Origin of the sequence: Chromobacterium fluminis (assembly GCF_011602385.1) — a bacterium.
GTDB classification, from domain to species: domain Bacteria; phylum Pseudomonadota; class Gammaproteobacteria; order Burkholderiales; family Chromobacteriaceae; genus Chromobacterium; species Chromobacterium fluminis.
The window spans coordinates 1-227675 of sequence record NZ_JAAOMA010000003.1; the positions used below are offsets into that span (position 1 = coordinate 1).

Below are 227675 nucleotides of genomic sequence, written 5' to 3' on the forward strand. Positions count from 1 at the left end.
GGTTGATCGCCTTGTTGCGGGTGGGTTTGTCCTTCAAGGGCAAGCTGGTCGCCACCATGATGTTGGGCGTGATCAATTCCGGTTTGCCTTTTCTGCTGTTCGCGCTGGCGGCTCGGGTCTTGCCGGCCGGTTATAGCGCGATCTTGAACGCCAGCACGCCGCTGATGGGGGTGTTGATCGGCGCGGCTTTGTTTGGCGAGCGCATTAGCGCCAATAAGCTGGCCGGCGTGTTGATTGGCTTGGCTGGCGTGGCGGTGTTGACGCGGACGGGGCCTGCTGCGGGGCCGGAGGCGTTGTGGGGCGTGGCGGCTTGCTTGACGGCCACCGCTTGCTATGGGCTGGCGGGGTTTCTGACCAAGCGCTGGATAGCGGACCGCGGCGGCCTGGACAGCCGCGTGGTGGCTTTGGGCAGCCAGCTGGGCGCGGTGGCGTTGCTGTTGCCGTTCATGGCGTGGCAGGCGAGCGCGCAGCCCTTGGCGTGGCCGGCGGCGGGAGCGGAGGTGTGGCTGGCGATGCTGGCCTTGGGCCTGCTGTGCACTTCGCTAGCCTATGTCTTGTACTTCCGCTTGATAGCCGACGTCGGCCCGCTGAAGGCGTTGACGGTGACGTTTCTGATTCCGCCCTTCGGCATTTTCTGGAGTTGGCTGGCGCTGGGCGAGACGGCGACGCTGCCCCAGGCGCTGGGCGGCGCTTTGATCGCGCTGGCGCTGTGGCTGGTGCTGCGGCCGGAAGCGCCGGCGGCGCGCGCCGCCGCGCCGGACGAGGATTGGTCGATCTAGCGGCGGCGCGGACGGGGATTAACTGAGCAGCAGATAGTTGATCGGGCTTTCTCCGCAGGCCGCCAGCCCGCATTCCAGGAATACGGACAGGGCGTTGCCCAGCAGCAGGGCCATGGTCAGGGCGACGCCGGCCTTGGCCAGCCGGCTCAGTTGCGCCGGGGGCTGGCGGTCGAAGCTGTTTTCTCGCTGGCACAGCATCAGCAGCAGCCCGCTGCCGATGAAGACGGCGAAGAAGGCGAGGGCGGCCCAGGTGTAGAAGTGCAGGCCCAGGATGGGTGGGCCGAAGCCGGCGTCGCCCGGGGCGATGTGCAGCAGCACTTGGCGGCCGGCCACGGCGAAGCCGGCGGCGGCGGCCAGCAGCATCATGCCGTAATGACCGGGTTTGTCGCCCAGCAGCACGTTGGCGGCCAGCGCCACCGCGATGGCGCACAAGGCTACGCGTTGCAGCAGGCAGAGCGGGCAGGGCAGTTCATGCTGGGCGAACTGGAAGTAGAAGGCGACGAGCAGCATCAGGTTGATCAGCAACAGGCCCAGTTGATTTAGTTTGCCGGTGAGGTTTTGCGTCATGTCGGGTTCCTCACAGGGAAATGGGCAAGCTGCTGGTGGCGTGGAACTTGAACCAGTACAGGGTGAGCGCGAAGGCCAGGCCCCAGCAGGCGTAGGCCCATTGGCGCTTGCGCAGGATCAGGGCCAGCAGGGAGGCGGCTAGCAGCAGAAACAACAGAGTGTCCATCGGGAAGTCCTTAATGTGGCGAGCCGGCGGAGCCGGCCTGGGTGGTGGTTGCCAATCAATATTAGCGCTTGCTTAATGTTGTGTGAATAGCTTGTTTGCAGGCGGTGGAGCGAAATTCGCCGCTCAATCAGTACATTTGCAATTCGTATCGTATAAAAGGGCGCGGCCGGACGCGATGTCGGGCCGGCCGCTTTTTGCGGCGGGCGGCGGCCCTTGGCAAGCTTTTTGCATTGAAGCTGTTGTTAGCATACGCTCAAGGCCGCCGCCATGTCCGCCTCCGATCCCGCGCCGCTTTACGCGGTGAAAGTCCGCCGCGATTACAACAGCTGGGTAGCGCGCGAGTCGCTGGAGGATTTTGCGCTGCGTTATACCCCGCACGGCTTCCGGCGCTGGTCGCCGTGGCGGGTGGCGCACACCGCGCTGGGCGGCGCCGCCGCCTTTCTGGTGTTGGAGGCGGTGGGCGCGGCGATGCTGACGGCGGGAGGCTTCATCAACGCGGCCTGGGCCATTCTGGCGGTGGGGCTGGTGATTTTGCTCGTCGGCCTGCCTATCAGCGTCTACGCCGCCCGCTATGGCGTGGACATGGATTTGCTGACCCGCGGCGCGGGTTTCGGTTATCTGGGCTCCACCGTCACCTCCTTGCTGTACGCCGCCTTCACCTTTATTTTCTTCGCGCTGGAAGCCGCCATCATGGCGTATGCGCTGGAGTTGGGCTTTGGTCTGCCGCCGGCCTGGGGTTATTTGCTGTGCACCGTGGCGGTGCTGCCGCTGGTGGCTCACGGCGTCACCGCCATCAGCCGGCTGCAAGCCTGGACCCAGCCCTTGTGGCTGGGCTTGCTGTTGCTGCCTTACGGCTTCGTGCTGGCGCGCCAGCCGGAGACGCTGAGCGGGTTCTGGCACTATGCCGGGGCCGAAGGCGGGGCGGGCGGCTTCGATCTGCGCCGTTTTGGTGCGGCCTTCGGCATCGGCATCGCCTTGATCGCGCAGATGGGGGAGCAGGCGGACTATCTGCGCTTCATGCCGCCGCCCGTCGCCGGCCAGCGCCGCCGCTGGTGGCTGGCCTGCCTGGCCGGCGGCCCGGGCTGGGTGTTGCCGGGCATGCTGAAGATGTTGGGCGGCGCGCTGCTGGCCTGGCTGGCCTTGGATCACGGCCTGGCGGACGGGCCGGCGCCGGATCCGGCGCGCCTGTATTGGTTCGGCTATGTCCAGGGATGGGGCGACGGCCGGCTGGCGCTGGCGGCGACGGTGCTGTTTGTGCTGCTGTCGCAGCTGAAGATCAATGTCACGAATGCCTACGCCGGTTCGCTGGCCTGGTCCAATTTCTTCGCGCGGCTGACCCACAGCCATCCGGGACGGGTGGTGTGGGTGGTCTTTAATCTCTTGATCGCGCTCTTGCTGATGGAGCTGGAGGTTTTCCAGGCGCTGGCGCATGTGCTGGCGCTGTTCGCCAATCTGGCCATCGCCTGGATGGTGACCGTGGCGGCGGATTTGGCGATCAACAAGCCGTTGGGGCTGAGCCCGCCGGGCATAGAGTTCCGCCGGGGCTATCTCTACGACGTCAATCCGGTGGGGCTGGGTTCGCTGGTCTTGGCCTCGGCGGTTTCGGTGTCGGCGCATTTGGGGGTTTTGGGCGAGCAGATGCAGCCGCTGGCGCCCTTCCTGTCCTTGCTGACCGCCTTGCTGGCCACGCCGGCGCTGGCCTGGCTCAGCGGCGGCCGTTATTACCTGGCGCGCCGGCCGGCCTTGCCGCCGGCCGCGCCGCAGCGCTGCGCATTGTGCCGCCGCCTGTACGAGCCGCCGGACATGGTGAGTTGCCCGGCGTATCGCGGTTGGATCTGTTCCTTGTGCTGCACGCTGGACGCGCGTTGCGACGACCGCTGCAAGCCCAGGGCGCGGCTGGACGAGCAGTGGCGCGCATGGCTGAGCCGGCTGTTGCCGAGGGCCTGCCGGCCCTATCTGCAGCGGGGCCTGGCCGATTATCTGCTGCTGATGACGCTGTTGCTTGTGGGCTTGGGCTTGTTGCTGGGCGGCTTGTTCTGCCTGGCGCGGGGCCGCCCGGGTTTGGACGCGCTGACCGCGCGGCTGCCGCAGTTGGGCGCGGGCCTGCTGTTGGGCGGCAGCGTGCTGGCGTGGTGGCTGGTCTTGCTGCGCCAGAGCCGGCAGGTGGCGAGGCAGGAGTCCAAGCGGCAGACCCAGCGCTTGCTGCGGGAGATCGCGTCTCACCGCCGCACCGACGCGCTATTGCAAAAGGCGCGCCGCGCCGCGGAGCAGGCCAACCAGGCCAAGAGCCGCTATGTGAGCACGCTCAGCCATGAGCTGCGCACGCCGCTGAACAGCATGTTGGGCTATGCGCAGATCCTGGACGGGGACCCGGAGATTCCGCCGTCGAAGCGGCCGGCGCTGGCGGTGATCCGCCGCAGCGGGGATCACCTGCTCTCGGTGATCGAGGGCACGCTGGATCTGGCGCGGATCGAGAGCGGACGGCTCAATCTGGAGCCGCGGCCGCTGGATTTCGCTGAGTTGATCCGCCAATTGACGGCGATGTTTCAGCTGCAGGCGCGGGAGAAGGGGCTGGGCTTTCGTTTCTTGCCGCAAGGGGAATGGCCGGCCAGGGTGCGCGCCGACGAACGCCGGCTGAGGCAGGTTCTGATCAACTTGCTGGGCAATGCAGTCAAGTTCACCGCGCACGGCGAGGTCAGCCTGGGCCTGCGCTATCAGGGCGAGGTGGCGTGTTTCGAAATTGCCGACACCGGTCCCGGCATCGCGCCGGAGGAGGCCGAGCGCGTGTTCGAGCCGTTTGAACGCGGCAGCGGGGCCGCCGGCCAGAGCGGCAGCGGGCTGGGCCTGACCATTGCGGGGATGCTGACCTCGCTGATGGGGGGCGAGCTGAGGCTGGATAGCCGGCCGGGCGGGGGCTGCGTATTTACGCTGCGCTTGTTCCTGCCGCGGCTGGGCGCCGCGCCGGCGCCGCCCTTGTCGGCGCGCGTCGGCTACCAGGGCCGGCGGCGGCGGGTGCTGCTGGTGGACAATCATGCGCAGGACAGGGAGATGCTGGCCAGCGCCTTGCTGCCTTTGGGCTTCGAGGTGGAGCAGGCCGCCAGCGGCCAGGCTTGTCTGGATCGGCTGGAGCAGGCCGGGACGCTGCCGGATCTGGTGTGCATGGATCTGGCGATGCCGGGCCTGGACGGCTGGGAAACCCTGCGGCGCATCCGTCGTCGGCACGGCGACGCGCCGGCGCTGGCGGTGATTTCCGCCAACGCCTTTGAGCGGGGACAGGATAACGACGCGGGCATCCGCGCCGAGGATTTCTTCGTCAAGCCCATCCGCGTAGAGCGCCTGTTGGACTGGATTGGCCAGCGCTTGGGGCTGGCGTGGCTGAGCGGCGCGGAGCCGGCGCTGCGCTGGCCGCCGGAGGAGGCGCTGGACGAGCTGCGGCAGGCTTTGCGGCGCGGCTACTTGCGCGGCGCGCGCGCCGCCCTGTTGCGCTTGGAGGTGGGCGCGCTGGGCGCGGACCCGGCTTACGCGCCGTTCCTCGCGCGGGCGCGCAGCCTGCTGGACGGCTGCCGGCTGGACGAGCTGCTGCAATGGCTGCCGGGCGCGCCGGCATGAGCGCGCCGCGGCCGGAGCGGGCAACGGCGCTGATCGTCGACGATCAGCCGGAAAACCTGGCCTTGCTGCACGACGCGCTGGATTCGGCCGGTTACCGGGTATTGCTGGCCACGGACGGCGCGGCGGCCTTGCGGCGCGCCGCCGAATGCCGGCCGGACATCATTCTGCTGGACGCGGTAATGCCGGGCATGGACGGCTTCGAGACGGCGCGGCGCTTGAAGGCGGAGGCGGAAACGCAGGCGATTCCCATCGTGTTCATGACCGGGCTCAGCGACAGCGAGCACGTGCTGGCGGCGTTTGCCGCCGGCGGCGCGGATTACGTGGTCAAGCCGCTGCGGCCGGCGGAGGTATTGGCGCGCCTGGCCGCCCATATCGGCAGCGCGCGCCAGCTGTGCCGGGCGCGGCAGGCGCTGGAGGCGTCGGGCCAGGCCTTGCTGGCGGCGGACCCGGCCAGCGGCCGGCCGCTGTGGCTGACCGAGCGAGCGCGCGGTCTGCTGCAGGCCCACGGCTGGTCCGACGCGGCGCTGGCGGCGCGCTGGCGGCCCTGGCTGGGCCAGGCCGAGGCGGGCGAGAGCCTGGCGTTGGAGGGGGGCGACGGCTCGGGCTTGCTGGCGCGGCGGCTGGCCGGGGACGAGTGTTTGCTGGCCTTGAGCGAGAGAGGCGAAGCCGCGGCGCCGCAGCGCCTGATGCGGGCGCTGGGGCTGACTCCGCGACAGGCCGAGGTGCTGCATTGGCTGAGCCTGGGCAAGACCAACCGCGACATCGGCGACATCCTCGGCATGAGCCCGCGCACCGTCAACAAGCATCTGGAGCATGTGTTCGCCCGCCTGGGGGTGGAAACCCGCACCTCGGCCGCGGCGCTGGCCTTGCGCAGCGCCGACGGCGGGTGAGGGGGCATACGTCATGTAACGTATTTCGGCCGGGCGGGCCGGGGCTTAGGCTGATTCTGCAGTGCAACAATCGCTCGCCGGATCGGGCCAGAAGGCCTCCCGGCGTTTCAGGATCGCCCCAGGAGCTTCCCATGTTCATTCGCCCTCATGTCTTGTCTTCCCTTGCGCTGAGCCTGGCGCTGAGCGGCCTCGGCGTCGCGCCGGCCCTTGCCGCCAGCACCATCAAGGTGGGGGTGCTGCACTCCCTGTCCGGCACCATGGCCATTTCCGAAACCTCGCTCAAGAATATGGCGCTGTTCGCCATCGATCAGATCAACGCCGACGGCGGCGTGCTGGGCAAAAAGCTGGAGCCGGTGGTGGTGGATCCGGCGTCCAACTGGCCGCTGTTCGCGGAGAAGGCGCGCCAATTGCTGAGCCGGGACAAGGTGGCGGTGACCTTCGGTTGTTGGACTTCGGTATCGCGCAAATCGGTGCTGCCGGTATTCGAGGAGTTGAACGGCTTGCTGTTCTACCCGGTGCAGTACGAGGGGGAGGAGATGTCGCCCAATGTGTTCTACACCGGCGCGGCGCCCAATCAGCAGGCGATCCCGGCGGTGGAGTACCTGATGAGCAAGGAGGGCGGCGGCGCGCGGCGCTTCTTCCTGCTGGGCACCGATTACGTCTATCCGCGCACCACCAACAAGATTCTGCGCGCCTTCCTCAAAACCAAGGGAGTCAAGGACGCGGACATCCAGGAGGCCTACACCCCGTTTGGCCATAACGACTACCAGACCATCGTCGCCAATATCAAGAAGTTCGCCGCCGGCGGCAAGACTGCGGTGGTGTCCACCATCAATGGCGATTCCAATGTGCCGTTCTACAAAGAGCTGGGCAATCAGGGCCTGAAGGCGGCCGAGGTGCCGGTGATGGCGTTCTCGGTGGGCGAGGAGGAACTCAAGGGCATGGACGCCAAGCCCTTGGCCGGCCATCTGGCGGCCTGGAATTACTTCATGAGCGTGAAGAATCCGGTCAACGCCAAATGGATGGCGGACTACCGCGCCTGGGCGCGCAAGAAGGGCATCGCCGGGGCGGACAAGCTGGTGACCAACGATCCGATGGAGGCGACCTACGTCGGCATCCGGCTATGGGCGCAAGCGGCGCGCAAGGCCGGCAGCACCGATGTGGCCGCGGTGAGCAAGGCCCTGGCCGGGATGCGCCTGGACGCGCCGTCGGGCTATCCGCTGGAGATGGACGCCCGCAACCACCATTTGCGCAAGCCGGTGATGATTGGCGAGATTCAGCCCAACGGACAGTTCTCGGTGGTGTGGAAAAGCCGGAGCGTGGTGCGCGCCCAACCGTGGAGTCCCTACCTCCCAGGCAACGACAAACGGCCGGATGCCCCGGTGAAAAGCAAGTGAGCCGCGAAGGAGTCCGCGATGTCCTGGTGTAAAGCCTTGTCTTGGGCGCTGGCGCTGTGGTGCGCCGCGGCCGGCGCCGGCCCCTTGGCCGACCTGGCCGGCGCGGATCCGGCCGAGCGCGCCGGCTTGATTGAAAGCTGGGCGCCGCGTCCGGACGCGGAGCGCCGCTCGGCGGCGGCAGCGTTGGAGGAGGGCCGGCTATTGCAGTCCGCCGATGGCCTGCGCGTGTTGTGGCTGCGGCCGGACGGCGCGCTCGCCGACGCGGTGTCCGGCCAACCGGCGGCGGGCGACGCCGCCAGCCTGGAGCCGCTGCCGCTGAACAACCGGCTGCGCGGCGCTTTGGCGGTGTTTCACGCGGTTGCTCGCCTGGACGCGGCGGATCCTGTACGGCGGCTGGCCGCGGTCCGCGCGCTGGCGGATAGCGCCAACCCGGCCTTGCTGCCCTTGCTGCGAAACCGGCTGGCGCGGGAGGGCGACGCCGAGCTGCGGCGCGCGTTGGAGCAAGCGTGCGCCCGCTTGTCGCTAGCCAGCCCTGACCCGGCGCAGCGGAGAGCCGCCGCCGCGATGCTGGCGGACAGCGGCGATCCGGCCGCCTTGGCCTTGCTGACGCCTTTGACCGACGCCGCCAGCGAAAGCGACGCCGGGGTGCGCGCCGCCGCGACGAGTGCGCAAGCGGCCATCCGCGCCAGCGTGCAGGTGGACAATTTGCTGGGCGCGGCCTTCGCCGGCCTCAGCCTGGGTTCGGTGCTGCTGCTGGCGGCGCTGGGCCTGGCCATCACTTACGGCCTGCTGGGCGTGATCAATATGGCGCACGGCGAGATGCTGATGCTGGGGGCCTATGTCGCTTATGCGGCGCAAAGCCTGTTCCACAGCCGCTGGCCGGCCGCCGCCGACGCCTATCTGGCGCTGGCCTTGCCGGCGGCCTTCCTGTTCACCGCCGGCGTGGGCATGGCGCTGGAGAGGCTGGTGATCCGCCACCTCTACGGCCGGCCGCTGGAAACGCTGCTGGCCACCTGGGGCATCAGCCTGGCGCTGATGCAGTTGGTGCGAACGCTGTTCGGCGCGCAGAACGTGGCGGTGGCCAATCCCGGCTGGTTGAGCGGCGGCTGGGTCTTGAGCCCGGCGCTGACGTTGCCCTACAACCGCATCGCCGTCATTTTGTTCTCCGCGCTGACGTTGGGCCTGGTCTGGCTGGCGCTGAACCGCAGCCGGCTGGGTCTGTTTGTGCGCGCGGTGACCCAGAACCGGGGCATGGCGGACAGCCTGGGCGTGGCCACCGGGCGGGTGGACATGCTGGCCTTCGGCCTGGGCAGCGGCATCGCCGGCCTGGGCGGGGTGGCGCTGAGCCAGATAGGCAATGTCGGCCCGGATTTGGGCCAAGGCTATATCGTCGACAGTTTCATGGTGGTGGTGCTGGGCGGCGTGGGCCAGTTGGCCGGCGCGGCATGGGGGGCGCTGGGCCTGGGCGTGGCCAACAAGCTGCTGGAACCGGCGCTGGGCGCGGTGCTGGGCAAGATTCTGATCCTGGCCGGCATCATCCTGTTCATCCAAAAACGTCCGCAAGGCCTGTTCGCCCTCAAGGGCCGGGCCGTGGATTAGGAGCCGCCATGCATCTTCCTTACTCTTTGAGGCTCTTGTCCGGCCTGGGCCGCCGGCGCTGGGGCGCGGCGGCGCTGGCCCTGGTCTGGCTTGGCTTGCTGGCGCTGCCCTTGCTGCACGTGTTCGCGCCGGCGGACAGCGGCTGGCGGGTGTCGGCCTATGTTCTGACGCTGGCGGGCAAGATTCTGTGCTACGCGGTGCTGGCGCTGGCTTTGGACCTGGTCTGGGGCTATGCCGGCTTGCTCAGCCTGGGCCACGGCTTGTTCTTCGCGCTGGGCGGCTACGGCATGGGCATGTATCTGATGCGTCAGATCGGCGGCGACGGCGTTTACCAGAGCGCGCTGCCGGATTTCATGGTGTCGCTGGACTGGCGGGCGCTGCCGTGGTTCTGGCAGGGCAGCGAACACCTGGCCTGGGCCTTGTGCCTGGCGGTGGGCGCGCCGGGGCTGTTGGCGCTGGGCTTTGGCTGGCTGGCTTTCCGTTCCCGCATTCGCGGCGTGTATTTTTCCATCATCACCCAGGCGCTGACCTACGCGGCGATGCTGCTGTTCTTCCGCAACGAGACCGGTTTTGGCGGCAATAACGGCTTCACCGGTTTCAAGCGCATCCTGGGCTTCGGCATTGCCGAGCCGGCCACCCGCGCCTGGCTGTTTGTTCTCAGCGCGCTCTTGCTGTCGCTGTCTTTGCTGGGGGCGTTCTGGCTGATGCGCGGCAAGTTCGGCCGCATTCTCACCGCGGTGCGCGACGCCGAATCGCGGCTGATGTTCTGCGGCTATCGGCCGCAGGATTACAAGCTGGCGATATGGGTGTTGTCCGCCATGCTCTGCGGCCTGGCCGGGGCCTTGTACGTGCCGCAGGCCGGCATCATCAATCCGGGCGAGATGTCGCCGGGCAATTCGATAGAGGCCGCCGTCTGGGTGGCGGTGGGCGGCCGCGGCACTTTGATTGGGCCGGTGCTGGGCGCAGTGCTGGTCAATACGGCCAAGAGCTGGTTCACCGTGGCCTTGCCGGAGTATTGGCTGTTCTTTCTGGGCGGCCTGTTCATCGCCGGCACCTTGTTGCTGCCGCGCGGCTTGATGGGTTTGCTGGCGCGAGGCCGCGGCGCGTGAAGCGGCCGCGCTTCTATTTATTTCCCGGATATGCGACATGAATGCAACAGGCGAACATCCCGCTCCGCGTGGACAGTGGGAGGGCGAGGCGGTGGGCTTGTCCCGGCCGTTGACGCCGGGACTGGACATCCGGCACGGACAGATATTGTATCTTGACGATGTCATGGTTGATTTCGACGGTTACCGCGCTTTGAACCGCTTGACGCTGTCGATCGCCGTCGGCGAATTGCGCGTGGTGATCGGCCCTAACGGTGCCGGCAAGACCACGATGATGGATGTGATCACCGGCAAGACCCGGCCGGATGCCGGCAGCGTGTTCTTCGGCCAGACCATAGACCTGCGCCGGCACGACGAGGCCGAAATCGCCCAACTGGGCATAGGGCGCAAATTCCAGAAGCCCACGGTGTTCGAGGCGATGACGGTGGCGGACAACCTGGAGCTGGCGCTGGCCGGGGACCGCACGGTGCGCGCCAGCCTGCGCGCGCGCCTGGGCGCGGTTCAGCGCCGCCGCGTCGACGCGCTGCTGGAACGGGTGCGGCTGCAGGAGCAGCGCGGCCGGCTGGCCGGCCTGCTGTCGCACGGCCAAAAGCAATGGCTGGAGATTGGCATGCTGCTTGCTCAGCAACCCAAGCTGCTCTTGCTGGACGAGCCGGTGGCCGGCATGAGCGACGCCGAAACCGAGCAGACCGCGGAGCTGTTGCTGAGCCTGAAGGGCGAGCACTCCCTGATGGTGGTGGAGCACGATATGGATTTCGTCGCCAGCCTGGGCGGCAAGGTGACGGTGCTGGCCGAAGGCGCGGTGCTGGCGGAGGGAACGCTGAGACAGGTGCAGGCGGACGAGCGGGTGATCGAAGTGTATCTGGGGCGCTGACATGCTGGAAATCGACGGGCTGGAACAGTATTACGGCGGCAGCCGCATCCTGCGCGGGATCAGCCTGCGCGCCGAACCGGGGCAGATCACCTGCCTGCTGGGGCGCAACGGCGCGGGCAAGAGCACGCTGCTCAAATGCCTGAGCGGGCAATTGCCGATACGCGGCGGGCGCATGCTCTGGCGCGGCGAGGACATTGCCGCGCTGGCGCCGCATCAGCGCGCGGCGCGCGGCATCGCCTATGTGCCGCAGGGGCGCGAAATCTTTCCGCGGCTAACAGTGGAGGAAAACCTGCGCCTGGGGCTGGCGCGCTTCTCCGGCGCGGCGGGCCGCCGTTTGCCGGACAGCGTGTTCGAGATGTTTCCGGTGCTTTACGAGATGCGCGGCCGCCGCGGCGGCGACCTGTCCGGCGGCCAGCAGCAACAATTGGCGATTGGCCGCGCGCTGGCCGGGCGGCCGTCGCTGCTGATGCTGGACGAGCCGACCGAGGGCATTCAGCCCTCCATCATCAAGCAGATCGGCGCGGCGATCCGCCAACTGGCGGCCGGACGCGAGATGGCCATCCTGCTGGTGGAGCAGTATTACGACTTTGCCGAAGCGCTGGCGGATCGTTATCTGGTGATGGCGCGCGGCGAAGTGGTGCGCAGCGGCCTGGGCGGGGACATGCAGGCGGACGGCGTGCGCGGACTGTTGGCGATCTGAGCGATGCGCCGAGACGCCGCCGCCATCGGCCTGCCGCCGCCCTGGGCCGCCGAACTGGAACTGGCTTACCAGTGCCGCGACGGACGCACCATTCCGGTGCGGCGCAGGCATTGCGGCCCTTTGCGGGTGCAGCGCCACTTCATCGACGCCGCCGGTCAGTGCCAGCACATCATCGTGCATCCGCCGGGGGGCGTGGCGGGCGGAGACAGTCTGAGCCTGGCGGTGAGTTTGGAGGAGGGCGCGGACGCGCTGCTGACCAGTCCCGGCGCGGCCAAGTGGTACGACGGCTTCGGCCGCCCGGCCAGCCAGCGGCTGGAGCTGAGCTTGGCCCCCGGCGCGCGGCTGGAATGGCTGCCGCTGGAAACCATTCTGTTCGCCGGGGCGGAGGTGAGCATGCAAGGCCGCGTCCGGCTGCAGGGCGACGCCGCGCTGCTGTACGGCGATGTGCTCTGTCTGGGGCGTCCGGCCTGCGGCGAGCGCTTCGACCGCGGCCATTGGCGACAAAGCCTGGACATCGAACGCGACGGCCGGCTGATCTGGTGCGAGCGCGCCGCCTTGGCCGGCGGGGACCGCATGCTGGACGCGGCGGCGGGGATGGGCGGCCAGACCGTGGCCGGCCAGTTGCTGTGGGCCGGGCCGGCGCTGCCGGCGGACTTGCATCAGGCGGTATTGGCGCTGCCGCTGGCGGGCCGCGCCGCCGCCAGCCAGCTGCCGGATGTCTGGCTGGCGCGCTTCATCGGCGACAGCGCCGAAGCCGCCCACCATTGGCTGCGGCGGGCGCGGCGTTTGCTTTACCCGTTCACCCACGGCCGCGCGGCGCAGGAACCGCGCATCTGGGCAACTTGACCTTTCAATGAGAAATGGGACTTCACGATGGAATTGACGCCCAGAGAAAAAGACAAGCTGTTGATCTTCACCGCCGGCCTGCTGGCGGAGCGCCGCCGCGCGCGCGGCCTGAAGCTGAACTATCCGGAGGCGGTGGCTTACATCAGCGCCGCCGTCATGGAGGGCGCGCGCGACGGGCGTAGCGTGGCGGAGCTGATGCATTACGGCGCCACCTTGCTGGGCCGCGAGGAGGTGATGGACGGCGTGGCCGAGATGATCGCCGATATTCAGGTGGAAGCCACTTTTCCGGACGGCACCAAGCTGGTCACCGTCCACCAGCCCATTGTATGAGGACGCCGCGATGATTCCCGGACAGATCCAGGCCGCCGAGGGCGAGATCGAGCTCAACGCCGGCCGCCGCACCCTGACGCTGACGGTGGCCAATACCGGCGACCGGCCTATCCAGGTGGGCTCGCACTATCACTTTGCCGAAACCAACGACGCCTTGCAGTTCGACCGCGAGGCCGCCCGCGGCTGCCGGCTGAACATCGCGGCCGGCACCGCGGTGCGCTTCGAACCGGGTCAGACCCGCAGCGTGGAACTGGTGGAACTGGCCGGCCTGAGGCGGGTGCTCGGCTTTCAGGGCCGAGTAATGGGGGCCTTATGAAAATCAGCAGACAGGCCTATGCCGAGATGTTCGGCCCCACCGTCGGGGACCGGGTGCGCTTGGCCGACACCGAATTGTGGGTGGAGGTGGAGCGCGACTACACCGTGTACGGCGAGGAGGTGAAGTTCGGCGGCGGCAAGGTGATCCGCGACGGCATGGGCCAGGGCCAGGGACTGGCGGCGGAAGTGGCCGACACCGTGCTGACCAATGCGCTCATCCTGGATCACTGGGGCATTGTCAAGGCCGACATCGGCCTCAAGGACGGCCGCATCGCCGCCATCGGCAAGGCCGGCAACCCCGATATTCAGCCCGGCGTCGACATCGTCATCGGCGCCGCCACCGAAATCATCGCCGCCGAAGGCATGATCGTCACCGCCGGCGGCATCGACAGCCACATTCATTTCATCTGCCCGCAGCAGATAGAAGACGCCCTGATGTCCGGCATCACCACCATGATAGGCGGCGGCACCGGGCCGGCCACCGGCAGCAAGGCCACCACCTGCACGCCGGGGCCGTGGCATCTGGCGCGGATGCTGGAAGCGGCGGAAGCCTTTCCGATGAATCTGGGTTTCACCGGCAAGGGCAACGCCAGCCTGCCGGAGCCGCTGCGGGAGCAAGTGCGCGCCGGCGCCATCGGCCTCAAGCTGCACGAAGACTGGGGGAGCACACCGGCGGCGATAGACAACTGCCTGACGGTGGCGGACGAGATGGACCTGCAAGTGGCCATCCACACCGACACCCTGAACGAATCCGGCTTCGTCGAAGCCACGCTGGCCGCGTTCAAGGGCCGCGCCATCCACACCTATCACACCGAGGGCGCCGGCGGCGGCCACGCGCCGGACATCATCAAGGCCTGCGGCTATGCCAATGTGCTGCCCAGCTCCACCAACCCCACCCGGCCGTTCACCGTCAACACCATAGACGAACATCTGGACATGTTGATGGTGTGCCATCACCTGGACCCGGGCATCGCCGAGGACGTGGCCTTCGCCGAAAGCCGCATCCGGCGCGAAACCATCGCCGCCGAGGACATCCTGCACGATCTGGGCGCCTTCGCGATGATGTCCTCGGACAGCCAGGCGATGGGGCGGGTGGGGGAAACCATACTGCGCTGCTGGCAGACCGCGGACAAGATGCTGCGCCAGCGCGGCCCCTTGCCGGGCGACGGCCCCGGCCACAGCAATTTCCGGGTCAAGCGCTACCTGGCCAAGTACACCATCAACCCGGCGTTGACCCACGGCATCGCCCATGAAGTGGGCAGCGTCGAAGCCGGCAAGCTGGCCGATCTGGTGCTGTGGCGGCCTGCCTTCTTCGCGGTCAAGCCCAGCCTGATCCTCAAGGGCGGCATGATCGCCGCCGCCGCGATGGGCGACCCCAACGCCAGCATTCCGACGCCGCAGCCGGTGCACTACCGGCCGATGTTCGGCAGCTGCGGCGCGGCGGTGGCGCGCCGCAGCGTCACCTTTGTCTCGCAGGCGGCGCTGCAGGCCGGCATCGGCGCGGAACTGGGGCTGCGCAAGCGCTTGGTGGCGGTGCGAGGCTGCCGCCATCTGCGCAAGACGGACCTGATCCACAACGATTATCTGCCGCATATCGAGGTGGACCCGCAAAACTATCAGGTGCGCGCCGACGGCCAGCTGCTGTGGTGCGAACCGGCCGAGCGCCTGCCGCTGGCGCAGCGCTATTTCTTGTTTTGAGAGGATGCCATGTTGCTGCTGACACGCCGCGCCGACGATGCGAGCGCCTGGGACGATGAGCTGCTGATGAGTTGCGAACTGCGAGGCAAGCGCCGGCTTCGCACCCGCAGCGCCGCGGGGGAAGACTGCGGGCTGTTCCTGGAACCGGGGCCGCCGCTGGCCGACGGCGAAGTGCTGCAGGCCGAGGATGGCCGCCGGGTGCGGGTAGTGGCCGCACCGGAGGCCTTGCTGCATGTCAGTTGCGCCGACGCCATGGCCTTGACCCGCGCCGCCTACCACCTGGGCAACCGCCATGTGCATCTGCAAGTGGGCGAGGGCTGGCTGAGGCTGTTGGACGACGAGGTGCTGGCGCGGATGCTGGAGCAGATGGGCGCGCAGGTGCGAAAAATCGACGCGCCGTTCCAGCCGGAGTCCGGCGCTTACGGCGGCGGCCACCATCACTCCCACGGCAAGGAGGCGGCCTTCCAATATCCGCCGCGGCTGCATCAGTACGGCGCGGCATGAGCGCGCTGTCGCGGCTGCAACTGCTGCGGCTGGCCAGCCCGGGCCTGCCTATCGGCGCTTATAGCTACTCGCAAGGGCTGGAGAGCGCGCTGGAATTGGGCCTGGTGCGTGACGCCGCCAGCGCCGCCGCCTGGCTGGGCGATGTGCTGCAAGGGCCGCTGGCCCGTTTCGAGGCCGCGCTGCTGGCTCAGGCTTGGCGCGCGCTGGCCGCCGACGATCAGCCGGCGCTGGCGCGGATCAACCTGCAATTGCTGGCCAGCCGCGACAGCCGCGAATGGCGGCAGGAAACCGTGCAGATGGGGTATTCGCTGCGCCGTTTGCTGCAAGCGTTGCCGGAATGCGCCGGTTTGCCGTGGCCGGCTGGCCTGGAGCAGCCGGAGCTGGCGCTGCCCGCGGTTTGGGCGCAGGCGGCGCGCGCCTTGGGCGTGGACGAGGCCGGCGCGGTGGACGCTTACCTATGGGGCTGGCTTGAGAACCAGGTCACGGTTCTGCTCAAGGCGATGCCGATGGGGCAGACGGCCGGCCAGCAGTTGTTGTCGGCGCTGCTGCCGGCCGTGGCCGAGGCCGGCGCCGAGGCGCGGCGACTGCCGGCGGACCAACTGAGTAATTTCGCCCCCGGCCTCGCCTGGGCGGCGATGAAGCATGAAACCCAGTACAGCAGGCTGTTCCGGTCTTGAGCCGGCGGCCGCGATCTCAAGGAGAAAGCAATGAACACGACAGGACTCGCCCAGGGCCGCGGGCCGTTGCGGGTGGGCATAGGCGGGCCGGTGGGCTCCGGCAAGACTCACCTGACCTGGGCGCTGTGCGCGGCGCTGCGCGATAAATACAATGTCGCCGCCGTGACCAACGACATCTACACCCAAGAAGACGCGCAATTCCTGGTCCAGCACCAGGCGCTGGCGGCGGATCGCATCATCGGCGTCGAGACCGGAGGCTGCCCGCACACCGCCATCCGCGAAGACGCGTCCATCAATCTGGAGGCGGTGGCGCGGCTGAACGCCCGCCATCCGGGCCTGGATATCGTCTTCATCGAAAGCGGCGGCGACAATCTGGCCGCCACCTTCAGCCCGGAGCTGTCCGATCTGACGCTGTACGTGATCGACGTGTCAGCCGGCGACAAGATTCCGCGCAAGGGCGGGCCGGGCATCTGCAAGTCGGACCTGCTGGTGATCAACAAGATAGATCTGGCGCCACTGGTGGGGGCCTCGCTGGAGGTGATGGCGCGCGACGCCGGCCGCATGCGCGGCGAACGGCCCTTCGTGTTCTCCAATCTCAAGCTTGGCCAGGGGCTGAACGACATCATCGCCTTCATCGAAACCCAGGGCATGCTGCAACTTGACGTCTCGGGAGCTGAAAATGACCTTTCTGCGTAAATTCACGCCGGCCGCGCTGGCGCTATTGCTGGCCAGCGGATTGGCCCAGGCCCACCCCGGCCACGCCGTCGCCGGCTTTTCCAGCGGCCTGGCGCATCCGCTTGGCGGGTTGGACCACCTCTTGGCCATGTTGGCGGTGGGCTTGTGGTCGTGGCGGCTGGGCGGCGCGGCCCGCTGGCAAGGCCCGTTGACCTTCATGGCCATGTTGGCCGTTGGCGGCGTCCTGGGCTGGCTGGGCGTGAGCGCTGCGGCGCTGGAAAGCGGCATCGCCGCCAGCGTGATTGCGCTGGGCCTGCTGCTGGCCTTCGCCTTGCAGCCGCGGCGCGGCCTGGCCTTGGCGGCCATTGCCGGCTTTGCTTTGCTGCACGGCATCGCTCATGGTCAGGAGATGCCGCACGATGCCTCCGGCCTGGCTTACGCCGCCGGTTTCGTGCTGGCTTCCGGCCTGTTGCACGCGGCCGGCTTGTTGTTGGGGCGAACGGAAGCGCGTTTTGCGCTGGGCGAACGGCTGGGCCGCCTTGTCGGTGGCGGCATCGCCCTGTGCGGCGCGCTGATACTGGGGGGCTGGGTCTAGATACGCGGCAAGGCGGGCGGCGGCGGGTAAGCGGTCATATGTCTTGTTTGCAAACGAAAAAACGCCGGCTTGCCGGCGTTTTTCGCTGAGACGGCCAGGGGTCGGTTCAGACCTCCGCGTTGCTGTGGGCGACTACGTTGAAGCCTTCCTGCGGGCTGGGCGGCACGAAGTAGCGGGTGATGTGATCGAACTCCGCCTCGCTGACGCTAAACGGGTGGGCGCCCTTGGCGTTGCGCTGACGCAGTCGCGCCTTGCAGGCATCGTCGCTGATGTCCAGAAGATGCAACTCATGGGCGGCGCCGCTGGCGTCGATCAGCTCGCGCATCCAGCGGCGGCTTTCCAAGGTGTTGGCCGGCATGTCCAGCACCACGGACAGGCCTTGGCGCAGCAGGGCGGCGACGTGGGCGGTCAGCGCCTGTTTCAGCGATTGCGAGCGGCGCACGTAGTCGGTCATGGTGCGGATCTCGCCCGGGTAGAGCTGGGCCAGCCATTCGTCCTCGCTGATCAGTACGGTGCGAGCTTGTTTGGCCAGGTTGCGGGTCAAGGTGGACTTGCCTGCGGCGATTTTGCCGCAAACCAGATGCAGCGTCGCCGCGGCCGTGTCTTTGGATTGTTCATTGCTAGGCATGGCAGTCTCCTGGTGGTGGCTCATATGAAAAAACCCGCCGTGCGGGCGGGTTGCCGGGCTTCGTCTGGCCGCGCGCTAACCCGCCCCGAAACGGGCGTCAATCCAATCTTGGCTGGCATAGGGGACGAAACGGCGCATAGTGGCCTTATGGTCGCCGCTTGAGGCGGGCTTGTCAAACCGAGGGGGCGGGCCGGCCGCCGCAATATCCGGTAGACTGCGCCGATGTGCGTCAATTATCTATGCCCCCATCCCGATCAACTGCCGCTGTTCGGCGTGGAGGCCGGCGAGCTGGTTTGGCAGGAAGAAGCCTGGCAGGACTACGCCGCTCCCTTCGTCGTGGCCGGCCGCCAGGGCCTGGAACTGCGGCTGGGCAATTACGGGCTGGTGCCCAAGCGCCATCAACCGGACGGCATGCGGCTGTCCACCACCAACGCGCGCTCGGAAACCGTGGCCGAGCTGAAAAACTTCCGCTACCCGTGGCGGGCCGGCCAGCGTTGCCTGGTGCCGATGCGGGCCTTCTTCGAACCCTCGTATGAAACCGGCCGCGCGGTGCGCTGGCGAATCGGCCTGGCCGACGATGCGCCGTTCGCGGTGGCCGGGTTGTGGCGGGCGTGGTCTGAGCCGGACGGCTCGATCAGTCACGCCTTCACTCAGTTGACGGTAAACGCCGAGGCGCACGCGCTGATGTGCCGCACCCACAAGCCGGAGGACGAAAAGCGTTCGCTGGTGATTGTGCGGCCGGAGGATTACCAGGCCTGGCTGACGGCGCGTCGCCCGGACGACGCGCATCGCTTGCTGCGTTTGTTTCCGGCGGAAGAGATGCGCGCGGAGGATGCGCCGCTGGCGCCGCGCGAGGGCGCGATCAAGCCGACGCCGCAGCTGCTGCCGCGGACGCTGGGTTTGTTTGATTAAGATTCCGTTCACGATCTGTCGCGTTGAGCTCGGTTTTGCAATGCCGATGCCCCGGCAGAGCGAAACTTTGGACCGGTCATCAGAGTCCTAAAGCTTCGCTCTGCGGCCTGAATGCATCCTGTTCGGGTTTATTGAACCCAAGTGCCTGCTGAGTCATCGGTGTTTAAGCCGAAACGGTTGGCAGTCAGGTTTCAGGCCGGCAGGACTCATCTCCAAAACCTAAGTGAGTAAGCATCTTGTTTTCATTTGAGCCGGTTTCCGAAAAAGATTTGACCATGGTCATGGCTTGGATCGACAGCCCGCATGTCAAGGCGTTTTGGGACAACAGTCCGGAACATAGGGAAGACATCAAACAGTTCGCGACAGGCCGGCGTGTTAAGTCCAGTTATTTTGACGGCGTGTTTAGCTACTGGATAGGCAAATGCGACGGCAGTCCTTTTTGTCTTGTAATGACGTCGCCTATCTCGCAAGAGGATGACATTCCCTCCCTTTGGCGGGATTTTCTATCCGCCACGGGCAAAACCTTCAGCATCGATTTCTGCATTGGCAATGAGTCTTTTGTCGGCAAGGGTTTGGCCGCCGGCGCCTTGGAAGGCTTTCTGGCTTTCTTTACATCCAATGTCGAGCCTGAGGCGCATGTTTTTCTGATTGATCCGGATGAGGAAAACGCCAAGGCCCAGCATGTTTACGCCAAGGCGGGGTTCAAGCTGGCGGGGAGTTTTGACATGCCTTCCGGGTATTTTTCGGGAAAGCCGACCCATTTAATGATCAAAATAGCGAGTGATTAAGCGGTGGCGCCGTTTTCAAGTTCACTCGATAGGCCTGCGCGAGACCGGGGTGGTCTTGTTGAATCAGGACTGCCCTGGCCGTCAACTCGCCGCCGCAAAGCGGCTCCTAAGAACCTCCTGTTCATAGTCTGCTGCACTTCAGCGATACGGCGTTGAAAGCGGCTTCAAAATGCTCTTGTACCGTGTGTACACTCCGCTTTTTCAGCCGTTTTCGCCTTGTCTTGCCCTAGCTCGCGAGACTTTGAACAGGCTCTAAAAACCGAAGGATCGGGAATGTCCCCTGTGGCGGTGCGGCGAGCGCCGCATCAGGGGCTTGGCATCTCTAGATCATCGCTTTCGGATCCACCCACTGGTCAAACTGCTCCGCCGTCACATAGCCCAGCTCCAGCGCCGCCTGCTTGAGGGTGCCGCCGTTGGCGTGGGCCAGCTTGGCGATGGCGGCGGCCTTGTCGTAGCCGATGTGCGGATTCAGCGCGGTGACCAGCATGAGCGATTGCTCCAGCAATTGCTCGATGCGAGGGCGGTTTGCCTGCATGCCGCGCACGCAATGATGGTTGAGGCTGTCCATGCCGTCGGAGAGCAGGCGCACGCTTTGCTGGAAGTTGTGTGCGATCAGCGGCTTGAACACGTTCAGCTCGAAGTTGCCCGACGCCGCGCCGATGGACAAGGCCACATCGTTGCCCAGCACCTGGCAGCACAGCATGGTCATCGCCTCGCACTGGGTGGGGTTGACCTTGCCCGGCATGATGGAGCTGCCCGGCTCGTTTTCCGGAATCAGCAGTTCGCCCAGGCCGCTGCGCGGACCGGACGCCAGCCAGCGGATGTCGTTGGCGATCTTGATCAAGGCGGTGGCCAGTTGCTTGAGCGCGCCGTGCGAGTGCACCAGCGCGTCGTGTCCGGCCAGCGCGGCGAATTTATTGCCGGCGCTGACGAAGGGCAGGCCGCAGGCGCGGTTGAGTTCGGCCGCCACGCGCGGGCCGAATTCCGGGTGGGTGTTGAGGCCGGTGCCCACGGCGGTGCCCCCCACGGCCAGTTGGTAAAGGCCGGGCAACGCGGCGCGGACGGCGTGTTCCGCCTGTTCCAGCTGATCCACCCAACCGGACAACTCCTGCCCCAAGGTCAGCGGGGTGGCGTCCTGCAAGTGAGTGCGGCCGATCTTGACGATGTCGGCGAAGGCGGCCGTTTTGTCCAGCAGCGCGGCGCGCAGCCGGCTCAGCGCCGGCAGCAGCCGGTCGTGCACCGCGCGCGCGGCGGCCACATGCATCGCGGTGGGATAGATGTCGTTGGAGGATTGGCCGCGGTTGACGTCGTCGTTGGGGTGGACGAGCCGGCCGGGGCCGCGCTCGCCGCCCAGCAGTTCCGAGGCGCGGTTGGCCAGCACCTCGTTCATGTTCATATTGGTTTGCGTGCCGGAGCCGGTTTGCCATACCGACAAGGGGAAGGCGTCCGGGTGTTTGCCGGCCAGCACTTCGTCGGCGGCGGCGACGACGGCATCGGCCTTGTTCGCCGGCAGCTTGCCCAGCTCGCGGTTGGCCAGCGCGGCGGCGCGCTTGACCTGGGCCAGCGCCAGGATCAGTTCCGGCGGCATGGTTTCGTTGGAGATGGCGAAGTGGCCGAGCGAGCGCTGGGTTTGCGCGCCCCACAGCGCGTTGGCGGGGACTTCGATGTCGCCGAAGGAATCGTGTTCTATTCTGTGTGTCATGGCATGCCTTTCGCACGGGAATGAGGTTTCGATTGTATGCTAAATGCAAGTTAAGGACTGAACCATTGACCTGTTTTAGGGTCTGAATACGAGGCGGAGCACCTCGGACAGGCCGCTTTTCGAGGTGCTCCCATCGTTTTCGTCTTTGAGAGCGTGTTTGCGGTCTTGCGAGCTAGAGCGAGACAAGGCGAAAACAGCTGAGAAAGCGGAATGTGCATGGGGTACATGAGCATTTCGAAGCTGTACTCGCCGCGTCAGGTCTGATGAGTCGCATCAGATCGTCAACAGGTTCTTGGCTTGCATCTTGGCTTTCAACAGGAGTCCACCATGTCGCTTCGTTCCGAATCCACTTTGCGTTCCTTTCCCCTGGCCTCGGGCCAGTCCTGTCAATTCCATTCGCTGCCGGCGCTGGCGGAGCTGGGCGTCGGCGATGTCGGCCGGCTGCCGGTGTCGCTGCGCATCGTGCTGGAGTCCTTGCTGCGCCATCTGGACGGCCAGCGCGTCAGCGAGGAGCATGTGCGCCAATTGGCCGGCTGGCGGCCGCAGGCGCCGCGCAGCGAGGAGATCCCTTTCGTGGTGGCGCGCATCGTGCTGCAGGATTTCACCGGGGTGCCGCTGCTGTGCGATCTGGCGGCGATGCGCTCGGTGGCCGAGCGCTTCGGCAAGCCGCCCAAGCGCATCGAGCCGCTGGTGCCGGTGGACCTGGTGGTGGACCACTCGGTGCAGGTCGACCACTTCCGCGAGAACAACGCTTTGGACCTTAACATGAAACTGGAATTCCGCCGCAACGCGGAGCGCTACCGTTTCATCAAATGGGGGATGCAGGCCTTTGACACCTTCAAGGTGGTGCCGCCGGGCATAGGCATTGTGCACCAAGTGAACCTGGAATATCTGGCGCGCGGGGTGTTGAGCAAGGATGGGGTGTATTACCCGGACAGCCTGGTGGGTACGGATTCGCACACCACCATGATCAACGGCCTGGGCGTGGTGGGCTGGGGCGTGGGCGGCATCGAGGCGGAGGCCGGCATGCTGGGCCAGCCGGTGTATTTCCTGACGCCGGACGTGGTGGGCGTGCATTTGAAAGGCAGGCTGCGCGAGGGCGTGACCGCCACCGACTTGGTGCTGACCGTGACCGAGCTGCTGCGCAAGGCGCAGGTGGTGGGCAAGTTCGTGGAATTCTACGGCGCCGGCGCGGCCTCGCTGACCTTGCAGGACCGGGCCACGCTGGCGAATATGGCGCCGGAGTACGGGGCCACCATGGGCTTCTTCCCGCCGGACGAGCAGACCGCAACCTATCTGACCGCCACCGGGCGCAGCGAAGCGGAGGTGGACGCGTTCCGTCGCTATTTCCAGGCGCAGCAGATGTTCGGCATGCCGCAAGAGGGCGACATCGATTACAGCAGCGTACTGGAACTGGATCTGGCCACGGTGGCGCCCAGCGTGGCCGGGCCGCGTCGTCCGCAGGACCGCATCGCCTTGCCGGAGCTGAAGCAGCGTTTCACTGAGCTCTTGCATCAGCCGGCCAAGGCCGGCGGCTACGGCAAGAACGAGGCAGGCGGGTTCAGCGGCAAGCTGCGCCACGGCTCGGTGCTGATCGCGGCGATCACCTCCTGCACCAACACCTCCAACCCGGGGGTGATGCTGGCCGCCGGCCTGCTGGCGCAGAAGGCGGCGGCGCGAGGGCTGAGCGTGGCCGGCCATATCAAGACTTCGCTGGCGCCCGGCTCGCGGGTGGTGACGGACTACCTGGGCAAGGCGCATTTGCTGGCGCCGCTGGAGCAACTGGGTTTCCGCGTGGCCGCCTACGGCTGCACCACTTGCATCGGCAACGCCGGCCCGCTGGAGCCGGAGTTGGAGAACGAGGTCAGCGGCCAGGATTTGATCTGCGCGTCGGTCTTGTCCGGCAACCGCAACTTCGAGGCGCGCATCCATCCGGCGATCAAGGCCAACTTTCTGATGAGCCCGCCGCTGGTGGTGGCCTTCGCCATCGCCGGCCGGGTGGACATCGATCTGGAGCATGAACCGCTGGGCGTTGGCGTGGATGGCAAGCCGGTGTATCTGCGCGATGTCTGGCCCAGCCAGCAGGAAGTGGGCGAGGCTTTGCTGCAAGCTACGGACGCGGCCACTTACCGCCGGCTGTACCAGGATTTCGCCAGCGGCAACCCCTTGTGGAACGATATCGCCGCCAGCGTGGGCGAGGTCTACGGTTGGGAGCCGTCCAGCTATATCGCGGAGCCGCCGTTCTTCCAGGATTTCGCGATGCAGCCCACGGCGCAGCCGCCCATCCGCGGCGCGCGCGCCTTGGCGATCTTCGGTGATTCGGTGACCACCGACCACATCAGCCCGGCCGGCTCGATCAAGCCCAGCTCGCCGGCCGGCCTGTATCTGCAGGCGCAGGGCATCACGCCCGGCGATTTCAATAGTTACGGCTCGCGGCGCGGCCATCACGAGGTGATGATGCGCGGCACTTTCGCCAATGTGCGCATCCGCAACCTGATGCTGGCGCCGGATGCGGACGGCAAGCCGGTGGAGGGCGGGCTGACCCTGCTGCAGCCGGACGGCGATCAGATGTCGATTTACGACGCGGCGATGGCCTATGTGCGCGCCGGCACGCCGACGCTGATTTTCGCCGGCGAGGAGTACGGCACCGGTTCCAGCCGCGACTGGGCGGCCAAGGGCACGCGCTTGCTGGGCGTGCGCGCGGTGGTGGCCAAGAGCTTCGAACGCATTCACCGTTCCAATCTGGTGGGCATGGGGGTGTTGCCGCTGCAGTTTCTGGACGGCGACAGCGCCGCCGGCCTCAAGGGCGACGAAACCTTTGAGCTGCGCGGGCTGGAGGAGGGCATCGCGCCGCAGCAGCGGGTGCGCCTGCTGATCCGCGACGCCGCCGGAGGCGAACGCGAACTGCCCTTGCTGTTGCGCATCGACACGCCGGTGGAGGTGGATTACTACCAACACGGCGGCATCCTGCCTTACGTGCTGAGGCAGTTGCTGGCCTGAGCGCCGTATTTTGAACGGCGCTTAATGAACAACAGCCGCTTTGAGCGGCTGTTGTTCATTGGCGGAGCAGCGGGATTCAGCTGCGGCCCAGCTTGAAGTTCTGCCACAGCCGGCCGTAGATGCGCAGGGTGTCCTGGCCGACGCTGCGCTGGATGAAGCTGTTTTTCAGGTCTTCGGCATTAGGGAAGATCGAGCGCTCATTCAGGTATTGTTTGCCGACGAATTGCCGCGCCGGCAGGCTGCCGGGGGCGAAGGTCACGGTATTGGCGTTGTCCGCGGCGATCTTGGGGTCCAGGCTGTAGTTGATGAAGGCCAGCGCGTTGGCCACATTCTTGGCGTCCTTGGGAATGGTCATGCTGTCCACCCAGATGGCCACGCCCTGTTTGGGCATCAGCGGCAGCACCTTGACGCCGTTCTTGGAATCCGCCGCGCGGCGTTTGGCGATGTTGAGGTCGCCGCCGTAGCCCATGGCCAGACAGACTTCGCCGCTGGCCATGTCGTTGATGTAGCCGGAGGAGGAGAAGCGGGTGACGCTGGAGCGGATGGCGTTGAGCTGCGGCATGATGGCGCGGTAATCGGCTTCCTTGGTGCTGCCCGGGTCCTTGCCGAAGTAGTGCAGCGCCATCGGGAAGAATTCGGACGGGGAGTCCAGAATGCTGACGCCGCAGGATTTGAGCTTGGACACGTATTCCGGTTTGAACAGCAGGTCCCATTCATTGGCCGGCAATTTGCCGCCCAGCGCCTTTTTCACTTTTTCCTCATTGATGCCCAGGGTGATCACGCCCCAGAAATACGGCACCGCGTATTTGTTGCCCGGGTCCGACACTTCCATCATTTTCAGCAGCGCCGGATCTATGTTCTTGTAATTGGGAAGCTTGCTCTTGTCCAGCGGCTGAAACAGGCCGGCCTTGATGCCCAGGCCCAGCACATTGTTGGACGGCACCACCAGGTCGAAACCGGAGCGACCGGTCATCAGCTTGGCGTTGAGGGTTTCCATGCTGTCGTAGACGTTGTAATTGACCTTGATGCCGGTTTGCTTGCTGAAGGCCGGCACGGTGGTGGGGGCGATGTAGTCGGACCAGTTGTAGACGTTGACGGTATTGGCCTGAGCGAGGCCGGCGCCGGTCAGGCCAAGCGCGAGCAGGCCGTGCTTCCAAGTGTTCATGTTCTCTTCCTTCTCTCTCTTTGCGTGGTTCTTGCGATGCGTGTGGCCGGTGGGCCCGGCTCTGGCGCAAGGCGCCGGCGCGGGCCGGATCTTGCCGAGCCAGCATATCGCCCCAAGTGGGTGGCGTCTATTATTTTTGCCATTTGATGTTTTTGTGTTAATTATCTGCGTACTCCATGCAACCCCGCCTGACGCGCGCGGTCCTGCCATAAGCGGGGCCGGCCGGCGGACACGGCGGGACGCGCGCATTCGCGTTGGTGCTTGAGCGCCGACGCGGACAAAGATAACAAGGCGAGGGCCGACGTTGCGACGCGGTCCCGACAAAGGAGATGCACCATGCGTAATGTTGACAACGCGCTGCCGGCCCCGGACGGGGGTGGCTTGAGCGCCAAGGGTTTGCCCGCCGGCTCCATCGGCATTCTCGGGCTGGTGGTGATTGGGATTTCCGTATGCGCGCCGGCGTACACGCTGACCGCGTCCCTGGGGCCGGCAGCCACCCAGGTGGGCAAGCAGATGCCGGCGGTGTTTTTCGTCAGCTTCATTCCCATGCTGTTGGTGGCCATAGGCTACCGCGAGCTGAACCGCGAAATGCCGGACGCCGGGACGTCCTTCACCTGGGCCACGCGGGCCTTTGGGCCATGGATAGGCTGGATCGCCGGCTGGGGGCTGGTGGTGTCCACGGTGCTGGTGCTGTCCAACACCGCCGCGGTGGCGGTGGACTTCATGTATCTGGCGCTGGGCCAGGCCTTGGCGCGGCCGGACATTGCGGCGCTGCCTGACGACGCGGTCGTGAACATCGCCTCCTGCCTCAGCTTCATGGCGGTGGCCACCTGGATTTCCTGTCGCGGTCTGCAATCCACCAAGCGGGTGCAATATGTGTTGGTGTCGTTTCAGGTGTTGGTGCTGGCCTGGTTCGCTTGGGCGGCGTTCAGCGCCGCCGCCGACGGCGGCCATCCGTATTCCATACCGGTGGAGTGGAGCTGGTTCAATCCCTTCGCGGTGGAGAGCTTTTCCCAATTCGCCGCCGGGGTGGCGGTGTCCATCTTCGCCTATTGGGGCTGGGATACGGTGGTGACCATCAGCGAGGAAACTACGGGCGATAGACGCGCCAATCTGTCCGGCAAGGCCGCCACGCTGGTGATGGTGCTGCTGGTGGGCTCTTATGTGCTGATCAGCGCGGCGGTGGTGTCCTTCGCCGGCGTGGGCACCGACGCCACGGGCCTCGCCAATCCGGCCATCGCGGCCAATGTGTTCACCGCGCTGGCCGGGCCGGTGATGGGGCCGGCGGCCATCTTGCTGTCGCTGGCGGTGATGTCCAGCTCCGCCGCGTCCTTGCAATCCACCTTTATGTCGCCGGCGCGCACCATGCTGGCGATGGGCCATTATCAAGCGCTGCCTGCCAAGTACGCGGTGGTGGAGTCCCGCTTCAAGGCGCCGGCTTACGCCACCGTGGTGTCCGCGCTGGTAGCCTCTGTGTTTTACGCGGTGATGCGGGTGGTCAGCGAGAACGTACTGTCCGACACCATTACCGCTCTGGGCATGATGGTGTGCTTCTATTACGGCCTGACGGCCTTTGCCTGCGTCTGGTATTTCCGCAAGCAGGCGCTGACCTCAGCGCGCCATTTCCTGCTGCGCGGCCTGTGCCCGGGCTTGGGCGGCATCCTGCTGTTCGTCGCGCTGATCCGCACCACGCTGGACAGCATGGACCCGGCCTTCGGCAGCGGCTCTCATATTGGCGGCCTGGGCCTGGTGTTCATCCTGGGCGTGACGGTGGCGCTGGCGGGCTTGCTGGTCATGTTGTACATGTATCGTCAATATCCGGCCTTCTTCCGCGGCGAGGTGCTGAAGAAGGGCACGCCTGTGTTCAGCTTCGACGAAAAGGTTTGAGCGGCGGTTTAGGGCGCGAGCAAATGAAAAAGCCGCCCGGAAGGGCGGCTTCGACATGGTCGGTGAGATGGTTCAGATGCGGAAGAAACGCACCGCCTGATGCAGGTTCTGGGCGATGTCGGACATCGAGCGCGAGCTGTCCGCCACATTGCTGACGATGGCGGTGTTTTCCTCGGCCATCTGCGCCACTTTTTCCATATTCTGCGCGATCTCGGTGCTGGCCAGCTTCTGCTCCTGCACGGCGCTGACGATGGTGCCGGTGCTGTCGGTGGACTTGGCCACCGCTTGTTCGCCTTCCTGCAAGGCGTTTTCCACGGTGGAGACAAAGGACTGGCTGCTGCTGAGAGAAGCAAGGCTGCTGGTGATGGCGTCTTCCAGTTCCACCGACTGGGTGCCCAGCACATGGGTGACCTGATCGATTTCCTTGGCGGATTCAGCCGAGCGCTCGGCCAGTACGCGCACTTCGTCGGCCACCACGGCGAAGCCGCGGCCCAGTTCGCCGGCGCGGGCGGCTTCGATGGCGGCGTTGAGCGCTAGCAAGTTGGTTTGGTCGGCGATGTCGCGCACCTGGCTGGTCATGCTGGTGATCTTGCGGGTGTTGGCGACGAAGTTCTTCACCGCTTCGGCAATGCCGTTGACGGCTTTCTCGACATTGTTGACTTCCTTGATCAGCAAGCTGAGTTGGGCGGTGCCGTTCTTGGCGGTGACCAGGCTGGTTTGCGCGTGTTCGCGCACTTCCTGGGCGGCCTCGGCCACGTGGCTGATGCTGACGGTCAGTTCCTCCACCGCGGCGGCGGAACTGGCGGCGGCCTGGCTTTGCTGGTGGGAGGCGGTCAACACTTGCTCGGCGGATTCGGACAACTGGCTGGCCACGCTATTGGCTTCTTCCGCGCCTTGCTGGACGTTGCCGATGGCTTTCACCAGTTGTTCGCGCATATCGGCCAGCGCGGCGATAACCTGGGCGGGCTCGTCCTTGCCGTCCGGCTGCAGCTCGATGCGCAGATTGCCGGCGGCCACTTCGCGAGCGGCCTCCACCGCGATGTTCAGCGGGCGGGTGATGGAGCGGGTCAGCAGCCAGCCTATCAGCACGGCCGCGGCCAGGCAGATGGCGGTGATGGTTAGCGCGGTGGCGCGCACGGCGGTGGCGCTGGCCTCTGCTTCCTTGCGGCTGTCTTGGGCGCGGTCGGCCAGCGCCTTGCTGAGGGCTTCCACCTTTTGTTCCAGCTGGTGGATCAGCGGGCGGTGCTCCCCAACCATGAAGGCTTCTGCCTCTTTGTTCTGGTTGGCCATCGCCAGCGCCATCAACTTTTTAGTGGGCGCGTCCAGCGCTTCCTGGGCCTGGCCCACGTCTTTGAGCAGGGCGGCGGTGGCCGGTATTGGCGGAAACTTGGTGAAGTGGTCTTCCAGCGCCTTTTCCGCGTTGTTGAAGGCCTTGATGGTTTGGTCGGTCTGCGCCTTGATCTCGGCCAACTTGGCCGGGTCGGTTTCAATGATCAGATCGCGCGCGCCGATGCGTTGCTGCTGCAGGTGGTGGTCCAGTTGAGCGACTATCAGCAAGGATTCCAGCCGGTTGTCGGTAATGTCCTCCATGTCGTCGCTGATGGAGGAGAGTCCGTTGAGCATGACCACACTCATGATCAGCACCAGGGCGATCAGCGCGCCGAAGGCGAGGGCGAGTCTTTGTCCAATGCGCAGGTTTTTCATCAGTTTGTCCCGTGGTGACTTTATTGTGGTGCTTCCAATTTAATATATTTATGAAGTGATCAAAAAGTGAATAATTACTTATAGGACAGCGGATAAAACTTTTGGAGACGTTTTTGCGACCTTGCGGAAAAACCATGGGCATGAGGCGGTGCGACGGCAAGGCGGGCAGGGGCGCGGCCCGGCGGCGTCGCTTATGCGAGGGGTATGAAAAAAGCGGACCGGGGTCCGCTTTATCTGCTTTGCCGCGGCGCGCGGCTTACTTCTGGATTTGCGCCTTGGCTTTGAGCTCGGCGATCAGCTTTTCCACGCGGCCGCCCATGATGCGCTGGGTCAGTTGCGGGCGGATGTCGTCCAGCGCCGGCACATTGCGTTGCACGCGGGCGTCGTCCAGCTTGATCACGTGCCAGCCAAACTCGGTTTTCACCGGTTTGGCGGTCACTTCGCCCTTGGACAGCTTGGTCATGGCTTCGGAGAACGGCGCAACGAAGGTGCCGGCTTCCTGCCAGTCCAGATCGCCGCCCTTGTCCTTGCTGCCCGGATCCTGGGACTTCTCCTTGGCCAGCTTGTCGAAGGACTTGCCTTTCTTCAGCGCGTCGATCACCGCCTTGGCTTCGGCTTCGGTTTTCACCAGGATATGGCGAGCGTGGTATTGCTTGGTTTCCGGCACGCTGGCCACCAGCTTGTCGTATTCGGCTTTCAGGTCGGCGTCGCTGACCGGGTTGGACTTTTCATAGTCCTTGATCAGGCGGTTGGCCAGCGCCATTGCTTGCATATTGGCCAGTTCGGCGGCGAATTCCGGCGACTTGTCCAGACCCTTCTTCACGGCTTCCTGGCGCAGCACTTCGGCGGTGACCAGTTGATCCTTGACCATGTCGCGCGCTTGCGGGTTGGCCGGCTGGCCCTGGGCTTCCATCATCTTGACCACGGCGTCGATGCGGGCGTCGGAGATGGCCTGGCCGTTGACGACCGGGCCGGCAACCACGATGGCGCTGCCGGCGAAGGCGGCGACGAGGGCGCTGGTCAGCAGGAGTTTACGCATATTCTTAGGTGTCCTGAAGGTTTGGTTTATTGGATCTTGGCCTTGGCGCGCAGGTCTTCCACTGCCTTGGCGATGGCTTCTTCTTGCAGTTGGCGGCCGATTTGCGGCTTGGCCTCATCCAGCGACGGAAGCTTGGCGTCACGAATGTCTTCCACCTTGAACACGTGCCAGCCCAGCGGGGACTGGTACGGCTTGCTGCTGGTCTGGCCTTTGCGGATGTCTTTCAGCGCGGCGGCCAGCGGCGGGTCCATGCGGTTAAGGTTGCCCCAGCCCATTTCGCCGTTGCTTTGCTTGGCGTTGGGGTCGATGGAGCGGGTTTTCACCAGTTCGTCGAACTTGGCGCCTTTTTTCAGATCGGCGATCGCTTTTTGCGCGTCGGCCTCGCTCTTCAGCGTGATCTGGCGCGCGTGGATCTCCTTGCTGCCGGCCTGTTGGGCGGCGAGTTTGTCGTAGACGCTCTTGATCTGGGTCTCGCTCACCGGCGCTTGTTTGGCGATGTCGGCGAACAGCGCTTCGCGCAGCATTTCATTGCGGATGTCGTCCAGGCGCTGGGTGAACAGCGGCTGCTTGTCCAGCTGGCGCTTGCGGGCTTCCTGCAGGATGACTTCGCGGGTGATCAGCGAGGTTTTCAACTGCTCGCGCAATTCCGGGTTGTCCTGGGCCTTGCCGCCGCTGCTTTGCACGATGTTGGCGACTGCGGCGTCCAGTTCTTTCTTGTCGATGGCTGCGCCGTTGACCACGGCGATGGATTCCGCGGCGGCGGGCAGGGCGATGGTGGCGGCCAGCACGACGGCGGCGATGCGGGAAAGCTTCATGGGGTACCCCTTGGATGGAATCAAGTCAGATTTCTTCAGGCGTGAACGCTCTGATGGCCAGAGCGTGCACCTTGGTTTGCATCAAGTCGCCCAGCGTTTCGTAGATCAGCCGGTGGCGATGCACGCGGCTCAGCCCCTGAAAGCGGGCGCTGACGATGGTTAGCGTGTAATGCCCGCCGCCGTCGCGCGCGCCGGCGTGGCCGGCGTGCAGCGCGCTGTCGTCCTGGATGTCTAGGTGTTCCGGCGTCAAGGCTTGCAAGGCGGCGCTGAGGAGTTCAACCGTGGCGCTCATTGCGGAAACACCTTGAGGAAGGGTTTGACGCTGACGCCGGCGTAGACGCCGGCCGCCACGTAGGGATCCGCGTCGGCCCAGGCCTGGGCGGCGTCCAGCGATTCGAACTCGGCGACGATCAGGCTGCCGCTGAAACCGGCGGGGCCGGGGCTGGCGCTGTCGATGGCGGGACAGGGGCCGGCCAGCACCAGGCGGCCGGCGTCCTGCAGCGCCTGCAAGCGGGCCAGATGGGCCGGGCGGGCCTCCAGCCGGCGCGGCAGCGAATCTTCATGATCTTGGCCGATGATGGCGTAAAGCATTATTTCTTTTCCTCAATGTATTTGGAGAGGAACAGGCTTTGGGCGATGACGAAGCCGAGCATCAGGCCCAGGCCGCCAAACAGTTTGAAATTGACCCATACGTCTTCGCTGAAGCGATAGGCGACGAATAGATTGAGCGCGCCCATGAAGGCGAAGAAGCCCACCCAGGCCCAGGTCAGCTTGCGCCATACCGGCGCCGGGAGCTGCAACTGTTGGCCCATCATCAGCTTCAGGCCGTTTTTGCCCAGGAAGTCGCTGATCAGCAGGCCGGCGCCCATCACCCAGTACAGCACGGTGGGCTTCCACATGATGAAGTGCTTGTCGTGCAGCAGCAGGGTGGCGCCGCCCAGCACTACGATCAGGCCCAGGCTGACCCACTGCATGGTGTCCACCTTGCGGTGGCGCAGCCAGGTCCAGCCCACCAGCAAGGTGGTGGCGACGATGGCGACGCCGGTGGCGATGAACATGTCGCGGCTCAGCCAGTAAGTGGCGAAGAACAGGACGACGGGAAATAGATCAGTGAAGAATTTCATGCGCACGATTATGGGGGCGGCCCGGCGGATATTCAAGCCGGGCAAGGGTTGAAGAGTTCAATGCGAAACGGAGGCTCGCCCGGCGTTCGCGCGCGGGGCGAGCCTGTTGCAAGGCAGCGCCTTCAGCGCTGGGTTTGCTTGACCACGCTCATCGCGCTGGCCACCAGCGAGCTTACGTCGGCCACGTTGGCCGGCAGGATGATGGTGTTGTTTTCCTTGGCCAGCTTGCCGAAGGCGGCCACGTATTGCTCGGCCACTTTCAGGTTGACCGCTTCCAGGCCGCCCTCGGTGTGGATGGAGCTGGCCACGCGCTTGATCGCGTCGGCGGTGGCATCCGCCACCAGGCGCAGCGCCTCGGCCTCGCCCAGCGCCTTGTTGATGGCGGCCTGTTTGTCGCCCTCGGAGTTGTTGATGGTGGCTTGCATCTCGCCCTGGGATTTTTGGATCGCCGCCTCTCGCGCGCCGTTGGCCAGGTTGATCTGCTCCATCTTCAAGCCCTCGGACTGGGCGATGCGCGCGCGCTTTTCCCGTTCCGCGGTGATTTGCGCCTGCATCGCGTGCAGGATGTCCTGCGGTGGCACCAAGTCCTTGATCTCATAGCGCAGCACTTTGACGCCCCAGTTGATCGCGGCCTCGTCCAGCGCCGCCACCACGGTCTGGTTGATTTCGTCGCGTTCCTCGAAGGTCTTGTCCAGTTCCATCTTGCCGATCACCGAGCGCAGCGTGGTTTGCGACAGCTGGGTGATGGCGATGATGAAGTTGCTGGTGCCGTAGGAGGCGCGCTGGGCGTCGGTCACCTGAAAGTAGAGAATGCCGTCCACTTTCAGCTGAGTGTTGTCGCGGGTGATGCAGACCTGGCTGGGCACGTCCAGCGGCACTTCCTTCAGGCTGTGCTTGTAGGCGATGCGGTCGATGAAGGGAATGATGATGTTGAGGCCGGGCGCCAGGGTGCCGTGATAGCGGCCGAGGCGCTCGACGATGAAGGCGTTCTGTTGCGGTACCACCGCCAGCGATTTGAACACGAAGACGATGACGGCGGCGAGCAGGATCAGGGGCAGGAGTTCCATGGGTCTTATTGTTCCGGTTGGGTTGAACTGATTTTGAGCAGATTGCCGTCGCGGCCGACGATGTAGGCGGTGGCGCCGGCTTCCAGCGCGGCGCCGTCGACGGGAGACGCGTCCCAGGCCGCGCCGCGGTATTGCACGCGGACATGGCCGGCGGGGGAGGCGTGGAGGATTTGCACCGGCTGGCCCAGGTCCGGGTCGTCTGCCCGCGGCTGGGCTGCGGTGGACGGATGCTGGCGCTTGTAAGCGTAAACCAGCGCCACGCCGATCACGCCGGCGATGCTGGCGATCACGTATTGGCTAGCTTCGGACGCACCTAGCCAGGCAGAGACGCCGCCGCACAACATGGCGACGGCGACGACCAGCAGGTAAAAGGTGCCGGAGTAAAACTCGGCGATCAGCGCGATCAGCGCGCTGGCAATCCAGATGGCGGTTAGCGGCAAAACAATGCCCTTGTCAAATTGAAGCGCTCATTTTCATGCCATCGCCGCGGAATGACAAGCGAGCGGGCGTCGACCGTCAAAAAAACAGGCGAACGCCTAGAACCGGTTTACGGCCTCGCTCTTGCTCGCGAGACCCTGAACCGGTTCTCAGACATGATCCTTGTCCGGCAGATAATGGGACAGGCGAGCCTCTTCCTCGTCATCCAGCCAGAATTTGTCCAGCATGACCCAGATTACGGCAAGCAGCGATGCAAGCACGACGAGTAGGATGATCATGGCTTTGGCTCCTTTAAGGTGAACAAGGCGCATTCCCGTTTTCATTGTAGTGCTTGCCCCGGTGCTTTGCCGGCGATAGGGGTACAATCCACCCCTTCAGACAGCCAGAGGGATGGAATGTTCCATTTGCAAGCGTTGGCGCAGGCCGAGGTTGAAATCAAGAAGAGCCGTTTCATCGGCATCGTGCAAGCGGTGAGCAGCCGGGAGGAGGCGCTGGCCCGGCTGGCGGAGATCCGTGCCCAATGGCCGGACGCGCGTCATTACTGCGCGGTGCTGCTGTGCGGCGCGGACTCCATGCTGGACGACGACGGCGAACCTTCCGGCACCGCGGCGCGGCCAATGTACAACGTGCTTAGGCACAAGGACGTCTGCGATGTGCTGGCGGTGGTGGTGCGTTATTTCGGCGGAATTAAATTGGGTGCGGGCGGCTTGGTCAGAGCCTACACTCAAGCTGTTAACGCCGCGATGGACGCGGCCTGCCTGGTGGCGGTGGTGCCGCGCGGAGATTACGAGGCGACGGTGGATTTCGCCGGCGAGGCGCGGCTGCGCCATTTATGCCAGGAACTGGGGGTGCCGGTGTCGGCCCCCAGTTACGGCGAGCGGGTGAGCTTGAGGCTGAGCTTGCCCCTCGCCGAGGCGGAGGCCCTGTTGGCGGCGTTGACGGACGGGATGGCCGGCGCGCTGGAGGTGTCGCCGGCCGACTGAGGCGCCGTACGGCGCGGGCGGGGCCGCGCCGGCCCTTCACGCTGGAGAGAGGGAACTCATGTCGCAACAGCAATATCGCCTGGTGACGCGCAGCGATTTCGACGGACTGGTGTGCGCGGTGCTGCTCAACGAGCTGAATCTGATCAACGAGATCAAGTTCGCCCACCCCAAGGACATGCAGGACGGCAAGGTGGAGATCACCGAGAACGACATCACCACCAACCTGCCGTACGTGGCGGCGGCGCATCTGGTCGTCGATCACCATCTTTCCGAAACCCTGCGCAACTCCAGCGCGGACAATTACGTGATAGACCCCAAGGCGCCGTCGGCGGCGCGGGTGGTGTACAACCATTTCGGCGGCAAGCAGGCGTTTCCCAAGATCAGCGACGAGATGATGGAGGCGGTGGACAAGGCCGATTCCGCGCAGTACACCTTGCAGGAAGTGCTGCACCCCTCCGGCTGGGTGCTGCTCAATTACCTGATGGACGCGCGCACGGGTCTGGGGCGCTTCAAGGAGTTCCGCATCAGCAATTATCAGTTGATGCTGGACTTGATTCGTTATTGCCGCGATCACGGCATCGATCAGATCCTGGCCCTGCCGGACGTGCAGGAGCGCGTGGAGTTGTACGCCAAGCACGAGGCGCTGGCCAAGGAGCAGATCCGGCGCTGTTCCCGCGTCTATGGCAACCTGGTGGTGTTGAATCTGCTGCATGAAGATGTGATTCACCCGACCAACCGCTTCATGATTTACGCGCTGTTCCCGGACTGCAACATCTCCATTCATCAGCTATGGGGCGTCAATCGCCAGAACACGGTGTTCGCGGTGGGCAAGTCCATCATTAACCGCAGCTCGCGCACCAATGTCGGCGCGCTGATGCTGCAGTACGGCGGAGGCGGTCACGAAGCGGCCGGCACTTGCCAGGTGGGCAATGACCAGGCTGATGACGTGCGCGACGAGCTGGTCGCGCGCATCCGCGGTCACGGCTGAGAAAACAGGCTCTAGAACCCATTAACGATCTCGCGGGCCAGCGCGAGGCCGCGCAAGATCGTGAACAGGCGCTAAACGTCGGCCAACTGTCGCAGCACGTCCAGGGCCTGATGCAGGTCCTGGCATACCGCCAGCGCGTGATGGGTCTGGTCCGCCGGCGGGGTCACCAAGTCCGGCACCAGAATCACGCGCATGCCGGCGGCAACGCCGGCGTGCAGGCCGTAGATCGAGTCCTCAAGCACTACGCAGCGCTGGGGGTCGACGCCTAGCTTGCGCGCGGCGGCCAGGTAGACGTCCGGCGCCGGCTTGGTGTGGGCCACTTCGTCGCCGGCCACCACGGTGTCGAAGTAACGCGAGAGCCCGGTGCGGCCCAGCTTGATGTCCGCCAGTTGGCGCTGGGTGGACGTGGCCACCGCGCGCGGCAGGCCCTGCGCGAGCGCCCAGTTCAACAGCGCCTCGATGCCGTGCTTCAGCGGGATCTCTTCATGCTCCAGCATCTGCCAGTAATGCCTGCGGCCCACGTTCTGCAGCGCGACGGCGTCGTCTTGGCTGCCCAGTCTTTCGCTGAGGAATTCGGTGCAGCGGCGCATGGACAGGCCCACCATGTCCAGCAGCAGCTGATCGCTGAGCGTCATGTCCAGTTCATCGGCGGCGCGGCGCCAGGACTCCATGGAAATTCTTTCGGTGTCTATCATCAAGCCATCCATGTCGAACAGAATGGCGTCATAGTTTTGCGGCATGCGGGCTCCTTTTCCGGGCTTCGACCTTACCCCGATAGCCCGGCTGCGGCAAGCGCTCCCCCTCTGGTATAGTGTGCCATCGCAAACGGCAGAGGAGGCGGATGTGCAATCGGTATTGGTAGCCAATCCCAAGGGCGGCAGCGGCAAATCGACCTTGGCGACCAATCTGGCCGGCTATTACGCCGCGCGCGGCAAACGCGTGATGCTGGGCGATGTGGACCGGCAGCAATCCTCGCTGGGCTGGCTGGCGCAACGCGACGCTGCGCTGCCCTCCATCGCCGGCTGGGAGGTCAAGGCCGGCGAGGCGGCGCGGCCGCCCAAGGGCACCGAGGTGGTGGTGCTGGACAGCGCGGCGGGCCTGCGCGGCAAGAAGCTGGCGGCCCTGGTGTCCCGGGTGAGCCGCATCCTGGTGCCTATTCAACCGTCGCCGTTCGATATGTGGGCGAGCGAGGCTTTTTTCGAGCAACTGCTGGAAGAGAAGGCCATCCGGAAGAACAAGGCCTTCATGGCGGTGGTGGGCATGCGGGTGGACCCGCGGACCCGCTCCGCGCGCGAGCTGGAGAAATTTCTGGCGGACCACGAAGTGCCGGTATTGACCTGGCTGCGCGACACCCAACTTTACGTTCAGGCGGCTTCCAGCGGGCTGTCTCTGTTCGACCTGCCGGCGTCGCGCACCCAGCGCGACCGCGAAGCCTGGCAGCCGCTGCTCAACTGGCTGGGCGAGGAAGACGAAAGCTGGTGCGACAAGTGAAATGTTTTGTCTTGATCTGAAATAAAATGGCTTGACGTGAAGAAACCGGCGGCGTAAGGTGTGTCGGTAAGTGCGTGCGAGCCAAGCGAGGCGTCGCAGGGGACACTGTAAACGGGAGCCGTCGGGGCTCCCGTTTATATTTGGGGCCCCTCGTTTTTTGACTCTATTTCCGCTTTGGGAGCACACGCATGATCAAGACAGAACTCAATTACGGCGACGTTTACCTGGTGCCGAAAAAGACCGTAGTGGACAGCCGCAAGGAGTGCGACACCTCGGTGCAATTCGGCCCGCGCCGTTTCGACATGCCGATCTACGCGTCGAATATGAAGTCGGTGGTCTGCGCCGAGACCAGCGAGCTCTTCGCCGCTCAGAACTGGTTCTACACCATGCACCGCTTCAATGTGGACGCGGTGGCTTTCACCCGCGCCATGCAGGAAAAAGGTCTGTTCGCCTCTATCAGCGTAGGCGTCAACGAAGATACCCTCGAACAGCTGGACGCGCTCAAGCAAGCGGGACTCACCCCTGAATACATGACGCTCGACATCGCCAACGCCTGGTGCGTGAAGGCGGAGCGCATGATCAAGCACATCAAGCAGCTCTTCCCCGGTACTTTCCTGATCGGCGGCAACATCGCCACCGCCGAGGCCGCGCGCGACCTGGAAAGCTGGGGCTGCGACGCGATCAAGGCCGGCATCGCCGGCGGCCGCGTCTGCATCACCAAGAACAAGACCGGCTTCCATCGCCCGATGATTTCCACGGTGCAGGACTGCGTGGCCGCGGTCAAAGTGCCGGTGATCGCCGACGGCGGCATCGTCGAGCACGGCGATATCGCCAAGGCATTGGCCTGCGGCGCCAGCATGGTCATGGCGGGCTCGCTGTTCGCCGGTTACGACGAATCCGCCGGCGAGATCGTCGAGATCAACGGCAAACACTACAAGGAATACTTCGGCAGCGCCTCTCAGTTCAATAAGGGCGCCTACGTCAACGTCGAAGGCAAGAAAATCCTGGTGGAGTACAAGGGCAGCATCGGCAAGCTATTGCGCGAACTGAAGGAAGACCTGCAGTCCTCGATCAGCTACGCCGGCGGCAACACCTTGCAGGCCTTGCGCGACGCCGAGCTGATCCAGGTTCGCCGCTGATCCGGGCCGCTCGGCTCAGGCGTGCTGCGTCGCCGGACGGGGCGCGTCCTCTTGCGGCTGGGCGCGGCATTGCGCCCAGATCGAGCACTCCAGTTGCATGGCCACCTCGTCGCGTTGATTGAGGGTGGTCCAGCGCACTTTCACCACGCCGAAGCCAGGCTGGCTGTTGGAGCGGCGCTTGTCCAGCACCTCCACGGCGACGCGCAAGGCGTCGCCGGCGCGGGTGGGCTGCGGCCAGCGCATCTTGTCGATCTGCATGCCGATCAAGCCGTTGGCCATCTTGCCAAGCTCGGTCTGGGTCACTAGCCGCATGCTCAGGCTGCTGGTCTGCCAGCCGCTGGCGGCTAGGCCGCCGAACAGGCTGTCCGCGGCGCTTTGCGGGTTGGTATGGAAATGCTGCGGATCATACTGCCGGGCAAAGCCGATCAGCTCTTCCTCGCTTAGCACGTGGGTGGGGCTGTGGAACAATTGTCCCGCTTTCAAATCTTCAAAATAGAGCATATCGACTTACGTTGGCGTCATCTCGAGCGCGCAGCTTAACGCGGCCGGCGAAACGGGTCAAAATCCGCAAGGCATTCAGCCGAGCAAGGGGGATATTTTGTCGCAAGATAGACAGTTGGAAGTGTGCGCCGGCTCGCTGGCGTCCTGCCTGGCCGCCGCGCGGGGCGGCGCGGCCAGGGTGGAATTGTGCGCCAGCCTGGAAACCGGCGGAGTCACGCCGTCGCCGGGCATGATTGCGCTGGCGCGGCAGAGGCTGGACATCGGCCTGCATGTGATCGTGCGTCCGCGCGGCGGCGATTTTCTGTATTCCGACGACGAATTCGAAGTCATGCGCCGCGACGTGTTGGCCTGCCGCGAACAGGGAGCGGACGGGGTGGTGCTGGGCCTGTTGACCGCGGACGGCGACGTGGATGCGGAGCGCACCCGCGAGCTGGTGCTGCTGGCCGGACCGATGACGACCACCTTCCACCGCGCCTTCGACATGGCGCGAGATCCCGAGCGGGCGTTGGAGCAGATCATCGCCAGCGGCTGCCGGCGCGTGTTGACCTCCGGCCAGGCGCCGGACGCGCTGCGGGGCGCGGCTTTGATCGACCGCTTGCGTCGTCAGGCGGGAGAGCGGTTGATTCTGATGCCGGGGGGCGGCGTGCGGCCGGACACGCTGGCCGAGCTGGCGCGGGCCACCGGCTGCCGTGAATTCCACGCCTCTGCCCGGGTTCGGGCGGCCAGCGCGATGCGCCATCGCCAAGCCGGGGTGAGCATGGGGGCGGCGGGCATGGACGAGTACGACAGGATGGAAACCTGTGTCGAAACGGTGAGAGCCATGGCGGATTTGCTGCGCGGCTTGGATTGACGCTTGTCGGGCGGAACGGATTTCAGGATGATGCTGACATTTCCCGGCAGCGGGTCATTATGAGGCGGAGAACCTGAACCAAGGCGCGCCGACGCAGGCCGTGCTTGAGTACGACAAGAAGGCGCAACGCAGGGTCAGGGTTTTTGTTAGCGGTTTTAAGGAGCGCAAGATGAGCAAGCCGTCGCATGTGGTCAATATTGATCAGGTGGAAGCCGTGGACTACCGGGACGGGGAAGGATGGGGCGGCAGCTATCAGCCGCTGACGCCGGCGTTGGACGCCTTGCCCGGCCGGCTGGGCGCCAATCTGACCCGTCTGCCGCCGGGGCGCGCGGGTTGTCCCTTTCACTCCCATGCCCGAGAGGACGAGATCTTCTATGTGCTGTCTGGACGCGGGGTGCTGCGCCTGGGCGACAGCCTGCAGGAAATCGGTCCGGGAGACTGTATTTCCTGTCCTGCGGGCACCGGCGTCGCGCATCAGATCGCCAACCCTTTCGATCAGGACCTGGTCTATCTCGGCATCGGCGTCAACGATCCGCACGAGGTCTGCGTCTATCCGGACAGCGGCAAGGTGCTGGTGCGCCATCTGAAACAAGTGGGGCGATTGGAAAGCGCGCCGTATTACGACGGCGAGCCGGCGCGCCCCGGCATTTTCGACTTGCTGGAGCGGGAGCAGGCCTTGGCCCGGAAATAGGCGGCTTGGCATGCGGCGGCGGCATGAGCGATAACGGAACCATCGTTCATCAATGGACAAGGCAATGAAGAGGCTGGCATTAAGTCTTGCGACGGCATTGACGATGGCCTGGCCGCTGAGCGCGGCGGCGGCCGAGCCTTTGCTGCTCTGCTACGAGGACCAGGCCTCCTATCCCTGGCTGGACGGCCGCGGCGGCGGGCTGGACATTCAACTGATCAAACACCTGCAGGGCGCGTTGAAACGGGAGCTGTCCCTGCATCCAATGCCGTGGCGGCGCTGCATCAATATGCTGCGCCAAGGCAAGATGGACGGCGCCTTCGCCGCCAGTTTCGTGCCGGAGCGCTTGCAATGGGGGGTGTACCCCCTGTTGTCGGACGGCGCGCCGGACGCCAGTCAGCGGCTGCATAGCGCCAGTTATTCCTTGTATCGGCTCAAGGGCACCACGGTGGACTGGGATGGCGCGCGCCTGTCCAGCGGCATGGCGCCGATAGGCATGCAGACCGATTTTTCCATCGGTGTTTTCCTGCGCAAGCAGCAGGTGGCGATAGACGACAGCAACCGCGATCCGCTGGCTATTCTGCAGATGTTGCGTTTGCGGCGCTTGAGCGGCGCAGCGTTGCAAACGCCGCGCGCGGAGCAGATTCTGCGCGACCATCCCGAGCTGGCGGAGGCGATAGAGCGCTGCCGGCTGCCCTTGGAAGAGAAATCTTATTTCCTGATACTGTCTCGCCAATTGGCGTACCGCGAACCGAGCCTGCCGGGCAGGATCTGGGCGGAACTGGAACGGCAACGGGAAGCGCCTGCTTTTCTCGCCCAGTTGCGGGCGGCGGGAGCGCACCGGGAAGGCGGCGGGACTGCGCGCAAATGAAGACAGAATATTCAGAGACTACTTGCTATCAAACTTAAAGTTTTTGCTTTATTATTTTCGGCTCCATGATTGACTTGGGAATCCCAATGCATAAAAAAACACTTCTGGCCGCAGGCTGTCTGTGGCTGGCCGCCGGACCGGCCTTGGCGGAGGCCTGGTCTTATCCCGGCTGGCAGGACGGCCGCGACACCCGCGTCAAGGCGCTGGCCTTGTTGCAAACGCTGAACGCCACCTTGCTGAGCAATAGCAGCGCCACCCGCACTTTGCAGCAATGGTGCGCCGATCACCGGATGGCGTCGCCGGCGCAGATCCGCGCCTTGCGCAACCCGGCGGATCACAAGGAAGCCAGCGCGGAAGTGCGCGCCCAATTGCAGGCGCGGCCGGGAGAACGCATCGCCTACCGCCGCGTGCAACTGGCCTGCGGCGAGCACGTGTTGTCCGAGGCCGACAACTGGTATCTGCCGTCCAAGCTGAGCGAGGAAATGAACCGCCTGCTGGACAGCAGCGATGTGCCGTTTGGCCGCGCGGTGGCCGCGCTGAATTTCCGCAGGCAGACCGAGGAGGTCAAACTGCTGTGGTCGCCGTTGCCGACGGGCTGGGAAATGAAGGCCGCTGCTCCGGAGACCGCCGCTGCCGGGCTGGATATTGCCCAGCAAGTGCTGCAACACCGTGCCGTGCTGTATCGCGGCAGCGATAACGCGCCGTTCAGCGTGGTGGTGGAAACCTATCAACGCGAAGTCTTCGCTTTCCCGCTGGCCTATTGAAGAATCGGTTCACGATCTGCTGCGCGTCAGCGGATAGCTCGAGCCGGGCGCTGGCAGCGTCCGACGAGTAAACATCACAAGAAAAAAGCAACCATGATGAAGCAAAAACCAATACTGGGCTGCCTGTTGTTGGCCGGCCTGATCGCCGGCCAGCCGGCGCTGGCGGACCGCCTGGACGACATCCTGCAACGCGGCAGCGTGCGCGTGGGCACCACCGGCGATTACCGCCCGTTCAGCGAACGCGACTCCAGCGGCGAATACCGCGGCCTGGATATCGAAATGGCCCAGAGCCTGGCGCGGGCGCTGGGCGTCAAGCTGGAGCTGGTGGCCACCAGCTGGCCGACGCTGATGCGCGATCACGCTGCCGGCAAGTTCGATATCGCGATGAGCGGGGTGTCGATCAATCTGGAGCGGCAGAAGCGGGCGCTGTATTCGCAACCCTATCTGAACGACGGCAAGACGCCGATCACCCGCTGCGAAAACGTCCAGCGTTTTCAAACCATCGCCCAGATCAACCAGCCTCAGGTCAAGCTGATCGTCAATCCGGGCGGCACCAATGAAAAGTTCGCCCGCGCTCGCCTGCCGGCGGCCGCGCTGACCGTGCATCCGGACAACGTCACCATTTTCCGGCAGATCATAGACGGCAAGGCCGATCTGATGGTGACGGACGCGGTGGAAACCCGTTATCAGCAGAAGCTGCATCCGGAGCTGTGCGCGGTGCACCCGGAGAAGCCGTTCGACTTTTCGCAAAAGGCCTATCTGCTGCCCAACGACTGGCGCTGGAAAGCCTGGGTGGATCAATGGCTGAGCCAGAGCCTGCAAAACGGCGAATTCGCCGGCCTGTCGGCCAAGTGGCTGGGAAACTAAGCGGGATCTAAGAATGTGTTTACGATCTCGCGAGCCAGGGCGAGACAAGGCGAAAACCGCTGAGAAAGCGGAATGGTCAAGAGCTACATCAGCATTTCGAAGGGGTACTCACCGTGTCACGTCTCATAACGCGCGGCAGATCGTGAACAGGTCCTAAGTTTCACTGCCGCGTAGTTGCTCGATATAGCAATTGAACAACTCGGCGTGGCTGGCCACGCCGAGCTTCAGATACAGATTGCGGCGGTGAACCTTGACCGTTTCCGGCGAAATGGCCAGCTGTTGGGCGATGGCCTTGCTGGACAGGCCGCACAGCGTCAGCCGCGCCACTTCGGCTTCGCGCTCGGACAGCCTGCCGTGGCCAAAATGACTCAGCGTCTGCGTCAGTTGGTCTGACAGGCTGGCTGAAGGAGGTGTGGGCGCGGAGCACAACTGCCAGTGGCGCCGCATCGCGGACAGCAGCCAGGGCTGCATCACGCGCAGCTTGCCGATGTCGGCGGGCTCGAACTCGCTGGCCTTGCCCAGCGACAATGACAAGACCTGTCCCGCATCGACGCGCAGCAGCACCTGAACCTCGTCCACGCCGACTTCGCCGCTCATGTAACGTTGAAAATATTCGCTTTGACGGAAGTGGTCCGGCGCGATGTCGGGCAAGTGGTGGATGCCGTCGACAAAAGGGCGCTGCGTGTACTGATAGAAGGGGTCCAGTAGGTACAGCCCATGGCAGTAAAGCGCCATCGGCGACGCCACGGCCTGATGCTGAAAATCACACTCCTCAAGAATCCGCGGTGGCGCGTCCGCGTGGTAGCAGGCGGCCAGCGCATTGTCCAGCGGCACGCCGCCGCGCAACAGCAGGACCATCTGGCGCCAAAACCCGGGCAGGCCGATTTGCGCCATCAACTGAGCCAGATGATGGTGCAGCGGCAGTTCCTTCAACAAAGCTTCCATCCGGCAATCCCCGCTTGGGGTAACCCATCACGGTGATTGGGCACCTTCCCGCGTCAAAATACACTGTCTTCCGCAAGTCTGACTACAAGACCATAGCGACAAGAGGAGAACAGAATGAGCCAGCCAGCAAGCCGCCCCGGATTGCGCCGCTCGTTGAGCGTGACGGATGTCGTGTTGATTACCGTGTCCGGCGTGACGCCGGCCAGTTCCATTTTCGTGATCGCGCCGTTTGCGCTGCAAGGCGCCGGCAGCGGGGCCTTTCTGGCCTTTGTACTGGCGGCGGCGTTGGCCGTCGTGTTTGCGCTCTGCTACGCCGAGCTGGGCGCGGCCCATCCCAACGCCGGCGGAGAATACGTGATCATCGAGCGGGTGTTCGGCCGCGCGCTCAGCCTGCAAATGTATCTGCTGATTTTATGTCTGTTGTTGTTCATCCCCGCGGTGCTGGCCACCGGCGCCGCGCCCTATCTGAACTCCGCGCTGGGCACCCGCCTGGACGGCGCCGAAGTGGCGCTGGCCATGATTGTGCTGTGTTTCGGCATTGCGGTGCTGGACATCAAGGTGAACGCCTGGCTGACCGGTTCCTTCCTGCTGCTGGAGCTGGCCGCCTTGGCCTTGATCGCCTGGCTGGGCTTCAGCGAAGCGCAGCAGCCGGCTGCCGTGCTGTGGCAGCCGGTAAAGGCGGCGGCCGACGGCGGCCTCGCCGCGGTGTCCGCCGCGACAGTCTCCGCCATGGTGGGGACGGCCGTGTTCGCTTACAACGGTTTTGGCGGGGCGGTGTACTTTGCCGAGGACATGCGCGAAAGCGGCCGGCCGGTGGCGAAGGCGGTGCTGGCGGCGCTGTCCATCGTGGTATTGGTGGAGTTGATACCGGTGACCGCCCTGATCCTGGGCGCGCCCTCGCTGGCGGAAATGAGCCGGCAGGCCGATCCGATCAACTACGTGCTCAGCCATTTGAGCAGCCCGGGGCTGGCGCGGGTGATCAGCGGCGGCATCTTTCTCTCGGTGTTCAACGCCATCATCGCCATCGTGGTGCAAAGCGGCCGCTTCTTGTACTCCAGCGGCCGGGATGGTTTGTGGCCGGCGCCGGCGAGCCGGGCGCTGCAGCGCATCCACCCGCGCTTCGGCACGCCCTGGGTGGCCACGCTGGCATTGGCCATCCCGTCCGCCTTGTTGACCTTTCATTCCAGCCTGGGCGATCTGGCTTCCTTCACCGTAATCATCCTGATGCTGAACTACTTATTGTTGGCGCTGGCGGCCTTGCGCAGCCGCCTGGGCCGGCACCATCACCCTTATCGCATGCCGGGCTGGCCGTGGCCGCCCTTGTTGGCGGGGGTTGGCAGCCTGGCGCTGTTGTGGGCGGTGCTGCGGGATGCGCCCGCGCGGGATTGGTGGATTATCGGCGGCATCGCGCTGACCGGGCTCTTGCTGGCGGGCCGTAAACCACCCGCCGTCGTATTGATCGTTGAAGAACAGAAAGAGAGGTGAGTATGTTGAAACGAGCCAGAGCATTGGGCATTTGCATCGGCCAGGGCGAGCCCGGCCCCTTGAACGCGATTACGGACGTGCCCGGGGTGAGGGTGGGGCACGCCGCCGCCTGGGCGGATTTCGACGACGGCCGCCGCGCGCGCACCGGGGTCACGGTGATCGAGCCGCGGCCGGGCCTGGCGCGGCGCACGCCGTGCTTTGCCGGCGTGCATGTCTTGAACGGCAACGGCGACGCCGCCGGCCTGGAGTGGCTGCGCGAGGCCGGCGTGCTGAGCACGCCGATCGCGCTGACCAATACCCATAGCGTGGGCGTGGTGCGGGACGCCTTGATCGCCGGCGAGCGCGAGGCGGTGGCCGGCGAGCCGCAGCTGTATTGGACCATGCCGGTGGTGCTGGAAACCTTCGACGGCCTGCTCAACGACATCAACGGCTTCCACGTAAGGGCAGAACACGCGCGCGCCGCGCAAAGGGTAGCCAGCGGCGGCTTGCCGGCCGAGGGCAGCGTGGGCGGCGGCAGCGGCATGATCTGCCACGAATTCAAAGGCGGCATCGGCACCGCCTCGCGGCGGCTGCCGGCGGAGGCGGGCGGCTGGACCGTGGGAGCGTTGGTGCAGGCCAATCATGGCAAGCGCCGCTCGCTATTGGTGGAGGGCTACCCGGTGGGCCGTCATCTGAGCTGCGCGGAGATTCCCTCTCCGTTTGAGACCGGGCGGCTGCCGCAGCCCGGCATGGGCTCTATTGTGGCGGTGCTGGCCACTGACGCGCCCTTGCTGCCGGATCAATGCCGGCGGCTGGCGCAGCGCGCCGGCATCGGCATCGCCCGCACCGGCGGCGGCACCGAGGACTCCAGCGGCGACATCTTCGTGGCCTTCGCCACCGGCAATCAGGGCTTGCCGATGACCGATTACGCCAGCAAGGGCGCGCTGACCTGCGCGGTGGAAATGGTGAACGCGGACCATCTCTCGCCCTTGTTCGAGGCGGCGGCGGAAGCGGTGGAAGAGGCCATCGTCAATGCTTTGCTGGCGGCGGGCGATTTGACGGGCAACCACGGGCACGCGGCGCATGGACTTAAGGCCGAGCGCTTGCTAAGCGCCCTGCGGGAAAGCGGCTGGCGTCCGCGTTAAGCCGCAGACCCGCCCGGCTCCGGCGTTGGGTTCGCGCCATGCGATGCTATTATCATTATATGGCCGCGCTGGCGGCGAACCGACGTGCTGGAGGCGGGCATGAAAACACCGGATATTTCGGCGGACGAACCGCGGCGTTTGGCGAGCCTGCGGGCCTTAGGCGTGCTGGATACCGCAGCGGAGGAGCGTTTCGACCGGTTGACCCGGATGGCCAAGCGCTTGTTTCGGGTGCCCATCGCCCTGGTCAGCCTGGTGGACGAAAACCGCCAGTGGTTCAAATCCTGCGTTGGGCTGCCGGAGGCGGAAACCGGGCGCGACATTTCCTTTTGCGGCCACGCCATTTTGGGCGACGACATCTTCTATATCCCGGACGCCTTGGCGGACGAGCGCTTCGCCGACAACCCGCTGGTGATGGGCGCGCCGCATATCCGTTTCTATGCCGGTTGTCCGCTGCATGCCGCCAACGGCGCCAAGGTGGGCACCCTGTGCGTGATCGACGTCCAGCCGCGGGAGTTCGATCACGACGACGCGCAGGCCCTGCATGATCTGGCGCGCATGGTGGAGGCGGAACTGATTGCCTTCCAGGCCGCCACCACGGATGAGTTGACCGGCCTTTCCAACCGGCGAGGCTTTCGCTTGCTGGCGCAATACAGCCTCAATTTCTGCGCGCGGCAAAACCTGCCGGTCAGCCTGGCTTTTATGGACCTGGACAAGTTCAAGGCGATCAACGATGGTTTCGGCCATGCAGCCGGCGATCAAGCGCTGGCGGCCTTCGCCGAGCAAATGCGGGCCTCGTTCCGCGCCGCGGACCTGCTGGCGCGGCTGGGCGGAGATGAGTTCGTGGTCTTGTTGTCCGATGTCGAACATGAGCGGGCGCGGGCGGCGATGGCCAAATTCGCGCGCCATCTGGCCGCCTACAATGCCGGCGCCGGCCTGCCTTATCGGCTGGCGTTTTCCGACGGCATCGTGGAGCTGGACGCGGAGCGCCACTTCTCCATAGAAGCCTTGCTGGCGGAGGGCGACGAACTGATGTATTCGATCAAGGCCGCTAAAAGGTAGCCGCAACCAAGTTTTTCGTGGCTGTCCGTGTGGTTTTTGCGCCGGAACTTTCACTTTTCATGCCCCTTTGGTCTGAAAACAGACTGCGCATTGCATGCGTTCCGAATAATATTCAAGAGTCCGTTCAAAGCCTCGCTCTTGCTTGCAAGAGCGTAAATACGTTTTCAGAGTGGGCGCGCCGCCTGGAGCGCCGTCCCGATCTCTATGAGTACCGAGCGCACATATCTGGCGGGCAGCATAGGCCGGCACGTGCTGCACTGCTTCACTGCCGAAGCGGCGCGGGCGGCGCATTGAACGCGGCCGCTCAGTTCCGTTCCAGCCAGGCTTTGGCCGCGGCCAGATCGCGCGTCACCCAGTCGGCGTCGGCCTCGAATTGCGCGTCGTCGACGCCGGGCTGGCGGAACAGCGTCAACAGCAGCTCGCAACCCTCATCGCGCGCCAGCAGGCGCAAGGGGACGTAGACCTCCGCCTGCCCGGGCGGCGATACCCAGTGATCCAGCACGCCGTAGTCATTGGTCGGCGAAAAGCGCAAGGGCATCACGCCTTGCGGCGTGTCCGCCAGCCAGCCGTCGCCGTCGCGGCGCAAGGCCCCGGCTAGGCCGGACGCCCAGTGCGGGAAGTTTTCCGGCGGCGCCAGCAAGGCGTAGGCGCGGGCGAAAGGGCAGGCAATACTGATGCTGAGATGGCGCGGCGGCGTGGACATGGGATTCTCCAATACGGCGATGCTACTTGAGTGTAGACGACAGCGGACCATGTGCCGTTGACATAGTCCGCGCCAACGGGCTATGGTCATTCCCGGTGCTCAAAACACCATACAAACAGCGGCTACCGCACCCGTAAGATTCGCGGTTTTTTTGCGTCCATGGTTTTGGCAAACTCCCACTTGTGGGACAATGCGCGTCCATGGCCGGGTGTGCGGCTAATACAATACCCGCAAGGGGAATACGCCCGCCGTCTGTTTGCGGTTTTGAGCACCCGGCCGCCCTCTCAAAAGGGGCGAAACCCTCAAAAGGTCCAAACAGGAGGCCGCCATGGCCAAGATCGACACCCTCCGCGAGGCGCGTCGCGCCCTCAGGCATATTCGTGCCGCCCAATCCCATTTCAAACAATTGCCCGAGGCGCTGCGCCGGGAGATGTCCCGTCAACCGCCGCGCCAAACGCCATTCATCGTAGAACTGTCCCCAGAGGTTTTGTGGAGCCTGCTGGAGGCGAGGTATGGCGTGGAATGCGCGTATGAGCGACTGCGCCTGCTGCTTGTGGCGGCGCGGACAGAGGTCGTTAAATAGATTGCCGCCGGTGAGAGGGCGGGAATGAGAAAAGCCCGGACGATGAGTCCGGGCTTTTGATATGGGTGGAGGCGGTGGGGCATTGGCAGTTAAATGTCTAGCGGTTGGTTTGAGCTCATCAGCCTATTTGCATTTTGCCGGCATGGTTCCGCAAATGGACTATCACCGGTAGAGTTTGAGAAGCAATATTTCCATAGGGCAGGATTGCCTGCAGGAGCCGGGGCAGTCCAGTCTCCAGTTTCGGGTTCGCGTAGAAAGCCAATGATCTGTTGGACGTCGGCGGTTCAGATTGTGGATTTGAGTATTGTGGTAGACTATGCTGATCCGTGATCATTCTCTTTTATTTGAGCTAATTACCATGCCTATGACCGGGAAAAAACTCCGAGAACACCGACTACTACTTAAGCTTTCACAGGCAAAATTAGCTGAGCTTTCCGGCGTATCTCAACATGTTCTATCAGCTTACGAGCTCGGGAAAATTGATTTGTCATCCGATGCGAGCAAGGCAATTGATATCGCACTGCAGAACAAAGAAGCTGTTGCAACGCTAGTAAAGCGAGAAAAGCGCTACAAGGCGCATGAGTACATTATCCCCCCAAGGCTTCCTGAGCGAGTATCAAAAGCAAAAATAACTGAAGGAAATAGTAGATACAGGGAAGTTATTGATGGACTGCTTATTAAGCATAATGATAAATCTGAAGGACGGTTTTCCGCGATTAGCCTTTTCTCAGGATGTGGCGGTTTTAGCTTAGGCTTTTCGGCGGCTGGCTTTGATGTGAAAGGCTACGTCGAGTTAGATGAAGATCTTCGGAAGATATATAAGGAAAATTTTCCAAAATCCAGAGAAATCGGTGGCGATATTACCTCTGTTGATGATAGTAAATTGTGTCGATACGTTGAAGAAATTGGAAGTGTTGATGTAATTATTGGAGGACCTCCGTGTCAGGGATTTAGTCTTTCCGGCAAAAGAGAAGTTACAGACCCAAGAAATCAATTATTTAGGCATTACTTGAGATTTGTAGATGCATTTCGTCCGAAATTTGCCGTATTGGAAAATGTTCGACTCTTGACTTCCATGAAAAACACTGAAGGTGGTTTTGTTATGGATGATATTGCTAATGCCTTCAAAGATCATGGGTATAAAATTAAGCTTTTTGAGGTAAATGCAAAAAATTACGGAGTACCCCAGCACCGCGATAGAATATTGTATATTGCCGTTAGAAACGATATTGAAACTGCGCCCTCATTGCCAGAGCCCACTCATACTGAAGGCAATGATTTTCTATTGCAGGCAGAGCCTTGTCGGACGTTTGCTGATGCCTGTTCAGATCTCGCATATTTGGAGTCTGGGGAGGGGGCGGATGATCCTCTGCACGAAGCGGTTAAACATCCGGCGCATGTTATTGATTGGCTATGGGATGTGCAAGAGGGTTTTAGCGCACATGATAATGAAGATGAGGGGAAGAGACCTCCATCAGGCTATAATACAACGTATAAGCGGCAGGTTTGGCTTGAGCCGGCATCAACAGTACAAACTACTTTTGGAATGATTTCAGGGTGCCGAAATGTTCACCCTATAGCTACTAGATCACTAACGATTAGGGAGGCTGCGCGTATCCAATCATTTCCAGATGGGTATGTCTTTAGGGGTAGCTTGGGAACTATTCGAACGGGAATTGGCAACGCGGTACCACCGTTGTTAGCATACTACGTTGCCATGCATATTCTAGATAAGCTTAAATTTTGTAAAAATAGCCAGCCTCCAAATTAAACTGAAGCTGTTCCGGATGCTGTTTTTGCCCCCCTCGTTGCATCTGTACGATGCCAAAACGAGGGGCGTCGTGCGTAATCCCTATAGGGTCTTTATAACTGCCCTTTCGTACCGAGTAGGGTCGCTTTGAAAAACCCTGATACGCTCGACTTAGCGCAATTATTTCTTCTATTTCAAAAATTGCAACTTCGGTTTCGTTCCAAGCCTGTGAAAACTTTGTTTTATGAAGTAAAAATTCAGGAATAAATGGGTCGTCGAGATATGCCTTTTGAAAAAGCAGTCGCGTTATTTCATCTTGCCATGAGGCAAATAAAGCTTCCCATTCAAGCCGTCCAGCGCTGTCAATCTCTTCCCAAAAGAAACGACGGTGATCAGATAATCGATCCCCCATATTCGGCATATCACATGGGCGAAATCCTTGGTCACCACAGAATTGCCGAAGAGATAACACTGCTGTTTCACTAACAGGTATCCCGTTTGATTGGAGTAGGTTTGAGAAACCTCGCGCCGTAGTAAAGTAAAGTTGCGCGTTTGTGGGCGTTTGATTATTACACTGTTTCGTTGAGATGCCGACGGTTACATCAGAGTGATCACATGATTTCAACTTGATGACAAGATCGCTTTTGCATCTAGAAATACTAACGCCATTGATAGACAGCCAAGCTTTCCCTTCTTCTGAAGTGGCCAATGCGCCAGTTGAAATGGCAACTGCCGATGTAATGGTTTTTATGCCCCTTGATTTTCCAATGTAGTTCAATAGCAAAATTGCAGGATCGCCACAGAAAATATGGTTCCTATCCGTGTTGTTTACACAGAACGGATAGCGGAGTGTATTTATCTTATCCGTAATGGTGTCTTCGAATAAGTGTCCAGCTTTGCGGCCAAGGGTACCTGCTTGAATTTGAAGTGCGTGAATGTCATCTATCGGATTCAGTGCCATTAAAAACCTCGGTAAGTTGTGATACCGAAGTCTCAAGCCCGTCAGCAAGCCGCAATAGGTTTAACAGAGACGGGTTACGCTTTCCTCTTTCTAGCATGCTTATGTAAGTCCGATCAAAACCGCATCGGTCTGCTAGTTTTTCTTGCGACAAACCCAACAATTCGCGTTGCTTTTTTATGCTTTGGCCAAGCGGGATGAGTGATTTCGGCATGGCCATATTTGATAGTTTGTGATGACATCGCGTCTACGGACAATGTGTCACACTTGTTGAAGTCATGGTGAGCTCGAAGCAACATCAATGTCCAGGCTACCGCTCCAGCGGACCCCTCCGCAGGCTCAGCACAGCTCTGCTGTTTTCACTTCCACGAGAGGAACGCCGAAACACTGCTGCGCTTCAGTCTTTCAAACAAGAAGCGGTTATCAAAAGGTTGTTGGAAATTCGCTTGGACAACTTGGCCAGCCTGGACATCCACGCTGACTGGGTAAATATTCGCGGTGTAGTCCAGATCCTTGATTGCCTCTTCTGCCTCAGCAAGATTTTTCTGATCCAGGGCTTCAAGTTTAGGGTCTTTCGTGTGCAAAGACGCTCGCTTGCTGCTTTGTTTTCCTGCGATCCGACTCGTCTACCTGAAATAGTAGACTCCGTGCCGTGAGACCCAGGGATGGGCTGGAATATGCATGGTTTCTGCTCGTGGAGTGAACCACCAGAGTGAACCACCTAGGGAAGAGGTCGTCAAAAAAACACCTTGATAAATCAAGGGACTACAGTGTATTGGCGGAAGCGGTGAGATTCGAACTCACGGTGGGCTCGCACCCACGACGGTTTTCAAGACCGTTGCATTAAACCACTCTGCCACGCTTCCCGATTTGGTAAGAGGGCGCAATTCTAGCGGGTCTTAGCCGCTTTGACTAGAGGGCCGGCGCATTTGACGCCAGCATTTCCGCCGCGTGCTCGCGCGTGGTCTGGGTCAGCTCCACACCGCCCAGCATGCGGGCGATTTCCAGCACCCGCTGCTCGCTGTTCAGCGGCTCAATGCGGCTCTTGACCCGGCCCTTGTGTTCGCTCTTGCTGACCTGCCAGTGATGGCTGCCGCAGGAGGCCACTTGGGGCAGGTGGGTGATGCATAGTACCTGGTAGCGCTGGCCCAGCTGGCGCAGCATGTGGCCGATGACTTCGGCGACGCGGCCGCCGATGCCCACGTCCACTTCGTCGAAGATCAGCGTGGGCACGCTGGCCACCTGGCTGATTACCACCTGCATAGCCAGGCTGATGCGGGACAGTTCGCCGCCGGAGGCCACTTTGGCCAGCGGGCGCAGGCTGGTGCCGGCGTTGGCCGCCACCAGGTATTCGATGGACTCCAGGCCGTGGGCGCCGGGTTCGGGCTGGGGCGCCAGTTCGATGGCGAAGCGCGCGCCGCTCATCGCCAGGTGCTGCATTTCCGCGCCGATGCGGGCGGACAGCTCGCTGGCGGCCTGGCGGCGTTTGCCGGACAGCGCTTCGGCCTGCGTGCGGTAGCGCGCCAACGCGGAGGTTTCCGCCAGGGACAGCGCTTCGATGTCGGCGGAGGCTTCCAGCGCTTGCAGCTGTTGCTGCCAGTCGTCCAGTTTTTCCTGCAGGTCTTGCGGCTGCACCCGGTATTTGCGCGCGGTGCTCATCAGCGCTTCCAGCCGGCCTTCCACTTCGGCCAACTGGCCGGGGTTTTCGTCGATGTCGCTGGCGTAGTCGCGCAGGCTGTAGACCACTTCGCGCAGTTCGGCGTCCACGGAGTCGAGCAACGACAGGGTGTCCGCCAGCCGCGGGTCCAGGTTGGCCAGCTTGCTGAGCCGGGTTTGCACCTGGGACAGCATGGTCAGGCAGCTATTGTCCATCTCGGACAGGGTGTCCACCGCCAGTTGGGCGCTTTGCGCCAGTTCGGCGGCGTTGGCCAGCCGGGAGTGGCTTTGGTTCAACGCGCTCCATTCGTCCGGCAGCAGCTTGAGTTCGCTCAGTTCGTTGATTTGCCAGTTCAGCCGTTCGCGTTCGACTTCGGATTCGCGCGACAGCCGCTCGGCGTCGACGCGGGCGCGACGGGCGGCTTGCCAGTCCTGCCAGGCTTTGTGCACGTCGCGGGCCAGCGCGACGGAGCCGGCGTAGGCGTCCAGCAGCTGGCGCTGGGCATCGGCTTTCATCAGCGATTGGTGGGCGTGCTGGCCGTGGATGTCGACCAGGAATTCGCCCAGCTGCTTGAGTTGGCTGAGGGTGGCGGCCTGGCCGTTGACGAAGCTGCGCGAGCGGCCGGATTTGTCCAGCAGCCGGCGCAGCAGGAGCACGTCGTCGTCGCCGTTGAGGCCGTTTTCTTCCAGCCAGGCGTCGATTTCAGGGCGGCCGCGGGTGTCGAATTCGGCGGTGATCTCGGCGCGTTCGGCGCCTTCGCGCACTTGGGCGCCTTCGGCGCGGTCGCCCAGCAGCAGGCTCAAGGCGTCCAGCAGTATGGACTTGCCGGCGCCGGTTTCGCCGGTGAGCACGGTGAAGCCGGCTTGGAAGTCCAGCGAGATGCTGTCGACGATGACGAAGTCTTTAACGGTCAGCGATAGGAGCATGGGTGTTCGCGTCAGGTGTCAGAGCAGGCGCTCGCCCCAGTGGAGCTTGTGGCGCAGCATGTCGTAGTAGTTGTAACCCACCGGGTGCAGGATGCGCAGCGGGTTGCGGTAGCGGCGGATCAGCACGCGGTCCATTTCCATCAGGTCGCAATGGGATTGGCCGTCGAAGTGCACGCGCGCGTCCAGGCCGCGGGTGAGCATGAATTCCACTTCGCAGGAGTCGTTGACCGCGATCGGGCGGTTGCTCAGCGATTGCGGGCAGATGGGCACCAGGGCGATGGCCTGCAGCGTGGGGTGCAGGATGGGACCGCCCGAGGCCAGCGAGTAGGCGGTGGAGCCGGTGGGGGTGGAGACGATGAGGCCGTCCGAACGCTGGCTGTAGACGAACTGGTTATCGATGAAGACTTCGAACTCTATCATCGAGCCCATCGCGCCGCGGCTGAACACCACGTCGTTGAAGGCCAGCGCGTTGGCCACTTCGGCGTCTTCGCGTATCACCGCGGCTTGCAGCAGGATACGGTCTTCCGGCACGAAATCGCCGCGCAGGATGGCGTCCACGGAATCCAGCATCTCGTGCAGGGGGATGTCGGTCATGAAGCCCAGCCGGCCCTGGTTGATGCCGATCAGCGGCACGCGGTAGGGGGCCAGCAGCCGGGCGATGGACAGCATGGTGCCGTCGCCGCCCAGCACGATGACGATGTCGGCCAGCTTGCCCATGTCGTTGCGGTCTATCAGCGCGTGCGGGCCGGCTTCCTGCTGGGTGGCGCTGTCTTTGTCGATCAGCACGGTGGCGCCGGAGGCGGACAGGTGGTCGGCCAGCCGGCGCAGAGATTCGACGATGGCGGGCTTGCTGTGCCGCGCCACCAGGCAGACGTGTTTGAACAGTCGTTCCATGGCGTTGTTTCAGTAAGGGGTGGGCGTATCGTTCAAAAAACTGTCGTCGTTGGGTTTCTTGCCGGTGGCTTCCAGCGCTTTCAGGTAGAAGCGCACCAGGTCCGCCAGAGAGTCTACACCGAGTTTGTTGAACAGGTTGGCCCTATGTACTTCTATGGTGCGCGGGGACAGGTCCAGCACCCGGGCGATTTCCTTGCTGGACATGCCGTCCGCCACCAGTTCCAGCACTTCGCGCTCGCGGCCGCTGATGCGGGCGAGCAGGCCCATCACTTCCTGGGTTTCTTCTTCCTTGCGGTGTTGCAGGATGCTCAGGCGTATGCCTTTGCGCAGGCTTTCGATCAGCCGCGCTTGGTCTATCGGCTTGGTCAGAAAATCGATGGCGCCGGTTTGGAAGGCGCGGCGGCATTGTTCGATGTCGCCGTGGCCGGTGATGAAGACGATGGGCAAGGTCACGTTTTTGTCGATCAGCTGCTCCTGCAGCGCCAGGCCGGTGATTTGCGGCATGCGGATGTCCAGCACCAGGCAGGCGATGTCGTTGCCGCCGTAGTGGGCGAGAAACTCCATCGCGTTGGGAAAGGTGACGGTGCGCATGCCTTGCGCGGCGATCAGCATGGCCAGCGAATCCAGTACGGCCGGATCGTCGTCGACGATGTAGACGGTTGGCGTGGTGTTTTGCATTGTGTTTTTGACTCCTGCCGGTTACCCCGTTGACGGCGGCGCGTCCCGTTGCGGCAGTTCAATGATGAATTCCGCGCCGCCGGTTGATTTGTTGCGCGCGCTCAGCTTGCCGCCGAACGCTTCTATGGCGGTCTGGCAGATGGCCAGGCCCAATCCCATGCCGCTGGCCTTGGTGCTGAAGAAGGGCGCGAAGATGCGATCCAGCAATTCCGGCGCGATGCCGGCGCCGTTGTCGCCTATGCTTAGCCGGATCCAGCGGCCGTTCAGGCTAGTGGCGATGCTGAGCCGCCCCCAGGGGGCGACGGTTTCCATGGCGTCCAGCGCGTTGCGCATCAGGTTCAGCACCACTTGTTCCAGTTGTATGTTGTCAGCGTAGACCAAGGGCAGGTCGTGGCAAATATTCTGCTCAATATGAATATCGTGGGTTTTTAGTTCGTATTCCAGCAGGTTGAGCGCATTACCCACCACCTGATTCAGGTCTATGGGGTTGAATTGCTGGGTTTTTTTGATCACGAATTCGCGCAGGCGCTGGATGATTTGGCCGGCGCGGCTGGCCTGGGTGACGGAGGAGTCCAGCGCGCGGCGCAGCATGGCCATGTCCGGCTCTTCGTCTTCCAGCAGGCTGAGGCCGGCCTGGCAGTAGCTCATGATGGCGGACAGCGGTTGGTTGATCTCGTGGGCGATGCCGGAGGCCATCTCGCCCATGGTGTTGATGCGGGCGACGCGGGCCAGCTCCATTTCGTGCTGACGCAGCCGGGTTTCGCTGGCCTCCAGCGCGGCCAGCATGCGGCGGCGGATCGGCGCGGTGTCGCGGAAGGTCAGCACCGCGCCCATCAGCCGGCCGTCGCGGCCGGGCAGCGGGGACACCGAGCCTTCGATCAGCAGTTTTTCGCCGTCGCTGCGCATCAGATAGCAGTTTTGCGCCAACAGCACGGTTTCGCGGCGCTGGATGGCCTTGTGCACCGGGTCTTCCTCCACCTGGCGCGCAAATTCGTAGTTGAGCCTCACCACTTGATGCAGCTTGCGTTGCGCGGCGTCTCGAGCTTTGAGGCCGAGCAGGGTTTCCGCCGCCGGGTTGAGATAGCGGATGCTCAGGTCGATGTCGATGCTGATGACCGCGTCGCTGATGCCGCTGAGCGCCACCATTGCGTATTCGCGCTCGCGGTGTAGCTTGTCTTGTGCCTGTTCCTGCGCCTGGCGGTTTTGCGCCAGCAGCGCCAGGATGATCAGCAACAGGTAGGCCGGCACCATGGAGAAGACGGCGCTGAGCAAGAGCTCCAGCGGCGCGGTGCGGTCGAAACTGAGCTGGCGGCGCACCGTCAGTTCATAGGGCAGGTAGGGGGTGTCCAGGCTTTTGCGGATTTCCAGCGTCGGCAGCAGCCATTGCGCCAGCCAGCCGGGCTGGTCCTGTTGCTGATGGCGGTAGATCAGCGGGTCGTAGCCGCTGGGCGCGCTGTCCTTGCGCTGCAAGGCCACGCCGTAGCGCGTAGCCATATTGGGGGTCAGGCTGACCAGCTTGTCCAGCGCCAGCACCTGCACCACCATGCCTGCGGTCTGCTCGCTGCGCACTAGCGGCACCGGGGACGGCGCCTCGGTGTTGTAGATGGCGGAGAAGAAGGCCAGGCCCTGCTTGCCGTTGTTGAGGCGCAGTACCGGGGATACCGCCTCGCCCTGGCCCATCGCGCGGTGGACGGTGGGCGCCAGCACGCTGTCGGCCAGCAGGTCCAGGCCCATTTCGCGCCAGTCGTCGGAGGCCAGGCCGGGTTCGGCCATGCTCAGCGGCAGGTAGCGCGGCCGTTTGGCCGCCAGCCGCCAGGCTTGTTGCTGGTCCCAGGCGTTGTCCTGCTGGTGCTGGTAGTCGCGGATGCGGTAGGGCTGGCCTTGCAACTGGCTGCGCATGCGTTCGAATTCGCGGCGGTAAGCGTGGCTGACCAGCGGCTGGTAGCCGATGAAGTAGAGCTGCGGCTGTTCGCGCGCCAGCGATTCCACCAAGAGGCGGATGCGCGCTTCGCGCAGGCTGTTTTCCTGATCGACGATGTCGACCACGCTTTGTTGCAGCATCTCGCTTTCCTGCAGGCGGGTCTGCAGGCCGGAGAGAATCAGGCTGTGCACCTGTTGGTGTTCCTGATGCTGCTGATTGAGGTCCAGCGCCACCGATTGGCCCAGCAACAGGGCGAAGGTGAGCAGCCACAACACGGCGCAGGCCAGGCGTCCGCGGGGGGAGGCGGTGCGCAACAGGTCCAGGTGACGGGTGAGGGCGGTGCGGAATGCAGTGATGATGCTGTGCTTGTCTGCCATGGGGAGGTTGGGTTCGTCCGGCGCGCAGCCAATCTGGGCATCGCCGCTACTGTGCCGGATTATAGCGGCGATGCCCGGGGCGCGCGAACCAAGCCGGGAGCTGGGCTCGCCCCTGGCAGGGTATGGCTTATTTCTTCAGGTAAACAGAAAAATATTGCTGAAACTTGGCCAGTTTTGGCGCTACCACCATTTGACAATAGGGTTCGTGGCCATGTTGGTCAAAGTATTGCTGGTGATAGTCTTCCGCCGGATAAAAAGGCGCCGCTGCCTCCAGCCGAGTGACGATGGGCGCCGGGTAGTCGCCGGCCAGGTCCGCCAGCTTTCGTTCCGCCGCCTGACGCTGTTCTTCGTCGTGGTAAAACAGCACCGACGCGTATTGCGGGCCGACGTCGTTGCCTTGACGGTTGAGGGTGGTGGGGTCGTGCAACGCGAAGAAGGCGCGCAGCAGGGTGTCGTAATCGATCTGGGCCGGGTCGTAGCGGATCTGCACCGCTTCCACGTGGCCGCTGCGGCCGCCGCAGACTTCCTTGTAACTGGGGTTGGCGTCGGGGCCGCCGGTATAGCCGGAAACGGCGCTGTGGACGCCAGCCAGGCGGTTGTAGGCGCTTTCGATGCACCAGAAGCAGCCGCCTGCGAAGGTTGCGGTTTTCATGTTTGGCTCCATTGACGGGTGGGATGTGTATGAGTCGCGTCGGGGCGGGCAATCTGTCCCTCGACGCCGAAGATTTGCCAAGCCAGGCGCACGGTTTCGGTCTGGATCGCCACGGTGTTTTCGATGGGCACCGCGTAGCCGCCGCCCATGACGACGGCGACAGCGGCTTTGGCCTGGCGACAGGCTTCCAGCACCATGCGGTCGCGCGCGGCCAGGCCGTCGAAGCTCAGCGCCAGCTTGCCCAGGCGGTCGCCGGCGTAGGGGTCGGCGCCGGCCAGGTAGAAGACCAGGTCCGGGTCCGCGGCGAACAGGCGCGGCAGTTGCTCGGCCAGAACGGCGAGGTAGGTTTCGTCGTTGGCGCCGTCCGGCAGTTCGATGTCCAGGTCGCCGGGCTCGCGGCGGAAGGGAAAGTTGCCGGCGCCGTGCATGGAGAAGGTGAAGATGCGGTCGTCGCCGCGAGTAATGGCGGCGGTGCCGTCGCCCTGGTGCACGTCCAGGTCCAGCACCAGCGCGCGGCGGGCCAGGCCTTCGTCCAGCATCAGCCGCGCGGCCACGGCGATGTCGTTGAACACGCAAAATCCGCTGCCCATCGCGCGGCCGGCGTGGTGGGTGCCGCCGGCCAGATTGACGCCGCAGCCGCGCGCCAGCGCCCAGCGGGCGGCGGCAATGGTGGCGCCCACCGAGCGACGGCTGCGTTCCAGCAGTTGCGGGCTCCAGGGCAGGCCGATCTCGCGCTGCTCGGCGGCGCTGAGCGCGCCGTTGAACACCTTGTCCAGATAGGCGTCGTCGTGGGCTAGCGCCAGTTCGTAGCGGCTGGCCGCCGGCGCGGTGTCCATCGCCTCGGCGGCGAAACCCGCCACCGCCTGCGCCAGCAGCGCGTATTTACGCGCCGGAAAGCGATGGCCGGGCGGTAGCGGCAGCGGAAATTGATCGGTGCGAAAAATACGCATTAAGAGGCTCAGAACGCCTTGACCAGAGAGAAGCGCGGCAGGGTCTGGCCTTCGTGCGCGACGCTTTCCTCGAACATGCCGGCCGGCCGCGCCGACAGGATGAACTCGCCGTAGAGCGCGCGGTACATCACCAGCAACTCGCCGGTTTCGGAGTGGGTGGCGGTGCCCAGCACTTCATAGAGCGGGCCTTTGTAATGGCGATAAATGCCGGGTGCGATTTTCATGGGGCCTCCTTGGCTTACGGCAGATGGGCGAGGGCGTCGGCCATCAGTTGGAACAGGCCGTCGGCGTCCACCTCGGTCAGGTAGAGCGCGTTGGGCTCGCGGCCGGATTCTCCGTGCCAGTCCACCACGGTGGCGCCGGTGGTGTAGTGGCCGGCCAGTTCCACTACCACGTTGACTTCGCGGCCGCTGAACAGATCGGGGCGCAGCAGGTAGGCGATCACGCAGGGGTCGTGCACCGGCGCGCCGTCCTGGCCCAGCTTTTGCACGTCGTAGCGCTCCAGAGACGTCAGCAGCGAGGCCGCTAGCGGCCCGCAGCGGTTGGGGAGGTCGCGCAGCAGCGCCACCCGCGCCGGCGTGGTGGTCGCCTGGTGGGTGACATCTAGCGGCAACATGACGATGGGCGCGCCGCTGCGCAACACAATGTCCGCCGCGTGCGGATCGGTGTGGATGTTGAACTCCGCCGCTGGGGTCATATTGCCGCCGGCGAAATAGCCGCCGCCCATGAGTACGATGCGGCCAATGCGCGCGGCAATGTCCGGCGCCCGGCGCAGGGCCAGCGCGATATTGCTCAATGGCCCCACCGGGCAAAGGGTGACGCTGCCCGGAGGTTCGCGGCGCAGCGTGTCGATAATGAAGTCCACCGCGTGTTCGGCACACACCGGCATGGCGGGTTCGTGCAGCGGCGCGCCGTCCAGACCGCTGGCGCCGTGCACGTGTTCGGCGCCCTGGTAGGGCTGGACCAGCGGCCGGTCTGCGCCGGCGTAGACCGGCACATCGTTGCGACCGGCCCATTCGCAGACGATGCGGGCATTGCGGGTGGTCAGTTCCACGCCGACGTTGCCGGCCACCGTGGTCAGGCCCAAGAGCTCGATGTCGGCGCGCGCGCCCAGCAGGAACAGGATGGCGGCCGCATCGTCAAGGCCTGGGTCCGTGTCGAAGATGACGCGGTGCTGTTTCATGTCGGCTCCATTGGGCAATGTCATCAAGGGGGCGAAGGATGCCGCAGCGCTTGGCGGCGCGTCAAGGCGCGGCCGGCTGCGGAGAGGACGCGCTCCATTCATAGACTCTGAATTCGGTATCCAGTTTAAACCCTGATCGTTCATACAGTCGCTGCGCGCTCAGGTTGTCGTGTGCGGTTTGCAGCGTGAGGCCGCCGCCCAGCGCGGCGACATGGGCCTGGCAATGTTCCAGCAATAGTTGGCCGACGCCGCCGCCGCGACAGGCCGGCGATACGAACAAGTCGTGCAGCAGCCAGTGCGGGCGCAGGGCGAGCGAGGAGAAGCCGGGATAGAGCAGGGCGAAGCCTTGGACGCCGGCCGCGTCTTCAGCTAGAAAAACCACCGCTTCGCCCATGCGCAGCCGCTGTTCCAGGAAGGCGGCGCAGGCTTCTGCCGGCTGCGCTGTCCGATAAAAATCGAGATAGGTCAGAAATAAGGGCAGCCATGAGCGGACGGACTCCGCGTCGGCCTGGCGAACAGCGATTTGCATTGAATGCCTTTCCCCGCTTTGCGGTACAATATTTGCCTTTTTTCCGGCGATGTTTGCAATGAAATTGGTTCTTGCCCCGATGGAGGGCTTGGTGGACGAGGCGATGCGCGATGTGCTGACCCGGGTGGGCGGCATTGATCTGTGCGTCACCGAGTTTGTCCGCGTCACTTCGGCGCTCTTGCCCACCCGTACTTTCATGCGGCTGGCGCCGGAGCTGGCGCGCGGCGGCAAGACCCGCGCCGGCGTCACGGTGCGGGTGCAGTTGCTGGGTTCGGACCCGGCCTGTCTGGCCGAGAACGCGGCCAAGGCCGCCAGCCTGGGCGCGCCGGGCATAGATCTGAATTTCGGCTGCCCGGCGCCCACTGTCAACCGCCATCGCGGCGGCGCCATTCTGCTCAACGATCCCGAGCAGTTGTTCCAGATCGTGCAGGCGGTGCGCGCGGCGGTGCCGGCCGAAATACCGGTCACCGCCAAAATGCGGCTGGGCTATGAAGACAAGAGCCGGGCCTTGGAATGCGCGCGAGCTCTGGAGGCCGGCGGCGCGCAGGAGCTGGCGGTGCATGGCCGCACCAAGGTGGAGGGTTACCGGCCGCCGGCGCACTGGGACTGGATCGCCCGCATTCGCGAGAGCGTGGCGGTGCCGGTGGTGGCCAACGGCGAAGTGTGGACGCTGGACGATTACCGCGCCATCCGCGAGCAAAGCGGCTGCGACACGGTGATGATAGGCCGCGGCCTGGTAGCCTGTCCGGACCTGGCTTTGCGCATCAAGCGCCAGGACGGCGCCGAACCCATGCCCTGGAACGAGATGCAGCCCTGGGTGCTGGACTTGTTCCTGCAGTGCCGCGTTCAGTCCGAGGATGGACGCTACCCTGTGGCGCGCACCAAGCAATGGCTGGGGCAGCTCAAGCGAAGCTGGCCGGAGGCCGGCGCCTTGTTCGAGCGCATTCGCAGGCTGACCACGCCGGACGAAGTGGAGCCTGTACTGCGAGACATGCTTTCTAAGTAAATGTACTCATATCTAAATGCTATGGGGATGTGTACCATTCAATTGCGCGCTGCACTGGTATAGCAGGGCGCTGTGATTCCGGCGGCTCCCCAGCTCCGGCGATTACACTTCCCCGATACCTTGCAGCCCTCCCTATACGGGAGGGATTTTTTTTATCCGCCGCGATGGACTATCAATGAAAAGCGGCCGGCCTGTTGTTTCCTCTTTGTTCCCTGCCGCAACGGCGCCGCCATCGGCGGTTTCCCATCAAGACTTCATCGCGGAGGCGGCATGGATACGGCCCCGACGGTTAGCTGGCTGGAAAAGCTGATCCCTCAGGCGTGGCACGACAGTTTGACGCTGTTTGTGGCGTTGACCGCCGCCTGCGCCGCCTTGCTTTATCTGTTGCGGCCGGAAACCCGCAAATCGACGCTGCGCTCCTTGTTGGCCGCCGCCCTTGCCTTGGTGGCGATCAATCTGGGGCCTCAGGACGGCCAGGCGGTGGCGGAGTGGGTCAAGCAGGTGGCCGTCATCGTGCTGGGGCTGGCCTTGATCCGGTTATGGGCGATGATGTTGATGCGTTTGTTCCTTCCCTTGCTGCGTCTGCATCCGCCGCGCATCCTGGAGGACATTCTGCTGGTACTGGGCTGCGTAGGCTGGGGTCTGGTGCTCTTGCGCCTGGCCGGCCTGGATCTGAGCCATATCGTCACCACTTCGGCGGTGATTACCGGCGTGCTGGCGTTCTCCATGCAGGATACGCTGGGCAATATTCTGGCCGGCCTGTCGTTGCAACTGGACAATTCGGTGGAGGTGGGCGACTGGATCAAGTCCGGCGAGTTGTCCGGCAGGGTGGTGGAAATCAATTGGCGGGCCACGCTGGTGGAAACCCGCAACTGGGAAACCGTGGTGATTCCCAACAGCCAGTTGATGAAGGGACAGTTCGCCATCCTGGGCAAGCACCAGGGCGCGCCGCTGCAATGGCGGCGCTGGGTGTGGTTCAACATTAATTGGGATACCTTGCCCAATCAGATCATCACCGTGGTGGAGCGCTCCTTGCGCGAAGCCCAGCTGCCCGGCGTGGCCTTGTCGCCGGAACCCAACTGCATTCTGATGGGCTTTGAGAACGGCTATAGCAAGTACGCGGTTCGCTATTGGCTGACCGATCTCGCCGCCGACGATCTGACCGATTCCGTGGTGCGTACCCATATCGACGCCGCCTTGCGCCGCCATAATCTGAAAATGTCCTCGCCGCACTACAATGTGCTGACCATCAAGGACAATGAAAAGTATATGGAAGCGCGGATGAAGAAGCACCTGGAAGAGCGGGTGCAGGCGCTGCGCAAGGTGGAGCTGCTGACCAGCCTCAACGACGAGGAAATGGTGGTGTTGGCCGATCAACTCAAGTTCACGCCCTTCGTCACCGGCGACATCATCATGCATCAGGGCGCGGTGGCGCACTGGCTCTACATCATGCTTAGCGGCGAGGTGGAGGTGTGGGTGAACCTGCCGGACGGCAGCCGCAAGCTGGTGGATGTGCTGGAGGGCGGCAACTTCTTCGGCGAAATGGGCTTGATGACGGGCGAGGCGCGCAGCGGCACCGTGATCGCGCGTTCCAATGTGGAGTGCCTGCGGCTGGACAAGGAGTCTTTCCAGTCCATTCTGAGTTCGCGAAAAGAATTGGCGGAGGCGATCTCGTCGATTCTGGCGGAACGCTTGGCGGAGCGCACCCGCAAGCTGCCGCAGGATTGGCAGGAGGGCCATGGCGCGCCGCAGCGTGCGGAATTGGTGGACAAGATCCGGCGCTTCTTTGGCCTGGGCAAGCACTGACCGCGCTGAAGCGCAAGCCATACGCGGTCTTGTGTCGACTCGCCGCGCTAAATGAGGCGCGCACGGCGGCCCCAAGCAAGGGGCCGCGCGGCCTAACTTAATCCAGCGGGTGGAAGTGCTTGAGGATGCTGGAGAAATCCAGCTTGCCAAAGCCGGCCTGAGCGTGTTCCTCGTAGAGATTGCGCGCCAACGATCCCAGCGGATTGGCCGCGTGGCTGTGCAGCGCGGTTTCCTCGGCCAGCCCCAGGTCTTTCAGCATCAGCTCGGTCATGAAGCCGCCGCTGTAGCCGCGGCTGGCCGGCGTGTTCTCCATTACCCCGGGCCAGGGGTTGTACAGCTCGGTGGCCCAGTTGCGGCCGGAGCTCTGGCTGATGATGTCGGACAGCACCTTGGGATCCAGCCCGTTTTTCACGCCCAGCGCCAGCGCCTCCGCGGTGCCGGCCATCAGGATGCCCAGCAGCATATTGTTGCAGATCTTGGCGGTCTGGCCGGCGCCGGCGGCGCCGGCGTGGAAGATGTTCTTGCCCATAGCCTGCAGCAAGGGCCGCGCCCGTTCCAGCTCGGCGGCCGCGCCGCCGACGATGAAGGTGAGCGTGCCGGCGGCGGCGCCGGCGGTGCCGCCGGACACCGGCGCGTCCAGCATCTTGAGGCCGGCGGCGTCGGCCGCGGCGGCCACTTTCCGTGCGGTGGCGGCGTCTATGGTGCTGCAGTCCACCACCAGGGTGCCGGCCGGCAGTTGCGCGAACAGGCCGGACTCGCCCAGGTACAAGCCTTCCACGTGGCGGCCGGCCGGCAGCATGGAAATTACCGCGTCGGCGCCGCGGACGGCGTCGGCGGCGGTGGAGGCCGCGCGCGCGCCGGCGGCGGCCAGCTTGGCCAGCGCGTCGGCGGACAGGTCGAACACGTTCAGTTGATAACCCTGTTTCAGCAGATTGGCGGCCATCGGCCCGCCCATATTGCCTAGGCCGATGAAGGCGATGGTTTGCATCTTCTGTCTCCTTGATTGTTATTGGAGCGCGGCCAGCGGGTGGTCGGCCTCAGTCCACGGCGAATCGAAATGGCTGTCAACCCAGCCCGGCGGAATGTCGCCCAGCTCGCGGCAATGCCATTGCGGCGCGCGGTCCTTGTCCACCAGCAGCGCGCGCACGCCTTCGCGGAAGTCCGGCTTGGCGCAGAAGTTGACCGACAGCGCCAGCTCCATGCGCAGGACCTCGGCCAAGGACAGGTGTTTGGCGCGCTGGAAGATTTCCCAGCAGACGGCGGCCGATGTCGGGCAGCCGTGGGCGAAGCTCTTGGCGGCGGCGGCCAGCCACGGGTCTTCAAAGGCGGTGTCGCGCAGCGCGGCGGCCACCGCGTCCAGGCTGCCGCGGTTCATCAATTGGTGCACCGCCAGCAGATTGCGGCCGGCGTTGGCTTCCGGCAGCGCCACGCCGCGCTCCATCTCGTTGAGCAGGGCGCTGACCAGGCCGTGGTGGCGTTCCTCCGGCTGTTCCCAGGCCAGGTCGCGCAGCGCGGTCAGCAGGGGGGGCTGGCCGTCGGCCGGCAGCACATGGTCGGCCAGATTGCACAGCAGCGCGTCGCCGGCGTTCAGCGGCGCGCCGGTCAGGCCGAGGAACAGGCCGAGCTTGGCCGGCATCCGTTGCAGGAACCAGCTGCCGGCCACGTCCGGGTACAGGCCTATGGTGATTTCCGGCATGGCGATGCGGGTGGCCGGGGTGGCCACGCGGTGGCTGGCGCCGGCCATCAGGCCCAGGCCGCCGCCCATGACGATGCCGCCGCCCCAGACGATCAGCGGCTTGCGGTAGCGGTGGATGTGGTAGTCGAGCCGATATTCCTCGCTGAAGAAGGCGACGGCGTGCGGGTTGGGATAGACGTCGCCGTCTTCCAGCAGCGCTGCGCGCAGCGAGCGCACGTCGCCGCCGGCGCAGAAGGCCTTGTCGCCGGCGCCGCGCAACAGCACGGCTACCACGGCATCGTCGTTCTCCCAGGCGTTCAAGCGCGCGTCCAGCAGCCGTATCATCTCCAGCGTCAGCGCGTTCAGCGATTTTTCCGCGTTCAGCGTGGCGATGGCGATGCGCTGGCCGCCGCGGACCGGCAGTTCTTCAAACAGTAGCGGGTGGGACATGGCGGATTCGTCCTTGGGTGAAGGTCAGGCGTTCTTCCACTGCGGCGCGCGTTTTTCCAGGAAGGCGCGGGTGCCTTCTCCCTGATCCTGGGTGTCGAACAGCTTGATGAAGCCTTCGCGTTCGTGGATCAGATTGTGCGCCGGCGGCTGCAGCCGCGCGCGTTGCACCAGCTGCTTGCACACCGCTACCGACGACGGCGATTGGCGGTCGACTTTTGCCGCCAGCGAGAGCGCGGCGTCCAGCGCCTGGCCTTTGGCCACCACTTCTTCCACTAGGCCGATGCGCTCGGCGGTGCGCGCGTCGATGCGCTCGCCGCACAGAATCATGCGTTTGGCCCAGCCTTCGCCCACCAGCCAAGGCAGGTTCTGGGTGCCGCCGGCGCAGGGTAGCAGGCCGACGCCGGCTTCCGGCAGCGCCATTTGCGCCTGCTCCTCGGCGATGCGGATGTCGCAGGCCAACGCGCACTCTAGGCCGCCGCCCATCGCATAGCCGTTGACGGCGGCGATGCTGACGCCGCGGAAGGCGGACAAGGCCTCGAAGGCCTCGCCGAACAGCATGGTCATTTCCGTGGCCACCTTTTTGTCGCCGTCGGCGAACAGCTTGAGGTCGGCGCCGGCGGAGAAGAATTTTTCGCCCTGACCGGTGATCACCAGCGCGTAGATGTCGCGGTCCGCGTTCAGGTCCGCCGCCAGTCGTTTCAGCGCGCTTAGGCTGTCGCGGTTCCAGGTGTTGGCCGGCGGGTTGTCTATGGTGACCACGGCGGTGTGGCCGCGTTTTTCCACGTTCAGGTGGGCGTAGTTGTTCATAGCGTTTGCCTTTATGGATTCGGTTTTGATTGAGCTAGGCCGAAAAAGTCCAGCGAAGCGGCTGGGGCAAGACTGCGCAAGGCCGCATATGAGGTACTTTCGGCTTCGCTCAGCGCAGGGTTTCCAGCGCGCCGTCTTGCAGCAGTTTGCGCGCCACGATCATCCGCATGACTTCATTGGTGCCTTCCAGAATCTGGTGCACGCGCAGGTCGCGCACATGGCGTTCCAGGGGAAAGTCCTTCAGATAGCCGTAGCCGCCGAACAGTTGCAGCGCGTTGTTGGCCACATTGAAACTCAAATCCGTGGCCAGCCGCTTTGCCATGGCGCAATAAGCGCTGGCGTCCGGGCTGGCCTGGTCCAGTTTCCATGCCGCCAGGCGCACCATCTGCCGCGCGGCCACCAGCTCGGTCAGCATGTCCGCCAGCCGGAATTGCACGCTTTGCAGCTCGGCCAGCGGCTGGCCGAATTGCTGGCGCTCTTGTACATAGCGCTGGGCGGCGGCCAACGCGGCTTGAGCAGTGCCCACGGCGCAGGTGGCGATGTTGATGCGGCCGCCGTCCAGGCCCTTCATCGCGAAGGCGAAGCCCTGGCCTTCCTCGCCCAGGCGGTTGGCGGCGGGGATTTCCACATTGTCGAAAGTGATGGCGCGGGTGGGCTGGTTGTTCCAGCCCATTTTTTTCTCTTTCTTGCCGTATTGCACGCCGGCCGCGTCCGCCGGCACCACGAAGGCGGACACGCCTTTGGGACCAGGGCCGCCGGTGCGCGCCATCACCACCAGCACCTGGGTGCTGCCGGCGCCGGAGATGAACATCTTGGAGCCGTTGAGCACATAGCTGTTGCCCTTGCGCTCGGCGCGGGTCTTCAGCGCGGCGGCGTCGGAGCCGGCGCCGGGCTCGGTCAGACAGTAGCTGCCCAGCAGCTCGCCGCTGACCATGCGCGGCACCCAGCGCTCGGCCAGCTCCGGGCTGCCGAAGCTGGCTATCATCCAGGCCACCATATTGTGTATGGTCAGATAGGCGGTGGTGGAGGTGCAACCGGCGGCCAGCTCTTCGAAGATGATGGCGGAGTCCAGCCGCGGCAGGCCCAGGCCGCTGTAGGCTTCCGGCGTGTACAGGCCGAGAAAGCCCATTTCGCCGCTGCGGCGGATCACGTCCAGCGGAAAGGTTTCCTCTTCGTCCCATTCGGCGGCGCGCGGCGCGAGCTCGCTGGCGGCGAAGTCGCGGGCGCTGTCCTGAAAGGCGATTTGTTCTTCAGTTAGTGCGAAATCCATGGCGGGCTCCCGGTCAGCGCAGCGAAATGGTGGTGTTGACCTTGCCGCCGCTGGCGGCGTCGTCGAACCAGCGGCTGGTGACGGTTTTGGTCTGGGTGTAGAACAGCACGACTTGCTTGCCGTAAGGGCCGAGGTCGCCCAGCTTGGAGCCGCGCGAACCGGTGAAGCTGAACAGCGGCACCGGAACGGGGATGGGCACGTTGACGCCCACCTGGCCGACGTCGATCTCCTCCTGGAATTTGCGCGCCGCCGCGCCGCTCTGAGTGAATACCGCGGTGCCGTTGCCGTTGGGGTTGGCGTTGACGATGGCGATGGCGTCGTCCAGCGAATCCGCCGCCATCAGGCACAGCACCGGGCCGAAGATTTCCTGGTGGTAGATGCTCATTTCCGGTTTGACGCCGGAGAAGATGGTGGGGCCGACGAAGTTGCCGCGCTCGTAGCCGGCCACCTGGATGTCGCGGCCGTCCAGCTCCAGGCGCGCGCCTTCTTCCACGCCGCGGGCGATCAGGCCGGCCACGCGCTCGCGCGCGGCGCAGGAGATCAGCGGGCCCAGGTCCGGGTTGTCCTTGCCGGCGCCCACGCTCAGGCCGCGCGCCTTGGCCACCAGTTCCGGAATCCACTGTTGGGCCTCGCCCACCAACACAGCCACCGACAGCGCCATGCAACGCTGGCCGGCAGCGCCGAAAGCGGCTCCGGCCAACTGGTTCAGCGCCTGTTCCTTATTGGCGTCCGGCAACACGATGGCGTGGTTCTTGGCGCCCATCATGCATTGGGTGCGCTTGCCGTTGAGGCTGGCGCGATGGTGCACGTGGGTGCCCACCTTGGTGGAGCCGACGAAGGACACCGCCTTGATGTCGCGGTGGTCGCACAGGGCGTTGACCACCTGTTCGCCGCCGTGCACCACATTGAGCACGCCGGGCGGGATGCCGGCTTCCAGCGCCAGCTCCACCAGGCGCATGGTCACCATCGGGTCTTGTTCCGAGGGCTTGAGCACAAAGGTGTTGCCGGTGGCGATGGCCATCGGAAACATCCACAGCGGAATCATCGCCGGGAAGTTGAACGGGGTGATGCCGGCGCAGACGCCCAGCGGCTGCAGCACGGTATAGGTGTCGACGCCGCCGGCGACGTTCTCCGCGTATTCGCCCAGTTGCAGATTGCCGATGGCGGACGCGTGCTCCACCACTTCCAGGCCGCGGAAGATGTCGCCCTCGGCGTCGGCCAGGGTCTTGCCTTGCTCGGCGGTCAGCAGCGCCGCCAGTTCCTTCATGTGCTCGCGGATCAGCTGCTGGTATTTCAGGAAGATGCGCGCGCGCGCGCCGATGGCGGTTTTCTTCCAGCCGGCGAAGGCGGTCTTGGCGGCGCTGACGGCGGCGTCGACTTCGTCCTGGGTGGCCATCGGCACCCGCGCCAGCACTTCCTGAGTGGCCGGGTTGACGATGTCACGCCATTCGGCGCTGCGGGATTCGACGAATTCACCGCCGATCAGCAATTTGATGGTGGGGACTGCCTGGGTCATGGTGCTGCCTCCGTCTGATCTTGAATAAAGCCCGTTGCCGGCGGCGCCGGCTCAGGCGTAGCTGTAAAAGCCCTTGCCGCTCTTGCGGCCCAGGTGGCCGGCCTGCACCAGTTGGGCCAGCAGCGGGCAGGCGCGGTATTTGCTGTCGCGGAATTCGGTGTAGAGGATGTCCATGATGGACAGGCAGGTGTCCAGGCCGATCAGGTCCGCCAAGGCCAGCGGGCCGATGGGGTGGTTCATGCCCAGCTTCATCACGGTGTCGATGTCCTCGGCGCTGGCCAGGTTTTCGTGCAGCGTGAAGGCGGCCTCGTTGATCATCGGCATCAGCACGCGGTTGGAAACGAAGCCGGCGGCGTCCTTGACCGTGACCGGGGTCTTGCCCAGCGCCTGGCTCAATTCGTAGACCAGCCGGTAGGCGGCGTCGCCGGTTTGCAGTGCGCGGATGATCTCCACCAACTGCATCACTGGCACCGGGTTCATGAAGTGCATGCCTACCACGCGTTCCGGCTGGCTGACCCAGCTGGCGATGCGGGTCAGTGAAATCGACGAGGTATTGGACGCCAGCACCGCGTCCGGGCGCACCACGGCGGCCAGTTCGCGGAAGATGCTTTCCTTGACGGCGGCGTTCTCGGTGGCGGCTTCTACTACCAGATCGCGGTCGGCCAGATCGGCCAGGCGGGTGGTGGTTTGGATGCGGGCGAGAATGGCGGGGACGTCGGCCTCGGCCAGCTGATCCTTCTTCACCAGGCGCGCCAGGCTGGAGGCGACGGCGGCCAGGCCCTTGTCCAGCGCGGCTTGGCTGACGTCGGCCAGGCGCACTTCGTAACCGTGGCTGGCGAAGACCTGGGCGATGCCGTTGCCCATGGTGCCGGCGCCCACCACTGCGATTTTGGCTTGCATGTTGTTTCCTCGACTATTTGCTCTATGCTGTATTCAAGATAGCTTGACGTTTACGTTAACGTCAATCAACAATGACAAGCGCAACGGCGAATGTTGCGCGAATGGTCCGGCGGCGCCGGGGAGGCGGGAGAGGAAGATGGCGGAGCAGACCTACAGCATTACCGAATTGGCGCAGGAGTTCGACGTGACCACGCGCACCATCCGCTTTTACGAAGACCAGCAATTGCTGGAGCCGCTGCGGGCGGGGCAGCGCCGCATCTACAGCCGGCGCGACCGGGTGCGGCTGATGCTGATTCTGCGCGGCAAGCGCATCGGCCTGTCCCTGCAGGAAATCCGCGAGCTGTTCGCGCTCTACGACGCGGCCAGCGACGACGCGCCGCAGCTGCATGAATTCATCCGCATCCTGCAACGCAAGGAACAGCAGCTGCTGGAGCAGATGGAAGACATCAAGGTGGTATTGAGCGAAATTTCCCAATTGCGGCATCAGTGCGAGAAAACGCTGGACAAGCGCGGCGCGGATGCCCGGCAATCGACTTGAGGAGTGAGCAATGCAACAGCAAGACATCGTGATCGTGGGCATGGCGCGCACCGCCATGGGCGGCTTCCAGGGCGCTTTGGCGGCCAAGACGGCGGCGGAGCTGGGCGCGGCGGCGATCCAGGCCGCGGTGGAGCGCGCCGGCGTGCCGGCGGCGGACATCGACGAAGCCATCGTCGGTTGCGTGCTGCCGGCCGGCCAGGGCCAGGCGCCGGCGCGTCAGGCGGCGCTGGGCGCGGGCCTGCCGCTGGCGGTGAACTGCACCACGGTCAACAAGATGTGCGGCTCAGGCATGAAGGCGGCGATGCTGGCCCATGATCTCTTGCGCGCCGGCAGCGCGCGGGTGATGGTGGCCGGCGGCATGGAGAGCATGAGCAACGCGCCCTATCTGATGACCAAGGCGCGGGCCGGCCTGCGCCTGGGCCATGGCGAAATCAAGGACCATATGTTCCTGGACGGCCTGGAGGACGCTTACGACAAGGGCAAGCTGATGGGGGTGTTCGCCGAATGGTGCGCGGAGAAGTACGGCTTCAGCCGCGAGGCCCAGGACGCCTTCGCCATCGCCTCGCTGAACCGCGCCCAGACGGCGATCCGCGACGGCCTGTTCCGCGAGGAGATCGCTCCGGTGACGGTGAGCGGCCGCGGCGGCGAGCAGGTGGTGGATACCGACGAGCAGCCCTTGAAGGCCAACGTCGACAAGATTCCGACGCTGAAACCGGCGTTCAAGAAGGACGGCACGGTGACGCCGGCCAACGCCAGCTCCATTTCCGACGGCGCCGCCGCGCTGGTGTTGATGACGGCGGAGGAGGCGGCGCGCCGCGGCCTGCGCCCGCTGGCCCGCATCGTCGGCCACGCCACCCACGCCCAGGAGCCGGGCTGGTTCACCACCGCGCCGGTGGAGGCGATCCGCAAGCTGCTGGCCCGGGCGGGCTGGAGCGCCGGCGACGTCGATCTCTACGAGATCAACGAAGCCTTCGCCGTGGTGACCATGGCGGCGATGCAGGACTTGGGCCTGCCGCACGACAAGGTCAACGTGCATGGCGGCGCCTGCGCGCTGGGCCACCCCATCGGCGCCTCCGGCGCGCGCATCATCATCACCCTGCTATCGGCGCTGCGTCAGCGCGGTGGCAAGCGCGGCGTGGCCAGCTTGTGCATAGGCGGCGGCGAGGCCACGGCGATGGCGCTGGAACTGCTCTGAAACGTAGGCGAGCCGGCATTCGGCTTTGATGAAACGGCCCTGTCGGCTGCCGCGCCGTCAGGGCCGTTTGCCGTGAGGGCAGGTGAGATCGGCAATGGATTTTTTCTTGCTAAACACAGAAGCTATCGCACTTTATTACGTTAGGATAATTGCGTTAGCATGGTTCGATAACCCAACCATAAGAGAATTCTGCGATGAAGCTTACCTTGATCTCGCTGGCTTTTGTCGCCGCCAGCCTGGCGCTGCCGGCAGAAGCGGCCTCCGCCCCGGTGGACGGCCACGCGCTGCCGCCCGGCATTGCCTGGCTGCAGGGCGACGTGCCGGCCGCTTTTGCCAAGGCCAAATCGGAAAACAAGCCGCTGTTCCTGTACTGGGGCGCGGTATGGTGCCCGCCGTGCAACCAGGTCAAGGCCACCATTTTCAACCGACAGGACTTCATCGCCCGCACCCGCCAGTTCGTGCCGGTCTATCTGGACGGTGACAGCCCGGACGCGCAAAAGCTGGGCAGCGAGTTCAAAGTACGCGGCTACCCAACCATGATTCTGTTTCGGCCGGACGGCGCGGAGATCACCCGCCTGCCGGGCGAGGTGGACCCGGAGCGCTATCTGCGCACGCTGGAACTGGGCTTGGCGGCGGCGCGGCCGGTGAAAATCTTGCTGCAGTCGGCCCTGGCCGGCGACGCGTTGGCGGACGGGGACTGGCAATTGCTGGCGGACTATTCCTGGGATACGGACCAGGCGCAGATCGTGCCTGAGAAACAAGTGGCGGCAACTTTGGCGCGGCTGGCGGACAAGGCGCCGGCGCGACCGGCGGGCACCGCCTTGAGGCTGAAGTTGAAAGCGCTAGCCGCCGCGGCCGGCGAGGAGACGCCGGTGACGGACCGCGCGCAAGGGCTGGCCGTCGCGCGCGCCGCCTTGGCTCAGCCGCGCGTCAACGCAGACATCCTGATCAACAGCGCCGCCGACATCGTCAAGGTGCTGAGCGCGGACGAGGCGGAGCGTCAGGCGTTGACGGCGCAATGGGACGCCGCCCTGGACAAACTAGCCGTGGACGCCAGCTTGTCCACCGCGGATCGCCTGGGCGCCTTGTCGTCGCGGCTGGCGCTGGCGCGTTTGAGCCAGCCCAAGGGCGAGCTGCCGCGGTCCTTGCGCGAGGAGGTCAAACAGCGAGTGGCGGCGGCGGACAAGGCCACCGGAAATCCCTACGAACGCCAAGCGGTGATCACCGCCGGCGCGGACCTGCTGACGCAAGCGGGCTGGCTGGACGAGTCCGACGCGCTGCTGAAGGCAGAGTTGGGCCGCTCCCACGCGCCGTATTACCACATGTTGATCCTGGCTTCCAACGCCAAGCAGCGAGGGGACAAGGCCGCGGCGTTGGATTGGTATCGTCAGGCCTATGAAGCCGCCAACGGTCCGGCCACGCGCCTGCAATGGGGCGTCAGCTATCTGAGCGGGGCGATTGAGTTGGCTCCGGGGGACGAGAAACGGATAGAGAGCACCGCCAGCGCCATTTTCAAGGAAGCGGGCGGTACGCCCAGCGCCTTCTACGAGCGCAATCGGCGCTCGCTGGAAAAAGCGGTGAATCGGCTCAAGGCCTGGAGCCGGCAGCAACAGCAGGCGGCGGCGCTGGCGCGGCTGGCCGGACAGCTGGACGAGGTGTGCGGCAAGCTGCCGGCAGGCGATCCGCAAAAGCCTGTTTGCGAGGGCCTGGCGCAGTCCGCTCGCTCTTGAGTCAGCCGGCGACCGGCAGCGCCGACAGCATCACCTTGTCGCGGCCATGATGCTTGGCTTGGTAGAGCATGGCGTCGGCCTCGCAGAACAGGCTTTCCAGTGAGGCGTGGCTGCTGTTCAGGCAGGCCACGCCCAGGCTGGCGGTGAAGCGCAGCCGCGCGCCGGCGTCCGGCAGCGGCAATTCGATGCGGGCGATGGCGGCGCGCAGCCGCTCCGCCACCTGGCCCGCCTGTTCTCGGCCGGTATCCGGCAGCAGAATGCAGAACTCTTCGCCGCCGTGGCGGCCGATCAGGTCCGTCTGCCGCGCTTGTCGGCGCAGACAGTCCGCCAGCGCGGTCAGCGCCTGGTCGCCGGCCAGGTGGCCGTGGCGGTCGTTGATGCTTTTGAAATGGTCCAGATCCAGCACGATCAGCGACAAGGCGCGCCGCTCGCGCTGGGCTAGACGGAACGCGGCTACCGCCTCTTCGTCGAAGCTGCGCCGGTTCAACAAACGGGTCAGGCTGTCGCTACGCGATTGTTGCAACAACTGATCCATCGCCCGTTCGTACACCAGATAGAGCTGGCACACCACCACGCCGTAGCCGGACCACTGCGTCATCAGCAGCAGCAGGTTCTGACGCTGGCCAACCACTTCGATGTCCGGCTGCATGGCGGACAGCGCCAGCGCCAGCCGCGTCAGTTCCAGCAGCAGGGTCAGCACCGCCAGCGCCGAAGCCAGCGACTTGCCGGCGCGCGGCGAATCCTGTTCCGCCTGCCACAATCGCCAGGCGATCAAGCCCCATAGCAGACAAGCGCCCAGCGAGAAGATGGCGTGACGGGCCAGCGCCGAATGCGCGAGGCCGTCGTGGATGAACAGCAGCAGAGGAATGAAGACCAGGGCCAGGCCCAAGGGCAGGCTGTAGTGGCTGGAGTGCTTGTAAAAACGCTCGATGCTGATCAGCACGTGCAGCGCCGCCAACTGGATCAGCAGCTTGGCGCTGATGGAGATCAAGGCGGGGTCCAGCTCCAGCGGCGCCAGGTAGAGCATGCCGGCCGCCGCGTCCAGCAAACCGCCGATGGCGAGCGCCAGCACCGCGGGTTGGCGTTGGCTGCGCTGCCAGAACAGGAAGGTGACCAGGGAGATGACCAGGCTGTAGCCGGCGGTGCAAGCCAGTGTTGTCCGAGGGTCGAGAAAAAATGACATCGTGTTCTATGGGCAAAGAGCGTCCGGCAGGGTATCGGCCAGGCAAGCGCACGACAATAGCAGTCTATTGATATCCATACAATTTCACTCTGAAATAAAACGCCGCCCCATGCCAAGGTATGCGGCGCGTGCGCTACAATTATCTCTTTTGACTGTTGGTCTGCATCATGGACAAGCCGCGGTATCCGATCAGCGAGCGCGAAGTGGAATTCAGCGCGATGCGCGCGCAAGGCGCGGGCGGGCAAAACGTCAACAAAGTGTCGTCGGCGGTGCATCTGCGCTTCGACGTGCGGGCTTCCTCGCTGCCGGAATGGCTGCGGGAGCGGCTGCTGGCCCAGCCGGACCAACGCTTGAACAAGGATGGGGTTCTGGTGATCAAGGCGCAGCAGCACCGCACCCAGGAATTGAACCGCGCAGACGCGCTGCAGCGCCTGCAGGCCTGGGTCGATGCCGCCAGTCACATCCCCAAGGCGCGCCGCGCCACCAAACCCACTTACGGCTCCAAGCAGCGGCGGCTGGCCGGCAAGACGCGGCGTGGCGAGGTCAAGTCCCTACGCGGTAAAGTCGATCTATAGCCGGCCCAATTGCTTCGGCGGAATCCCTGGAATGTATTAGTGTTAATGCTGTGGGCATTAACGCTGAGGCAAGGGGGCCGCGATGCAAGGCTTGACGATTAGGGCGCAGCTGCAGCTGCTGGCTTTCGGCGTAGTGGTGTCCTGTCTGCTGATCGGCGCGGTTGGCTACCAAAGCACGGCGCATCTGGTGCGCAGCATCAACGAGTTGCTGGACAGCCAGGGCGCGGTGCGGCGGCAGATGGATGCCGACATGATGCACGACGCGGTGCACGGCGACGTTCTGGCGCTGATGTTGGCGCAGAAAAACGGCGATCGGGCCGCGCTGAACGAAATCCGCAAGGACGTGGACGAGCACAGCAAGCGCTTTCTCGGCGCGATGAAGGAAAACCAGGACAAGATCAGCGATCCCGAAGCCCGTTCCTTGCTGCAGCAGATACTGCCGGTGGTGGAACGCTATACCGGAGCGGCCGCCGCCATCGTAGCCGCCGGCTTTGACCAGCCGGCGCAGGCCACGGCCAAGTTGAAGGACTTCCAGCAGGACTTTGCGCTGCTGGAGGACAAGATGGAAAAACTGGCCGACGCCATCGACAGCGGTTCGCGGCGGCAGAACGACAGCACGGTGGCGCAGGTTGGCGTGGCTGCCGTGATCATCATTGTGGCGGCGCTGGTTGCGGCTTTGCTGATGGCCCTGCTGTGCTGGTGGGTGGCGCGATCGGTGCTGCCGCCCATCGAGCGTTTCAAGGACACGGCGCAACGCATCGAACGCAGCGGCGACTTGTCCATCCGCGCTCAAGTGGGACGGCGCAATGAGCTGGGCGCGGCCATCGGCGAATTCAACACCCTGATGGACACTCTGCAGGGCATTGTGGGCAAAGTGGGCCAGACTTCGGGCGCGCTTGGGGGTTCGGTCGACGAGATCGCCCAACTCACCCAAAACGTGGAACAGGCTAGCCGGCTGCAAACCGATTCGGCGCAGTCCATGGCCGGCGCCATTCAACAACTGGCCGACCATCTGGCCAGCGTGGCCGAGCACGCCGACAGCACTTTGCGCATCGCCGGCGAAGTGGGGCAATGCTCGAGCGAAGGCAGCAAGGCGGTGCAGCAGACCGTGGGCAATATCGGCAACCTGGCCCAAACCATTCATCACAGCGCCAACAGCGTGCAACTGCTGGAAGGCGACATCCGCAAGATAGGCGGCATGGTGGATTCAATCCGCAGCATCGCCGATCAGACCAATCTTTTGGCCTTGAACGCGGCCATCGAAGCCGCGCGCGCAGGCGAATCCGGCCGCGGTTTCGCCGTGGTGGCGGACGAGGTGCGCGCGCTGGCGGAACGCACCGCGCAGGCGACGGCGGACATCGTCAACGTCATTTCCCAGTTGCAGGCCACCTCGGAGCAAGTGGTCAGCGGCATGGAAAACGGCGTGGGCCAGGTGGAGCAGGGCGTGGAACTGGTGAAGCAGCTGGGCGGCATGGTGGACCAGATCGGCCGCCAGGCCGGCGTGGCGGAGGAGCGCATCCGCAATATCTCTCGGCTGCTGGACAATCAGAAGGCGGCCGGCGCGCAAATTCTGGCCAACGTCGACGAAGTGACCCAGCACGCCGGCACCACCAGCCGTTCGGTTGAGCTGGTGCAAGACGAGTTGGTGCAACTGCGCGGTCATTTCGGCGAGCTGAGCGAATCCATCCGCCATATGCGGGTGTGAGCGGTTTGGCCGCCGCCGCCTGCGCGGGTAGAATGCGCAGTTTTCGACACGCGGAAGCGATGTGAGGATACGGCCATGGCCAAGAAGCAAAAACAAGACGAGTTGGACGAGGAAACCCGCGCGCTGCTGGAGTGGTGCGCCGAGGTGGAAACTCACCTGGTGGCGGCCGGCGCCACCGTGGCGGAGGCGCAGGAGCATATCGAGGAACAGGCGGAGTGGTACACCGATCAGTACTACGACGGCCTGAGCCCGGAAGAGGCGGCGCGGGCGGCGCTGAAATGAGTAGACGCATCGCCGTCATCGACTTTGAAACCAACGGCGCGTCTCCGGGGCGCGATTGCCGCGCCACCGAAATCGGCGTGGCGCTGCTGGAGGACGGCCGCATCGTCGGCCGCTATCAAAGCCTGATCAACGCCGGCGTGTGGATTCCGCCGATGATCGAGCGCCTGACAGGCATCAGCAACGCGATGTTGCGCGACGCGCCGCCGTCGGCGGTGGCGATGGCCGAAGCGGCTCGCTTCGTCGGCGACACGCCGCTGGCCGCTCACAACGCCAGCTTCGACCGCAAGTTTTGGGATTACGAGCTGGCCCAATTGGGCCTGGGGCGCAAGCAGGACTTCGCCTGCACCCTGTTGTTGTCGCGCCGGGTGCTGCCGCAGGCGCCGGACCACAAGCTGGGCACTTTGGCGCGCTGGCTGAGCTTGCCGGACACCGGCCGCGCCCACCGGGCGCTGGCCGACGCGGAAATGGCCGCGCAACTGTTGTGCCATTTGCAGGGCGAGCTCAGCCGCCGTTACGGCGCGCGGCTGGCCGATCACGGCCAGTTGTGCGGCATGCAGAAGATCAGCGCGGCCAAGATAAGTCAGTATCTGCAAGCCCAGGCCGGCTGAGCCGCTGTCGCGCGTCGCGAGACGCGGTGGAAGTCTCATCCGCCTTCGCCGGGCGCGCCGACGCCAAACGCGGGCCTGGCCGAGAACCAGTCCAGCGCCCGTTCGCGCAGTGCGGCGACGGCCGGCGTCTCCGCCCGCTCGCGCAGGCAGGCCAGCACGATGCGTTGCTCCGGCAGCGGCTCGGCGATGGGCCGCAGCGTCAGCGGCCGGCCGTCGTAGCTGTGGTCGCCGCTGGGCCGGGTGTAAGCGATGGCCACGCCCAGACCGTGGGCCACCATGCCGCGCTGTAGTTCAAAACTGCGGACCGATTCCAGCCGCGCCGGTCGCAACCCGTGCATGCGCAGCAAGTCCAGAAAATGCGGGCCGCTGTGCGCTTGTTCGGTCAGCAGCAGCGGCCATTCGCACAACTCCTTCAACCTTACCCGCTCTGTCCGCGCCAGCGGATGATCGACCGCCAGCAGCGCGTGAGGCGCCAGCGTGCGTAGTTCGGTCAAGGTCAGCGTGGGCGGCAGCGCCAGATCATAGCTGATGGCGGCGTCCAGCCCGCCCTGAAGCAGCTGCGGGCCGATCAGGTCGAACCCGCATTCGCGCACCTCCACGCGTAGAGACGGATGACGTTCGCGCAGCGCGCGCAACACAGGCGGCAAGCAGTAGGGCGCCAAGTCCTCAAAGCAGCCCAGCGCCAACTCCCCGGCTAGCGCGTCCGCGCCGTCGGCCAGCCCCTCCAGCGCCATTGCGGCTTCCACGGTCCGCCGCGCTTGCGTTAAGGCCTGCCTGCCAAACGGCGTCGTCGCCATTCCGGCGCCGCGGGTGCGGACAAACAGCGCCTGGCCCAAGATGTTTTCCAGCTCGCCTACGGCGGCGGACACAGCCGGCTGAGACACGTTCAGCCGTTCGGCCGCCGTGCTGATGCCGCCGTGACGGGCCACGGCCAGCGCGTAGCGCAATTGGCGCAGGGTCAACTTCATCGTTTTTTCCGAGGAGGATAATCGAAACATATTATTTTATTTTGGCATGGATTTGCGGCGATAGTGAGGACAGCCGCCCGCAGTGGCGGCGTCCACCCGCATCAATCAAGAGGAGAACGTCATGCTTGCCTGCCCCGAGATTTCCGCCGCCGACGTCGCCGCCTTCCAGCGCGATGGCGCAGTCTGCCTGCGCGGCCTGTTCCGCGACTGGGTGGACGTCATCGCCGCCGGCATCGAGCGCAATCTGCGCGCGCCCGGCCCCTACGCCGGCAATGTGGTGGCGGCGGGCGAGCCGGGCTCCTTCTTCGAGGATTATTGCAATTGGCGGCAGATTCCCGAATTCGAAGCGGTGGTGAGGGAGTCGCCGTCCGCGGCCTGCGCCGCTGCCTTGATGCGTTCGGCCAGCGCGCAATTCTTCCACGAGCATGTGCTGGTCAAGGAGCCCGGTACTCACAAGCCCACGCCCTGGCATCAGGATATCCCGTATTACTTCGTCGACGGCGAACAGACCGTCAGTTTCTGGATTCCGGTGGACCCGGTGGATGAGGCGACGCTGCGCCTGATCGCCGGTTCGCACCGCTGGGAGGAATGGGTGCGGCCGCTGCGCTGGAAAGATGAATCCAGTTTTTATCAAGGCGACGCGCGCCGATATCGAGACGCGCCGGACCCGGATCGCGAGCCGGGCATGGAGGTGTTGGAATGGGCTTTGGAGCCGGGCGACGCAGTAGTTTTCGACTTCCGGACTGTGCACGGCGCGCGGAGCAATCCCGGCGGAGGTAGGCGGCGCGCCTTGTCCTTGCGTTGGCTGGGCGACGACGCGCGCTATGCCGAGCGTCCGGGGCGCACCTCGCCGCCGTATCCGGAGCACGGTATGAGGCCGGGCCAGCGCCTGCGCGAGGATTGGTTTCCGGTGCTGTGGCCGGCGGCCTGAGCAAGAAGCTGTTGAATGCCAAACGGCCCGCCATGGCGGGCCGTTTGGCTCAGGCGTCCAGCCCCTGCTGGGCCAGCGCCGCGGCGCGTAGCACTGCGCGCGCCTTGTTCTGGGTTTCCTGCCATTCCATTTCCGGCGAGGAATCGGCGACGATGCCGGCGCCGGCCTGCACGTAGAGCATGCGATTTTTCAACACCGCGGTGCGGATGGCGATGCACAGGTCCATGTCGCCGTTGAAGCCGAGATAGCCGACCGCGCCGCCGTAGATGCCGCGCTTGCTGGGTTCGAACTGGTCGATGATCTCCATCGCCCTCACCTTGGGCGCGCCGGACAGGGTGCCGGCCGGAAAAGTGGCCTTGAGCACGTCGATGTTCGACACCTCGGGGCCGACCTTGCCCTCCACGCTGGACACGATGTGCATCACATGGGAATAGCGTTCGATGGCCATATTGTCGGTGACGCGCACGCTGCCGGTGGCGGCGACGCGGCCCACGTCGTTGCGGCCCAGGTCCATCAGCATCACGTGTTCGGCGATTTCCTTGGGGTCGGCCAGCAACTCGGCGGCCAGCGCCTCGTCCTGCTCGCGGGTTTGGCCGCGCGGGCGGGTGCCGGCGATAGGACGCACGGTGACGGTGTCTTGCTCGCGGCGCACCAGAATTTCCGGCGAGGCGCCCACCACGTGGAAGTCGTCGAAGTGATAGAGGAACATATAGGGCGAGGGGTTCAGGCTGCGCAGGGCGCGGTAGAGGCTGAGCGGGGTCTCTGCGAACGGCATTTGCATGCGTTGCGACAGCACCACCTGCATGATGTCGCCGTCGTGGATATAGCGCTTGCAGGCGGATACCGCGTCTTTGAAGGCCTGTTCGCCGTACTCGGACGCCGATTGCGTGCTTTGGGCAGGCAAGGACAAGGGCGCTTCCAGCGGCTCGCGCAGGCGGGCGCGCAGTTGCGCCAGCCGCGCTTCGGCTTTGAGCAGGGCGTTGGGCACTTCCGGATCGGCGTAGACGATCAGATAAAGCTTGCCGGACAGGTTGTCCACCACGGCCAATTCCTCGGACACCATCAGCAGCATGTCCGGCGTGCCTATGGTGTCGGGCTTGCTGGTTTCGGACAGCCGCTTTTCGATGTGGCGGATGGTGTCGTAGCCGAAATAGCCCACCAGGCCGCCGGTGAAGCGGGGCAAGCCGGGTTGAGACGGAGTGTGGAAGCGTTGTTGAAAGGCTTCGATGAAGGCAAGCGGGTCGCCGCTGTGGCGCTCGATGACTTTGTCGCCGTATTCCACCTGTACCTGCTGGCCGTTGACTCGCAGCCGGGTGGTGGACGGCAGGCCGATGAAGGAGTAGCGGCCAAAGCGTTCGCCGCCGACAACGGACTCCAGCAGATAGGAATAGGGCTGGTTGGCCAGTTTCAGGTAGACCGACATCGGGGTGTCGAGGTCGGCGAACAACTCCAGACTGACCGGGATGCGGTTGTAGCCGGCGGTGGCGAGGCGGTTGAATTCTTCATGAGTCATGGCGGGTCCTGCGCTTTTGTGGTCGTGGTGAGGTCGAATGCGGCTTGTTAAACAGGCATTGAGCGACGCCATCGGCATCCAAGCCGGTATCCTTGCTGGTTCATGAATTTGTCATCCGTAAAAGAAGTTATCAGCTGATCAGCTATTCTTCATCAAATCGTATAGTTCGGCAATATTAGCCACGACCAAGTCGGCGCCCAGGCTCGCCGCGTCGGCGTAGCCATAGCTGACGGCGATGGCGGCGCAGCCGGCATTGCGAGCGGCCAGCACATCGTTGGCGGAGTCGCCCACCATCGCCATCTGTTCCGGGGCGATGCCCAGCACCTGGCAGACATGTTGCAGCGGCAGCGCCGACGGTTTCTTTTCCGCCAGGGTGTCGCCGCCGATGAGCAGGCTGAAGTGGTCGCGCAGGCCCAGTTGCTCCAATAACGGCAGCGCCAGCCGTTCGGACTTGTTGGTGATGACCGCCAGCGGCAGTTGCAGCGCGCGCAACAGGCCCAAGCCCTCGCTAACGCCGGGGTAGATAGTGGTGTGGTCGCTCAGGTGTTCGCGGTAGTACTGGATGAAGAAGACGTAGCCGCGCTCCCACAGCGCCGGATCGGCCTGACCGTCGCGTTCATTGGTCAGCGCGCGGTGTACCAGGCTGGCGATGCCGTCGCCGACATGCTCCTGAATGCGCAGGGCCGGCAGCGGCGGCAGGTCCAGGTGTTCGCGCATGGCGTTGGCGGCGGCGGCCAGATCGGGGATGGAATCAACCAGGGTGCCGTCCAGATCGAAGGCGACGGCTTTGATGTGTTTCAGGTTCATAGGCGTTTCAGTGCGGCGGCCTTGGCCGCCGCCGGTTTGGTTTAGTTTAAGGCGGGCTTGCCGTGTCGCGCCTTGCTACGCGCGGCAGGTTTTGAACCGCTTCTCAGAACGTGTTTACGATCTTGCGAGCTAAGGCGAGACAAGGCGAAAACGGTTGAAGAAGCGGAATGTACAGGTGGTACATGAGCATTCTGAAAGCGTTTTCAACGCCGTATCGCCGACGCGCAGCAGATCGTAAACAGGTTCTCAGCCCAGGTTGCGGATGTCCACCACGGCTTGTAGGCCAAAGGCCGGCGACAGCAGGTGATCGACGATGCGGCGCGCGGCGGCGGCCGGGGTGCTCAGTTCGCCGTCCATTTTCAGCGCGTCGAAACGCGCTTTTTGCGGAAACTGTTCGGCGTCGCTGCCGCGTATGCTGGCCTGCATGTCGGTGTCGACCACGCCGGGATAGAGCGAGACGATTTGCGCGGCCTTGTCCTGGCCGGCCTGTTCCGCGGCCACGCTGCGGCTGAAGTGGTCCAGCCCGGCCTTGGTGGTGCAGTACACGCTCCAGCCCGGATAGGGCTTGGCGGCGGCGCCGGAGGAAATGTTGAGGATGCGGCGACGGGCTTTGAAGCCGGCGCTGGCGCGCAGCAGCGCGTCGGTGGCCAGCATCGGCGCCGCCAGATTGATCGCCAAGGCGCGGACCACGTCCTCGGCCGGGTAATGGCCGGCCTGGGCAATGGGAGTGACCACGCCGGCGTTGTTGATCAGGTTGAGGCTGGCGCAATCGGCCGGCTTCAATTGTTCCACCGCGGCGACGATGGCCGGGGCCACCGCGGCGGCGTCGGAGAGGTCGACGTCTAGGGCGATCAGGCGTTCCGGATAGCGGCGCGCCAGCGGGGCCAGCGTGTCCACGGCGCCGCGCGCCAGGCCGGCGACGCGGTAGCCGTCGGCAAGCAGGGCTTCGGTCAGCGCCAGGCCGAGGCCGCGGGAGGCGCCGGTCACGATGAAGGCATGCATATTCTGTGCTCCTGGGAAGAGGGCCGGCTTCAGCGGAGCTGGGCCAGCTCGGCGCGCATCGCGTCGATCACGGTTTTATAGTTGGCCTGGCCGTAGATGGCGGAGCCGGCGACGAAGGTGTCGGCGCCAGCCTCGGCCACCGCGCGGATATTGTCGGCCTTGATGCCGCCGTCCACTTCCAGCCAGATTTCGCCGCCATGCTTGGCGGTGTATTCATCGATGCGGCGGCGCGCCTCGCGCACCTTGTCCAGCGCGTGCGGGATGAACTTTTGGCCGCCGAAGCCCGGGTTCACCGACATGATCAGCACCATGTCTATTTTGTCCATCACGTGATCCAGGTAGGACAGCGAGGTGGCGGGGTTGAACACCAGGCCGGCCTTGCAGCCAGCATCCTTGATCAGGCCCAACGTGCGGTCCACGTGCTCGGAGGCTTCCGGGTGGAAAGTGATGATGTCAGCGCCGGCTTTGGCGAAGGCGGCGGCCAGGCTGTCCACCGGCTTCACCATCAGATGGACGTCGATGGGCGCGGCGCTGTGCGGGCGGATGGCTTCGCACACCATGGGCCCTATGGTCAGGTTGGGCACATAGTGATTGTCCATCACATCAAAATGGATGATGTCTGCGCCGGCGGCGATGACATCGCGAACCTCTTGACCAAGACAGGAAAAATCGGCGGAAAGAATGCTGGGAGCGATACGGAAAGTGCGCATAGGGCGTTGCTTTGGGCAAGGATGAACACGGGATGGCCACATTCTACCGCGCCAAAAGCGTCCCGGCGGGATAAAATGAAGCACAAACAACAAAAGGAGCGCTGAACATGGCGGAAAAAACCTACCGTGTCGAAGTGGAAGCCGAACCGCATTACATCGAAGAACAGTCCAATATGGCCAACGACATCTATGTGTTCGGCTATCGCATCCGCATCACCAACACCGGCAGCGAGCCGGCGCAACTGGTCAGCCGCCACTGGATCATCGCCGACGCCAACGAGCAGGTGCAGGAAGTACGGGGCATGGGCGTGGTGGGCGAGCAGCCGCGCATCGAGCCGGGGCAGTCTTTCGACTATTCCAGCGCCACCCATCTGAAAACGCCCTATGGCTCAATGAAGGGCAGCTATCAGTTCCTGGCCGACGACGGCAAGCGTTTCGAGGCGGAAATCCCCGAGATGAATCTGGTGGCGCCGCGCGTGCTGCATTGATGGCCCCTTCAATGTCCGTTGCGCGTTGGCGAGGCGGCGTTGAAACCGGCTCCGGCATGCTCATGCGTTGCTTGACCATGCCGTTTCCGTCAGCCGTGTTCCATGCCGCTAGCCTTTGAACAGACTCCGGGACTTCACAAAGCCGGCGGCGTTATTTTTCCCTTGGCCAGGTCCACCATACGATGAAGGTGGCCAATCCGCCGGCAATCGCCGCTTCCAGCAATAATATCCACATGTCCGCGCCCCCTGGCGAGCGTTGATGATGTTTGCAAAACAGCTCAACTCTCACTTTGGAACAGCTTGACGCAACAGGCAATCCCGAATATGCGTTTTACCCATTCCGGCCCGGCTCCGGCCCGTCGCAACGATGTCGCCACCCTCAAGACGCTTGTGCCCTATTTATGGGTGTTCAAGTGGCGGGTGCTGCTGGCGCTGTCCTGTATGGTGCTGGCCAAGGTGGCTGCGGTCAGCGTGCCCTTGTACCTGAAGGACATCGTCGATCAACTCTCGGTGCCGGCCACCCTCTTGGCCTTGCCGGTGCTGGCGCTGGCCGGCTACGGCTGCGCCCGCTTACTGTCAAGCGTGCTGGGCGAACTGCGCGACGCGGTGTTCGCGCGGGTGATCCAGGGCGCGGTGCGCAGCGTGGCCGGCGGCGTGTTCCAGCACCTGCTGCGGCTGTCGCTGCGCTTTCACCTGGAGCGCCAGACGGGGGGCATGAGCCGCGACATCGAACGCGGCACCAAGGGCATAGGCTTTTTGCTCAACTTCACCGTGTTCAACATCCTGCCCACGCTGCTGGAAATCGGCATGGTCACCGCCATCCTGCTGCACCGTTACGCCTGGCCGTTTGCGTTGGTGACCTTCGGCACCATCGCCGTCTACATCGCGTTCACCCTGGTGGTGACAGAGTGGCGCACCGTTTACCGCCGCAGCATGAACGATCTGGATTCCAAGGCCAACGCCAAGGCAATCGACGCGCTGCTGAATTACGAGACGGTGAAATACTTCAACAACGAAGGCTATGAGGCGGAGCGCTACGACAAGAACCTGGCGGCCTGGGAGGCTTCGGCGATCAAGAACCAGGTGTCGCTGTCCATGCTCAACGCCGGTCAGGGGCTGATCATCGCCAGCGGCGTCACTTTGATCATGGTGTTGTCCGCGCGGGAGGTAGTGGCCGGGCGGATGACGGTGGGCGACGTGGTGCTGGTGGCCACTTTCATTACCCAGTTGTACGCGCCCTTGAACTTCCTGGGCTTTGTCTATCGCGAGATCAAGCATTCGTTGGCCGATATCGAGCGCATGTTTGTGCTGCTGGGCGCCAACGAGGAGGTGGCGGACGCGCCGGAGGCCGCGGTCTTGGCCGCGCCGGCGGCCGCGGTGAGCTTTGAACAGGTGGGCTTCGCTTATGAAAGCAAGCGGCGGATTCTGAACGAGGTCAGCTTCGATATTCCGGCCGGCAAGACGCTGGCGGTGGTCGGCGCCAGCGGCGCGGGCAAGTCGACGCTGTCGCGCTTGCTGTTCCGCTATTACGATGTTGGACAGGGGCGGATTCTGGTCAACGGCCGCGACATACGCGAACTGACTCAGGACAGCCTGCGCGCCCATATCGGCATCGTGCCGCAGGACACCGTGCTGTTCAACGACACGGTGTATTACAACATCGCTTACGGCCGGCCGGGAGCCCGCCGCGAGGAGGTGATAGAGGCGGCCAAATCCGCGCACATCCACGATTTTGTCAGTGGCCTGCCGGACGGTTACGACACCATGGTGGGCGAGCGAGGCCTCAAGCTGTCCGGCGGAGAAAAGCAAAGAGTGGCGATTGCGCGCACCATTCTGAAAAATCCGCCCATTCTGATTTTCGACGAGGCCACCAGTGCGCTGGACTCCAGAACCGAGAAGGCGATCCAGCGCGAGCTGGCGGAGATCTCCGCCAACCGCACCACCTTGATCATCGCCCACCGGTTGTCCACCATTGTCGACGCCGACCAGATCCTGGTGATGGAGGCCGGGCGCGTATTGGAGCAGGGCGCGCACCGGGAACTGTTGGAGCGCGGCGGCCGCTACGCTGAGATGTGGCGCTTGCAGCAGACCGAGCAGCCGGCGGCCGACGAGGCCTGAGAATCTGTTCAGAGTTTGCCGCGTGCCGGTGGTGGGGTCTTGAACAGGCTCAGGGCTGGCGGCGGCCGGCAGCCTTCAACTCGCTCATCGCCGCCAAGACGCCGTCGGCCAGCGCCAGCATGCGCTGGCAGTCGGCCGTTTGCGGCAGGGAGGCGAAGTCCAGCGTTGGATCCAAGGTTTGCAAGGCGCGGCGCGCGCTGGCGGCCACGTCGGCGGCCAGATTGAAGTCGCCGGGGGACAGCACCCGGCCATTGCGGATTTTCTTGTAGTACACGGCCGCCATCTGCGCGTATTGGGCCGAGGTTTGCTGTGCGGCCAAGCTGGGCTCCAAAGCCTCCAGCAAGCTCATGATTTCGCGACAGGCCTGTTCCGCGGCGTTCCAGCGCTTGTCCTGTTGCTGGCGTTGCTGCGCTTGGGGCTTGGTCGCGGCTTTCTTGCTGGCCATCTTGAACTCCTGGGATAAAAGACAGAGCGCCGCATTCTAGCCATCCCGGCCGCGGCGCGCCACCGTCGCGCTATTCGTGCAGGTGGAAACCTAGCAGAGCGTCGTCTTCGCTGGGCAGAGACAGTTCGACGAAGTCGTTCAGGCAGAACAGAGTCAGTTTGCCGCCGTAGACGGCGCCGGTATCCAGGTTCAGCACATTGTCAAAGCGGGTGGCGCTGGTTTGCGGGGTATGGCCCACCAGCAGCAGATCCACGCCGCGCACGACGCCGCCGCGGCCATGCCGCGCGCGTTCCCGCGACCATAAGGTGACGTTGCGGCCTGTCTCCGGCAGCGTGCCGTTCGCGAGGCCGGAGGCCAGCGCCTCCCAGTCGTTGTCCGGGCAGTCGGCGTGCACCACGCCGATTTTCCCGCCGTCCGCGTCGGCGATTTCAATGGCGTATGGCAGGCGCTGAAAAGCGGTCAGGCAGGCTTGTCGTTGAGGAGCCGGCAGCGTCAGCAACCAGGAGCCTCCGTTGTTCACATGGCGGACTTCGGCTTGTTTGTCGCCCAGCAGAGAGTCGATCGCCAGCTGTTCGTGATTGCCGCGCACCGCGTAGAACCATGGTTGCGCCAACCACTCCAGCACTGCTTCGCTGTCGGCGCCGCGATCTATCATGTCGCCAACCGACAGCAGACGATCGCACTCGGGATTGAAGGCGGCCATTTTCAGCAGGCGCGACAATTGGCGGAAGCAGCCGTGAATGTCGCCAACCGCCCAGTCTCGGCCTTGGGTATTGCGTTGCAGCTTCAGAATCATGCTTGAACTCGGGGGTGGGGTACGCTTATTTTGCGCCATGCCCATGGTTTTGTCATTGTGTTGATAGTTTCAAAACTAGAATTGTTTTGATTTGACTATCAATGGCTTACCGAGTTCGGCATCGTCCGGGCTTAGCCGGTTCGCCAATCCTGGCAAAACTGCCGGCGGAAGTCGCGCAACCATTGCAGCCGCAGTTCCGCCATCCTTCTGCCGGCTTCTGTCTGCATCATGGCCGGCAATTTGGCGAGCTTGACCTCGATGTGGTCCAGCGCCCAGCGACGGTCGTCCAGCTCGCGGGCCTCGCCCAGCGGGTCCAGCGGGTGGGCCAGCGCGGAGTCCATGCGCCCGGCGGTGTAGAACAGCCGCGCCAAGCCGACGGCGCCCAGCGCGTCCATGCGGTCGGCGTCCTGCACGATGCGAGCTTCCAGGCTTTGCGGCGGGATGGCGGCGCTGAAGCTGTGCGCCTCGATGGCGTGGGCGACGCCGTCCAGCCGGTCCGCCGGAAAATCGCTGGCGGCCAGCAGCGCGCGGGCGCGCGCGGCGGCCTGGCGCGAAGCCAGATGGCGTTCCGGGTGGTTTTTCGGCAAGTTGACCAGATCGTGCAGATAACAGGCGGCCAGCACGGTCAGCGCGTCGGCGCCGGGGTGGGCGTCCAGCAACTGCCGGGCGCAAGCCCAGACACGGTGGAAATGGTTCAGGTCGTGGGCGCCGTCGTCGTCGCCCGGCTGTTGTTGCAGCAGGTCGATCAGGCGGGCGCGCCAGACATCGATAGTCGCATTGGGGAGGATGGCGTTCATGGCGGCGGCAAGGATTGGGGCAGGGGATTACAGCCCCAATCCGCGTTGCCGTCAAGCCGGCCATTTAACAGGTGTTTAGCCTGCGTTCATCTCGCAGTAGCGCGCGGCGATCGCCGAGGCCAGGCGGGCGTTGTTCAGCACCAACTGGATGTTGGCGGCCAGGCTGTTGCCGCCGGTCAGCTCGCAGACGCGGGCCAGTAGGAAGGGAGTGGACTCCTTGCCGGCTACGCCCTGCTCCTCGGCTTCGCGCAGCGCCTGCTCAATGGCGGCGTCTATCTTGTCGCGCGGCATCGCGTACTGTTCCGGAATCGGGTTGGCCACCACCACGCCGCCACGCAGCTCCAGGCTCCACTTGGCCTGCATCGCGGCGGCGATGTCGGCGGCCTCGTCCAGACGGTGGTCCAGTTTGAAGGCGCTGTCGCGGGTGAAGAAGGCCGGCAGATGGTCACAGCGGTGGCCGATGACCGGCACGCCGTGGGTTTCAAGGTATTCCAGCGTCAGGCCCAGGTCCAGGATGGACTTGGCGCCGGCGCAGACAACGGCTACCGGAGTTTGCGCCAGCTCCTGCAGGTCGGCGGACACGTCGAAGCTGCGCTCGGCGCCGCGGTGCACGCCGCCGATGCCGCCAGTTGCGAACACGCGGATGCCGGCCATCGCGGCGATGATCATGGTGGAGGCTACCGTGGTGGCGCCGCTGCGCTTGCCGGCGACGATGAAGGGCAGGTCGCGGCGGCTGACCTTGGCGATGTCGCGGCCGCCCTTGCCCAGGTATTCGATCTCATCCGCGCTCAGGCCGGCTTTCAGACGGCCGTCTATGATGGCGATAGTGGCCGGCACCGCGCCGTGGGCGCGGATTTCCGCTTCCACTTGCAGCGCGGTTTCCACGTTCTGCGGATAGGGCATGCCGTGGGAAATGATGGTGGACTCCAGCGCCACTACAGGGCGGTTGGCGGCCAGGGCGTCGGCGACTTCGGGATGGATATCGAGATGGGCATTGTGCATTGCGTGCTCCTTGTTGATGACGAGATCAGGTGTTCAGATAGGCGTCCACCGCCGCGCGCGACAGCGAGGGATTATTGGTGGCGGCGCAGGACAGTGTCAGCGCGGCGCAGCCGCGTGCAAAGCGCACGCTGTCCGCCAGCGGCAATTCATTGAGCCAGCCCCAGGCGAGGCCGGCCATCAGCGCGTCGCCGGAGCCGGTGGTGTTGACGATGGCGCAGTCCGGCGCGTCCAACCAGCCGTCGCCGGCTTCGCCGCTGTAATAGATGCCGGCGCCGGCCATGCTCAGCACCACGCGGCGCACGCCCTGGCCATGGAACCAGCGCGCCGCCTCCGGCGCGTGTTCCGCCCGCTCCAGCGGCAGGCCGGACAGCGCGGCGGCTTCCAGGCGGTTGGGTTTCAGCGTGTGAATGCGGGGCAGCCAGGGTCGAATGCGTTCCGCCTTGAACGCGGATACCGGGTCGACAAATAGCGGCTTGTCGCCGCTTTCGGCAATCAGCCAGGCCAGCGCGTCCGAGCTCAGATTGGTGTCAGCCACCACCGCACCGGCATGGCGCACTAGGTCGCGCTGCGCCTGCAAGCGCTTCGGCGTCAGCCGGTTGAGGATGTCCATGTCGTTGATGGCCAGCGCCATGTCGCCGTCGGCCTGCTGGATGGACAGATAGGTGGAGGTAGCCGCGTCCGGCAGCGTCAGACAGCCGCGGACGTCGACGCCGGCGCGCTGGGTGGCCTCCAGCAGCGAGCGACCGTGAATGTCGTCGCCCACCACCGATACCAGCCGGCAGTCGGCGCCCAGCCGCGCCAGGTTTTCCGCGACGTTGCGCGCCACGCCGCCGGGCGAACAGCGCACCCGGCCGGGATTGGAGTCGCCGTGGCGCAGCGCGGCGGCGGCGCTGCCAACGATGTCCATATTGGCGCCGCCGACGGCGGCGATATAGCGCTGCTCGGCCAGGATGTAACCTTTGCCGCGGATATGTCCCTTTTGCACCAGGTTCATAATGTGCCCGGCCACCGCCGAGCGGCTGATGCCCAGTTGATCCGCCAGCTCCTGCTGCGGGATCAGTGGATCCAGGCGCAGCAGAGAGAGGATTTGTTGTTCCCGCTCTGTCATCAAACATTTGTCCGTTTTGCAAACATTTGTTTGATATTACGGCTTTGGCATGTTGCGGGTCAAGGGCGTCGCATTTCCCATTGCGATAACCACAGCCTAGCGCCGCAAGAATGCAGCAGACCGGCGCCGGCGGCGTCGTCTGAGTCGAGATTGTTGACGGCCAGCGAGGGAGCGGAGGTTTCCCGCTGTACGGCGGCCAGCAGCGAGCGGGCGACGCCTCGGCGTCGATGAGGCGGAGCCACCGCCAGTTCCGCGATATCGCCAGCGTCGGAATAAAGCGCGTAGCCCAGCAAATCGCCATCCTGTTTTGCCGTCAGCAATAGCAGCGGCGGCTGTGCGCGCTCCAGGCTGTCGCGGCTGTTGGGCACGGCGGGTTCGCTATGCAAAGGCCAGCGAGGCCAGAGCGAGCGATCCGTCGGCGCGCAGCGCCAGCCGGGCGCGGCATCCACGGCCAGTGCCTGTTCTATGCGGTAACAATCCAGTCGCCGGTGCGGGCGATAGCCGAGCCGTAGATAAGCAGCCATGGCCGCGGCGTTGTCGCTGATGACTTCCAGCCGCTGACGCTGGATGCCCCGGCTGGCCAGTCTTTGCTTGATTGCGGCGGCCATGGCCTGCAGCACGCCCTGGCGGCGCGCGTCGGGCCTGACGCCGGTGGCGATGCAATAGCCGATCGGGCCGGCCTCGTCGCAGTGCACGCCGGCCAGCCACAGACCGACGAGCGCGCCGTCACGCCAGGCGCCGACGCTCAGTTCCGGACGCCAGCCGCGTCGATGCAGCATGGCGGCCAGTTGTTCTTCGTCCATTTGCATGGGCAGCAGATAGTCGCTGAACGCCAGCTTGAAGGCTTGATGGATGAGGGGGAAATCGATCAGGGACAGGCTGTGCAAACGCATGGACGGGTCCGGAGAAATGAGGGAGCGAGATGATTATGCGCGGCAACGGCGAGGCGTGGCCGGCGCTGTCGTGAATTGGATACAAAAGACTAAATTCAGCGATGACAGCAGGCTGCGATGCGTCTAGACTGTAGCCATGCGCATTGTGCGTGTTTCAGAGGGAGGCGAAGTATGGATGGATTGAGTCAGATCAGCGGGCAGGGCGTGTCCAACAGCATCCAGATCTACGCATTGAAAAAAGCCATGTCGGCGCAGTCGCAGTCGGCTTTGAGCTTGGTGCAAGGCGCGTCCGACACTATGGCGCAGGCCCAGGCCAGCAATCCGGCCCATCTGGGGCAGAACATCGATACCCGCGCCTGAGACGGCGGGGTGACTGAAAAAGCGGCCTAGGCCGCTTTTTTATTGCGAGGTTTCATAACCGGTTTACGATCTTGCGAGCTCAGGTGAGACAAGGCGAAAACGAGCGAAAAAGCGGAATGTACTCGTGGTACATGCGCATTTCGACGCTGTACTCACCGCGCCACGTCTCATGATGCGCAGCAGATCGTAAACAGATTCTCAGGCGCTGAGCGCCTGATCCCAGTCTTCCGGAAACTGCCGTTCCAGCCAGTTCGCCAGCCATTCCGCCGCGCTCTCCCAGCGCGTGTCCAGCATCATCATATGGCCAAGATGGGGCAGGATGTCCGCCGCCACGTCCAGACGCCGCGCGGTGGCCACTACGTCTTCCGGCCCCACCAGCCGATCTTCCGCCGCGCCCAGTACCAGCGCCGGCAGCCGCGCCAGCGGCCGGTTGGCCAGCAGGTTGACCAGGGTCATGTCCATAAGTGCACGCTGGCTTTCCTGCTGGCAACGGCTGATTAGCAGTTCCACCGCCGATTCCGGCGCGTCCGGCGACAGTAGCATGTCTTTCAGCTCGATGAACTCCGGGTCGTACAGGCCGTGCTGATACATATTGAGCTTGAGAAACAGCGCCGGCGCCTGCGTCAGCAGCCGCAGGCTGGAGGAGGCTAGGCCGCCAGGCGGTACTGAGGCGAGCAAAGCCACGCCGGGCAGTTTGTGGCGGCTCAGGTATTGCTGCGCCACGTAGCCGCCCATCGAATGACCCACTATCACCGGCGCGGTCGGCAACTGTTTGAGCGCGAAGTCCAGATTGCGCACATAGTCGTCGACGCCGATGGCGGCCAGGTAGTCCCGGCCCTCGCTGCCGCCGTGGCCCTCCAGGCTCAGCGCCCAGCAATCGTAGCCTTGCCGGGCGAACCAGGGCATGAAGTATTCCCGCCAGCACCAGGCGCCGCAAAAAGCGCCGTGAACGAACAACAACGGCGGCGCAAGGCGCGCCGCCGTTGTTGCCGGCGCCTGATGGAGCAGTTCCAGGCGCGGGTGCATCACAGGACTTCTGCCGCGTGGTCGGCCAGCCGCGAGCGCTCGCCGCGCTGCAGCGTGATGTGGCCGGAATGGCCCCAGCCCTTGAAGCGGTCCACCACATAGGTCAGGCCGGAACTGCCCTCGGTCAGGTAGGGGGTATCGATCTGCGAGATATTGCCCAGGCAGACCACCTTGGTGCCGGGGCCGGCGCGGGTGATCAGCGTCTTCATCTGCTTGGGCGTCAGGTTCTGCGCCTCGTCAATGATCAGGTATTTGTTGAGGAAGGTGCGGCCGCGCATGAAGTTCAGCGATTTGACCTTGATGCGGGAGCGGATCAGGTCGCGGGTGGCGGCGCGGCCCCAGTCGCCGCCGTCGTCGTCGCTCTTGTTGAGCACGTCCAGATTGTCCTCCAGCGCGCCCATCCACGGCGCCATTTTTTCCTCTTCGGTGCCCGGCAGGAAGCCGATGTCCTCGCCCACCGGCACGGTGACCCGGGTCATGATGATTTCGGAGTACAGCTTCTGCTCCAGCGTCATCGCCAGGCCGGCGGCCAGCGTCAGCAGCGTTTTGCCGGTGCCGGCCTGGCCCAGCAGAGTGATGAAGTCCACCTCCGGATCCATCAGCAGGTTGAGGGCGAAGTTCTGCTCGCGGTTGCGAGCGGTGATGCCCCAAACATTGTTTTTGTGGTGGCTGTAGTCCTTCAGCGTCTGCAGCACCGCGGTCTTGCCTTCCACCTGGGTCACCCGCGCCTGCAGCGGCTGGGCGCCCTCCTGCCACAGCATCTGGTTGACGTAGAGGTTCTGGCCGTCCGGGCCCTTGACCTGATAGTAGCTGCGGCCTTGTTCCTGCCAGGACTTCATGTCCTTGCCGTTGCGCTCCCAGAAGCTCTCGTCGATCTCGCGGGTGCCGGTGTAGAGCAGGTCGGTGTCTTCCAGCACCTTGTCGTTGAAATAATCTTCCGCGTCCAGGCCCAGCGCGCGGGCCTTGATGCGCATATTGATGTCTTTGGATACCAGGATCACCGAGCGGCCCTGCTGCAGCTCTTTCAACGCCATCACGATGCCGAGGATCTGGTTGTCGGCCTTGCCAACCGGCAGCGACGGCGGCAGCACGCTGTGTATCGCTTGAGTTTGAAGGATCAGCTTGCCGGTGGCGGCGTCGCGGCTGGCGTTCTTCAGCGGAATGCCGGATTCGATTTTGGCTTCGGCGCCGCTGACGATCTCATCGAGGAAACGACTGGCCTGACGCGCGTTGCGCGCCACTTCGGACATGCCCTTCTTGTGGGTGTCCAGTTCTTCCAGCGTGATGATGGGAATGAACACATCGTGTTCTTCGAAACGATACAAGCAGGTGGGGTCGTGCAGCAGCACGTTGGTGTCGAGAACAAACAGCTTGCTGGCGCTGGTTTTTTTGCGGCTGGCCATAATGATCCCCTGGTTTTATCGCGGGGCAGCCCGGAAACCGGCCGCCCCGACGCGGTTTTTAGAGCGTCTTAACGAAGTCCAGCACCGCCGCGGCGTGGCCGGGCACTTTGACGCCGCGCCATTCGCGCGCGATGTCGCCGTTCCCGTCAATCACGAAGGTGCTGCGTTCAATGCCTCTGACTTGTTTGCCATACATATTCTTCATCTTGATGACGCCAAACAGATTGCAGACGGTCTCCTCTGTGTCGGACAGCAGTTCAAACGGCAGCTCCAGCTTGGCCTTGAAATTTTCGTGGGATTTCAAGCCGTCGCGGGAAATGCCGACGATGGCGGCCCCGGCGGCGGCTAATTCGGCATGGAGGTCGCGGAAGTCCATGCTTTCATTGGTGCAGCCGGGGGTGTTGTCTTTGGGGTAGAAGTAGATCACCAGCGGTTTGGGGCTGGAGGACAGCTGAAACGAGACGCCGGCGGTGCCGGGCAGGGTGAAGTCGGGGCAAGCAGTGCCGGACATGCAGTAACTCCTGTGGTGGAACTGGGTGGTGCGTCCGCCTTGTTTTGAGATTAGCGGATTCCCGCCCGGTTAGACAATGGGAATGGGTAACGAAATTTTCACGGCGCGTGTTCGCGCCGCAGCAGCACCAGAAGCGCGCCGGCGCCGCCCATGGTTTCGCCGGCCTCGCAGAAGGCCAGCACGTCGGGGTGGTGCTTGAGCCAGGCGCGCACCATGCGTTTGAGCACCGGCTGGCCGTTGGAGCCGAAGCCCTTGCCGTGTATCACCCGCACGCAGGGGCCGTGCCGGCGCGCCTGGTGAAGGAACAATGCCAGCGCGTCCTGTGCCTGATAGCGGTCGCAGCCGTGCAAGTCGAGCTGACGCGTCACCGGCCAGAAACCGGCGCGCAGCTTCTTCAGTGTGGCCGAAGGCATGCCGGGTCGGGCGAAATGGGCGTCGATCTCGGCGGGCTCGAACCAGCCCACCATCTGTTGCAGCAAAGCCTGTTGCACGGTTTCCGATGTCTGGCCGTGCTGATGGCGCCGACGCGGATGCGGGCTGGGCTTGGGGCGAGGGCTGGCGTGGCGGTCGTCCGGCTTCACGGGCTTGACGTCGCGGAACAACTGGCGGAAATCCGGTTCTGGTTCGGCTGGCGGCGCGGCGGAAACGGAAGCGCCAGCAGGCGCGCGGGAGTCGCGCACCTGCTGGCGCAGGCCTTGCAAGGCTTTCTTGAAGGCTTTCAAGCGTTTACTTCAGGCTGTCCAGATAGCGTTCCGCATCCAGGGCGGCCTGGCAGCCGGAGGCCGCGCTGGTCACCGCCTGGCGGTAGATGTGGTCCTGCACGTCGCCGGCGGCGAATACGCCCGCCGCGCTGGTGGCGGTGGCGTTGCCCTCGCGGCCGCTCTTGGTGATCAGGTAGCCGGTGCCGTCCATTTCCAGCTGGCCTTTGAAGATTTCGGTGTTGGGTTGATGGCCGATGGCGACAAACAGGCCCATGACCTTGATCTCTTCCGTGGCGCCGTCCTGCATCGATTTCAGGCGCAGGCCGGTGACGCCGGAGTTGTCGCCCAGCACTTCGTCCAGAGTGGCGTTCAGCTTCAGGCTGATCTTGCCTTCCTTGACGCGGTCCATCAGCTTGTCGATCAGGATTTTCTCGGCGCGGAAGGTGTCGCGGCGGTGGATCAGGGTGACGTGCTTGGCGATATTGGCCAGGTACAGCGCCTCTTCCACCGCGGTGTTGCCGCCGCCGATCACCGCCACGTCCTGGTTGCGGTAGAAGAAGCCGTCGCAGGTGGCGCAGGCGGACACACCCTTGCCCTTGAAGGCCTCTTCGGACGCCAGGCCCAGGTATTTGGCCGAAGCGCCGGTGGCGATGATCAACGCGTCGCAGGTGTATTCGCCGGCGTCGCCCACCAGGCGGATCGGCTTTTCGTGCAGATGGGTGGTGTGGATGTGGTCGAACAGGATTTCGGTGCCGAAGCGCTCAGCGTGTTGCTGAAAGCGCTGCATCAGGTCCGGGCCCATCACGCCGGCGGCGTCCGCGGGCCAGTTGTCCACATCGGTGGTGGTCATCAGCTGGCCGCCTTGCGCCAGGCCGGTGACCAGCACAGGCTTCAGGTTGGCGCGCGCCGCGTAAACGGCGGCGGTGTAGCCGGCGGGGCCTGAGCCAAGAATCAGCAGGGGGCTGTGGCGAGTCGTGGTCATGATGTTTTCCTGTGTGAGAAGCGGTAAGAGAGCCGATGGCGTCGGTCCGGGGCGGAGTGCTTGGAGCCGCGAACGCGCCGTTCAGTTCTGAAGTATGGAGCCAAGCCGACGGAATCCAAGCTCCGGACACCCGCCGGCGTCGGCCGCGCCTGCGCGGCGGCGACCGTTTCGGCTGACAATATACAAGAGCGGAGGGGCAAGGTTAAGGGTCGGCGTGATTGGAATATTCAACATTGCTGATTGAAATCCTTTATCGCCCGTCCAGGCCGTCCTATCGGCCGGGCTTGGTTCAGATCAAAATCATTTGCGCATTCACGCGTTGATTCAAAAGCTTGCCGTTTTTCGGGGCGCCGTCATGCCGGAATCCACGGCGGAGCTAGGTCCGCTTGGCCTGCAGCGGCCGCGCGGCGGCTACTTGCCAGCGCCGGCCGCGTGCTATACTGTCCGTTTTCGCGTTGGGTGCGTGGTGTAACTCCGCGCAGCGCCACTCAAGGTGAGGCAATGTCCTTCGAGTCTGCCAATCCGTGGCGTCGTACCGTCCCAGATGACTAAACCTGTCACACACTTAAGGATTTAACATGCAAGTACAGCTGGAAACATTGAGCAATCTTGAGCGCCGCATGAATATCGCCCTGCCGATGGCTGCCATCGACACGCAAGTGGCCGAGCGCCTGAAGCGCGTGGCCCGCAACGCCAAGATTCAAGGTTTCCGCCCGGGCAAGGCTCCGCTGAAGATCGTGGAAATGAACTACGGCGCCCAGGTGCGTGAAGAAGTGATGGGTGAACAGGTTCAACAGGGTTTCTACTCCGCCGTGAGCGAGCAGAAGCTGCGCGTTGCAGGTTACCCGCGCTTTGAGCCGGTAGCCGCCGGCGATGACAAGGAAAACTTCAAGTTCGCAGCCACTTTCGAGATTTATCCGGAAGTGAAGGTAGGCGAACTGGCCGGCAAGGAAGTGGAAAAGCCGCTGACTCCGGTGACCGACGCCGAAATCGAGAAAACCATCGATATCCTGCGCAAGCAGCGCACCCGCTACAACCGCGTTGAGCGCGAAGCCGCCACCGGCGACCGCGTGATCATCGACTTCAAGGGCGCCATCGACGGCGTGGCCTTCGAAGGCGGCTCTTCCGAGAACTTCCCGTTCGTGCTGGGCCAAGGCCAGATGCTGGCCGAGTTTGAAGCGGGCGTTGCCGGCATGAAGGAAGGCGACATCAAGAGCGTGGAAGTGAGCTTCCCCGAGGATTACCACGGCAAGGACGTAGCCGGCAAAACCGCCGTGTTCGAAATCCTGCTGAAGAATGTGGCTGAAGCCGTGCTGCCGGAAGTGAACGAAGAGTTCGCCAAGCTGCTGGGCATTGCCGATGGCGACGTTGAGAAAATGCGCGCTGAAATCCGCAAGAACGTGGAACGCGAAGTGAAGCGCCGTCTGCAGGCCCGCACCAAGGAAAACGTGATGCAGGCGCTGTTGGACGCCACCGAGATCGAACTGCCGAAAGCCCTGGTCAGCCTGGAAATCGGCCGTCTGGTCGAGCAAGCTCGTCGCGACATGCAGCAACGCGGCATGAACGTCAAAGACATGCCGTTCCCGCCGGAACTGTTTGCTCAGCAAGCCGAGCGCCGCGTGGCTCTGGGCCTGATTCTGTCCGAAGTCGTGGAATCCAACAAGCTGGAAGCCAAGCAGGACCAAGTCAAGGCCATGATCACCGAGTTTGCCGACAGCTATGAAGATCCGGCTGAAGTGCTGACCTGGTACTACGCCAGCCCGGACCGCCTGGAAGGCCCGACTTCCATGGTGCTGGAAGATAATGTGGTTGAATTTGTGCTGTCCAAGGCCAATGTTGTAGAGAAAGAACTGTCCTTCGACGCCCTGATGGGCAACAACGCCTGATAACAGCTGGAGTGGCCGATGAAATCGATGATGGAACCTCAAAGTCTGGGCCTTGTGCCCATGGTGGTGGAACAAAGCGGCCGCGGCGAGCGCGCGTATGACATCTACTCGCGTCTGCTGAAGGAGCGCATCGTGTTCCTGGTGGGCCCTGTCACGGATGAGTCGGCCAACCTGGTTGTGGCGCAGATGTTGTTCCTTGAGTCGGAAAATCCGGACAAGGATATTCACTTCTACATCAACTCGCCGGGTGGGTCGATTACCGCAGGCATGTCCATTTACGACACGATGAACTTCATCAAGCCGGATGTTTCCACCTTGTGCATCGGTCAGGCCGCCAGTATGGGCGCCTTCCTGCTCGCCGCCGGCGCGCCGGGCAAGCGCTTCGCGCTGGCCAACAGCCGGGTGATGATTCACCAGCCGCTGCTGTACGGCGGCGGCCTGTCCGGCCAGGTCACCGATATTGAGATTCACGCTCGCGAACTGGTCAAGGTCAAGGCCAAGATGAACGAGTTGCTGGCCAAGCACAGCGGTCAGCAGCTGGAGCGGGTGATGGCCGACACCGAGCGCGACAACTTCATGTCCGCCGACGAGGCACAGGCCTACGGCTTGATCGATAAAGTGCTGACGTCCCACAAGGACGTGAAAGCTTAAGGAGTGATGGAATCCGCAAATGGCTGACAAGAACAGCAATGAAAAGCTTCTCTACTGCTCTTTCTGCGGCAAGAGCCAGCATGAAGTCCAACGCCTGATCGCCGGGCCGCAGGTCTTCATCTGCAACGAATGCGTCGAGTTGTGCAACGATATCATTCGCGAGGAGCTGGAGAAGGGCGTCGGCGATGTCGCGTCCGCCTCCGAAGACAGTCCGCTGCCTACGCCTCAGGAAATCCGCGCGGATCTCGACCAATACATCATTGGTCAGGATTTCGCTAAGAAAACTCTGTCGGTGGCGGTGTACAACCACTACAAGCGCCTGAGCAGCCCGGCAAGCAAGAGCGACGTCGAGCTGGCCAAGAGCAATATCCTGCTGATCGGTCCGACCGGTTCCGGCAAGACCTTGCTCGCCCAGTCGCTGGCTCGTCTGCTGGACGTGCCCTTCGTCATCGCCGACGCCACCACGCTCACCGAGGCGGGTTACGTGGGCGAGGATGTCGAGCACATCATCCAGAAGCTGCTGCAAAAATGCGACTACGACGTGGACAAGGCCCAGCGCGGCATCGTCTACATCGACGAGATCGACAAGATCTCGCGCAAGTCGGAAAACCCGTCCATCACCCGCGACGTATCGGGCGAGGGCGTGCAGCAGGCGCTGCTGAAGCTGATCGAGGGCACCGTGGCCTCGATTCCGCCGCAGGGCGGCCGCAAGCATCCGAATCAGGAATTCATTCAGGTGGACACCACCAACATCCTGTTCATTTGCGGCGGCGCTTTCGACGGCCTGGAGAAGATTATTCGCCAGCGCTCGGAGAAAGGCGGCATCGGTTTCGGCGCCGACATCAGCTCCAAGGACGACGGCAAGAGCTTGTCCGTGTTGTTCCAGGAAGTGGAGCCGCAGGATCTGATCCGTTTCGGTCTTATTCCCGAACTGATCGGCCGACTGCCAGTGGCGGCCACGCTGGAAGAGCTGGACGAAGAAGCGCTGGTCACCATCCTGACCCAGCCGAAGAACGCGCTGATCAAGCAGTATCAGAAGCTGTTCTCGATGGAGTCGGTGGAGCTGGAGGTCCGTCCGTCCGCCTTGCGCGTGATCGCCAAGCAGGCGCTGATCCGCAAGACCGGCGCGCGCGGTCTGCGCTCCATTCTGGAACGGGCGCTGCTCGATACCATGTACGAGCTGCCGTCCATGGCCGATGTGGAAAAAGTGGTTGTGGATGAAAAGGTTATCGACAAGGGCGACAAACCGTTGTTCATCTATCGCGACAAGGACGACAAGGCGCAATCGGCCTGATTGTTCGCCGCGACTCCGGAGACCGCCCAAACCGGGCGGTTTTTTATTTGTAGAGCCGGAAATCTGATTTAGTATGGGGGTGTTGAATTTTACTGTCCGCCCCCCATCTCCCAAGCATTGTTTCACAAGCAAGGTTAGGTGATATGCCGCAACCCGCAGAACTCAAAGAAGAAGCCACGCTGCCATTGCTGCCGTTGCGCGACGTGGTGGTCTTCCCCCATATGGTCATCCCGTTGTTCGTCGGCCGCGCCAAGTCCATCCGCGCGCTGGAACTGGCGATGGACGAGGGCAAGCAAATCCTCTTGGTGGCGCAGCGTTCCGCCTCCAAGGACGAACCGTCCGCCGACGATCTGTACCCAGTCGGCACCATCGCTTCGGTATTGCAGATGCTCAAGCTGCCGGACGGCACCGTTAAGGTGCTGGTCGAAGGCCGGCAGCGCGCGATGATCGAATCCGTGGGCGAAGAAAACGAATGCTTCGTCGGCGCCTTCAAGCCGCTGAGCCCGGAGGCCGAGGAATCGACCGAGACCGAGGCGATGCGCCGCGCGCTGCTCGCTCAGTTTGAGCAGTACGTCAAACTGAACAAGAAAATTCCGCCCGAGGTCTTGAACTCGCTGGCCGGCATTGACCGCGCCGGCCGCATGGCCGACACCATCATCGCCCACCTGCCGTTGAAGCTGGAGCAGAAGCAGGAAGTGCTGGAGATGTTCGACGTGCAGCAGCGCCTCGAGCACCTGATGTCGCAGCTGGAAGGCGAAATCGACATCCTGCAGGTGGAAAAGCGCATCCGCGGCCGCGTCAAGCGGCAGATGGAAAAGAGCCAGCGCGAGTACTATCTGAACGAGCAGGTCAAGGCGATTCAGAAAGAGCTGGGCGAGATGGACGAGGTTAGCGACCTCGACGAGCTGGAAAACAAGATCAAGGTCGCCGGCATGAGCAAGGAGGGTCGCGAGAAGGCGATGTCCGAGCTCAAGAAGCTGCGCATGATGTCGCCGATGTCGGCGGAAGCCACCGTGGTGCGCAACTACATCGACACCCTGCTCGAGCTGCCGTGGAAGAAGAAGACCAAGATCAGCAAGGACGTGGCCAAGGCCGAGGAAGTGCTGGACGAGGATCACTTCGGCCTGGAGAAGGTCAAGGAGCGGATTCTGGAGTACCTGGCGGTGCAACAGCGCGTCGACAAGCTCAAGGCGCCCATTCTGTGCCTGGTGGGGCCGCCGGGCGTAGGCAAGACCTCGCTGGGCCAGTCCCTGGCGCGCGCCACCAACCGCAAGTTCGTGCGCATGGCGCTGGGCGGAGTGCGCGACGAGTCCGAGATCCGCGGCCATCGCCGCACCTATATCGGCTCCATGCCGGGCAAGGTGCTGCAGAACATGAGCAAGGCGGCGGTGAAGAACCCGCTGTTCCTGCTGGACGAAGTGGACAAGATGGGCGCGGATTTCCGCGGCGATCCGTCGTCGGCGCTGTTGGAGGTGCTGGACCCGGAGCAGAACCATTCCTTCATCGATCACTACGCCGAAGTCGAATTCGACTTGTCCGACGTGATGTTCGTGGCCACCGCCAACTCGCTGAACATTCCGCCGGCGCTGCTGGACCGGATGGAGATCATCCGTCTGGCCGGCTACACGGAGGACGAGAAGGTCAATATCGCCATCAAATACCTGCTGCCCAAGCAAATGAAGGCCAACGGCGTGCAGGAGGGTGAACTGGCGGTGCAGGAGTCCGCCTTGCGCGACATCGTGCGCTATTACACCCGTGAAGCCGGTGTGCGCAGCCTGGATCGCGAGATCGCCAAGATCTGCCGCAAGGTGGTGACCAGCGCCTCGCTCAAGGCGGGCAAGGCGGCCAAGGTGACGGTTAGCGGCCGCAATCTGGACAAATACCTGGGTGTGCGCCGCTTCGACTACGGCATCGCCGAGGACGAGAACCGCATCGGCCAGGTCACCGGCCTGGCCTGGACCGAGGTGGGCGGCGAACTGCTGACCATCGAGGCGGTGTCGCTGCCGGGCAAGGGCAACATCATTCGCACCGGCCAACTGGGCGAGGTGATGCAGGAGTCCATCACGGCGGCGATGAGCGTGGTGCGCAGCCGCGCGCGTTCGCTGGGCATCAAGCCGGACTTCTACGAGAAGAGCGATATGCACATCCACGTGCCGGAAGGCGCGACGCCCAAGGACGGGCCCAGCGCCGGCATCGCGATGACCACGGCACTGGTGTCCATCCTGACAGGCATTCCGGTGCGCGCCGATGTGGCGATGACTGGCGAGATCACGCTGCGAGGCGAGGTGTTGCCCATCGGCGGCCTGAAAGAGAAGCTGCTGGCGGCCCATCGCGGCGGGATCAAGCATGTGTTGATCCCCAAAGGCAACGAAAAAGATTTGGTTGAAATTCCCGCCAATATCAAGCATAAAATCGAAATCCATGCCGTTAAGTGGATAGACGAAGTCTTGGCCTTGGCGTTGGAGCGGCAGCCGGAGCCTTTGTCGGAAGAAGAAAAGCCGGTGGAGGAGTTGCGAGCGACGCAGGAGGCTGGGCAGGGCGTGTCCGTGATGAAGCATTAAGAATCATGGTCTTAGCCAAACGTTGAATAACTTGTGTTCATGCGGCTTTTCAGCATGCTTGCGAAATGGCAAAATGCCCGTCAAAGCCGCTTGACACAAGGATTTCGCCCTTGCTATAAAGCAAGCGGTTTTTATCCGAATTACGTAGACCGAGAACGACGAAAGGGGACTTACGTGAACAAGTCTGAACTGATTGACGCTATTGCCGCTGAGGCCGATATCTCCAAAGCCGCCGCCGCCAAGGCGCTGGATGGCATGGTGGCCGCTGTAACCGACGCTCTGAAAAAGGGCGACACCGTGACGCTGGTGGGCTTCGGCACCTTCTACGTTGGCGAGCGCGCAGAACGCAGCGGCCGCAACCCGAAGACCGGCGCCACCATCAAGATCCCGGCAGCTCGTTCGCCGAAGTTCCGTGCTGGCAAGGCACTGAAAGACGCGCTATAATTAGCGGCCTTGGCAGCCCTAGCGGCTGGCAAGGTGTTTCGAGGGGCGTTTAGCTCAGTTGGTAGAGCGTCTGCCTTACAAGCAGAATGTCGGCGGTTCGACTCCGTCAACGCCCACCACAGTCCGGAGCGGTAGTTCAGTTGGTTAGAATACCGGCCTGTCACGCCGGGGGTCGCGGGTTCGAGTCCCGTCCGCTCCGCCAGAACTCACAAAAAGGTGAACGAAATACAGCGTTCACCTTTTTTTTTGACAAGGGTGGCTCAAGCCAATCGCCATGTTCGAGTTTGTCCAGAACAATAAAGTCTTCATTCAGGTTGTATTGGGAGCTGTTGCGTTGACCTTCGTGGGCTTCGGCGTGGGCAGCTATGAAGCAGCTTCCGACGACCCTTATCTCGCCAAGGTAGGTTCCGCCAAGATTTACAAGCGCGATCTGGATCGAGCCTTGGAGGGCCAGCCCACCGATCCGGCTAGCCGTCAGGCCGCGCTGGAAAACCTGATCCGTCAAGAACTGCTGCTGTCCGACGCCCACGACCGCGGCGTCACCGTCAGCCCCGAGCAGTTGCGCAAAGTCATCGCCTCCATTCCGGCCTTCCAGGACAACGGCAAGTTCAGCCCGGAACGCTATCGCGAATTCCTGCAAAACCGTTACCCGTCGCCTGAAGCATTCGAAATCCAGGTCAAGCGCGACCTCGTGCTGCAAAGCCAGCTGACCGGCATCGCCGGGACCGAGTTCGTCGCGGGCACGGTGGTTAACCGCTTGGCCGGCTTGTTGGGCGAGGGCCGCGAAGTGCGCTCCCTGCTGTTGAAGCCGGCGGACTTCGCCGCCGAAGTCAAGACCGACGACGCATCGCTCAAGGCCTTCTACGACGCCAATTTGAAGCGTTTCCGCGTGCCGGAGCGGGTCAAGCTCGACTATGTGCTGCTGTCTCAGGACGCCTTGGCTCAGGGCGTCAAGCCCAGCGACGCCGAGCTGCAGAAGTACTATGAAGAACATAAGGCCGAGTTCAGCAATGAGCAGCGCCGCGCTTCCCACATCTTGCTGACGGTGGCCAAGGACGCCAAACCGGAGCAGAAGGCCAAGATCAAGGCTGAAGCCGAAGCGTTGCTGAAGGATGTGCGCGCCAATCCGGCTCGTTTCGCGGAGCTGGCCAAGGCCAAGTCGCAAGACCCGGGTTCCGCGGCCAATGGAGGCGATTTGGGCTTCTTCGGCCATGGCATGATGGTGAAGCCTTTCGACGACGCGGTGTTCCGCATGAAGCCGGGCCAGATCAGCGAAGTGATCGAGACCGAGTTTGGTTATCACATCATCAAGCTGGATGAAGTCAAGGCGCAGGACTTTGCTGAAGTGAAGGCGGCTATTGCCGAGAAGCTGCAGCGTCAGCTGGCGGGCAGCCTGTTCCGCAGCCAGGCCGACAAGCTGACCGAACTGGCCTACCAGCAGGGCGATTCGCTGAAGGCGCTGCAAGAGCAGCTGAAGCTGCAGCCGCAGCATTCCGATTGGCTGAGTCGCGGCAAGCCGGCGGCGGACCCTCTGCTCAACAGCCCCAAGGTGCTGGAGGCGGCGTTCAGCGAGGACGTGCTGAAGAAGAAGCACAATAGCGAGCCTGTGGACATCGGCAACAACCGCCTGTTGGTGGTGCGCGTGGCCGAACATCAGTCGGAGCGTCAGCAGACGATGGACGAGGTGCGTGAGGTGATCAAGGCCGAGCTGGTGGCCAAGGAAGGCGCCAAGCTAGCCGAGAAGAAGGGCCAGGCGCTGTTGGCCGAGCTCAAGGCGGGCAAGGGCGAGGGCAAGGCTTGGAGCGAAGCCAAGACCCTGCTGCGCCGTGATCCGGGCGGGTTGCCGATCGCCGATGCGCGCGCCGTGTTCGCCGCTCAGGCGGGCAAGCTGCCGGCCTTTGCCGGGGCCAAGCGCGATAACGGAGAATACGCGCTCTATCGCATCGACAAGGTGATTCCTGCGCCGGCGGCCAGCGAGGCCGAACGCGGCCAGCTGAGCGCCATTCTGGGCGAGATGAACGCCAATGCTCAGTTGTCCAGCTATCTTGACACGCTGCGTCAGAAGTACAGTGTGACGATGGGCAAGCAGGGTTTGTCCGACGCTCAATAAACCCGCGTTGATTCTGTCAGATCGCCGCCGCCAGCGTTTGCTGGCGGCGGTTTTTTATATGCTTTTTGCTGATTTGTTTATGGCTATTCTCTCTAAGAGAGGTTGATTTTTGAACTGGATAAGACAATTTCAATGTTTTTTTGGGTGGAGCTATTGACTGAAAACGAAAAAAGATGTTCAATCATAAACAAATTTAGTCGCCGATTTGAACACAGCTTGCGGGCGTAAAACAGCTAAAGCGTGGGTGAGCAGACCCAGGAAGCAATCCAGCATCTGCTTACAGTAATCTCGATTCAGCAGTGATTCCGAAGATTCCCATGCAAGGCCCGCCAAGTTCATTGGCGGGCCTTGTGTTTTTGGAGTATTTGGAATGATTCATCTGCAAAATGTTCGTAAGCGTTTCCGTCATCCCGAGGGTGGCTGGTTCAACGCGGTCACGGACACCTCTCTTACCATTCGTCCGGGTGAAGTCTTCGGACTGATCGGCTTTTCCGGCGCCGGCAAGTCCACTTTGCTGCGCCTGATCAATTTGCTGGAGCGCCCGGACCACGGCGCGGTCATCGTCGACGGCGAAGACCTGACCAGCTTGTCCGCCAAGGCTTTGCGCCGCGCGCGCCAGAATATCGGCATGGTGTTCCAGCAATTCAATTTGATGGCCAACCGCACGGTGGCCGGCAATGTCGCCTTCCCGCTGGAAGTGGCTGGCTGGGCCAAGGCGGACATCGACAAGCGCGTCAAGGAATGCCTGGAAGTGGTGGGCTTGCTTGACCGCGCCAATCACTATCCGGCGCAGTTGTCCGGCGGCCAGAAGCAGCGCGTCGGCATTGCCCGCGCACTGGCGCCCAATCCCAAGGTGATTCTGGCCGACGAGCCCACTTCGGCCCTGGACCCGAAAACCACTCAAGCCGTGTTGGAGTGTCTGAAAGACATTAATCAACGCTTTGGCGTCACCATCGTCATCGTCACCCATGAGATGGGCGTGGTGCGGGCGATCTGCCATCGCGCGGCGGCCTTGGACGCCGGCCGGGTGGTGGAAGTGGTGGATGTGTCGAATAACGAGGTGGCGGCGGATTCCGATCTGGCGCGCTCGCTGCTGGAGGCCGCGTGATGGATGCCGCAACCTTGAATGAAGCATTGCAAAACCTGGTGAGCATGGGGCCAGAAATCTGGCAGGCCTTTCAGGAAACGCTGGTGATGCTGGGCATAGGCCTGAGCGCGGCCATTTTGCTGGGCGGCCCGCTCGGCATTGTGCTCTACCTGACCCAGCCGGGCCAGCAGTTCGCCAACCGCGCGCTGAACGGCGTGCTGGGCTGGGTGGTGAACCTGGTTCGTTCCTTCCCTTTCATTATTCTGATGGTGTCTTTGGTGCCGCTGACGCGGGTGCTGGTGGGCAGCACCATTGGTCCGGTGGCCGCTTCGGTGCCGCTGGCCTTCGCGGCGATTCCATATTTCGGCCGTCTGGTCGAGCAGACCCTGCGCGAGATTCCGCGCGGCGTGGTGGAGGCGGCCGAAGCGATGGGCGCCAGCCCCTTGCAGATCATCTGCAAAGTATTGCTCAACGAGGCTCGCTCCGGTCTGATTTCCAGCCTGACCATCCTGACCATCAGCTTCCTGAGCTATACCGCGGTGGCGGGGGTGGTGGGCGGCGGCGGCATCGGCGACCTGGCCATCCGCTACGGCTACTACCGTTATCAGACCGATGTGATGGTGGCCATGGTGCTGATGCTGGTGGCGCTGGTGCAAGTCATTCAGCTGCTGGGCAATCGCCTGGCGGCCAAGCTGGACAAGCGTTGACATTTGCCGGCGCTTGGCGCCGGCATGGCGGACCTTTTACCTATCAATGGACAAGCAGGAGAAATAAATGCGCAGATTCGTGATCAAGGCAGTGGCGGCTTCGGTATTGGGATTGGCGGCGGCGGGCGCGGCGCTGGCGGCGGACCCGGCCAAGAAGGACATCGTGATCGGCACCACCGTCGGCGATTTCGGCGACATGGTCAAGCAGTCGATCAAGCCCATCCTGGAAAAGCAGGGTTACAAGGTCAAGCTGGTGGAGTTCACCGACTATGTCCGCCCGAACCTGGCCTTGCAGGAAGGCGCGCTGGATGTGAATGTATTCCAGCACAAGCCCTATCTGGACAACTTCGTCAAAGAGCACAAGCTGAATCTGAAAGAGGCTTTCCAAGTGCCGACCGCACCGCTGGGCATTTACGCCGGCAAGATCAAGGCGCTGAAAGACGTCAAAGTGGGGGCCACCGTGGCAGCCCCCAATGATCCGTCCAACTTTGCCCGCGCGCTGGTGATGCTGGCCGATCTGGGCTGGGTCAAGCTGAAGCCGGGCATCAACCCGCTGACCGCTTCCGAGCGCGACATCGCCGTCAATGTGAAGAAGATCAAGATCATTCCGCTGGAAGCCGCGCAACTGCCGCGTTCGCGCAGCGATGTGGACTTCTCGGTGATCAACGGCAATTACGCCACCAGCTCCGGCATCAAGCTGACCGAGGCGATCTATCAGGAAAAGAGCTACGCCTACGTCAATTGGGGCGCGGTGCGCACGGCGGACCTGGCCAAGCCCTGGGCCAAGGACGTGGTGGCGGCTTACAACTCGCCGGCGTTCAAGGCTTTCGCCAAGCAGAAGTACGCGGGCTACAAGTTGCCGCAGAACTGGAACTAAGCGCAGGCGCTTATTCGCGCGCCGGCAGACGGCCGGCGGCGCAGGATTTCTTGTAACACTCCTGGCTACAAGACTTGATGGGAGGGCTTAGCCCTCCCAATTTTTTTGCGCGCTTAGAACGTGTTTACGATTTCGCGAGCTAAGGTGAGGCAAGGCGAAAACAGCTGAGAAAGCGGAGTGTACGCACGGTACATGAGCATTTTGAAGCGGCACTCACCGTGTGACGTCTCACGACGCGCAGCAGATCGTAAACAGGTTTCTCAGGCCCGCTAACAAAACCCCTGATCCTGCGTTGCGCCTCCTTGTCGTACTGGTACTGTCTGCGTCGGCGCGCCTTGGCACAGGTGCGCTGCGCGGTTTTGTTAGGGGCCCTTATTTCAGATAGGAGCGCAGCACGCCTGTCACCTGCTCCAAGTCCTTGCTGCGCTGTGCGGGATCGACGGCCTCCGGGCCCAGATGCTCGCGCAGATGGCCTTCTATCACCTCCATCATCAGCCCATTGACGGCGCCGCGCACCGCGGCGATCTGTTGCAGCACGGCCGAGCAATCGACTTCCTGTTCCAGCGCGCGTTCCAGCGCTTCCGCCTGGCCCTTGATGCGGCGGACGCGGGTCAATAACTTTTTCTTGTCTTTCACGGTATGCGGCATGCGAGTGGACGTTCCTTATTGCAGATAATATACTGGGGTATAGTATATGGACGCAGCTTTGCTGCGGTGGCGCCGGTTTGCCCCTCCGTTGGCTGGGGAGGCCGGCATGAACGTATTGTAAAAGAAGGCTGAAGATGCCGCCAATCGCTGAACTGATTCAACAAGGAAGCATTAATCTCTGGTTGTTCATTCCTTCCGCCATCCTGCTGGGAGCGCTGCACGGGTTGGAGCCCGGGCACTCCAAGACCATGATGGCCTCTTTCATCATCGCCATCCGCGGCAGCATCGGCCAGGCGGTGCTGCTTGGCCTGTGCGCGGCCTTGTCGCACTCGCTGATCGTCTGGCTGTTGGCTGCGCTGGCGCTCAAATACGGGAATCAGTTGATTGCCGAGCAGGCGGAGCCTTATCTGATGTTGTTTTCGGCCGCCGTGGTCATGGCGGTGGCTGCCTGGATGCTATGGCGCACATGGCGGGACAATCTAGCCGCGCGGGCCATGCGGAAGCCGCCGCAGGGCGGCCGCATGATAGACACCGGCCATGGCCTGATGGAGGCGCTGCCCTTGCGGGAGGAGGGTCTGCGCGTGGCCTTGTACCAGTACGACGCCGGTTTGCGTCGGCTGAAGCCTGATGGTCGTGGTTTGTCGCTGGCATGGCGGCGCGGCGAAGAGGAAGGGGAGCTAGGCTTTGAAACTGAGGGGGAGTATCTAATCAGCCCGTATTTGCCCGCCGGAGCGCTTGTAAGCGCTTTGCTGTTGAGTCACGGCGGTCACGCTCATCGCTACCCTTTGCAGCTGGCGGCAGTGGGCGGCGCTGAACGCGCCGGAGCCTACCGTCGGGCTGAGGCCGCGGGGCCGGCAAAGCGAGCTTGTCGAGCGCCGGCGGCGTTGCCCGTTTATCAGGACGCGCATGAACGCGCGCACGCGGAACAGATTCAGCGGCGTTTCGCCGGCAAGGAGGTAGGCAACGCGCAGATTGCGCTGTTTGGCCTGACTGGGGGCTTGATACCGTGTCCGGCCTCGGTAACCATTTTGCTGCTGTGTCTGCACCTGAAGCGCTTCTCCCTGGGGGCCACCATGGTGGCTTCCTTCAGTCTGGGGTTGGCCTTGGCTCTGGTCAGCGTTGGCGTGTTGGCGGCCTGGGGCGTGCGCCAGGCGAGCGCCCGCTTTGGCGGGCTGGGCGAATGGGCGCGGCGCGCGCCCTATCTCTCGGCCGGTTTGATGTTGCTGGTTGGGCTGGCGATGGCCGCGCAAGCAGCGCGCGGCCTGGCCGCTTAGAGCCTGTTTACGATCTGCTGCGCATCTGCGATACGGCGTTGAAACCCGCTTCGAAATGCTCATGTGTCCCATGTTGATTCCGCTTTCTCCGCCGCAACGTCTTGTCTCGCTTTTGCCCGCGAGAGTTTGAAGGGCCCCTAGGATGGCTGCCGCGCGGCGCCGGCGCGGCCCAGGTATCGCCCCAGCCAGCGGTCCTGTTCCCACAGCATGTGCAGGATGGATTCGCGCGCGCGGTAGCCGTGGCTCTCCGCCGGCAGGGTGACCAGCCGCGCCGTGGCGCCTAGCCCCTGCAGCGCTTGATACAGCCGTTCGCTCTGTAGCGGGAAGGTGCCGGGGTTATTGTCCATCTCGCCATGAATCAGCAAGAGCGGGTCTTTGATCTGATTGGCGAAGTTAAACGGCGACATGGCTTGATAGACCTCTTTTGCCTGCCAGAAATTGCGTTCCTCCGATTGGAAGCCAAAGGGCGTCAGCGTGCGGTTGTAGGCGCCGGAGCGAGCGATGCCGGCATGGAACAGCCTAGTGTGAGCCAGCAGGTTGGCGGTCATGAAGGCGCCGTAGGAATGACCGCCGACGGCGATGCGGGCAGGGTCCGCCACGCCCTGTCGCACCACTTCGTCCACGGCGGCCTGGGCGTTCATTTTCAGCTGCGGCAGATAGCTGTCGTTCGGTTCTTTGTCGCCTTCGCCGACGATGGGCATGCCTGGGTCGTCCAGCACCGCGTAGCCGCGCGCCAGCATGGCTAGCGGTCCCCAATAGCTGACGCGGTTGAAGCGGTAAGGCGACTCCGTCACCTGGCTGGCCGCGGCGGCGGTTTTGAACTCGGTGGGATAGGCCCACATCAGCAGCGGCAGCGGACCATCGCGTTTGGCCTCGTAGCCCGGAGGTAGGTAGAGGGTGGCGCTCAGCTTCACGCCGTCGGCGCGTTGGTAGCGCAGCAGCTTTTTGGAGACATTTTTCAGCTGTGGAGTTGGGTGGAGCATATGCGTTAGCGCAAGCGCTTCGGCGGCGTGCCCCAGCGTCAGACGGTAGAGATTGGGCGGCTGGTCGACGGATTCGCGGCTGAGCAGAAGCTCTTGGCCGGCGTCGTCCAGCAGCGCCGCCGGCTGTTCGAACCAGGGCGCTTGCGATTGCCACAGCCGCGTGGCGCGTTTATCGGCCAGGGCGTAGCGGTCGACGAAGGGACGGTCGCCGTCGGGGCCGGCGCCTTCGCCCAGTAGATAAACGGACTTGCCGTCCGGCGTGGTTTGCAGCACGGATTGGCCGTTGGCGTTGCTGACCATGGCCGCCTCGCCTGGGTCGCTGTAGCGGTCTTCCGATTTGCGGCTGCTCAACAACTCCGGTGCGACGTCCTGATCGGGACGGGCGCGCCAGACTTTCAGTTCGCGGGTTTTCCACCAGTGTTCGCGCACCAAGGCCAGGTCGCTGCGGCCCCAGCGGACATCGGCGAAGCGGCTGGCCAGCCGCAGCAGCTGCCGCGGCGCTTGCTGAAACGGCGCGGCTTGCAGATAGAGCGCGTCGCGTTCGGCGGCGGCGCGGCCGGGGTCGCCTCCGTCCAGCGCTTCCACCCAAAACAGGGTGGCCGGCGCGTCGGCGCGCCAGGCGACTTCGCGAGGACCGGCCTCCGCCGCGTCGTTGCCGGACGGCATGCGCTCCAGCAGCGGCCGCTGGGCCACGGTGTGGGCAATGCGGCCTTGCCTGTCCAGCACGTCGATGCGTTTAGGGAAGCGGGATATCGGCACCAGGCCGGAGTAGGGGCGCTGCAGGCGGGTGGCCAGCAGGTATTGGCGATTGGGCGAGCCGCTGACGCTAAGATAGCGGTCGGCTTGGCCGATCGGGCTGAGCTTGCCGTCCAGGCCGACCAGCGCCAATTGGCTTTGCAACTGATAGTCGAGCAAGTCGGCGTCGTACGGGGTCTTGAGCAGGTCGGGATAGGTCCGGGTTTGGGACAGGATGCCGCCTTCGCTTTGCTGGATGTTGGGGCCGCTGGGCGCCTGGGGTTGCCGTGGCGCGGGGCCTTGCTTCGCGGGTACGCGCTTGATCAGCAATTGTTCGCCGAACCAGGCGAAGCCGGGGCCGGTGGCGGCGTTGAGGTGGAAATCGCCCAGCCGGTGAGCACGGGCGCCGGCGACATCCAGCAGCCACAGTTCCACGCCCTTGGCGCCCCACAGGCTGAAGGCCACTCGGCTTTCGTCGGCGGACCAGGCGCTGTCCGCGATGCGGGCTCCGGCCGGCAGACCGCGCACCGTGCGGGCGCGGCCTTGTTTCACGTCCAGCAGGGTCAGCGCGTTGCCGAAGTCGAAACGGCTGGCGGCGCGCATCGAGGGGTTCAGGCGCAAGCCGGCCAGCTTGAGTTCAGGTTGAGCGACGTCGGCGATGCCGGGCAGTCCGGGGCGGTGGATTTGCAGCAAGATCCGGCGTTTGGGGCCCAGGCTTTGCAAGGGCGGACGCGGCGCGTCCACTAGCGCTTGCAGTTCCGCGGGCGGGGTCTGATAGCCGTGCTCGGCGGCGCTAAGCGGCGCCGCGGCCAACAGGCCGACAATCAGCGGCGCGCCGGTCAACAGCGGGGAACGAAGGGACATGCGGGACTCCTGGCGAAGAATGGCGGGCAAGTCAAAAAACTTGCCCTAGTCTCGCCGGAGCGTCAAGGCGCGCCGCGCGCGGGCGGCGGCGGCCGAGTGCGCGCTAGAGCGGCGCGGCGGCGCTAAGCAGTTCTTTTTGCTGCGGATTGGCCGGTGTCACCGGGTAGTCGAAGAACTGCAGCGACAGACCGCCGCCGTCGGCGCTGAAGCGGGCCGGGAAGCCCAGCGGCAGCGTGGTCTTGTCGTGGACATGACCAAAAGGAATGCCAGTCAGTACCGGAAGGCCGGTCAGGCGGCGGATTTCCGCCAGCACCGCATCCAGGTTGTAGCCGGGATCGTAGATGTCGATCTGACGATTCATATTGAAGTCGCCGATGAAGATGGCGCGTTGCTTGGCTAGCACGCCGGCTTGATGGAGCTGCTGCAACATGCGTTCGATGCGGTAGGGCTGTTCGGCGACATCCTCCAGGAACAGCAGGCCGCCCTTGATGTCCGGCAGGTAGGGGGTGCCAACCAGGCTGCTGAGCACGCTGAGATTGCCGCCCCAGAAAATGCCCTCGCCGCTGGCGTTGTGGCGCTGTGGCGCGTCGATGCGCAACTGGCGGTTGGCGGTGGTGGTGGTGGTGAGGAATTCATTCAGGGTGAAGGCGCTGGGTTGTTTGGCGCCGAAGTCGCTGACCATGGGGCCGGCGAAACTGCCCAGCCCGCCCTTGGCCAGCAAGGCTAGCTGAATGGCGGTGAAGTCGCTGTAGCCGATCAGCTGGCTGCCGGATTCGCGCAGCAGCGGGCAGAGCCGGCCGTAGTCGATGTGGGGCAGCAACCGCGTGGCGCCGTAGCCGCCGCGGCCGGCCACCAGCAGCTGCGGCGCGCTGCGGCGCGAGATCAGCTGATTGAGGTCGGCCAGCCTTTGCGCGTCGCTGCCGGCGAAACGCTGATGGCGGCGGTCCAGCGCCTGGACGTTTTCCAGCTGATAGCCGGCCAGGCGCAGCCGCTCCACGGCTTGCTGCTTTTGGCGCGCGTCCGGCAAGGGGCCGGAGCAGGCGGTGAAATAGAGGCTGCTGCCGACGGCTGCCGGCGCGGGAAGGGATTGGTCAACCATGGTGCGACATCCTTGCAAGAGGCCAAGGCCGGCGCTGAGCGCGCCCATCTGGAGTAGTTGGCGACGAGAGTATTGAATGCGGGCAGTCATTGAATCCGGGGCCGATAAGGGCTGGTGCAAACGAGGTTCGACAGCGCGAGGCTGCGTGAGTTGCGCCAGTATACGGCAAACGCGGCGACGATGCTGAGCGCCGCCGCCGTAGTGAACTTGGAACAGGCTCATAGAACCTATTTACGATCTCGCGAGCTAGAGCGAGACAAGGCGTTGCGGCTGAGAAAGCGGAATGTACACGTGGTACATGAGCATTTCGAGGCCGGTTTCAACGCTGTGTCGCCGACGCGCAGCAGATCGTAAATAGGTTTTTAGGCCAGTAGATTGGCCAGGCTGGAAGTGGACTGCTGCATGGCGGACAGTTCGCTGTTCAGCGTGGTGTACTGGTTCAGTAGCGAGCTCTTCTCATTGGCCAACTGGTTGTTGAGCCGGGACTGGAGGTTGTTCTCGTCGCTGATCTTGGTGTTGATGTCGCCTTGTTCGGTGGTGATCATGCCGTTGGGCCCCAGCAAATTGTTGATGGCGGTATTGAAGGCGTTGGCGTAGCCGTTGTTCTGGGCGTTGCCGAACAGATTGGCCACCGCGCCGGGGTCGGCGTTCAGCGCGGTGGTGAAGGCGCTGGAATCCAGTTTCAGCGTGCCGTCCGCCTGCTGGGTGATGCCGACCTGGGCCAGGTAGGCATAAGAGGAGGAGGCGTTGGCGCCCGGCACCGGCGTGCTGAGCAGGCCGGACAGCTGCTCTTGCAGGCCGATGACGTCGCTGCTGTTCTTCATGCTGCCGCCCAGCGCGGAGTTGCTGGCGCTTATCACCTGGTTGTAGGCGCTGACGAAGTTTTGCAGCGTCGAGGTGACATTGGCGGTGTTCTGGCTCATGTTCAGCGTCACCTGGCCCAGCTTGTTGAGGTTGACGGTGGCGCCGTTGATTACATTGTTCAGGGTGTTGCTGCTGCTGGACACGTTGACGCCGTTGACGGTAAGCAAGGCGTCCTGAGCCGCCGCGGATTCGCTGGCGGCCGCGCTGCTCTGGCCCAGGCCGGCCAGGGTGTTGCCGGAGGTGGCGCCGCTGTCGCTGCCACCGGCGGAAATGCTGAAGGCGTTGGCGGGGCCGGATTGCGAGGAGGCCAGCACCAGCGAGTAATGGTTGTTGTACTCCACCACCGACGCGTTGACGCCGATGCCGGCGCTATTGATGCTGTCGGCGATGGAGGACAGCGAGACGGCGGAGCCGTTCTGGCCCAGTTGCACGGTGCTGGTGGTCCCGTTGACGGTGAAGCTCAGCGCGCCGGGCGCGCCGGTCAGTGCGGCGTTCTGGTCGGTGATGGCTTGCCCGCCCGAGGTTTGGTCGAACACCAGTTGTCTCGGCTGGGCCAACTGGGTGACGTTGAGCGCGTAATTGCCGGCCACGCCGCCGCTGGTGGCGCTGGCGCTGGCGATGGTGTTGTCGGTGGAGGCGATCTGGAATTGCTGCAGAAAGCTGCCGGAGGCCATGGCGGTGGAGGCGGTCTGCAGGCTGGACAGCGCGGAGCTGATCTGGCCGATGGAGCTGAGCTGGGACTGATAATTGCTGACCCGGCTCTGGCTTTGGGTCAGCGGTTGCGAGTCCACTGCGATCAGCTGGCTGACAATGCTTTGCACGTCCAGCGGCCCTACGCTGGTGGTGATGGATGCCATGACGACGCCTCCCTGGCGCGCCGCTGCCATGGGGCGCTGCAATGCTAGAGATTCAAAAATTTTGTTGTCGTAATGCGTCCATCACGGTTGCGGTTCCGGCTGCCAGGCCGAGGCGGGCTTGCGCCGCAGCTTCCATTGTAGAAGGCGGCGCGCAGTGCGCTGATGAATCGTTATCGACCATTCCCGTCCGGACTTTAGCGCGGCGCGCGCGAGTGTGTCGGCGGGTCGGTTTCCGTCATAACGCGGGCCGCGGCGGCGGGTTGACGTCGCCACGGCCCGAGCTGTCACGAACCGTTCTTGAGCTCGGCGGCTTCGCCGGTTTCGCCGCTGTCTTCCGGCGGCGGGCTCTTGGGGGGCAGGAAGAAGGACAGCGGCGCGCTGAGGAAGCGCTTGAGCAGCATGGGCACCAGCGGCCACAGCAGGCTGCCGGACAGCTTGCGCGAGCGCAGCGCTACCCATAGAGCCAGCGAGAAGCTGACCGCCAGATTGGTCAGGCCGATCAGCGCCACGCCGGCGCAGCCCAGCAGCACGGTGGCCAAGGGCAGCTGGAAGTCCTGCGCCACGGTGGCGAAAGCCAGGTTGGCGGCGGAAAAGGTGATGTGGCGGATGTCGATGGGCAGACCGAGGATGAAGCCTATGGTGCCGGTCAGGCCCAGGAACATGCCGAAGTAAAAGTTGCCGGCCAGCGCGCCCAGATTGTGCTCGATATAGCTGCCCAGTTTCCAGGCGCGGTGCTCGCCCAGCAGCCGCTTCAGCCCGGCATGGGAGGCGATGCGCTCAGGGATGCGGCGGTAGATCGCCTTGTTGTCGTAATAGCCGGCGATCAGGCCGGACAGAAACAGGAAGACGCCGGCGATGGCGGCGTGCGGCAGCGCCAGGCTATGGAGGGGGTCGATATCGTGCATCAGGCTCTGGGCTTTGGCCACGTTCACCACCGGCGCGCCAAAGGCGGCTTGCCAGGCGAAGGCGATCAGGCCGGCGGTGGGGATGGCCAGCAACACGTTGCCGAGGATGGCGACGAACTGAGTGCGCATCACTTTGACCACCAGGTCGGCCAGGTCTTCCAGCTGTTTCTTCTGGCCGTGGTTTTCATGCAGCACCGCGGCGATGCGGGCGGCGGTCATCGCAGGCTGCTTGGTGGCGATGGTCAGGTGCAGGATCTGCACGATGATGAAGCCGATGGCGTAGTTGAGGCCGAAGGCGATGCCCTCCCACAGCGGCGGCAGATGGCCGCGGCTGAGCATCAGCTTGATCAGCGCCATGAAACCGACGATGAGGCCGGCGCCCATCGCCGCCTTGGCCATGGTTGACCATTCCTGGCGGCTCTCGGCGATATAGTGTTCGCCGTGGCGGCCGGCGTGCTCGGTGACTTGCAGCGCCAGCAGCTCCACATTGGACTTGAACAGATCGCGCAGGCTGTATTTGCGGTTTTCCGCGCGCGCGAAAGTGACGATGAGCTGGAACAAATGCGGTTCCGCGGCCGGGTCGTGCTCCGGATCCAGGATGGCCAGCAGCGCGCGGATGCGGGCTATGCTCTGCGCCAGTCGCAGGCCATGGTAGGTGAGGTTGACCGAGATGCCGAAGCGGCGCGCGTTCTTGCGCACCTTGTTGAGAATGCTTTCACACTGATCCAGCAGCACCAGCACGTGCTTGTCGTCCTCGGTGCGCGGCATGCCCTCCACCAGATCGCGGCGGTAGCCGTCTACATAGCGCTGAACCTCGGCGTTCAGGTTGAGGAACGGGGATTCGAAGCGTTCGATGTCCGGGTTGATGCGCACCAGCTCCGGCTCCAGGCCGATGGCGGTGATCTGGGCCGACAGCACTTGCACCGACTCCAGCAATTGCAGACGGGTCTGCTGCCAGCCGTCGGCGTTGTCGTTCTCCTGCCAGGCCATCGCCCGCCACAGCGCGTGCCAGGTGGCGTTGGGGATAGCGGCCAGCCAGATGTAGTCCTGCTTCCAGCTGAACAGGCGGCTGAAACGGTCTTGCAGCGAGTCCGCCTTATAGGGCATGGGCAGGATGCGCTCGCCGACGCGGCGCAGCAAGGTGGAGCCGAAACCTTCGTTGGCCAGGATGCCGCATTCGGTGTACAGCGGAATTTGCCGGGTTTCGGTCAGTAATTGCAGCAAGGCCTTGCGCAAGGCCGCGCGGTAATCGGAGTGGTGCTCCAGCAAATAGGACAGCGCTTGCAGATTGACGACCGCTTGTTGCGGTTTGCCGGCGTCGTCGGGGCGTAGGCACTGCAGCAGGGCGGACAGGGCGTCGAGCTGGGCCGGTGCTTGGCTGATTTGGCGCAAGGCCTGTTCCAGGCTGGGAGACTGAATGTTTTCGCTCATCTAGGGTGCTGGTTTGGATGCAAGTGAGTGGTGGGGCGCGACTCCGGCCTACAACCTTAATGGTAGGCGCAAGCGGCTTGATTTTCCGGCGCGGCGCGAGCGCCTGCTTGGCGGCGCGTGGAATCGGCGTCGGGGTTTAGAGATGGGGACGATTGATTCAGTTTCCAGCTTTGCTTGCAAAATCGCATAATTGACACCTTACTGACCAGTAAGTAAAGTGCTTTGCATGACTCAAAGCTCCGATCCCAAGACCGACACCCGCAAGCGCATTCTGGACATCGCGGAGCAACTGCTGCTCAGCCGGGGCTTCAACGCTTTCAGCTACCAGCACATCAGCTCGGAGCTGGGCGTGCGCAACGCCGCCATTCATTATCACTTTCCCAAGAAAAGCGATCTGGGCGTGGCCTTGATCCAGCGTTACCGCCGGCGTTTCCAACGCTTCATCGACCAGCAGGCGGCGCAGGATCCCAGGGCGCAGCTGGAGGCGTATTTCGGCTTGAGCGACAGCTATTACCGGCAGCACCGGCAGATCTGCCCCAGCGGCATTCTCAGCACAGAGTTCCTGACGCTGCCGGAGGACATGCAGCAAGAGGCGGCGGCCTTCATCGACGAGATGCGGCTATGGGCGGTGGACATCACCCGGCGGGGCGCGGCCTGCGGCCAGATGCGTTACGCCGGCACGCCGGAAGCCATCGGCATGATGTTGTTTTCCGCCTTGCAAGGCGCGCTGCAACTGGCGCGCATCGATCCGCACGCGCTGGAGACCATCAAGCAGCAGGTGCGCGCGGTGCTGGGGCTGGACGGGCATTGAGTGTCGAAATCACGACAACAACAGAGGGGCGCTACATGGAGTACAAGAAAAACAGCATGAGCCGCATTGCCGACAAAGTGGGCAAGTTGCCGGCGGGAATGCGCAGCACGGTATTGAGTTTGATGTTCGGCAAGATCGTGCCGTTTCTGTCCACGGCCGGCCTGCGTTTCGAGGAGGTGGGCCATCAGCGCTTGACGGTGTCCATTCGCAACCGCAAGAAGGTGCAGAACCACATTCGCGGGGTGCACGCCGCGGCGATGGCCTTGCTGGCGGAGACTTCGACCGGCTTCGTCGTCGGCATGAACATGCCGGACGACAAGCTGATGCTGCTTAAGTCGATGAAGGTCAACTACGTGCGTCGTTCGCAAGGGGATATGCGCGCGGTGGCCAGCCTGAACGCGGAGCAGATTCAGCTGATGCACGACACGGAAAAGGGCGAGGTGCTGGTGCCGGTGCTTGTCACCGACGAATCCGGCGAATCGCCGATCGAATGCGAAATGCTGTGGGCGTGGATTCCCAAGAAGCGCCCGGAACAAGGAGCGGCGGCATGATCAATCTGGAAACGATGCAGATCGAACTGAACGAGCATGTAGCGCTGATTCGCCTCAATCGAGTGGATAAGGCCAATGCCTTGAACCGGCAAATGTGGCAGGATTTGCGTGCTGCTTTCGAGTGGTTGGACGACACTCCCGAGGCGCGCGTGGGCGTGCTGGCCGGCGAGGGCAGGCATTTCTGTTCCGGCATCGACCTGGGCATGCTGATGGGCGTGCAGGCGGAGATCGCCGACGATTGCGAGGCGCGCAAGCGCGAGAAGCTGCGTAGGCTGATCCTGGATCTGCAGGACTGCGTCAATAGTCTGGAGCATTGCCGCAAGCCGGTGATCGCCGCGGTGCACGGCGCTTGCGTCGGCGGCGGCCTGGATATCGCGCTGGCCGCGGATTTCCGCTTCGCCGCCGCGGACGCGGTGTTCTCCGTGAGGGAGATCGACGTGGGCATGGTGGCGGATGTGGGTTCGCTGCAACGGCTGCCGCGCGTGGTGGGCGAGGGCCTGGCGCGGGAACTGGCCTTGACCGGCCGCGACGTGGCCGCGGAAGAGGCGCTGACGATGCGTCTGGTCAATCGCGTGTTGCCGGATGCGGACGCGGTGCTGGCGGCGGCGCTGGAATCGGCGCGGCTGATCGCCGGCAAGTCGCCGTTGGCGATGCGCGGCTGCAAGGAGGTGCTCAACTACAGCCGCGACCATTCGGTGGCGGACGGCCTTAATTATGTGGCGAGCTGGAACGCGGCGATGCTGATCTCCGAGGATATCCAGAAGGCCGGCATGGCCATCCTGACCGGCCACGCGGCGCAGTTCCGCGACTGAGCGCGGTTTGGTCCCAATGGCGCCTGCGGGCGCCATTGTCGTTGGCGGCGGGCAAAGAAAAAGAGGCGCGGAGCGCCTCTTTCGGTTCAAGCGGTAGGACTGAGCTTACTGGGCGGCGCTGGCGGCCGGCGCGGCGGCGGCTTCGCCGCCGACGGTGGACACCACTTCCCACTTGCCGCCCTTGACCTGATACACGGTGACCGCGCCGTTCTTGATATCGCCCTTGTCGTCAAAGGCGATCTTGCCGGTCACGCCGGTGTAGCCGGTCTTGCCCACTTCGGCCAGATAGGTTTTGGGGTCGGTGGATTTGGCGCGCTTCATCGCATCCACCAATACCATCACCGCGTCGTATTCATACGGCGCGTAGATCTGCACCTCGGTGTTGAACTGCTTCTTGAACTTGTCGTTGAACGCGGCGAAGCCGGGCATCTTGTCGCGCGGCACACCGCAGCTGGACGCGTACTGGCCGTCGGAGGCCTCGCCGGCCAGCTTGATGAATTCCGGCGTCTGCCAGCCGTCGCCGCCCATCAGTTTGGCCTTGAGGCCCAGGCGCTGCATCTGCTTGGCCAGCGGGCCGGCTTGGGCGTCCATGCCGCCGTAGAAGATCAGATCCGGCTTGCTGGCCTTGATCGAGGTCAGGATGGCGTTGAAATCGGTGGCGGTGTTGGTGGTGAACTCGCGCTTCACCACTTCGGCGCCCTTGCCCTTGACCGCGGCCTCGAACTGGTCGGCGAGGCCTTGGCCGTAAGCGGTGCGGTCGTCGATGATGGCGATCTTCTTGGCCTTCAGCCCGGCGGCGGCGAATTCGCCCAAGGCGCGGCCTTGCTGCACGTCGTTGGCGATCACGCGGAAGGTGGTCTTGAAGCCTTGCTTGGTGTAGTCCGGGTTGGTGGCGGAGGGGGAAATCTGCGGAATGCCGGCGTCGGAGTAAATCTTGGACGCGGGGATGGTGGTGCCGGAGTTCAGGTGGCCCACCACGCCTGCCACGCCGGCGTCAACCAGGCGCTGCGCCACTTGGGTGCCGATTTTCGGATCGCCTTGGTCGTCTTCCGACACCAGTTCGAATTTGAGCTTCTTCCCGCCGATCTCCACGCCGGCGGCGTTCAGATCGGCGATGGCCAGCTTGGCGCCGTATTCGTTGTCCTTGCCCAAATGGGAAATGGGACCGGACATCGGCGATACCTGGCCGATCTTGACGACGGCGCCGTCGTCTGCGGCTTGAGCCGGGGCCGAAGCCGCCTGATTGGCGGCCGGTTGCTCTTGCTTGCCGCAGGCGGCCAGGGTCATGGCGGCAGCGGCAATGACGCTGAGGCGAACATATTTGTTCATGTGATGTATCCCCTGATTCTCTATTCTGTAGACTCTAGTCATCTCTTTGTGGCCAACGGCATTTTGGTGAAATGACCGTTGGTTGCGTTTGATTATGGGTAGCTGTTTGCGCGAGTGTCAATGTCAAAACCGGGGAGGGATGCAACTATTTGTAAACTTCTTCGCCAATGGTGTGTCTAAAGCGCAAACGCCCCCTGGAATAATGGCCAGGGGGCGTTTCTTGTATTTCAAGTTTTTGAATTTAAATGACTTGTTCGGATTTTTGCCGGCAGTCTTGTTTCAGGTCTTGGCGCCCAAAGCCTGGGCTCGCTGCTGGCGCAACGGGGCGTTTTCCTCCGGCGCCTCGCACCATCCCGACAGATTCTGTTTGATCATAGTCGAGATGGCGAGAATCCATTGCGGGTTTTCATTCAAACACGAAATGTATCGATATTCGCCGCCGCCGTGGCTGAGGAAGGTTTCCTTGCCTTCCATCGCAATTTCCTCCAGCGTTTCCAGGCAGTCGGCGATAAAGCCGGGACAGAGAATATCCAGCTTGCCGGTCTTGTCCTTGCCTAGTTGAGTCAATACTTCGCTGGTATAAGGCTGCAACCATTCCGCGCGGCCGAATCGGCTTTGGAAGCACACTTGGTACTCCTGTTGCGTCAAGCCCAATTCTTCCGCCAATAAGCGGCCGGTTTTCTGGCATTCGCAGTGATAGGGGTCGCCCTTGTCGCGGGTGAACCGCGGTACGCCGTGAAAACTCATCACCAGTTTTTCGCCGCGGCCATGTTGGCGCCAATGCGCGCGCACTTGTTCCGCCAGCGCGCGGATATAGCCGGGATCATCGTGAAAATGACGAACGGTGCGCAGCTCCGGCATATTGCGCAGTTTCATCAGCGAGCGGAATACCTGATCCAGCGCAGTGGCGCTGGAAGAGGCCGCGTATTGAGGATACAAGGGCAGCACCAGCAGGCGTTCCACGCCTTGCTCGCGCATGCGGGCGATCACGTTTTCCACCGAGGGTTCGCCGTAGCGCATGGCGAAGTCCACGACTAAGTTGCGCAGCCCCATTTCACCCAACTGGCCTTTGATCAACGCAGTTTGTTTGCGGGTATGGGTGTAAAGCGGCGAGCCGTCCTTTTCCCAGATCGCCGCGTATTTCTTGGCGGATTGGGCGGGGCGGGTGTTCAGGATGACGCCGTTGAGGATCAGCCACCAGAGCGCGCGCGGGATTTCGATCACGCGGCGGTCGGACAGGAATTCTTTCAGGTAGGGGCGCAGCGCCTTGGCGGTGGGCGCTTGCGGCGTGCCCAGATTCATCAGCAGTACGCCGGTCTTGGGCGCGTAGTCGTGACGAAACGGGGGCTCGGGCTTGAAATCCGCCATGCGGGACCTCTTGGTTGAGGCCGGGCGGCATGGCGCCCGGCCGGGTTTGGGGGCGGCTGGCTTGTCTTAGTCTTCGCGGGACGGCGCCAGCACTGCGCGGTTGCCGTTGCTTTCCATCGCCGAAACCAGGCCGGCGGATTCCATCTGCTCAATCAGCCGCGCGGCGCGGTTGTAGCCTATGCGCAGATGGCGCTGCACAGAGGAGATCGACGCCTTGCGCGTCTTGAGCACAATGGCGACGGCTTCGTCGTAAAGCGGATCGGCTTCGCCGCCCGCCTCGCCGTCAAGGCCGGAGGGCGAGCCGTCTTCGCTGTCGCTCTGGCCGGTGAGAATGCCTTCCACATAGTCCGGGCCGCCGGTGCTTTTCAGGAACTCCACCACATGGTGCACTTCTTCGTCGGCGACGAAGGCGCCATGAACCCGGACCGGATAGCCGGTGCCAGGCGGCAGATAGAGCATATCTCCTTGGCCGAGCAGGGTTTCCGCGCCCATCTGGTCCAGAATGGTGCGGCTGTCTATCTTGCTGGACACCTGGAAGGCGATTCGCGTCGGGATATTGGCCTTGATCAGGCCGGTGATCACGTCCACGGACGGCCGTTGGGTGGCCAGGACCAAGTGGATGCCGGCGGCGCGGGCTTTCTGCGCCAAGCGCGCGATCAGTTCTTCTATCTTCTTGCCGGCCACCATCATTAGGTCGGCCAGTTCGTCTATCACCACCACGATCAAGGGCAGGGAGTCCAGCGGCTCCGGGGTTTCCGGGGACAGGCTGAAGGGGTTGGGGATTCTCTCGCCGGCCTTGTCCGCGTCCTTGATCTTCTGGTTGAAGCCGGCCAGATTGCGCACGCCCAGCTTGGACATCAGCTTGTAGCGGCGCTCCATCTCCGCCACGCACCAGTTCAGCGCGTTGGCCGCTTGTTTCATATCGGTGACCACCGGGGCCAGCAGATGCGGAATGCCTTCGTAGATCGACAGCTCCAGCATTTTGGGGTCGACCATGATCAGCCGTACTTCTTTGGGCGTGGACTTGTACAGCAGCGACAAGATCATCGCGTTGATGGCTACTGATTTGCCGGAGCCGGTGGTACCGGCCACCAGCACGTGCGGCATCTTGGCGAGGTCGGCGGACACGGGTTGTCCTGCAATGTCCTTGCCCAGCGCCATGGTCAGCTTGGAGGCCATGTTCTGGTAGCCGTCGGAGCCGACGATTTCCGACAGACGCACGATCTGGCGTTTGGGGTTGGGGAGCTCCAGGCCCATATAGGTTTTGCCGGGAATGGTTTCCACCACCCGGATGGAAACCAGGGACAGCGCGCGCGCCAGATCTTTCATCAGGTTGACGACCTGGGCGCCCTTGACGCCCACCGCGGGCTCCACCTCGTATCGGGTGATCACCGGGCCCGGGTAGGCCGCGACCACTTTGACGTCGACGCCGAAATCGGCCAGCTTGCGCTCAATCAGCCGCGAAGTGTACTCCACGGTGTCCTGCGATACCGGTTCTTGCTGCTCCTTGGGCGCTTCCAGCAGCGTCAGGCCGGGCAGCGCGCCGTCCTTGGGATCGGCGAACAAGGATTGCTGTACCGGCTTCTGGGCCTTGGTGGACAGCGGCACGTCCAGCACCGGCGGCTCGATGCGCAGAGGGATTTTCTCTTCGTTTTTCTTTTTCTCGGTGGTGATCTTGGCTTCCCGCTTTTGCGCGATCTCCTTGCCGATTTCGCGATCTTTGCGCGCCTGCCAGCTGTGCCACAGTTTCAAGGCGCCGTCTTCCAGCGCGCCGCCCAGCCGCTCCATGATGTCGAGCCAAGACAGGCCGGTGAATAGGGAGAAGCCGATGGCGGCCAGCACGCTGAGCAGCAGATAGGCGCCGGACAGGCCCAGGCCGTGGGCAATGCCTAGGCCGATGAAATGCCCCAGCATGCCGCCGGCGGACAGCGGCAGATTCAGCGCTTTTTCGGCCAGGATGATGGCTTCAATGCTGGCGCTGGAAAACAGCAGCAGCAGAAAGCCGCCGATGGCGGCGATGGTGATGGGGTTGAGCTTGAAGCCCAGCGTTTCCATGCGCTGATAGCCCCAGGCGATGGCCACCAGGCAGAACACCACCAGCCACCAGGCGGACAGACCGAACACATAGAGCAGCATATCGGACAGCCAGGCGCCGAAAGCGCCGCCGTAGTTGCGCACGGTGGGATCCGAGGAGCTGTGGGACCAGGAGGGGTCTAGCGGGGAGTAGCTGGCCAGCACCAGCACCAGGTAGACGGCCAGCACGGCCATCAGCAGCCACCACGCCTCGCGCAGCAGCGAGGCCAACTGCGGCGGCAACGGCGTCTGGCTGTTTTTGACAACGGCTTTGCGCTTGAAAAGTCGCATTTTTCTCTTGTTCGGCTATGACTGTCGCTGATTATAGCCTGACACGCCCGGTTTAAGCGTGTCGGAATGTATTCAGCTTTGCTGACAAGACTTGATGGCGTTCCCTTTAGAGACTCTGTTCAAAGTCCATCGTGTTTGCATGCAAGACTTTGAGCAGGCTTTGAGACGCTTACTTGGGATAGAGCGCGCCGAGCACGCGTCCGCCGGCGGCGCCGGTCACTTCCGGCAGGTTGCCGGCCAGGCGGCGCAGGAAGCGCCAGCCCAGCCAGGCGAAGGCGGCGGCCTCAACTTGGTGTTCGGGCAGGCCCAGCGCGGCGGTGCCGGCGATGCTTTGTTCAGGCAACAAGGCGGCCAGTCGGCGCATCAGCGCGCCGTTGCGCGCGCCGCCGCCGCAAACGAAGACAGTCTGGTTCGCCGGGCAATGCAGGGTGACGGCCTGGGCGATGCCGCGCGCGCTCAGCTCCAGCAGCGTGGCTTGCACGTCGACGGCGGGCACATGGCGGCCCAGCAGTTTTTGTTCAAGCCAAGGCAGGTCGAACAGATCGCGACCAGTGCTCTTGGGCGGGGGCTGGCGGAAGAAGGGTTCGTCCAGTAGCGCCTGCAGCAACGAGGACTCCACCGCGCCTTGTTCCGCCCATTGACCGTCGGCGTCGTAAGGCTGGCCCTGATGGCGCAGGCACCAGGCGTCCATCAGCATATTGCCGGGGCCGCAGTCGAAGCCGATCACCGCTTGGTTCGGGTGGAGGCGGGTCAGGTTGCTGATGCCGCCGATGTTCAGGATCACCCGGTTTTGCTCCGGCGCGCCAAACACCGCCTGATGGAAGGCCGGCACCAGAGGCGCGCCCTGACCGCCGGCGGCCAGGTCGCGGCTGCGGAAATCGGCGATCACGTCGATGTGGGTCAGCTCGGCAAGGCGGGCCATATTGCCTATTTGCCAGGTGTAGCCGGCGTCCGGGGCGTGGCGTATGGTTTGGCCGTGGCTGGCGACGGCGGCGATGTCCGCCGGTTTCAGCTCCTCAGCGGCCAGCAGGCCGTTGACAGCTTGGGCGTAGAGCTCGGCCAATTCATTGGCCAGCCGCGCCGCGCGATCCAGCTCATTGTCGCCGATCGCCTGCAGCGCCAGCGCCTGTTCGCGCAGTCGCGGCGGGTAGGCGACGAAGTAGTCGGCTTCGACGCGGAGCGCGCCTTGTTCATCGAAGCGCACCAGCACGGCGTCGACGCCGTCCAGGCTGGTGCCGGACATCAGTCCGATCAAGCGTTGATTCATCAGTCTAGCAATGCGATGTTGGTGGGCAGCTCGCGCAGCAGTTTCAGGTGCGCGGTCAGCGGCTGGTTGCCGGATTTGAATTCGGCCAGCTGAGTGGTGCTCAAGCCCGGTGTCGGCAAGGCGTTGGTGGCCGGGTCCACCGCCTGGCCGTTGATCCGCACTTCAAAGTGCAGATGCGGGCCGGTGGAGCGGCCGGTGCTGCCGACATAGCCTATCACCTCGCCTGCCTTGACGCTCTTGCCGGAGCGGGCGCCTGGGGCGAAGCGGCTCATGTGCGCGTACAAGGTGGTCATTTTCTGATTGTGGCGGATTTCCACCATATTGCCATAGCCGTTTTGGCGCTCCACCTTGACCATGGTGCCGTCGGCGGGGGCAATGATGGGGGTGCCGGTGGCGGCGGCGTAGTCCACGCCGGAATGCAGGCGCAAGGAGCGCAGTATCGGGTGCTTGCGGAAGCCGAAGCCGGAGCTGATGCGGGCGTTGGCTACCGGCTGGTGGCTGAAACCCTGTTTGATCGGCTTGCCCTGCGCGTCGTAATAGGCGCCGGATTCGCTGTCGTGGGCAAAGTAGAAGGCTTGGTGCAGCTTGCCGGAGCGCAGGATTTCCACCGCCAGCAGGTTGCCGGCGGCGATGGGCGCGCCGTTGTAAAGCAGGGTTTCGTACACCAGATTGATGCGGTCGCCCTTGCCCAGGGAGTTGATGTTGAACTGATCGGCGAAGATTTCCGTCAGCTGGGCGCGGATGTCGCGCGGCACCTGGGCCTTGGCCAGCGCGGCGCCGACCGAGCGGGTGATCAGCAGCGAGCGCACCGTCTGCACCGCCTCGGTGGCGATAGGGTCGGCGCTGGCCTGCCATTCGCCGTTGACCTTTTCTATGGCCACCAGCACCTGTTCGCCGTTCTCGTCGTCATTGAGGAAGCGCAGGCCGAACAGTTCGCCCAGATCATTGGTTTGCACCGACAGCGTGGCGCCGGTCTTCAGCTTGAGCAGGTCCTTGGACAAGGGGCTGGAGTGCAGGAAGCGGTTGGCTTCGCTGTCGCGGATGCCCAGCCGGTTCAACACGCGGGCAATGGTGTCGCCGCGCTGTATCGCCTCGTCGCGCCAGTAACGGGTGGCGCTCTCGTTGAAGGAAAAAGCCGGCAGGGTCAGTTGCTCGGTCACTTCTTTTTGCAAAACTTCCGGCTTGGCGGGCTGGGCGCCGTTCTGAGCCACGGCGAAGGCGGTGGCCATGCCGAACAAGGGCAGGGAGGCGGCTGCGCCGATCAAGCTCAGATGATGGTTCATCAGCTTGTGGAAGCATTTTTGCGGGATATGTAGCAGTTTGCGATAATCCATCGTTCACTATAAAAGGCTGGCCATGAGCCAACCTTATGTAAATTCCGTATTTGCCAATCACAGGCCTTGCGGCCGCGTCTCAACATTTGGAGAGCTTGCGCGGCATAAGTTCCTGTGCAAACTGTAAATTATAGCCGCGATTCCGGATGCTATCCGCCTGATTTCACCCGGTGCCCATGCCAGGGCGTTTTCGCAAGGCTTTGATATTACTTCGATCTCGTCATCCATGTGTAGCGATAAATGAAATTGACATTGTTGTTGCCCGGTCTGCTTTGGCTGGACGGCCACGACGGCGCCGATGTGTGCAAGGGCCTGGAACTCCCCGCCCTGCAGCGCTTGTTGGGTCAGGGCGAGCGCGCCGCCGGACCTGCCGCGCTGAGCGAACTCTTGGCCGCGCCGTGGCGCGGTTCCGCGACCGGCCTGGCGAGGCTGCGGGCGCGCCAGGCCGGCTTGCCGGCGGAGCAGGGGGATTGGCTGCTGGCCGATCCGGTGCATGTGCGGGTGGACCGCGACCGCGCCTTGCTGGCTGATATCGGCGTGATGAGCTTGAGCCAGGCCGAGGCAGAGACCTTGGCCGATGCGGCGAACCGCCATTTCGCCGACGACGGCTGGCGTATTCACCCGCTGGAGCCGGGGCGCTGGCTGTTGCAACTGGACGCGCCGGCGGCGGCCAGCTTCAGCCCGCTGCCGGACGTGGTGGGCGAGGACATCAACGCGCATTTGCCGCAGGGCGAGCGCGGCCTGGACTGGAGCCGGCTGCTGAATGAATTGCAGATGCTGCTGTACGCCCATCCGCTGAACGATGAGCGCGAGGCGCGCGGAGAACTCGGCGTCAACAGCTTATGGCTGTGGGGCGGCGGCGTAGAGCCGGGCTGGCGCGCGCCGGCGGAACAGGTGTTCGCCGACGAGGATTGGCTGGGCTGGATCGCGGCCGAGGCCGGCGCGCCGTGTCTGCCGGCGCCTTACGACTTCGCCGGCTTCGTCGATCAGGCCGGCGGCCGCGACAGTCTGCTGGCGCTGGACGCCTTGCAGGCGGCGGCGCAGTACCGCGACGCCTGGGGCTGGCGCGAAGCGCTGCAGCGCCTGGAGCGCGATTGGTTCGCTCCCTTGCTGCAGGCGCTGCGCCAGGGCCGGATCGACAGCCTGGTCTTGCGCGCGCACGGCCCCGGCGGACTGGAGCTGAAAGTGCGTCGCAACGACCTGTGGAAATTCTGGAAGCGGCCGCTGCCGTTGTCCGCCTTGTATTGAGAAAACATGTCCCAAATCGTTTCCCGAAGCATTCCCGTCGACACTCATGAACAATTGCTGCGCCAGGGCTTGAGCCCGTTGATGGCGAGGCTGTACGCCGCGCGCGGCATTTGCGACTGCGCCGAGCTGGATTACGGCCTCAAGGCCTTGCTGCCTTATCAAAACCTGAAAAACATCCAGCCGATGGCGGAGCGCCTGACCGACGCCATCGCCGGCCGTCAACGCCTGTTGGTGGTGGCGGATTACGACGCCGACGGCGCCACCGCCTGCGCGGTGGCGGTCAAGGGCTTGTCCATGCTGGGCGCGCGCGTGGATTTCATCGTGCCCAACCGCTTTGAGTACGGTTACGGCCTGACCCCGGAGATCGTTGAGCTGGCCGCGCGTCAAAATCCGGACATCATCGTCACCGTGGACAACGGCATCGCCAGCGTGGACGGCGTGCTCGCCGCCAAGGCGCGCGGCATCGAAGTGCTGGTCACCGATCACCACTTGCCCGGCGATGTGCTGCCTGAGGCCTTGATCGTCAACCCCAATCAGCCCGGCTGCGAATTTCCGTCCAAGAACCTGGCCGGCGTAGGGGTGATGTTCTACGTGTTGCTGGCGCTGCGCGCCGAAATGCGCCGGCGCGGGGTGTTTGACGAGCGTAGTCAGCCCAATCTGGGAGAACTGCTGGATTACGTGGCGCTGGGCACGGTGGCCGACGTGGTGCGGCTGGACCGGAACAATCGCACCCTGGTGGAAAACGGCCTCAAACGCATGCGCGCCGGCCGCATGGCGCCGGGCATCGCCGCCTTGTTCCGCGTCGCCGGTCGCGCCCATTACAAGGCCAACACTTTTGATCTGGGCTTCACGCTGGGCCCGCGTCTGAACGCCGCCGGCCGGCTGGACGATATGAGCCTGGGCATCGCCTGCCTGCTGTCCGGCAACGAGGAGCAGGCGCAGCGGCTGGCGCAGCAGCTGGATCAGCTCAACCGCGAGCGGCGCAGCATAGAACACGGCATGCAGGACGAGGCGCTGGCGGCGCTGTCCGGCATCGACGCCGACAACCGCTATACGCTAAGCCTGTTCCGCGACGACTGGCATCAGGGCGTGGTCGGCATCGTCGCTTCCCGGCTCAAGGAGCGCTTCCACCGGCCGGCCATCGTGTTCGCGCCCGGCGACAACGGAGAGATCAAGGGCTCAGGCCGCTCGATTCCCGGCTTCCATCTGCGCGACGCGCTGGACCTGGTGTTCAAACGCCATCCCGGCCTGATTCTCAAGTTCGGCGGCCATGCGATGGCGGCCGGCCTAAGCCTGCAACAGACTCGCTTCGACGAATTTCAGCGCGCCTTCGAGGCAGTGGCGCGCGAGTTGTTGGAGGAGCGCCATCTGACCCGCACCATAGAAACCGACGGCAGCCTGGCGCCGCGCGAATTGAACCTGGCCTTCGCCGAGCAATTGGCGGCCGAGGTGTGGGGCCAGGGCTTTCCGGTGCCTTACTTCCACGACCGCTTCGCGGTGATGAGCCAACGCGTGGTTGGCGACAAGCACTTAAAGCTGCGCTTGGCGCGCGACGGCGAGGAGTTCGACGCCATGTTGTTCAATCAGGTGGAGTGGCTGCCGGACAACGTCGACGCGGTGTACCAGCTGATCGCCAATGAATGGCAGGGCCGCAAGGAGTTGCAAGTGTATTTGCAGCACTGGACGGAGGCGGACCTGGAGCGGAAGGGGTTGAGTGTTTAACGATCTTGCGCTCTGGGAGTTGGCGTGGCTGCTGGCCTGGCTCGCTTGGCCGCTGGTGTTGGCCATCCTGCTCTTGCTGATGGCCTGGGGAGTGTTGAGTAGGGGGCGGTTCGGCGCGGCGCTCAAATGGGGTAGCGGCGTTCTTGCCGTGGTTTTCAGCGTTTGCGTGTGGCTCGCCCCGGCCGAAGCCGTCTGGCGTGAGCCTTTGCAGCTATTCGGTGTGTTTCTCGCGCTGGCCTTGTTGTTCTGGAGCGCCGCTTTAATTCATTTATGGAGAGCCCGGCAATGAGCATGCCGTTGGTAGCGATATTGGCTGCGCTGGTCGCGGGTTTGGGAGGCTGGGCCGCAGCCAGGATCATGGGTGCGCGCAGGCGCGAGTTGGAGTTGCAGGATTGGATGCAACGCCTAGCCACGCAGACAGCGCAGCTGGAAAGCGCCAAGGAGTTGTTGCAGGAGGCGCGGCATAAGGAAGCCAAGCTGGCGGAGGCTCAGCAGCAGGCCGCCGCCTATTGGTCGGCGATGCAGGAGCATGTCAAGCAACTGGAAGATATGCGTCAGCAGCGCGGCAGACAGGCGGAACGCTTGGAGCAACTGAACACGGAGTTGACCCGGCTCACCGCGCGTGAGCAGGAACTGATGACGCTGCTGGAGCAGGAGCGCGGCCAGAACGCCGAGAAGCTGGCCTTGCTGACCGAGGCGCGCGAAAGCATGGCTGGACAGTTCAAGGCCTTGGCCGGGGACATCCTGGAAGAGAAGGCTAAGCGCTTCACCGAGCAAAATCAGCAGAACCTCGGTCACCTGCTCGGGCCCTTGCAGCAGCGGCTGCAGGATTTCGGCAAGCTGGTGCAGGACAGTTATGAAAAAGACAGCCAGGGGCGCTTGTCGCTGGAGGCGGAGCTCAAGCGCTTGCAAGAGCTCAACAGCCGGCTGGGCGACGACGCCATCGCGCTGACCAAGGCCTTGACCGGCGCCAGCAGCAAGGCGCAGGGCTCTTGGGGGGAGATGGTGCTGGAGCGGGTGCTGGAAACCTCTGGCCTGCAGAAGGATCGCGAGTATCGGGTGCAAGTGTCCGACGTGGTGGCCGGCGAGGACGGCAGCCGTCGCTACCAGCCGGACGTGGTGATAGACCTGCCGGAAGGCAAGCAACTGGTGGTGGATTCCAAGGTGTCGCTGAACGCCTATGTGCGCTACACCGCCGCCGAGGACGAGGCGGAACGGGCGACGGAAATGAAGGCCCATGTCGCGGCCATCCGCAATCACATCCGCACGCTGTCGGAAAAGCGCTACCAGGACCTGTACCGGCTGAACACCCTGGACTTCGTGTTCATGTTCATTCCGGTGGAGCCGGCCTACCTGCTGGCGGTGCAGCAGGACATGAGCTTGTTCAACGAGGCTTTCGAGCGCCGCATCATGATCGTCGGCCCCAGCACCCTGCTGGCGACCTTGCGCACCGTGGCCAGCATCTGGCGCTATGAATACCAGAACCAAAACGCGCAGGAGATCGCCCGCCAGGGCGGGGCGATGTACGACAAATTCGTCGGCTTCGCCGCCAATTTGGAAAAATTGGGCAAGCAGTTGGACGTGGCTCGCGACAGCTTTGGCGATGCGATGAAGCAGTTGTCCGGCGGCCGCGGAAATCTGGTGGCCAGCGCCGAGCGCTTGCGCAAGCTGGGGGTGCGCAATAACAAGCAATTACAGCAGCATCTTAAACTGGGCGCAATGGAAGACGAGGGCGTGGAAGGGCCTGAAGAGCCCGGCCCGGACTGACGGAAGTCGGTTGAAGATGACCGTTTCGTGATAGAATACGAGCTGTCATTACCTATGCTGGCCGCCCTGCGGCGGGCGCGTGAATGCACCCGCAATCGCAGGGCGGCCTGTTCATCCTTACGAATCAAGAAACTATGACCGATAACCTGTTCGCCAAGGAAACCATCCCCATCAGCCTCGAAGAGGAGATGCGCCGTTCCTATCTGGATTACGCGATGAGCGTGATCGTGGGTCGCGCCTTGCCTGATGTGCGAGATGGTCTGAAGCCGGTGCACCGTCGGGTGCTGTACGCCATGCACGAGCTGTCCAACGACTGGAACCGCGCGTACAAAAAATCGGCGCGTATCGTTGGCGACGTGATCGGTAAATACCACCCGCACGGCGATAGCGCGGTATACGACACCATCGTGCGCCTGGCGCAGGACTTTTCGCTGCGCTACCCCTTGGTGGATGGTCAGGGCAACTTCGGTTCGGTGGACGGCGACAACGCCGCCGCAATGCGTTACACCGAGATTCGCATGGCGCGCATCGCCCATGAGCTTCTGGCCGACATCGAGAAGGAAACCGTGGACTTCGGTCCCAACTACGACGGCTCCGAACACGAGCCGCTAATCCTTCCGGCCAAAATCCCCAATCTGCTGATCAACGGCTCCTCCGGCATTGCCGTGGGCATGGCCACCAATATTCCGCCGCACAACCTCAACGAGGTGGTGGATGCCTGCCTGGCCTTGCTGGCCAACAGCGAACTGACCATTGACGAGCTGATCGACATCATTCCGGCGCCGGACTTCCCCACCGCCGGCATTATCTACGGCACCGCCGGCGTCAAGGAAGGCTACCGCACCGGCCGCGGTCGCGTGATCATGCGCGCGCGCGTCCATTTCGAAGACATCGGCAAGGGCGACCGCCAGGCCATCATCGTCGACGAGATTCCGTATCAGGTGAACAAGGCGCGCCTGCTGGAGCGCATCGGCGAGCTGGTGCGCGACAAGCAGATCGAAGGCATTTCCGACCTGCGCGATGAATCCGACAAGTCCGGCATGCGCGTGGTGATCGAGCTTAAGCGCGGCGAAATGCCGGAAGTGGTGCTCAACCACCTGTACAAGCTGACCCAGCTGCAGGACAGCTTCGGCATCAATATGGTGGCGCTGGTGGACGGCCAGCCGCGCTTGCTGAACCTGAAGCAGATCCTGGTGGAGTTCCTGCGTCACCGCCGCGAAGTGGTGACCCGCAGGACCATCTTCGAACTGCGCAAGGCGCGCGAACGCGGCCACATCCTGGAAGGTCTGGCCGTCGCGCTGTCCAACGTTGATGAAATCATCGCGTTGATCAAGGCGTCGGAAACCCCGCCGCAAGCCAAGATCGCGCTGATGGGCCGCGAATGGCGCTCCCCGCTGGTGGAGGAAATGCTGTCCCGCGTCGATCAGGACAAGGCGCGTCCGGACGGACTGGCGGAAGAGTTCGGGCTCAAGGCCAGCGGCTACCGTTTGTCCGACGCCCAGGCCCAGGCCATTCTGGAAATGCGCTTGCAGCGCCTGACCGGCCTGGAGCAGGACAAGATCGTCGCTGAATACCGCGACATCATGGCGGTGATTCTGGATTTGCTGGACATCCTGGCCAAGCCGGAACGCATCAACCAGATCATCGGCGAGGAGCTTGCTGCCATCCGCGCCCAGTTCGGCGACGCGCGCCGCTCCGAGATTGAGCCTTTCGGCGGCGACATCAACATCGAGGATCTGATCACTCCGCAGGACATGGTGGTGACCATCTCCCACACCGGCTACATCAAGGCGCAGCCCATCGACGACTACAGCGCCCAGCGCCGCGGCGGTCGAGGCAAGCAGGCGGCGGCCACCAAGGACAACGATTTCATCGACACGCTGTTCGTGGCCAATACCCACGACTTCGTGCTGTGCTTCTCCAGCCGCGGCCGCTGCTACTGGCGCAAGGTCTACGACCTGCCGCAGGGCGGCCGCCAAAGCCGCGGCAAGCCCATGGTCAACGTGCTGCCGCTGGAAGAGGGCGAGAAGATCAACGCGCTGTTGCCGGTCAAGGAGTTCCGCGACGACCAGTACGTGTTCATGGCCACCGCCGACGGCACCGTGAAGAAGACGCCGTTGCGCGCCTTCTCCAAGCCGCGCGCGGCGGGCATCATCGCCATCAATCTGGACGAGGGCAACTACCTGGTAGGCGTGGCGCTGACCTGCGGCAAGAGCGTGGCGGGCCAGGGCGACGAGGATGACGAGGTCATCGTCGAAGAGGACATCGTAGTAGGCGAAGGCGAACTGATCGAGGACGGCCTGCCGGTCGAGGGCGATCAGGTGATGCTGTTCTCCGATGCCGGCAAATCGGTCCGCTTCAGCGAAAGCCAGGTGCGGCCGATGGGGCGTACTTCCAGAGGCGTTCGCGGCATGAGGCTGGGCGAAGGCCAGAAGCTGATTTCCCTGCTGGTGACCAATTCCGAAGACCAGATGGTGTTGACCGCCAGCAACGGCGGCTACGGCAAGCGCACCCGCACCGGCGATTTCCGCCTGACCAGTCGCGGCACCCAGGGCGTGATCGCCATGGATCTGACCGACAAGACCGGCCTCAAGCTGGTGGCCGCCAGCCTGGTGGAAGAAACCGACGACGTGATGCTGATCACCACCGGCGGCGTGCTGATCCGCACCAAGGTGGCCGAAGTGCGCGAAACCGGCCGTTCCGCTCAGGGTGTGCGCCTGATCAATCTGGACGAAGGCGAACAACTGATCGGCCTGGAGAAAGTGGCCGAGGGCGATAGCGACGACGAGACGGACACGCTGGAGGGCGAAGACGGCGTCGAGGCTGCGGACGAGGGCGGCGAGGCATGATTCCGACGCCGGCCAATTCCGAAGTGCTGGAGGCGATGAGCCAGCTTTTCGTCTCCTTTCCGCACTGTCGCACCCTGGGTTTCCAATACATCGGCACCGAGGGGCGCAAGCCCACCTTGAAGGTGGACTGGCGCGAGGATCTGGTCGGCAACCCGGTCACGGGCACGTTGCACGGCGGGGTGATCACCTCGCTGGTGGATACCTGCAGCGCGGTGGCGGTGATGGCGCATCTGCCTGAACTGGAAACCATCGCCACGCTGGATCTGCGCATCGACTACCTGAAGGCGGCCACGCCGGGAAAGCCCATCTTCTGCCGGGCGGAATGCTACCGCCTGGCCAGCCAGATCGCCTTTACCCGCGCCGTGTGTTATCACGAATCGCCCAGCGATCCGATCGCCCACGGCGTGGCTACCTTCATGCGGGAATCCAGCCGCACGCCGATGCTGCCGGAGGCCGCCGCATGAGCCGCTTCATGGAACGTTTCAACGCCTTGCGGGATCAAAAGGCCTATGGGCTCATCGTGGACGAGCTGCCCTACATCAAGTTGATGGGGGTGGAGTTGGGCGAGGACGATGCCGGCGAGTTGCTATTCCAGTTGCCGTTTGCCGAGCGCAACGTCGGCAATACGGCCCTGCCGGCGCTGCATGGCGGACTGATCGGCGGTTTTCTGGAAAGCGCGGCGATGCTGCATCTGATGTGGATCCGCGAATCGCAGGAAACGCCGAAGATCGTCGACTTCTCGCTGGACTATCTGCGCCCGGGCCGGCCGCAAACCCTGTACGCCAAGTGCGAGATCACCAAGCAGGGCAAGCGGGTGGCCAATGTGTTGATCGAAGCCTGGCAAGAAGACCGGCGAAAACCGGTTGCCGTGGCGAGAGCCCACTTCCTGCTCAGTCAGTAAACTATAACAAAGGCCCGGCGCTTAGCGATCGGGCCTTCGCATACCAAGGCCCGGAGTTCGCCGGTGCGGGCGCCAAGGGCCGTCAACGCAAATAGAGGATGAACATGGCCAAAGTGTACAACTTCTCCGCCGGCCCCGCCGTGCTGCCTCATCAGGTGCTGGCCGAAGCGCAAAGCGAAATGCTGGATTGGCACGGCTCCGGCATGTGCGTGATGGAAATGAGCCATCGCGGCAAGGAGTTCATGGAAATCATCCATGACGCCGAGCACGACCTGCGCGAGTTGATGGGCATTCCCGCCAACTACAAAGTGCTGTTCCTGCAGGGCGGCGCTTCGCTGCAGTTCGCCCAGGTGCCGCTTAACCTGCTGGGCGAGCGCGACAGCGTGGACATCGTCAATACCGGCCACTGGTCCAGGCTGGCGATTAAAGAGGCGCGTCGCTACGCCAAGGTGAATGTGGCGGCCAGCAGCGAGGACCGCAACTTCGCCTACGTGCCGGACGAAGCCGGCTGGCAGCGCGACCCCAAGGCGGCCTATCTGCATTACACCTCCAACGAGACCATAGGCGGCTTGCAATTTCCCTTCGTGCCGCAAAGTCTGCCGGACGTGCCGCTGGTTTGCGACATGTCCTCGGACTTCCTGTCGCGGGAAGTGGACGTCAGCCAGTTCGGCCTGATCTACGCCGGGGCGCAAAAGAACATCGGTCCGTCTGGCCTGGTGGTGCTGATTGTGCGCGAAGATCTGCTGGGCAAGGCCCGCGCCGACCTGCCCACCATGCTCAATTACCAGGTCCACGCCGACGCCGATTCGATGTACAACACCCCGCCCACCTTTCCGATCTACATCTCCGGCCTGGTGTTCAAATGGCTGAAGGAGCAAGGCGGGGTCAAATCCATCGCCACCCGGAACGAGGAGAAGGCCGGACTGCTCAATCATGTGATCGAGTCCAGCGAGGGCTTCTACTACACCCATATCGACGCGCCGTTCCGCTCGCGGATGAACGTGGTGTTCCGGCTCAAGGATGAAGGGCTAGAAGAAACCTTTCTGCTGGAAGCGCGCAAGAACGGCTTGATCCAGCTGAAAGGACACCGGGCGGTGGGCGGCATCCGCGCCTCCATCTACAATGCGATGCCGATAGAGGGTGTCAAATCGCTGGCCAACTTCATGCAGGACTTCGCCCGCATGCACGGCTGAGTTTTCGCCTCAGCGTCGTCAAAGCCCGCCGCCGGCGGGCTTTGTTTTTGTCCTGCTGGCGCGCGGCATGCCACGCTATGGTGGCGCTCCCATTTGAATGGTTTGAATCGAGCGAGGAGAAGGCGATGCATTGGCAAGTGAAAATCCTGTTATCGACGGTTTTGGCCATCTCCCTCCCCGCCGGCGCCGACAGCGGCCAAGCCTTATTGGCGGCGGCCGGTCGTGGAGACGCGCCTGAAGTGCGGCGCTTGTTGCGCGCGGGCGCGCCGGTGGATGCCCGCGATGCCCGCCAGCGCACGCCCTTGCTGCTGGCGACTTGGGGCAATCATCCGGAGGCGGCGCGTTTGTTGATGGAGGGCGGCGCGGATGTGAACGCCAAGGATAAGCAGCAGGACAGTCCCTATCTACTGGCCGGCGCCCAGGGCAGGAATGAGATTCTGGGCATGACGCTGCGGCACGGTGCGGACTTGGCCAGCACCAATCGTTATCAAGGCACGGCGTTGATCCCCGCCTGCGAACGAGGCCACGCGGAAGCGGCGCGGCAATTGATTGCCGCGGGGGTCAAGCTCGATCATGTCAATCGGCTGGGTTGGACCTGCTTGCTGGAAGTGGCGATTTTGGGAGCGGACAGCGCGCAGCATCGCGACATCGTCCGGCAACTGATCGCGGCCAAGGCGGATCTGAATCTGGCGGATCGCGACGGCGTAACCGCCTTGCAGCATGCGCGCCACCGGGGGCTGTCCGGCGTTGCCGCCTTGCTGGCGGAGGCGGGCGCTCGCTGAACGGCAGAACAAAATCACGCGATCCCGGTCTATTCCCATTTGCCAAGAGCAAGCCGCAGTTCGTCATTCTAGGAGTTGAACCATGAAATCCATCTTGTTCGCCATGCTGACCCTGAGCAGTGTCGTCGCGCTGGCCAAACCGCTGACCTTGCCGGAGATCCAGGCTGGTCGGCGTCAGGTCGTCAACTACGTTTGCGCCGGCGGCGCCAAGTTGACAGTCAAGTATTACAACGTCAAAAACGGGCAGAGTTTCGCGGTATTGCCGATCAAGGGCAAGACCATGTTGTTGAGCAATGTGGTGTCCGGTTCCGGCGCCAAATACGCAGCCGAGCAATACAGCTGGTGGACCAAGGGGCCGGAAGGCACATTGCGCGATGAAATCACCGACAAGGCCTTGCTGGACGACTGCAAGGAAAACCGTCGCTAAAGCGCCGGGCCGGAGCTAGACGCTGCCGCGCGCGCGGCGTCCAGCTCCGGACGCAGCAGAAACTCGCGCAGCGGCATCGGTCGCGCAAACAGGTAGCCTTGCAGCCAACCCACGTCCAAACGGGTCAGGTAGGCGCGCTGGGCTTCGGTCTCCACACCTTCCGCCACGATTTCCAGCTTCAATTTATGCGCCAGCTCGGCCACGCTGTCGACGATGTGGCTGGACGGCGCGTCCGCGCCGATGCTGGCGGTGAAGCTCTTGTCTATCTTGATGCAGTCCAGCGGCAACTGTTGTAGATAGATCAGGCTGGAGTGGCCGGTGCCAAAATCGTCTATCGCTATCTTCACGCCTAGTTCGCGCAGCCGCGCCAGCCGTGCGCAGGTCTCGGGAGTGGGCTCCACCATCTCTCTTTCCGTCAGTTCCAGCACCAGATTCAGTTCTCCAGGCGGGAAGTGGGCGAGAAACTGTCGGCAGTCGGCCAGTAAAGCGTCGTCGCGTAGATGGGCGGCGGTGATGTTGATGCCCAGGTGGAACTGCGTCGGCAGTCGGCTTCGTCCCAGAGTCCGCGCCAACTGGCGCATCATCTGCCGCGTCATAGGCACGATCATGCCGCAATCCTCGGCGCGGGGAATGAACAGGTCAGGCCGGATCAAGCCATCCCGCGGGTGTCGCCAGCGCATCAGCGCTTCCGCGCCTTGCCAGCCCAGCCCATCGGCACGCACCACGGGCTGTAAAAAGGGCTCGAACTCGCCGTTGTCCAGCGCGCGCTGCAGTTCGACGTTGGGCGAAGCCGGGCGGCTTAGCTGCCAGCGCAGCGCGGCAGCCAGCACCAGGCCCAGAGCCGTCATGCTGAGAAACACCAGTTCGTAGCTGCTGGCCATCTGGCGGTACAGGTCGCGGTGGTTGAAGCCGCTGATCAGGGTGTAGGGGTGGCGGGAGGAGGCGCGTTCTATCGTAATCAGGTCGAAGGGTGGGCTGGGGTTGGCGTGCACCGCGTGATCCGGCCCGATCCAGAGCGGTCCCACGCGCATGTAAACCGGACTGTAGTCGCTGGCCATGTCCAGGCTGAATTGCAGATGCACGCCGTCAATGGCGATGTAAATGGCCGTCGGCCCCGATTGTTTGCGATAAATGATCAGCGGACGGCCTGGGGTCAGCTCGTTGCCGGGCTTCAAGCGCAGCTCGGTTTCCGGGCGCGGTTTGTCCGGCGACGAGATCTGTCTGTGGTAGACGCCGAACAGCGAGGAACAATAGAGAATGCCGCCGCGCTCCAGTGTGACGCTGCGGATGAAGGGCACGATGGTGACTTGTTTGCGCAGTGCCTGTTCTATTTGCGGGCATGGCTGCTTGGTAAGCGGGGCTACGGTGTCGGCGGCCTGAGCCGCGTAGTCCAGCATCAAGTCCAGCATGCTTTCCGCTTGGCCTGTTTGCAGGGTGGCCTGCTGTCGCAGCCGGTTGCTTTCCTGCCAATAGACGATGGGGGTGATGACGGCCAGCGGCAGCAGCGCGGCGACACCGATCAACAGCCAGCGGCTGATGCGGGCGGGCAGGGTTAGGCGGCGGGACATCATGGCGCGAATGGGGGAGTCGGCATGGTTCATGATATACGAGGGCCGCCGCCGTTGCCGGGAGGGCTAGCGTTCAGCCGCTTCCGCTTGCGACAGGTAGGTCAGGCTTAGCAGGATGAAGCCGATAAAGGCGTAGGCCTTCATCTGGCCGTTCCACTGGCTGGCCCACATGGCGAAGTATTCGCCGCCTATCACCGCAAAGCCGGTGTACCAGACCAGCAGCGCCGGAATGCAGCCCAGCGTGAATAGCGTCTTGCCTCGCAGATAAGCCTTCTCGCATCCGCATAGCGCGCCGCGCAGCATGGCGCCGCCTCCCCAGGCGCAGATCAGACCGAAGGCCAGCTCGCCGGCGATGATGGCCAGATAGGCGGCTTGCTGCCAGCCGGGATGGGTGATGGCGCGTCCCTTCAGCGCCTGGCCGTTAAACCAGGGTTCCATGCTGTCCATGGCCAGCACGTGGCGGACGAACTGCCAGTTGCTATCGTAGTCCAGGAGGTTGCCGCTGGCGGCCAAGAGGCCGAACAGGGCGATGGAAAGCGCGAGCAGGCTTTTGAAGCATTGCTGGGCGCGGCGCAGGGTTGGCAGTTGCATGGGATTTCCTTATTGAAGGGGCAGGGGCGATTGTGCCAGCCCGGGTCCGGGCTGTGAATGGCGGGGCGGCGCGCGAAAAAAACCCCGCCGGAGCGGGGTTGGGATCGCGGGCGGGCAGCGCTCAGAACCAGCGGTTGTAACGTTTGATGTAGATGGTTTTCACCGTCTGGGCCAGTGCTATATAGCCGAGCATGGTGGCCAGCAACCACCAGAAGTAGCTGAGGTCCAGCTTGACGAAGCCTATGCTCTCCGCCAGCGGCGAGAACGGCAGGTAGCAGCCGATGGCGATGGCCAGCGTGGTGGACAGCAGGACCGGCAGCGAGGCGGTGCTTTGCAGGAAGGGGATTTTGCGCGTGCGCAGCATGTGTACCACCAGAGTCTGCGACACCAGGCTTTCAATGAACCAGCCGGAGTGCATGATGCTGGCGCCGCCGTCGCTGACACCGTGCGGTTGGCCTGCGTAGTAGGCCGCGCCGGCGCCGAACACCGTCCACATCAGAGCATAGGTGGTGATGTCGAATACCGAGGAGGTGGGGCCTATCCACAGCATGAAGCGCTTGATGTTGTTGGCTTCCCATTTGCGCGGCTTTTTCAGGAAGTCGGGATCCATCTTGTCCCAGGGCAGCGCCATCTGCGACACGTCGTAGATCAGGTTCAGGATCAAGAGGTGCATCGCCAGCATCGGTTCCCACGGCAGCCAGGCCGAGGCCACCAGCACCGAGAACACATTGCCGAAGTTGGAACTGGCAGTCATGTTCAGGTACTTGAGGATGTTGCCGAAGGTTTCCCGGCCCTTGATCACGCCTTCTTCCAGCACCATCAGGCTCTTTTCCAGCAAGATGATGTCGGCGGTCTCCTTGGCGATGTCCGCGCCGCTATCCACCGAGATGCCGACGTCGGCGTCGCGCAGCGCCGGCGCGTCGTTGATGCCGTCGCCGAGGAAGCCGACGGTATGGCCGTTGGCCTGCAGGGCCTTGACCACCCGCGACTTCTGCAGTGGGGTCAGCTTGGCGAAGATAGTGGTGTGTTTTACCGCGCTGCACAGTGCCACATCGTCCATCGCCTCGATGTCTTTGCCGACCAAGGGCACGCCGGGACTGAGGCCGACGTCGCGGCACACTTTGGCGGTGATGATGGGGTTGTCGCCGGTCAGGACTTTGACCGCCACGCCGTATTCCTTCAGCGCGCGGATAGCCGGCGCGGCGGAGTCCTTCGGTGGGTCGAGGAAGGTCAGGAAGCCGCGCACCACCAATTGGGCCTCGTCATTGGTTTTGTAGTTGCGCTTGGCTTCTTCGGCCGGAATGTCGCGGGTGGCGACCAGCAGCACGCGGTAGCCCTCGGCGTTGTAATCCTGGCTGCGTTTGAGCAGGGCGGCGCGCTCCTCGGTGGTCAGCGGTTTGATCTGTTCGCCGTCCTGCACATGGCTGGAGACGGCCAGCATTTCTTCCACCGCGCCCTTGGAGATCATCAACTGGCGGCCGCGCTGGTTTTCCACGATCACCGACAGCCGGCGGCGCACGAAATCGAACGGCATTTCGTCCACCTTGTCGTAGCCGCTGGGCTTGACGCGGTTGCCCAGTTCGTCGGCATGTTCCACCACGGCAATATCCATCAGGTTCTTCATGCCGCTCTGGTGGAAGCTGTTTAGCCAGGCCAGTTGCAGCACGCCCTCGTCTTTGAGCCCATGGATATTGTAATGGTGTTCCAGGATGATCTTGTCCTGGGTCAGGGTGCCGGTCTTGTCGGTGCACAGCACGTCCATTGCGCCGAAGTTCTGCACAGAGTTCAGGCGTTTGACCACAACCTTGCGCCGCGCCATCGCCACCGCGCCCTTGGCCAGGTTGGCGGACACGATCATGGGCAGCATTTCCGGGGTCAGGCCCACGGCCACCGCCAGCGCGAAGGTGAGGGCGGACATCCAGTCGCCCTTGGTCAGACCGTTGATCATGAACACCACGGGCACCATCACCAGCATGAAGCGGATTAGCAGCCAGGATACGCTGCTGACGCCGCGGTCGAAGCTGGTTTCCACGCGCTTGTGGCTGACCACGTTGCGGGCCAGCGAGCCGAAGTAGGTATCGGTGCCGGTGGCCACCACGATGGCGGAAGCCTTGCCGCTGACCACGTTGGTGCCCATGAAGCAGACATTGGGCAGATCAAGCAGATCGGCATCGCCGTTGGCCTGGCCATTGGCCGATTTCTCGGCCACCGCGCCCAGAGTGTCGTACTTTTCCACCGGCAGTGCTTCGCCGGTCAACACGGCCTGGCTGATGAACAGATCGCGGGATTCGATCAGTTTGATGTCGGCCGGGATCATGTCGCCGGCTTGCAGGTGGACGATATCGCCGACCACCAGCTCGCTCATCCCGATTTCCTGACGGATTGGGCTGCTGCCGTTGGCCGGACGTCGTTGCACGGTGGCGGTGTTGCGCACCAGCGATTTCAGCTTTTCCGCCGCCCTGGCGGAACGGAACTCCTGCCAGAAGCGCAGCAGGCCGCTGATGCTGACCATGGTCAGCAGGATGATGATGCCGGTCCACTCTTGGTCGCCCGGAGCGGCGAAATAGACGTCGGTGAAATAGCTGATGGCGGCTAGCACCATCAGGACGACGACAAAGGGGTTTTTGAAGGCTTGCGCGAGTTGAATCAGCGGGTGCGGCGCCTTGTCGTGGGCCACTTCGTTGGGGCCGAACTGGGCGTAGCGCTGATGCGCCTCCGCCATGGTCAGGCCGTCTTGGTGGCCGCGTACGCGTTGCAGGGTTTCTTCTACGGAGCTGTCGGCTTCCTGTACTGCGCGGATGACCGGTTTTTCCTGTTTTGCGCTAGGGGTAGCGACATAGCCTTTCAGCTTGTGTCGGCTGCTAGTGTGTTTCGTCATTGTTTCGTCTCCTGCGCGCGTGTCCCGCGCAGTGCGGCCGTGGCTGTTTAGGCCGGCCGGGTATCTGGCGGACGCAGCACGGGGGGTGTTGCGGGTGTTCTGGGTTCGAGGTTGGCGCCCGCCTGCGTTGTTGTCTGTGTGTGCAGGGCGGGCGGTCGCGGGTAACTGTCGTCGGTCATGGTGTTTCCTTATGAGAAATGGAAGCTTGAAAATCCCGCGCCGCCACGGATGAGCGGAGGCCGGCGCGGGACGATGAATCAGGGTTGAGCCAGCGGGCGGACCCCGGCGGACCACTCTGGCCGGACCTGACCGGGCAAGATGTCCAACCGGACTCGGGCCAGCGGCAGGTTGCCGAGCCTTTGCATGATGGCCTCGAGAAAGTGCATGGAGGCGTCGCCGCGGGAGCGGAACTCCGTGGCCAGCATCCAGTTGGCGGGCGCGCCGGAGGCCTGGCACTCGCCAACCAGCAGGGTTTCGTTCCAGCTGGACACTTTCAGTCCGTGCCCCTGCGCGGCGGCACGGATTTCCCGGCGAGCGGCCTTGACCGCTTGCGTGGGGCAGATGACCGACAGTTGGTAACGCTGCGGCCGGATGTTGTGGCGGATGATGTCGTTCATGGCGATCTCCTTGCGATCCGGCTTCCGTCGCGTTTAGACGTGCCGGTCCCTGCCTTACGGCATGCAATGACAGGGTTGTGTTTGACGGTGACGAGGCGCGCGAGCCTATCTCGCCGCCGTCAGGCGGGGGAGATCAGGCGGTGCGGGCGGCCTCGGGTCTGCAAGATCGGGGTTCCGGTTCTTCAGACATGGCTGGCCTTTCTTGGCGAAGAGGGTTGAACGGCGCGCAACAGCGCGGCGGGCATTGATCGAATGTTCAGGCGCTGGCCGCCCAGCGACGGGGCGTCGCCCGCGTCTCCGGTTTGCGGCGACCCCAGCGCACGCGATGGATTTCCGGCATTTTGCTCAGGCGCAAGGCCATTTCGTTGAAGGCGCGGCGAAGGGCCACCGGGCAATCCAGCCGTACGCTCAGGCAGGCTTGTCCTGCGGCGGGGGCGGGCGTAATGGTGACGTGGGTCGCCGCCAGGCCCAGGGTGTGCATTTCCCAGAATAATTGCTTGCGCAGCGCGGTAATCACCGGAATGTCGCAAGTCACATTCAGATGGCAGCTGGTTTCGTCTTGGCGTTTGCTTGGGGTGCGCGCGAGATAATTAAATAACCAAGCCAGTTTATTGTGGCGCATATTTCACTCCCTCATTTTCATTTTGAAAATGCGACAGACAGCATTATTCCCTTTCTGTGTTTTATAGACGCAGAAATGAAAATATATTCAATGGTCGATTGCGATGGTCGGCGGCGGCTAATTGGCCGGTCCCGCTGTCGCAATAAGGGAGAGGCTCAGATCAGCAATACGCCAAAGGCCGGCGCGGTCGCGGTTCAGGGTCTTCAATCAACATCAGAACCTCCTGCTGGCTGGCAGCGTTTGCGTTTCAAGGATGCGCGGATTTGTCCGCGCCCGGAAATAGGGCTGCTTAGTGCGCCAAGTGGGCCCGTTGGGCCAGCAAAAAGGCGCGATTGGGCACGCGCGGGCGCTGTGCATGGCGCGCCCAGTGAACTCGGTTTACCTGCGGCAGCTGGCAAAAATGCGCGGCAAGCTGGTTCAGGCAACGGCTGGCCGCGTCGGGGCAGGCGAACAGCACGCTCAAACAGGCCAGGTCGTTATCGCCGGCGGTCAGGGCAATGCGTTCCACTTCCAGGCCGCGGGCGTGCAGCTGTTTGGCTGCTTGCACGCGCAGCATGGTCAGGTCCGCATGGACGCAAAAAATATTCAACTGGTAAACGGCGGCCGGGGCGGTGGTTTTGCCTGGGCGCAGCAAGGCTGCCAGTTTGGTGATCAAGCGCATGATGATTCCTCCCGTTGGCGATGCAAGGAGGACGCGACGAAGATCCGAAGGCAAACGCCGTCAAAGGGAATCCGTGCGCAATCAGGCGGTAAATCGCCCGCGCGGCGCGAATCTGGGGATGTCTGAAATGGGCGGCCGTTTGGCCTGGGCTCCGGCTCGCACTGGGCTGCGCTATGGGCGCGCCGCTGATGTGCGTTGTTGCCGAATTTTTAGACACCACACCCTGTCATTGCAGGATGTGGCAGAGAAAAGGTTCTGCTAAATCCTGCAAGACGGCGTTGCGATACAAGATCGACTACTTCCGTCGTTGTCCACGATGAACCTTTGCAGTATTTGAGATGCCCGGAGTATAGGGGGCTTTGAGAGGATAGGCAATCCTTAATCAGACTTTTTTACATTTTTGTGTGCGCCGCAACACTAAATAAGCCGTGAGCATGGAGGGGAATGAAAAGAAGAGCCGCATTGCCTTAAGCAAGGCGGCCCATGTTGGAGAAATTCTCCGGCTTTGATTGGTTAATTAATATCACGCCTTTAATCGGCGCCGTAAGCGTAAGGCCCGCCTTTTTCCAGCGCGGCTCGATAAGCCGGGCGCGCGTGGATGCGTTGAAGGAAGTCCAGCGCATTCGGATGCTCTTGGGTCAGGAAGCCGCGTGCGCGGGCCGCCTCCAGCGGAAAACTCATCTGGATGTCGGCGGCGCTGAAGACGGGGCCGGCAAACCAGCCGCTGCGTGCCAGGCTGCGGTCGGCGTGATTCAACAGCGCTTCCAACTGAGGCTGCAGGTAGGCGCGGCGGACGCCGGCGGCCAGTTTGCGCGCCAGCGGCCGCAGCAGCCAGGGCACCGGCGGCAGGTCCAAGCGCGAGAGCACCAGGCTCATCACCAGCGGCGGCATCAGCGAGCCTTCGGCGTGGTGCAGCCAAAACAGGTAATCGCTGTGTTCCGGCGCGGCTGAGGCGGGTTTGAGCCGGCCGGAGCCGTAAGTGTCCACCAGGTATTCGACGATGGCGCCGGACTCGGCCAAGGTCAGTTCGCCGTCGCTGATCACCGGCGACTTGCCCAGCGGATGTAGCGCCTTGAGTTCCGGCGGAGCAAGCAGGGTGTGCGGATCGCGCTGGTAGTGTTGAATTCGGTAGTGAAGATTCAACTCCTCCAGCAGCCAGAGCACGCGTTGCGAGCGGGAGTTGTTCAAGTGGTGGACGGTAATCATGGGCGGGTTCTCCCTTGTGTTCGAGCGCTGAATAGAGGGTGGTGAGTGTTTGACTTGGGGTGCGTCGAAAAAACAGGAGCCATCCAGCAAGCAGGCCTTACTGAGTTTGGGTGGACAGGCGTAAAAATGCCTGATTACCCGGCCATGGTCGAGTGCTGTTGGTCAAGGCGAGGATATTGCCCCGCCTGTTGATTGACCGTGTTCCAACGCAAGGCTTGGCATTGGCTGTCAGCCGCAGCCTTTCGTCGCTCGACGAACCCGGTGGATGTTTCCGTTTAGATGGGGAGCCGGCTGCCGGCCTTGACTTCGCGCAGCGCCAGGCTGGAATGGATGGAGTGCAGGCCCGGCGTGCGGCGCAACACGGTTTCGATGAAGTCGCTGTACGCGTCCAGATTGGGCGCGACGACTTGCAGCAGATAGTCGGCGTCGCCGGTGATTTTGTGGCAGGACAGAACTTCCGGGCGTTCTCGCATCTGATCTTCAAAGCGGTTGGGGGCGTCATCGGCGTGTTCTCCGAAGCAGAGTCGGACGAAGGCCAGCACGTCGTAGCCCAGTTTGCGGCGGTCCAGATTGGCCTGGTAGTCCTTGATGTAGCCGGCTTCCTCCAGTCGCTTCAACCGACGCCAGCATGGAGTGACGCTGAGGGATAGCCGTTCGGCCAGCTTGGGATTGGACATGGCGCCATCCTGTTGCAATAGCCTTAGAAGGGTTAGATCCGTTTCATCAAGTGAATTTTTAAGTCTATTCATACTCAATTATCGCCAATATCGTTGATTTCTTGCTCCAGATTAGCGCCCAAGACGGGGTAAAAGCAAAACTATTCCAGCGGCCGCGGCGCATACTGGGGCTTTCCTTATTTAATCGAAAAGCAAACAAGGAGGGTTGACGATGCTGACGATTTACAGCGACGCGCATCATCTGCATCACGGTTGCGAGTTGAAGGATGGGGTGTTGATGCCTTGTTTTGAGCAGCCGGGGCGGGCGGACACCATCTTGGCGCGCGTGAGGGCGACGGGCTTGGGCCCGGTGGCCGCGCCGGGCGAATACGACAGCGTTCGCTACGCCCGGGTTCACAGCCCGCGCTATGTTCGTTTTTTGGAGCGGGCCTGGGATGAGTGGACGGCGATCGGGCGCAGCCATGACGCGCTGCCGTTGATTTGGCCGGTGCGCGATTTGCGAGGCGATATCGAACCGGAGTTTATCGACGGCAAATTGGGTTTTTACGCGATGGACGCCGGGGTGGCGATCACCGCGGGGACCTGGAAGGCGGCGCGCGCCAGCGCCAACGTGGCCTTGACTGGAATGGACGCTTTGCTGGCGGGGGAGGGAAGCGCCTTCGCCTTGTGCAGGCCGCCCGGCCACCACGCGGCGGCCGAGTATATGGGCGGCTATTGCTATTTGAACAATGCGGCGATCGCCGCGCAGTCCTGTCTGGACGGCGGCGCCGGCAAGGTGGCGTTGCTGGATGTGGATTATCATCATGGCAACGGCGGGCAGAGCATTTTCTACCAGCGCGACGACGTGATGTTCCTGTCCCTGCACGGCGACCCCAAATATTCCTATCCGTATTTTTCCGGCCATCGCGACGAAACCGGCGCCGGCGCCGGCCTGGGCTTCAATCACAATTACCCGCTGCCGCACGGCACCGGCTGGCCGGCGTATGGCGAGGCCTTGGACCATGCTTGCGGTCAGATAGCCGCCTATGCGCCGGACGCGCTGGTAGTGTCGCTGGGCGTGGACACCTTCAAGGATGATCCGATCAGCCAGTTCCGCCTGGAAAGCGAGGACTTTCTGCGTCTGGGGGCGCGCATCGCCAAACTGGATCTGCCGACGTTGTTTGTGATGGAAGGGGGGTATATGGTGGACGATATCGGCATCAACGCGGTGAATGTGCTGACGGGCTTTCAGGCGGGCGGCGTTGGAGTTTGACCTGAGTCAGCCCGGCCGCGAATAAAACGCCGGGCCGCCGGCTGGCAAGCCGAACTTGTGAAAAAAATGTAAAAAGCATAGAGTGGCGGGTGTAAAATTGCTTACACCCGACAACTTCAGAGTTATTTCTCATGAAAAGCGGCCATCCCGACTCCGCAGATCGAAGCCCCAGCGCGTTTTATCAGCATTTTTCGCCCAACCTGCCACTGGCGGGCAAACGCCATATCAAATGGCGGCTCAGCGCTCGTCAAGAGGAAGTCTTGCTGCATGCGGCACTGATCGCCTGTATCGCGCTGGTGGGGTTGTTCGCCTATCTACGCCACTAAGCATCCGTTCAAAGGAATCCGTTCAAAGTCTGCTGCGCTTCGAGAGACGTGGCACGGCGAGCGCCGGCATCCGGAATGCTCGTGCGCCCCTAGTACATTCCGCTTATTCAGCCGCCACGCTTTGGCTCGCGAGACTTTGGACACGCTCTAAGGCCCACCGGCAAATCCTTGATCCTGCGTTGCGCATCGCGAGGCGGGGCGGGTTTTGAACGGCGTCTAGGCTGGCTGCGCCTGTTCCGCGAGATCGATTTCGCGTCGCAGCTGTTTCAGCGTCGGCGTCACGATGGCGATGAAGCTGGCCTCGCGCAGCCGGCGTTGCGCCGGGCTCGACAGCAAATAGCCGGCGGCGCCGGCGTGCAACTGGGCCGACATCGCCGCGCGCAGGCACAGTTCGCTGACCTCGGCGCGCAGCCGCAACACGCGCGTCGGCGCGGCCTGGCCTGCTTCTGCCAGCGGCGCCAACGTTTTGGCCTCGCGCCACAGCGCGGCCAGTTCCGCCGCCAACTCATCATAAGAATGTTCCAGCCAGCGGTTTTGTTCGCCGTCGCGTCGGTTGGCGGCCTGGATGTCGTCCAGACAACCCTGCACGATGCCAAGACCAACCGCCGCCTGCGCCAGTACAAAGCCGGGGCGCACGCGTCGGATGAAGCCGACGAAGGCCGCCGGTTCCACCAGCACGCGCTCCGAAGGAAGCAATACCTGATCCAGCTTCACGCACAAGGTGCGGGTGCCGCTCATGCCGGCGATGGGCGGGCCGGCGTTCAGCTGTACCCCCGGGGCATCGCAGTCCGCGAGGAAAACCAGTTTGCCGCCGTCGGCGCTGGCCGCCGCCGCGGCAAACAGGTGGCCGGCACCTAGGTTGGACACCCACGGCAGTTCGCCGCTGATTCGATAACCCTGCGGGCAGAGTTCGGCGCGCAAGCGCATGGCTTCCAGGCCGGCCAGGTGTTTGATGGCGTTGGACAGGCCGGGGCCGCCCAGGCGGCGGCCGGCGGCCAGATCGGCTCTCTCTGCGCTCAATTCCGCCTGCGGCGCGGCATGGCGCAGCAAGTAAACGCAGGCGCTTTGGCACCAGGCAAGGAAGGCGGTGCTGCCGCATACCGCGCCCACTTCGGCGATAGCGGCCATCTGCGTGGCCAGGCCCAGGCCGCTGCCGCCTTGCTCGGCGGGCAGCAGGGCGGCGTAGGCGCCGTCTTCGCCCAGGCCGCGCAGCATGGCTTGGGGGTAGAGCGCTTCTTGGTCGATGGCGGCCGCCTGCGGCGCCAATTGTTGACGCACGCGCAGATCAATGCGGCGCAGCAGGGCTAAGGATTCGGCTTGGTGCATGGCGCTGGGCAAGGGTTGGTTGATAAATCAGCGGCATTTTGGGCGCGATGGCCGTCGCTGTCCATGCCTACAGCATGTCGTCTGTCCGCATGGGGCGCGCGCGGCGGAACTTGACGGCATTCCATGGCTCTATCCTGATTCGTTCCTCCTTAGAACCTGTTTACGATCTGCAACGCGTCGTGGAGCGTTACACGGTGAGTACGTCTTCAAAATGCTCATGTACCGTGTGTACATTCCGCTTTCTCAGCTGTTTTCGTCTTGTCTCGCCTTAGCTCGCAAGACCGTAAACACGTTCTAAGGGGGTTGCTATCGCAAGCAATGGACCACGCAAATTAAGGGAGAAGAGCGCGGATGCAATACTCGACGCAAATCGGTTTAATCCTGATCGGGCTGAGCCTAGCCGCCGGCGCGACGGCGCTGACGCTGGATGTTAAGGGCGCGGCGTCCGCTCCCGCCGCCGCGGACCCGGGCTGGAGCCGCGGCTACGATAGCCAACGTTTCAACCAGCCTCCGTCCGAGCAAGCGCAGAGGCAAGCCGAGCAGGCGCTGCGCGACAAGCAACAGCCCAAGACGCCCATCGATTGCCAAAGCCACCCCGGCTACGCATATTGCCCGCCTTTGAACGCCAAAACTCTGCCGGCGCCGGCAGCCGGCGTCAGATAGCGCCGGGGCCGGCCGCCGGATAAAACGACCGGTCAGGCGCCGCCGCGCGCCGCAACGCGGTACACTGCCGGGCATTGAACCCAAACAGCGGCCGGCATGCGCATTCTTCATACCTCAGACTGGCACTTGGGCCAGCATTTCATCGGCAAAACCCGCCTGGCGGAACACCAGGCCTTCATTCATTGGCTGCTGGAGCAGGCGGAAAGCCATCAGGCCGACGCCGTGCTGGTGGCCGGGGACATCTTCGACACCGGCGCGCCGCCCAGCTATGCGCGCGAGCTCTACAACGGCCTGATCGCCGAGGCTCACCGCGCCGGCGTGCAGCTGGTGCTGTTGGGAGGCAACCACGATTCCGTGGCCACGCTGGCGGAAAGCCGCGCGCTGCTGTCCTATCTGTCCGCTTGCGTGGTGCCGGCCCTCAGCGAAGACCCCGCCGAACAGGTCTTGATCCTCAAACGCCGAGACGGCGAACCGGGCGCATTACTGTGCGCGCTGCCCTATATCCGTCCGCGCGACGTGCTACGCAGCCAAGCCGGCCAGAGCGCGGAGCAAAAGCAGCAATCCTTGCAGGACGCCATCCGCGAACGCTACCAACAGGTGTACGAGCAAGCACTCCTCCTGCGCGAGCGGCTGGGCCGGCCGCTGCCCGTCATCGCCAGCGGCCATCTGACCACGGTGGGCGCCAGCGCCAGCGAATCCGTTCGCGAAATCTACGTCGGCGCGCTGGAGGCCTTCCCCAGCAACGCCTTCCCGCCGGCCGACTACATCGCCCTCGGCCATATCCACCGGCCGCAGAAAGTGGGCGGCCACGAACATATTCGTTACAGCGGCTCTCCCATCCCACTGAGCTTCGACGAAGCCGGCCAGGGCAAAGAGGTGCTCTTGGTGGAGCTGGATGCCCAGGGCTTGCACGGCGTCACGCCGCTGGCCGTGCCTTGCTTCCAACCCTTGCGCTCGGTGCGCGGCAGCCTGGCGCAGCTGCCGGCGCTGTTGGCGGAGGCGGCTGAAGCCGGCGCCGCCGAACGGCCGGTGTGGCTGGAAGTCGTGGTCAGCGCCGACGACTACCTGAGCGATCTCTTCGCCCGCGCGCAGGCGATGTGCGCGGAACTACCGCTGGAGCTGTTGCGGGTGAGGCGCGAACGCGGGCAGGCCACCTCAGGGCTAGCTTCTACCGCCGGCGAAACCCTGGCAGAACTGACGCCGCTGGAGGTGTTCGAACGCCGGCTGGCGTTGGAAACCCTTGATCCGCCGTTGCAGGAGCAATTGCGCTTGCGCTACCGCGAAATCCTTGCCGCGCTGAAGGAGGAACGGGCATGAAGATCTTGACCCTGCGCCTGAAAAACCTTAATTCGCTGCAAGGGGAGTGGAGGCTGGACTTCAGCGCCGAACCCTTCGCCGGCAGCGGGCTGTTCGCCATCACCGGCCCCACCGGCGCCGGCAAATCCACCTTGCTGGACGCCATTTGCCTGGCGCTTTACCACAAGACGCCGCGGTTGGACGCCGTGACCCAGGGCAGCAACGACATCATGAGCCGGCACACCGCGGACTGTTTGGCGGAGGTGGAGTTTGAAGTCAAAGGCCGGCGTTACCGCGCCTTCTGGAGCCAGCGCCGCGCGCGCGACAAGCCGGACGGCGCGCTGCAGGCGCCCAAGGTGGAGCTGGCGGAAGCCGACGGCGAGATCCTCAGCAGCCAGGTTGCGGACAAGCTCAAGCGCATCGAAGCCATCACCGGCCTGGATTACGAGCGCTTCACCAAATCCATGCTGTTGGCGCAAGGCGGCTTTGCCGTCTTCCTCAATGCCGACGCGAACGCGCGGGCCGAATTGCTGGAGGAACTGACCGGCAGCGAAATCTACGGGTTGATCTCGCAACAAGTGTTCGAACGCGCCCGCGATGCTCGTCAAACCCTGGAGCAATGGCAGGCGCGCGCCGACGGCGTGGAACTCTTGGCGCCGGAGCAGCGCGAGGAGATGGAAGCGAGGCTGGCCGAGCTGGGCGCGGCCTCGCGCCAGGCGCAGGCGGATTGGGAACAGGCGCGCAAGCATTGGCAGTGGCGCGAAGCTCTTGAGCAGGCGCGGCGCCAGAGCGCGGACGCCGACGGCGAATGGCGGGAAGCCTGCGAGCGCGAAGCGCAGGCGGAGCCGGAGCTGGCGCGTTTGCGTCGCGACGAACCCGCGCGGCGCATCCAGCCGCAGTGGCGCGAAATGGAACAGGCGCGGGCGGAACTGCGGCGTCTGGATGCGGAGAGCCAGGCGCTGCGGCAAGAACAAGCGGCGTTGAACACGGACTGGCAGGCCGGCCACTGGCGAGCCTTGAGCCAGGCCCGTCGGTTGGAGCGGACGGAAGGCGCGCGTCTGGACGCGCTCAAGGCCGTGGCGGATGAGCAAGAGGCCGCCGCCCGGCGCCTGGGGCATCACGCTCGCCTGGGCGAACTGCTGGAACGCTGGCGCGCCGGCTTCGAACAACAGGAGCGCTTGCGCCAACAGCGCGATGGCTGCGCCGCGCGCATTGCGGAATGGGACGCGCAAATGCTGCGTCAGCGGCAGGACCTGGCGGCCTTGAGCGCGGAAGTCGAGGCGCAGGAGCGGCGCGGTCTCGAGGTCGAAGCGGAGCTGCGGCGGGCGGAAGAGAGCGGGCGCGCGGCGCTGGACGGCCGCAGCCTGGCCGAATGGCGCGAGCAATGGCAGCTCACGCTCCGGCAAACCACGGTTTTGCGCGGCCTGGCGACGTTGGCCGCCGAACTGACGCCGCTGGAAGCGCGGCTGGCCGGCCGGCGCGAGGAGAGGGCGGCGCTGGAAGCCGAACATGTCCGCCATGACGCGGACTTGCAGCGGCTGCGCGCCGATTATCGACAGGCGCAGGAGCAAGCGGCGGACAAACGTCGCTTGCTGGAACAGGAGCGGCGCATTCTCAGCCTGGAGCAGCACCGGGCCGCTTTGCGGCCGGGCGAACCCTGCCCGCTGTGCGGCGCCAGCGAGCACCCAGCGGTGGCCGCTTATCAGGCCTTGGACATCGGCGCCGCCGAGACGGCGTTGAACGCCAAGGAGGCCGCGCTTGAAGCCTTGCGCGAACAAGGTCAGCAGGCCGCGGCGCAACTGGCGCGAGACGAAGCGCGACTGCGGCAGTTGGATGAATCGACGGAACAGGGGCAAGCGCGCCGCGAAGCCCTGGCCGCGCAATGGCTGAGCGAGGGCGCGCCCTGGGAACTGGCGGACGGGGACTGGCGCGGGCCCAGGCTGGAACAAATCAGCCAGAATGCCGAGCGGCTGCAACAGCGGCAGGAAAGCGCGTTGCGCGCCGCGGAGCAGGCCGAGGCGGCGCTGGAACAGGCGCGCGGGGACGCACGGCGTCAGAGCGAGGCCGTTCAGGCGCTGGGCCAGAAGCGGGCGCTGCAACAACAAGGCCTGCAGAACCTGGAACAAAGCCTGCAAACGCTGCGAGACGAGCTTGCGCAGCGCGAGGCCGAGTTGCGGGAACAGGCCGGCGGGCGCGACGCCGACATCGCCGCCGCCGGTTTCGTTGCGCCGGAATCCGGGCGGGAGGCCGGCTGGCTGGAACAGCGCGTCGCCGACTGGCAAGCCTGGAAAGATTTGGAGCAGGCCCGCCGGCAAGGGGAGGCAGATGCGAAGGCCCAGGCCGCCGCGCATCGGTTGGCCGGCGAACGCGTTGCGGATTGGGAGGCGCGTTGGCGGCAACTGGAGCTGCCGGACGGCGCGCCGCCGCAGGAGGACGGCGACGTCGAGGCCGCTTGGCTGGCCGCCGTCGCGGATTGCGAGGAGCTGGCGCGGAGCTTGGCCCGGAACCGGGGCGCGCTGGAACGGACGGAAAGCGACGCCGCGCGCCAGCGGCAACGCGCGGAGGAAGCGGAGCAGGCTTGGGCCAGGACCTTGGACGCCAGCCCGTTTGCGGACGCCGCCGCCTTCCTGGCGGCGGCCTTGCCGGAGGCCGAGCGCGAGCGTCTGAGCGCGTTGAACCGACAACTGGAACAGGAGCGGCTGCGCGCGGCGGCGTTGCGGCAGCAGGCAGCGGAACGGCTGGAAACGCTGGAGCGGGAAAGCGCTTCAGACCAGCCGGAGCCGGAACTGCGCCAGCGAATGGAGGCGCTGGACGCCGAGCGGCAAGGCCTGGCCGGCGAGGACGGGGCCTTGCGCGCCTTGCTGAACAACGATGCCGCGCGCCGCGAAGGCCAGCGAGAGCTGTTTGCCCGCATCGACGGCCTGCGCGACGAGGCGGATGTCTGGCAGCGGCTGAACGGCTTGATCGGCTCCGCCGCCGGCGACAAATACCGCCGCTTTGCTCAAGGCCTGACGTTGGAGCATCTGGTCGCGCTGGCCAACCGCCATTTGAGCCGGCTGCATGGCCGCTATTGGCTGCGCCGCCGCGCAGACGGTGAGTTGGAGCTGGAAATTGTAGACAGCTGGCAGGCTGATGCCGCGCGGGACACCCGAACCCTCTCCGGCGGGGAAAGTTTCCTGGTCAGCCTGGCGCTGGCACTGGCGCTATCCGACCTGGCCAGTCACAAAACCTCGATCGATTCCCTGTTTCTGGACGAAGGCTTCGGCACCCTGGACGGCGAAACGCTGGAACTGGCGCTGGATGCTTTGGACGCGCTCAATGCCGGCGGCAAAACCATAGGCGTGATCAGCCATGTGGAGGCGCTGAAGGAGCGCATCCCGGTGCAGATCCGGGTCAGCCGCGCGGGCGGCGCCGGTTGCTCCGTGCTGGCGGTAAGCGGCTGAGAACCTGTTCATGGTCTGCTTCGCGCAGAACGCCTTGCCTCGCTCTTGCTCGCGAGAGCATAAAGGCGTTCTATTGGGCAGATTCAGCCGGCGGCGAAGTCGGAGAGGGCGGCGCCGTCCATCCGGTAGCGTACCCATTCCGCCTGCGGCTTGGCGCCGATGGACAGGTAGAAATCGATGGCCGGCTGGTTCCAGTCCAGCACGCTCCATTCAAAGCGGCCACAGCCTTGCTCCACCGCCAGCTGGGCCAGGCGGCGCAGCATCAGCTTGCCGGCGCCGCCGCCGCGCTGCCGCGGCGAAATATACAGATCCTCCAGGTACAGCCCCTTCTTGGCTTGCCAGGTGGAGTAGCTGAAGAAGTAGACGGCGTAGCCGGCCGGCTCGCCGTCCACTTCGCAGATCAACGCCCGCGCCGGGCTGTCTGCGCCAAACAGACTGGCGACGATGCCGGCCTCGGTGGCGGCAACCTGATCGCCGGCGCGTTCGTAAACCGCCAGCTCCTTGATAAAGCGCAGGATCAGCGCGGCGTCTTGGGCTTGGGCGGGGCGGATATGGATGGACATGGACAGGGCCTGAATCGTAGTGAACGGATAAGCCGCTATACTACGGTCAAGACAAACTGCATGTGCTGCATTGTTTTCAATTTATGATGAATGTTTTGCATTCTGATCTGCGCCGTTTGGATCTCAACCTACTGCTGGTCTTCGACGCGCTGCTGCGCCAGCGCTCGGTCAGCGCCGCCGCCGACGAACTGGCGATGAGCCCGTCCGCGTTCAGCCACGCGCTGGCGCGGCTGCGAGCCGCCTTGGGCGACGATCTCTTCGTCCGCATCGGCAATGCGATGCAGCCCACGGCCTACGCCGAGCGGCTGGCCGGCGCGGTGAGCGCCGCGCTGGAAACGCTGTCGCAAGGGCTGGCTCAGGCCGGCGGCTTTCAGCCGGAACGCAGCGAGCGCGCCTTCGTGATGGCGGTAACCGACTACACCGCTTTCGCGGTGATGCCGCGCCTGCTGGCGGGTTTGCAGCGGGCCGCGCCGCGGCTGCGCTTCAAGCTGGTGCACTCTCGCGGCCGCGAGTCCGCCGAGGATCTGGCCGCCGGCCGCATCGACTTTGCCCTGGGCTATGTAGAAGACATCGCGGAACCCGCGGCCGGGATCGAAAGCTTCGATTGGCTGGAGGACCGCTACGTGGCCATCGTCAGCCGCGCCCACCCCGACATTCGCGGCAGTCTCAGCCTGGAGCAGTACCTGGCGGCGCGCCACGTGGTGGTGACGCCGTGGGGCGAAACCCGCGGCGGCATCGATCGGGCGCTGGAGCGGCGGGGCCTGCGCCGCGACGTGGCGCTGCAACTGCCGTCGGTGCTGGCCGCGCCCTTCATCATCGCGGAGTCCGACTGGGTCATGACCCTGCCGCGGCTGGCGGCTGAGGCCTTGAGTCAGGCCGCCCCTATCGCCGTCCACCCCGCGCCTTTCGATATCCCGTCCTACACCCTCAAGGTCTATAGCCACGCCCGGCACGGCCGCAGCGCCGCCCATGATTGGCTGCGCGCGCAGTTGCGAGCCTGCGCCCCCTTGCTCTAGGACTAGCCTATCCTCGCCGCCTTGATATCGGTCATAGCCTTTCCCATGAGCGAAAAGCCCCTGGGCGCAATGACAGGCTCGGCGTCGTTTGAGTCCGCAATGCGCTTATCATGTGGCTTCAACCATGCGCGGCCAAGACGGGCCATCGTCCGGGGCGGCTGCGACAGGAGAAGCCGATGCAAGCAGAATGGAGCGGCCTGGACCGCTATTACACCGCGGCGCTGCAGGTAGAGGACAGCGCCTTGAACGGCGCCTTGGCGGCCAACGCCGCCGCCGGCCTGCCGGCGCAGGACGTGTCGCCGCTGCAAGGGCGCTTTCTGCACATCCTGGCGCGCTTGATGCAGGCGCGGCGGGTGTTGGAGATTGGCACCCTGGGCGGCTACAGCACCATCTGGCTGGCGCGTGCGTTGTCGCCCGGCGGCCTGGTGGTGACCTTGGAAGCCAATCCGGCGCACGCGGACACGGCGCGGGCCAATCTGGCCGCCGCCGGCGTGGCCGACAGGGTGGAGCTGCGGGAAGGACCGGCGCTGGACAGCCTGCCGCTGCTGGCTGGCGGCGAACCCTTCGACCTGATCTTCATCGACGCCGACAAGCCCAATAATCCGGCTTATCTGGAATGGGCCTTGAAGCTGGCGCGGCCCGGCGGCGCCATCGTCGGCGACAATGTCGCGCGCGGCGGCGCGGTGGCCAATGTGGTCAGCCAGGATCCCAGCGTGTGCGGCGTGCGCCGTTTTCTGGAAGACATGGGGGCCGAGCCGCGGCTGACCGCCACCGCGCTGCAAACTGTGGGCGTCAAGGGTTGGGACGGGTTTTCCATCGCCATCGTCAATGAAACGGCCTGAGCGCCGGCTCGCGGGAAGGCAAACCGGCGCCCGCGCTCAAGAGCCGGCGGAATCCAGCGCCGGGTCCGTGGCCGTCTGCTCCGCTTGCGCCTGGCCGGCGCCGCGCAGGAACAGCGCCACCACCAGCGCGCTGAGCACGGTGAGGCCGGACAGCACCGTCAGCAGCCGTTGGAAGGCGGCTGCGTAAGCCTGGGACAGCGCCTCCGGCGCGAGGCCGGGCAAGAACTCGCCGACGGCGGCCAGCTTGCCCAGCGCCCCCTGGCTGGCGGCCGCGGCCAACGCCTGGGGCGCCGCCGCGGACAAGGGGGCGAGGCGTTGTTGCAGCAGGGCCGCCAGCAGCGCGCCCACCAAGGCCAGCGCAATGCCTTCGCCCGCCACCCGCGTGGTGCTGAATATGCCGGCGGCCATGCCGGCGCGCTCCTTGGGCACCACGCTGACCGCCAGGCCATCCATCAGGCCCCAGGGCAGGCTGATGCCCACGCCTATCAGCAGCAAGGGCCACAAGGTCTGTTGCAGCGCGGACAGCTGCGGATAGCGGCTAAGCCACCACAGCCCCAGCGCGCACAGCAGCAGGCCGCCGGCGGACAGAACCGCGGCGGACAGCCAGCGCGTCAGCCAGGCCGCGCACAGCGGCAGCGCCAGCATGGGTGCGGACAAGGCCAGCATCACCCGGCCGGCCTCCGCCTCGCTGACGCCTTCCGCCCCCACCAGGCGCAGCGGCAGCAGCACCAGCAAGACCACGAAGGCGTAAGCCGGTGCGGCGGCCAGACATTGCACGCCGACAAAGCGTGGATAGCGGAACAGGCTCAGGTCCAGCATGGGACGCGCCGCGCGGCGCTCCAGCGCCACGAACAGCCAGAACGCGGCTACGGCCCCCAAGAGCAGGGCAATCACCCGCGGGCTGCCCCAGCCCAGCTCCGGCGCCGCCAGCGCGCCGTAAGTCAGCAGGCTCAGCGCCAGCGTGAAGCTGAGCGCGCCCGGCCAATCCAGGCCGGCGGCCTGAGGGTCGCGCGATTCGCGCATGCAATAGACGGCCAGGCCCAAGGCGAGCAGGCCCACCAAGCCGGCCAGCGCGAAGATGGAACGCCAACCCAGCGCCTGAATCAGATAGCCGCACAGCAAGGGGCCAAAAGCCAGGCCGATGCCGAAGGTGGTGCCTATCAGGCTGAAGGCCCGCGTGCGCGCCGCGCCGGTGAAGCTTTGCGCCAGCGCCGCCAGTCCGCTGGCGAAGGACAGCGCCGCGCCCAGGCCCTGGACCGCGCGCCATATATCCAGCCATAGCAGGCTGCCCACCAGGAACAAGCCCAGCGAGGACAGCGAGAACAAACCGACGCCAAGCAGAAACACCCGTTTGCGGCCGTATTGATCGGCCAGCGCGCCGGCCGCCATCAGGCAGCCGCCGAAAGTGAGCATGAAAGCGTTGGTGACCCAGGTCAGGGCCAGCGCGTCGCCGCCCAGCTCGCGGCCTATCGCGGTCAAGGCCAGCGCCGGGCCGGTGAAGCTGAGCGGCGTGGTCAGCGCGGCCAGGCAGACCGCGGCCAGGGTCAGTAAAGGAGCGCGTTGGGAGGGCGCCGGTTTGGAGGGATGCATGATTTCGCCTTTCAAAGAGTGGGACAAGCGCCCGCGCGGCGCGGCGGGCGAATGCGGATGGTCATTGGGCGAACACATGATAATTTGACGGCAATTGACGAAAAACAGGCGCTGTGTCCAAATTAAGCGGACAAAAAATCCTTAATAAGGACGTAGGCATGGATAGTTTGAGCAGTTTGGCCGCTTTTGTACGCGCCGCGGAGGCGCAAAGCTTTGTCGGCGCCGGCCGCGCGCTGGGCGTGTCCTCGTCCGCCGTGGGCAAGAGCGTGGCGCGGCTGGAAGAAAAACTGGGCGTGCGGCTGTTCCAGCGCAGCACCCGTCATGTGCGGCTGACGGCGGAGGGCGAATTGTTCTACGAACGCTGCCGCCGCATCCTGGACGATATCGACGACGCCGAGGCCGAACTGGCGCAGAGCCGCGCCGCGCCGCGCGGCAAGCTGCGGGTCAGCCTGCCAGTGGTGGGTTATCGCATGCTGCTGCCCATCCTGCCGGACTTCATGCAGCGTTACCCGGAAGTGGAGCTGGACCTGGATTTTTCCGACCGCATGGTGGACGTGATAGAAGAGGGCCTGGACGCGGTGGTGCGCAGCGGGCCATTGGCGGATTCCCGGCTGATGGCGCGGCCCTTGGGGCCGTTCCGTCTGCTGGTGGTGGGCTCGCCGGGCTATCTGCGCGAGCGCGGCACGCCGCAAAGCCCGGAGGACCTGGCCCATCACGCCTGCCTGCGCTATCGCTTCCCCAGCACCGGCAAGCTGCAGACCTGGGCGCTGGACGGCGCGCCGGCCGGCCAGGACTGGCCGCCCAGCAGCGCCTTGAGTTGCAACAATATCGAGGCGCTGATCTGCGCCGCCAGCCAGAATCAGGGCCTGGCGTACTTGCCGGACTTCATCGTGCGTGACGCGCTGGCCGCCGGCAGGCTGCAAATCGTGCTGGAGCCCTATCTGGGCCAGACCGGCATGTTCCATGTGCTGTGGCCATCCAGCCGCCAGTTGTCGCCCAAGCTGCGCGTCTTCGTGGACTTCCTATGCCAGCGCATGTTCGCGCCGGCGGGCGGGGCTGGGTAAGCGCCGCCTACGCGCCGCGCTGACGGCGGAAAGCCCACCAGGCGGCCAAGAGGCTGAAGCCGGCCACCAGTAGCACCAGCACCCAAAAGCCGTGCGGATGATTGGCCAGCGGCACGCCGCCCACGTTCATGCCGAAGAAACCGGCGACGATATTGATGGGCAGCGCCAGCACCGTCACCAGGGTCAGCGTGAACAGGGTGCGGTTGCTCTGTTCGTTCAGGCGCGCCGCCAGTTCTTCCTGCAAAAGCTTGATCCGTTCCACCAAGGCGGCCAGATCGTTCAGCGTCAGAGCAAACTCCTCGGAGGACTGACGCAGCGCCTGCGCGTCGGCCGCGTCCAGCCAGGCCGGCGGCCGGTTCAGCAGGCGGAACAGCGCGCTGGGCTCCGGCGCCAGCAAGCGCTGCAGGCGCACCAGGGAACGCCGCATCGCCGCCAGCTGCGCGCGCTGATCGTCCAGCCTTTGCGCCAGCAGCCGGTCTTCCAGCACATCCACCTGCGCGCCGCTGGCGCGCACAATGCCGGCCAGCGCGTCCGCCTGGTTCTGCAGCAAATGCACCAGCAAGGCCGCCGGCGAGCGGAAGGCCGCGCCGCCGCGCACCGTCGCGCGCAGCCGGTCCACCGAGTGCAGCGGCTTGACGCGCGCGGTGATCAGCACCCGCGGCTGAGCATGCGCCCACAGGGTGGCGATGTCCGACGAGGCCAGGCCAAAGCTGAAGGCCACGTCGTTGATCACCGCCAGTAAGGCCTGATCCAGCAATTCGATGCGGGTGGAATTGGAGCCTCCGCGCAAGGCCTCGAAAAAATCCTCCTGCAAGGGCAAGGCCGCGCGCAGCCAGCGCTCGCTGGCGGCATTGGCCAGATTGAAATGCAGCCATAGAAAGGCGTCGCCGTCCGGCGGCGCGCGCAGCCAGGCTTGCGCCTGAGCGGAATCGATCTCTTCGCCGGCGCAATCCGGATGAAAACGAAAGCCGCAGATCAGCCCGGCCTGGTCCGAGCCGTATTGCTGCTGGGTAATGACGTGGTTCATGGCGCGCGGCCGACATGGTGGAATACAGCTCAGCTTAGGCGCGGCGGATGACGAAATGGTGACGATGAGATGAAGGGGAGGAGGCTGAAGTTTTTGGGGGGCGCGCTTTTGTTTTCTTATAGCGGGAAATGGTGCCGCTGATTTTGCTCAGCTTGGTGACGGTGAGAATTGACGCATGCAATAAGGCTTTTCTATTTTTATGGCTTCATTGAGGCGTCACGAGAGTATGGATCGTCTGGCGCAACTTGGCATTGCTCGTCCACATTGGCTGGCCAGGCAGGAATATGGCTGGTACGCATGGCAAACCATCGGCCGGGATAGCAGATTAAATAAATCAGCAAAAAGGCCAACCTCATTGACCACGGCATAGCGTTTACATAAAAGTCGGTGCGCTGCAGGCCAAACCAGAATGGTTCTCTCTGGTCTGCAATCGGCAGGCAAGCCTTAATTTCCTGGATGACGCTGGTCGGGCCTTCTTCCATATAGCGACGGATGAACTCCCAATGCTGTTTCAGCAGCTCCCGGTCTTTCGTCCCCACCGCCAACTCTGAGAAGGCGAAAGTGGCGGACACCTTGCCTTCCGCATCCAGCTTGTGGCCCTGAATCTCCCAGGTATTGCTTTTGCCTAGGCCCAAGCAAAAAAAGCTGTGGTCCCAGTCAAACTCCACGATCTTTCCCCCAGGCTGAAACGCGAATATTTTTCTGGATTTCCTGTTTAGACGGATCGGGTAGTGAGTCAGCGCGAAGGCCTCTTTTCTTAACAGCCAGATCAAGGCGCTACCTATCAAGCCGGGGCCAAACAGCAGCAGTAACACCGCTTGGGTCCAGGCTTGTTGCTGGGAATAATAGGGACTGGGATTGGCGCCGCTGGCAATCATGATGAAATCCAGCGCGATAGTGGCGCAGCCTATGGGAACAATGTAGAAGATGGCCAGCAGCACGCTGCTCATCACGCCCTTCCAGCGGAAATACTTGTCCACCAGCTCTAGATAAGTGCAGTTGATCTTGATCACGGCCAACTGATAAGCCAGCGGCAAATCCAGCTTTTGGTGAATATCCAGACCGTGCTCTTGCTCCAACCGGGTCAAGGGACGGTTGATGGCGTATTTTATATATAGACCAGTGTATTCCATGTGGACGGCTTGTGTTTTTAATCCGGGTTGCTGGAGGCATCCTTGAAGTAGGGATCATTCGGCTCGACGGGACATTGCTCTTCAATCTCTCGTGGCCATTGCGGGATTTTGCTGTAATGCATGACTAGCATGCGGCCGGGGTAGTCCATCAGGTAATACATAATCATGAAAGGGCTGAATGAAGACCCGAGGGAAAAAGCCAGTCGATGATAGCTGAAAGCCAGTGTTTCTTTCTGGTTCTTGATAGGCAAGCAGCCAGTAATGATGTCAATCACGCTAGTAGGGCCTTCTTCCATATAGCGGCGTACAAATTCCCAATAGCCTTTCACTGCTTCTTTTTCTAGAAGTCCATGAGCTAGGGCCGGCAGGGCAAAAGTCTCCAGCACGGTTTCTCCATCATCAGCAAGAATATGGCCTTGGATCTCCCAGTAATTGCTAGTGACCCGAGCTTGGGTGAAGTATACTTCATCCCAGTTTGCAGTTAGGATACTGCCGTCTAAGCGGAAGGCATGAATTTTCCGAGTTTTCCTGTTAAATTTTATTGGGTAGTGAGTGAGTTTTATTTCTTTGCGGATTGAGTTTGAAAACAGCCAAATTAAAGGGCTTGACCCAATGCATATGAACGCAAGCATTAGCCAAGCTTCGAGTTCCTCTGCTCTCTCAAATATTACTATTTTTAGGATAGAGGCTATCATGATTGTAATGGCAGATAGAAGCAAAATACATACTGTGGTCAATCCGCCTTTCCAAAAGAAAAATTTGTCAACAAGCTCTAGGTAGCTTGAGTTGATTTCTATAACGGTCAACTCATGGGCAATTTTTATATTGAGCCTCTTGTCTTGGCGTAGCTGATTTTCCCTATCCTGCGAGGAGAGAGGTCGATTAACTTTGTATTTTTTCAGTAACCCAGTATATTCCATTTAATGAAGATCTCAACTTTACTTCGGGTTGCTGGAGGCATCCTTGAAGTAAGGGTCATTCGGCTCGACGGGACATTGCTCTTCGATTTCTCGCGGCCATTGTGGGATTTTACTGTAATGCATGGCTAGCATGCGGCCGGGGTAGTCCATGAGGTAATACATAATCATAAAAGGACTGAACCCCGACCCGAGGGAAAAAGCTAGGCGATGATAACTGAAGGCCAGCGTTTCTTTCTGATTCTTGATAGGCAAGTAACCGGTAATGATGTCAATCACGCTAGCAGGGCCTTCTTCCATATAGCGGCGTACAAATTCCCAATATCCTTTTCCCGCCTCTTTTTCTAGACGACCATGAGCTAGGGCCGGCAGGGCAAAAGTCTCCAGCACGGTTTCTCCATCATCAGCAAGAATATGGCCTTGAATCTCCCAGTAATTGTTGGTGACGGGAGTCTGAGTAAAAAATACTTGATCCCAATCTGCAGTTAGGATGCTGCCATCCAAACGGAAAGCATGAATTTTTCTTGTTTTACGGTTGAACCGTATCGGGTAGTGGGTAAGTTTAATTTCTTTGCGGATTGACTTTGAAAAAATCCAGATTAATGGGCTGAATGCTGTGTAAGCAAATAGAAGTGCAAGCCAGGCGTCAATTTCATTGACTCTTTCGAGTATAACGAGCTTCGAAAAGGCTGTTAGAATAATGGAAATGGCTATTAGTAAAAGGGCGCAGGCTGTGGTGAGTCCACCCTTCCAGAAAAAGGACTTGTCAACTACTTCTAGATGGCTTGAGTTGATCTATATGACGGTTAACTCGTGGCCAATTTTTATGTTGAGTCTCTTCTCTTGATGTAGTTGATTTTCCCTATCTAGAGAGGAAAGCGGTCGATTGACTTTGTGTTTTTGCAGTAGCCCCGTGTATTCCATGTAATGAAATTTTCTAATTTACTTAGGGTTGCTGGTAGCATCTCTAAAGTAAGGATCATTAGGCTGAATTGGGCTTTGTTCTTCAATTTCTTTTGGCCAGTGCGGGATTTTACTATAACGCATGGCAAGCCAACGCCCTGGAATTGTAATAATGATATATACCAAAGTGGTCAACAGTCCAAGGCCATTGTTTCCAAAGGTAAAAATAAACCCATTAACCATCCAGGTAAAATCATGCTTTTGCGGAGGAATGGGAAGGATTGCCTTAATTTCGTTAACCACACTTTGCGGACCTTCCTCCATGTATCGGCGTAGAAATTCCCAGTAGTGGTAGCATGCCTTTCTGCCTTCTTCTCCTACTTCTAAGCTACAAAATGAAAAGGTTTCTATAATGGTAATGTTGTCGGGCTTTAGTATGTGTCCTTGAATTTCCCAATGATTTCCTGTTACTTTTGACAGTGTAAAAAAAATAGCATTCCAATCGGCGGACAGAGTGCTGCCATTCTGGCGAAATACATGAATTTTATTGTTATTTCTGTCAAGGCGAATAGGGTAGTGGGTGTAATTAATTTCTTTGCGAATTGATTTGAAAAGCAGCCAAATAAGAGGCGAAGTTATTGCCATTCCAAATAGTAGTAATGCCCAAGCCTCAGGTTCGTCTGGGCAAGTAAATATGGCGCCGTGAGCTGTGATCAGTAATAATGTAAAAATGCCTAGCAAAAGCAGGGTGCAGATGGTGGTTATTCCTCCTTTCCATTTGAAAAATTTGTCGATAACTTCCATGTGGTTGGAGTTGAATTTGATTACACTTAATTCGTAGCTTAAAGAAATGTCAAGACGGGTTTTTTGATGTATTTGATATGTGTGATCACTTTTGCTGAGAGGTCTGTTTATTGAGTAGCTGCGTAATAGTCCAGTGTATTCCATCGTGCTCACCTCGGTAAGTTTATATTCATCGGGTTGAGCCGGTCTCAAAAATTCATTATTTAACTATTTCATTTGTTAATAAGCTGATGCTCTCTAATAAATTAAGACTTCATTTTTATTTTGGATTGCTCGAGGCATCCTTGAAGTAAGGGTCATTCGGATTGACGGAACATTGCTCTTCGATTTCTCGCGGCCATTGAGGGATTTTGCTGTAATGCATCGCAGGAATGCGACCAGGGTAATACATGATGTAATACAGTAGCATTAGTGGGTTAATGGCTGAGCCCAAAGAGAAAGCAACGCGATGATAGCAGAATGCCAGGGTTTCTTTTTTCTGCTTGATAGGTAAGTAGCCGGTAATAACATCAATGACGCTTGCCGGTCCTTCTTCCATGTAGCGACGGATGAACTCCCAATATCCTTTGAAATCTTCTTTGGCTTTAGGTCCTGCAGCTAGAATGGGTAGAGCAAAGGTTTCTAATACGGTTTCTCTATCCTCAGCCAAAATATGGCCTTGAAATTCCCAGAATTTGCTTGTGACAAGAGACTGAGTGAAGAATACTTGGTCCCAGTTTGCGGTTAGGACGCTTCCATCTAGCCGGAATACATGGATTTTGCGGGTGTTTCGATTGAACCTTATCGGATAATGTGTGAGATTTATTTCCTTGTGGATGGATCTTGTAAAAAGCCAAATGAGAGGGCTGAATACTGCGCAGGCAAATAAAAGTGCAAGCCATGCCTCAATTTCGTTAGACCTTTCAATTATGATAAGTCTTAAAAAAGCAATTAGTATGACAAAGATTCCTACGAGTAAAAGGGAGCATGCGGTTGTTAATCCTCCTTTCCAGAAGAAGAATTTGTCAACTACTTCTAGGTAGGTTGAGTTGATTTCTATAACAGTTAGCTCATGACTGATTTTTATGTTTAGTTTTGTGTCTTGATGTAGTTGATTTTCTTTCTCTTGCTGGGTAAGTTTTCTATTTACTTTATAATTTTTCAGTAGGCCAGTGTATTCCATGTCAACCCTTGAGTGCTAATTCGAGCTGCTTTTGTTCTAGCTCTGGGGATGTGTAAGTTTTCTTGCCCCAGAACCCATTTTGTAGCCATTCTTGCAGTTTGTTGTCTTTGAATAGTTCAATAAGTAGAGTGATGCCTAGTAGTGCAATAATTGCTATCCAACCAAGGAGAGGAATTGCACCAGTAAATGCTAGAAAGCCAATGTAAAATCCAATTGCAGCCGAGCTTAAATATAACCCCATCATGCCATATTGTCTTTTTTGGAATGAGTCGTAGGCTTTTTTGCCATCAAATCCAGCCATAATTAATGCCCCGATAAGGCCTGCCCCTCTTCCTATATTCTTTAGCCAGTTAGCGATTACAGAAAAACCTTGCCCAAATCTGGAGACTCTTAGAGCCATCTTTTCTAGACCTTGACTAGTAAGGTCACCTATGGTGCCCCATAAAGCCAAGGTGCCCGCTACTAAACGACTGATGGGCTCGTACTCTTCATGGCTCATCGCTGAGGCATTGTCTTCGGCCAGCTTTTTTAAGGCTGCTTGCTGCCATAGAGCCGCCAGCAAGCCTCCGATAAAGGGGAGGTGGCCTTTTAGCACGGCTTCTGGTTTAAGCAGCGACTGGCGCCAAGACCCAAAAACCAAGTTATCGATCTGGTCCGCGGTACGGATGGATTTGGCTAGCCAGCTGGCCTGCTGAGCCGGAGAGAGGTTAGCCGGCATGCCCTTGATGTGGGCGGGGTCCACCACCACGATGAATTGCTTGGTTTCCATGCCCTCCAGCTTGATGCCGGCTACTTGCAAAGTGCGTAGCTCGGCTTTTATTGCACGTTTGATCTCGGGTGGTCGCATGGACTGCCCGCTCAGCTTCATTACTTCCTTGATCAATTGGGAGATGAAGGCTTTTTTCTTGCCGCTGACTTCGACCCGGATAAAGACTTGGCCGCTATATTTGGCCAGCGCCGCCCAGATCGGCAGCCCAACGCCGTCCACTGCCTTGGTAAATGCCCGTACCAGTGCGCCATTGATAGCAACCAGATAGGGGCTGAGAGCATGGGCCTGCATTTCGGTCAGAATCTTGTTGGCCGTGGTGGTGTGAAAGCCGATCAAGGCATCGCCTGGGAAGCTGCGATGGTCAAGCGCGTTGCCGCCGAGCAGTTTGTTGACTTGCTCTTTGAGAGTGGCTTGATTGAACACGACGGCATTGAGCAAATAATTGTCGGCGGTGAACTTGAGCATTATTTGATCGGCAATGTGTTCCTGGCATTCCTTTTTATCCTGCACACCTTTGACCACCAGATGGGCAGTGCGGATGTAGACGTCACCACTGTCCATGTTTTTCGGGTCGAAATTGCACTCAAAATATTTCTTGATTCCCGCTGTGTCCATCCAGCTGACATGGGCCTTGGCCAAAGGGGCGATGGTTTGCTGGTGGAATACTTGGCTCTCGGCTTCAAAGCCCTTGTACCAGGCATCCATCGCGTCTTCGTTGAATTGATCGTGGTAGCGCTTCCAGGCATGGGTCTGCGCCGTTTTGATTTGTTGCGGCGTTACGGTTCTGATCTGTTCATCCAGCTCGTCCTGTTTTTTTCGCAGCGAGGGGAAAAGCCCGCTCAAGCCGCCGTATTCCATTAGCTGCTGATCGGCCAGCTCATCCGCGGCTTTTTGTTCTGCTTTCAAGGCCTGGGCATGGACTTCATTCTTGATCTGGCGAATGGCGGAGGCGGCCATCAGCGGGTGTTTGCGTGAGGGGGCGTTGGCAAAGGCGTGGGCATGCACATCCATCAAGCTGGACAGCTCCGAGGCGATGCCGACAGGGTCTGTCAATGCAACCGCGAAGCCTTTGCCCGGCATGAGTTGTTCGCACTGTGCCAGCAGCATGGCGGTTTGTTTTTTGCGCGAGTCCAGCTGATGGGGCGAGAAGGACAGCGCCTTTTTAAGCGCAGCGTCATCCATAGCGTACTCGGCCACTTTTGCGCCTACATTCTTGATGGGAAAGCAGTGCTTGCCGTCCGTGCCAGCGGTGTAGGCGTTGACGTCGACGCAGCGCATATGTTGTTTGCGGTAGTCGGCGGATTCGTGGCGTTTGCGGACCTCGTCGGTCCATTGCGCGTCGGAGAAACCCAGCCATACCTTGGTGGCGCGCTTGGCGTCTGGAATAGTGATGCAGCTGGCGAGGGCGCGATGGCTGGGGTCGCAGCAATTGAAGGCTTTGCTGGGGACTGGGGTGGGCTGGCCTTTGACCGGGAAGATTTTGCAGAAATAGCCGTCTGCGGTGACGAAGTAGTCGTCCCAGCGTTTGCGGGCCTCGTCGTACACATACAGGTAGCCCGAGCGCAGCAGACGCAGCGTGTATTGGCCGGAGACCGCGGGGAGGGCGATTGATGGTGGAGAGGCCGGTTTCGGCGCTCCTGCATTGGGCATGGCTACGGCGTAGCGCAGCGGCAGAATGGGAACGCCGCGTTTCTCACAGTAATCACAGGATTTTTGCTGGGTGCATTCAGGCTTCGACATGGATCTTCTCTGTAGTTATCTGCGGGTTCTAGCTGGTGGCGAGGTCGCGGCGTATGGTCTGCCACTGGGTGTCGTCCAGTGCGGCCAGCACGTCCACGATGGTGGCGTCGGCGCGTTCCGTTTCGCTTTCCTGGTAAAAGCCGGCTAGAGCGCTGCGCGCGATCGGATGTTCGTCAAAACCCCAGCCATATTCAGCGCCTAGTTGGGCGTAGGCGACTTGGTCTTCAATCCGGCCTAGTCCGTGGACGGTTTGCGCCTTTAGCGTTAGTTGGTCTAGCAAGCCGCTCTTTTCCAGGATGGCCGGAAGTTCCAGCCAGCCGCTGCGCAGCAACGCTCTATTAATGGCCCCTACGCGTTGCATTGCTTGCCAGCGTTGCTCTGTATCGCGCTCTCCCGGCAAGCCCGCGGCGCTGGGTCGGGTTTCCACCCATGCGCCATATAGGCTGACGCTCCAGCAGCTTATTGGGCCGAAGAGCCGGTTCCAGGCTTTGTCGCCCAGTACGCGGGGGAGTTGCACCCAGACCCGGCTGTCGAAGACGCGCAGCCAGGCAGTTTGCAAGTGGTAGCGGTAAACCTGGACATCGCACAAGTGGCGCAGCAGGGCTGTTGGAGACGACTGGCTTTGCAGCAAGGCGGAAACCGGGCTAGCTTCGCCATCTAGATGCGCCTGGGCCAGCAGGGCGTGTAGTTGGTCGCCTTGCTCCGGCTTTAGCGCCGAGATATCCAGCAGGGCGGGCATTAAGCCCTCATTATCGGCAAAACGTTTGGGCGCAAGCCGGGTGCTGGGCCAGTCGCTGGGTAGCTGTTCGAGTTGCTCGGCTTCCACCACGGCGTAGCGATGTCGGTTTAGCCAGTTTCGGCTCAAGCCGTCTTCCGGGAGTACGCTCCAGCCCAATAGCGGGGCTGATAAAGATTGAGGGGCAGGCATCCAGGCGTCTCCGTTCATAGCATCACCACGGCATCGCCGCCGGATGCCGCGGCGCTGGCGCGCATGGCGCAACTCTTCACTTTGAGTTCCGGCAAGGGCGCGTTCAGGCTGGTGGGGCCGCTGAGGTTATGGCTGGCGCCTTTCACCGTCACGGTGCCGGGGCAGTGCACTTCAATATCGCCGCCCTTGAGCCGGATGTAGCCGCCGCCGGCGGTGACCAGGATTTCCTCCTTGGCGGTGATGACGATGCGTTCCTTGCAGGAGGTGATGGTGACGTCCTTGTCCGCGGTCACTTCGATAGTGTCGCTTTGCGCCTGCATCTGGATCTTGCCCTTGGCGGCAATCAGCTTCAGCGCGATCTTGTCTTGCAGGCCGGTGACAAACAGGCTGATTTTGTCGCCGACGTTGTGAACCCAGCGTCGGCCGGAGGTTTGGTTGGTGTCCCGCTGCGCCACCAGGTCCAGATTGGTTTCCGCGGCCAGGGTGTGGCTCTGTTGACTCAGGCTGGCGATGCCGGCCGGCGCGGACAGGATGAGCAAGGGCTGGCGGCCGGAGATGTCCTTGCCGGTTTTACCTTCTTTGTCGGTATTGGTTTCCGCCTCCCAGGCTTTCAGCGCCGCTTGCTGGTGCTGCAGGTGGCCGATCAGCTGCTTGCCTTCCCGCTTATTGTCGTCGCCTATGCCTTCCGGCCCGGTTTCCATGGTATCGGCTTGTTGGCCGTTGGCGGTGTCGCCCAGGCTTTGACTTAGGCTGAGTGCTGCATCGAGCTGGCTTTGCGCCTGTTCACGCGCCAGTTGTTTGCCGGACGTGCCGTTCTGCGCTTCGGTGCTCAGCAGCAGGCCGTGGCCGGCGCGGATGGCGCCGTGGTTGTCGGTTCTGAGTTCGAAGCCGTCGCCGCGCGGCTCGGCCTTGCCATTGCTGCGCGGGTGGGTGAGGAAGCCTTGGTTAAGCTGGGTTTTGCCGGGTTCGCTTGATAGCTTGGCGCGGACTTCGCCGGGGGTGTCGTCGAACAGCAGTTCGTTGTACTGGCCGCCCTGGTGTTCCTTGGATTTGATGCCGGACAGGGTTTTGTTGGCCGGCAAGGCGCCCGCGCCGCTGAAATCCGGCGGGGGGTGGCTGCCGTTGTAGAGCACGCCGGTGATCACCGGGCGGTCGATATCGCCTTCGATGAAGTCGACCAACACTTCCTGGCCGATGCGCGGGATGAATTGGTGGCCCCAGCCGGCGCCGGCGCTGGGCATCACCACCCGCAGCCAGCAGGAGGATTTGTCGTCGAGGTTAGCGCCTATGCTCGGGTGTTCTTCCGGCCGCTGCCAGTGGAATTGCACCTTGATGCGGCCGTGCTGGTCGGTGTGGACTTCTTCGCCCTGGGGGCCGACCACGGTGGCGGTCTGTACGCCGCGAGACTTGGGTTTGGCCCGTTCGGTATGAGCGTAGGCCGGGGTCAGCGGCACGCCGCGGCGTTGGGCGTCGAAGTCGGCGCGGAAGGGTTGCGCGTCCTCCGCTTTTGCCAGCGCTTTGAGGTCGGCCGGCAGGTTGTTGCGCGCGCTTAAAGCTTGGCGGGTGACGACGAATTCGCGCTGTTCGCTGCTGTCGCCCTCGTGGGCCGGGTGGTCGTCCAGGCGAAACCACTGGCCGGCGGCCAGGCCGCGCACGGAGCCGCCGCCGCTGAATTGTTTGGCGTTCAGGTCATGCGCTTGCTGGCGCAATTGGGCGTAGTGGCTGAACTGGTCGGCGTCGCCGGCGTAGTACAGCGATTGCGGGTCGTAGTCGTGCAGGGAGGATTGCAGCGCCTTGCCGTTCTGGCCCTGGTCGATGCGGCTGTCGTCGCCGCTGTGCTGGGTCTGCACCGGCTGGTAGTCGAAGCTGGCCAAAGCCACCGCGCCGGGGACGATCTGGCGTTGGGCGTTCCACTCGGTCAGGCCGTCTTCGGCCTCGGTGGCGTCGCTACGGTGGAAACGCACGCGCTCAACGGTTGCCGGCGGCAGGCTGTAGGGGTCGTCGAAGGCGACCAACCGCACTTGTGGTACCTCGCCGTCCAGATGGTCGAAACGCCAGGCGTAGCCCTCTTCGTGCAGCAGGCGCACGATGAAGTCGTAATCGCTCTCGCGGTATTGCAGACAGTAGCTGCGCGGTGAGGCAGGCCCGGTCTTGAAGTCCAGCGTCTGCACCCGCGCGAACACCGGGTTGGCCTGCTGATGCTCGGCCAGAATCTGCTTGACGATGTCCGGCACCGACAGGTCCTGAAACACCCGCGAGCTGACGCGATGACGCAGCAAGGCGAACGGTGGCTCGATGGTCAGCTGGTAGCGGCTGAAACCGCCGTCCGAGCCCAGGCTTTCCACCTTGGACACCACGCCGCAGCGCAGGCTCTCCGCGCCGGCGGCGTCGAGGATACCGATACGGGCGGGCAGGCCGAGCAGGGTCTTGAGTTCGATCGCGCCGTCCGGAGATAAACACACCAGCTGGTAGGCGTAGGGCCGGGACACGCCTTCCTCGCCGGCCAAGCTCAAGGGCAGCAGTTGCTCGGCCGCCACGCTGCCGTCGCCCAGGCTGAGGGTGAGCAGGCGTTGGTCTTGGTTGAAGGCGGAGGCGAAGCTGGCGAGCAGGGTGCTTAAGTCCATGGGTTCAGGGCTCTATCTGGCGAAGGTTTGCGAGCAAGCGTTCAGGCGCCGTAGCGGCGGCATCGTGGCTTGCGCGATAGCTGTTGATAGTGTTGTTAAAAAGCGAGCTTATTCTATGTGTTTTTGCTGGCCTGCACAAAGGCTTTGATGCCAAAGGGATTTGGTTTTAATTGGAACAGTTGCAGGGCTGTCTATACGTATCCGATTATGAGCCGGTTCTATATAGGGTTTGCCGCGGATGGCGGCCCGGTGCGACAATTCACGTCTGAAAAGGCTGGCGTGTTGCTTTACAATGCCAAGCCTGTGCTTTTAACCCTGCTTGCGAGCGGGTTTTTTTATTGGGAGACGTCTGAGCCATGACTTGGCAGGATTTCAAGACGCAATACCTGGTGCGCTTCTGGGCGCCGGTGCCGGCGGTGATCGCCGCTGGGGTGTTGTCCGCTTATTATTTCGGCATTACCGGCACCTTCTGGGCGGTGACAGGGGAGTTCACGCGTTGGGGCGGCCACGCCTTGCAGCTGTTTGGCTTTCATCCGGAAACCTGGGGTTATTTCAAGGTGATCCACCTGGAAGGCACGCCGCTGGACCGCGTGGACGGCATGATGATCATCGGCATGTTCGCAGGCTGTTTGTCCGCGGCCTTGTGGGCCAACAACGTCAAGCTGCGCATGCCGCATCATCGCGTCCGCATCGCGCAGGCTGTGTTGGGCGGTTTGATCGCCGGCTTTGGCGCGCGGCTGGCCATGGGCTGCAATCTGGCGGCCTTCTTTACCGGCATTCCGCAGTTTTCCCTGCATGCCTGGTTGTTTGCGCTGGCCACGGCGGCCGGGTCCTGGTTTGGCGCGCGCGTGACCATGCTGCCGGTATTCCGCATTCCGGTGAAGCTGCAGAAGGTGAACGCGCCGCAGCCCTTGCAGCAGCGCGAGGATCAGGCGCGGCGTCGCTTCCGCCTGGGCATGCTGATTTTCGTTGCCTTCACGCTGTGGGCGCTGGCCCGCACCTTCTCCATGCCCAAGCTGGGGCTGGCGGCCTTGTTCGGCTTGGCTTTCGGCCTGATCATCGAGCGCGCGCAGGTGTGCTTTACCTCGGCCTTTCGCGATCTGTGGCTGACCGGCCGCACCCAGATGGCCAAGGCCATCATCGCCGGCATGGCGGTGAGCGTGATCGGCGTGTACAGCTATGTGCAGCTGGGCGTGCCGCCCAAGATTCTGTGGGCCGGCCCCAATGCGGTGATAGGCGGGGTCTTGTTCGGCTTCGGCATCGTGCTGGCCGGCGGCTGCGAAACCGGCTGGATGTATCGCGCGGTGGAGGGCCAGGTGCATTACTGGTGGGTGGGGTTGGGCAATATCGTCGGCGCCACCTTGCTGGCGGCATGGTGGGACGATATCGCGCCGGCGGTGGCGACTGATTACGCCAAGGTGAACCTGCTGGCGGTGTTTGGCCCGCAAGGCGGCCTGGTGTTGACTTACGGAATGTTGGCGCTGGCGATGCTGGCGGTGATGTGGTGGGAAAAGCGCTTCTTCGCCAATAAGGCGCAGGCGGCTAGATTCAGCAAGGAGGCGGCATGAGCAAGCAGAGTTATACCCCGAATTACCGTTTGGACATGATGGGCGAGCCTTGCCCGTACCCTGCGGTGGCCACGCTGGAGGCGATGCCGCAGCTGCAGCCGGGAGAGATTCTGGAAGTGGTGACCGATTGTCCGCAGTCCATCAACAACATCCCGCTGGATGCCAAGAATCATGGCTACACCGTGCTGGAAATCCAGCAGGACGGTCCGACGATACGCTATCTGATCCAGCGTTGAGCTTGTGTAAATAGTGCCATTCCGCCGTGGGGGCGGAACCGGGCGGCCTGTCGTTCACTCACTTATCAAGTGTTTTGGCGGCAGGCCGTTGTCGTATGCGGCCGGCCTTGGTTTCCCTTCATTGAATAGAGGTGTTGCCATGTACTCATTCAGCCGCGGCGTTGCCGGCTTGGTCCTGTCCTGTATTCCCGTTGCGTCGGCGCTGGCCGGCACCGGTTCCGCCCATCTCAATTACCCCAATGTTTCCGCCGACATCCTGATGATGACGGTGAAGGTATTGAATACCCACCAGCACACGTATTACGAGACCCTGGGCTGGAACGGCGGCCGCGAGGCCGGCGGCTACACCGGCATTCAGAGCCACAACAACGGCGCGCCGGCCTATATCTTTTCGATCTGGGACCCGGTGTCGGTGCATGGCGTGCCCATTCGCGCGGTGTACGCCAAGCCCGGCGCCAAGGTGGAGCGCTTTGGGGGCGAGGGCGAGGGACTGAAGTATTTCGATCTGCAAACCAAGTGGACGCTGGGCCAGCCGGTGACGTCCCTGGTGCGCAACTGGCAGCAAAACGGCCACACTTACTTTGGCATGTGGACGCGGGACGCGACTACGCGGGTTTGGACCCACCACGCCACTTTTGATTTCCCGGTGGCCAATGTCGATTTCGCCGCCCAGTCCGCCAACAGCTTCATCGAGAACTGGAGCGGTCAGGCCAAAGAGGTGACCCGCACCGCCGAGTACTACGATGTCTGGGCGCGCGGCGCGCAGGGCTGGCAGGCGATTAACCGAGCCACGCCCACCGTCACGGAATTGACGCCGGCGCAGGCCAAGCAGCATGCGGTGTCCGCGCTGGGGCGCTTTGTGATGCAGCAGGGCGCGCAGCTGGCAGGGTTTCAATCGCCGCTGATTTCCACCGCCCGGCGTCCTGCCGCGCCGGAAGCGGAACCTGCCAAGATCGATCAACTGAACGCCGCATACGACGCCGCCGCGCGGACGGTGACGGTGAGTTGGCAAACCAGCCCTTATGGGGCGCCGCAGTTCAAATACCAGCTCAGCGTCGGAGACGCGGCCAGCGGCAAGACCTTGGCCCAAGGCGGCGAAATCTCCGGCGAGCGCCGCGCGGCCAGCTTGAAACTGCCGGCGGGAGCAACGACGCCGGCCAAGCTGCAGGTGAGCTTGACGCTGACCGACGTGTTGGACCGCAGCGACGCGCGCGCCGCCAAAGTCATAGACAGCAACGCCGTTGGGCCGCAGCTGGGCAAGTCTTACCGCTTGCAGTCCTTGAGCAGCGGCTTGTGGCTGACGGTCAAGGATAATAGCGCGGCCTCCGGAGCGGCGGTTGTTCAGCAAACGGCGACTGGTCAGAACCAGGTATGGCAGTTGGCAGCCAGCGGGGACGGCTATCAATTGACGGCCGCGCATTCCCGGCAATGCCTGGACGTGGAGGGCGGCTCCAAGCAGGATGGGGGCAAGTTGATTCAGTGGCCGTGCAGCGGTCAGGCCAATCAGCGTTTCAGCCTGAAGGCGGACGGCGCAGGAAGCTATAGCCTGGTGGGCGCGCAGGCCGGCAAATGCGTGGATGTGGCCAACAGCTCGGCCCAAGCTGGCCAGCAACTGATTCAATGGGCCTGTCACGGCGGCGCGAATCAGCGCTGGCGCTTGCTGGCCGCGGAGTGAGCGTAGCGCCCCCGCGTCGAAGGGCGAGGGGGCGCGTCTATCCGGGCCCTGTTCAAAGTCTCGCGAGCAAGGGCGAGACAAGATAATGATCCGTGGTTAGTTGGCGCGAGCGCCAGGTTTACCGGTCTTTCTGTCTGGAATGGCCACCGCGCCGCGCACTTCGAAACGGATTTTCTCCACCACCAGGCCTTTGGCGTCTCGCAGTTCCAGCACGTGGCGACCGGGCCAGGGGAACCAGGGCAGCTTGGTGCCGGCGCCCAGGCGTTTGCCGTTGAGCCACCATTGCGGGCGGGTCACGCCGCGCGCGCGCAGCAGCAGGCGTTGGTTGGCCGGCGGGATGTCCGGGTCCAGCGCGTAGACGCTGCCGTCCACCGGCGCGGCGATGCCCGGCGTCTGGCTGGTGGCGCCGCTGCGCTCAGGCACAATCAGCGCGCGTTCGGTGCCGGCCAGGAACCATTCGCGGCGGCTGGCCTCGACATCGCCCTCGTAGCGCACGTTCTGGCGCACCACGCCGGGCGGCGGAGCTGGCGGCAGGGAGGCCGGCGCGCCTTGCTGGGCGCGGTCCAGCACCGCCTGCCACACCGGTGCCGCGCCGTGCATGCCGGACACGTCCCACATCGGCTCGCCGGCGGCGTTGCCCACCCACACCGCCACGGTGCGCTGGCGGGAGAAGCCCACCGCCCAGTTGTCGCGCATATCCTTGCTGGTGCCGGTTTTGACAGCGCTCCAGTAACGGGTGGACAGCGCGCTTTCCAGGCCGAAAGTGCGCGCGCGGGCGGTGCGGTCGGACAGGATGTCGGCGATGATGAAGCTGCTGGCGGCGTCCAGCTGTCGCTGCGGCTTGGGCTTGGGGTCCGCCAACGTCCAGCGGGTCGGGCTGGCCAGGCCCTGGTTGGCCAGGGTGCGGTAGGCGTTGGCCAGCTCCAGCAGGCGGATGTCGGCGGCGCCCAGCGCCAGGCTGTAGCCGTAGTAGTCGCCGTCCTGTTGCAGGCTGCTCAGGCCCAGCCGGTACAGGCGGTCGCGCAGCGCGTTGGGGCCCACCATTTCGATGGCGCGCACCGCCGGCACATTGAGGGAGGAGGCCAGCGCGGTGCGCGCCGACACCAGGCCCTTGAAGTCCTTGGCGTAGTTTTGCGGCGCGTACAAGCCGGCGCCGGTTTGCAGGCTCAGCGGGCTGTCGTCCAGCAGGGAGGCGGCGCTCAGGTAGTGCCGCTCCAGCGCCAGCTGATAGAGGAAGGGCTTGAGCGTGGAGCCGGCCTGGCGCAACGAGGTGACGCCGTCCACTTCCGCGGCGTTTGACAGGCCGCGGCCGCTGGAGCCCACCCAGGCCAAGATGTCGCCGCTGGCGTTGTCCAGCACCACCAGCGCGCCGTCCTGCACATTGCGCTGCGCCAGCGCGGCCAGGTGGCGGCGCAACACCGACGCCGCGTAGCGCTGCAGGCCCATCTCTAGGGTGGAGCCGATGCGGCTGCCGGCTGCGAGCGGCTGGCGCAGCAGCAGCTTTTGGGCGAAGTGGGGCGCGTCCTGCTCGGCCAGCGGATTGGCGGCGCGGCTTTGTGCCAGCGCCTGGCGGGTGCGCACCGCCAGCGCCGCGCAGTTGGGCTGGCGGCGCATGTCTTGCAGGATGCGGCAGGCGCGGGCGGCCACTTTGTCCGGCGCGGCGTTGGGCGCGCGGATCAGCGCCACCGCGATAGCGGATTCTTCCAGATTGAGGCCGGCCGGCAGTTTGCCGAACAAGGTGGCGGACAGCGCGGACAGGCCTACCAGCTCGCCGCGGAAGCCCACCAGATTCAGATAGGCCTCCAGGATTTGCGCCTTGCTCCAATGCGTTTCCAGCCAAGCGGCGGACCAGCCCTGGCCCATCTTCTGCCACAGGCTGCGGCCGTTGCGGCCTACCTTGAGGTCGCTATCCAGCAGGCCGGCCAACTGCATGGTCAGCGTGGACGCGCCGCGGGTGCGGGTGTTCCACAGATTGCCCCAGGCCGCGGCGGCCACGCCGGACCAGTCCACGCCGCTGTGCTGATAAAAACGCCGGTCTTCCGACACCACCAGTGCGTGGCGGAAAGCCGGCGAGGTGTCCGCCAGGCCCACCCAGTCCAAGCGCCGGCCTTGCTTGTCCACCCGCAGCCGTTGCAGGGGCTGGCCGTTGCGGTCCAGCACCACGACATCCGATGGCCTCCACTCCGTTTTGACCTGCTGAAAACTGGGCTGGGCCAGCGCCGGCGCGGCGGCGGCGCTGAAAGCCAGCGCCGCCAGCCAGGTCCATTTCTTTAAAGAAGTGTGCACAAAAAGGCAGACATGGCGTGGATGTTTAGAGAATAGCAGGCGAATAGGGGGGAGGCGCATCATGTACGAAACCGTGTTTGTTGCTGAGCGAATAGCATGAAAGCGGGCTATGCGTCACATGCGAACTTTATAAGATAAATTTTGATTCTGATATTTTCTGGTTAAATATTATTAATTGCAACAAAATGCTTTGGTGGGCATTTGTCATAGGTGTTTTCACTAGGTTCTATTCTCTTGATCCTGTTGTATCAATAAATGACCTTGGGGTGAATTTGTTTCGCCTGGTTAAGATGGTTTACATACGGAGGAAGGAATGAGCAATATCATCAACATTGAAATGGTGTTCGATACGCAAACCATTCTCAAAAAATACCCTAATCCAAGCCAAAACTCTGGCCAGCCAACCGGCATCGCCCATCTGGACGTTTACATGGTAGCGGAGAGCCGTTTTGTCACAGGCGGACAAGCTTCCGCTGATTTGGCGGTGAAGGCTGAGGTTGACGATGTGATCAGGTGGCGCGCACTGTCTTTGTCTTCAAACGTCAGCCAAAGCGTTATCGCTTACAAAATTCAAAAATTCTCCGGCAGTCAGGTTACCAGCATCCCGGTTCCGACCGAGTCCAGACCTTGGGTGCCCATTCCCAATCAGAATGCGGACAAAGTGGTGGACCCGCTGAATTATACGGCGCAACAAATTCCAAACTATTATCTTGGGTGCAACGTAACTGATACGGGTACTGAAAACTATCAGGTTTGGTTCTATATCACCGAGCAAGTAAGCGGTAATCAAGTTAAGACTCTTGGTTATTTCTATTGGGATCCTGTTATTCAGGTTTCTTGAAATAGCGGAATTTCTTGAACCCGAAGTGCCGGCAGGCTGTTCAGTTTGCCGGCACTTTTACCTATTGTAAGGATGAATCATGAATCCTGTTATCGACTTGACCCTGGCTCTGCAACCGGACATGCCGCTAAACGTCTTGGGTCTGCAGGAAGATTCGCCCGTGGCAGCCGATGAAGGCGTGGTACGGGTTTTTTCCAGTCATACCCTCGTTGAGGAGCGTTTCCAGGATGGTCGGATCCTATTGTCTCTGCCCGATGCCAGGGTGGGAAATACGATACGCTGGTATGGCGTGAGCGCATCCCCCAGCCAGGGGGTGGACATCATCCCCTATGCCCTTGACCCTATCGGAGGACAAGCCGCTACCTCAATCGCTGCCCCATGCCTCTGCAAAAGATGGCAGTTGTTGCCCGAGCAGGATGCCGCCACTTCCGAAATCAATATGGCACGGCTCCATGCTGAAAAAGCATCGTCTTTTTACTGGAGTCATGATGTGACGGATTCTGGTCGAGAAGATTTCCGCATCACGCTTCACCTCTACGGCCGTCCCAAGTCTGACGGCTCCCATGAGGAAAGGCTAGGGACGCGCGTGCTCAGCGTGTCCATCGTCATTCCATAAGCGGCTGTTGTCGGCGCGGGCATAAGGTATTGCGCACTTGCCGCCCCCTCTTTAATTTTGGCCAAAGAGGGGGCGCAGACTTAATTTTCCCCTTTTCCTACATGGAACACGCTGTTTGGCGACATCCCGAACACCTCCGGCGCGTACAGCGCTTCCACCCGCGTCGGCGGCAGCTTGAAGGCGCCGGGGTTGTTCAGACGCATGGTGTAGCTGGCTTTCAGGCCGCCGCGCGGCACGTAGCCGTAGTAGGCGCGGTAGCCGGAGAAGCGGCGCTCCACGTAATCGGCGGGGTCGCCGTCGTTGTCCGCCTTGGCGTTGATCGCGGAATCCCGACCCAGGCCGGAGCCCAGGATGGTGGCGCCGGCCGGGATCGGGTCGTTGACCACCACCCAGGTCATATCGCTTTGCGCCTGGATCTCCAGCGTGACTTTGACCACGTCGCCGGGCTGGTACTGGCCGCTGGCTTTCTGGCTGACCGGGCTCAGCGTTTTCTTAATGCTGTAGCCGGCGTAGCGCGGGGTTTTGAGCACGATGGCGGCCTCGGCCTGGACCGTGGTCCATGGCGCGCCGCCGCCGGCGTGTTTGAGCTGCAGGCTGCCGCCGCCCGCGGGCCAGGGCAGCAGGCCCAGCGCCTTGACGCCGTCCTGCGGCCAAGCCAGGTTCAGTTTGGCGCTGCCCAGCGCGGCGCTGGTCTGGCCGCTGACCGGCGTGGTTTCGAACTGACGCGAGAATTGCGCGACGGCCAGGCTGCCCCACAGATTGGCGGTGGTGGTGCCCCAATGGCCTTTTTGCTGACGCCCCAGCAGGCCGGTGAGCAGGCGCGGCATGTCCGCCTGCCAGCCCGGCAGCTTGCGCACCGTCAACAGCAGCTTGGCGGCGTTGACGTCGGCGCTGCCCATCAGCCACCAGGCGTTGTCGCTGGCCTCGGTGCTGAAGCCCATGCGCGTGCCCTGGTAGGTGAGCCGCGCGCGTAGCAGGTTCTCGGTCTCGCTCAACCGCGCGGCGCGCTGCGGGATGTCGGCGGCGCGGTTCAGCAGCGCCAGCCAGTCCACCAACATGGCTGTGCTCATTTTCTGCGGGTTGAGATCCAGCACGTCCAGCATGGCCGGACGGAAGCGGCCGTAGCGCGCCAGCGCTTCCATCGCGCTCAGACGGCGGGCGTCGGCATCTTGGCGGCCCAGCGGCAGATCGCGTTTGAGCCGCCCCTCGACGAAGGCGGACAGGCCGTCCAGCAGCCGCGCGCGCTGGGCTTCGGGGATGGAGACGCCGGCTTCGTGGGCGGCGGCCAGCAGATAGCTGCTGAGGATGTCGCTGCCGCGATCCGGCGCGCCTTCGGCCAGTGGGAAGTAGGCGGCCAGGCCGCTGCCATCCAGGTATAGCGGCAGTTCGCTCATCAATTGATCCCAACGCTTGGCGTCGGACAGGCCCAGCGCCACCGAGCTACGCTGTTCCAGGCAGACATAGGGGTAGTCCTGGAACCAGCGGCGCAGGCCGGGCAGTTCGTTGCCCAGCTTGGCTTGCAGGCTGACGCGGATGCCGCCGCGGCCGGGCAGGGCGCCCGGCGGCAAGGCGACGGGGATGCTCAGTTCCGGCGCCACGCGCTGCAGCGTGGCCTGCTCCACGGTGATGGGCACCGCCGGCTCTATCTCTTGGCGCACCGCCAGCTTGTCGGCGGCCTTGCCGTCCACTTGCTGGGCGCTGAAGCTCCATTTCAGTTCCTTGATGTCGTTGGGCACCGTCACCGGCCAGCTCAAGAGCCGCGCCTCGCCCACCGGCAGGCTGATTTCCTGCGGCGGCAGCGCCGGCAGGCCGGGCGCGCCGGCCTGGATCTTGACCTTGAGCGGCTTGTCGCCGCCGTTGCGCACGGTGACGCCGGCACTGAACTGGTCGCCTTCGCGCGCCAGCGGCGGGATGCCGGAGCTCAGCTGCAGGTCCTGGGTGACGTTGAAGCCGGCTTCGCCGGTGCCGAACAAATCATTGCCCGCATCGGCCACCGCCACCAGGCGGAAGCGGGTTAGCGCGTCGTTGATCGGCACTTTGACGCGGGCGCTGCCGTTGGCGTCCAGCACCACGCGGGGCTGCCACAGCAGCAGGGTGTCCAGCAGTTCGCGGGTGGGCGCCTTGCCGCCGCCGCCGCCCGGCGGCAGCGATTTGCGGCCGTAATGGCGCTTGCCCACCACTTCCAGTTGGGCGGTGGCGGTTTCCACGCCGTAGCTATGGCGCTGGTACATGGCCTGCATCAGTTCCCAGCTGCGGTTGGGCTGCAATTCCAGCAGCGCCTCGTCCACCGCGGCGAAGGCCACTTCGGTGCCGGCCGGCGCCGGCTTGCCGCCGGGCAGCTTGACCTGGATGGTCACGTCGGCGGTTTCGCGGATGCCGTAGCTCTTGCGCGCCGGGCTCACGGTGACGTCCAGCCGCTTGGCGGCGTCGCCCACCTGGATTTCGGCGATGCCGTATTTAAAGGCCGGCCGCGACAGGTCCACCATGCTGGTGGGCGGGGTATAGTCGCCGCCTTCGTTCCAGTAAGCGTCCCACCACTCGCTCGGGGTTTTCCAGCCCCAGGTGAAGAAGGAGTACCACGGCACTTCGCGCACGCGGCCGCGCACCGCCAGCACCGAGACGTAGACGTTGGGCGTCCAGCCTGGTTCTATCTTGAGCTCGATCACCGGGTTTTTGCCTTCCAGCTCCACCACTCGGGTTTCGATCACGCCTTCGCGTTCTATCGCCAGCCAGGCGGTGGCTTTGCGGAAGGGCATGCGCACCTGGAAGCGGGCGGTTTCGCCGGGGGCGTAGCTGATTTTTTCCGGGAGGATGTCGATGCGGTCGTTGTTGTCCACGTCGAACCACAGCTCGTCGTGCTTGCTGACCCAGACCGATTGCGCGCTTTGCGCCAGATTGCCGTTGTCGTCGGCGGCTTCGGCGATCAGCTCCATATCGCCGGCGTCCTTGAGGTTGATTTCGCAGAACATCAGGCCGCGGCCGTCGGTACTGCCGCTGCACACCTTGCCCTTGTCGTCGGTCTCTTCGTTGTGGTCCCAGGCGTAGAAGCCGCCCACCAGCCGCTTGCGGCTGGACAGATAGCGGTGTTCGCGCAGGCTGATCTTGACGTTCTTGCCGGCCAGCGGCTTGCCGGCGGTGTCCAGCACCACGGCCTTGAGCTGCAAGGCGCGGCCGGCGGTGATCCAGCTGTCCACGCTGATGCCCACTTGCAGGCCGGCCGGCCACAGCGGAATGCGGCGGGTCAGGGTTTGCACTTCGCCGTTGGGGTCGCGGTAGGCGGCCTCGGTGACCAGGTCGTAGCGGCGGTCCAGCTTGGGCAGCTTGTCCAGCGTGGCCTTGCCGTTGCCGTTGGCGTCCAGTTGCAGCGCGGACTTGTCCAGCAGCACCTTGCCGTCCAGCGAGGATTCGGCCTGATCGCGCTGACGCTGCGGCGGCGAGAAGCTGTAAGCCTCATAGCCCTTGATGCGCTGATAGGCGTCGGCCAGCATGGCGCTGACTTCCACCGGCCAGCCCTTGGCCGGGCCGCCGTTGCCCCAGGACAGGGACACATTGAGCGGCAGCTGCTTGGGCGCGATGCCGGCGTTCTTCACCGTGGAGATGCGGCCGGTCATGGTGGGCAGGCGGAATTCCTCCACCCGGAAACCGCCGCTGCGCAGCGAATAGCCGTCCAGCTCCGGGTTGGACGGTTTGTCCTTGTCGTCCGGGCCGCGCGCGCCCTTGCGTTCCAGATACAGCGTGTATTCGCCCAGCTTGGCTTCCTTGGGCAGCGCGTAGCTGCTTTCCGCGTAGCGGCCGTTGCGCCAGCTTAGCGGCAGGCTGATTTCGTCGCCGCTGCCGTCGTGGACGATGCGCAGTTGCTGAGGCAGCTGGCCGGGCTTGAGCTGGGCCAGGCCGCGGCTGACCTGGGTGCGCAGCAGGTGCTTCATCGACACGGTTTCTCCGGCGCGGAACAGGGCGCGATCCAGGATGGTGTGGGCCAGGATGTTGGGGCTGTCGCTCCACTGGGTGGGGAAGGGGAAGCGCCAGGATTCGATGCCGCGGTTCCAGCTGGAGCGCGCGAAGGACACGTCGTCGTTGCCCTTGGCGTCCTTGGCCGCAGCGGTGATGAACAGACCGGACAGCTCCTCGTTGTCGCAGTTGCCGGCCGGCAGCACGGATTTGACCGCGGCCACGCCTTTGGCGTCGGTTTTGCCGGACCACAGCGCGTTGCCTTTGCAATCGTAGATGTTGACGCGGGCGGCCGGCACCGGCTTGCCCTTGTCTAGCGTGGTCACCCACACCGCGGCGTTTTCCTTGGAGCTTTTGAAGTGCACCGCCATATTGGTGACCAGCGCGGCGGTGCGCACATACATGGGTTTGGAGCTGGCCAGCAGCGATTTGCCCAGCAGCCGCGAGGATACTTCCACCACGTAGAGGCCGGGCTTGGGTAGGGGGATGCCCACCACTTCGAACGGCCATTTCCCCTGCTTGTCCGGCTGGCTGGGCAGCTTCAGCGGCTGAGCGGCTGGTTCCTTGGCCAGCAGCGACAGGCGCCGGCTTTCTATGGTCTTGTCCTTGCCGGCGGGCAGATAACTTTCGTGATAGCGCAACACCTTGGCCAGCCAGGCCATCATGTCCTGGTCTTTGTTCAGCCGCAGCGCCTGGCCGCCCAATTGCACGGATTTGATGTTAAGATCGCCCTCCACCCCGCGCAGGGTGATGGGCAGCGCCGCGTCCGCGCCGGACTCTATGATGCCGAACGGCGCGGCGGCGAATTTGGCCAGCGGGGGATAGTCGGCCAGCTTGATGGCCAGCGGGAAACGCTCCGCGTTGACCAGCGGCCGGCCCACCTCGTCGCCAAAGTCCTTGGGCAGCTTCAGCGTCAGCGTTTCCAAGGGCGGGAACGGCGGCGCAAAGCTGATGCTGTCCACCGGCTCGCCCTTGCCGCGCGCTTCCGCCTGGGGCGGGCGTTCTGCGCCGGCGCCGCTCAGACGCACCGCCATCGCCAGTTTTTCCGGCACCGGCGAGCTGAAATTGAGGGTAATGGGCTTGAACGGAATGCACGCGCCTTTAGCGTTCTCACGCAGGCAGCTCATGCTGGCGCTGAACGGCGGCCGCACCTGGTAATTGAGCCGGTCCGGCGTGGCCGCGCCGCGCAGGTGCGCCAGGGTGAGCTTGCTGTCTGGCGCCAGGCGCTGGCCGCAGCGCAGCGTCAGCACCTTGGCGGATTGCGATTCCAGCTTCAGATGCTTGAGCAGTGCCGCGCGTTCGCCGGCCGGCAGGGGCTGGACCGGGATGCGTTCCGGCAGGCTGGAAGATTGGCAATACAAGGACGAAGCCGGCACGCCAACACCGTTGAATTGCAGCACGAAGGCTTGGTCTTCCTCGATGCGGCCGTTACGCGGCCAGCGTTCCACCACGACCGGCGCGCCGGTGTAGAAACGGAAGCTCAGGCCAGTGTCCACGGCCTTGCCTTGCAAGTCCTTGAGGCCGGATTTGGGCGTGAAGCGGCAGTCGGTATTGGCCGCCGGGGTTTCGGACACGTCCAGCACCCAGGTCTTGTCGTCAACCCAATGGCCCTTGGCTTTTAGGCCGCAGCTCCAGGCGAACGGCGCCGGCGCGGCGCTATTGCCCAGCGGAATCATGCTGCTATTGAAGGTGGCGCGCACCTGCTGCACTTCTTTGACTTCGCCCTGGGGGCTGAAGGTGGTGACGCCGGCGGCAAGAGCGGCGGCGCAGGCGAAACTCAAAAGAGCGGGGGCAAGGCGGAATGGCAAAGACATGGGCGAAGCTCCGGAAAATACCATCGCAATTATACGCGGCTGGAGCGGCGGCAAGGAAAGAGATGTAAGCGCTAGATGTAAAAAAGACCGGCGCCGGCCGGCCCTTTTGATCATGGGTGGAGCGGGTTTGAAGGAATTTCAGGTTTTCGTGATTTTCACTTCCCGGCCAAGCCGGCTGGGAGGGGGAGATGAGACGTGGCGATAATGATTTTTATTTGATATTTCTAATGAAAACAAAATGTTTTGAATGCCTAGCGTGAAGATTCACATCCGCAAATTACGTAGTTATACGGATGGGCTGGAGTGGTGTTTGTCATAGAATCGCCCACTTTCAAGAAAAAACGCATTCTAAGTGTCGCACTTTCAATTAAAGCCGGTGGCCTGCCTGTGCAAGCGGTCAACCGGGGCCTTGCTCGCATCGCTAAGCGCGCTCTGTCTGGCCGCGCCGGCCTGGGCGAAACTGCCGGCGGAGTTGCCGTCCCCTGATCAACAGCTGATTTTGCAACAAGAACGCGAACGGACACTGCAAGAGCAAGTGCAGCCGGCGGCGCCCGATGTGCGCCTGCCGCGCCAGGCCGATGCGCTGGCGGACTATCCCATTGGCGAAGTTCCATGCTTCGTCATCCGCGAGCTCAGGCTGGAGGGTGAACTGTCCGAGCGTTTCCGGTGGGCGCTGGCCGCCGCCGACGCCGCCGGCCGCTGTCTGGGCGCGCAAGGGGTGAACCTGGCGATGAAGCGGGTGCAGAACGCCTTGATCGCGCAGGGCTACGTCACCACCCGGGTGCTGGTCAAGCCGCAGGACTTGAAGCCGGGGGTGCTGACGCTGACGCTGATTCGGGGCCGCATCCACGCCATTCGCTTCGCCGAGCCGGCCTCGCGGCGCGCGCGCTGGTTCAACGCGCTGCCGGCGCGGCCGGGCGATGTGCTCAATCTGCGCGATATCGAACAAGCGCTGGAAAACTTCAAGAGGGTGCCGACGGCGGATGCCGACATTCAGATAGAGCCGGCCGGCGCCGACGGTGAAAGCGATTTGGTGATCGCCTGGAAAGAGGCTTTGCCCATCCGCCTGTCTTTGAGTTTGGACGACGGCGGCAGCGACGCTACCGGCCGTTATCAAGGCAGCGCCACCTTGTCGTTGGACAATCTGCTCACCGTCAATGACCTGTTCTATTACAGCCAGGGCAAGGATTTGTTCCAGCATGATCCGCTGGGCTCCAAAAGCCGCTCGCTGCATTACTCGCTGCCCCTGGGTTATTGGCAGCTAGGCCTGACCCTCAACGATTACCGCTACCACCAGACCATAGCCGGCGCCAACGAGAAATACCTATACCGAGGCGACAGCGAGAACAGCCAGCTAAGCCTGTCGCGAGTGGTGTATCGCAGCCAGGCGCACAAGACCACGCTCAGCCTGCGCGCCTACCAGCGCAAATCGCGCAACTTCGTCGAAGACACGGAAATCCGCCTGCAGCATCGGCAGACCGCCGGCTGGGAGCTGGGGCTGAACCAGCGTTCTTATCTGGGCGACGCCACCTTGGATGCCGGCCTCAACTGGCGGCGCGGCACCGGCATGCTGGGCGCCTTGCCCGCGCCGGAGGAAGAAACGGGCAACGGCGGCTCTCGGGCCAGCATCGTGACCGCGGATCTGAGCTATACCCAGCCGCTGCAAATCGGCGCGCAAAAGCTGCGGCTCAACAGCCAATGGCGCGGGCAGTGGAGCAAGGGCGCGCTAGTGCCGCAGGACCGCTTCGCCATTGGCGGACGCTACACCGTGCGCGGCTTCGACGGTGATCTGAGCCTGTCCAGCGAGCGCGGCTGGCTGTGGCGCAACGAGCTGTCCTGGGCAATGGGCCCCAGCGGGCAGGAACTGTATCTGGGCCTGGACCTGGGGCGCGTCGGCGGCGCCGCAAGCAGCCAGCTGATAGGCCGGCAGCTGGCCGGCGGCGCAGTCGGCATGCGCGGCAGCCTGTTCAAGCGTCTGTCCTACGACATGTTCACCGGCTGGCCTATCCAGAAACACGCCGGCTTTCATACCGGCGCCGCGTCGGGCTTCAGCCTGAACCTGCAATTTTGATCTTTGAATTCGGGGCCGGCGGCAACGCTCTGCGTTCACGGCCTCGTCCTTGTCGAGAGTTTTGGCCATGAACCGTCTTTGTTACCGTCTGATTTTCAACCGCGCGCGGGGCCTGATCATGGCCGTCGCCGAAATCGTCAAGCCGATGGGCGCGGGCGGCGGCCGCTCCGCCGAGCCGGCGGCGGCCAACCGGCGCTTGGGCGTGACCCTGCGCGGCATTGTCTGGGCCAGTTGGTGCGCGCTGGCTGGAACTTCCGCGCTGGCCGGCGGCATCGTGGCGGACCCGAACGCGCCGGCGGCCCAGCGCCCCAGCGTGATCAACACCGCCAACGGCCTGCCGCAGGTGAACATCCAGGCGCCCAGCGCCGCCGGGGTGTCGCGCAACCAGTACAGCCAGTTCGACGTCGACAAGGGCGGGGCCATTCTCAACAACAGCGGCACCAGCGTGCAGACCCAACTGGGCGGGTGGATTCAGGGCAACCCCAACCTCAACCCGGCCGCGCCGGCGCGGGTGATCCTCAACGAGGTCAACAGCGCCAACCCCAGCCAGCTGCGCGGCTTCCTGGAAGTGGCCGGCGGCCGCGCCCAGGTCATCGTGGCCAACCCCTCCGGCATTCTCTGCGACGGCTGCGGCACCATCAACGCCGGGCGCATGACTCTGACCACCGGCCGTCCGGAATTGAATCCGGACGGCAGCCTGGCCGGCTACCGGGTGGAAAGCGGCACCATCCGCATCGAGGGCGCCGGCATGCAGGCCGGCAGCACCGAGTACGCAGACCTGATGGCGCGGGCGGTGGAAGTGCGGGCCGGCATCTGGGCGCCGCAGCTGAGCGTCAGCGCCGGCCGCAACCGCATCAGCGCAGATCGTCAAAACGTTCAGGCCCTGGCGGCGGACAGCGCCGGACGGCCCGGCTTCGCCATCGACGTGGCGCAGCTGGGCGGCATGTATGCCGGCAAGATCCGCTTGTTGGCCACCGAGGCCGGCGTCGGCGTGCGCAGCAGCGGACAACTGAGCGGCGGCGAGCAACTGAAACTGGACAGCGCCGGCCAACTGACTCTGAACGGCCGCCAAAACGGCGGCGATATCCAATACCACGCCGCCGGCGACATCGAACACGGCGGCGCCAGCTACAGCCGCGGCAAGCTGGAGTTGAGCGGCGACGCCGCCCTGCGCCAGAGCGGCACCGTGGCGGCGGCCGGCGATGTGAAAGTCAGCGCGCGCGACATCGTCGCCAGCGGCGATTTCGCCGCCGGCAGCGATGACAAAGGACAAGTGGGCACGACTGGCGCGCTGAGCCTGAAAGCCGGCAACAGTCTGCAACTGAGCGGCCACGCGCTGGCCGGTTCCAGCCTGAGCCTCAACGCGGCGGCGATAAACGCCGCCGACGCCAAACTGCGCGCCAACGATAGCGTGAGGCTGACGGCGGAGAACGGGCTGGGGCTCAGCCGCGCCAGCTTGAACACCGGCCGCTTGGTGGTCCAGGCCGGCGGCCGCATCGATAGCGACGCGGCCACGCTGCAAGCGGGGCAGTGGCAGGCCAGCGCCGCCGCGCTCAACAACCTGGGCGGCGTGTGGGAACAGATAGGCCAGGGCAGCGGCGACTTCCGCATCGGCCAGCTGCTGGACAATCGCGGCGGCCGTATCGAGGCCGACAGCCTGGCGTTGAGCATTGGCCGGCTGGACAACGGCGGCGGCAAATTGCTGGCCTTGGGCGACACGGCGCAGTCCTGGAGCGTGCGGCAAGATCTGAGCAATCAGGGCGGCCTGATCGGCGGCAACGGAGACCTGAGCCTGAGCGCCGGCAGCTTGGACAATGCCGGCGGCGCCGTGCAAAGCGCCATCGCTTTAACGCTGACCACGGAGCGGGAACTGGACAACCGAGGCGGCGCGCTGTTGTCTGGCGCCGCTTTGAAACTGGACACGGCGCAGCTGGACAATAGCCGAGGGGGGCGGATAGACGGCGTCGGGTCGCTGACGCTCAAGGCGACAGGCAAGTTGAACAACCAGGCCGGCGCCATCCACGGCAGTGCGGACGTTGGCCTGCAAGCGGGCGAGATTGACAACGCCGGCGGCAAGGTGGAGAGCGAAAGCGCGTTGACCCTTCGTTCCGATGGCGGGCTGGACAACAGCGCGGGCAAGTTGCTGAGCAACCGGGACCAGAAGATAGAGGCCGCGAGCCTCAATAACGGCGATGGCGAGATCAGCAGCCGACAAGCGCTGACGCTGCGAGCGGGCGTCTTGGGCAATCAGGGCGGCGGCATCGTCAGCTTGGGATACGGAGATATCCAACTGGCCGCGCTCGACAATAGCGGCGGCAAGCTGCAAAGCGGCGGCGCTCTGGCCGTGCGGGTCCAAGGCGAACTAGGCAACCGGGAAGGCCGCATCAGCGCTCAGCGCGCGATGCGGCTGGACGCCGGCGCGCTGAACAATCGGCAAGGCACCCTGGCGGGCGGCGAGCGCATCACCGTGCTGGCAGGCCAGATGGACAATCAAGGCGGCGCGGCGGCCAGCCAGCACGGCCTGACGCTGACGCTGGGCGGGCTTAACAACCAGGGCGGCCAGATCCAGACCTTGGGCGATCTGGCGCTGGACGCCAGCGGCCTGCTGGACAATCAGGACGGCAAGCTGGTGGCGGACCAGGGCCAGCGCTTGCGCGCCGGCGAGCTGGACAACCGGCGCGGCCAGATCAGCAGCGGAATGGATCTGACGGTGGACGGCGGCCAACTGAGCAACCAGCAAGGCAAGCTGATCAGCCGCGGCGACGCTTATTACCAACTGGCGGGGCTGCATAACGTGGAAGGCGAACTGCAGAGCGGCGGCGCGGCGCGGTTGACCATCAGCGACGCGCTGGACAACAAGCAAGGCAAGATCGTGGCGGACCAGGGGCTTGCGCTGCAAGCCGCCTCTGTGGACAACGCCGGCGGTCTGCTAAACAGCCGCGGCGCGCTGGAACTCAAGGCCGGTACGCTGAGCAACCGCTACGGCAGCCTGCTGAGCCTGGGTGACGTCAGCCTGGGACTGAGCAGTTTCGACAACCAATACGGCCAGATCCAAACCACCGGCGCGCTGGAGGCGGAACTGAGCGGTCAGATCGACAACCGCCAGGGCAAGCTGATTTCCAATCGCAATCAGAAGCTGAGCGCCAGCCGGCTCCACAACGAGGGCGGCGCGGTGAACAGCGGCCAGGCGCTGAGCCTGACCGCCGGGCAATTGGGCAACCAGGGCGGCAAAATGGCGGGGCAAAGCGGCCTCAGCCTGGACTTGCAGCAGGACTACGTCTTCCGCGACGGCGAGACGCTGGCCAGCCAGGGGACGCTGAGTTTCCGCACCAGCGGCAGCCTGCGCAACGAAAGCCAGTGGGCCAGCGCCGGCAACGTCAGCCTGCAAGCGGCCAGTTTCAGCAACGCCGCGGGCGCCAAGCTGGCCGCCAGCGGCCGCCTGGACATCAATAGCGCCGGTCAGGCGGTCAACCAGGGCCGGCTGGACGCGGAACAACTGACGCTGAACGCAGCGGCGCTGGACAACAGCGGCATGATCAGCGGCCGCGACGTCACGGTGAACGGCGGCGTCATCGACAACCACGGCGGCCAGGCGGTGCTGGCCGCCACCCGCAGCCTGAGCCTCAACGCCGGCACCCGCCTGAGCAACCGCGACAGCGGCTACATCTACAGCGGCGGCGCTTTGAGTCTGAGCAGCGGCGACCTGATCGAAAACATCTCCACCGCGATAGAAGCCGAAGGCGACGTTGCCATCCGCGCCGGCCGGTTCAATAACCAGCGCACCCACGTCAATATCCAGCGCGCGGCGGAAAGCGAGAACTATAGCTGGTACAAGTACAACTACTACTTTGATGTGTTTGAACGGGTGGGCGGCTGGGATTGGTCGGCCGTCACCAAATCCTTGCCGGTCAACGACGCGGAAGCGGCCAAAACGCGATACGGCACCATTCTGCAAGTGAATGAAGCCAAGAAGCAGGCCCTGGTTCGCTTCCAGGGCACTCAGGAACGCTGGGTCAATTACAACGCCATCAAGAAGAACGACAGCGGCGGCTACGACATGACCTTCTACCAAGGTTACAGCTGCTTCCAAGGGGCCGCCTGTCCCTATGAGCACACGGTGTGGCGCGAAGTATGGTCCGGCAGCAACGAACAATGGAACCCGGCCATTCATATCAATCCGCTGGAGCTGGATTTTGTCGACCCCGGCAACAAGTTCAACTTGCGCAGCCGTTCCGCCAGCGGCACCAAGACCCGCGACAAACTGATCTCAGCCGGCGAAGTGGCCAGCCTGAGCGCCGGCGGCAATATGACGGTGAACGTCAGCGGGCAATTGCTGAACGACGCCAGCCGCATCGCCGCCAACGGCGCCGTCACCATCAACGGGGCGGACAATGGCGGAGGCGACGCGCGCGTGATCAACCGCGCTTACTCCGTCAACGAGCGCACCCAGGAAACCGGCACGGACCACTACGACCGCAACACGCGGCACTGGTACCCCACATACACCCAGGACAAAACGGTGGCGTTGCAGACCATAGACGCCACCATCGCCGGTCATCAGGGCGTCAGCGTGCGCGCGCCCAGCATTGAAAACGTCACCGTCAATCCGGCCCAGGTCAGCGTGGCGGAAGCGGCCAAGGCCGCCGCGGAAGCGGAACCGGCGCGCTGGGACAAGCAAGACGTGGCAGCGGCCGCGGGCTCCGCCGCGGCCGGCGCGAAAGCCGGTCCGCTCAAAGGCGGCGCAGGCCAGCCTGGCCTGTTGGACCGCCTGCCCAACAACCAGCTGTTCCAGCAAAACCCCAGCCCCACGGCCTCCTATCTGATCGAAACCGATAGTCGCTTCACCCAGTACAACAACTTCATCAGCAGCGACTACATGCTGAAGCAGTTGAACTACGATCCGGTGGGCGCGCACAAGCGCCTGGGCGACGGCTATTACGAGCAAAAGCTGGTGCGCGACCAGATCCTGGCGCTGACCGGCCGTCCGTCTCTGCGCGGAGAGGACGCCACCGAACAATTCAAGACGCTGATGAACCAGGGCGTGAACGTGGCCAAGGACTTCCGCCTGACCACCGGCGTGGCGCTGACCCCGGCGCAAATCGCCGCTTTGCAGCAAGACATCGTCTGGATGGTCAGCGAAACCGTCAACACCGCCAACGGCCCGCAAACCGTATTGGTGCCCACCGTCTATCTGGCGCACAACACCGTGAGCCTCACCGGCGACGGCGCGGTGATCGCCGGCAAAGACCTTAGTCTGTCCGCCGCCAGCCTGAGCAATAGCGGCAAGCTGCAGGCGGACCAAAGCCTGGTGGCCAAGGCCGATGTCATCCGCAACACCGGCGGCCTGATCCGGGCCGACACCGTCAAGCTGTTGGCGGACAGCCTGACGCTGGACACCGATTTGCAAAACGCCGGCCGTCAGGCCGCCGTCAGCGGGCGCGACATCAGCTTAAGCGGCCAGGACATCGCCCTGCTGGGCGCCAAGGCCGATGCGACGGAGCTGCTCAGCCTCAGCGCCAGCAACAACCTGACCTTGAGCACCGCGCGCAGCCGCAAGGAAGGCAGCGTGGACCTGATCGCCGGCAGCATGGGCAACCGCGACGCCACGCTGGGCGCCGACGTAGGCGGCAGCGGCGTCGCCACCGTCAGCGGCGTGTGGGAGACCGCGCAGGGCAGCAGCCTGCAATCCGGCGGCAAGCTCAACTTGAGCGCGGGCAAGGACCTGACGTTGACAGGCTCCAGCGCCCAGGCCAAGGGTCAGCTCAATGTCAGCGCCGGCAACCGGCTGTCGGTGTTGGCCGACAAAACCACCAACAACACCAAGCTCACCGCCGATAGCGCCAGCTCTCGCGTGGAGGCGCGCTATCAGGCCGATACGCTGATTGCCAGCCAGCTCAGCGGCGGAGCCGGCGTGATCGCCGTGGCCGGCCAGGAACTGAGCGTGCAAGGCAGCCGAGTCGCCAGCGATCAGGGCCAGGTGCTGTTGTCCGGCACCCAAGTGGACATCGGCGCGACGGAGCGCCATGTGGAAATCGACGACTACGAAAACAACCACATCGGCCAGACCCGCAGCCAGCGCCAGCAAGCCATACGCGACACGCAAGCGCAGGGCAGCCAGATCGGCGGTCAGCAGGGTGTGACCATCCAGGCGCGCAAGACGGACCTCACCGTGCAGGGCAGCGAACTGGCCAGCGACAACGGCGACCTCAAGCTCAGCGCCGCGCGCGATATCCGCGTGGGCGCGGCGGAAGAAAGCCACAGCTTCCAGGAGCAAGCCGCCAGCACTCGCAAAAACCTGGCCAACAGCAAGCAAAGTCTCAGCCAGACCGATGAACGGCAAACGCTGGCCAAGGGCAGCAGCTTGTCCGGCGAAAGCATCAGCCTACAAGCCGGACAGGACCTGACCGTGGCCGGCAGCAGCGTGGCCGCCACTCATGACGTGGACCTGGTCGCCGGCCGCGACGTCAACGTCACCACAGCGGAAAACCGCCAGTACCAGCAGCATGACGAAAGCGTTAAACGATCCGGCCTGCTGGGCAGCGGCGGCATCGGCTTCACCATCGGCAGCCAGAAACAGCGCGACCAGGTGGGCGAAACCAGCGTCAGTCAAACCAATAGCACGGTGGGCAGCGTACTGGGCAAGGTCAATATCGACGCCGGCCGCAATGCGCTGATCAAGGGCTCCGACCTGGTTGCCGGCGGCGACATCGACGTGTTGGCGCAGAACATCCGTGTCGAAGACGTGGCCAACCGCTATCAGCGCGACGAGAAGCACGAAGCCAGCAAGAGCGGCCTCACCGTGGCGCTGTCCGGCGTGGTGGGCGCCGCCGCCAACACCGCCGTGCAGCAGGCGCAGGACAGTAAAAAAGCCAGCGGCCGCCTGGCCGCGTTGCAAGGCGTTCAGGCCGGCTTGTCAGGCTATCAGGCTTATCAGGCCTACCAGCAGGAAGCGATGAAACCGGCGGCGGAACAAAGCTTTGTCGGTATCAGCTTGTCCGTGGGCAACCAGCAAAGCCAATCCCACAGCCAGCGCCAGCAAAGCCAGAGCCAGGGCAGCCAGCTCACCGCCGGCGGCAACCTCAGTTTGACCGCCACCGGCAGCGGGGGCAAAGACGCCCAGGGTCAGGCTCAGGACGGCGACATCAGCGTCACCGGCGGCCGTCTCAAGGCCGGCAAAGACCTGACGCTGGACGCGGCGCGGGACCTGCAGCTGCAAGCCGGCCGCAATGAAGACTCTCAAAGCGGCGGCAACAAGAGCAGCGGCTGGAATGCCGGCCTCAGCATCGGTGTCAGCAATGGCAGCGCCGGCATCTCCATCTTCGCCAACGCCAACAAGGGTCGGGGCAAGGAAGAGGGCCAGGGCAGCCGCTGGAACGAAACCGTGCTCAGCGCCGGCGACACCCTGAGCCTGCAAAGCGGCCGCGACGCGAGCCTGACCGGCGCCAGCGCCAGCGGCAAAACCGTGGTGGCGGACATAGGGCGCAACCTGACGTTGCAGAGTCTGCAAGATCAGGACCGCTACCACAGCGAACAAAGCAACGCTTCCGCCGGCGCCAGCTTCACCTTTGGCAGCATGAGCGGCAGCGCCTCCATCAGCATCAGCCGTCAAAAGGCCAACAGCGACTTTGTCAGCGTGCAGGAGCAAACCGGCCTCTACGCCGGCCAGGGCGGTTTCGACGTCAAGGTGGGCCGCCACACCCAGCTGGACGGCGCGGTGATCGCCAGCACCGCCAAGGCGGACAAAAACACGCTGGACACCGGCACGCTGGGCTTCAGCAACCAGCACAACCAGGCGGATTTCAAGGTGGAGAGCCAAAGCTTCGGCATCAGCAGCGGCGGCAACATCACCGACACGCTAAAAGGCACGCTGATGAGCCAGGGCGCCAGCAGCGTGCTGGGCGGCGGCAACAGCAGCGGCCACGCCGAATCCACCACCTACGCCGCGGTCAGCGAAGGCGTGATCAAGGTCCGCGACCAGGACAAACAGCAACAAGACCTGAAAGACCTGAGCCGTGACGCCGAACACGCCGCCAATGGCCTGAGCCCGATCTTCGACAAGGAGAAGGAGCTCAACCGCCTGCAGGAAGCGCAGCTGATTGGACAGATTGGCGCGCAAGCCACTCAGATTGTTGTCACTCAGATGATGATGAAGGCGAATGAAGACTTGCGGCGCAATCCCGAATATGCGAACAGCGAAGACTATAAGAAGCTGAACGCTAAATGGGGTACCGGTAGTGACTTCCAAAGAGCGGCCCAAGCTGCCACCGCCGCGCTGCAAGGCCTGGCCGGCGGCAATGTGCAAGCCGCCCTCAGCGGCGCCGCCGCGCCTTACCTGGCTGGCGTAGTTAAAAACCTGACCGATGGCAATAAAGAAGCCAATGTAATGGCGCACGCCTTGCTGGGCGCGGCGCTGGCGCAGATGAAGGGCGAAAGCGCGGCAGCGGGTGCTGCGGGCGGCGCAGCGGCTCCCGTCGTGGCAGAATTGCTGCTTAACCAACTATACCCAGGGAAAGCAGTCAAGGATCTCAACGAGTCCCAGAAACAGACCATTTCCGCGTTGACCACGATGGCGGGCAGCTTGGCGGGTTCGTTGGCTGGGGGTAATAGTGCCGGTGCGCTGGCAGGGGCACAGACGGCTAAGAATGAGGTGGAGAATAACACTTTAGGGTTTGGGGGTGATTTTGGGTTTTGGTTAGGGAAAGTTCCAGATTGCGATCTGAGTTGTAAGGCAAAAATTGCCAGTGACACGGCAAAGGCAAATTTAGTTGTTTCTGCTAGCACCGCAGGAGCAATGACAATTGTAGCTGCAACTCCAGAATTGGCTGTTGCAACGAAGGCGGTTTTGGACGCGTGCAAAACCAATCCAGTGCTATGTTTAAATGAAGCTGGTATTTTTGTTGCTGAAGCTGCTGCTCCTGCAGGTTTAAGTGTTGCTGGGGCGACTGGAGTTGGGCGTAGTAAAGATGCAGCAAAAGCCGCCTTAGTACAAGCAGAAGCAATAGTTGGTACAGCTGCTGCGAAGTCTGTAGTTAAAATGCCAATGCTTCCTGCTGGGAAACAAGGGCTTGTGATTAAAAATGCCCTAGAGCCCCATGAGTACGCTCAAGCGCTTGATATTGTGAAGTATAAAGGTGGTACATTCAAAGGGGCCGAGACGGCAAGTTTTAAAGGTATCGACGGTTGGTTGGATGGAACTCCTGTTCAGTTGAAAGTTGTTGAGGGGAGTAATATAAATTCCATTAGAAGGAATATTACTAAAGGCGCGAACAACATGGAGAAAGGAGGCTATCAAGGAGATTTATATATTGACGCAACTAAAACAGGTGTTGGTATGGTTGATATAGTTAAACACTTTGGGGTTGGCTCACCAGTTTCCAATGTGACCAAGGAGGGAGTGGTTAAACATATTTACATAAAAACAGTGGACGGTTGGCTGAATGTTACTGGTGGTGCCATATCTAAAGGAAGAAAATGATGTCCAATGAACTGATGATTCCCGTGTCGGAATTGCCAGATTTTAATGATTTTTTAAAGATTGTTACGATTGGGTTTGAAGGGTTGGGTGTAAGAAAAAATCAGATAACTGTTGGAGTAACATTAGGTGTGGGGCCTGACCTGCTTGAGCAGGTGCTGTGCGTTTGCGATCACGATAGTGGTTTTGTCTGTTGGATAAGCTTTTGTTACTTTCCCCCTGAAGTTAGAGAGGAAGCTGAGATGGACTTGCCATATGTGGCCGGTTTTTCTGCTAAAGGGGAGGGTAATTTAAAATTTTTGACAGTTGTGGCTGGTGTTGTGGCCAAAAGTCAAGGGAGAGTGGTTTATGATGATGGGTATATGTTAAAAAAACAAGAAGTGTATTCAGTCGAAGAGTTGAAGCTGATGGCCTGCTCAGCGTTTAATGAATTGTATGGGAAATGATGCCTTGTCGTATGCTTGGGATAAGGTTGCTGTTGGCCTGGGAGAAGGAAAGTACTGCTGGTTTCTAACTATCCATCCGAGCTTTGTGAAGCCTGGAAAATAATGTGACTGCTGTAAAATAATGCCAAGAAGCGGCATGAAATGGTGTTGGTATGAATAAAGAGCTTTTTGGCCAGCCATATGATGAGAGCGATCCAAATTGGGTTGTGTTGGCGTACTTGGACAGAATGTACAATGATGGCAAATTTATCGAGGCGATTGAATCTATCTCAGATGGAGTCGGCTTGAGTGTGGATGGCGCTTATTGTCATTTCCCATTTATGGATAGTTTTTACGATGATGATAGATTTAAAGGAGTTAAATTTATTTATGGCTACTCGGTGGATGGAGATGATGATGAAGTGATTGTAAGTCTAGATGTTTGTTTGAGCTTGATTAACGTTGCGAGTGCAAAATACATAAAAAATCACCCGGAGGATGAGCGGGTCGTAAAAGAGGTTTTTGATAAAACAAGTGAGAGATTGGGTGATGCTAACAGAATGTAATAATGTGTTTATAATAAAGCCAAGAAGGGATTGGCATGAATGAGATTGATAAGCAATGGATTTGTGAGGCTAGAGAGTGCTTGAATGGCTTTGGTACGGGGGGGGAGGATTTGTATCATGTTCTAAGCACTATTTTGTTTGAAAATAAAATGAACTATTTGCAGTTTCTTGCTAGTGCAAGTGAGGGGCATGGGTGCTATGCTCATGAAGGACTAGGGTATTCATTAGATCAAGACTGGGACTTTCCAGAAGATTTTGATGAGGTTGCTTTTTTTGTTGGAGATTTTGAAAGCTCTACTTTAAAAGTTTCTGAATTTTTAATGGCTATGTCGTGTATTTCAAAGGCTTATGTGGAGCGGCATGTAGAGGATAAGCAGGCGGTTGAACGTTATATGGAGAAAATAAGCGCACGATATTCTAGCTTGTGATGGCTTAGGTTTTTGACTAATTCCTACTTTTTGAAAATAAACAAAGCTTGTATTTTATATGGGCTAGAAATTGATGTTTAATGGATAAGCTGGCATCGGGGGCAAGGGTTGCCTGTTGAGGAGAAGTGTACTTTTTCTGTAAGATGTGGGGCAGCCAGAATCCTTGGGTAGGATATCTTAGCTAGTTATGGCCGACCGTTTGGCGGCCATGCCAGTTGGATTGTCGCATTGGGTGTCGCCCCAGTTGTTGTCAACAATGCGTCTGTGCTTCTAATGAGGTTAGCTGGATTCTTGGTATTGATGACAGGAATGTGCATGTTAATATTCATAAAGATGCTGGTGTCGGTATTGCCGGCTTGTATGGTGCCGTGCCTGACGTTGTGAAGTGGGGGTGTGAGGTTGTAAAGTGAATGGGGAGATACGTTCCACTGAGCGCTTAGGGTGATTAAAATTTTGTAATGGCAATACAAAAAAGGAAAAGTATGTTTATTAGATCGGTCCCAGAAGACCTGGATCTTTTGGCCTTTTTTGGATCTGGCCCCTTTTTTGAAAACAAGCAAGATCTACATTTTGCATTTCAATACACGGATGGCAACAATGTCACTGCTATTTTTTCTTATTGTGAAGTGGCGGGCTGGATACAGGTGGTTTTAGAGCTTCAAGGGTGTGAGCTGTCTAGGTGTTTGTATGAGTGTGTTGCATGTTTTGAAATTAAAAAGGATGCGATTGGAGAATTTCTGTGTGCCGAAATATTGTATGGTGGGGCCAAAAGCAACTTCTCATTAAGGGTTCAGCCCTTTGTTGTTTTTAGTTGCTCTAGCCTAGAAGTGTAAGACTAGTCTCAGGAGCGTAGAGGTGAATTGCACTTGATTCGCCGTTGGTGAGCTACTGAACAGTTTTTGCAAGCTCGCCCTCCAGAGCCTATGCGAAAGTGCTGGCGTCGCGCATCTGCGCTTTTCCCTGTGTGCTCCCACTATGCCCATTCAACGCCCCGGCCTTAAACTGAATCTCCCTCCTTTGAATATGGGCGCGCCTGCCGCCCACGCGCCAGCGCCGTCCAGTGCAGATCATCTTCGCGCCAATATGGAAGGTTTGCGCCAGCAGGTGCGGGTGATGCCACGCGCTGATTTTCGCGAGGCCCAGCATGCTCCGGACTATGCTGGCATGCGGCAAAGCGGTTTCGCCTGCATGAGCCACGGCTTTATGTTGAGCAGCGGCGGGCAGGATGTGTTCATGCATGCTCGGCGCGAGCAGGCGCAGAATCAGGGCGAATTCGCCGGTGATAAATTCCATCTCAGTGTACGGCGGGACTTGGTGCCGCAGGCGTTTCAAGCGCTGTCCGGCTTGTTGTTTTCGGAGTCCAGTCCGATTGACAAATGGAAAGTGACGGATATGGCGCGCGTGGAGCCGGAGGCCAGAGTAGGGGCGGGCGCGCAGTTGACTTTGTATGTGAAGCCCGATGGCCCGGATTCTCATTACAGCGCGCAGGGTTTAAGCCAGGTGCGCCAGTTTGTGGAGCGCCTGGAAACGACCTTGTCCGAGCACGGCATAGAGCCGGGCCAGCATCCGGAGTCCGATGTTCGTCCTGAACACTGGCGCTACGCCAGTTACCGCAATGAATTGCGTAGCGGTAGGGAGGGCGGCGATGCGCAAAGCCAGGCCTTGCGCGAGGAGCCCTTCTATCGCTTGATGACGGAGTAAGGCCCACCGCATCGCGCCCCTTTAACAGCCAGGGGCGCGTGGTGGTTTTAGAACGAGTAAATCAGCCCCACACCCAGCGAGCGGATTTCAGCGTCGTAGAAGCTGATGTCGGCGTTGGACTTGCCGTAGGCAGCGCTGACGAAGGCGGACAGCGCTTTCTCGCCGAACAGCTGATGGCGCAGGTAGTTGAGGTCAACGGCGTAGGCCTTGCTGTCGGCTTTTTTATTGCCGAACAGCGGGTTGCTCTGGTCGAAGCGCTGTTTGCGGAATTGCAGGCCGGCGCTGAGGGTGTTGAGGTCGCTGCTGTAGGCGTAGTCCAGGCTCAGGCCGTAGCTCTTGTTGCTCATCGCGCCGCCGTCCAGCTTGTCCTTGCCCCAGCTCAGGCCGGGGGTCAGCGTTTGATTGGGGGCGAACGCCCATTCATAGCCCGCTTTCAGCAAGGTGGCGTCGCCGTTGCGGTTCAGCGTGGCGCGGTCCGCCGCGCTGAGGCCGGCCACGCTCTGGCCGCTGCGCTCGTCGTCTATCTTGATGTTGCGCTGGGTCAGCTGGGCCTTGAAGCCGGTGCCCATGATGTTTTCCCAGCCCAGCAACACGCCGGTGGATTTGCGCTTGGTGCCGTCGCGGTCCACGCCCACGGCGTAGGGGTCGGTCCAGGTATTTTTGTTGAGGCCGCCGTAAAGCAGGCCGGCGGAGACGATGCCGTTGTTGCCCACTTGCTGGCGCACGCCCAGTTCCAGCGTGTCGTCCATGCCCAGCGGGTCGTGAATCTGGCTGTCGAACACGATCTGGGTGCGGCTGGCGGCGAAGGTGTAGCTGAGATCCAGCACCGGCAGCGCGAAGGAGTCGTTATGGGATTCCGGCGCGCTGTTCAGGCTGTTGGTTCTTTGGTTTTTGTCCCCTTTGAAGAGGTTGGATTTGACGCGGTTGCCGCCCACGCCCAGGCCGATGCTGCCGGAGAAGCCGTTTTCTTCCGGTATCGGGTCCGCCATTGCGAGTTGAGCCGCCAGCAAAGCGGACAAGCCCACGCCTATAGTGCGCATATTCATCATCCTCAAATAAAAAGAGCTGCTTTGGTTTTCGCCGACGCCGCGCTGCATGGCGCCGATTTATGCAAAATGGATTGTTTGTCCATGTTAAGCCGACGGCTGGCCGATTTGTCGCTTGCAGCGAAAATTTAGCCTGAGATCGCTTTGTTTCAGACGCGGCTTGTTGCGGAATTACCATCGCGAGGCGATCGCTCTCGCAGAGGGAGAGACTGTTGCCGTGCGGACTAGCTGGGCCGTGACGAGTCTTGAAACTGGCCGGCCGGTGGCGGGATGAAATGGGCAAGGCGGCCGTGGCCGCCTTTGTGCATATCTTAAGTTTAAGACGGTGTTTGACGCAAGATCTGTTGCAGCGACAGCTCGTAGGTGTTGAGCCGGTCAATGTATTCGAACACGTCCAGCGGCGCGATGCTTTGCGTCATCACTTGTTCAAGCAGGTGGAAGAAGCCGGCCCAGCATGCGCTGGCCGCGCTTGGGTCGCTGAAGTTCACATCTTGGGCAATGCGCGCCAGCAGAAAACGGTCTGCGCAGCCGGGGTTGTCTTGCAGGAAGACGAGGTAGTGGCCCGCGTACTCCCGCCCCAGCAGATAAGCCTGGCGACGATCGGCGAGCGGCGGCACTTGCCAGTAGCGGGCGCCGGCTTGGCCGGGCAGCTGCGCGGCGAAGGGCAAGGCGTGGTAAGGCTGGGGCTGAGGATCGGGGTGGTAACGGCGGCGAAGGGGTTTTTTCGGGTATGTCATGTGCAGGTTCCTTTCTGAGTAAACCCTGCACTCCCGTTTGCAATCGGGAAGGCAGGCGCATGACAGGGATTGCAAAACCGGGAAAAGACAACCGGCAGGCCATAGGCCTCCCCGCCATGGCCCGCCGTTTAAGGCATAGCGATGGCGTGTCTTTTCCTGAGGCGGGTTTGCAATCCCGGTGCCTGTAATTTCAAGCACGGCCGCATTATTGCCGGCTCGCGGCGTGCTAGGCAAGCGCGGCGTTTCGTCCAGGCGGGGATAAGCGGGTCCGGGGGATGAGCGGGCGGGGCTGGAAATATTGGTGGTAGTATTGAACGATCAGCAACCATGCCGTGAAAGGGCTGGCATGACGAGGATTCGCCGCTTTGCCTGGGCTGTGCCGTTGTTGCTGGTCTTGTCCGCCTGTTCGCAGCAGCGCGCCGCCGATGGTTCGCTCCAACGCCGGTTGGATCTGCAGGAGGCGCTGGCTTTCGTGCATCAGGATGTGCCGCTGGCCGGCAATCATCTGGTGCTGCGCTCTTCGCTGGGCGGGCGCTTCGAGCTGAAATTCTATGACCGTCAACTGGTGACGCCGCTGGACGCGCAATGGCGCCGCGTGAGCATCGCGGACGCCCGCGTCATCGGCGCGGACGCGCTGGTGCTGTTGCGCGCGGACGATGCGGAATGCGCGCCGGCTTACCGCCTGCTGCAAGTGCGCGACTACCGGGTGCGCAGCTGGACGCTGGTGGCCAGCTGCAATCAGGAGGGGGCGATGACGGTGGACGAGGACGGAGGCGGGTGGCGGGCGCGTCAGCCGCGCAATCGCTTGAACGCGATGATCTGGACCTGGCGCGGCGGCGAGCTGGAGGCCAGGCTGGAACGCCCGGCCTCGGCCTATGATTCGCCGCGGACGATTTCCCGCGGCGGCGGCGGGCGGGTCGCGCGCGGTCCGCGCGGCGGCCGAGGCGAGATGCCGGACAGCGAGCGAGGGCTGCCTCCGGCGGAGTAGGCGCTTAGAACCTGTTCAAAGTCTGCTGCGCTTCAGCGATACGGCGTTGAAAACGACTTCAGAATGCTCATGTACCACCTGTGCATGAGCATTTCGAAGCCGGCACTCATCGCACAATCTCTCTACCGACGCGCAGCAGATCGTAAACAGGTTCTTATTGCGCCGGCGTCACTCGCACCTTGATGCTGCGCTCCAGTTGCACATTGCTGCGGCTGACGCCGATGAGCACGGTTTCCTGGCCGCCTTGGTCGCGGCCTATGCCGCCCACGGTCAGCCATTCGCCCACCGCGCCTTCCACGGTGGTGGCCAATTTGGCGCTGTCCAGGTTTTGGCCGTTGAAGGCTTGCTGGCTGGCGGCCAGTTCCAGCGTCACCCGCTGGCCGTGCAGCCGCGGCCGGGCGTAGAAGCCGGTGACGGCGTCCTGATAGCGCACGCCCACCACCGGCCGGCCGTCAGGGCCGAACATCAGCCAGGGCAGCGGCCGGCTGCTGCCTATCTCGATGAAGCCGGTTTTGCCGTCCAGCATGCGCAAGGCCTGGCTGGCCTGCAGCCGGGTGTTGGACTGGCTGGCGCCGCCGGCGATCACCACCTGGCTGCCGGGGCGCACCGTCATGGGCTTGCCGGTGCTGATGCTGTAGCCGCCGCCCTGTACCTGGCCGCCCAATTGCACCGCGGATTTGCTTTCTCGGCTGACGCCGTCCTGGGCCACTTCCACCAGCAGGGACGAGGATTTGACGTCCAGCTGGCGGATCAGCCGGCGCAGTTCCGCGCTGCGGCCGGGCGGGGCGTCCAGGATCAGTTGGTTGCCCAGCGCGCCCAGTTTTTCGCCGTCGCGCAGTTGCGGCCGCAAGGCAGCGGCCACTTCGTCGCCGTCGCGCCAGTTAAGGGTGATCACGTCGGCGGCGTTGGCCGCCGCGGCGAGGCCCAGCAGCGCGGCCGCCAATAGGGTTTTCTGTTTCGATCTCATGTCACAATTCCTTGCCGGAGCGCCAGATAGCCCATACCAGCCACACGCTGTTGAACATGGCCAGCATGAAGCCGACGAAGCCGAAGAAGGGCAGGCCGAACAATTTGGGGCCGGCGTTGACGGTCATCACGATGGAGGAGCCGATGATCAGGCAGCCGGTGACGATGCCCATGGTCAGCCGGTTGGTGCTGCGGTCCAGCTGACGGCCGAAGCTGTCCAGCCGCTGCAGGTCCAGGTTGACGCGGAATTTGCCGTGGCGGATGTCCTTGCCCATGCGCATCAGGTCGCGCGGCAGGCTGGAGAGCATGGCCAGCGCTTCGCCCAGCGAATGGCGGCCGCGTTTGAGCAGGGCCGCCGGATGGTAGCGGGCGATGGAGAGCTCGCGCACAAAGGGCGTGATGTGGGCGATGAGCTGAAAATCCGGGTCCAGCTGGCGGCCCAGGCCTTCCAGGGTGATCAGCGCCTTGAACAGCATGGCCATGTCCGGCGGCAGCAGGATGGAGTGGTCGCGGATCAGCGCCATGATGTCGGAGATCAGTTGGCTGATGTTGATGCCCTTGAGGGGCACGTGTTCGTACTGGAACAGGAATTCGCCCACGTCGTGGGCGAACTGGCGTTCGTTGACCGGGGTGTTGCCGGTCCATTCAATCAGCACGTCGATGATGCCGGCCTCGTCGCGGTTGGCCACCGCGGCGAGCAGATCGACGATTTCATCGCGGCGGCCGTGGCTGATGCGGCCCACCATGCCAAAGTCGATGAAGGCGATGCGGTGCTCGGGCAGGAAGAAGACGTTGCCCGGATGCGGGTCCGCGTGGAAGAAGCCGTGGATCAGGATCATCTTCAACACCGCGTCCGCGCCACGCTGGGCCAGCAGCACCGGGTCCAGGCCGCTGTCGGCCAGTTGTTCCAGCCGGGCGGCCGGCACGCCGGCGATGTAGTCCTGCACGTTGACGGCGGCGTTGGTGTAGTCCCAGTAGACCTTGGGTACTTGTACTTCCGGATCGTCGGCGAAGTCGCGGGCGAAGCGTTCGGAGTTGCGGGCTTCCACCGCCAAGTCCATTTCCCGTTTGAGCGAGCGGGCGAACTGGCCGACGATTTCCACCGGCTGAAAGCGGCGCACGTCGGGGAATTCCAGTTCCAGCAGGCCGGCCAGGTGGTTGAGGATGCGCAGGTCCGCTTCCACCTTGTCCACAATGCCGGGGCGGCGCAGCTTCACCGCCACGTCGCTGCCGTCGTGCAGGGTGGCGCGGTGCACTTGGGCGATGGAGGCGGAGCCTATGGGGTTGAGATCGAAGTGGGCGAACACGGCTTCAGGCTCGTCGCCCAGCGCGGCCTTGACCAGGCGGCGAACCGCTTCCGGACGCACCGGAGGCACCTTGTTTTGCAGCTTTTCGAATTCGGCGATCCAGTCCGGCGGGAACACGTCCACGCGGGTGGAGAGAATCTGGCCCAGCTTGATGAAGGTGGGGCCCAGTTCTTCAAAGGCCAGGCGCACGCGCACCGGGGTGGGCGGGCGGTTTTCCGCCTCCGGCAGGTTGAGGTTCAACCATTGGCCGGCTTTTTCCACCGCGCGCGGTAATTTTAGCCTTTGGGCGAATTCGCCCAGGCCGTGACGGATCAGAATGCCGCTGATTTCCTTCAGTCTCGGCAGGTCGCGCATGGCGATCAGGGTTTCTCTCAGCATCGGTTCTGCCTTGTGGGCATGGGTTTTTACTCAAAAACAAAGGCTTGCCGTCCGGGCGCGCCGGCGCCGTCCCGCCGCGCGGTTTTGTCGCTGGCCATGCCAATGCGATGGATTGTACGCCATTAGTGCCGGCTGTCTCGCCCAAGGTTCAAGCGGGCCGGTCCAAAGCGCTGGAAACGGCCTGCCTGCGGCTTTACACTACCGCCCCCGTCCGATAGAGTTCGCCCTATGAAATTGCAACTCCGCTTAATGACTCTGGTGCTGGCGGGCTTTATGGTATTCGCTGAAGCGGCGCCGGAAAAGGCCCCTCCGGAGGGGCGCCCCGCGGCGGAAGCTAGCGCGCAGTCCGGCCAGGACGATCCCATCTCGAAATTCTCCTCCCCCGCGGAAGACGCGGTGGGGGATCTGCTGTTGCAAGCCATGAGCCTCTTGGGCGTTGCCTATCGTTTTGGCGGCAATTCGCCGGAAAACGGCCTGGATTGCAGCGGTTTTATCCGTTATGTGTTTCAAAAATCCTTGAAAGTGAACCTGCCGCGCACTTCGGCCGAAATGGCCCGCGTGGGGAAATCCATCAATCGCAGCGAACTCGTGCCCGGCGATCTGGTCTTTTTCAACACCCGCGGTTTCAGTTATTCCCATGTGGGCATGTACATGGGCAACGGCAAATTCATTCACGCGCCGCGCACCGGCAAGAATATCGAAGTGGCCAACATCAACCAGAGCTACTGGAACGGCCGCTTCAACGGCGCGCGTCGGGTTAACCGCAGCACGGCGGCGCAGGCGGCGGACACGTCCGACGATCTGACCGTGGCGACGTCGACACGCAAGGCCTCGGCGGAAAGCGCTCCGGCTGTCAAGTGCCGCAAGGGTAAGAAGTGCAAGCCGGTGGCCGCCAAAAAAGGCGGCAAGGCCGAATCCAAGAAGGCGGGCAAGGCGGGGGCGAAGAAGGGCGGCAAGGCCGCCGCCGGCGCCAAGAAAAAAGCCAAGCGTTGATTGGCGGCTTAAGCTGATAAGGATGCAGGAACGACATTGCCCGCGTTGCGGGCAATGTGCTTTGGAGCGAGACGATGGCATTGAAAGTGGACATACCAGTGTGGAAAGACCCGCAAGGCAATGTGGTGGCTTGCGTGGAAAAGCTGAAAGTGATGCAGGAGAACCTGGAGGAACTGGCCCAGCTGGCGCAGGACGCCTTGGAAGACGCGGTGCTGATGGGCTGCGACGAGGGTCAGGTCAAGGATTTCCTGGTTCAGGTGATGCAAAGCCTGCACAACCCCTATCAAGGGCGCTGAGCGCCGTTTTCATCCACCCCCTCGGGTTGGCCGCCGCGCGCGGCGAACCCGCGACTCGCTCCGGAAAGGGGCTTTTTTGATGCATTGGCCTTTTGAAGCCTTTATCGGCCTGCGCTATTTGCGGGCCAAACGCCGCAACGGTTTCATTTCCTTCATTTCCCTGATTTCCATCGTCGGCATTGCGCTGGGCGTGGCCGCGCTGATCATCGTGCTGTCGGTCATGAACGGCTTCCAGAAGGAAATCCGCGGCCGCATTCTGAGCGTGGCCTCGCATCTGGAGGTCAGCGCCTACGACGGCAAGCTGGATCATTGGCGGCAGGCGGCCCAAGTGGGCGGAGCGCAGCCGCATGTGCTGGCCGCCGCGCCCTTCGTCAACAGCCAGGGCCTGTTTACCGCTTACGGCAATATCCAAGGCGGCCTGGTGCGCGGCATCGAACCGGCGCTGGAGGACAAGGTGGTGGACGTGGGCCGACACATGGTGACCGGCAAGCTGGAGAATTTGCGCCCCGGTGAGTTTGGCATGGCGCTGGGCGCGGAGTTGGCGCGCCGGCTGAATGTGGGTCTGGGCGACAAGGTGATGCTGATGGTGCCGCAGGGTTCGATCACGCCAGCCGGCATGCTGCCGCGTTCCAAGCAGTTCACCGTGGTGGGCATCTTCAAGGTGGATATGTTCGAGTTCGACGCTTCGCTGGCGATGGTGAACCTGCGCGATGCCCAGGTGTTGTCGCGGATGGGGGACAACGTCAGCGGCGTGCGCTTCAAGCTGGACGATCCGATGCTGGCGCCGACGGTGAAGCAGGCGCTGCGCGCCAAGTTGCCGCAGAATCTGGTGACGGACTGGACCGACACCAATTCCAATTATTTCCGCGCGGTGCAAATCGAAAAAAGGATGATGACCATCATCCTGACGCTGATTGTGGCGGTGGCGGCGTTCAATCTGGTGTCCACGCTGGTGATGGTGGTGACGGACAAGCAGGCGGACATCGCCATTCTGCGCACGCTGGGCGCGTCCCCGGCCAGCATCATGAAAATCTTCATGATCCAGGGCTCGGTGGCCGGGGTACTGGGCACTTTGTCCGGGGTGGCCTCGGGCGTGCTGATCGCCTTGAATCTGGACGTGATCGTGCCGCTGATTGAACGCGTCATCGGCAGCAAGATCCTGTCCAGCGAGGTGTATATGATCGACTACCTGCCGTCGGACGTGCAGTGGAACGATGTGTCCACCATCACCCTGATTTCCCTGCTGCTGGCCTTGTTCGCCACGCTATACCCCAGCTGGCGCGCGGCGCGCACCCAACCGGCGGAGGCTTTGCGCTATGAGTAATGTGTTGTCGTGCCAAGGCTTGGGCAAGTCCTATAACGAAGGCAAGTTGCAGCTGACGGTGTTGTCCGATGTCAGCCTGACGGTGGAGAAGGGCGCCAGCCTGGCCATTGTCGGCGCGTCCGGTTCCGGTAAAAGCACGTTGCTGCATTTGCTGGGCGGGCTGGATACGCCCAGTCAGGGCCGCGTGGAGGTGCTGGGCCGGGATCTGGCGACGATGTCCGAGGCGGAGCGCGGCCGGATGCGCAACGCTTCGCTGGGCTTTGTCTATCAGTTCCATCATTTGCTGCCGGAATTCAGCGCGCTGGAAAACGTGATGATGCCGCTGCTGATTCGCCGCATGCCGCGCAAGCAGGCGGAGCGGGAGGCGAGCGAGATGCTGGGCCGCGTGGGCCTGGGTCAGCGCTTGCAGCACAAGCCGGGCGAATTGTCCGGCGGCGAGCGTCAGCGCGCGGCGATGGCGCGCGCGCTGGTGACGCAGCCTGCCTGCCTGCTGGCGGACGAGCCCACCGGCAACCTGGACGTGCACACCGCGCGCCAGGTGTTCGATCTGATGCTGGAATTGAACCGCACGCTGGGCACCAGCCTGATCATCGTGACCCATGATCTGGAGCTGGCCGCGCGAGCGCAGCGCACGCTGCGCTTGAACGAAGGCAGGCTGGCGGAGACGGAGCGCGCCGCGGGCGAGCCGGCTTAAATTCGAATTCTTGACTCCAAAAGGGAGATTATTTTGCTGTTCAAGCGTGAAGAAATCGACTTCGATGCCTTGCTGGACATCCTGCAAACCCCGTCCGGCATGATGGAGGCGGCGATAGGCGTGTTGTGCGTGTTCATCGCCTTCTATCTGGCCCGTTTCGCCTTCAAGCAGTTTTTCGATCACAACCCGGAGCGCTATGAGCGCTTTTTGCCCTATGTGGGCTTCCGCCTGGTGCTGCCGGTGGCGGCGCAGGCCTTGGTGATGCTGTCTCGCTCCGCCTGGGTGCACCTGCTGCACGAGCGCGCGATGGTGCTGCATCTGCTGAGCGCGATGCTGTTCTGGCTGACCTTGATCCGGCTGTGTTGCGCGGTGGTGCGCCAAGCGCTGCCCAAGGGCCGTTTCGAACGCCATACCGAACATTTCCTCGCCACGGTGCTGTGGCTGGGCTTTGTCAGCTGGGCCATCGGTTTCGACATGGTGGTGATTGAGTGGCTGGAGTCGATGTCGTTCTCGGTGGGCAAGACCCGCTTGAACATGCTGACCATACTCAATGGTCTGTTGTGGGTGTCCATCATCGTGATGGTGGCTTTGTGGGTCAGCCGCCTGATTGAATCCCGCTTGCTGAATCTGAAACAGCTGGACCCCAGCCTGCGCATCGTTCTGGCCAAGCTGACCCGCACGATACTGCTGGTTCTGGTGGTGCTGATCGCGCTGCCGGTGGTGGGCATTGATCTGACGGTGCTGTCGATGTTCGCCAGCGCGATGGTGTTTGGCTTGAGCTTCGGCATGCAGAAGATCGCCAGCAACTTCGTGTCCGGCTTCATCATCCTGCTGGATCACTCCATCCGCATCGGCGACCGGCTGATGGTGGAAAACCGCGTGGGCTACGTCACCAAGATGACCTCGCGCTACGTGGTGCTCAAGGGCGCAGACGGCACCGAGGCGCTGATTCCCAACGATGTGTTGATGACCAATACCGTGGTCAACCAGTCGTATTCCGACAAGAGCATGTGGACCAGCCTGCCGGTATCGGTGGCTTACGGCTCCGATCTGGACAAGGCGCTGGAATTGTTGCAGCAGGCGGCAAGCAAACAAGCGCGGGTTGTGCAGAATCCGGCGCCGCGCGGCTTCGTCACCTTGTTCGCCGACAGCAGCATCAATCTGGAGCTGGGCTTTTGGGTGGCGGACCCGGAAAACGGTTTCATGGGCTTGAAATCCGATCTGAATATGGCAATCTGGCGGCTGTTCAAGGAACATGGCATTCAAATGCCGTTCCCGCAGCGGGAAATCCGCATTCTCAACGATAAGCCGCAAGACTAAGGCAAGGGAGACGCCGCCATGGCAGGCAAACGCTTGGCAATCATAGACGACGACGCCGCAGTGCGGGAGTCGCTGGTATGGCTGCTGGACGGCCAGGGTTATCTGGCCAGCGGCTTCGACAGCGCGGAGGAGTTTCTGGCTTGCCCGGACGGCGGCGACTTCAACGGCATCATCCTGGACCTGAGGCTGTCCGGCATGAGCGGCATCATGCTGCTGGAAAAACTGGCCGGCTGGCCTTACTGTCCGCCGGTGATCATGCTCACCGCCCACGGCGACGTGCCGCACGCGGTGGCGGCGTTGAAGCTGGGCGCGCTGGATTTCATGGAGAAGCCGTTCGACGACGAACGCTTGCTGGAGCGCGCCGAGGCCGCGGTGCTGCGCGATGAACAGAACCGTTTGCTGCACGGCCGCCGCAGCAAGGTGTCCGCCGCGCTGTCCTTGCTGACGGACCGCGAACGCGAAGTGATGCAGCTGATCCTCACCGGCAAGCTCAACAAGCAGATCGCCGAGGAACTGACCATCAGCATGAAAACGGTGGAAGTGCACCGCGCCCGCGTGTTCGACAAGATGGGCGTCAAATCCGCGGTGGAACTGGCCGGCTTGCTGGCCAGCCAGAGCCCGTCCAACGGAGGCAAGGGCTGATGGGCGACAAGCAACCGGTATCGGTGCTGGTGGTGATCCACACCGTGGACGGCCACGCGCTGCTGATCGAGCGCGCCGACAAGCCCGGCTACTGGCAATCCGTGACCGGCAGCCGAGAGGGCGAGGAGGCCTTGCGCGACACCGCGCTGCGCGAACTGGCGGAGGAAACCGGCCTGGTCCTGACGCGGGACGATGCCCGGCTCAGCGACTGGGGCCTGGTCAACCGCTACGAAATCTATCCGCACTGGCGCCACCGTTATCCGGACGGCGTCACCCATAACGAAGAACATGTGTTTGGGCTATGCCTGGAGCGGCCGCTGACAGTGATGCTGGCGCCGCGCGAGCATCTGGCCCAGCAATGGCTGCCGTGGGACGAGGCCGCCGACAAGGTGTTTTCGCCGTCCAACGCCGAGGCGTTGCGGATGCTGCCGCAAAGGCAGGCGGCGGCGCGGTCATGAAGCCGATGATCTGGCTGGCCGAGGATGAGGCCGGCATCGCGGACACTCTGATCTACACGCTGGAAACCGACGGCTTCGCCGTTGAGTGGTTCGAGCGCGGCCTGCCCTTGCTGGAACGGCTGGATGACGCCGTCCCGGCCTTGTGCATCCTGGATGTGGGCCTGCCGGACATCAACGGTTTCGAGTTGTGCCGCCGGCTGCGCGAGCGCGCGGATCTGCCGCTGATGTTTCTGACCGCGCGCAGCGAGGAGATGGACCGCATCATCGGCCTGGAGATCGGCGCGGACGACTACGTGGCCAAGCCGTTTTCGCCGCGCGAAGTCAGCGCCCGCGCGCGCACCATCTTGCGGCGCTACGCCAAGGGCCAGGCCCCGGCCGCCGCGCCGGCGCCCACCGGCTTCGATCTGGACGAGGCGCGGGCCTGCGTCCATTTCGCCGGCCACAAGCTGAACCTGACCCGCTACGAATATCTGCTGCTGAAAACGCTGTTGGCGGAACCGGGCCGGGTGTTTTCGCGCCAGCAGCTGATGGAGCGGGTGTGGCGCGACGCCGAGGACAGCTTCGACCGCACCGTGGACACCCACGTCAAGACCCTGCGCGCCAAGCTGCGCGACATCGACCCCGACGCCCAGCCCATCCAGACCCATCGCGGCCTGGGTTACAGCCTGGGCGAGTGAGATGCGCTTCGGCCTGCGGCTGTTCCTCGGTTATTTCTTGATCGTGGCCGTGGCCGGCTGGTTCGTGCTGGCCATCTTCACCCAGGAAGTGAAGCCGGGCGTGCGCCGCGCCACCGAGGGCACGCTGGTGGACAGCGCCAATGTGCTGGCCGGCATCGCCGCCGCGGACATGGCGGACGGCGACATCGCCAACGGGCGGCTGGCCCGCGCCTTCCGCGACAAGGCGCGGCCGCCCATCGCCGCCAATATTTCCGGCATCGTCAAAAACAATATGGAGTTCCGCGTCTACGTCACCGACGCGCGCGGCGTGGTGATTTTCGACTCCAGCGGCCGCGACCTGGGGCGGGACTACTCGCGCTGGAATGATGTTTACCGCACGCTGCGCGGCGAATACGGCGCGCGCAGCACTCGCAGCAAGCCGGACGACGAAAACAGCAGCGTGATGCACGTGGCCGCCCCGGTGCGGCTGGACGGGCGCATTGTCGGCTCTCTGACCGTGTCCAAGCCCAATGTGACGATGGAGCCGGTGATACGCCGCAGCGAACGCAAGATCATGCTGGCCGGCGGCGCGCTGTTGGGCGCCGCCTTGCTGATAGGCGCGGTGATGGTGTGGTGGATCAACCGCTCCATCCGCCGGCTGGTGGGCTACGCCGAGGCGGTGGCGGCCGGCCAGCCGGCCAATGTGCCGCGGCTGGGCAGCCCGGAGCTGGACAGCCTGGGCCAGGCGGTGGAGGCGATGCGGCGCAAGCTGGAGGGCAAGGCCTATGTGGAAGGCTATGTGCACACGCTGAGCCATGAATTGAAAAGCCCGCTGGCGGCGATACGCGGCGCCGGCGAGCTGTTGCGGGAAGACCCGCCGCCGGAAACGCGCCGCCGCTTCGTCGACAACATCCTGGCGCAAAGCCTGCGCATGCAGCAGTTGATTGAAAGGCTGTTGTGGCAGGCGCGGGTGGAGTCGCGGCTGCGGCCGGACGCTAGTCCGCTGGACTGGCCGGCCTTGATCGAGGAAACCGCCGACGGCAAGGCGCTGGCCGCCGCCCGGCGCGACGCGCGCATAGAGCGCCGGCTGGCTCCGGCCAGCCTGGACGGCGACCGCCTGCTGCTGACGCAGGCCTTGTCCAATCTGCTGGACAACGCGCTGGAGTTCAGCCCGCCGGGCGGCGTGATCGAACTTTACGGCGCGCCGGAAGAGGGCGGTTATCTGCTCCGCGTGCGCGATCACGGCCCAGGCGTGCCGGATTACGCGCTGGAACGGGTGTTTGAGCGCTTTTACTCCTTGCCGCGTCCGGACAGCGGAAAAAGCACCGGCCTGGGCTTGAGCCTGGTGCGGGAGGTGGCGCAGCTGCACGGCGGCCGCGCAGAACTGCTCAACCACGCCGACGGCGGCGCCGAGGCGCGGCTCTGGCTGCCGTTGGGTTGAGCCGCTCGGACTTCACACGCTTTTCACACCAGCCCATTCCCGCTTCACCCTCAAGACTTACGCTGTCTCCCGTGATGAAACCAGGAGGCAAGCGATGAAGAAAAACCCCTTATTGACCAAGATACTGATCCTGCTGGCGCTGTCCTTGGCACTGCTGGTGCCGGTGAGCGCGATCAGCAACCTGATCTCCGAGCGCAAGCATTATCAGGAAGAAGCGGTGGAGAAAGTGGTGGCCAGCACCAGCGGCGAGCAAACCGTGATCGGTCCGGTGCTGGTGATCCCTTATGTGGAAACCGTGGAGGAGAAGCAGAATGGCAAGACTCAAAACGTCAAGCACGAGCTGGAGCGTTACGTGCTGCCGCGCCAGCTGGCGGTGGACGGCAAGCTCAAGGTCAGCCCGCGCTCGCTGGGCATTTATCAGGCGCTGATCTTCGGCAGCGAGGCCGGCTTCAGCGGCCATTTCGAGATTCCGCCGCAGCCTGAGCTGCTCAAACCGTCGATTCAGCTGAAAACGCCCTATCTGGCGGTGGGCATTAGCGATCCGCGCGGCATCGGCAAAGTGCCGCAACTGAGCGCCGGCGGCAAGGCGCATCCATTCGCGGCCGGCGCCGGCCTGCCGCGGATGAGCGAGGGCATACACGCGCCGCTGCCGCAGTTGCTCGATCTTGCCAAGGCGCAGACGCTGCCGTTCGCCTTTCAGCTCAATTTGCAGGGCACGCGCAGCATCAGCTATGTGCCGGTGGGCGAGAGCAGCACGCTGAGCTTGACGTCCAACTGGCCGCACCCCAGCTTTATCGGCAACTTCCTGCCGGTGCAGCGCAGCGTGGATGCCAAGGGCTTCAAGGCGCAATGGGAGAGCAGCTGGTTCGCCAATAATCTGAACGACCGCTTCCAGCAGGCCGCCTTCAGCGATGGAAAGTCCGGCTTGAGCGCCTTGCCGTCCTTCAGCACCGGCCTGGTGCAGCCAGTGGATCAATATCAGCAGAACGAGCGCTCCGTCAAATACGCGGTGCTGTTCATCGGCCTGACCTTCTTGTCCTTCTTCCTGCTGGAAACGCTGCGCAGCCTGCGCGTGCATCCCATCCAATATGTGCTGGTGGGCATGGCGCTGGTGATGTTCTTCCTGATTTTGCTGGCGCTGTCCGAGCATCTGGGCTTTGGGCCGGCCTACCTGCTGGCGGCAACGGCCTGCGTCGGCCAGATCGGCTTCTACGTCAGCCACATCCTGGGCGGCTGGAAGCGCGGCCTGGGCTTCGCCGGACTGCTCAGCCTGCTGTACGCGGTGTTGTACGGCCTGCTGCAATCCGAGGACAACGCCTTGTTGCTGGGCAGCCTGCTGCTCTTCGCCGCGCTGACCGCCATCATGACGCTGACCCGGCGGCTGGATTGGTATCGCTTCTCCGCGCGGAGCGAGGAGGCGCTTGCGCCGCCGCCCCCGCCGCAGCCTTGACGACATCATGATTTCTCGGTTTCACAAAACCGCCATCATCAGGTAACGCGTTCTCGCTATCGTTTTCCCGCCCGGCGTCGCAACCGGGCTGGGCAAGGGCCCGGATTCCGCTTTCCGGGCCCTTGGTTTTTCATCGCGGCGCGGCGCGCCGCCACAAGACGACTGCACTCCGATGACGCTTATGACTCTTTCGCCAAGGGCCGCCTCTTGGGCGAGCCGGCTGGCCGCCTGTTTGCTGGCGGCCGCGCTCGCCGGTTGCCTGGGCGACAATCAGGACAACGCCGGCCAACCGGGCAACGGCAATTCCAATCAAACCAAGCCGCCGGCCAAGCTCCGCTGCGCGCCCTGAACCCGTACGAGCCCGCCATGACCGACACCCCCGTTTCCTCTTCCCGCCGCCAGTTCATCAAGCGCGGCAGCGCGCTGGCCGCCAGCTCCCTGACGCTGTCCTTGTTGCCGGCCTCCATCCAGCGCGCGCTGGCCATTCCCGCCAACAACCGCACCGGCACCCTTCAGGATGTCGAGCACATCGTGATCCTGACTCAGGAAAACCGCGCCTTCGACCACTATTTCGGCACCCTGGCCGGGGTGCGCGGCTTCGGCGATCGCTTCCCGCTGCCGCTGGCCGACAGCGCCTTGCTCAAGCGCAAGACCGTCTGGTATCAGACCAATCAGGGGAACAGCGCCACGCCGCCGCGGGTGGTGGCGCCGTTCCATCTCAACACCGCGCAGACTTTCGCCTATATGCGGGTGGAGGGCACGCCGCATGTGTGGTCGGACGCGCAATACGCCTGGGGCAAGGGTGTGATGAACGCCTGGCCCACCTATAAGCAGAACCACTCCATGGGTTATTTCAAGGAGGCGGACCTGCCGTTCCAGTACGCGCTGGCCAACGCCTTCACCCTGTGCGACGCCTATCACTGCGCTTTCCAGGGCGGCACCAATCCCAATCGCGTGTTTCTGTGGTGCGGCGGCAACGACCCGCTGCAACAGGGCAAGGGCCCGGTGATCGCCAACGCCTACGACTCCGTCGATTACAACCCCAAGGGCGGCTACACCTTCACCACCTACGCCGAGCGGCTGGAAGCGGCCGGGGTGAGCTGGAAGATCTATCAGGACATGGCAGACAACTTCACCGACAACCCGGTGGCCGGTTTCCGCAGCTTCCGCGCCGCTTATTTCGGCGAGGCCGGCGCCAAGCCGGCGCTCAAGAGCAAGGGCTTGTCCACCTGGACGCTGGACGATCTGCGCCAGGACGTGCTGGCCAACCGCCTGCCGCAAGTGTGCTACATCGTCGCCACCGCCGACGGCTCGGAGCATCCGGGGCCGTCCAGCCCGGCGCAGGGGGCCGACTACACCGCCCGCGTGCTGGACGCGTTGACCGCCAATCCGGAGGTGTGGAGCAAGACGGTGTTCCTGGTCAACTTCGACGAGAACGACGGCTTCTTCGACCACGTGCCGCCGCCGGCCGCGCCCAGCTATCTAAGCTGGGACGCGGACCCGGCCAAGGCGGTGCTGGCCGGGGGCTCCACCGTGGCCACCGACGGCGAGTACCATCATCTGCGCAGCAGCGAGACCAGCAATGAGCGCGCCGACCTGATCCATGTGCCTTACGGGCCGGGGCCGCGAGTGCCGATGTATGTGATTTCGCCGTGGAGCCGCGGCGGCTGGGTCAATTCCCAGGTGTTCGACCACACCTCGGTGATCCGCTTCATCGAGCAGCGTTTCGGCGTCAAGGAACCCAATATCAGCCCCTGGCGGCGCGCGGTGTGCGGCGATCTGCTGTCCTGCTTCGACTTCGTCAATCCCAACGCCGAACTGCCCAAGCTGCCTGCCACCGCCGCGTTGGCGGCGCGGGCGCGAGCCTTGCCCGGCCGCACCAAGCCCAGCGCGCCGGTCCTGCCGGAATTGCCGGTGCAGGCCAGCGGCCTGCGCCGCTCGCGCGCCTTGCCCTACGAGTTGCACGCCAGCGCGCGCGCGGACGGCAGCGCCGGCACGGTGGAGTTGATTTTCGCCAATAGCGGCCAGGCAACGGCGGTGTTCCACGTCTACGACCGCCGTCATCTGGACGCGCCGCCGCGCCGTTACGCGGTGGAAGCCGGCAAGCAGCTGTCCGGGCTGTGGCGGGTCAATTACGACGCCAATCTCTATGACTTGTGGGTGCTGGGTCCCAACGGCTTCCATCGCCATTTCACCGGCGACGCCGGCCAGTTGGGCCGCTTGAGCAAGGCGCAGCCGGAGATCCAGGTCTGTTACGATCCGGCCGCCGGGGACGTTTATCTGAAGCTGCACAATAGCGGCCGCGAGAACTGCGAGTTCCAGGTGCGCGCCAACGCTTATGCGAAGACCGATGCGCAGCGCGTTGTCGTTGGTCCGCAAGGGGAGGCGGTGCTGAACTGGCCCTTGAAGGACAGCTACGGCTGGTACGACGTCAGCGTCAGCGCGCCGGTGTTCCCCGGCTTCAGTCGCCGCTTCGCCGGCCGGGTGGAAACCGGTCGCGACGGTTATAGCGATCCGGCGATGGGCGGCGCGGCGCAGGGCGAGCAGTGGGCCACGTCCTGAGCCGGCCGGTCTTGCCGGTTTAAAACGGGCGGCGCCGACGGCGCCGCTTTTTTAATGGCCCGGCGTGGCCAGGCGTTCGAATCTCATCACCCTGGCCGGCGGCAGATTGCGCCAGATCAGTTGGCTGTCGCGCAGCGCAAAGCCCGCGCCCAGCCAGTCCGCCGGCGCTTGCAAGGCGTAGCTGAATTGCAGCAGCGCACCGCCGGCCGGCAATACGCGGCGCCATTGTTCGACGATGGCCAAGGCTTCCGCCCGCGGCAGGGAGCGCAGCGGCAGGCTGGAGACGACGACATCTATCGCCGCCTGCTCCGGCAATAAGGCCGCCAGCCGCGCGGCGTCGCCCTGTATCACCTGGACCGAGGGAAAACGCTGCCGCAGATGACGGACAAAGGCCGGAGAGCGTTCGACCACCCGCAAGCGTTCGCGGCTCAGTCCTTGCGCCAGCAAGGCTTGGGTAATGGCGCCGGTGCCGCCGCCCAGCTCGATCACCAAACCCGTGCCGGACATCGGCGTCTGGGCGGCCATGCACTGCGCCAGGCGCTTGGAACTGGGCCAGACCGCGCCCACCCGGCCGGGCCGGTTTATCCATTCGCGAAGAAACAGGCGGGGAGAGCGGGTGGTCAAATGGGTCCGGCAGACAGCGGGCGCGTTCAGCGCTTTGGCGCAAATGGGGCAAAAGGCGAGGGAGGCTTCGAGTGGATCAGGGCTGCGCATGGGACTTTCTCCGGTTTGACATGCTGGTTTGTCCTGGAGAAGCCATGCTAGAAAACAATGCTTAAGCGTAGCTGAAGCGCCGCGATGATTGTCGCATCGCGGCGCTTTGGGGTTTAGAAACAGTTCACGATCTACGGAGTTGGGCGCTTAGAGCCTGTTCAAGATCTCGCGAGTCGTGAACAGCTTCCTAGAAGAAACCCAGCGGCTTGCCGTCAAAGCTCACCAGCAGGTTCTTGGTCTGCTGGTAATGGTCGAGCGCGCGCTTGTGGGTTTCGCGCCCGATGCCGGACTTCTTGTAACCACCGAAGGCCGCGTGGGCCGGGTAGAGGTGATAGCAGTTGGTCCATACCCGGCCGGCCTTGATTGCGCGGCCAACGCGGTAGGCGCGGTTGATGTCATGGGTCCACACGCCGGCGCCTAGGCCGAACTCGGTGTCGTTGGCGATGGCGATGGCCTCCGCCTCGTCCTTGAAGGTGGCGATGCTGACCACCGGGCCGAAGATCTCCTCCTGGAACACCCGCATCTTGTTATTGCCCTTCAACAAGGTGGGCTGGATGTAATAGCCTTGCGCCAGCCCGCCTTCCAACGGCTCCAACTTGCCGCCGCTCAGCACCTCGGCGCCTTCCTGGCGCGCGATGTCCAGGTAGGACAGGATTTTGTCGAACTGCTGCTGCGACGCCTGGGCGCCCACCATGGTGTCGGTGTCCAGCGGATCCCCGCGCTTGATCGCCGCTACCTTCTTCATGACCTCGGCCATGAAGGCCGGGTAGATGGACTCCTGCACCAGCGCGCGCGACGGGCAGGTGCAGACTTCGCCCTGGTTGAAGAAAGCCAGCACCAGGCCCTCGGCGGCTTTTTCGATGAAGGACGGCTCCGCCTGCATGATGTCTTCGAAGAAGATATTGGGCGATTTGCCGCCCAACTCCACGGTGGACGGGATGATGTTCTCCGCCGCGCATTGCAGGATGTGGCGGCCCACCGGGGTGGAGCCGGTGAAGGCGATCTTGGCGATGCGCTTGCTGGTGGCCAGCGCCTGGCCGGCTTCCTTGCCGAAGCCGTGAACCACGTTGATCACGCCCGGCGGCAGCAGATCGCCTATCACTTCCATCAGCACGGCAATGCCCAGCGGCGTTTGTTCCGCCGGTTTCAGCACCACGCAGTTGCCGGCGGCCAGCGCCGGCGCCAGTTTCCACGCGGCCATCAGGATGGGGAAGTTCCACGGGATGATCTGGCCCACTACGCCCAAGGGCTCGTGGATGTGGTAGGCCATGGTGTTGTGGTCTATCTCCGCCGCCGTGCCCTCTTGGGCGCGGATGCAGCCGGCGAAGTAGCGGAAGTGATCGGCGGCCAGTGGGATGTCCGCGTTCAGCGTCTCGCGAACAGGCTTGCCGTTGTCCCAGGTTTCGGTGATGGCCAGCACTTCCAGATTGGCCTCGATGCGGTCCGCGATCTGCAGCAACAGATAGGAACGCTGTTGCGCGGAGGTCTGGCCCCAAGCGTCGGCGGCGGCGTGGGCGGCGTCCAGCGCCTTGTTGATGTCGGCGGCGTCGGAGCGCGGAAACTCGGCGATGGGCTGGCCGTTGACCGGCGAGGTGGTGGTGAAATGCTGACCGTTGACCGGAGGCGTGAACTCGCCGCCGATATAGTTGCCGTAGCGGGGCTTGAAGGCGATCAGCGCGCCGGGCGTGCCGGGGTGAGCGTAACGCATGGTGTTTCTCCTGTTATGAATAGGCCGGTTGCCGCGCGGCGGCGGCTATTGTTCAGCAGAAAGCGTGCCAAGGGCGGAGGTCAGGAGCGCGTGTTGCGGTGCAAAACACGGCATAGCTAACTTATGCGGCTATTCTGCGGCTCACGCATTGCGGCGCGGCATGGCGCGGTCAGCGCTAGGCGGGCCACCTGTCCCATTGGACGCGGCGCAAACTGTTGCAAAACGCTACAGTGTCGCGCTCGATGCGACGCCGGTCCCGGCGCGCCGCATGTTAAGGTGACGCGCGGGTTCATCCGCCGCCGCAACCGTTTTCGTTCTGTCTCGCTGCACTTGCGAGACCTTGCGCCGGCTTTCATGTCCGGAGGGAGTTCACCATGGATCATCCCATTGCTTTGCCCGTGGAACGGGCGCGGCGCAGTTTCTTCCAGCAAGGGCTGGCGCCGGCGGGGCTCAGGGGCGAAATCGCCCAGTCTTGGCAGCGCTGCCGGCAACAAGCCTTGCCGCCGCAGGCCGCGCGGCAAGAAGACGGCCTGGAAGGCGCGGCGTTGAACGCGCTGCGCGAGGCCAACGGCCTGCTGCTGCGGCTGGCTCAGCCCGAGCTGGACGGGCTGGGGGAGCAAGTCATCGACCGCCGCGGCATTGTGCTGCTCAGCGACGCCGACGGCGTGATTCTCAATGCCGCCGGCTGCCCCGGCTTTTTGCCCAAGGCGGAACAGGTGGCCTTGCTGCCCGGCATGGCCTGGGGCGAGCGGGACCGAGGCACCAACGCCATCGGCACCGCTCTGGCCTTGGGCGCGGCGGTGCAGGTCAACGGCGGGGAACATTATCTGGCTAGCAACGGGGGGATTTCCTGCTCGGCCGCGCCCATCTTCGCGTCCAACGGCCGCCTGGCCGGCGCGCTCAATATCAGCAGCGACGCGCGCGCCCATGACGCGCACGCCTTGGGCCTGGTGCGGCTGGCCGCGCGCCAGATCGAACACCGCTGGCTGGCGCGATCGGCCGCCGGACATTGGCTGGTGCGCTTCCATTTGAACCACGCTTTGCTGGGGTCGCCGCGCGAAGGCGTGCTGGTCTTCGCCGACGAGGTGCTGATAGAGGCCAACAGCTGCGCGCTGGCCTGGCTGGGCCTGGTTTGGGCGGACCTGGGCCGGATGCGCTTCGGCCAGCTGTTCGACGGCGAGCTGCAACCGGCCGACGGCTTGCGGACGCGGCTTAGCCGGCGCGGCCAGCATTTCCATCTGCACATCACGCCGCCGGCGCGCAAGGCCTTGGCTGAACGGCCTGCGCCCAAGGCCGAGGCGGCGGCGCGGCCCTCTGCCGCCTTGCAACGCGCCGTCAAAGTGTTGAACGCCGATATCCCGGTATTGCTGCAGGGCGAAACCGGCGTGGGCAAGGAGGTGTTCGCCCGCGCTTTGCATGCCGCCAGCCGGCGCGGCCGCGGCCCCTTCGTCGCCGTCAACTGCGCGGCGATACCGGAGGCGCTGATCGAATCGGAGCTGTTCGGCTACGAGGAGGGCGCCTTCACCGGCGCGAGGCGCAAGGGCATGGCGGGCAAGCTGCGCGAAGCCGGCGGCGGCGTGCTGTTCCTGGACGAAGTGGGGGACATGCCGGCGGCGATGCAGGCGCGCTTGCTGCGAGTCTTGCAGCAGCGCGAGGTTACCCCCTTGGGCGGCGGTCAGACGCATGCGGTGGACTTCGCGCTGATTTGCGCCACCCATCGCGACCTGGCGGCGATGGCGGCGGCCGGCGAGTTCCGCGCCGATCTGTTCTATCGCTTGCAGGACTACCCAGTGCGGCTGCCGCCCTTGCGCGAGCGCGCCGACCTGCCGCGCTTGATCGACGAGATGTGGGACGAACTGGGCGCGGAACAACGCGGCGTGCGCTTGGGCGGACCGCTGCGGGCAGCCTTGCTGACCTGCAACTGGCCTGGCAACGCGCGCCAGTTGTACAGCGCCTTGCGCACCATGCTGGCCCTGGCCGACGACGGCGCGGAACTGGGGATGGAAGAGCTGCCGGCCAGCTGCCGAGTCGATGCGTTCCGAGCTTCCCCTACGTTGACGGTTGGCCGCGACGAGTTGATCGAGCGGACGCTGGCGCGCTGCCAGGGCAATGTCAGCCGCGCGGCGGCGGAGTTGGGCGTGGCGCGCAGCACGCTGTACCGGCGGCGCAAGCAGACGCCGGGATAGAACGGGCATGGCCTGCCAAAGCAGGCCAGCCGTGCGTTTTCAGTGGTTTTCGCTTTGCTTGCGGGACGTTAAGCGAGTGCTTACAGCTTGGCGCCGTGAGGCGCGGACCAGATCTGATTGACTTGCGGTGCTGTCTCCGCCGCGCAGCGATAAACCTCGACAGGTGTTCCCGCAACGGAAACCGCTCCTTGGAAAACATCCAGACAACCTTGGCTGTTTTTCAGATTGCCGGTCATGGTGTAGGCGAAGACTTGTTTCGGGTCATTCGCATCGCAGGCATCCAGCTTGGCCCATTGTTGAGTGGAGGCGTTGAGCGGTCCGGGGCCTGCCGTCGCGTTGGCGGACAAGCAGAGTTTGGCCCCCAAGAGTTTGATGTTGCCGTTGCTCTGCCGTTGCCATTGCTGCATGGGCGAGTTAGAGCAAGTGTCGATGACGATGCCCGCGCCGGACTTGGCCGCGCCCGCAACCGATAAGCACTTGGCGGCCACATCAAAGCCGGGCTGAGTCGTCTGAATCTGACCGGTGGGGGTCAGCGCGCCGCCGCCTACGATTCTGAGCATCATATTGTCGTGGGGAGCGATCCGCATCGTCACGGCCTTCACCGAGGACTGGCTTGCCCCGGTCCACAGGTGGTGCACGGTGTAAGCGCCGTTGGCGGCGGGAGCCAGGCCCAATGCGGCCAGATTCAAGGTATAGGCTTGTTCGCTAGCGTTCTTGTTCAAGACCAAGGCGGCCAGGCTGCCGTCCTTCAAGGGTTTGACGACGACGTCGAAACCGGCGTTGCTGGCGGGGTTGTCGCGCAGCACGCGGTAACCGCCGGCGCCCAAGGGGTCCTGATTGACCGCGATCACGCGCTGATTGCTCAAGATGGCGAGCGAATCCTTGAGGTGGGCGGTTTGAGGGTTGACCATTTTGCGGACGTCCGCGCTGATGAACAGAGGCGCGCCCATGATGGACCACAGGCCCATTTGGCTTCTTTCTTCACTGGTGGACAGGCCGTTGTCACCCAGCATCAGTTGGTCGGCGTCGTTCCAACTGCCGGGGCCGACATAGCGCGACAAGGCGATGGTGCTGTCATAGGTTTGATAGACGCCGATTTCATAACCCGCCTCCTTGGAATCCCAAGGAGAAACCGGGGGCGCCGAATCATGTGTGATCTTGATGTCCGGCCCTACCCGCCACATCTGGCCAAGTTGCTTGGCCAGTGCGAGCGCGGTGTATTTGGCGGGAGATTGAGGGTATTGACCCGCCGGCAAGGAAGGGTCGAACACAATGGGGCGACTGACGTTTTTCAGCGCCGCCTGCATCTGCTTATCCAGTGTTTCCGTTGAAACGCCGCCTTCAGCGCCGCAGTTGTCCAGCTTGAGAAAGTCCACGCCCCAGAACGCATAGGAGTTGGCGTCGGCTTGTTGGTGTCCCTGCGCGCCGGCCTTTTCTCCTTGGCAGGTTTTGGCGCCGGCGGTGTTGTAGACGCCGCCCAGCAGGCCAAGATTATGCAGGGTGTTCATATAGTCCGTCAGCTCATAATCAAAGCCAGGCTGTTGAGTGCCGGACCACTTGGGGTTGCCGTGCAGGTAGCCCTGCGAGTTGCGCATCATCCAGCAGTCGTCGACCACAACGGTTTTGTAGCCGGCCGCGCTCAAGCCGGAGTCGTGCAGCGCCCGGCCTTGGTCTTCCATGAAGCGCTGGAAGGAGTAGGCCGCCGGGTTGGAGCCGTCTAGCGGCTTTTGCGGCGTGCACTGAAACCTGGCCCAGTTATTGAAGCCCATGGGAGGCAGCGGCGCCAAGAGCTGCGCTTGAGCGGCCAGGCTGCACCAGGGGAGCGCCAGAATGGGCAGCAGGCGGCAACGGGAGAGTATGCTGGACATGTCTATTCCTTTATGGGCTTGCGATAGTCAAGAACCTTGGTGTTGAAACGGAAGGTCAAGCAACGACAAGATGCGGCCCCGCATCCTTCTTGTTTTTCTATCCGCGCATTTCGCGGTTCACGCTGAAACCGGGGCGGATATCTTGCCTCTCACTTGGCGGCCCCGAACCCATAGCGCCTGCAGTTGCATCCGGGCGTCCAGCGCCAGCACATTGGCGCGTTTGCCTATCGTCAGGGATCCCAACTCATGGTCCATGCCCAATAGCCGTGCAGGGTGCAGGGAAGCCATTTCGATAGCGGACGCCAAGTCAGCGCCGGCCAGCTCCACCATATTGCGCACGGCATCCAGCAATCCCAGGGTGCTGCCTGCCAAACTGCCGCTGGCTGTTCGCACAATGCCTTCCCGCATTTCCACCATGCTGCCGGCCAGTTCGTAAGCGCCGTCCGGCATGCCGGCTGCGCGCATCGCGTCGGTGATCAGCAGCAGGCGCTCGCCGGCGCAGCAGTGGCATATTCGCAAAACAGCGGGGTGGACATGGTGGCCGTCGGCGATCAGCTCCAGCCAGGCTTTGGGATGGGCCAAACCCGCGCCGGCCATGCCCGGCGCGCGATGATGCAGGCCGCTCATGCCGTTGAAACAGTGCACAAGGCCGGCCGCGCCGGCGTCCAGCGCGGCTTGGGTGGCGGCATAGTCGGCGCCGGAGTGTCCCAGCATCACCCGCACGTTCAACGCGCTCAGGTAATGGATGGCGGCGATGGCCTGAGGTTTTTCCGGCGCCAGGGCCACTACCTTGAGCGAGCCGGCCGCGCAATCGATCAGGCGGGAGAGCTCCGCGATGTCCAATTCTCGAAACCAGCGCTCTTCGTGAGCCCCTTTGTGGCGGGGGGTAAAGTAGGGACCTTCCAGATAGCTGCCCAGTATTTCCGCCCCGGGCGGCGTTTCATGGCGGACGTCCGCGATCAAGGCCAGCACTTGTTCCAATTCGGGCAGCGGGGCGGTGACGGTGGTGGCCAAAAAAGCGCCCACGCCTTCATCGGCCTTGGCCGCCGACAGCGCGCGCAGCGAGGAGGCGCGGCAATCCATCACGTCGACGCCCCGTCCGCCATGCACATGGGTATCGATCAGGGCCGGGACCAGCCACTCGGCGTCGCGCTGTTCATCGTCGGGCGGAATCGCTTCTATCGCCATAATGACGCCATCCTCGTGAACAAGAAGCTGGTGCTCCCGCCAGCCTTGCTCGGTCAATAAGCGGCGGGCGCGGATGAGGTTGATCATATTGGTCTCCGGCAGGCGCGGGCGCGGTTCAGATGCCGGCGCCGGGGGCGCCATCCAGCCAACGCGGCTTGCTCGGTTTCTGTAGTTCATCGGCAAGGCTGGTCAAACCGCGGCGGCCGCAGTCCAGCGCTTGCTGGCGAAAGGTCTCCAGGTTTTCGCCGTTACGCTCCCCCAGCATTTCCACCGCCAGTTGCAAATTGACTCCCGTCAACACTTCCACTTTCACATGGCGGTTTTGCACAGCCAGCGTGGAGGCGATCCGGAACGGCGTGCCGCCGAGAAGGTCGGTGAAGAAAACCACGCCTTGCAAATGATCCAGTAAAGCGAGCGCGTCGCGGCATTGCTGCTCCAACAGCGCGGTGGACGAAGTGGAGGGGAAGTCGATGGCGATGCAGTTGTGCTGTTCGCCCAGTATTTGTTCGGCGGCGCTGAGCAGGCCGCTGGCGAAGCGGCCATGACCACAGAAAATGACGTTCAACATGGGTTTGCTCCGGTTGCTGGGGTCAAGGCCCCGGGATGGATGCTTTTGCCGTGCTGAGGCGACAGCGGCGTCGCCGAAGCGCAGCGGATTTTGATCAGGTTCTCAGAGGAAACCGCCAAAGGTGCCCGCCACCCCCAAGGCCAGGGTGATGACGATGAGCCGCAGAGGACTCCAGCCGCGGCGCACCAGCATATACATCGCCAGGGTGTAGGCCAGAGGCAGACAGGCGGGCATCAGCTTGTCGATCACGTCGGTTTGCAACTTGATCACCGCGTCGCCGGCGGTAATTTTCAAGGGGGTGGAGAGGCGCACATAAGTGGCGACCAAGGCGCCGATCACGGTCATGCCGACGATGGAGGCGGCGTGAGCTGCCTTGAGCGTGTTGGCTTTGATCAAGGGAATCGCCGCGATGCCCATCCGGTAGGCGTAGTGAGCCAGGGAGAAGCGCAGGCCGAAGTGCACGGTGTTGAACAAGGCGAAGAAAAGCACCGCGCCAAGCGCGGAGCCTTGCAAGGCGAGATCGGCGCCGATGCCTCCGCAGATAGGCAGCAAGGTCAGCCAGAACATCGCGTCGCCGATGCCTCCCAGCGGGGCGCCCAGCGCGATCTTGGCGCTTTGGATGCTGTTGACGCTCTGTTTGGAGCGCTCCATCGCCAGGACGATGCCCATCACGAAGGTGACCAGGAAGGGGTGGGTGTTGAAGAAGCCCATATGCCCCTTCATCGCGCGCGCCAAGTCCCTTGGGTGGGTATGAATTTTGCGAAGCGCCGGAATCAGACCGTACACCCATCCCGCGCCCTGCATCCGCTCGTAGTTGAAGGACGCCTGCAACAGCAAGGAGCGCCAGGCGAAGCGATTGATATCTTGTCGCGTCAATTCCGCGCCAAGGCTCTGGTCTTCGTAGCGGTCGTCATCCATTTCCGCGGCGCTGGATTCCGCTTGCTGCGGCAGGGCTTGGGTCAAAGTGTTAGATGCCATCTTCTGCTGCCTCCTGAGGCGCGCGTGGCGGCGTTTGGCCGCCTCCTTTGCGCATGATGTCTATCATCGCCATGGCCAGCGCGGCGGTGGCGATGGCCAGTACCGGCAGCTTGAGCCAGGCCGCGGCAACGAAGCCGAGGATGAAGTAGGGGATATAAACGTTTTTCATCATGATCTTGAGCAAGATGGCAAAACCGATGGCGGGCATGATGCCGCCAGCGACGCCAAGGCCGTCGATCAGACGCTTGGGCAGCATGTCGATGATCGTTTTGCTGTGCTCGGCCCCAAAGTAGATGGGCAGAAAGGCGCAGAGAAAATAGAAGGAGCCCAAGGCCAGCAAGGCTAGATGATTCACCCGTTCAATGCCTTTGTAGTCGCCGGCGGCGGCCATGCCGTCGCAGCGCGACATCACGCCGGACATGACGGAAAAC

At 63.2% G+C, this 227675-nt stretch carries 200 protein-coding genes and 3 tRNA genes (1 of these 203 running past the window's edge); 106 read left to right on the forward strand and 97 right to left on the reverse strand.

What is annotated here, in order from left to right:
• Positions 1 to 779: DMT family transporter (locus tag HA052_RS02835; RefSeq protein ID WP_166450678.1), on the forward strand; the 779-nt coding region annotated here is incomplete at its 5' end.
• Between the two features lie 18 nt (positions 780 to 797).
• On the opposite strand, the gene HA052_RS02840 is transcribed toward HA052_RS02835, so the two are convergent.
• A complete protein-coding gene (locus HA052_RS02840; RefSeq protein WP_166450679.1) occupies positions 798 to 1346 on the reverse strand; it encodes a disulfide bond formation protein B in 549 nt (182 codons plus the stop codon).
• A gap of 10 nt (positions 1347 to 1356) precedes the next feature.
• On the reverse strand, positions 1357 to 1512 hold the full coding sequence (locus HA052_RS02845; protein ID WP_158274275.1) for a DUF5993 family protein: 156 nt from the start codon (positions 1510 to 1512) through the stop codon (positions 1357 to 1359).
• A gap of 267 nt (positions 1513 to 1779) precedes the next feature.
• Here HA052_RS02845 and HA052_RS02850 point away from each other — a divergent pair, with 267 nt between their 5' ends.
• The 15 genes from HA052_RS02850 to HA052_RS02920 all read left to right on the forward strand — a co-directional run bounded on the left by HA052_RS02850 (position 1780) and on the right by HA052_RS02920 (position 17327).
• Positions 1780 to 5121 carry a hybrid sensor histidine kinase/response regulator gene (locus HA052_RS02850; RefSeq protein ID WP_166450680.1) on the forward strand — a complete coding sequence of 1114 codons (3342 nt, stop codon included), beginning with the start codon at positions 1780 to 1782 and terminating at the stop codon, positions 5119 to 5121.
• Positions 5097 to 6011 (forward strand): response regulator transcription factor, encoded by a 915-nt coding sequence (locus HA052_RS02855; protein WP_240937254.1) that lies wholly within the window; start codon positions 5097 to 5099, stop codon positions 6009 to 6011. The genes HA052_RS02850 and HA052_RS02855 overlap by 25 nt, the downstream gene beginning before the upstream one ends.
• Positions 6012 to 6142: 131 nt before the next feature.
• Positions 6143 to 7408: an urea ABC transporter substrate-binding protein gene (gene urtA, locus HA052_RS02860; protein ID WP_166450681.1), complete on the forward strand. Its 1266-nt coding sequence runs from the start codon at positions 6143 to 6145 to the stop codon at positions 7406 to 7408.
• Positions 7409 to 7426: 18 nt separating this feature from the next.
• The gene (gene urtB, locus HA052_RS02865) at positions 7427 to 9007 is read left to right on the forward strand and encodes an urea ABC transporter permease subunit UrtB (RefSeq protein ID WP_166450682.1); all 1581 of its coding nucleotides are present in this window, start codon (positions 7427 to 7429) and stop codon (positions 9005 to 9007) included.
• Between the two features lie 8 nt (positions 9008 to 9015).
• The gene (urtC, locus tag HA052_RS02870) at positions 9016 to 10116 is read left to right on the forward strand and encodes an urea ABC transporter permease subunit UrtC (RefSeq protein WP_166450683.1); all 1101 of its coding nucleotides are present in this window, start codon (positions 9016 to 9018) and stop codon (positions 10114 to 10116) included.
• Between the two features lie 37 nt (positions 10117 to 10153).
• Entirely contained in the window at positions 10154 to 10987 is an 834-nt protein-coding gene (gene urtD, locus HA052_RS02875; protein ID WP_166450684.1) for an urea ABC transporter ATP-binding protein UrtD, read from the forward strand.
• A gap of 1 nt (position 10988) precedes the next feature.
• Entirely contained in the window at positions 10989 to 11687 is a 699-nt protein-coding gene (gene urtE, locus HA052_RS02880) for an urea ABC transporter ATP-binding subunit UrtE (RefSeq protein WP_166450685.1), read from the forward strand.
• A gap of 3 nt (positions 11688 to 11690) precedes the next feature.
• Positions 11691 to 12533, forward strand: a complete 843-nt coding sequence (locus HA052_RS02885) for an urease accessory protein UreD (RefSeq protein WP_166450686.1) — start codon at positions 11691 to 11693, stop codon at positions 12531 to 12533.
• 27 nt (positions 12534 to 12560) lie between these two features.
• Positions 12561 to 12863 carry an urease subunit gamma gene (gene ureA, locus HA052_RS02890; protein WP_166450687.1) on the forward strand — a complete coding sequence of 101 codons (303 nt, stop codon included), beginning with the start codon at positions 12561 to 12563 and terminating at the stop codon, positions 12861 to 12863.
• Positions 12864 to 12873: 10 nt separating this feature from the next.
• Positions 12874 to 13179, forward strand: a complete 306-nt coding sequence (locus HA052_RS02895; protein WP_166450688.1) for an urease subunit beta — start codon at positions 12874 to 12876, stop codon at positions 13177 to 13179.
• Complete coding sequence (ureC, locus tag HA052_RS02900; protein WP_166450689.1) at positions 13176 to 14876, forward strand: urease subunit alpha; 1701 nt, start codon at positions 13176 to 13178, stop codon at positions 14874 to 14876. Before HA052_RS02895 ends, ureC begins: the two co-directional genes overlap by 4 nt.
• Positions 14877 to 14885: 9 nt before the next feature.
• On the forward strand, positions 14886 to 15380 hold the full coding sequence (gene ureE / locus HA052_RS02905; RefSeq protein WP_166450690.1) for an urease accessory protein UreE: 495 nt from the start codon (positions 14886 to 14888) through the stop codon (positions 15378 to 15380).
• Positions 15377 to 16057, forward strand: coding sequence for an urease accessory protein UreF (locus HA052_RS02910; protein ID WP_166450691.1), 681 nt, complete (start codon positions 15377 to 15379; stop codon positions 16055 to 16057). The genes ureE and HA052_RS02910 overlap by 4 nt, the downstream gene beginning before the upstream one ends.
• Positions 16058 to 16087: 30 nt before the next feature.
• On the forward strand, positions 16088 to 16753 hold the full coding sequence (ureG, locus tag HA052_RS02915; RefSeq protein WP_166450692.1) for an urease accessory protein UreG: 666 nt from the start codon (positions 16088 to 16090) through the stop codon (positions 16751 to 16753).
• Entirely contained in the window at positions 16737 to 17327 is a 591-nt protein-coding gene (locus tag HA052_RS02920; protein ID WP_166450693.1) for a HupE/UreJ family protein, read from the forward strand. Before ureG ends, HA052_RS02920 begins: the two co-directional genes overlap by 17 nt.
• A 106-nt stretch (positions 17328 to 17433) precedes the next feature.
• On the opposite strand, the gene HA052_RS02925 is transcribed toward HA052_RS02920, so the two are convergent.
• On the reverse strand, positions 17434 to 17955 hold the full coding sequence (locus HA052_RS02925) for a P-loop nucleotide/nucleoside kinase family protein (RefSeq protein WP_206118753.1): 522 nt from the start codon (positions 17953 to 17955) through the stop codon (positions 17434 to 17436).
• A gap of 222 nt (positions 17956 to 18177) precedes the next feature.
• On the opposite strand from HA052_RS02925, the gene HA052_RS02930 reads away from it, so the two are divergent.
• Both HA052_RS02930 and HA052_RS02935 read left to right on the forward strand, forming a co-directional pair.
• A complete protein-coding gene (locus HA052_RS02930; RefSeq protein WP_166450695.1) occupies positions 18178 to 18867 on the forward strand; it encodes an SOS response-associated peptidase in 690 nt (229 codons plus the stop codon).
• Between the two features lie 236 nt (positions 18868 to 19103).
• Positions 19104 to 19655, forward strand: a complete 552-nt coding sequence (locus HA052_RS02935) for a GNAT family N-acetyltransferase (RefSeq protein ID WP_277345057.1) — start codon at positions 19104 to 19106, stop codon at positions 19653 to 19655.
• 322 nt (positions 19656 to 19977) lie between these two features.
• Here HA052_RS02935 and fumC read toward each other — a convergent pair whose 3' ends face one another.
• Positions 19978 to 21357, reverse strand: coding sequence for a class II fumarate hydratase (gene fumC / locus HA052_RS02940; protein WP_166450697.1), 1380 nt, complete (start codon positions 21355 to 21357; stop codon positions 19978 to 19980).
• 327 nt (positions 21358 to 21684) lie between these two features.
• Between fumC and acnA the strand changes: the two genes are divergently transcribed.
• On the forward strand, positions 21685 to 24357 hold the full coding sequence (acnA, locus tag HA052_RS02945; protein ID WP_166450698.1) for an aconitate hydratase AcnA: 2673 nt from the start codon (positions 21685 to 21687) through the stop codon (positions 24355 to 24357).
• Between the two features lie 76 nt (positions 24358 to 24433).
• Here acnA and HA052_RS02950 read toward each other — a convergent pair whose 3' ends face one another.
• Positions 24434 to 25522 (reverse strand): polyamine ABC transporter substrate-binding protein, encoded by a 1089-nt coding sequence (locus HA052_RS02950; RefSeq protein WP_166450699.1) that lies wholly within the window; start codon positions 25520 to 25522, stop codon positions 24434 to 24436.
• Between the two features lie 336 nt (positions 25523 to 25858).
• On the opposite strand from HA052_RS02950, the gene HA052_RS02955 reads away from it, so the two are divergent.
• A complete protein-coding gene (locus HA052_RS02955; protein ID WP_166450700.1) occupies positions 25859 to 27409 on the forward strand; it encodes an APC family permease in 1551 nt (516 codons plus the stop codon).
• Between the two features lie 72 nt (positions 27410 to 27481).
• Here the strand turns inward: HA052_RS02955 and HA052_RS02960 are convergent, their stop codons facing one another.
• The 9 genes from HA052_RS02960 to HA052_RS27895 form a co-directional block, all read right to left on the reverse strand.
• Positions 27482 to 29113, reverse strand: coding sequence for a methyl-accepting chemotaxis protein (locus tag HA052_RS02960; protein ID WP_166450701.1), 1632 nt, complete (start codon positions 29111 to 29113; stop codon positions 27482 to 27484).
• Between the two features lie 256 nt (positions 29114 to 29369).
• On the reverse strand, positions 29370 to 30152 hold the full coding sequence (locus tag HA052_RS02965) for a peptidylprolyl isomerase (protein WP_019100385.1): 783 nt from the start codon (positions 30150 to 30152) through the stop codon (positions 29370 to 29372).
• A gap of 26 nt (positions 30153 to 30178) precedes the next feature.
• A complete protein-coding gene (locus tag HA052_RS02970; RefSeq protein WP_081544785.1) occupies positions 30179 to 30967 on the reverse strand; it encodes a peptidylprolyl isomerase in 789 nt (262 codons plus the stop codon).
• 25 nt (positions 30968 to 30992) lie between these two features.
• Entirely contained in the window at positions 30993 to 31259 is a 267-nt protein-coding gene (locus tag HA052_RS02975; RefSeq protein WP_081544784.1) for a BolA family protein, read from the reverse strand.
• A complete protein-coding gene (locus HA052_RS02980; protein WP_166450702.1) occupies positions 31256 to 31558 on the reverse strand; it encodes a YciI family protein in 303 nt (100 codons plus the stop codon). Before HA052_RS02980 ends, HA052_RS02975 begins: the two co-directional genes overlap by 4 nt.
• Positions 31558 to 32091 (reverse strand): septation protein A, encoded by a 534-nt coding sequence (locus HA052_RS02985; RefSeq protein ID WP_166450703.1) that lies wholly within the window; start codon positions 32089 to 32091, stop codon positions 31558 to 31560. The genes HA052_RS02980 and HA052_RS02985 overlap by 1 nt, the downstream gene beginning before the upstream one ends.
• Positions 32092 to 32213: 122 nt before the next feature.
• Positions 32214 to 33158, reverse strand: a complete 945-nt coding sequence (locus HA052_RS02990) for an SPFH domain-containing protein (protein ID WP_081544781.1) — start codon at positions 33156 to 33158, stop codon at positions 32214 to 32216.
• Positions 33159 to 33163: 5 nt separating this feature from the next.
• The gene (locus tag HA052_RS02995; RefSeq protein WP_166450704.1) at positions 33164 to 33598 is read right to left on the reverse strand and encodes an NfeD family protein; all 435 of its coding nucleotides are present in this window, start codon (positions 33596 to 33598) and stop codon (positions 33164 to 33166) included.
• A gap of 147 nt (positions 33599 to 33745) precedes the next feature.
• Positions 33746 to 33874: a hypothetical protein gene (locus tag HA052_RS27895; protein ID WP_254894480.1), complete on the reverse strand. Its 129-nt coding sequence runs from the start codon at positions 33872 to 33874 to the stop codon at positions 33746 to 33748.
• Between the two features lie 117 nt (positions 33875 to 33991).
• Between HA052_RS27895 and HA052_RS03000 the strand changes: the two genes are divergently transcribed.
• Both HA052_RS03000 and HA052_RS03005 read left to right on the forward strand, forming a co-directional pair.
• Positions 33992 to 34579, forward strand: coding sequence for an IMPACT family protein (locus HA052_RS03000; RefSeq protein ID WP_166450705.1), 588 nt, complete (start codon positions 33992 to 33994; stop codon positions 34577 to 34579).
• 58 nt (positions 34580 to 34637) lie between these two features.
• On the forward strand, positions 34638 to 35567 hold the full coding sequence (locus HA052_RS03005; protein ID WP_166450706.1) for an exopolyphosphatase: 930 nt from the start codon (positions 34638 to 34640) through the stop codon (positions 35565 to 35567).
• Positions 35568 to 35638: 71 nt separating this feature from the next.
• Here the strand turns inward: HA052_RS03005 and HA052_RS03010 are convergent, their stop codons facing one another.
• Complete coding sequence (locus tag HA052_RS03010; RefSeq protein WP_166450707.1) at positions 35639 to 36307, reverse strand: HAD family hydrolase; 669 nt, start codon at positions 36305 to 36307, stop codon at positions 35639 to 35641.
• A gap of 103 nt (positions 36308 to 36410) precedes the next feature.
• Here HA052_RS03010 and HA052_RS03015 point away from each other — a divergent pair, with 103 nt between their 5' ends.
• Both HA052_RS03015 and HA052_RS03020 read left to right on the forward strand, forming a co-directional pair.
• Positions 36411 to 37058, forward strand: coding sequence for a nucleotide-binding protein (locus HA052_RS03015; protein ID WP_346774538.1), 648 nt, complete (start codon positions 36411 to 36413; stop codon positions 37056 to 37058).
• Positions 37059 to 37246: 188 nt separating this feature from the next.
• Entirely contained in the window at positions 37247 to 38197 is a 951-nt protein-coding gene (locus HA052_RS03020; RefSeq protein WP_081544775.1) for a GMP reductase, read from the forward strand.
• A gap of 15 nt (positions 38198 to 38212) precedes the next feature.
• Here the strand turns inward: HA052_RS03020 and HA052_RS03025 are convergent, their stop codons facing one another.
• Positions 38213 to 38698 (reverse strand): MaoC family dehydratase, encoded by a 486-nt coding sequence (locus HA052_RS03025; RefSeq protein WP_166450709.1) that lies wholly within the window; start codon positions 38696 to 38698, stop codon positions 38213 to 38215.
• A gap of 97 nt (positions 38699 to 38795) precedes the next feature.
• Between HA052_RS03025 and HA052_RS03030 the strand changes: the two genes are divergently transcribed.
• From HA052_RS03030 to HA052_RS03050, 5 genes are all read left to right on the forward strand, one after another.
• On the forward strand, positions 38796 to 39548 hold the full coding sequence (locus HA052_RS03030; RefSeq protein WP_166450710.1) for a copper homeostasis protein CutC: 753 nt from the start codon (positions 38796 to 38798) through the stop codon (positions 39546 to 39548).
• A 169-nt stretch (positions 39549 to 39717) separates the two neighbouring features.
• Positions 39718 to 40239 (forward strand): cupin domain-containing protein, encoded by a 522-nt coding sequence (locus HA052_RS03035; protein ID WP_081544772.1) that lies wholly within the window; start codon positions 39718 to 39720, stop codon positions 40237 to 40239.
• A 64-nt stretch (positions 40240 to 40303) separates the two neighbouring features.
• The gene (locus HA052_RS03040) at positions 40304 to 41107 is read left to right on the forward strand and encodes a transporter substrate-binding domain-containing protein (RefSeq protein ID WP_166450711.1); all 804 of its coding nucleotides are present in this window, start codon (positions 40304 to 40306) and stop codon (positions 41105 to 41107) included.
• A gap of 86 nt (positions 41108 to 41193) precedes the next feature.
• Complete coding sequence (locus HA052_RS03045) at positions 41194 to 41871, forward strand: hypothetical protein (protein WP_206118754.1); 678 nt, start codon at positions 41194 to 41196, stop codon at positions 41869 to 41871.
• A 93-nt stretch (positions 41872 to 41964) separates the two neighbouring features.
• The gene (locus tag HA052_RS03050) at positions 41965 to 42738 is read left to right on the forward strand and encodes a transporter substrate-binding domain-containing protein (RefSeq protein ID WP_277345058.1); all 774 of its coding nucleotides are present in this window, start codon (positions 41965 to 41967) and stop codon (positions 42736 to 42738) included.
• Positions 42739 to 42891: 153 nt separating this feature from the next.
• Here the strand turns inward: HA052_RS03050 and HA052_RS03055 are convergent, their stop codons facing one another.
• Positions 42892 to 43683 carry a helix-turn-helix transcriptional regulator gene (locus tag HA052_RS03055; RefSeq protein ID WP_166450713.1) on the reverse strand — a complete coding sequence of 264 codons (792 nt, stop codon included), beginning with the start codon at positions 43681 to 43683 and terminating at the stop codon, positions 42892 to 42894.
• Positions 43684 to 43797: 114 nt separating this feature from the next.
• Between HA052_RS03055 and HA052_RS03060 the strand changes: the two genes are divergently transcribed.
• The 3 genes from HA052_RS03060 (at position 43798) to HA052_RS03070 (ending at position 47351) form a co-directional block, all read left to right on the forward strand.
• Positions 43798 to 45168 (forward strand): APC family permease, encoded by a 1371-nt coding sequence (locus tag HA052_RS03060; protein WP_166450714.1) that lies wholly within the window; start codon positions 43798 to 43800, stop codon positions 45166 to 45168.
• 2 nt (positions 45169 to 45170) lie between these two features.
• Positions 45171 to 46292: a DmpA family aminopeptidase gene (locus HA052_RS03065; RefSeq protein WP_166450715.1), complete on the forward strand. Its 1122-nt coding sequence runs from the start codon at positions 45171 to 45173 to the stop codon at positions 46290 to 46292.
• 99 nt (positions 46293 to 46391) lie between these two features.
• The gene (locus HA052_RS03070; protein WP_166450716.1) at positions 46392 to 47351 is read left to right on the forward strand and encodes a GGDEF domain-containing protein; all 960 of its coding nucleotides are present in this window, start codon (positions 46392 to 46394) and stop codon (positions 47349 to 47351) included.
• A 304-nt stretch (positions 47352 to 47655) separates the two neighbouring features.
• Here the strand turns inward: HA052_RS03070 and HA052_RS03075 are convergent, their stop codons facing one another.
• Positions 47656 to 48054, reverse strand: a complete 399-nt coding sequence (locus HA052_RS03075; protein ID WP_166450717.1) for an SRPBCC family protein — start codon at positions 48052 to 48054, stop codon at positions 47656 to 47658.
• A 328-nt stretch (positions 48055 to 48382) separates the two neighbouring features.
• Between HA052_RS03075 and HA052_RS03080 the strand changes: the two genes are divergently transcribed.
• Positions 48383 to 48637 (forward strand): hypothetical protein, encoded by a 255-nt coding sequence (locus HA052_RS03080; protein ID WP_166450718.1) that lies wholly within the window; start codon positions 48383 to 48385, stop codon positions 48635 to 48637.
• A gap of 316 nt (positions 48638 to 48953) precedes the next feature.
• Positions 48954 to 50408, forward strand: coding sequence for a DNA cytosine methyltransferase (locus HA052_RS03085; protein ID WP_206118755.1), 1455 nt, complete (start codon positions 48954 to 48956; stop codon positions 50406 to 50408).
• Here HA052_RS03085 and HA052_RS03090 read toward each other — a convergent pair.
• The 13 genes from HA052_RS03090 to HA052_RS03150 all read right to left on the reverse strand — a co-directional run bounded on the left by HA052_RS03090 (position 50374) and on the right by HA052_RS03150 (position 61112).
• Positions 50374 to 51348, reverse strand: a complete 975-nt coding sequence (locus tag HA052_RS03090; protein WP_166450719.1) for a hypothetical protein — start codon at positions 51346 to 51348, stop codon at positions 50374 to 50376. The two genes, HA052_RS03085 and HA052_RS03090, sit on opposite strands and share 35 nt — an antisense overlap.
• Complete coding sequence (locus HA052_RS03095; RefSeq protein ID WP_166450720.1) at positions 51326 to 51565, reverse strand: helix-turn-helix domain-containing protein; 240 nt, start codon at positions 51563 to 51565, stop codon at positions 51326 to 51328. The genes HA052_RS03090 and HA052_RS03095 overlap by 23 nt, the downstream gene beginning before the upstream one ends.
• A gap of 139 nt (positions 51566 to 51704) precedes the next feature.
• A complete protein-coding gene (locus HA052_RS03100) occupies positions 51705 to 51929 on the reverse strand; it encodes a hypothetical protein (RefSeq protein WP_166450721.1) in 225 nt (74 codons plus the stop codon).
• A gap of 192 nt (positions 51930 to 52121) precedes the next feature.
• A tRNA-Ser gene (locus HA052_RS03105) sits at positions 52122 to 52211 on the reverse strand.
• 46 nt (positions 52212 to 52257) lie between these two features.
• On the reverse strand, positions 52258 to 53928 hold the full coding sequence (gene recN / locus HA052_RS03110; RefSeq protein ID WP_166450722.1) for a DNA repair protein RecN: 1671 nt from the start codon (positions 53926 to 53928) through the stop codon (positions 52258 to 52260).
• An 18-nt stretch (positions 53929 to 53946) separates the two neighbouring features.
• Positions 53947 to 54822 carry an NAD kinase gene (locus HA052_RS03115; protein ID WP_019103054.1) on the reverse strand — a complete coding sequence of 292 codons (876 nt, stop codon included), beginning with the start codon at positions 54820 to 54822 and terminating at the stop codon, positions 53947 to 53949.
• 9 nt (positions 54823 to 54831) lie between these two features.
• On the reverse strand, positions 54832 to 55500 hold the full coding sequence (locus HA052_RS03120) for a response regulator transcription factor (protein ID WP_019103053.1): 669 nt from the start codon (positions 55498 to 55500) through the stop codon (positions 54832 to 54834).
• Positions 55501 to 55521: 21 nt separating this feature from the next.
• Positions 55522 to 57798, reverse strand: a complete 2277-nt coding sequence (locus tag HA052_RS03125; RefSeq protein ID WP_166450723.1) for an ATP-binding protein — start codon at positions 57796 to 57798, stop codon at positions 55522 to 55524.
• Positions 57799 to 57925: 127 nt separating this feature from the next.
• On the reverse strand, positions 57926 to 58450 hold the full coding sequence (msrA, locus tag HA052_RS03130; RefSeq protein WP_166450724.1) for a peptide-methionine (S)-S-oxide reductase MsrA: 525 nt from the start codon (positions 58448 to 58450) through the stop codon (positions 57926 to 57928).
• A complete protein-coding gene (locus tag HA052_RS03135; protein ID WP_166450725.1) occupies positions 58447 to 59400 on the reverse strand; it encodes a histone deacetylase family protein in 954 nt (317 codons plus the stop codon). Before HA052_RS03135 ends, msrA begins: the two co-directional genes overlap by 4 nt.
• Before the next feature lie 8 nt (positions 59401 to 59408).
• Positions 59409 to 59624 carry a DUF1653 domain-containing protein gene (locus tag HA052_RS03140; protein WP_166450726.1) on the reverse strand — a complete coding sequence of 72 codons (216 nt, stop codon included), beginning with the start codon at positions 59622 to 59624 and terminating at the stop codon, positions 59409 to 59411.
• 14 nt (positions 59625 to 59638) lie between these two features.
• The gene (locus HA052_RS03145; protein ID WP_166450727.1) at positions 59639 to 60583 is read right to left on the reverse strand and encodes a nucleoside hydrolase; all 945 of its coding nucleotides are present in this window, start codon (positions 60581 to 60583) and stop codon (positions 59639 to 59641) included.
• A gap of 61 nt (positions 60584 to 60644) precedes the next feature.
• Positions 60645 to 61112 carry a GNAT family N-acetyltransferase gene (locus tag HA052_RS03150; protein ID WP_166450728.1) on the reverse strand — a complete coding sequence of 156 codons (468 nt, stop codon included), beginning with the start codon at positions 61110 to 61112 and terminating at the stop codon, positions 60645 to 60647.
• Between the two features lie 58 nt (positions 61113 to 61170).
• Here HA052_RS03150 and HA052_RS03155 point away from each other — a divergent pair, with 58 nt between their 5' ends.
• Together HA052_RS03155 and HA052_RS03160 are read left to right on the forward strand one after the other, a co-directional pair.
• Entirely contained in the window at positions 61171 to 62118 is a 948-nt protein-coding gene (locus HA052_RS03155; protein WP_166450729.1) for a tRNA dihydrouridine synthase, read from the forward strand.
• Positions 62119 to 62388: 270 nt separating this feature from the next.
• On the forward strand, positions 62389 to 63924 hold the full coding sequence (locus HA052_RS03160; protein ID WP_081544757.1) for a mechanosensitive ion channel family protein: 1536 nt from the start codon (positions 62389 to 62391) through the stop codon (positions 63922 to 63924).
• A gap of 97 nt (positions 63925 to 64021) precedes the next feature.
• On the opposite strand, the gene mmsB is transcribed toward HA052_RS03160, so the two are convergent.
• The 6 genes from mmsB to HA052_RS03190 form a co-directional block, all read right to left on the reverse strand.
• Positions 64022 to 64912, reverse strand: a complete 891-nt coding sequence (mmsB, locus tag HA052_RS03165) for a 3-hydroxyisobutyrate dehydrogenase (protein ID WP_166450730.1) — start codon at positions 64910 to 64912, stop codon at positions 64022 to 64024.
• A gap of 18 nt (positions 64913 to 64930) precedes the next feature.
• On the reverse strand, positions 64931 to 66049 hold the full coding sequence (locus tag HA052_RS03170; protein WP_166450731.1) for an enoyl-CoA hydratase/isomerase family protein: 1119 nt from the start codon (positions 66047 to 66049) through the stop codon (positions 64931 to 64933).
• 24 nt (positions 66050 to 66073) lie between these two features.
• On the reverse strand, positions 66074 to 66856 hold the full coding sequence (locus HA052_RS03175; protein WP_166450732.1) for an enoyl-CoA hydratase: 783 nt from the start codon (positions 66854 to 66856) through the stop codon (positions 66074 to 66076).
• A 109-nt stretch (positions 66857 to 66965) separates the two neighbouring features.
• Positions 66966 to 68126, reverse strand: coding sequence for an acyl-CoA dehydrogenase family protein (locus HA052_RS03180; RefSeq protein WP_166450733.1), 1161 nt, complete (start codon positions 68124 to 68126; stop codon positions 66966 to 66968).
• Positions 68127 to 68139: 13 nt separating this feature from the next.
• On the reverse strand, positions 68140 to 69642 hold the full coding sequence (locus tag HA052_RS03185; RefSeq protein WP_166450734.1) for a CoA-acylating methylmalonate-semialdehyde dehydrogenase: 1503 nt from the start codon (positions 69640 to 69642) through the stop codon (positions 68140 to 68142).
• 51 nt (positions 69643 to 69693) lie between these two features.
• Positions 69694 to 70542 (reverse strand): 3-hydroxybutyryl-CoA dehydrogenase, encoded by an 849-nt coding sequence (locus HA052_RS03190; protein ID WP_166450735.1) that lies wholly within the window; start codon positions 70540 to 70542, stop codon positions 69694 to 69696.
• A gap of 136 nt (positions 70543 to 70678) precedes the next feature.
• Between HA052_RS03190 and HA052_RS03195 the strand changes: the two genes are divergently transcribed.
• The 3 genes from HA052_RS03195 (at position 70679) to HA052_RS03205 (ending at position 74005) form a co-directional block, all read left to right on the forward strand.
• The gene (locus HA052_RS03195; protein WP_019101375.1) at positions 70679 to 71080 is read left to right on the forward strand and encodes a MerR family transcriptional regulator; all 402 of its coding nucleotides are present in this window, start codon (positions 70679 to 70681) and stop codon (positions 71078 to 71080) included.
• Between the two features lie 10 nt (positions 71081 to 71090).
• Positions 71091 to 72275: an acetyl-CoA C-acetyltransferase gene (locus HA052_RS03200; RefSeq protein WP_166450736.1), complete on the forward strand. Its 1185-nt coding sequence runs from the start codon at positions 71091 to 71093 to the stop codon at positions 72273 to 72275.
• A 194-nt stretch (positions 72276 to 72469) separates the two neighbouring features.
• Positions 72470 to 74005, forward strand: coding sequence for a thioredoxin family protein (locus HA052_RS03205; RefSeq protein WP_166450737.1), 1536 nt, complete (start codon positions 72470 to 72472; stop codon positions 74003 to 74005).
• Position 74006: 1 nt separating this feature from the next.
• On the opposite strand, the gene HA052_RS03210 is transcribed toward HA052_RS03205, so the two are convergent.
• The gene (locus HA052_RS03210; protein ID WP_081544747.1) at positions 74007 to 75188 is read right to left on the reverse strand and encodes a GGDEF domain-containing protein; all 1182 of its coding nucleotides are present in this window, start codon (positions 75186 to 75188) and stop codon (positions 74007 to 74009) included.
• Positions 75189 to 75355: 167 nt separating this feature from the next.
• On the opposite strand from HA052_RS03210, the gene arfB reads away from it, so the two are divergent.
• From arfB to HA052_RS03230, 4 genes are all read left to right on the forward strand, one after another.
• A complete protein-coding gene (arfB, locus tag HA052_RS03215; RefSeq protein ID WP_081544746.1) occupies positions 75356 to 75763 on the forward strand; it encodes an alternative ribosome rescue aminoacyl-tRNA hydrolase ArfB in 408 nt (135 codons plus the stop codon).
• An 82-nt stretch (positions 75764 to 75845) separates the two neighbouring features.
• Positions 75846 to 77468, forward strand: coding sequence for a methyl-accepting chemotaxis protein (locus tag HA052_RS03220; protein WP_166450738.1), 1623 nt, complete (start codon positions 75846 to 75848; stop codon positions 77466 to 77468).
• 75 nt (positions 77469 to 77543) lie between these two features.
• Complete coding sequence (locus HA052_RS03225) at positions 77544 to 77750, forward strand: hypothetical protein (RefSeq protein ID WP_019101381.1); 207 nt, start codon at positions 77544 to 77546, stop codon at positions 77748 to 77750.
• Positions 77747 to 78358, forward strand: a complete 612-nt coding sequence (locus HA052_RS03230) for a 3'-5' exonuclease (RefSeq protein ID WP_166450739.1) — start codon at positions 77747 to 77749, stop codon at positions 78356 to 78358. The genes HA052_RS03225 and HA052_RS03230 overlap by 4 nt, the downstream gene beginning before the upstream one ends.
• A 35-nt stretch (positions 78359 to 78393) precedes the next feature.
• Here the strand turns inward: HA052_RS03230 and HA052_RS03235 are convergent, their stop codons facing one another.
• Positions 78394 to 79326, reverse strand: coding sequence for a LysR family transcriptional regulator (locus tag HA052_RS03235; protein ID WP_166450740.1), 933 nt, complete (start codon positions 79324 to 79326; stop codon positions 78394 to 78396).
• Between the two features lie 121 nt (positions 79327 to 79447).
• On the opposite strand from HA052_RS03235, the gene HA052_RS03240 reads away from it, so the two are divergent.
• A complete protein-coding gene (locus HA052_RS03240) occupies positions 79448 to 80257 on the forward strand; it encodes a phytanoyl-CoA dioxygenase family protein (RefSeq protein WP_166450741.1) in 810 nt (269 codons plus the stop codon).
• A gap of 49 nt (positions 80258 to 80306) precedes the next feature.
• Here the strand turns inward: HA052_RS03240 and trpE are convergent, their stop codons facing one another.
• From trpE to rpe, 4 genes are all read right to left on the reverse strand, one after another.
• Complete coding sequence (trpE, locus tag HA052_RS03245) at positions 80307 to 81770, reverse strand: anthranilate synthase component I (protein ID WP_166450742.1); 1464 nt, start codon at positions 81768 to 81770, stop codon at positions 80307 to 80309.
• A gap of 138 nt (positions 81771 to 81908) precedes the next feature.
• Entirely contained in the window at positions 81909 to 82577 is a 669-nt protein-coding gene (locus HA052_RS03250; RefSeq protein WP_166450743.1) for a phosphoglycolate phosphatase, read from the reverse strand.
• Between the two features lie 246 nt (positions 82578 to 82823).
• Positions 82824 to 83579, reverse strand: a complete 756-nt coding sequence (locus tag HA052_RS03255; protein ID WP_166450744.1) for an SDR family oxidoreductase — start codon at positions 83577 to 83579, stop codon at positions 82824 to 82826.
• A 29-nt stretch (positions 83580 to 83608) separates the two neighbouring features.
• Positions 83609 to 84289, reverse strand: a complete 681-nt coding sequence (gene rpe, locus HA052_RS03260) for a ribulose-phosphate 3-epimerase (protein WP_166450745.1) — start codon at positions 84287 to 84289, stop codon at positions 83609 to 83611.
• A 107-nt stretch (positions 84290 to 84396) separates the two neighbouring features.
• On the opposite strand from rpe, the gene apaG reads away from it, so the two are divergent.
• Both apaG and HA052_RS03270 read left to right on the forward strand, forming a co-directional pair.
• Entirely contained in the window at positions 84397 to 84777 is a 381-nt protein-coding gene (apaG, locus tag HA052_RS03265) for a Co2+/Mg2+ efflux facilitator ApaG/CorD (protein WP_019101389.1), read from the forward strand.
• A 324-nt stretch (positions 84778 to 85101) separates the two neighbouring features.
• Positions 85102 to 86895 (forward strand): ABCB family ABC transporter ATP-binding protein/permease, encoded by a 1794-nt coding sequence (locus tag HA052_RS03270; protein WP_166450746.1) that lies wholly within the window; start codon positions 85102 to 85104, stop codon positions 86893 to 86895.
• A gap of 49 nt (positions 86896 to 86944) precedes the next feature.
• On the opposite strand, the gene HA052_RS03275 is transcribed toward HA052_RS03270, so the two are convergent.
• From HA052_RS03275 to HA052_RS03300, 6 genes are all read right to left on the reverse strand, one after another.
• Complete coding sequence (locus HA052_RS03275) at positions 86945 to 87340, reverse strand: hypothetical protein (protein ID WP_166450747.1); 396 nt, start codon at positions 87338 to 87340, stop codon at positions 86945 to 86947.
• Positions 87341 to 87410: 70 nt separating this feature from the next.
• Positions 87411 to 88136 carry a metallophosphoesterase gene (locus HA052_RS03280; RefSeq protein WP_166450748.1) on the reverse strand — a complete coding sequence of 242 codons (726 nt, stop codon included), beginning with the start codon at positions 88134 to 88136 and terminating at the stop codon, positions 87411 to 87413.
• A gap of 131 nt (positions 88137 to 88267) precedes the next feature.
• Positions 88268 to 88933, reverse strand: coding sequence for an HD domain-containing protein (locus HA052_RS03285; RefSeq protein ID WP_166450749.1), 666 nt, complete (start codon positions 88931 to 88933; stop codon positions 88268 to 88270).
• A 75-nt stretch (positions 88934 to 89008) separates the two neighbouring features.
• The gene (locus HA052_RS03290; protein ID WP_166450750.1) at positions 89009 to 89935 is read right to left on the reverse strand and encodes a pseudouridine-5'-phosphate glycosidase; all 927 of its coding nucleotides are present in this window, start codon (positions 89933 to 89935) and stop codon (positions 89009 to 89011) included.
• A 25-nt stretch (positions 89936 to 89960) separates the two neighbouring features.
• On the reverse strand, positions 89961 to 91043 hold the full coding sequence (locus HA052_RS03295; RefSeq protein WP_166450751.1) for a PfkB family carbohydrate kinase: 1083 nt from the start codon (positions 91041 to 91043) through the stop codon (positions 89961 to 89963).
• 59 nt (positions 91044 to 91102) lie between these two features.
• A complete protein-coding gene (locus tag HA052_RS03300) occupies positions 91103 to 91936 on the reverse strand; it encodes a GNAT family N-acetyltransferase (protein ID WP_166450752.1) in 834 nt (277 codons plus the stop codon).
• A gap of 171 nt (positions 91937 to 92107) precedes the next feature.
• Here HA052_RS03300 and HA052_RS03305 point away from each other — a divergent pair, with 171 nt between their 5' ends.
• Positions 92108 to 92296 carry a putative motility protein gene (locus HA052_RS03305; protein WP_166450753.1) on the forward strand — a complete coding sequence of 63 codons (189 nt, stop codon included), beginning with the start codon at positions 92108 to 92110 and terminating at the stop codon, positions 92294 to 92296.
• Between the two features lie 198 nt (positions 92297 to 92494).
• On the opposite strand, the gene HA052_RS03310 is transcribed toward HA052_RS03305, so the two are convergent.
• The 5 genes from HA052_RS03310 to trxB all read right to left on the reverse strand — a co-directional run bounded on the left by HA052_RS03310 (position 92495) and on the right by trxB (position 96919).
• Positions 92495 to 93322 (reverse strand): alpha/beta hydrolase, encoded by an 828-nt coding sequence (locus HA052_RS03310; protein WP_206118757.1) that lies wholly within the window; start codon positions 93320 to 93322, stop codon positions 92495 to 92497.
• Positions 93322 to 94725, reverse strand: a complete 1404-nt coding sequence (locus tag HA052_RS03315; protein ID WP_166450755.1) for a PhoH family protein — start codon at positions 94723 to 94725, stop codon at positions 93322 to 93324. The genes HA052_RS03310 and HA052_RS03315 overlap by 1 nt, the downstream gene beginning before the upstream one ends.
• Positions 94726 to 94783: 58 nt before the next feature.
• Complete coding sequence (locus HA052_RS03320) at positions 94784 to 95236, reverse strand: peroxiredoxin (protein ID WP_166450756.1); 453 nt, start codon at positions 95234 to 95236, stop codon at positions 94784 to 94786.
• A gap of 98 nt (positions 95237 to 95334) precedes the next feature.
• Positions 95335 to 95958: a Smr/MutS family protein gene (locus tag HA052_RS03325; protein ID WP_166450757.1), complete on the reverse strand. Its 624-nt coding sequence runs from the start codon at positions 95956 to 95958 to the stop codon at positions 95335 to 95337.
• A gap of 4 nt (positions 95959 to 95962) precedes the next feature.
• Positions 95963 to 96919, reverse strand: coding sequence for a thioredoxin-disulfide reductase (gene trxB, locus HA052_RS03330; protein WP_166450758.1), 957 nt, complete (start codon positions 96917 to 96919; stop codon positions 95963 to 95965).
• Between the two features lie 578 nt (positions 96920 to 97497).
• Between trxB and tig the strand changes: the two genes are divergently transcribed.
• The 11 genes from tig (at position 97498) to HA052_RS03385 (ending at position 108536) form a co-directional block, all read left to right on the forward strand.
• On the forward strand, positions 97498 to 98805 hold the full coding sequence (tig, locus tag HA052_RS03335; protein ID WP_166450759.1) for a trigger factor: 1308 nt from the start codon (positions 97498 to 97500) through the stop codon (positions 98803 to 98805).
• Positions 98806 to 98823: 18 nt separating this feature from the next.
• Positions 98824 to 99456: an ATP-dependent Clp endopeptidase proteolytic subunit ClpP gene (gene clpP / locus HA052_RS03340; protein ID WP_081544724.1), complete on the forward strand. Its 633-nt coding sequence runs from the start codon at positions 98824 to 98826 to the stop codon at positions 99454 to 99456.
• Positions 99457 to 99475: 19 nt separating this feature from the next.
• Positions 99476 to 100750, forward strand: a complete 1275-nt coding sequence (clpX, locus tag HA052_RS03345) for an ATP-dependent Clp protease ATP-binding subunit ClpX (protein ID WP_081544723.1) — start codon at positions 99476 to 99478, stop codon at positions 100748 to 100750.
• A 143-nt stretch (positions 100751 to 100893) separates the two neighbouring features.
• Positions 100894 to 103311: an endopeptidase La gene (gene lon, locus HA052_RS03350; protein WP_166450760.1), complete on the forward strand. Its 2418-nt coding sequence runs from the start codon at positions 100894 to 100896 to the stop codon at positions 103309 to 103311.
• Positions 103312 to 103365: 54 nt separating this feature from the next.
• The gene (locus HA052_RS03355) at positions 103366 to 103755 is read left to right on the forward strand and encodes an HU family DNA-binding protein (RefSeq protein WP_501037512.1); all 390 of its coding nucleotides are present in this window, start codon (positions 103366 to 103368) and stop codon (positions 103753 to 103755) included.
• Between the two features lie 43 nt (positions 103756 to 103798).
• Positions 103799 to 103874: transfer RNA gene (locus HA052_RS03360), tRNA-Val, on the forward strand.
• A gap of 6 nt (positions 103875 to 103880) precedes the next feature.
• Positions 103881 to 103957: transfer RNA gene (locus tag HA052_RS03365), tRNA-Asp, on the forward strand.
• 72 nt (positions 103958 to 104029) lie between these two features.
• A complete protein-coding gene (locus HA052_RS03370) occupies positions 104030 to 105865 on the forward strand; it encodes a SurA N-terminal domain-containing protein (protein WP_166450761.1) in 1836 nt (611 codons plus the stop codon).
• Positions 105866 to 106235: 370 nt separating this feature from the next.
• Entirely contained in the window at positions 106236 to 106973 is a 738-nt protein-coding gene (locus HA052_RS03375; RefSeq protein WP_081544720.1) for a methionine ABC transporter ATP-binding protein, read from the forward strand.
• Positions 106973 to 107659: a methionine ABC transporter permease gene (locus HA052_RS03380; protein WP_081544719.1), complete on the forward strand. Its 687-nt coding sequence runs from the start codon at positions 106973 to 106975 to the stop codon at positions 107657 to 107659. Before HA052_RS03375 ends, HA052_RS03380 begins: the two co-directional genes overlap by 1 nt.
• 67 nt (positions 107660 to 107726) lie before the next feature.
• Positions 107727 to 108536, forward strand: coding sequence for a MetQ/NlpA family ABC transporter substrate-binding protein (locus tag HA052_RS03385; protein ID WP_166450762.1), 810 nt, complete (start codon positions 107727 to 107729; stop codon positions 108534 to 108536).
• Positions 108537 to 108908: 372 nt separating this feature from the next.
• On the opposite strand, the gene HA052_RS03390 is transcribed toward HA052_RS03385, so the two are convergent.
• Positions 108909 to 109184, reverse strand: a complete 276-nt coding sequence (locus tag HA052_RS03390) for a metal/formaldehyde-sensitive transcriptional repressor (protein WP_081544717.1) — start codon at positions 109182 to 109184, stop codon at positions 108909 to 108911.
• A 134-nt stretch (positions 109185 to 109318) separates the two neighbouring features.
• Here HA052_RS03390 and HA052_RS03395 point away from each other — a divergent pair, with 134 nt between their 5' ends.
• Positions 109319 to 110458 carry a HoxN/HupN/NixA family nickel/cobalt transporter gene (locus tag HA052_RS03395; protein WP_166450763.1) on the forward strand — a complete coding sequence of 380 codons (1140 nt, stop codon included), beginning with the start codon at positions 109319 to 109321 and terminating at the stop codon, positions 110456 to 110458.
• A 137-nt stretch (positions 110459 to 110595) separates the two neighbouring features.
• Here the strand turns inward: HA052_RS03395 and HA052_RS03400 are convergent, their stop codons facing one another.
• The 4 genes from HA052_RS03400 to HA052_RS03415 all read right to left on the reverse strand — a co-directional run bounded on the left by HA052_RS03400 (position 110596) and on the right by HA052_RS03415 (position 118196).
• Positions 110596 to 113040: a S9 family peptidase gene (locus HA052_RS03400; protein ID WP_166450764.1), complete on the reverse strand. Its 2445-nt coding sequence runs from the start codon at positions 113038 to 113040 to the stop codon at positions 110596 to 110598.
• Between the two features lie 103 nt (positions 113041 to 113143).
• Positions 113144 to 114139: an LD-carboxypeptidase gene (locus HA052_RS03405; protein WP_240937255.1), complete on the reverse strand. Its 996-nt coding sequence runs from the start codon at positions 114137 to 114139 to the stop codon at positions 113144 to 113146.
• Positions 114140 to 114501: 362 nt separating this feature from the next.
• Positions 114502 to 115860, reverse strand: a complete 1359-nt coding sequence (fliD, locus tag HA052_RS03410) for a flagellar filament capping protein FliD (protein WP_166450766.1) — start codon at positions 115858 to 115860, stop codon at positions 114502 to 114504.
• A gap of 284 nt (positions 115861 to 116144) precedes the next feature.
• Complete coding sequence (locus HA052_RS03415; protein WP_166450767.1) at positions 116145 to 118196, reverse strand: site-specific recombinase; 2052 nt, start codon at positions 118194 to 118196, stop codon at positions 116145 to 116147.
• A gap of 226 nt (positions 118197 to 118422) precedes the next feature.
• Between HA052_RS03415 and HA052_RS03420 the strand changes: the two genes are divergently transcribed.
• The 3 genes from HA052_RS03420 to HA052_RS03430 are packed head-to-tail and all read left to right on the forward strand — an operon-like array spanning position 118423 to position 120370.
• Positions 118423 to 119007, forward strand: coding sequence for a TetR/AcrR family transcriptional regulator (locus HA052_RS03420; protein WP_166450768.1), 585 nt, complete (start codon positions 118423 to 118425; stop codon positions 119005 to 119007).
• A 35-nt stretch (positions 119008 to 119042) separates the two neighbouring features.
• Complete coding sequence (locus HA052_RS03425) at positions 119043 to 119558, forward strand: DUF4442 domain-containing protein (RefSeq protein ID WP_081544711.1); 516 nt, start codon at positions 119043 to 119045, stop codon at positions 119556 to 119558.
• Positions 119555 to 120370, forward strand: coding sequence for a crotonase/enoyl-CoA hydratase family protein (locus HA052_RS03430; protein ID WP_166450769.1), 816 nt, complete (start codon positions 119555 to 119557; stop codon positions 120368 to 120370). Before HA052_RS03425 ends, HA052_RS03430 begins: the two co-directional genes overlap by 4 nt.
• A 105-nt stretch (positions 120371 to 120475) precedes the next feature.
• Here the strand turns inward: HA052_RS03430 and HA052_RS03435 are convergent, their stop codons facing one another.
• The 5 genes from HA052_RS03435 to HA052_RS03455 all read right to left on the reverse strand — a co-directional run bounded on the left by HA052_RS03435 (position 120476) and on the right by HA052_RS03455 (position 128032).
• Positions 120476 to 121699 carry a branched-chain amino acid ABC transporter substrate-binding protein gene (locus tag HA052_RS03435; protein WP_166450770.1) on the reverse strand — a complete coding sequence of 408 codons (1224 nt, stop codon included), beginning with the start codon at positions 121697 to 121699 and terminating at the stop codon, positions 120476 to 120478.
• A gap of 279 nt (positions 121700 to 121978) precedes the next feature.
• Entirely contained in the window at positions 121979 to 123067 is a 1089-nt protein-coding gene (gene hemH / locus HA052_RS03440) for a ferrochelatase (RefSeq protein WP_166450771.1), read from the reverse strand.
• Between the two features lie 66 nt (positions 123068 to 123133).
• A complete protein-coding gene (locus HA052_RS03445) occupies positions 123134 to 125431 on the reverse strand; it encodes a DNA translocase FtsK (RefSeq protein WP_166450772.1) in 2298 nt (765 codons plus the stop codon).
• Between the two features lie 169 nt (positions 125432 to 125600).
• Positions 125601 to 126698 carry an anhydro-N-acetylmuramic acid kinase gene (locus HA052_RS03450; protein ID WP_166450773.1) on the reverse strand — a complete coding sequence of 366 codons (1098 nt, stop codon included), beginning with the start codon at positions 126696 to 126698 and terminating at the stop codon, positions 125601 to 125603.
• Positions 126698 to 128032 (reverse strand): M23 family metallopeptidase, encoded by a 1335-nt coding sequence (locus HA052_RS03455; RefSeq protein ID WP_166450774.1) that lies wholly within the window; start codon positions 128030 to 128032, stop codon positions 126698 to 126700. Before HA052_RS03455 ends, HA052_RS03450 begins: the two co-directional genes overlap by 1 nt.
• A gap of 240 nt (positions 128033 to 128272) precedes the next feature.
• On the opposite strand from HA052_RS03455, the gene HA052_RS03460 reads away from it, so the two are divergent.
• The 10 genes from HA052_RS03460 to HA052_RS03505 all read left to right on the forward strand — a co-directional run bounded on the left by HA052_RS03460 (position 128273) and on the right by HA052_RS03505 (position 138921).
• Positions 128273 to 129280, forward strand: coding sequence for a hypothetical protein (locus tag HA052_RS03460; protein WP_166450775.1), 1008 nt, complete (start codon positions 128273 to 128275; stop codon positions 129278 to 129280).
• Between the two features lie 6 nt (positions 129281 to 129286).
• Positions 129287 to 131002, forward strand: a complete 1716-nt coding sequence (gene recJ / locus HA052_RS03465) for a single-stranded-DNA-specific exonuclease RecJ (protein ID WP_166450776.1) — start codon at positions 129287 to 129289, stop codon at positions 131000 to 131002.
• A complete protein-coding gene (locus tag HA052_RS03470) occupies positions 130995 to 131291 on the forward strand; it encodes a hypothetical protein (protein ID WP_081544704.1) in 297 nt (98 codons plus the stop codon). The genes recJ and HA052_RS03470 overlap by 8 nt, the downstream gene beginning before the upstream one ends.
• Positions 131292 to 131359: 68 nt before the next feature.
• Positions 131360 to 132769: a DNA recombination protein RmuC gene (locus HA052_RS03475; protein ID WP_439823233.1), complete on the forward strand. Its 1410-nt coding sequence runs from the start codon at positions 131360 to 131362 to the stop codon at positions 132767 to 132769.
• Between the two features lie 134 nt (positions 132770 to 132903).
• On the forward strand, positions 132904 to 135618 hold the full coding sequence (gyrA, locus tag HA052_RS03480) for a DNA gyrase subunit A (protein ID WP_166450778.1): 2715 nt from the start codon (positions 132904 to 132906) through the stop codon (positions 135616 to 135618).
• The gene (locus tag HA052_RS03485) at positions 135615 to 136082 is read left to right on the forward strand and encodes a PaaI family thioesterase (RefSeq protein ID WP_166450779.1); all 468 of its coding nucleotides are present in this window, start codon (positions 135615 to 135617) and stop codon (positions 136080 to 136082) included. Before gyrA ends, HA052_RS03485 begins: the two co-directional genes overlap by 4 nt.
• Complete coding sequence (locus HA052_RS03490) at positions 136079 to 136519, forward strand: PaaI family thioesterase (protein ID WP_166450780.1); 441 nt, start codon at positions 136079 to 136081, stop codon at positions 136517 to 136519. Before HA052_RS03485 ends, HA052_RS03490 begins: the two co-directional genes overlap by 4 nt.
• A 104-nt stretch (positions 136520 to 136623) precedes the next feature.
• A complete protein-coding gene (gene serC / locus HA052_RS03495; protein ID WP_166450781.1) occupies positions 136624 to 137712 on the forward strand; it encodes a 3-phosphoserine/phosphohydroxythreonine transaminase in 1089 nt (362 codons plus the stop codon).
• A gap of 125 nt (positions 137713 to 137837) precedes the next feature.
• Positions 137838 to 138494: an ankyrin repeat domain-containing protein gene (locus HA052_RS03500; RefSeq protein WP_206118758.1), complete on the forward strand. Its 657-nt coding sequence runs from the start codon at positions 137838 to 137840 to the stop codon at positions 138492 to 138494.
• Between the two features lie 82 nt (positions 138495 to 138576).
• The gene (locus tag HA052_RS03505; RefSeq protein WP_166450783.1) at positions 138577 to 138921 is read left to right on the forward strand and encodes an MliC family protein; all 345 of its coding nucleotides are present in this window, start codon (positions 138577 to 138579) and stop codon (positions 138919 to 138921) included.
• Here HA052_RS03505 and HA052_RS03510 read toward each other — a convergent pair.
• The 8 genes from HA052_RS03510 to HA052_RS03545 all read right to left on the reverse strand — a co-directional run bounded on the left by HA052_RS03510 (position 138918) and on the right by HA052_RS03545 (position 147813).
• Positions 138918 to 140522 carry an EAL domain-containing protein gene (locus HA052_RS03510; RefSeq protein WP_166450784.1) on the reverse strand — a complete coding sequence of 535 codons (1605 nt, stop codon included), beginning with the start codon at positions 140520 to 140522 and terminating at the stop codon, positions 138918 to 138920. The two genes, HA052_RS03505 and HA052_RS03510, sit on opposite strands and share 4 nt — an antisense overlap.
• A gap of 33 nt (positions 140523 to 140555) precedes the next feature.
• Entirely contained in the window at positions 140556 to 141080 is a 525-nt protein-coding gene (locus HA052_RS03515; RefSeq protein WP_166450785.1) for a DUF2165 family protein, read from the reverse strand.
• 121 nt (positions 141081 to 141201) lie between these two features.
• The gene (gene mgtA, locus HA052_RS03520) at positions 141202 to 143958 is read right to left on the reverse strand and encodes a magnesium-translocating P-type ATPase (protein ID WP_166450786.1); all 2757 of its coding nucleotides are present in this window, start codon (positions 143956 to 143958) and stop codon (positions 141202 to 141204) included.
• Between the two features lie 257 nt (positions 143959 to 144215).
• On the reverse strand, positions 144216 to 144575 hold the full coding sequence (locus HA052_RS03525; RefSeq protein ID WP_081544694.1) for a hypothetical protein: 360 nt from the start codon (positions 144573 to 144575) through the stop codon (positions 144216 to 144218).
• A 256-nt stretch (positions 144576 to 144831) separates the two neighbouring features.
• A complete protein-coding gene (locus HA052_RS03530; protein WP_166450787.1) occupies positions 144832 to 145197 on the reverse strand; it encodes a hypothetical protein in 366 nt (121 codons plus the stop codon).
• 289 nt (positions 145198 to 145486) lie between these two features.
• Positions 145487 to 145858, reverse strand: coding sequence for a hypothetical protein (locus HA052_RS03535; protein ID WP_107732269.1), 372 nt, complete (start codon positions 145856 to 145858; stop codon positions 145487 to 145489).
• A gap of 531 nt (positions 145859 to 146389) precedes the next feature.
• Complete coding sequence (locus tag HA052_RS03540) at positions 146390 to 147064, reverse strand: glutathione S-transferase family protein (protein ID WP_166450788.1); 675 nt, start codon at positions 147062 to 147064, stop codon at positions 146390 to 146392.
• Between the two features lie 275 nt (positions 147065 to 147339).
• On the reverse strand, positions 147340 to 147813 hold the full coding sequence (locus tag HA052_RS03545) for an Lrp/AsnC family transcriptional regulator (protein ID WP_277345059.1): 474 nt from the start codon (positions 147811 to 147813) through the stop codon (positions 147340 to 147342).
• A 139-nt stretch (positions 147814 to 147952) separates the two neighbouring features.
• Between HA052_RS03545 and HA052_RS03550 the strand changes: the two genes are divergently transcribed.
• On the forward strand, positions 147953 to 148993 hold the full coding sequence (locus HA052_RS03550) for a histone deacetylase family protein (protein WP_166450790.1): 1041 nt from the start codon (positions 147953 to 147955) through the stop codon (positions 148991 to 148993).
• A gap of 131 nt (positions 148994 to 149124) precedes the next feature.
• Positions 149125 to 149319 carry a hypothetical protein gene (locus HA052_RS03555; protein ID WP_166450791.1) on the forward strand — a complete coding sequence of 65 codons (195 nt, stop codon included), beginning with the start codon at positions 149125 to 149127 and terminating at the stop codon, positions 149317 to 149319.
• A 216-nt stretch (positions 149320 to 149535) separates the two neighbouring features.
• On the opposite strand, the gene HA052_RS03560 is transcribed toward HA052_RS03555, so the two are convergent.
• Entirely contained in the window at positions 149536 to 150645 is a 1110-nt protein-coding gene (locus HA052_RS03560) for an acyl-CoA dehydrogenase family protein (protein WP_141111058.1), read from the reverse strand.
• Between the two features lie 351 nt (positions 150646 to 150996).
• Between HA052_RS03560 and HA052_RS03565 the strand changes: the two genes are divergently transcribed.
• The 3 genes from HA052_RS03565 (at position 150997) to sbcC (ending at position 156047) form a co-directional block, all read left to right on the forward strand.
• Entirely contained in the window at positions 150997 to 151308 is a 312-nt protein-coding gene (locus HA052_RS03565) for a hypothetical protein (RefSeq protein WP_166450792.1), read from the forward strand.
• 96 nt (positions 151309 to 151404) lie between these two features.
• Positions 151405 to 152625 (forward strand): exonuclease subunit SbcD, encoded by a 1221-nt coding sequence (gene sbcD, locus HA052_RS03570; RefSeq protein WP_166450793.1) that lies wholly within the window; start codon positions 151405 to 151407, stop codon positions 152623 to 152625.
• On the forward strand, positions 152622 to 156047 hold the full coding sequence (sbcC, locus tag HA052_RS03575) for an exonuclease subunit SbcC (protein WP_166450794.1): 3426 nt from the start codon (positions 152622 to 152624) through the stop codon (positions 156045 to 156047). Before sbcD ends, sbcC begins: the two co-directional genes overlap by 4 nt.
• An 83-nt stretch (positions 156048 to 156130) precedes the next feature.
• Here the strand turns inward: sbcC and HA052_RS03580 are convergent, their stop codons facing one another.
• Positions 156131 to 156610, reverse strand: coding sequence for a GNAT family N-acetyltransferase (locus HA052_RS03580; RefSeq protein WP_166450795.1), 480 nt, complete (start codon positions 156608 to 156610; stop codon positions 156131 to 156133).
• A gap of 86 nt (positions 156611 to 156696) precedes the next feature.
• Between HA052_RS03580 and HA052_RS03585 the strand changes: the two genes are divergently transcribed.
• Both HA052_RS03585 and HA052_RS03590 read left to right on the forward strand, forming a co-directional pair.
• Entirely contained in the window at positions 156697 to 157626 is a 930-nt protein-coding gene (locus tag HA052_RS03585; protein ID WP_166450796.1) for a LysR family transcriptional regulator, read from the forward strand.
• A 176-nt stretch (positions 157627 to 157802) separates the two neighbouring features.
• A complete protein-coding gene (locus HA052_RS03590) occupies positions 157803 to 158468 on the forward strand; it encodes an O-methyltransferase (RefSeq protein WP_166450797.1) in 666 nt (221 codons plus the stop codon).
• Positions 158469 to 158504: 36 nt separating this feature from the next.
• On the opposite strand, the gene HA052_RS03595 is transcribed toward HA052_RS03590, so the two are convergent.
• Entirely contained in the window at positions 158505 to 160058 is a 1554-nt protein-coding gene (locus tag HA052_RS03595) for an MFS transporter (RefSeq protein WP_166450798.1), read from the reverse strand.
• Positions 160059 to 160216: 158 nt separating this feature from the next.
• Here HA052_RS03595 and HA052_RS03600 point away from each other — a divergent pair, with 158 nt between their 5' ends.
• Complete coding sequence (locus HA052_RS03600; protein WP_166450799.1) at positions 160217 to 161122, forward strand: LysR family transcriptional regulator; 906 nt, start codon at positions 160217 to 160219, stop codon at positions 161120 to 161122.
• Positions 161123 to 161129: 7 nt separating this feature from the next.
• On the opposite strand, the gene HA052_RS03605 is transcribed toward HA052_RS03600, so the two are convergent.
• The 9 genes from HA052_RS03605 to HA052_RS03645 all read right to left on the reverse strand — a co-directional run bounded on the left by HA052_RS03605 (position 161130) and on the right by HA052_RS03645 (position 173129).
• On the reverse strand, positions 161130 to 162149 hold the full coding sequence (locus tag HA052_RS03605; RefSeq protein WP_166450800.1) for a transporter: 1020 nt from the start codon (positions 162147 to 162149) through the stop codon (positions 161130 to 161132).
• Between the two features lie 197 nt (positions 162150 to 162346).
• Entirely contained in the window at positions 162347 to 163282 is a 936-nt protein-coding gene (locus tag HA052_RS03610; protein ID WP_166450801.1) for a DUF6708 domain-containing protein, read from the reverse strand.
• 17 nt (positions 163283 to 163299) lie between these two features.
• Positions 163300 to 164202 carry a DUF6708 domain-containing protein gene (locus tag HA052_RS03615; protein ID WP_166450802.1) on the reverse strand — a complete coding sequence of 301 codons (903 nt, stop codon included), beginning with the start codon at positions 164200 to 164202 and terminating at the stop codon, positions 163300 to 163302.
• 18 nt (positions 164203 to 164220) lie between these two features.
• Positions 164221 to 164994, reverse strand: coding sequence for a DUF6708 domain-containing protein (locus tag HA052_RS28120; RefSeq protein WP_346774540.1), 774 nt, complete (start codon positions 164992 to 164994; stop codon positions 164221 to 164223).
• A gap of 147 nt (positions 164995 to 165141) precedes the next feature.
• Positions 165142 to 166050 carry a DUF6708 domain-containing protein gene (locus HA052_RS03625; RefSeq protein ID WP_166450804.1) on the reverse strand — a complete coding sequence of 303 codons (909 nt, stop codon included), beginning with the start codon at positions 166048 to 166050 and terminating at the stop codon, positions 165142 to 165144.
• Between the two features lie 115 nt (positions 166051 to 166165).
• Entirely contained in the window at positions 166166 to 167068 is a 903-nt protein-coding gene (locus HA052_RS03630) for a DUF6708 domain-containing protein (protein WP_166450805.1), read from the reverse strand.
• 1 nt (position 167069) lies between these two features.
• On the reverse strand, positions 167070 to 169577 hold the full coding sequence (locus tag HA052_RS03635; RefSeq protein ID WP_166450806.1) for a T6SS effector BTH_I2691 family protein: 2508 nt from the start codon (positions 169575 to 169577) through the stop codon (positions 167070 to 167072).
• Positions 169578 to 169605: 28 nt separating this feature from the next.
• Positions 169606 to 170505 carry a hypothetical protein gene (locus HA052_RS03640; RefSeq protein WP_166450807.1) on the reverse strand — a complete coding sequence of 300 codons (900 nt, stop codon included), beginning with the start codon at positions 170503 to 170505 and terminating at the stop codon, positions 169606 to 169608.
• Positions 170506 to 170519: 14 nt separating this feature from the next.
• A complete protein-coding gene (locus tag HA052_RS03645; RefSeq protein ID WP_166450808.1) occupies positions 170520 to 173129 on the reverse strand; it encodes a type VI secretion system Vgr family protein in 2610 nt (869 codons plus the stop codon).
• 356 nt (positions 173130 to 173485) lie between these two features.
• On the opposite strand from HA052_RS03645, the gene yedE reads away from it, so the two are divergent.
• The 3 genes from yedE to HA052_RS03660 all read left to right on the forward strand — a co-directional run bounded on the left by yedE (position 173486) and on the right by HA052_RS03660 (position 176608).
• Positions 173486 to 174697: a selenium metabolism membrane protein YedE/FdhT gene (gene yedE, locus HA052_RS03650; RefSeq protein ID WP_166450809.1), complete on the forward strand. Its 1212-nt coding sequence runs from the start codon at positions 173486 to 173488 to the stop codon at positions 174695 to 174697.
• Complete coding sequence (gene yedF / locus HA052_RS03655; RefSeq protein WP_019100738.1) at positions 174694 to 174933, forward strand: sulfurtransferase-like selenium metabolism protein YedF; 240 nt, start codon at positions 174694 to 174696, stop codon at positions 174931 to 174933. The genes yedE and yedF overlap by 4 nt, the downstream gene beginning before the upstream one ends.
• A 139-nt stretch (positions 174934 to 175072) precedes the next feature.
• Positions 175073 to 176608: a DUF3472 domain-containing protein gene (locus HA052_RS03660; RefSeq protein ID WP_166450810.1), complete on the forward strand. Its 1536-nt coding sequence runs from the start codon at positions 175073 to 175075 to the stop codon at positions 176606 to 176608.
• 96 nt (positions 176609 to 176704) lie between these two features.
• Here HA052_RS03660 and pbpC read toward each other — a convergent pair whose 3' ends face one another.
• A complete protein-coding gene (gene pbpC / locus HA052_RS03665) occupies positions 176705 to 178894 on the reverse strand; it encodes a penicillin-binding protein 1C (RefSeq protein WP_346774539.1) in 2190 nt (729 codons plus the stop codon).
• A 313-nt stretch (positions 178895 to 179207) separates the two neighbouring features.
• Between pbpC and HA052_RS03670 the strand changes: the two genes are divergently transcribed.
• The gene (locus HA052_RS03670) at positions 179208 to 179735 is read left to right on the forward strand and encodes an inclusion body family protein (protein ID WP_166450811.1); all 528 of its coding nucleotides are present in this window, start codon (positions 179208 to 179210) and stop codon (positions 179733 to 179735) included.
• 79 nt (positions 179736 to 179814) lie between these two features.
• A complete protein-coding gene (locus HA052_RS03675; protein WP_166450812.1) occupies positions 179815 to 180351 on the forward strand; it encodes an AidA/PixA family protein in 537 nt (178 codons plus the stop codon).
• Between the two features lie 80 nt (positions 180352 to 180431).
• Here the strand turns inward: HA052_RS03675 and HA052_RS03680 are convergent, their stop codons facing one another.
• On the reverse strand, positions 180432 to 186113 hold the full coding sequence (locus tag HA052_RS03680; protein ID WP_240937257.1) for an alpha-2-macroglobulin family protein: 5682 nt from the start codon (positions 186111 to 186113) through the stop codon (positions 180432 to 180434).
• A gap of 409 nt (positions 186114 to 186522) precedes the next feature.
• Here HA052_RS03680 and HA052_RS03685 point away from each other — a divergent pair, with 409 nt between their 5' ends.
• The 7 genes from HA052_RS03685 (at position 186523) to HA052_RS03715 (ending at position 200776) form a co-directional block, all read left to right on the forward strand.
• Positions 186523 to 188184: a ShlB/FhaC/HecB family hemolysin secretion/activation protein gene (locus tag HA052_RS03685; protein ID WP_166450814.1), complete on the forward strand. Its 1662-nt coding sequence runs from the start codon at positions 186523 to 186525 to the stop codon at positions 188182 to 188184.
• Positions 188185 to 188251: 67 nt separating this feature from the next.
• Positions 188252 to 197659: a hemagglutinin repeat-containing protein gene (locus HA052_RS03690; RefSeq protein WP_166450815.1), complete on the forward strand. Its 9408-nt coding sequence runs from the start codon at positions 188252 to 188254 to the stop codon at positions 197657 to 197659.
• Positions 197659 to 198102 (forward strand): hypothetical protein, encoded by a 444-nt coding sequence (locus tag HA052_RS03695; protein ID WP_166450816.1) that lies wholly within the window; start codon positions 197659 to 197661, stop codon positions 198100 to 198102. Before HA052_RS03690 ends, HA052_RS03695 begins: the two co-directional genes overlap by 1 nt.
• Before the next feature lie 152 nt (positions 198103 to 198254).
• On the forward strand, positions 198255 to 198647 hold the full coding sequence (cdiI, locus tag HA052_RS03700) for a ribonuclease toxin immunity protein CdiI (protein ID WP_166450817.1): 393 nt from the start codon (positions 198255 to 198257) through the stop codon (positions 198645 to 198647).
• 35 nt (positions 198648 to 198682) lie between these two features.
• The gene (locus HA052_RS03705; protein ID WP_166450818.1) at positions 198683 to 199075 is read left to right on the forward strand and encodes a hypothetical protein; all 393 of its coding nucleotides are present in this window, start codon (positions 198683 to 198685) and stop codon (positions 199073 to 199075) included.
• A gap of 458 nt (positions 199076 to 199533) precedes the next feature.
• Entirely contained in the window at positions 199534 to 199908 is a 375-nt protein-coding gene (locus HA052_RS03710; RefSeq protein ID WP_166450819.1) for a hypothetical protein, read from the forward strand.
• Positions 199909 to 200098: 190 nt separating this feature from the next.
• Positions 200099 to 200776, forward strand: coding sequence for a type III secretion system effector phosphothreonine lyase (locus tag HA052_RS03715; RefSeq protein ID WP_277345064.1), 678 nt, complete (start codon positions 200099 to 200101; stop codon positions 200774 to 200776).
• Between the two features lie 47 nt (positions 200777 to 200823).
• Here HA052_RS03715 and HA052_RS03720 read toward each other — a convergent pair whose 3' ends face one another.
• Both HA052_RS03720 and HA052_RS03725 read right to left on the reverse strand, forming a co-directional pair.
• Positions 200824 to 201816: a DUF2860 family protein gene (locus tag HA052_RS03720; RefSeq protein WP_166450821.1), complete on the reverse strand. Its 993-nt coding sequence runs from the start codon at positions 201814 to 201816 to the stop codon at positions 200824 to 200826.
• Positions 201817 to 202139: 323 nt separating this feature from the next.
• Positions 202140 to 202559 carry a hypothetical protein gene (locus HA052_RS03725; protein WP_107731885.1) on the reverse strand — a complete coding sequence of 140 codons (420 nt, stop codon included), beginning with the start codon at positions 202557 to 202559 and terminating at the stop codon, positions 202140 to 202142.
• A 346-nt stretch (positions 202560 to 202905) separates the two neighbouring features.
• Here HA052_RS03725 and HA052_RS03730 point away from each other — a divergent pair, with 346 nt between their 5' ends.
• A complete protein-coding gene (locus tag HA052_RS03730; protein WP_166450822.1) occupies positions 202906 to 203547 on the forward strand; it encodes a hypothetical protein in 642 nt (213 codons plus the stop codon).
• A 154-nt stretch (positions 203548 to 203701) separates the two neighbouring features.
• On the opposite strand, the gene HA052_RS03735 is transcribed toward HA052_RS03730, so the two are convergent.
• On the reverse strand, positions 203702 to 204514 hold the full coding sequence (locus tag HA052_RS03735; protein ID WP_240937258.1) for a hypothetical protein: 813 nt from the start codon (positions 204512 to 204514) through the stop codon (positions 203702 to 203704).
• Between the two features lies 1 nt (position 204515).
• Positions 204516 to 206198: an ABC1 kinase family protein gene (locus HA052_RS03740; protein ID WP_166450823.1), complete on the reverse strand. Its 1683-nt coding sequence runs from the start codon at positions 206196 to 206198 to the stop codon at positions 204516 to 204518.
• Positions 206199 to 206426: 228 nt separating this feature from the next.
• Between HA052_RS03740 and HA052_RS03745 the strand changes: the two genes are divergently transcribed.
• The 12 genes from HA052_RS03745 (at position 206427) to HA052_RS03800 (ending at position 218034) form a co-directional block, all read left to right on the forward strand.
• Complete coding sequence (locus HA052_RS03745; RefSeq protein WP_166450824.1) at positions 206427 to 207191, forward strand: C40 family peptidase; 765 nt, start codon at positions 206427 to 206429, stop codon at positions 207189 to 207191.
• Between the two features lie 74 nt (positions 207192 to 207265).
• The gene (locus tag HA052_RS03750; RefSeq protein ID WP_048415208.1) at positions 207266 to 207487 is read left to right on the forward strand and encodes a hypothetical protein; all 222 of its coding nucleotides are present in this window, start codon (positions 207266 to 207268) and stop codon (positions 207485 to 207487) included.
• Positions 207488 to 207566: 79 nt separating this feature from the next.
• A complete protein-coding gene (locus HA052_RS03755; RefSeq protein ID WP_166450825.1) occupies positions 207567 to 208811 on the forward strand; it encodes a lipoprotein-releasing ABC transporter permease subunit in 1245 nt (414 codons plus the stop codon).
• On the forward strand, positions 208804 to 209505 hold the full coding sequence (lolD, locus tag HA052_RS03760) for a lipoprotein-releasing ABC transporter ATP-binding protein LolD (RefSeq protein ID WP_166450826.1): 702 nt from the start codon (positions 208804 to 208806) through the stop codon (positions 209503 to 209505). The genes HA052_RS03755 and lolD overlap by 8 nt, the downstream gene beginning before the upstream one ends.
• Positions 209506 to 209538: 33 nt before the next feature.
• The gene (locus HA052_RS03765; RefSeq protein ID WP_240937259.1) at positions 209539 to 210825 is read left to right on the forward strand and encodes a mechanosensitive ion channel family protein; all 1287 of its coding nucleotides are present in this window, start codon (positions 209539 to 209541) and stop codon (positions 210823 to 210825) included.
• An 18-nt stretch (positions 210826 to 210843) separates the two neighbouring features.
• Positions 210844 to 211467, forward strand: a complete 624-nt coding sequence (locus tag HA052_RS03770; RefSeq protein ID WP_166450827.1) for a response regulator transcription factor — start codon at positions 210844 to 210846, stop codon at positions 211465 to 211467.
• Positions 211467 to 211925, forward strand: coding sequence for a dihydroneopterin triphosphate diphosphatase (gene nudB / locus HA052_RS03775; protein WP_166450828.1), 459 nt, complete (start codon positions 211467 to 211469; stop codon positions 211923 to 211925). Before HA052_RS03770 ends, nudB begins: the two co-directional genes overlap by 1 nt.
• The gene (gene creB / locus HA052_RS03780) at positions 211922 to 212602 is read left to right on the forward strand and encodes a two-component system response regulator CreB (RefSeq protein WP_166450829.1); all 681 of its coding nucleotides are present in this window, start codon (positions 211922 to 211924) and stop codon (positions 212600 to 212602) included. Before nudB ends, creB begins: the two co-directional genes overlap by 4 nt.
• Before the next feature lies 1 nt (position 212603).
• On the forward strand, positions 212604 to 214022 hold the full coding sequence (gene creC / locus HA052_RS03785) for a two-component system sensor histidine kinase CreC (RefSeq protein WP_166450830.1): 1419 nt from the start codon (positions 212604 to 212606) through the stop codon (positions 214020 to 214022).
• 94 nt (positions 214023 to 214116) lie between these two features.
• The gene (creD, locus tag HA052_RS03790) at positions 214117 to 215472 is read left to right on the forward strand and encodes a cell envelope integrity protein CreD (protein WP_166450831.1); all 1356 of its coding nucleotides are present in this window, start codon (positions 214117 to 214119) and stop codon (positions 215470 to 215472) included.
• A 181-nt stretch (positions 215473 to 215653) separates the two neighbouring features.
• The gene (locus HA052_RS03795; RefSeq protein WP_166450832.1) at positions 215654 to 215821 is read left to right on the forward strand and encodes a hypothetical protein; all 168 of its coding nucleotides are present in this window, start codon (positions 215654 to 215656) and stop codon (positions 215819 to 215821) included.
• A 17-nt stretch (positions 215822 to 215838) separates the two neighbouring features.
• Positions 215839 to 218034, forward strand: a complete 2196-nt coding sequence (locus tag HA052_RS03800; protein WP_166450833.1) for a phosphocholine-specific phospholipase C — start codon at positions 215839 to 215841, stop codon at positions 218032 to 218034.
• A 51-nt stretch (positions 218035 to 218085) separates the two neighbouring features.
• On the opposite strand, the gene HA052_RS03805 is transcribed toward HA052_RS03800, so the two are convergent.
• Together HA052_RS03805 and exaC are read right to left on the reverse strand one after the other, a co-directional pair.
• Complete coding sequence (locus HA052_RS03805) at positions 218086 to 218748, reverse strand: class I SAM-dependent methyltransferase (RefSeq protein ID WP_166450834.1); 663 nt, start codon at positions 218746 to 218748, stop codon at positions 218086 to 218088.
• Between the two features lie 187 nt (positions 218749 to 218935).
• Positions 218936 to 220456: an acetaldehyde dehydrogenase ExaC gene (gene exaC, locus HA052_RS03810; protein ID WP_166450835.1), complete on the reverse strand. Its 1521-nt coding sequence runs from the start codon at positions 220454 to 220456 to the stop codon at positions 218936 to 218938.
• A 374-nt stretch (positions 220457 to 220830) separates the two neighbouring features.
• On the opposite strand from exaC, the gene HA052_RS03815 reads away from it, so the two are divergent.
• On the forward strand, positions 220831 to 222642 hold the full coding sequence (locus HA052_RS03815) for a sigma-54-dependent Fis family transcriptional regulator (RefSeq protein WP_166450836.1): 1812 nt from the start codon (positions 220831 to 220833) through the stop codon (positions 222640 to 222642).
• An 80-nt stretch (positions 222643 to 222722) separates the two neighbouring features.
• Here the strand turns inward: HA052_RS03815 and HA052_RS03820 are convergent, their stop codons facing one another.
• The 5 genes from HA052_RS03820 to agaW form a co-directional block, all read right to left on the reverse strand.
• Positions 222723 to 224510 carry a hypothetical protein gene (locus tag HA052_RS03820; RefSeq protein ID WP_166450837.1) on the reverse strand — a complete coding sequence of 596 codons (1788 nt, stop codon included), beginning with the start codon at positions 224508 to 224510 and terminating at the stop codon, positions 222723 to 222725.
• Positions 224511 to 224627: 117 nt separating this feature from the next.
• Positions 224628 to 225785: an N-acetylglucosamine-6-phosphate deacetylase gene (gene nagA / locus HA052_RS03825; protein WP_166450838.1), complete on the reverse strand. Its 1158-nt coding sequence runs from the start codon at positions 225783 to 225785 to the stop codon at positions 224628 to 224630.
• A gap of 28 nt (positions 225786 to 225813) precedes the next feature.
• Positions 225814 to 226266 (reverse strand): PTS galactosamine/N-acetylgalactosamine transporter subunit IIA, encoded by a 453-nt coding sequence (agaF, locus tag HA052_RS03830; RefSeq protein ID WP_081544646.1) that lies wholly within the window; start codon positions 226264 to 226266, stop codon positions 225814 to 225816.
• 102 nt (positions 226267 to 226368) lie between these two features.
• The gene (agaE, locus tag HA052_RS03835) at positions 226369 to 227244 is read right to left on the reverse strand and encodes a PTS N-acetylgalactosamine transporter subunit IID (RefSeq protein ID WP_166450839.1); all 876 of its coding nucleotides are present in this window, start codon (positions 227242 to 227244) and stop codon (positions 226369 to 226371) included.
• Positions 227234 to 227675, reverse strand: the 3' portion of a protein-coding gene (agaW, locus tag HA052_RS03840) for a PTS N-acetylgalactosamine transporter subunit IIC (RefSeq protein ID WP_240937260.1). 341 nt of this gene lie beyond the right edge of the window; 442 of the gene's 783 nt are visible here — the last part of the coding sequence; its start codon lies off the right edge, out of view; its stop codon occupies positions 227234 to 227236. Before agaW ends, agaE begins: the two co-directional genes overlap by 11 nt.

Excerpts from the sequence above, each read along its gene's own strand:
- HA052_RS02840 (WP_166450679.1), bottom strand. The coding sequence starts at position 1,346 with ATGACGCAAAACCTCACCGGCAAACTAAATCAACTGGGCCTGTTGCTG.
- HA052_RS02845 (WP_158274275.1), bottom strand. The coding sequence starts at position 1,512 with ATGGACACTCTGTTGTTTCTGCTGCTAGCCGCCTCCCTGCTGGCCCTG.
- HA052_RS02850 (WP_166450680.1), top strand. The coding sequence starts at position 1,780 with ATGTCCGCCTCCGATCCCGCGCCGCTTTACGCGGTGAAAGTCCGCCGC.
- HA052_RS02855 (WP_240937254.1), top strand. The coding sequence starts at position 5,097 with ATGGCTGCCGGGCGCGCCGGCATGAGCGCGCCGCGGCCGGAGCGGGCA.
- urtA (WP_166450681.1), top strand. The coding sequence starts at position 6,143 with ATGTTCATTCGCCCTCATGTCTTGTCTTCCCTTGCGCTGAGCCTGGCG.
- urtB (WP_166450682.1), top strand. The coding sequence starts at position 7,427 with ATGTCCTGGTGTAAAGCCTTGTCTTGGGCGCTGGCGCTGTGGTGCGCC.
- urtC (WP_166450683.1), top strand. The coding sequence starts at position 9,016 with ATGCATCTTCCTTACTCTTTGAGGCTCTTGTCCGGCCTGGGCCGCCGG.
- urtD (WP_166450684.1), top strand. The coding sequence starts at position 10,154 with ATGAATGCAACAGGCGAACATCCCGCTCCGCGTGGACAGTGGGAGGGC.
- urtE (WP_166450685.1), top strand. The coding sequence starts at position 10,989 with ATGCTGGAAATCGACGGGCTGGAACAGTATTACGGCGGCAGCCGCATC.
- HA052_RS02885 (WP_166450686.1), top strand. The coding sequence starts at position 11,691 with ATGCGCCGAGACGCCGCCGCCATCGGCCTGCCGCCGCCCTGGGCCGCC.
- ureA (WP_166450687.1), top strand. The coding sequence starts at position 12,561 with ATGGAATTGACGCCCAGAGAAAAAGACAAGCTGTTGATCTTCACCGCC.
- HA052_RS02895 (WP_166450688.1), top strand. The coding sequence starts at position 12,874 with ATGATTCCCGGACAGATCCAGGCCGCCGAGGGCGAGATCGAGCTCAAC.
- ureC (WP_166450689.1), top strand. The coding sequence starts at position 13,176 with ATGAAAATCAGCAGACAGGCCTATGCCGAGATGTTCGGCCCCACCGTC.
- ureE (WP_166450690.1), top strand. The coding sequence starts at position 14,886 with ATGTTGCTGCTGACACGCCGCGCCGACGATGCGAGCGCCTGGGACGAT.
- HA052_RS02910 (WP_166450691.1), top strand. The coding sequence starts at position 15,377 with ATGAGCGCGCTGTCGCGGCTGCAACTGCTGCGGCTGGCCAGCCCGGGC.
- ureG (WP_166450692.1), top strand. The coding sequence starts at position 16,088 with ATGAACACGACAGGACTCGCCCAGGGCCGCGGGCCGTTGCGGGTGGGC.
- HA052_RS02920 (WP_166450693.1), top strand. The coding sequence starts at position 16,737 with ATGACCTTTCTGCGTAAATTCACGCCGGCCGCGCTGGCGCTATTGCTG.
- HA052_RS02925 (WP_206118753.1), bottom strand. The coding sequence starts at position 17,955 with ATGCCTAGCAATGAACAATCCAAAGACACGGCCGCGGCGACGCTGCAT.
- HA052_RS02930 (WP_166450695.1), top strand. The coding sequence starts at position 18,178 with ATGTGCGTCAATTATCTATGCCCCCATCCCGATCAACTGCCGCTGTTC.
- fumC (WP_166450697.1), bottom strand. The coding sequence starts at position 21,357 with ATGACACACAGAATAGAACACGATTCCTTCGGCGACATCGAAGTCCCC.
- acnA (WP_166450698.1), top strand. The coding sequence starts at position 21,685 with ATGTCGCTTCGTTCCGAATCCACTTTGCGTTCCTTTCCCCTGGCCTCG.
- HA052_RS02950 (WP_166450699.1), bottom strand. The coding sequence starts at position 25,522 with ATGAACACTTGGAAGCACGGCCTGCTCGCGCTTGGCCTGACCGGCGCC.
- HA052_RS02955 (WP_166450700.1), top strand. The coding sequence starts at position 25,859 with ATGCGTAATGTTGACAACGCGCTGCCGGCCCCGGACGGGGGTGGCTTG.
- HA052_RS02960 (WP_166450701.1), bottom strand. The coding sequence starts at position 29,113 with ATGAAAAACCTGCGCATTGGACAAAGACTCGCCCTCGCCTTCGGCGCG.
- HA052_RS02965 (WP_019100385.1), bottom strand. The coding sequence starts at position 30,152 with ATGCGTAAACTCCTGCTGACCAGCGCCCTCGTCGCCGCCTTCGCCGGC.
- HA052_RS02970 (WP_081544785.1), bottom strand. The coding sequence starts at position 30,967 with ATGAAGCTTTCCCGCATCGCCGCCGTCGTGCTGGCCGCCACCATCGCC.
- HA052_RS02975 (WP_081544784.1), bottom strand. The coding sequence starts at position 31,259 with ATGAGCGCCACGGTTGAACTCCTCAGCGCCGCCTTGCAAGCCTTGACG.
- HA052_RS02980 (WP_166450702.1), bottom strand. The coding sequence starts at position 31,558 with ATGCTTTACGCCATCATCGGCCAAGATCATGAAGATTCGCTGCCGCGC.
- HA052_RS02985 (WP_166450703.1), bottom strand. The coding sequence starts at position 32,091 with ATGAAATTCTTCACTGATCTATTTCCCGTCGTCCTGTTCTTCGCCACT.
- HA052_RS02990 (WP_081544781.1), bottom strand. The coding sequence starts at position 33,158 with ATGGAACTCCTGCCCCTGATCCTGCTCGCCGCCGTCATCGTCTTCGTG.
- HA052_RS27895 (WP_254894480.1), bottom strand. The coding sequence starts at position 33,874 with ATGATCATCCTACTCGTCGTGCTTGCATCGCTGCTTGCCGTAATCTGG.
- HA052_RS03000 (WP_166450705.1), top strand. The coding sequence starts at position 33,992 with ATGTTCCATTTGCAAGCGTTGGCGCAGGCCGAGGTTGAAATCAAGAAG.
- HA052_RS03005 (WP_166450706.1), top strand. The coding sequence starts at position 34,638 with ATGTCGCAACAGCAATATCGCCTGGTGACGCGCAGCGATTTCGACGGA.
- HA052_RS03010 (WP_166450707.1), bottom strand. The coding sequence starts at position 36,307 with ATGCCGCAAAACTATGACGCCATTCTGTTCGACATGGATGGCTTGATG.
- HA052_RS03020 (WP_081544775.1), top strand. The coding sequence starts at position 37,247 with ATGATCAAGACAGAACTCAATTACGGCGACGTTTACCTGGTGCCGAAA.
- HA052_RS03025 (WP_166450709.1), bottom strand. The coding sequence starts at position 38,698 with ATGCTCTATTTTGAAGATTTGAAAGCGGGACAATTGTTCCACAGCCCC.
- HA052_RS03035 (WP_081544772.1), top strand. The coding sequence starts at position 39,718 with ATGAGCAAGCCGTCGCATGTGGTCAATATTGATCAGGTGGAAGCCGTG.
- HA052_RS03040 (WP_166450711.1), top strand. The coding sequence starts at position 40,304 with ATGAAGAGGCTGGCATTAAGTCTTGCGACGGCATTGACGATGGCCTGG.
- HA052_RS03045 (WP_206118754.1), top strand. The coding sequence starts at position 41,194 with ATGCATAAAAAAACACTTCTGGCCGCAGGCTGTCTGTGGCTGGCCGCC.
- HA052_RS03050 (WP_277345058.1), top strand. The coding sequence starts at position 41,965 with ATGATGAAGCAAAAACCAATACTGGGCTGCCTGTTGTTGGCCGGCCTG.
- HA052_RS03055 (WP_166450713.1), bottom strand. The coding sequence starts at position 43,683 with ATGGAAGCTTTGTTGAAGGAACTGCCGCTGCACCATCATCTGGCTCAG.
- HA052_RS03060 (WP_166450714.1), top strand. The coding sequence starts at position 43,798 with ATGAGCCAGCCAGCAAGCCGCCCCGGATTGCGCCGCTCGTTGAGCGTG.
- HA052_RS03065 (WP_166450715.1), top strand. The coding sequence starts at position 45,171 with ATGTTGAAACGAGCCAGAGCATTGGGCATTTGCATCGGCCAGGGCGAG.
- HA052_RS03070 (WP_166450716.1), top strand. The coding sequence starts at position 46,392 with ATGAAAACACCGGATATTTCGGCGGACGAACCGCGGCGTTTGGCGAGC.
- HA052_RS03075 (WP_166450717.1), bottom strand. The coding sequence starts at position 48,054 with ATGTCCACGCCGCCGCGCCATCTCAGCATCAGTATTGCCTGCCCTTTC.
- HA052_RS03080 (WP_166450718.1), top strand. The coding sequence starts at position 48,383 with ATGGCCAAGATCGACACCCTCCGCGAGGCGCGTCGCGCCCTCAGGCAT.
- HA052_RS03085 (WP_206118755.1), top strand. The coding sequence starts at position 48,954 with ATGCTGATCCGTGATCATTCTCTTTTATTTGAGCTAATTACCATGCCT.
- HA052_RS03090 (WP_166450719.1), bottom strand. The coding sequence starts at position 51,348 with ATGGCACTGAATCCGATAGATGACATTCACGCACTTCAAATTCAAGCA.
- HA052_RS03095 (WP_166450720.1), bottom strand. The coding sequence starts at position 51,565 with ATGGCCATGCCGAAATCACTCATCCCGCTTGGCCAAAGCATAAAAAAG.
- recN (WP_166450722.1), bottom strand. The coding sequence starts at position 53,928 with ATGCTCCTATCGCTGACCGTTAAAGACTTCGTCATCGTCGACAGCATC.
- HA052_RS03115 (WP_019103054.1), bottom strand. The coding sequence starts at position 54,822 with ATGGAACGACTGTTCAAACACGTCTGCCTGGTGGCGCGGCACAGCAAG.
- HA052_RS03120 (WP_019103053.1), bottom strand. The coding sequence starts at position 55,500 with ATGCAAAACACCACGCCAACCGTCTACATCGTCGACGACGATCCGGCC.
- HA052_RS03125 (WP_166450723.1), bottom strand. The coding sequence starts at position 57,798 with ATGGCAGACAAGCACAGCATCATCACTGCATTCCGCACCGCCCTCACC.
- msrA (WP_166450724.1), bottom strand. The coding sequence starts at position 58,450 with ATGAAAACCGCAACCTTCGCAGGCGGCTGCTTCTGGTGCATCGAAAGC.
- HA052_RS03135 (WP_166450725.1), bottom strand. The coding sequence starts at position 59,400 with ATGCGTATTTTTCGCACCGATCAATTTCCGCTGCCGCTACCGCCCGGC.
- HA052_RS03140 (WP_166450726.1), bottom strand. The coding sequence starts at position 59,624 with ATGAAAATCGCACCCGGCATTTATCGCCATTACAAAGGCCCGCTCTAT.
- HA052_RS03145 (WP_166450727.1), bottom strand. The coding sequence starts at position 60,583 with ATGAAACAGCACCGCGTCATCTTCGACACGGACCCAGGCCTTGACGAT.
- HA052_RS03150 (WP_166450728.1), bottom strand. The coding sequence starts at position 61,112 with ATGCAAATCGCTGTTCGCCAGGCCGACGCGGAGTCCGTCCGCTCATGG.
- HA052_RS03155 (WP_166450729.1), top strand. The coding sequence starts at position 61,171 with ATGAAATTGGTTCTTGCCCCGATGGAGGGCTTGGTGGACGAGGCGATG.
- HA052_RS03160 (WP_081544757.1), top strand. The coding sequence starts at position 62,389 with ATGGATACGGCCCCGACGGTTAGCTGGCTGGAAAAGCTGATCCCTCAG.
- mmsB (WP_166450730.1), bottom strand. The coding sequence starts at position 64,912 with ATGCAAACCATCGCCTTCATCGGCCTAGGCAATATGGGCGGGCCGATG.
- HA052_RS03170 (WP_166450731.1), bottom strand. The coding sequence starts at position 66,049 with ATGTCCCACCCGCTACTGTTTGAAGAACTGCCGGTCCGCGGCGGCCAG.
- HA052_RS03175 (WP_166450732.1), bottom strand. The coding sequence starts at position 66,856 with ATGAACAACTACGCCCACCTGAACGTGGAAAAACGCGGCCACACCGCC.
- HA052_RS03180 (WP_166450733.1), bottom strand. The coding sequence starts at position 68,126 with ATGGATTTCGCACTAACTGAAGAACAAATCGCCTTTCAGGACAGCGCC.
- HA052_RS03185 (WP_166450734.1), bottom strand. The coding sequence starts at position 69,642 with ATGACCCAGGCAGTCCCCACCATCAAATTGCTGATCGGCGGTGAATTC.
- HA052_RS03190 (WP_166450735.1), bottom strand. The coding sequence starts at position 70,542 with ATGCAAGCCAAAATCGCAGTGGTGGGCGCCGGCACCATGGGCAACGGC.
- HA052_RS03195 (WP_019101375.1), top strand. The coding sequence starts at position 70,679 with ATGGCGGAGCAGACCTACAGCATTACCGAATTGGCGCAGGAGTTCGAC.
- HA052_RS03200 (WP_166450736.1), top strand. The coding sequence starts at position 71,091 with ATGCAACAGCAAGACATCGTGATCGTGGGCATGGCGCGCACCGCCATG.
- HA052_RS03205 (WP_166450737.1), top strand. The coding sequence starts at position 72,470 with ATGAAGCTTACCTTGATCTCGCTGGCTTTTGTCGCCGCCAGCCTGGCG.
- HA052_RS03210 (WP_081544747.1), bottom strand. The coding sequence starts at position 75,188 with ATGTCATTTTTTCTCGACCCTCGGACAACACTGGCTTGCACCGCCGGC.
- arfB (WP_081544746.1), top strand. The coding sequence starts at position 75,356 with ATGGACAAGCCGCGGTATCCGATCAGCGAGCGCGAAGTGGAATTCAGC.
- HA052_RS03220 (WP_166450738.1), top strand. The coding sequence starts at position 75,846 with ATGCAAGGCTTGACGATTAGGGCGCAGCTGCAGCTGCTGGCTTTCGGC.
- HA052_RS03225 (WP_019101381.1), top strand. The coding sequence starts at position 77,544 with ATGGCCAAGAAGCAAAAACAAGACGAGTTGGACGAGGAAACCCGCGCG.
- HA052_RS03230 (WP_166450739.1), top strand. The coding sequence starts at position 77,747 with ATGAGTAGACGCATCGCCGTCATCGACTTTGAAACCAACGGCGCGTCT.
- HA052_RS03235 (WP_166450740.1), bottom strand. The coding sequence starts at position 79,326 with ATGAAGTTGACCCTGCGCCAATTGCGCTACGCGCTGGCCGTGGCCCGT.
- HA052_RS03240 (WP_166450741.1), top strand. The coding sequence starts at position 79,448 with ATGCTTGCCTGCCCCGAGATTTCCGCCGCCGACGTCGCCGCCTTCCAG.
- trpE (WP_166450742.1), bottom strand. The coding sequence starts at position 81,770 with ATGACTCATGAAGAATTCAACCGCCTCGCCACCGCCGGCTACAACCGC.
- HA052_RS03250 (WP_166450743.1), bottom strand. The coding sequence starts at position 82,577 with ATGAACCTGAAACACATCAAAGCCGTCGCCTTCGATCTGGACGGCACC.
- HA052_RS03255 (WP_166450744.1), bottom strand. The coding sequence starts at position 83,579 with ATGCATGCCTTCATCGTGACCGGCGCCTCCCGCGGCCTCGGCCTGGCG.
- rpe (WP_166450745.1), bottom strand. The coding sequence starts at position 84,289 with ATGCGCACTTTCCGTATCGCTCCCAGCATTCTTTCCGCCGATTTTTCC.
- apaG (WP_019101389.1), top strand. The coding sequence starts at position 84,397 with ATGGCGGAAAAAACCTACCGTGTCGAAGTGGAAGCCGAACCGCATTAC.
- HA052_RS03270 (WP_166450746.1), top strand. The coding sequence starts at position 85,102 with ATGCGTTTTACCCATTCCGGCCCGGCTCCGGCCCGTCGCAACGATGTC.
- HA052_RS03275 (WP_166450747.1), bottom strand. The coding sequence starts at position 87,340 with ATGGCCAGCAAGAAAGCCGCGACCAAGCCCCAAGCGCAGCAACGCCAG.
- HA052_RS03280 (WP_166450748.1), bottom strand. The coding sequence starts at position 88,136 with ATGATTCTGAAGCTGCAACGCAATACCCAAGGCCGAGACTGGGCGGTT.
- HA052_RS03285 (WP_166450749.1), bottom strand. The coding sequence starts at position 88,933 with ATGAACGCCATCCTCCCCAATGCGACTATCGATGTCTGGCGCGCCCGC.
- HA052_RS03290 (WP_166450750.1), bottom strand. The coding sequence starts at position 89,935 with ATGCACAATGCCCATCTCGATATCCATCCCGAAGTCGCCGACGCCCTG.
- HA052_RS03295 (WP_166450751.1), bottom strand. The coding sequence starts at position 91,043 with ATGACAGAGCGGGAACAACAAATCCTCTCTCTGCTGCGCCTGGATCCA.
- HA052_RS03300 (WP_166450752.1), bottom strand. The coding sequence starts at position 91,936 with ATGCGTTTGCACAGCCTGTCCCTGATCGATTTCCCCCTCATCCATCAA.
- HA052_RS03305 (WP_166450753.1), top strand. The coding sequence starts at position 92,108 with ATGGATGGATTGAGTCAGATCAGCGGGCAGGGCGTGTCCAACAGCATC.
- HA052_RS03310 (WP_206118757.1), bottom strand. The coding sequence starts at position 93,322 with ATGCACCCGCGCCTGGAACTGCTCCATCAGGCGCCGGCAACAACGGCG.
- HA052_RS03315 (WP_166450755.1), bottom strand. The coding sequence starts at position 94,725 with ATGGCCAGCCGCAAAAAAACCAGCGCCAGCAAGCTGTTTGTTCTCGAC.
- HA052_RS03320 (WP_166450756.1), bottom strand. The coding sequence starts at position 95,236 with ATGTCCGGCACTGCTTGCCCCGACTTCACCCTGCCCGGCACCGCCGGC.
- trxB (WP_166450758.1), bottom strand. The coding sequence starts at position 96,919 with ATGACCACGACTCGCCACAGCCCCCTGCTGATTCTTGGCTCAGGCCCC.
- tig (WP_166450759.1), top strand. The coding sequence starts at position 97,498 with ATGCAAGTACAGCTGGAAACATTGAGCAATCTTGAGCGCCGCATGAAT.
- clpP (WP_081544724.1), top strand. The coding sequence starts at position 98,824 with ATGAAATCGATGATGGAACCTCAAAGTCTGGGCCTTGTGCCCATGGTG.
- clpX (WP_081544723.1), top strand. The coding sequence starts at position 99,476 with ATGGCTGACAAGAACAGCAATGAAAAGCTTCTCTACTGCTCTTTCTGC.
- lon (WP_166450760.1), top strand. The coding sequence starts at position 100,894 with ATGCCGCAACCCGCAGAACTCAAAGAAGAAGCCACGCTGCCATTGCTG.
- HA052_RS03355 (WP_501037512.1), top strand. The coding sequence starts at position 103,366 with ATGCTTGCGAAATGGCAAAATGCCCGTCAAAGCCGCTTGACACAAGGA.
- HA052_RS03370 (WP_166450761.1), top strand. The coding sequence starts at position 104,030 with ATGTTCGAGTTTGTCCAGAACAATAAAGTCTTCATTCAGGTTGTATTG.
- HA052_RS03375 (WP_081544720.1), top strand. The coding sequence starts at position 106,236 with ATGATTCATCTGCAAAATGTTCGTAAGCGTTTCCGTCATCCCGAGGGT.
- HA052_RS03380 (WP_081544719.1), top strand. The coding sequence starts at position 106,973 with ATGGATGCCGCAACCTTGAATGAAGCATTGCAAAACCTGGTGAGCATG.
- HA052_RS03385 (WP_166450762.1), top strand. The coding sequence starts at position 107,727 with ATGCGCAGATTCGTGATCAAGGCAGTGGCGGCTTCGGTATTGGGATTG.
- HA052_RS03390 (WP_081544717.1), bottom strand. The coding sequence starts at position 109,184 with ATGCCGCATACCGTGAAAGACAAGAAAAAGTTATTGACCCGCGTCCGC.
- HA052_RS03395 (WP_166450763.1), top strand. The coding sequence starts at position 109,319 with ATGCCGCCAATCGCTGAACTGATTCAACAAGGAAGCATTAATCTCTGG.
- HA052_RS03400 (WP_166450764.1), bottom strand. The coding sequence starts at position 113,040 with ATGTCCCTTCGTTCCCCGCTGTTGACCGGCGCGCCGCTGATTGTCGGC.
- HA052_RS03405 (WP_240937255.1), bottom strand. The coding sequence starts at position 114,139 with ATGGTTGACCAATCCCTTCCCGCGCCGGCAGCCGTCGGCAGCAGCCTC.
- fliD (WP_166450766.1), bottom strand. The coding sequence starts at position 115,860 with ATGGCATCCATCACCACCAGCGTAGGGCCGCTGGACGTGCAAAGCATT.
- HA052_RS03415 (WP_166450767.1), bottom strand. The coding sequence starts at position 118,196 with ATGAGCGAAAACATTCAGTCTCCCAGCCTGGAACAGGCCTTGCGCCAA.
- HA052_RS03420 (WP_166450768.1), top strand. The coding sequence starts at position 118,423 with ATGACTCAAAGCTCCGATCCCAAGACCGACACCCGCAAGCGCATTCTG.
- HA052_RS03425 (WP_081544711.1), top strand. The coding sequence starts at position 119,043 with ATGGAGTACAAGAAAAACAGCATGAGCCGCATTGCCGACAAAGTGGGC.
- HA052_RS03430 (WP_166450769.1), top strand. The coding sequence starts at position 119,555 with ATGATCAATCTGGAAACGATGCAGATCGAACTGAACGAGCATGTAGCG.
- HA052_RS03435 (WP_166450770.1), bottom strand. The coding sequence starts at position 121,699 with ATGAACAAATATGTTCGCCTCAGCGTCATTGCCGCTGCCGCCATGACC.
- hemH (WP_166450771.1), bottom strand. The coding sequence starts at position 123,067 with ATGGCGGATTTCAAGCCCGAGCCCCCGTTTCGTCACGACTACGCGCCC.
- HA052_RS03445 (WP_166450772.1), bottom strand. The coding sequence starts at position 125,431 with ATGCGACTTTTCAAGCGCAAAGCCGTTGTCAAAAACAGCCAGACGCCG.
- HA052_RS03450 (WP_166450773.1), bottom strand. The coding sequence starts at position 126,698 with ATGAATCAACGCTTGATCGGACTGATGTCCGGCACCAGCCTGGACGGC.
- HA052_RS03455 (WP_166450774.1), bottom strand. The coding sequence starts at position 128,032 with ATGGATTATCGCAAACTGCTACATATCCCGCAAAAATGCTTCCACAAG.
- HA052_RS03460 (WP_166450775.1), top strand. The coding sequence starts at position 128,273 with ATGAAATTGACATTGTTGTTGCCCGGTCTGCTTTGGCTGGACGGCCAC.
- recJ (WP_166450776.1), top strand. The coding sequence starts at position 129,287 with ATGTCCCAAATCGTTTCCCGAAGCATTCCCGTCGACACTCATGAACAA.
- HA052_RS03475 (WP_439823233.1), top strand. The coding sequence starts at position 131,360 with ATGGGTGCGCGCAGGCGCGAGTTGGAGTTGCAGGATTGGATGCAACGC.
- gyrA (WP_166450778.1), top strand. The coding sequence starts at position 132,904 with ATGACCGATAACCTGTTCGCCAAGGAAACCATCCCCATCAGCCTCGAA.
- HA052_RS03485 (WP_166450779.1), top strand. The coding sequence starts at position 135,615 with ATGATTCCGACGCCGGCCAATTCCGAAGTGCTGGAGGCGATGAGCCAG.
- HA052_RS03490 (WP_166450780.1), top strand. The coding sequence starts at position 136,079 with ATGAGCCGCTTCATGGAACGTTTCAACGCCTTGCGGGATCAAAAGGCC.
- serC (WP_166450781.1), top strand. The coding sequence starts at position 136,624 with ATGGCCAAAGTGTACAACTTCTCCGCCGGCCCCGCCGTGCTGCCTCAT.
- HA052_RS03500 (WP_206118758.1), top strand. The coding sequence starts at position 137,838 with ATGCATTGGCAAGTGAAAATCCTGTTATCGACGGTTTTGGCCATCTCC.
- HA052_RS03505 (WP_166450783.1), top strand. The coding sequence starts at position 138,577 with ATGAAATCCATCTTGTTCGCCATGCTGACCCTGAGCAGTGTCGTCGCG.
- HA052_RS03510 (WP_166450784.1), bottom strand. The coding sequence starts at position 140,522 with ATGAACCATGCCGACTCCCCCATTCGCGCCATGATGTCCCGCCGCCTA.
- HA052_RS03515 (WP_166450785.1), bottom strand. The coding sequence starts at position 141,080 with ATGCAACTGCCAACCCTGCGCCGCGCCCAGCAATGCTTCAAAAGCCTG.
- mgtA (WP_166450786.1), bottom strand. The coding sequence starts at position 143,958 with ATGACGAAACACACTAGCAGCCGACACAAGCTGAAAGGCTATGTCGCT.
- HA052_RS03525 (WP_081544694.1), bottom strand. The coding sequence starts at position 144,575 with ATGAACGACATCATCCGCCACAACATCCGGCCGCAGCGTTACCAACTG.
- HA052_RS03530 (WP_166450787.1), bottom strand. The coding sequence starts at position 145,197 with ATGCGCCACAATAAACTGGCTTGGTTATTTAATTATCTCGCGCGCACC.
- HA052_RS03535 (WP_107732269.1), bottom strand. The coding sequence starts at position 145,858 with ATGCGCTTGATCACCAAACTGGCAGCCTTGCTGCGCCCAGGCAAAACC.
- HA052_RS03540 (WP_166450788.1), bottom strand. The coding sequence starts at position 147,064 with ATGATTACCGTCCACCACTTGAACAACTCCCGCTCGCAACGCGTGCTC.
- HA052_RS03545 (WP_277345059.1), bottom strand. The coding sequence starts at position 147,813 with ATGAATAGACTTAAAAATTCACTTGATGAAACGGATCTAACCCTTCTA.
- HA052_RS03550 (WP_166450790.1), top strand. The coding sequence starts at position 147,953 with ATGCTGACGATTTACAGCGACGCGCATCATCTGCATCACGGTTGCGAG.
- HA052_RS03555 (WP_166450791.1), top strand. The coding sequence starts at position 149,125 with ATGAAAAGCGGCCATCCCGACTCCGCAGATCGAAGCCCCAGCGCGTTT.
- HA052_RS03560 (WP_141111058.1), bottom strand. The coding sequence starts at position 150,645 with ATGCACCAAGCCGAATCCTTAGCCCTGCTGCGCCGCATTGATCTGCGC.
- HA052_RS03565 (WP_166450792.1), top strand. The coding sequence starts at position 150,997 with ATGCAATACTCGACGCAAATCGGTTTAATCCTGATCGGGCTGAGCCTA.
- sbcD (WP_166450793.1), top strand. The coding sequence starts at position 151,405 with ATGCGCATTCTTCATACCTCAGACTGGCACTTGGGCCAGCATTTCATC.
- sbcC (WP_166450794.1), top strand. The coding sequence starts at position 152,622 with ATGAAGATCTTGACCCTGCGCCTGAAAAACCTTAATTCGCTGCAAGGG.
- HA052_RS03580 (WP_166450795.1), bottom strand. The coding sequence starts at position 156,610 with ATGTCCATCCATATCCGCCCCGCCCAAGCCCAAGACGCCGCGCTGATC.
- HA052_RS03585 (WP_166450796.1), top strand. The coding sequence starts at position 156,697 with ATGAATGTTTTGCATTCTGATCTGCGCCGTTTGGATCTCAACCTACTG.
- HA052_RS03590 (WP_166450797.1), top strand. The coding sequence starts at position 157,803 with ATGCAAGCAGAATGGAGCGGCCTGGACCGCTATTACACCGCGGCGCTG.
- HA052_RS03595 (WP_166450798.1), bottom strand. The coding sequence starts at position 160,058 with ATGCATCCCTCCAAACCGGCGCCCTCCCAACGCGCTCCTTTACTGACC.
- HA052_RS03600 (WP_166450799.1), top strand. The coding sequence starts at position 160,217 with ATGGATAGTTTGAGCAGTTTGGCCGCTTTTGTACGCGCCGCGGAGGCG.
- HA052_RS03605 (WP_166450800.1), bottom strand. The coding sequence starts at position 162,149 with ATGAACCACGTCATTACCCAGCAGCAATACGGCTCGGACCAGGCCGGG.
- HA052_RS03610 (WP_166450801.1), bottom strand. The coding sequence starts at position 163,282 with ATGGAATACACTGGTCTATATATAAAATACGCCATCAACCGTCCCTTG.
- HA052_RS03615 (WP_166450802.1), bottom strand. The coding sequence starts at position 164,202 with ATGGAATATACTGGGTTACTGAAAAAATACAAAGTTAATCGACCTCTC.
- HA052_RS03625 (WP_166450804.1), bottom strand. The coding sequence starts at position 166,050 with ATGGAATACACTGGACTATTACGCAGCTACTCAATAAACAGACCTCTC.
- HA052_RS03630 (WP_166450805.1), bottom strand. The coding sequence starts at position 167,068 with ATGGAATACACTGGCCTACTGAAAAATTATAAAGTAAATAGAAAACTT.
- HA052_RS03635 (WP_166450806.1), bottom strand. The coding sequence starts at position 169,577 with ATGTCGAAGCCTGAATGCACCCAGCAAAAATCCTGTGATTACTGTGAG.
- HA052_RS03640 (WP_166450807.1), bottom strand. The coding sequence starts at position 170,505 with ATGCCTGCCCCTCAATCTTTATCAGCCCCGCTATTGGGCTGGAGCGTA.
- HA052_RS03645 (WP_166450808.1), bottom strand. The coding sequence starts at position 173,129 with ATGGACTTAAGCACCCTGCTCGCCAGCTTCGCCTCCGCCTTCAACCAA.
- yedE (WP_166450809.1), top strand. The coding sequence starts at position 173,486 with ATGACTTGGCAGGATTTCAAGACGCAATACCTGGTGCGCTTCTGGGCG.
- yedF (WP_019100738.1), top strand. The coding sequence starts at position 174,694 with ATGAGCAAGCAGAGTTATACCCCGAATTACCGTTTGGACATGATGGGC.
- HA052_RS03660 (WP_166450810.1), top strand. The coding sequence starts at position 175,073 with ATGTACTCATTCAGCCGCGGCGTTGCCGGCTTGGTCCTGTCCTGTATT.
- HA052_RS03670 (WP_166450811.1), top strand. The coding sequence starts at position 179,208 with ATGAGCAATATCATCAACATTGAAATGGTGTTCGATACGCAAACCATT.
- HA052_RS03675 (WP_166450812.1), top strand. The coding sequence starts at position 179,815 with ATGAATCCTGTTATCGACTTGACCCTGGCTCTGCAACCGGACATGCCG.
- HA052_RS03680 (WP_240937257.1), bottom strand. The coding sequence starts at position 186,113 with ATGTCTTTGCCATTCCGCCTTGCCCCCGCTCTTTTGAGTTTCGCCTGC.
- HA052_RS03690 (WP_166450815.1), top strand. The coding sequence starts at position 188,252 with ATGAACCGTCTTTGTTACCGTCTGATTTTCAACCGCGCGCGGGGCCTG.
- HA052_RS03695 (WP_166450816.1), top strand. The coding sequence starts at position 197,659 with ATGTCCAATGAACTGATGATTCCCGTGTCGGAATTGCCAGATTTTAAT.
- cdiI (WP_166450817.1), top strand. The coding sequence starts at position 198,255 with ATGAATAAAGAGCTTTTTGGCCAGCCATATGATGAGAGCGATCCAAAT.
- HA052_RS03705 (WP_166450818.1), top strand. The coding sequence starts at position 198,683 with ATGAATGAGATTGATAAGCAATGGATTTGTGAGGCTAGAGAGTGCTTG.
- HA052_RS03710 (WP_166450819.1), top strand. The coding sequence starts at position 199,534 with ATGGCAATACAAAAAAGGAAAAGTATGTTTATTAGATCGGTCCCAGAA.
- HA052_RS03715 (WP_277345064.1), top strand. The coding sequence starts at position 200,099 with ATGGGCGCGCCTGCCGCCCACGCGCCAGCGCCGTCCAGTGCAGATCAT.
- HA052_RS03720 (WP_166450821.1), bottom strand. The coding sequence starts at position 201,816 with ATGCGCACTATAGGCGTGGGCTTGTCCGCTTTGCTGGCGGCTCAACTC.
- HA052_RS03725 (WP_107731885.1), bottom strand. The coding sequence starts at position 202,559 with ATGACATACCCGAAAAAACCCCTTCGCCGCCGTTACCACCCCGATCCT.
- HA052_RS03730 (WP_166450822.1), top strand. The coding sequence starts at position 202,906 with ATGACGAGGATTCGCCGCTTTGCCTGGGCTGTGCCGTTGTTGCTGGTC.
- HA052_RS03735 (WP_240937258.1), bottom strand. The coding sequence starts at position 204,514 with ATGAGATCGAAACAGAAAACCCTATTGGCGGCCGCGCTGCTGGGCCTC.
- HA052_RS03740 (WP_166450823.1), bottom strand. The coding sequence starts at position 206,198 with ATGCTGAGAGAAACCCTGATCGCCATGCGCGACCTGCCGAGACTGAAG.
- HA052_RS03745 (WP_166450824.1), top strand. The coding sequence starts at position 206,427 with ATGAAATTGCAACTCCGCTTAATGACTCTGGTGCTGGCGGGCTTTATG.
- HA052_RS03750 (WP_048415208.1), top strand. The coding sequence starts at position 207,266 with ATGGCATTGAAAGTGGACATACCAGTGTGGAAAGACCCGCAAGGCAAT.
- HA052_RS03755 (WP_166450825.1), top strand. The coding sequence starts at position 207,567 with ATGCATTGGCCTTTTGAAGCCTTTATCGGCCTGCGCTATTTGCGGGCC.
- lolD (WP_166450826.1), top strand. The coding sequence starts at position 208,804 with ATGAGTAATGTGTTGTCGTGCCAAGGCTTGGGCAAGTCCTATAACGAA.
- HA052_RS03770 (WP_166450827.1), top strand. The coding sequence starts at position 210,844 with ATGGCAGGCAAACGCTTGGCAATCATAGACGACGACGCCGCAGTGCGG.
- nudB (WP_166450828.1), top strand. The coding sequence starts at position 211,467 with ATGGGCGACAAGCAACCGGTATCGGTGCTGGTGGTGATCCACACCGTG.
- creB (WP_166450829.1), top strand. The coding sequence starts at position 211,922 with ATGAAGCCGATGATCTGGCTGGCCGAGGATGAGGCCGGCATCGCGGAC.
- creC (WP_166450830.1), top strand. The coding sequence starts at position 212,604 with ATGCGCTTCGGCCTGCGGCTGTTCCTCGGTTATTTCTTGATCGTGGCC.
- creD (WP_166450831.1), top strand. The coding sequence starts at position 214,117 with ATGAAGAAAAACCCCTTATTGACCAAGATACTGATCCTGCTGGCGCTG.
- HA052_RS03795 (WP_166450832.1), top strand. The coding sequence starts at position 215,654 with ATGACTCTTTCGCCAAGGGCCGCCTCTTGGGCGAGCCGGCTGGCCGCC.
- HA052_RS03800 (WP_166450833.1), top strand. The coding sequence starts at position 215,839 with ATGACCGACACCCCCGTTTCCTCTTCCCGCCGCCAGTTCATCAAGCGC.
- HA052_RS03805 (WP_166450834.1), bottom strand. The coding sequence starts at position 218,748 with ATGCGCAGCCCTGATCCACTCGAAGCCTCCCTCGCCTTTTGCCCCATT.
- exaC (WP_166450835.1), bottom strand. The coding sequence starts at position 220,456 with ATGCGTTACGCTCACCCCGGCACGCCCGGCGCGCTGATCGCCTTCAAG.
- HA052_RS03815 (WP_166450836.1), top strand. The coding sequence starts at position 220,831 with ATGGATCATCCCATTGCTTTGCCCGTGGAACGGGCGCGGCGCAGTTTC.
- HA052_RS03820 (WP_166450837.1), bottom strand. The coding sequence starts at position 224,510 with ATGTCCAGCATACTCTCCCGTTGCCGCCTGCTGCCCATTCTGGCGCTC.
- nagA (WP_166450838.1), bottom strand. The coding sequence starts at position 225,785 with ATGATCAACCTCATCCGCGCCCGCCGCTTATTGACCGAGCAAGGCTGG.
- agaF (WP_081544646.1), bottom strand. The coding sequence starts at position 226,266 with ATGTTGAACGTCATTTTCTGTGGTCATGGCCGCTTCGCCAGCGGCCTG.
- agaE (WP_166450839.1), bottom strand. The coding sequence starts at position 227,244 with ATGGCATCTAACACTTTGACCCAAGCCCTGCCGCAGCAAGCGGAATCC.